Annotated in this window: 222 protein-coding genes, 2 tRNA genes, 1 pseudogene and 1 riboswitch (1 of these 226 only partly in view); of the genes and pseudogenes, 112 read left to right on the plus strand and 113 right to left on the minus strand. The window is 65.6% G+C overall.

The genetic code is table 11. The annotated features are described in order from the left end of the window. The 3 genes from J6500_RS10595 to J6500_RS10605 form a co-directional block, all read left to right on the plus strand. Positions 1-574: substrate binding domain-containing protein (locus tag J6500_RS10595; protein ID WP_225712641.1), on the plus strand; the 574-nt coding region annotated here is incomplete at its 5' end. Positions 575-636: 62 nt separating this feature from the next. Then, complete coding sequence (locus J6500_RS10600; RefSeq protein WP_225712642.1) at positions 637-1626, plus strand: tripartite tricarboxylate transporter substrate binding protein; 990 nt, start codon at positions 637-639, stop codon at positions 1624-1626. A gap of 131 nt (positions 1627-1757) precedes the next feature. Beyond that, entirely contained in the window at positions 1758-2075 is a 318-nt protein-coding gene (locus J6500_RS10605) for a hypothetical protein (RefSeq protein ID WP_225712643.1), read from the plus strand. A gap of 5 nt (positions 2076-2080) precedes the next feature. Here the strand turns inward: J6500_RS10605 and J6500_RS10610 are convergent, their stop codons facing one another. The 4 genes from J6500_RS10610 to J6500_RS10625 are packed head-to-tail and all read right to left on the minus strand — an operon-like array spanning position 2081 to position 5111. Then, complete coding sequence (locus J6500_RS10610) at positions 2081-2605, minus strand: YbaK/EbsC family protein (protein ID WP_225712644.1); 525 nt, start codon at positions 2603-2605, stop codon at positions 2081-2083. A 5-nt stretch (positions 2606-2610) separates the two neighbouring features. After that, positions 2611-3354, minus strand: a complete 744-nt coding sequence (locus tag J6500_RS10615) for a haloacid dehalogenase type II (RefSeq protein WP_225712645.1) — start codon at positions 3352-3354, stop codon at positions 2611-2613. Beyond that, positions 3351-4190, minus strand: a complete 840-nt coding sequence (locus J6500_RS10620; RefSeq protein ID WP_225712646.1) for a dienelactone hydrolase family protein — start codon at positions 4188-4190, stop codon at positions 3351-3353. Before J6500_RS10620 ends, J6500_RS10615 begins: the two co-directional genes overlap by 4 nt. 36 nt (positions 4191-4226) lie before the next feature. After that, a complete protein-coding gene (locus tag J6500_RS10625) occupies positions 4227-5111 on the minus strand; it encodes an amidohydrolase family protein (RefSeq protein ID WP_225712647.1) in 885 nt (294 codons plus the stop codon). A 318-nt stretch (positions 5112-5429) separates the two neighbouring features. Here J6500_RS10625 and ykgO point away from each other — a divergent pair, with 318 nt between their 5' ends. The 3 genes from ykgO to J6500_RS10640 all read left to right on the plus strand — a co-directional run bounded on the left by ykgO (position 5430) and on the right by J6500_RS10640 (position 6670). After that, positions 5430-5555 (plus strand): type B 50S ribosomal protein L36, encoded by a 126-nt coding sequence (gene ykgO, locus J6500_RS10630; RefSeq protein ID WP_002718645.1) that lies wholly within the window; start codon positions 5430-5432, stop codon positions 5553-5555. A gap of 155 nt (positions 5556-5710) precedes the next feature. Further along, positions 5711-6307, plus strand: coding sequence for a tetratricopeptide repeat protein (locus J6500_RS10635; RefSeq protein WP_225712648.1), 597 nt, complete (start codon positions 5711-5713; stop codon positions 6305-6307). 102 nt (positions 6308-6409) lie between these two features. Further along, positions 6410-6670, plus strand: coding sequence for a hypothetical protein (locus J6500_RS10640; protein WP_225712649.1), 261 nt, complete (start codon positions 6410-6412; stop codon positions 6668-6670). 212 nt (positions 6671-6882) lie between these two features. On the opposite strand, the gene J6500_RS10645 is transcribed toward J6500_RS10640, so the two are convergent. Beyond that, complete coding sequence (locus J6500_RS10645) at positions 6883-7059, minus strand: hypothetical protein (protein WP_225712650.1); 177 nt, start codon at positions 7057-7059, stop codon at positions 6883-6885. A gap of 386 nt (positions 7060-7445) precedes the next feature. On the opposite strand from J6500_RS10645, the gene J6500_RS10650 reads away from it, so the two are divergent. Together J6500_RS10650 and poxB are read left to right on the plus strand one after the other, a co-directional pair. Next, positions 7446-8405: an alpha/beta fold hydrolase gene (locus J6500_RS10650; protein WP_225712651.1), complete on the plus strand. Its 960-nt coding sequence runs from the start codon at positions 7446-7448 to the stop codon at positions 8403-8405. Positions 8406-8508: 103 nt separating this feature from the next. After that, a complete protein-coding gene (poxB, locus tag J6500_RS10655) occupies positions 8509-10245 on the plus strand; it encodes a ubiquinone-dependent pyruvate dehydrogenase (RefSeq protein ID WP_225712652.1) in 1737 nt (578 codons plus the stop codon). 53 nt (positions 10246-10298) lie between these two features. Here poxB and cycA read toward each other — a convergent pair whose 3' ends face one another. Then, entirely contained in the window at positions 10299-10694 is a 396-nt protein-coding gene (cycA, locus tag J6500_RS10660; RefSeq protein WP_225712653.1) for a cytochrome c-550 CycA, read from the minus strand. Positions 10695-10965: 271 nt separating this feature from the next. Between cycA and J6500_RS10665 the strand changes: the two genes are divergently transcribed. Further along, entirely contained in the window at positions 10966-12459 is a 1494-nt protein-coding gene (locus tag J6500_RS10665; RefSeq protein WP_225712654.1) for an FAD-linked oxidase C-terminal domain-containing protein, read from the plus strand. Between the two features lie 148 nt (positions 12460-12607). Here the strand turns inward: J6500_RS10665 and J6500_RS10670 are convergent, their stop codons facing one another. Then, positions 12608-12946 carry a putative quinol monooxygenase gene (locus J6500_RS10670; protein WP_225712655.1) on the minus strand — a complete coding sequence of 113 codons (339 nt, stop codon included), beginning with the start codon at positions 12944-12946 and terminating at the stop codon, positions 12608-12610. Between the two features lie 319 nt (positions 12947-13265). On the opposite strand from J6500_RS10670, the gene J6500_RS10675 reads away from it, so the two are divergent. The 6 genes from J6500_RS10675 to J6500_RS10700 all read left to right on the plus strand — a co-directional run bounded on the left by J6500_RS10675 (position 13266) and on the right by J6500_RS10700 (position 19082). After that, positions 13266-13955 (plus strand): ArsR/SmtB family transcription factor, encoded by a 690-nt coding sequence (locus tag J6500_RS10675; RefSeq protein ID WP_225712656.1) that lies wholly within the window; start codon positions 13266-13268, stop codon positions 13953-13955. A gap of 32 nt (positions 13956-13987) precedes the next feature. Then, complete coding sequence (locus J6500_RS10680; protein ID WP_225712657.1) at positions 13988-15226, plus strand: FAD-binding protein; 1239 nt, start codon at positions 13988-13990, stop codon at positions 15224-15226. Next, a complete protein-coding gene (gene glcF, locus J6500_RS10685) occupies positions 15223-16539 on the plus strand; it encodes a glycolate oxidase subunit GlcF (RefSeq protein WP_225712658.1) in 1317 nt (438 codons plus the stop codon). The genes J6500_RS10680 and glcF overlap by 4 nt, the downstream gene beginning before the upstream one ends. A gap of 216 nt (positions 16540-16755) precedes the next feature. After that, positions 16756-17136, plus strand: coding sequence for a histone (locus J6500_RS10690; protein ID WP_225712659.1), 381 nt, complete (start codon positions 16756-16758; stop codon positions 17134-17136). 402 nt (positions 17137-17538) lie between these two features. After that, positions 17539-18525, plus strand: coding sequence for a TorF family putative porin (locus J6500_RS10695; RefSeq protein ID WP_225712660.1), 987 nt, complete (start codon positions 17539-17541; stop codon positions 18523-18525). Between the two features lie 20 nt (positions 18526-18545). Beyond that, entirely contained in the window at positions 18546-19082 is a 537-nt protein-coding gene (locus tag J6500_RS10700; RefSeq protein ID WP_225712661.1) for an HPP family protein, read from the plus strand. A gap of 9 nt (positions 19083-19091) precedes the next feature. Here the strand turns inward: J6500_RS10700 and J6500_RS10705 are convergent, their stop codons facing one another. Beyond that, positions 19092-20837 carry an ABC transporter ATP-binding protein/permease gene (locus J6500_RS10705; protein ID WP_225712662.1) on the minus strand — a complete coding sequence of 582 codons (1746 nt, stop codon included), beginning with the start codon at positions 20835-20837 and terminating at the stop codon, positions 19092-19094. Between the two features lie 309 nt (positions 20838-21146). On the opposite strand from J6500_RS10705, the gene J6500_RS10710 reads away from it, so the two are divergent. Further along, on the plus strand, positions 21147-22817 hold the full coding sequence (locus tag J6500_RS10710) for an L-lactate permease (RefSeq protein WP_225712663.1): 1671 nt from the start codon (positions 21147-21149) through the stop codon (positions 22815-22817). A gap of 199 nt (positions 22818-23016) precedes the next feature. Then, positions 23017-23376, plus strand: a complete 360-nt coding sequence (locus tag J6500_RS10715; RefSeq protein WP_225712934.1) for an META domain-containing protein — start codon at positions 23017-23019, stop codon at positions 23374-23376. A gap of 16 nt (positions 23377-23392) precedes the next feature. On the opposite strand, the gene J6500_RS10720 is transcribed toward J6500_RS10715, so the two are convergent. Next, complete coding sequence (locus J6500_RS10720) at positions 23393-24067, minus strand: hypothetical protein (protein WP_225712664.1); 675 nt, start codon at positions 24065-24067, stop codon at positions 23393-23395. A 264-nt stretch (positions 24068-24331) separates the two neighbouring features. Between J6500_RS10720 and J6500_RS10725 the strand changes: the two genes are divergently transcribed. Continuing rightward, positions 24332-24799 carry a PaaI family thioesterase gene (locus J6500_RS10725; RefSeq protein WP_225712665.1) on the plus strand — a complete coding sequence of 156 codons (468 nt, stop codon included), beginning with the start codon at positions 24332-24334 and terminating at the stop codon, positions 24797-24799. Positions 24800-25077: 278 nt separating this feature from the next. After that, positions 25078-26445: a TonB-dependent siderophore receptor gene (locus J6500_RS10730; RefSeq protein WP_225712666.1), complete on the plus strand. Its 1368-nt coding sequence runs from the start codon at positions 25078-25080 to the stop codon at positions 26443-26445. A 92-nt stretch (positions 26446-26537) separates the two neighbouring features. Here the strand turns inward: J6500_RS10730 and J6500_RS10735 are convergent, their stop codons facing one another. Then, positions 26538-27737, minus strand: coding sequence for a hypothetical protein (locus J6500_RS10735; protein WP_225712667.1), 1200 nt, complete (start codon positions 27735-27737; stop codon positions 26538-26540). Positions 27738-27927: 190 nt separating this feature from the next. Then, a complete protein-coding gene (locus J6500_RS10740; protein ID WP_225712668.1) occupies positions 27928-28395 on the minus strand; it encodes a MarR family winged helix-turn-helix transcriptional regulator in 468 nt (155 codons plus the stop codon). Positions 28396-28493: 98 nt separating this feature from the next. Between J6500_RS10740 and J6500_RS10745 the strand changes: the two genes are divergently transcribed. Further along, positions 28494-28862 (plus strand): antibiotic biosynthesis monooxygenase family protein, encoded by a 369-nt coding sequence (locus J6500_RS10745; RefSeq protein ID WP_225712669.1) that lies wholly within the window; start codon positions 28494-28496, stop codon positions 28860-28862. Between the two features lie 229 nt (positions 28863-29091). Here the strand turns inward: J6500_RS10745 and groL are convergent, their stop codons facing one another. Together groL and J6500_RS10755 are read right to left on the minus strand one after the other, a co-directional pair. Beyond that, positions 29092-30729, minus strand: a complete 1638-nt coding sequence (gene groL / locus J6500_RS10750) for a chaperonin GroEL (protein WP_225712670.1) — start codon at positions 30727-30729, stop codon at positions 29092-29094. A 187-nt stretch (positions 30730-30916) separates the two neighbouring features. Then, a complete protein-coding gene (locus tag J6500_RS10755; protein WP_225712671.1) occupies positions 30917-31213 on the minus strand; it encodes a co-chaperone GroES in 297 nt (98 codons plus the stop codon). 328 nt (positions 31214-31541) lie between these two features. On the opposite strand from J6500_RS10755, the gene J6500_RS10760 reads away from it, so the two are divergent. Beyond that, the gene (locus J6500_RS10760) at positions 31542-32060 is read left to right on the plus strand and encodes a hypothetical protein (protein WP_225712672.1); all 519 of its coding nucleotides are present in this window, start codon (positions 31542-31544) and stop codon (positions 32058-32060) included. Between the two features lie 267 nt (positions 32061-32327). Here J6500_RS10760 and J6500_RS10765 read toward each other — a convergent pair whose 3' ends face one another. Further along, positions 32328-33107 (minus strand): protein phosphatase CheZ, encoded by a 780-nt coding sequence (locus J6500_RS10765; RefSeq protein ID WP_225712673.1) that lies wholly within the window; start codon positions 33105-33107, stop codon positions 32328-32330. Between the two features lie 310 nt (positions 33108-33417). On the opposite strand from J6500_RS10765, the gene J6500_RS10770 reads away from it, so the two are divergent. After that, a complete protein-coding gene (locus J6500_RS10770) occupies positions 33418-34227 on the plus strand; it encodes a L,D-transpeptidase family protein (RefSeq protein ID WP_225712674.1) in 810 nt (269 codons plus the stop codon). 160 nt (positions 34228-34387) lie between these two features. On the opposite strand, the gene J6500_RS10775 is transcribed toward J6500_RS10770, so the two are convergent. From J6500_RS10775 to J6500_RS10800, 6 genes are all read right to left on the minus strand, one after another. Next, complete coding sequence (locus tag J6500_RS10775; RefSeq protein ID WP_225712675.1) at positions 34388-35260, minus strand: DUF2076 domain-containing protein; 873 nt, start codon at positions 35258-35260, stop codon at positions 34388-34390. Positions 35261-35391: 131 nt separating this feature from the next. Then, the gene (locus J6500_RS10780; RefSeq protein WP_225712676.1) at positions 35392-36231 is read right to left on the minus strand and encodes a ChbG/HpnK family deacetylase; all 840 of its coding nucleotides are present in this window, start codon (positions 36229-36231) and stop codon (positions 35392-35394) included. Then, entirely contained in the window at positions 36228-37274 is a 1047-nt protein-coding gene (locus tag J6500_RS10785; RefSeq protein WP_225712677.1) for a glycosyltransferase family 2 protein, read from the minus strand. The genes J6500_RS10780 and J6500_RS10785 overlap by 4 nt, the downstream gene beginning before the upstream one ends. A 79-nt stretch (positions 37275-37353) precedes the next feature. Then, the gene (gene hisG / locus J6500_RS10790) at positions 37354-38331 is read right to left on the minus strand and encodes an ATP phosphoribosyltransferase (protein WP_225712678.1); all 978 of its coding nucleotides are present in this window, start codon (positions 38329-38331) and stop codon (positions 37354-37356) included. Further along, positions 38328-39506, minus strand: a complete 1179-nt coding sequence (locus J6500_RS10795) for an ATP phosphoribosyltransferase regulatory subunit (protein WP_225712679.1) — start codon at positions 39504-39506, stop codon at positions 38328-38330. The genes hisG and J6500_RS10795 overlap by 4 nt, the downstream gene beginning before the upstream one ends. 213 nt (positions 39507-39719) lie before the next feature. Continuing rightward, complete coding sequence (locus J6500_RS10800) at positions 39720-40493, minus strand: 16S rRNA (uracil(1498)-N(3))-methyltransferase (protein ID WP_225712680.1); 774 nt, start codon at positions 40491-40493, stop codon at positions 39720-39722. A gap of 209 nt (positions 40494-40702) precedes the next feature. Here J6500_RS10800 and J6500_RS10805 point away from each other — a divergent pair, with 209 nt between their 5' ends. Then, positions 40703-41440, plus strand: a complete 738-nt coding sequence (locus tag J6500_RS10805; RefSeq protein ID WP_225712681.1) for a hypothetical protein — start codon at positions 40703-40705, stop codon at positions 41438-41440. A 10-nt stretch (positions 41441-41450) separates the two neighbouring features. Continuing rightward, on the plus strand, positions 41451-42383 hold the full coding sequence (gene ubiA, locus J6500_RS10810; protein ID WP_225712682.1) for a 4-hydroxybenzoate octaprenyltransferase: 933 nt from the start codon (positions 41451-41453) through the stop codon (positions 42381-42383). A gap of 115 nt (positions 42384-42498) precedes the next feature. Here the strand turns inward: ubiA and J6500_RS10815 are convergent, their stop codons facing one another. Continuing rightward, positions 42499-43023 (minus strand): DUF6101 family protein, encoded by a 525-nt coding sequence (locus J6500_RS10815; RefSeq protein WP_225712683.1) that lies wholly within the window; start codon positions 43021-43023, stop codon positions 42499-42501. A 273-nt stretch (positions 43024-43296) separates the two neighbouring features. Here J6500_RS10815 and J6500_RS10820 point away from each other — a divergent pair, with 273 nt between their 5' ends. The 6 genes from J6500_RS10820 (at position 43297) to lpxK (ending at position 48822) form a co-directional block, all read left to right on the plus strand. Further along, entirely contained in the window at positions 43297-44664 is a 1368-nt protein-coding gene (locus J6500_RS10820) for a TldD/PmbA family protein (protein ID WP_225712684.1), read from the plus strand. Next, positions 44651-45460 (plus strand): inositol monophosphatase family protein, encoded by an 810-nt coding sequence (locus J6500_RS10825; RefSeq protein WP_225712685.1) that lies wholly within the window; start codon positions 44651-44653, stop codon positions 45458-45460. The genes J6500_RS10820 and J6500_RS10825 overlap by 14 nt, the downstream gene beginning before the upstream one ends. 97 nt (positions 45461-45557) lie before the next feature. Further along, entirely contained in the window at positions 45558-45806 is a 249-nt protein-coding gene (locus J6500_RS10830; RefSeq protein WP_225712686.1) for a DUF4170 domain-containing protein, read from the plus strand. Further along, positions 45803-46516: a lysophospholipid acyltransferase family protein gene (locus J6500_RS10835; RefSeq protein ID WP_225712687.1), complete on the plus strand. Its 714-nt coding sequence runs from the start codon at positions 45803-45805 to the stop codon at positions 46514-46516. Before J6500_RS10830 ends, J6500_RS10835 begins: the two co-directional genes overlap by 4 nt. Then, a complete protein-coding gene (locus J6500_RS10840) occupies positions 46479-47813 on the plus strand; it encodes a 3-deoxy-D-manno-octulosonic acid transferase (protein WP_225712688.1) in 1335 nt (444 codons plus the stop codon). Before J6500_RS10835 ends, J6500_RS10840 begins: the two co-directional genes overlap by 38 nt. Next, positions 47806-48822 carry a tetraacyldisaccharide 4'-kinase gene (gene lpxK / locus J6500_RS10845; RefSeq protein ID WP_225712689.1) on the plus strand — a complete coding sequence of 339 codons (1017 nt, stop codon included), beginning with the start codon at positions 47806-47808 and terminating at the stop codon, positions 48820-48822. Before J6500_RS10840 ends, lpxK begins: the two co-directional genes overlap by 8 nt. Before the next feature lie 14 nt (positions 48823-48836). Here the strand turns inward: lpxK and J6500_RS10850 are convergent, their stop codons facing one another. Next, positions 48837-49064, minus strand: coding sequence for a DUF2093 domain-containing protein (locus J6500_RS10850; RefSeq protein ID WP_225712690.1), 228 nt, complete (start codon positions 49062-49064; stop codon positions 48837-48839). Between the two features lie 182 nt (positions 49065-49246). Between J6500_RS10850 and J6500_RS10855 the strand changes: the two genes are divergently transcribed. Then, complete coding sequence (locus J6500_RS10855) at positions 49247-50083, plus strand: dienelactone hydrolase family protein (protein WP_225712691.1); 837 nt, start codon at positions 49247-49249, stop codon at positions 50081-50083. 105 nt (positions 50084-50188) lie between these two features. Here J6500_RS10855 and xseA read toward each other — a convergent pair whose 3' ends face one another. Beyond that, on the minus strand, positions 50189-51799 hold the full coding sequence (xseA, locus tag J6500_RS10860) for an exodeoxyribonuclease VII large subunit (protein WP_225712692.1): 1611 nt from the start codon (positions 51797-51799) through the stop codon (positions 50189-50191). Positions 51800-51963: 164 nt separating this feature from the next. Between xseA and purD the strand changes: the two genes are divergently transcribed. Beyond that, the gene (purD, locus tag J6500_RS10865; protein ID WP_225712693.1) at positions 51964-53247 is read left to right on the plus strand and encodes a phosphoribosylamine--glycine ligase; all 1284 of its coding nucleotides are present in this window, start codon (positions 51964-51966) and stop codon (positions 53245-53247) included. Between the two features lie 101 nt (positions 53248-53348). Here the strand turns inward: purD and J6500_RS10870 are convergent, their stop codons facing one another. Next, the gene (locus tag J6500_RS10870) at positions 53349-54581 is read right to left on the minus strand and encodes an acyl-CoA dehydrogenase family protein (RefSeq protein ID WP_225712694.1); all 1233 of its coding nucleotides are present in this window, start codon (positions 54579-54581) and stop codon (positions 53349-53351) included. Positions 54582-54701: 120 nt separating this feature from the next. Here J6500_RS10870 and J6500_RS10875 point away from each other — a divergent pair, with 120 nt between their 5' ends. Then, entirely contained in the window at positions 54702-55607 is a 906-nt protein-coding gene (locus J6500_RS10875; protein ID WP_225712695.1) for an alpha/beta fold hydrolase, read from the plus strand. 255 nt (positions 55608-55862) lie between these two features. Here J6500_RS10875 and J6500_RS10880 read toward each other — a convergent pair whose 3' ends face one another. After that, a complete protein-coding gene (locus tag J6500_RS10880) occupies positions 55863-56309 on the minus strand; it encodes a nucleoside deaminase (RefSeq protein WP_225712696.1) in 447 nt (148 codons plus the stop codon). Positions 56310-56450: 141 nt separating this feature from the next. Between J6500_RS10880 and J6500_RS10885 the strand changes: the two genes are divergently transcribed. Further along, the gene (locus J6500_RS10885; RefSeq protein WP_225712697.1) at positions 56451-58472 is read left to right on the plus strand and encodes a pseudouridine synthase; all 2022 of its coding nucleotides are present in this window, start codon (positions 56451-56453) and stop codon (positions 58470-58472) included. A gap of 6 nt (positions 58473-58478) precedes the next feature. Continuing rightward, positions 58479-59033 carry a 16S rRNA (guanine(966)-N(2))-methyltransferase RsmD gene (gene rsmD, locus J6500_RS10890; protein ID WP_225712698.1) on the plus strand — a complete coding sequence of 185 codons (555 nt, stop codon included), beginning with the start codon at positions 58479-58481 and terminating at the stop codon, positions 59031-59033. 110 nt (positions 59034-59143) lie between these two features. Here the strand turns inward: rsmD and mutL are convergent, their stop codons facing one another. Then, entirely contained in the window at positions 59144-60964 is a 1821-nt protein-coding gene (mutL, locus tag J6500_RS10895) for a DNA mismatch repair endonuclease MutL (protein ID WP_225712699.1), read from the minus strand. 216 nt (positions 60965-61180) lie between these two features. On the opposite strand from mutL, the gene J6500_RS10900 reads away from it, so the two are divergent. Further along, positions 61181-61489, plus strand: coding sequence for a ribbon-helix-helix domain-containing protein (locus J6500_RS10900; protein ID WP_225712700.1), 309 nt, complete (start codon positions 61181-61183; stop codon positions 61487-61489). A gap of 74 nt (positions 61490-61563) precedes the next feature. On the opposite strand, the gene J6500_RS10905 is transcribed toward J6500_RS10900, so the two are convergent. The 4 genes from J6500_RS10905 to J6500_RS10920 are packed head-to-tail and all read right to left on the minus strand — an operon-like array spanning position 61564 to position 64447. Continuing rightward, positions 61564-63132 carry a GMC family oxidoreductase gene (locus tag J6500_RS10905; RefSeq protein ID WP_225712701.1) on the minus strand — a complete coding sequence of 523 codons (1569 nt, stop codon included), beginning with the start codon at positions 63130-63132 and terminating at the stop codon, positions 61564-61566. 18 nt (positions 63133-63150) lie between these two features. Beyond that, on the minus strand, positions 63151-63699 hold the full coding sequence (locus J6500_RS10910; RefSeq protein ID WP_225712702.1) for a gluconate 2-dehydrogenase subunit 3 family protein: 549 nt from the start codon (positions 63697-63699) through the stop codon (positions 63151-63153). 31 nt (positions 63700-63730) lie between these two features. Further along, positions 63731-64126, minus strand: coding sequence for a VOC family protein (locus J6500_RS10915; protein ID WP_225712703.1), 396 nt, complete (start codon positions 64124-64126; stop codon positions 63731-63733). Then, the gene (locus J6500_RS10920; RefSeq protein ID WP_225712704.1) at positions 64127-64447 is read right to left on the minus strand and encodes a c-type cytochrome; all 321 of its coding nucleotides are present in this window, start codon (positions 64445-64447) and stop codon (positions 64127-64129) included. Positions 64448-64949: 502 nt separating this feature from the next. Between J6500_RS10920 and J6500_RS10925 the strand changes: the two genes are divergently transcribed. Further along, positions 64950-65240 carry a hypothetical protein gene (locus J6500_RS10925; RefSeq protein ID WP_225712705.1) on the plus strand — a complete coding sequence of 97 codons (291 nt, stop codon included), beginning with the start codon at positions 64950-64952 and terminating at the stop codon, positions 65238-65240. Between the two features lie 54 nt (positions 65241-65294). On the opposite strand, the gene arfB is transcribed toward J6500_RS10925, so the two are convergent. The 8 genes from arfB to J6500_RS10965 form a co-directional block, all read right to left on the minus strand. Continuing rightward, positions 65295-65714 (minus strand): alternative ribosome rescue aminoacyl-tRNA hydrolase ArfB, encoded by a 420-nt coding sequence (gene arfB / locus J6500_RS10930; RefSeq protein ID WP_225712706.1) that lies wholly within the window; start codon positions 65712-65714, stop codon positions 65295-65297. A 332-nt stretch (positions 65715-66046) separates the two neighbouring features. Further along, the gene (locus tag J6500_RS10935; RefSeq protein ID WP_225712707.1) at positions 66047-67237 is read right to left on the minus strand and encodes a M16 family metallopeptidase; all 1191 of its coding nucleotides are present in this window, start codon (positions 67235-67237) and stop codon (positions 66047-66049) included. Continuing rightward, positions 67234-68625 (minus strand): M16 family metallopeptidase, encoded by a 1392-nt coding sequence (locus J6500_RS10940; protein WP_225712935.1) that lies wholly within the window; start codon positions 68623-68625, stop codon positions 67234-67236. The genes J6500_RS10935 and J6500_RS10940 overlap by 4 nt, the downstream gene beginning before the upstream one ends. A 155-nt stretch (positions 68626-68780) precedes the next feature. Further along, a complete protein-coding gene (locus J6500_RS10945) occupies positions 68781-69512 on the minus strand; it encodes a hypothetical protein (protein ID WP_225712708.1) in 732 nt (243 codons plus the stop codon). Positions 69513-69615: 103 nt separating this feature from the next. Next, entirely contained in the window at positions 69616-70113 is a 498-nt protein-coding gene (gene lspA, locus J6500_RS10950; RefSeq protein ID WP_225712709.1) for a signal peptidase II, read from the minus strand. A gap of 149 nt (positions 70114-70262) precedes the next feature. Then, positions 70263-73256: an isoleucine--tRNA ligase gene (gene ileS / locus J6500_RS10955; RefSeq protein ID WP_225712710.1), complete on the minus strand. Its 2994-nt coding sequence runs from the start codon at positions 73254-73256 to the stop codon at positions 70263-70265. Between the two features lie 427 nt (positions 73257-73683). Continuing rightward, a complete protein-coding gene (locus J6500_RS10960) occupies positions 73684-74211 on the minus strand; it encodes a sugar O-acetyltransferase (protein WP_225712936.1) in 528 nt (175 codons plus the stop codon). Between the two features lie 17 nt (positions 74212-74228). Then, a complete protein-coding gene (locus J6500_RS10965) occupies positions 74229-75200 on the minus strand; it encodes a bifunctional riboflavin kinase/FAD synthetase (RefSeq protein ID WP_225712711.1) in 972 nt (323 codons plus the stop codon). 216 nt (positions 75201-75416) lie between these two features. On the opposite strand from J6500_RS10965, the gene J6500_RS10970 reads away from it, so the two are divergent. Further along, on the plus strand, positions 75417-75812 hold the full coding sequence (locus J6500_RS10970; RefSeq protein WP_016844467.1) for a response regulator: 396 nt from the start codon (positions 75417-75419) through the stop codon (positions 75810-75812). Positions 75813-76444: 632 nt separating this feature from the next. Here the strand turns inward: J6500_RS10970 and J6500_RS10975 are convergent. From J6500_RS10975 to uvrC, 7 genes are all read right to left on the minus strand, one after another. Then, a complete protein-coding gene (locus J6500_RS10975) occupies positions 76445-77299 on the minus strand; it encodes a TIGR01459 family HAD-type hydrolase (protein WP_225712712.1) in 855 nt (284 codons plus the stop codon). A gap of 15 nt (positions 77300-77314) precedes the next feature. Continuing rightward, a complete protein-coding gene (locus J6500_RS10980; RefSeq protein ID WP_225712713.1) occupies positions 77315-78727 on the minus strand; it encodes an EAL domain-containing protein in 1413 nt (470 codons plus the stop codon). 148 nt (positions 78728-78875) lie between these two features. Beyond that, positions 78876-79844, minus strand: a complete 969-nt coding sequence (gene prmB / locus J6500_RS10985) for a 50S ribosomal protein L3 N(5)-glutamine methyltransferase (protein WP_225712714.1) — start codon at positions 79842-79844, stop codon at positions 78876-78878. After that, positions 79844-80311 (minus strand): molybdenum cofactor biosynthesis protein MoaE, encoded by a 468-nt coding sequence (locus tag J6500_RS10990; RefSeq protein ID WP_225712715.1) that lies wholly within the window; start codon positions 80309-80311, stop codon positions 79844-79846. The genes prmB and J6500_RS10990 overlap by 1 nt, the downstream gene beginning before the upstream one ends. A gap of 8 nt (positions 80312-80319) precedes the next feature. Then, positions 80320-80571: a molybdopterin converting factor subunit 1 gene (gene moaD, locus J6500_RS10995; protein WP_225712716.1), complete on the minus strand. Its 252-nt coding sequence runs from the start codon at positions 80569-80571 to the stop codon at positions 80320-80322. Then, positions 80568-81182 carry a CDP-diacylglycerol--glycerol-3-phosphate 3-phosphatidyltransferase gene (pgsA, locus tag J6500_RS11000; RefSeq protein WP_225712717.1) on the minus strand — a complete coding sequence of 205 codons (615 nt, stop codon included), beginning with the start codon at positions 81180-81182 and terminating at the stop codon, positions 80568-80570. The genes moaD and pgsA overlap by 4 nt, the downstream gene beginning before the upstream one ends. A gap of 91 nt (positions 81183-81273) precedes the next feature. Beyond that, the gene (gene uvrC, locus J6500_RS11005; RefSeq protein WP_225712718.1) at positions 81274-83361 is read right to left on the minus strand and encodes an excinuclease ABC subunit UvrC; all 2088 of its coding nucleotides are present in this window, start codon (positions 83359-83361) and stop codon (positions 81274-81276) included. Positions 83362-83623: 262 nt separating this feature from the next. On the opposite strand from uvrC, the gene J6500_RS11010 reads away from it, so the two are divergent. Next, complete coding sequence (locus J6500_RS11010) at positions 83624-84244, plus strand: outer membrane protein (protein WP_225712719.1); 621 nt, start codon at positions 83624-83626, stop codon at positions 84242-84244. 376 nt (positions 84245-84620) lie between these two features. On the opposite strand, the gene J6500_RS11015 is transcribed toward J6500_RS11010, so the two are convergent. From J6500_RS11015 to J6500_RS11030, 4 genes are all read right to left on the minus strand, one after another. After that, entirely contained in the window at positions 84621-84836 is a 216-nt protein-coding gene (locus tag J6500_RS11015) for a cold-shock protein (RefSeq protein WP_028350729.1), read from the minus strand. A 262-nt stretch (positions 84837-85098) separates the two neighbouring features. Then, positions 85099-85959, minus strand: coding sequence for a 23S rRNA (adenine(2030)-N(6))-methyltransferase RlmJ (locus J6500_RS11020; protein ID WP_225712720.1), 861 nt, complete (start codon positions 85957-85959; stop codon positions 85099-85101). 131 nt (positions 85960-86090) lie between these two features. Further along, complete coding sequence (locus tag J6500_RS11025) at positions 86091-86780, minus strand: ribonuclease T2 family protein (RefSeq protein ID WP_225712721.1); 690 nt, start codon at positions 86778-86780, stop codon at positions 86091-86093. Between the two features lie 126 nt (positions 86781-86906). Beyond that, positions 86907-87401, minus strand: a complete 495-nt coding sequence (locus J6500_RS11030) for a hypothetical protein (protein ID WP_225712722.1) — start codon at positions 87399-87401, stop codon at positions 86907-86909. Between the two features lie 166 nt (positions 87402-87567). Here J6500_RS11030 and J6500_RS11035 point away from each other — a divergent pair, with 166 nt between their 5' ends. From J6500_RS11035 to J6500_RS11045, 3 genes are all read left to right on the plus strand, one after another. Then, on the plus strand, positions 87568-87867 hold the full coding sequence (locus J6500_RS11035) for a hypothetical protein (RefSeq protein WP_225712723.1): 300 nt from the start codon (positions 87568-87570) through the stop codon (positions 87865-87867). Between the two features lie 43 nt (positions 87868-87910). Next, positions 87911-88441 carry a DUF3617 domain-containing protein gene (locus J6500_RS11040; RefSeq protein ID WP_225712724.1) on the plus strand — a complete coding sequence of 177 codons (531 nt, stop codon included), beginning with the start codon at positions 87911-87913 and terminating at the stop codon, positions 88439-88441. A 430-nt stretch (positions 88442-88871) separates the two neighbouring features. Further along, entirely contained in the window at positions 88872-91169 is a 2298-nt protein-coding gene (locus J6500_RS11045; RefSeq protein WP_376707789.1) for a TonB-dependent siderophore receptor, read from the plus strand. A 5-nt stretch (positions 91170-91174) separates the two neighbouring features. On the opposite strand, the gene J6500_RS11050 is transcribed toward J6500_RS11045, so the two are convergent. The 3 genes from J6500_RS11050 to J6500_RS11060 are packed head-to-tail and all read right to left on the minus strand — an operon-like array spanning position 91175 to position 93861. Beyond that, entirely contained in the window at positions 91175-92560 is a 1386-nt protein-coding gene (locus J6500_RS11050; RefSeq protein ID WP_225712726.1) for an ATP-binding protein, read from the minus strand. 18 nt (positions 92561-92578) lie between these two features. Further along, positions 92579-93283: a response regulator gene (locus J6500_RS11055; protein ID WP_225712937.1), complete on the minus strand. Its 705-nt coding sequence runs from the start codon at positions 93281-93283 to the stop codon at positions 92579-92581. 20 nt (positions 93284-93303) lie between these two features. Beyond that, the gene (locus tag J6500_RS11060; protein ID WP_225712727.1) at positions 93304-93861 is read right to left on the minus strand and encodes a MarR family winged helix-turn-helix transcriptional regulator; all 558 of its coding nucleotides are present in this window, start codon (positions 93859-93861) and stop codon (positions 93304-93306) included. A gap of 334 nt (positions 93862-94195) precedes the next feature. Here J6500_RS11060 and J6500_RS11065 point away from each other — a divergent pair, with 334 nt between their 5' ends. The 4 genes from J6500_RS11065 (at position 94196) to J6500_RS11080 (ending at position 97636) form a co-directional block, all read left to right on the plus strand. Further along, positions 94196-95275 (plus strand): branched-chain amino acid aminotransferase, encoded by a 1080-nt coding sequence (locus J6500_RS11065; RefSeq protein ID WP_225712728.1) that lies wholly within the window; start codon positions 94196-94198, stop codon positions 95273-95275. 60 nt (positions 95276-95335) lie between these two features. Next, on the plus strand, positions 95336-96850 hold the full coding sequence (gene hisS / locus J6500_RS11070) for a histidine--tRNA ligase (protein WP_225712729.1): 1515 nt from the start codon (positions 95336-95338) through the stop codon (positions 96848-96850). Positions 96851-96959: 109 nt separating this feature from the next. After that, a complete protein-coding gene (locus tag J6500_RS11075; RefSeq protein ID WP_044538952.1) occupies positions 96960-97163 on the plus strand; it encodes a tautomerase family protein in 204 nt (67 codons plus the stop codon). Between the two features lie 68 nt (positions 97164-97231). Further along, positions 97232-97636: a thioesterase family protein gene (locus J6500_RS11080; RefSeq protein WP_225712730.1), complete on the plus strand. Its 405-nt coding sequence runs from the start codon at positions 97232-97234 to the stop codon at positions 97634-97636. A 176-nt stretch (positions 97637-97812) separates the two neighbouring features. Here the strand turns inward: J6500_RS11080 and proC are convergent, their stop codons facing one another. Then, positions 97813-98691, minus strand: a complete 879-nt coding sequence (proC, locus tag J6500_RS11085) for a pyrroline-5-carboxylate reductase (RefSeq protein WP_225712731.1) — start codon at positions 98689-98691, stop codon at positions 97813-97815. 149 nt (positions 98692-98840) lie between these two features. Further along, complete coding sequence (locus J6500_RS11090; RefSeq protein WP_225712732.1) at positions 98841-99341, minus strand: type III secretion system chaperone family protein; 501 nt, start codon at positions 99339-99341, stop codon at positions 98841-98843. Positions 99342-99783: 442 nt separating this feature from the next. Then, a riboswitch (FMN riboswitch) is annotated at positions 99784-99937 on the plus strand. A gap of 78 nt (positions 99938-100015) precedes the next feature. Here J6500_RS11090 and J6500_RS11095 point away from each other — a divergent pair. Together J6500_RS11095 and J6500_RS11100 are read left to right on the plus strand one after the other, a co-directional pair. Beyond that, positions 100016-100612, plus strand: coding sequence for a 6,7-dimethyl-8-ribityllumazine synthase (locus tag J6500_RS11095; protein WP_225712733.1), 597 nt, complete (start codon positions 100016-100018; stop codon positions 100610-100612). A gap of 100 nt (positions 100613-100712) precedes the next feature. After that, positions 100713-101519: an SDR family NAD(P)-dependent oxidoreductase gene (locus J6500_RS11100; protein ID WP_225712734.1), complete on the plus strand. Its 807-nt coding sequence runs from the start codon at positions 100713-100715 to the stop codon at positions 101517-101519. A gap of 25 nt (positions 101520-101544) precedes the next feature. On the opposite strand, the gene J6500_RS11105 is transcribed toward J6500_RS11100, so the two are convergent. From J6500_RS11105 to J6500_RS11140, 8 genes are all read right to left on the minus strand, one after another. Further along, complete coding sequence (locus tag J6500_RS11105; RefSeq protein WP_225712735.1) at positions 101545-102081, minus strand: ParB N-terminal domain-containing protein; 537 nt, start codon at positions 102079-102081, stop codon at positions 101545-101547. Between the two features lie 117 nt (positions 102082-102198). Beyond that, positions 102199-102420 (minus strand): hypothetical protein, encoded by a 222-nt coding sequence (locus J6500_RS11110; RefSeq protein WP_225712736.1) that lies wholly within the window; start codon positions 102418-102420, stop codon positions 102199-102201. A gap of 13 nt (positions 102421-102433) precedes the next feature. Further along, positions 102434-103387, minus strand: a complete 954-nt coding sequence (locus tag J6500_RS11115; protein ID WP_225712737.1) for a ribose-phosphate pyrophosphokinase — start codon at positions 103385-103387, stop codon at positions 102434-102436. 180 nt (positions 103388-103567) lie between these two features. Further along, on the minus strand, positions 103568-104185 hold the full coding sequence (locus J6500_RS11120) for a hypothetical protein (RefSeq protein ID WP_225712738.1): 618 nt from the start codon (positions 104183-104185) through the stop codon (positions 103568-103570). Positions 104186-104453: 268 nt separating this feature from the next. Continuing rightward, entirely contained in the window at positions 104454-105221 is a 768-nt protein-coding gene (pgeF, locus tag J6500_RS11125) for a peptidoglycan editing factor PgeF (RefSeq protein WP_225712739.1), read from the minus strand. 3 nt (positions 105222-105224) lie between these two features. Next, a complete protein-coding gene (locus tag J6500_RS11130; protein WP_225712938.1) occupies positions 105225-106280 on the minus strand; it encodes a class I SAM-dependent methyltransferase in 1056 nt (351 codons plus the stop codon). A gap of 56 nt (positions 106281-106336) precedes the next feature. After that, positions 106337-107203 (minus strand): prolipoprotein diacylglyceryl transferase, encoded by an 867-nt coding sequence (lgt, locus tag J6500_RS11135; protein ID WP_225712740.1) that lies wholly within the window; start codon positions 107201-107203, stop codon positions 106337-106339. Positions 107204-107218: 15 nt separating this feature from the next. Further along, positions 107219-107953, minus strand: a complete 735-nt coding sequence (locus tag J6500_RS11140) for a dienelactone hydrolase family protein (RefSeq protein WP_225712741.1) — start codon at positions 107951-107953, stop codon at positions 107219-107221. A 176-nt stretch (positions 107954-108129) separates the two neighbouring features. Between J6500_RS11140 and J6500_RS11145 the strand changes: the two genes are divergently transcribed. From J6500_RS11145 to ychF, 4 genes are all read left to right on the plus strand, one after another. Next, on the plus strand, positions 108130-108390 hold the full coding sequence (locus J6500_RS11145) for an accessory factor UbiK family protein (protein ID WP_225712742.1): 261 nt from the start codon (positions 108130-108132) through the stop codon (positions 108388-108390). Positions 108391-108652: 262 nt separating this feature from the next. Continuing rightward, on the plus strand, positions 108653-109378 hold the full coding sequence (locus tag J6500_RS11150; protein WP_225712743.1) for a 50S ribosomal protein L25/general stress protein Ctc: 726 nt from the start codon (positions 108653-108655) through the stop codon (positions 109376-109378). A 55-nt stretch (positions 109379-109433) separates the two neighbouring features. After that, the gene (pth, locus tag J6500_RS11155) at positions 109434-110039 is read left to right on the plus strand and encodes an aminoacyl-tRNA hydrolase (RefSeq protein WP_225712744.1); all 606 of its coding nucleotides are present in this window, start codon (positions 109434-109436) and stop codon (positions 110037-110039) included. A 36-nt stretch (positions 110040-110075) separates the two neighbouring features. Next, on the plus strand, positions 110076-111173 hold the full coding sequence (gene ychF / locus J6500_RS11160; RefSeq protein WP_225712745.1) for a redox-regulated ATPase YchF: 1098 nt from the start codon (positions 110076-110078) through the stop codon (positions 111171-111173). 216 nt (positions 111174-111389) lie between these two features. Here ychF and J6500_RS11165 read toward each other — a convergent pair whose 3' ends face one another. Further along, entirely contained in the window at positions 111390-111665 is a 276-nt protein-coding gene (locus J6500_RS11165; protein ID WP_225712939.1) for a metal-sensitive transcriptional regulator, read from the minus strand. A 65-nt stretch (positions 111666-111730) separates the two neighbouring features. Here J6500_RS11165 and J6500_RS11170 point away from each other — a divergent pair, with 65 nt between their 5' ends. Further along, the gene (locus J6500_RS11170) at positions 111731-114124 is read left to right on the plus strand and encodes a heavy metal translocating P-type ATPase (protein ID WP_225712746.1); all 2394 of its coding nucleotides are present in this window, start codon (positions 111731-111733) and stop codon (positions 114122-114124) included. Between the two features lie 156 nt (positions 114125-114280). Here J6500_RS11170 and dapA read toward each other — a convergent pair whose 3' ends face one another. From dapA to trxB, 3 genes are all read right to left on the minus strand, one after another. Beyond that, entirely contained in the window at positions 114281-115195 is a 915-nt protein-coding gene (gene dapA / locus J6500_RS11175; RefSeq protein ID WP_225712747.1) for a 4-hydroxy-tetrahydrodipicolinate synthase, read from the minus strand. Between the two features lie 554 nt (positions 115196-115749). After that, the gene (locus J6500_RS11180; RefSeq protein ID WP_172626690.1) at positions 115750-116670 is read right to left on the minus strand and encodes a LysR family transcriptional regulator; all 921 of its coding nucleotides are present in this window, start codon (positions 116668-116670) and stop codon (positions 115750-115752) included. 2 nt (positions 116671-116672) lie between these two features. Continuing rightward, the gene (gene trxB / locus J6500_RS11185) at positions 116673-117638 is read right to left on the minus strand and encodes a thioredoxin-disulfide reductase (protein ID WP_225712748.1); all 966 of its coding nucleotides are present in this window, start codon (positions 117636-117638) and stop codon (positions 116673-116675) included. A 281-nt stretch (positions 117639-117919) separates the two neighbouring features. Between trxB and J6500_RS11190 the strand changes: the two genes are divergently transcribed. Further along, entirely contained in the window at positions 117920-118399 is a 480-nt protein-coding gene (locus J6500_RS11190) for an Lrp/AsnC family transcriptional regulator (protein ID WP_225712749.1), read from the plus strand. Positions 118400-118499: 100 nt separating this feature from the next. Here the strand turns inward: J6500_RS11190 and J6500_RS11195 are convergent, their stop codons facing one another. From J6500_RS11195 to J6500_RS11215, 5 genes are all read right to left on the minus strand, one after another. Next, a complete protein-coding gene (locus tag J6500_RS11195; RefSeq protein WP_225712750.1) occupies positions 118500-118901 on the minus strand; it encodes a DoxX family protein in 402 nt (133 codons plus the stop codon). A gap of 363 nt (positions 118902-119264) precedes the next feature. Further along, positions 119265-119738: a transcription elongation factor GreA gene (greA, locus tag J6500_RS11200; protein WP_225712751.1), complete on the minus strand. Its 474-nt coding sequence runs from the start codon at positions 119736-119738 to the stop codon at positions 119265-119267. Positions 119739-119938: 200 nt separating this feature from the next. Then, positions 119939-123403 (minus strand): carbamoyl-phosphate synthase large subunit, encoded by a 3465-nt coding sequence (carB, locus tag J6500_RS11205; protein WP_225712752.1) that lies wholly within the window; start codon positions 123401-123403, stop codon positions 119939-119941. A 323-nt stretch (positions 123404-123726) separates the two neighbouring features. Beyond that, positions 123727-123802 (minus strand) — tRNA-OTHER (locus tag J6500_RS11210). A gap of 71 nt (positions 123803-123873) precedes the next feature. After that, positions 123874-124569, minus strand: coding sequence for a class I SAM-dependent methyltransferase (locus J6500_RS11215; RefSeq protein WP_225712753.1), 696 nt, complete (start codon positions 124567-124569; stop codon positions 123874-123876). Between the two features lie 124 nt (positions 124570-124693). Between J6500_RS11215 and J6500_RS11220 the strand changes: the two genes are divergently transcribed. Beyond that, positions 124694-125227 (plus strand): Dps family protein, encoded by a 534-nt coding sequence (locus J6500_RS11220; protein ID WP_225712754.1) that lies wholly within the window; start codon positions 124694-124696, stop codon positions 125225-125227. 168 nt (positions 125228-125395) lie between these two features. On the opposite strand, the gene J6500_RS11225 is transcribed toward J6500_RS11220, so the two are convergent. The 4 genes from J6500_RS11225 to carA form a co-directional block, all read right to left on the minus strand. Then, positions 125396-125917: a cupin domain-containing protein gene (locus J6500_RS11225; protein WP_225712755.1), complete on the minus strand. Its 522-nt coding sequence runs from the start codon at positions 125915-125917 to the stop codon at positions 125396-125398. Positions 125918-125989: 72 nt separating this feature from the next. After that, positions 125990-127093, minus strand: a complete 1104-nt coding sequence (locus J6500_RS11230) for a mandelate racemase/muconate lactonizing enzyme family protein (protein ID WP_225712756.1) — start codon at positions 127091-127093, stop codon at positions 125990-125992. Between the two features lie 55 nt (positions 127094-127148). After that, positions 127149-127316 (minus strand): hypothetical protein, encoded by a 168-nt coding sequence (locus J6500_RS11235; RefSeq protein WP_225712757.1) that lies wholly within the window; start codon positions 127314-127316, stop codon positions 127149-127151. A gap of 60 nt (positions 127317-127376) precedes the next feature. After that, the gene (gene carA / locus J6500_RS11240; RefSeq protein ID WP_225712758.1) at positions 127377-128570 is read right to left on the minus strand and encodes a glutamine-hydrolyzing carbamoyl-phosphate synthase small subunit; all 1194 of its coding nucleotides are present in this window, start codon (positions 128568-128570) and stop codon (positions 127377-127379) included. Between the two features lie 160 nt (positions 128571-128730). Here carA and J6500_RS11245 point away from each other — a divergent pair, with 160 nt between their 5' ends. The 3 genes from J6500_RS11245 to J6500_RS11255 all read left to right on the plus strand — a co-directional run bounded on the left by J6500_RS11245 (position 128731) and on the right by J6500_RS11255 (position 131752). Beyond that, positions 128731-129432, plus strand: coding sequence for an alpha/beta fold hydrolase (locus J6500_RS11245; RefSeq protein WP_225712759.1), 702 nt, complete (start codon positions 128731-128733; stop codon positions 129430-129432). A gap of 54 nt (positions 129433-129486) precedes the next feature. Continuing rightward, complete coding sequence (locus J6500_RS11250) at positions 129487-129942, plus strand: GatB/YqeY domain-containing protein (protein ID WP_225712760.1); 456 nt, start codon at positions 129487-129489, stop codon at positions 129940-129942. Positions 129943-130141: 199 nt separating this feature from the next. After that, positions 130142-131752, plus strand: a complete 1611-nt coding sequence (locus J6500_RS11255; RefSeq protein WP_225712761.1) for an acyl-CoA synthetase — start codon at positions 130142-130144, stop codon at positions 131750-131752. A 50-nt stretch (positions 131753-131802) separates the two neighbouring features. Here the strand turns inward: J6500_RS11255 and J6500_RS11260 are convergent, their stop codons facing one another. From J6500_RS11260 to J6500_RS11275, 4 genes are read right to left on the minus strand one after another with little or no spacing between them, the layout of a single operon-like run. Continuing rightward, entirely contained in the window at positions 131803-132318 is a 516-nt protein-coding gene (locus J6500_RS11260; RefSeq protein ID WP_225712940.1) for an SRPBCC family protein, read from the minus strand. Between the two features lie 32 nt (positions 132319-132350). Then, positions 132351-132818: an SRPBCC family protein gene (locus J6500_RS11265; protein ID WP_225712762.1), complete on the minus strand. Its 468-nt coding sequence runs from the start codon at positions 132816-132818 to the stop codon at positions 132351-132353. Then, a complete protein-coding gene (locus J6500_RS11270; RefSeq protein ID WP_225712763.1) occupies positions 132815-133285 on the minus strand; it encodes an SRPBCC family protein in 471 nt (156 codons plus the stop codon). The genes J6500_RS11265 and J6500_RS11270 overlap by 4 nt, the downstream gene beginning before the upstream one ends. Further along, on the minus strand, positions 133278-133592 hold the full coding sequence (locus J6500_RS11275) for an ArsR/SmtB family transcription factor (protein WP_225712764.1): 315 nt from the start codon (positions 133590-133592) through the stop codon (positions 133278-133280). The genes J6500_RS11270 and J6500_RS11275 overlap by 8 nt, the downstream gene beginning before the upstream one ends. A gap of 272 nt (positions 133593-133864) precedes the next feature. Between J6500_RS11275 and J6500_RS11280 the strand changes: the two genes are divergently transcribed. Further along, positions 133865-134482, plus strand: a complete 618-nt coding sequence (locus J6500_RS11280) for a LysE family translocator (RefSeq protein WP_225712765.1) — start codon at positions 133865-133867, stop codon at positions 134480-134482. Positions 134483-134527: 45 nt separating this feature from the next. Here the strand turns inward: J6500_RS11280 and J6500_RS11285 are convergent, their stop codons facing one another. The 4 genes from J6500_RS11285 to J6500_RS11300 all read right to left on the minus strand — a co-directional run bounded on the left by J6500_RS11285 (position 134528) and on the right by J6500_RS11300 (position 139832). Next, on the minus strand, positions 134528-135451 hold the full coding sequence (locus J6500_RS11285; protein ID WP_225712766.1) for an FAD binding domain-containing protein: 924 nt from the start codon (positions 135449-135451) through the stop codon (positions 134528-134530). Continuing rightward, positions 135448-138129 (minus strand): molybdopterin-dependent oxidoreductase, encoded by a 2682-nt coding sequence (locus tag J6500_RS11290; protein WP_225712767.1) that lies wholly within the window; start codon positions 138127-138129, stop codon positions 135448-135450. The genes J6500_RS11285 and J6500_RS11290 overlap by 4 nt, the downstream gene beginning before the upstream one ends. Beyond that, entirely contained in the window at positions 138126-138782 is a 657-nt protein-coding gene (locus tag J6500_RS11295) for a TetR/AcrR family transcriptional regulator (RefSeq protein WP_225712768.1), read from the minus strand. The genes J6500_RS11290 and J6500_RS11295 overlap by 4 nt, the downstream gene beginning before the upstream one ends. A gap of 129 nt (positions 138783-138911) precedes the next feature. Next, positions 138912-139832: a helix-turn-helix domain-containing protein gene (locus tag J6500_RS11300; RefSeq protein ID WP_225712769.1), complete on the minus strand. Its 921-nt coding sequence runs from the start codon at positions 139830-139832 to the stop codon at positions 138912-138914. Between the two features lie 359 nt (positions 139833-140191). Here J6500_RS11300 and J6500_RS11305 point away from each other — a divergent pair, with 359 nt between their 5' ends. From J6500_RS11305 to J6500_RS11320, 4 genes are all read left to right on the plus strand, one after another. After that, positions 140192-141130 carry an AraC family transcriptional regulator gene (locus tag J6500_RS11305; RefSeq protein ID WP_376707792.1) on the plus strand — a complete coding sequence of 313 codons (939 nt, stop codon included), beginning with the start codon at positions 140192-140194 and terminating at the stop codon, positions 141128-141130. A 99-nt stretch (positions 141131-141229) separates the two neighbouring features. Next, complete coding sequence (locus J6500_RS11310; protein ID WP_225712771.1) at positions 141230-141550, plus strand: hypothetical protein; 321 nt, start codon at positions 141230-141232, stop codon at positions 141548-141550. A gap of 102 nt (positions 141551-141652) precedes the next feature. Next, entirely contained in the window at positions 141653-142870 is a 1218-nt protein-coding gene (locus tag J6500_RS11315; protein ID WP_225712772.1) for an NAD(P)/FAD-dependent oxidoreductase, read from the plus strand. Between the two features lie 27 nt (positions 142871-142897). Next, on the plus strand, positions 142898-143119 hold the full coding sequence (locus tag J6500_RS11320) for an SDR family oxidoreductase (protein WP_283842906.1): 222 nt from the start codon (positions 142898-142900) through the stop codon (positions 143117-143119). A gap of 41 nt (positions 143120-143160) precedes the next feature. Here the strand turns inward: J6500_RS11320 and J6500_RS11325 are convergent, their stop codons facing one another. Further along, the gene (locus tag J6500_RS11325; protein WP_225712773.1) at positions 143161-144288 is read right to left on the minus strand and encodes a cyclase family protein; all 1128 of its coding nucleotides are present in this window, start codon (positions 144286-144288) and stop codon (positions 143161-143163) included. Positions 144289-144408: 120 nt separating this feature from the next. Here J6500_RS11325 and J6500_RS11330 point away from each other — a divergent pair, with 120 nt between their 5' ends. The 3 genes from J6500_RS11330 (at position 144409) to J6500_RS11340 (ending at position 147047) form a co-directional block, all read left to right on the plus strand. After that, on the plus strand, positions 144409-145479 hold the full coding sequence (locus tag J6500_RS11330) for a CobW family GTP-binding protein (RefSeq protein WP_225712774.1): 1071 nt from the start codon (positions 144409-144411) through the stop codon (positions 145477-145479). 219 nt (positions 145480-145698) lie between these two features. Continuing rightward, positions 145699-146868 (plus strand): PepSY-associated TM helix domain-containing protein, encoded by a 1170-nt coding sequence (locus tag J6500_RS11335; protein WP_225712775.1) that lies wholly within the window; start codon positions 145699-145701, stop codon positions 146866-146868. Further along, complete coding sequence (locus J6500_RS11340; RefSeq protein ID WP_225712776.1) at positions 146865-147047, plus strand: hypothetical protein; 183 nt, start codon at positions 146865-146867, stop codon at positions 147045-147047. Before J6500_RS11335 ends, J6500_RS11340 begins: the two co-directional genes overlap by 4 nt. Positions 147048-147073: 26 nt before the next feature. Here J6500_RS11340 and J6500_RS11345 read toward each other — a convergent pair whose 3' ends face one another. Beyond that, complete coding sequence (locus J6500_RS11345) at positions 147074-147784, minus strand: DUF8737 domain-containing protein (protein ID WP_225712777.1); 711 nt, start codon at positions 147782-147784, stop codon at positions 147074-147076. A 116-nt stretch (positions 147785-147900) separates the two neighbouring features. Here J6500_RS11345 and J6500_RS11350 point away from each other — a divergent pair, with 116 nt between their 5' ends. The 3 genes from J6500_RS11350 (at position 147901) to J6500_RS11360 (ending at position 150983) form a co-directional block, all read left to right on the plus strand. After that, positions 147901-148848: a LysR family transcriptional regulator gene (locus J6500_RS11350; RefSeq protein ID WP_225712778.1), complete on the plus strand. Its 948-nt coding sequence runs from the start codon at positions 147901-147903 to the stop codon at positions 148846-148848. Positions 148849-148923: 75 nt separating this feature from the next. Further along, positions 148924-149952: a putative zinc-binding metallopeptidase gene (locus J6500_RS11355; protein ID WP_225712779.1), complete on the plus strand. Its 1029-nt coding sequence runs from the start codon at positions 148924-148926 to the stop codon at positions 149950-149952. Continuing rightward, positions 149949-150983 (plus strand): D-alanine--D-alanine ligase family protein, encoded by a 1035-nt coding sequence (locus J6500_RS11360; RefSeq protein WP_225712780.1) that lies wholly within the window; start codon positions 149949-149951, stop codon positions 150981-150983. Before J6500_RS11355 ends, J6500_RS11360 begins: the two co-directional genes overlap by 4 nt. 14 nt (positions 150984-150997) lie before the next feature. Here J6500_RS11360 and J6500_RS11365 read toward each other — a convergent pair whose 3' ends face one another. After that, positions 150998-151795, minus strand: coding sequence for an N-formylglutamate amidohydrolase (locus J6500_RS11365; protein WP_225712781.1), 798 nt, complete (start codon positions 151793-151795; stop codon positions 150998-151000). Between the two features lie 104 nt (positions 151796-151899). Between J6500_RS11365 and J6500_RS11370 the strand changes: the two genes are divergently transcribed. The 3 genes from J6500_RS11370 (at position 151900) to J6500_RS11380 (ending at position 154271) form a co-directional block, all read left to right on the plus strand. Beyond that, positions 151900-152799 (plus strand): transglutaminase family protein, encoded by a 900-nt coding sequence (locus J6500_RS11370; RefSeq protein ID WP_225712782.1) that lies wholly within the window; start codon positions 151900-151902, stop codon positions 152797-152799. Positions 152800-152801: 2 nt separating this feature from the next. After that, positions 152802-153614 (plus strand): transglutaminase-like domain-containing protein, encoded by an 813-nt coding sequence (locus J6500_RS11375; RefSeq protein WP_225712783.1) that lies wholly within the window; start codon positions 152802-152804, stop codon positions 153612-153614. A gap of 258 nt (positions 153615-153872) precedes the next feature. Then, the gene (locus J6500_RS11380; RefSeq protein ID WP_225712784.1) at positions 153873-154271 is read left to right on the plus strand and encodes a gamma-glutamylcyclotransferase family protein; all 399 of its coding nucleotides are present in this window, start codon (positions 153873-153875) and stop codon (positions 154269-154271) included. Between the two features lie 31 nt (positions 154272-154302). Here the strand turns inward: J6500_RS11380 and J6500_RS11385 are convergent, their stop codons facing one another. Then, positions 154303-154857: a chlorite dismutase family protein gene (locus J6500_RS11385; protein WP_225712785.1), complete on the minus strand. Its 555-nt coding sequence runs from the start codon at positions 154855-154857 to the stop codon at positions 154303-154305. A gap of 214 nt (positions 154858-155071) precedes the next feature. Here J6500_RS11385 and dnaG point away from each other — a divergent pair, with 214 nt between their 5' ends. Together dnaG and rpoD are read left to right on the plus strand one after the other, a co-directional pair. Then, positions 155072-157075: a DNA primase gene (dnaG, locus tag J6500_RS11390; RefSeq protein WP_225712786.1), complete on the plus strand. Its 2004-nt coding sequence runs from the start codon at positions 155072-155074 to the stop codon at positions 157073-157075. A gap of 249 nt (positions 157076-157324) precedes the next feature. After that, positions 157325-159454 (plus strand): RNA polymerase sigma factor RpoD, encoded by a 2130-nt coding sequence (gene rpoD, locus J6500_RS11395; RefSeq protein WP_225712787.1) that lies wholly within the window; start codon positions 157325-157327, stop codon positions 159452-159454. Between the two features lie 533 nt (positions 159455-159987). Here rpoD and J6500_RS11400 read toward each other — a convergent pair. Then, on the minus strand, positions 159988-160224 hold the full coding sequence (locus J6500_RS11400) for a hypothetical protein (RefSeq protein WP_225712788.1): 237 nt from the start codon (positions 160222-160224) through the stop codon (positions 159988-159990). Between the two features lie 198 nt (positions 160225-160422). Between J6500_RS11400 and J6500_RS11405 the strand changes: the two genes are divergently transcribed. The 5 genes from J6500_RS11405 to J6500_RS11425 all read left to right on the plus strand — a co-directional run bounded on the left by J6500_RS11405 (position 160423) and on the right by J6500_RS11425 (position 163960). Beyond that, positions 160423-160803, plus strand: coding sequence for a thiol-disulfide oxidoreductase DCC family protein (locus tag J6500_RS11405; protein WP_225712789.1), 381 nt, complete (start codon positions 160423-160425; stop codon positions 160801-160803). 173 nt (positions 160804-160976) lie between these two features. Continuing rightward, positions 160977-161387 (plus strand): ester cyclase, encoded by a 411-nt coding sequence (locus J6500_RS11410; RefSeq protein ID WP_225712790.1) that lies wholly within the window; start codon positions 160977-160979, stop codon positions 161385-161387. A gap of 121 nt (positions 161388-161508) precedes the next feature. Further along, positions 161509-162066 carry a hypothetical protein gene (locus J6500_RS11415; RefSeq protein ID WP_225712791.1) on the plus strand — a complete coding sequence of 186 codons (558 nt, stop codon included), beginning with the start codon at positions 161509-161511 and terminating at the stop codon, positions 162064-162066. A gap of 87 nt (positions 162067-162153) precedes the next feature. Continuing rightward, a complete protein-coding gene (locus tag J6500_RS11420) occupies positions 162154-162960 on the plus strand; it encodes a lytic murein transglycosylase (protein WP_225712792.1) in 807 nt (268 codons plus the stop codon). A 151-nt stretch (positions 162961-163111) separates the two neighbouring features. Continuing rightward, positions 163112-163960 (plus strand): FRG domain-containing protein, encoded by an 849-nt coding sequence (locus tag J6500_RS11425; protein ID WP_225712793.1) that lies wholly within the window; start codon positions 163112-163114, stop codon positions 163958-163960. Between the two features lie 373 nt (positions 163961-164333). On the opposite strand, the gene J6500_RS11430 is transcribed toward J6500_RS11425, so the two are convergent. After that, positions 164334-166331 carry a hypothetical protein gene (locus J6500_RS11430; RefSeq protein WP_225712794.1) on the minus strand — a complete coding sequence of 666 codons (1998 nt, stop codon included), beginning with the start codon at positions 166329-166331 and terminating at the stop codon, positions 164334-164336. A gap of 320 nt (positions 166332-166651) precedes the next feature. Between J6500_RS11430 and J6500_RS11435 the strand changes: the two genes are divergently transcribed. The 4 genes from J6500_RS11435 (at position 166652) to J6500_RS11450 (ending at position 170979) form a co-directional block, all read left to right on the plus strand. Continuing rightward, positions 166652-167050 (plus strand): response regulator, encoded by a 399-nt coding sequence (locus J6500_RS11435; protein WP_225712795.1) that lies wholly within the window; start codon positions 166652-166654, stop codon positions 167048-167050. Positions 167051-167190: 140 nt separating this feature from the next. Then, positions 167191-167802, plus strand: a complete 612-nt coding sequence (locus tag J6500_RS11440) for a LysE family translocator (protein WP_225712796.1) — start codon at positions 167191-167193, stop codon at positions 167800-167802. A gap of 644 nt (positions 167803-168446) precedes the next feature. Then, complete coding sequence (locus J6500_RS11445) at positions 168447-169067, plus strand: peptidoglycan recognition protein family protein (protein ID WP_225712797.1); 621 nt, start codon at positions 168447-168449, stop codon at positions 169065-169067. Between the two features lie 1027 nt (positions 169068-170094). Continuing rightward, positions 170095-170979: a L,D-transpeptidase gene (locus tag J6500_RS11450; protein ID WP_225712798.1), complete on the plus strand. Its 885-nt coding sequence runs from the start codon at positions 170095-170097 to the stop codon at positions 170977-170979. 105 nt (positions 170980-171084) lie between these two features. Here J6500_RS11450 and rpoH read toward each other — a convergent pair whose 3' ends face one another. Together rpoH and J6500_RS11460 are read right to left on the minus strand one after the other, a co-directional pair. Beyond that, positions 171085-171981: an RNA polymerase sigma factor RpoH gene (rpoH, locus tag J6500_RS11455; RefSeq protein WP_050402672.1), complete on the minus strand. Its 897-nt coding sequence runs from the start codon at positions 171979-171981 to the stop codon at positions 171085-171087. Positions 171982-172197: 216 nt separating this feature from the next. Then, positions 172198-173178, minus strand: coding sequence for an RluA family pseudouridine synthase (locus tag J6500_RS11460; protein ID WP_225712941.1), 981 nt, complete (start codon positions 173176-173178; stop codon positions 172198-172200). A gap of 47 nt (positions 173179-173225) precedes the next feature. Between J6500_RS11460 and J6500_RS11465 the strand changes: the two genes are divergently transcribed. From J6500_RS11465 to J6500_RS11475, 3 genes are all read left to right on the plus strand, one after another. Continuing rightward, on the plus strand, positions 173226-173561 hold the full coding sequence (locus tag J6500_RS11465; RefSeq protein ID WP_225712799.1) for a hypothetical protein: 336 nt from the start codon (positions 173226-173228) through the stop codon (positions 173559-173561). Between the two features lie 126 nt (positions 173562-173687). Continuing rightward, the gene (locus J6500_RS11470; protein ID WP_225712800.1) at positions 173688-174335 is read left to right on the plus strand and encodes a QcrA and Rieske domain-containing protein; all 648 of its coding nucleotides are present in this window, start codon (positions 173688-173690) and stop codon (positions 174333-174335) included. 73 nt (positions 174336-174408) lie between these two features. Further along, positions 174409-176139 (plus strand): methanol/ethanol family PQQ-dependent dehydrogenase, encoded by a 1731-nt coding sequence (locus tag J6500_RS11475; protein WP_225712801.1) that lies wholly within the window; start codon positions 174409-174411, stop codon positions 176137-176139. A gap of 192 nt (positions 176140-176331) precedes the next feature. On the opposite strand, the gene J6500_RS11480 is transcribed toward J6500_RS11475, so the two are convergent. The 3 genes from J6500_RS11480 to J6500_RS11490 are packed head-to-tail and all read right to left on the minus strand — an operon-like array spanning position 176332 to position 179429. Beyond that, on the minus strand, positions 176332-176604 hold the full coding sequence (locus J6500_RS11480) for a hypothetical protein (RefSeq protein WP_225712802.1): 273 nt from the start codon (positions 176602-176604) through the stop codon (positions 176332-176334). 55 nt (positions 176605-176659) lie between these two features. Next, complete coding sequence (locus J6500_RS11485; protein ID WP_225712803.1) at positions 176660-178975, minus strand: xanthine dehydrogenase family protein molybdopterin-binding subunit; 2316 nt, start codon at positions 178973-178975, stop codon at positions 176660-176662. Position 178976: 1 nt separating this feature from the next. After that, positions 178977-179429: a (2Fe-2S)-binding protein gene (locus tag J6500_RS11490; protein ID WP_225712804.1), complete on the minus strand. Its 453-nt coding sequence runs from the start codon at positions 179427-179429 to the stop codon at positions 178977-178979. 471 nt (positions 179430-179900) lie between these two features. Between J6500_RS11490 and J6500_RS11495 the strand changes: the two genes are divergently transcribed. From J6500_RS11495 to J6500_RS11505, 3 genes are all read left to right on the plus strand, one after another. After that, positions 179901-179975: transfer RNA gene (locus J6500_RS11495), tRNA-Glu, on the plus strand. Between the two features lie 67 nt (positions 179976-180042). Then, positions 180043-181299, plus strand: a complete 1257-nt coding sequence (gene serA, locus J6500_RS11500; RefSeq protein ID WP_225712805.1) for a phosphoglycerate dehydrogenase — start codon at positions 180043-180045, stop codon at positions 181297-181299. Between the two features lie 75 nt (positions 181300-181374). After that, positions 181375-181797, plus strand: coding sequence for a VOC family protein (locus J6500_RS11505; RefSeq protein WP_225712806.1), 423 nt, complete (start codon positions 181375-181377; stop codon positions 181795-181797). Positions 181798-181920: 123 nt separating this feature from the next. Here J6500_RS11505 and J6500_RS11510 read toward each other — a convergent pair whose 3' ends face one another. From J6500_RS11510 to J6500_RS11540, 7 genes are all read right to left on the minus strand, one after another. Then, on the minus strand, positions 181921-182253 hold the full coding sequence (locus J6500_RS11510; RefSeq protein WP_225712807.1) for a hypothetical protein: 333 nt from the start codon (positions 182251-182253) through the stop codon (positions 181921-181923). A gap of 101 nt (positions 182254-182354) precedes the next feature. Continuing rightward, positions 182355-182654 (minus strand): hypothetical protein, encoded by a 300-nt coding sequence (locus tag J6500_RS11515; protein ID WP_225712808.1) that lies wholly within the window; start codon positions 182652-182654, stop codon positions 182355-182357. Positions 182655-182774: 120 nt separating this feature from the next. After that, complete coding sequence (locus J6500_RS11520; protein ID WP_225712809.1) at positions 182775-182981, minus strand: hypothetical protein; 207 nt, start codon at positions 182979-182981, stop codon at positions 182775-182777. A 297-nt stretch (positions 182982-183278) separates the two neighbouring features. Further along, a complete protein-coding gene (locus J6500_RS11525; protein WP_225712810.1) occupies positions 183279-183635 on the minus strand; it encodes a HepT-like ribonuclease domain-containing protein in 357 nt (118 codons plus the stop codon). Further along, positions 183635-183937, minus strand: coding sequence for a nucleotidyltransferase family protein (locus J6500_RS11530; RefSeq protein WP_225712811.1), 303 nt, complete (start codon positions 183935-183937; stop codon positions 183635-183637). Before J6500_RS11530 ends, J6500_RS11525 begins: the two co-directional genes overlap by 1 nt. Before the next feature lie 102 nt (positions 183938-184039). Continuing rightward, a complete protein-coding gene (locus J6500_RS11535) occupies positions 184040-184312 on the minus strand; it encodes an HGGxSTG domain-containing protein (protein ID WP_225712812.1) in 273 nt (90 codons plus the stop codon). Then, positions 184309-185004: a hypothetical protein gene (locus J6500_RS11540; protein ID WP_225712813.1), complete on the minus strand. Its 696-nt coding sequence runs from the start codon at positions 185002-185004 to the stop codon at positions 184309-184311. Before J6500_RS11540 ends, J6500_RS11535 begins: the two co-directional genes overlap by 4 nt. A gap of 643 nt (positions 185005-185647) precedes the next feature. Here J6500_RS11540 and J6500_RS11545 point away from each other — a divergent pair. The 3 genes from J6500_RS11545 to J6500_RS11555 all read left to right on the plus strand — a co-directional run bounded on the left by J6500_RS11545 (position 185648) and on the right by J6500_RS11555 (position 190213). Further along, complete coding sequence (locus tag J6500_RS11545) at positions 185648-187969, plus strand: molybdopterin guanine dinucleotide-containing S/N-oxide reductase (protein ID WP_225712814.1); 2322 nt, start codon at positions 185648-185650, stop codon at positions 187967-187969. 108 nt (positions 187970-188077) lie between these two features. Next, on the plus strand, positions 188078-189124 hold the full coding sequence (locus J6500_RS11550; RefSeq protein ID WP_225712815.1) for an alpha/beta fold hydrolase: 1047 nt from the start codon (positions 188078-188080) through the stop codon (positions 189122-189124). 96 nt (positions 189125-189220) lie between these two features. Continuing rightward, on the plus strand, positions 189221-190213 hold the full coding sequence (locus J6500_RS11555; RefSeq protein WP_376707790.1) for a L,D-transpeptidase family protein: 993 nt from the start codon (positions 189221-189223) through the stop codon (positions 190211-190213). A 25-nt stretch (positions 190214-190238) separates the two neighbouring features. Here J6500_RS11555 and J6500_RS11560 read toward each other — a convergent pair whose 3' ends face one another. Next, positions 190239-190751 (minus strand): winged helix-turn-helix transcriptional regulator, encoded by a 513-nt coding sequence (locus tag J6500_RS11560; RefSeq protein WP_225712817.1) that lies wholly within the window; start codon positions 190749-190751, stop codon positions 190239-190241. Between the two features lie 196 nt (positions 190752-190947). On the opposite strand from J6500_RS11560, the gene J6500_RS11565 reads away from it, so the two are divergent. The 12 genes from J6500_RS11565 (at position 190948) to J6500_RS11620 (ending at position 203436) form a co-directional block, all read left to right on the plus strand. Beyond that, entirely contained in the window at positions 190948-191586 is a 639-nt protein-coding gene (locus tag J6500_RS11565; RefSeq protein ID WP_225712818.1) for a 2-hydroxychromene-2-carboxylate isomerase, read from the plus strand. A gap of 65 nt (positions 191587-191651) precedes the next feature. Then, positions 191652-193196, plus strand: coding sequence for a class I adenylate-forming enzyme family protein (locus J6500_RS11570; RefSeq protein ID WP_225712819.1), 1545 nt, complete (start codon positions 191652-191654; stop codon positions 193194-193196). 61 nt (positions 193197-193257) lie between these two features. Next, positions 193258-193995, plus strand: coding sequence for an SDR family oxidoreductase (locus tag J6500_RS11575; RefSeq protein ID WP_225712820.1), 738 nt, complete (start codon positions 193258-193260; stop codon positions 193993-193995). A 12-nt stretch (positions 193996-194007) separates the two neighbouring features. After that, a complete protein-coding gene (locus tag J6500_RS11580; RefSeq protein WP_225712821.1) occupies positions 194008-195189 on the plus strand; it encodes an acyl-CoA dehydrogenase family protein in 1182 nt (393 codons plus the stop codon). Positions 195190-195266: 77 nt separating this feature from the next. Beyond that, entirely contained in the window at positions 195267-196403 is a 1137-nt protein-coding gene (locus tag J6500_RS11585) for an acyl-CoA dehydrogenase family protein (protein WP_225712822.1), read from the plus strand. A 15-nt stretch (positions 196404-196418) separates the two neighbouring features. After that, the gene (locus J6500_RS11590) at positions 196419-197609 is read left to right on the plus strand and encodes an acetyl-CoA C-acyltransferase (RefSeq protein ID WP_225712823.1); all 1191 of its coding nucleotides are present in this window, start codon (positions 196419-196421) and stop codon (positions 197607-197609) included. A 21-nt stretch (positions 197610-197630) separates the two neighbouring features. Beyond that, a complete protein-coding gene (locus J6500_RS11595) occupies positions 197631-198641 on the plus strand; it encodes an NAD(P)H-dependent flavin oxidoreductase (protein WP_225712824.1) in 1011 nt (336 codons plus the stop codon). Between the two features lie 11 nt (positions 198642-198652). Next, on the plus strand, positions 198653-199420 hold the full coding sequence (locus tag J6500_RS11600; RefSeq protein ID WP_225712825.1) for an enoyl-CoA hydratase-related protein: 768 nt from the start codon (positions 198653-198655) through the stop codon (positions 199418-199420). 44 nt (positions 199421-199464) lie between these two features. Then, complete coding sequence (locus J6500_RS11605) at positions 199465-200625, plus strand: iron-containing alcohol dehydrogenase (protein WP_225712826.1); 1161 nt, start codon at positions 199465-199467, stop codon at positions 200623-200625. A gap of 25 nt (positions 200626-200650) precedes the next feature. After that, positions 200651-201457 (plus strand): glutathione S-transferase family protein, encoded by an 807-nt coding sequence (locus J6500_RS11610; RefSeq protein WP_225712827.1) that lies wholly within the window; start codon positions 200651-200653, stop codon positions 201455-201457. A gap of 27 nt (positions 201458-201484) precedes the next feature. Further along, positions 201485-202186 (plus strand): SDR family NAD(P)-dependent oxidoreductase, encoded by a 702-nt coding sequence (locus tag J6500_RS11615; protein WP_225712828.1) that lies wholly within the window; start codon positions 201485-201487, stop codon positions 202184-202186. 50 nt (positions 202187-202236) lie between these two features. After that, positions 202237-203436 carry an ABC transporter substrate-binding protein gene (locus tag J6500_RS11620; protein WP_225712829.1) on the plus strand — a complete coding sequence of 400 codons (1200 nt, stop codon included), beginning with the start codon at positions 202237-202239 and terminating at the stop codon, positions 203434-203436. A 16-nt stretch (positions 203437-203452) separates the two neighbouring features. Here the strand turns inward: J6500_RS11620 and J6500_RS11625 are convergent, their stop codons facing one another. Together J6500_RS11625 and J6500_RS11630 are read right to left on the minus strand one after the other, a co-directional pair. Beyond that, a complete protein-coding gene (locus tag J6500_RS11625) occupies positions 203453-205015 on the minus strand; it encodes a glucosamine inositolphosphorylceramide transferase family protein (RefSeq protein ID WP_225712830.1) in 1563 nt (520 codons plus the stop codon). Positions 205016-205030: 15 nt separating this feature from the next. After that, positions 205031-206221, minus strand: coding sequence for a glycosyltransferase family 4 protein (locus J6500_RS11630; RefSeq protein ID WP_225712831.1), 1191 nt, complete (start codon positions 206219-206221; stop codon positions 205031-205033). 261 nt (positions 206222-206482) lie between these two features. Here J6500_RS11630 and J6500_RS11635 point away from each other — a divergent pair. Next, a pseudogene (locus tag J6500_RS11635) lies at positions 206483-206758 on the plus strand (lipopolysaccharide biosynthesis protein); the annotation flags it as partial. Here the strand turns inward: J6500_RS11635 and J6500_RS11640 are convergent. Then, the gene (locus J6500_RS11640; RefSeq protein WP_225712832.1) at positions 206757-208103 is read right to left on the minus strand and encodes a lipopolysaccharide biosynthesis protein; all 1347 of its coding nucleotides are present in this window, start codon (positions 208101-208103) and stop codon (positions 206757-206759) included. The pseudogene J6500_RS11635 and the gene J6500_RS11640 overlap by 2 nt on opposite strands. Before the next feature lie 481 nt (positions 208104-208584). On the opposite strand from J6500_RS11640, the gene J6500_RS11645 reads away from it, so the two are divergent. Next, the gene (locus J6500_RS11645) at positions 208585-209805 is read left to right on the plus strand and encodes an FAD-dependent monooxygenase (RefSeq protein ID WP_225712833.1); all 1221 of its coding nucleotides are present in this window, start codon (positions 208585-208587) and stop codon (positions 209803-209805) included. An 80-nt stretch (positions 209806-209885) separates the two neighbouring features. Here the strand turns inward: J6500_RS11645 and J6500_RS11650 are convergent, their stop codons facing one another. After that, positions 209886-211022 (minus strand): GNAT family N-acetyltransferase, encoded by a 1137-nt coding sequence (locus J6500_RS11650; RefSeq protein ID WP_225712834.1) that lies wholly within the window; start codon positions 211020-211022, stop codon positions 209886-209888. Positions 211023-211547: 525 nt separating this feature from the next. On the opposite strand from J6500_RS11650, the gene J6500_RS11655 reads away from it, so the two are divergent. Further along, positions 211548-212363 carry a WecB/TagA/CpsF family glycosyltransferase gene (locus J6500_RS11655; RefSeq protein WP_225712835.1) on the plus strand — a complete coding sequence of 272 codons (816 nt, stop codon included), beginning with the start codon at positions 211548-211550 and terminating at the stop codon, positions 212361-212363. 116 nt (positions 212364-212479) lie between these two features. Here J6500_RS11655 and J6500_RS11660 read toward each other — a convergent pair whose 3' ends face one another. Next, positions 212480-213691 (minus strand): amidohydrolase family protein, encoded by a 1212-nt coding sequence (locus tag J6500_RS11660; RefSeq protein WP_225712836.1) that lies wholly within the window; start codon positions 213689-213691, stop codon positions 212480-212482. A 116-nt stretch (positions 213692-213807) separates the two neighbouring features. On the opposite strand from J6500_RS11660, the gene J6500_RS11665 reads away from it, so the two are divergent. Continuing rightward, positions 213808-215103, plus strand: a complete 1296-nt coding sequence (locus tag J6500_RS11665; RefSeq protein ID WP_376707791.1) for an MFS transporter — start codon at positions 213808-213810, stop codon at positions 215101-215103. Between the two features lie 23 nt (positions 215104-215126). Here the strand turns inward: J6500_RS11665 and J6500_RS11670 are convergent, their stop codons facing one another. The 4 genes from J6500_RS11670 to clpB form a co-directional block, all read right to left on the minus strand. Beyond that, positions 215127-215321 (minus strand): hypothetical protein, encoded by a 195-nt coding sequence (locus J6500_RS11670; protein ID WP_225712837.1) that lies wholly within the window; start codon positions 215319-215321, stop codon positions 215127-215129. A gap of 78 nt (positions 215322-215399) precedes the next feature. After that, the gene (locus J6500_RS11675; RefSeq protein ID WP_225712838.1) at positions 215400-216215 is read right to left on the minus strand and encodes a family 1 encapsulin nanocompartment shell protein; all 816 of its coding nucleotides are present in this window, start codon (positions 216213-216215) and stop codon (positions 215400-215402) included. 1 nt (position 216216) lies between these two features. Continuing rightward, positions 216217-217263 carry a Dyp-type peroxidase gene (locus J6500_RS11680; RefSeq protein WP_225712839.1) on the minus strand — a complete coding sequence of 349 codons (1047 nt, stop codon included), beginning with the start codon at positions 217261-217263 and terminating at the stop codon, positions 216217-216219. A gap of 163 nt (positions 217264-217426) precedes the next feature. Continuing rightward, positions 217427-220039, minus strand: coding sequence for an ATP-dependent chaperone ClpB (gene clpB, locus J6500_RS11685; RefSeq protein WP_225712840.1), 2613 nt, complete (start codon positions 220037-220039; stop codon positions 217427-217429). A 287-nt stretch (positions 220040-220326) separates the two neighbouring features. Here clpB and J6500_RS11690 point away from each other — a divergent pair, with 287 nt between their 5' ends. From J6500_RS11690 to J6500_RS11700, 3 genes are read left to right on the plus strand one after another with little or no spacing between them, the layout of a single operon-like run. Then, positions 220327-221229, plus strand: a complete 903-nt coding sequence (locus J6500_RS11690; protein WP_225712841.1) for a DnaJ C-terminal domain-containing protein — start codon at positions 220327-220329, stop codon at positions 221227-221229. Next, complete coding sequence (locus J6500_RS11695; protein WP_225712842.1) at positions 221226-221513, plus strand: chaperone modulator CbpM; 288 nt, start codon at positions 221226-221228, stop codon at positions 221511-221513. The genes J6500_RS11690 and J6500_RS11695 overlap by 4 nt, the downstream gene beginning before the upstream one ends. Positions 221514-221550: 37 nt before the next feature. Beyond that, positions 221551-221775, plus strand: a complete 225-nt coding sequence (locus J6500_RS11700) for a hypothetical protein (RefSeq protein ID WP_225712843.1) — start codon at positions 221551-221553, stop codon at positions 221773-221775. A gap of 6 nt (positions 221776-221781) precedes the next feature. On the opposite strand, the gene J6500_RS11705 is transcribed toward J6500_RS11700, so the two are convergent. Continuing rightward, positions 221782-222018 (minus strand): hypothetical protein, encoded by a 237-nt coding sequence (locus tag J6500_RS11705; protein WP_225712844.1) that lies wholly within the window; start codon positions 222016-222018, stop codon positions 221782-221784. Positions 222019-222049: 31 nt separating this feature from the next. Continuing rightward, on the minus strand, positions 222050-223777 hold the full coding sequence (gene ybaL / locus J6500_RS11710; protein ID WP_225712845.1) for a YbaL family putative K(+) efflux transporter: 1728 nt from the start codon (positions 223775-223777) through the stop codon (positions 222050-222052). Positions 223778-223948: 171 nt separating this feature from the next. On the opposite strand from ybaL, the gene J6500_RS11715 reads away from it, so the two are divergent. Further along, on the plus strand, positions 223949-224265 hold the 5' portion of the coding sequence (locus tag J6500_RS11715) for a class II aldolase/adducin family protein (RefSeq protein WP_376707793.1). The gene runs 223 nt beyond the window's last position; only the first 317 of its 540 coding nucleotides appear in the window; its start codon is at positions 223949-223951; the stop codon falls past the right edge of the window.

Here is a 224265-nt window from a genome sequence, read left to right on the forward strand (position 1 = left end):
GCCGGAGTTCCTGGAGGCCTATCCCGAGGTCTCGATCGACCTGCATCTCAGCGATGCGACGGTCGATCTGATCGGCGAAGGTTTTGATGCCGGCCTGCGCATCGCACGATTGCCGGATTCCTCGCTGATCGCGCGGCGGCTGTGCGGGATGCCGCGCTACACGGTAGCGGCGCCGTCCTATCTGAAGCGGCACGGCCGGCCGACGCATCCGATGCATCTCGCCGACCACAAATGCTTCGGCTACGCCTATCTCTCGACGCAGGGCGTCTGGCAGTACACCAACGCCGCCGGCGAGCAGGCCAATGTGCGCCCCGCCGGCCAGTTGCGCGTCAACAATGGCGAGGCCGTGATGCCGGCGCTGCTCGCCGGTCTCGGCATCGCCGATCTGCCCGACTTCATCGTCGGCGACGCCATCGCGCGCGGCGAGGTGGAGGTGATCCTGAAAGGCTGGAAGCAGCCCGAGGCCGCCGTGCACCTCGTCACCCCGCCCGGCGGCCCGCGTCCCGCCCGCGTCGAGGTGCTCGCGGATTTCCTCGCGAAGCATTTCGCCAAGGGCAAGAAGCGATCGGGGTGACGGCGGACGCTATCGCGGCTACCTTGCGGCACAACGATAACAAACCGCTGGGGAGAAACCTGATGAACCGCCGCGAACTTCTGCGCGCTGCTGCCGCGTTGCCGCTCGCGCATACCGCGCTCGCCAACTCCGCCTTCGCGCAAGGCATCTATCCCACCCGCAACGTGACGATGATCGTGCCGTTTCCGGCCGGCGGCCAGGCCGATCTCGCGGCGCGGCCGGTGGCGGCGGCGCTGGAGCGGATCCTCGGCAAGCCGGTGATCGTCGACAACCGCGCCGGCGGAGCGGGGGGATCGATCGGCAATGCGCAGGCGGCGCGCGCCGAGCCCGACGGCTACACGCTGCTGATGACGCTGTCGTCGCTCGCGGTGCTGCCGGAGGCGGACCGGCTGTTCGATCGGCCGGTCGCCTATGAAGTCTCGCAGTTCGCGCCGGTCGCGCGCGTGCTCGCCGATCCGACGCTGCTCGCGGTTCCGGCTTCGGCGCCATGGCAGACGCTGCAGGATTTCGTCGACGACGCGAAGAAGCGCCCGGGCCAGATCCCCTACGGCTCGTCCGGTCCGTACGGCACGCTGCATGTCGCGATGGAAATGTTCGCCGCGAGCGCGGGGATCAAGCTGCTGCATGTGCCGTTCCGCGGCGCGGGTCCGGCGCTCACCGCGCTGCTCTCGGGCACGGTGCAGGCGCTGGCGTCGGCGCCCGGCACGCTGAAGCAGCAGGTCGCCGACGGCAAGATGCGCGTGCTCGCCAATTGGGGCGCCGAGCGCATCGCCAGCTTTCCCGATCTGCCGACCTTCAAGGAACTCGGCTACAAGGACGTCGAGTTCTACATCTGGGCCGGATTGTTCGCGCAGGCGGCGCTGCCGGTGCCGATCATGACGCGGCTACGCGAGGCGATGGCGGAAGCCGTGAAGGCGCCGGAGGTGATCAGGACGTTTGAGACCGCGGGCAGCCCGGTCGCCTATCTCGATGCGCCAGAGTTTTCAAAATTTGTTGCAGCCGACAGCGCACGCCTGATCGCGGCGGTGAAGAAGATCGGCAAGGTCGAGTAGGGGAACTTCGGCCTCGTCGTCTTCACATTTAGTTGTCCTTTCGAACGATCCTTGGCCGCATTCATTTGCCAGCTTTGGCGCATGTGTGGCGCGGCAGAGAATGCGCGCGCTGATCGAATGAGGGGACGCGGATGCAAACGCCTCGAATCGTCCTGAGCCTTGCGATCGTGATCAGCGGCGCGGCGGCCGCGACGCCCGCGTTGTCGCAAGAATACCGCGGAACCTGGGAACAGCAGATGGCATGCACGCCCGACGTGATGCGCCTGTGCGGCGACCAGATTCCCGACACCAACCGTATCGTCGCCTGTTTGCGGCAGAACACGGCACGGCTTGGCAGTTCCTGTCGTGCGGTATTCGAGTCGCAAGCGCAGCAGCAGGCCGAACAGCAACCGCGCACGCAGGGCCGCGCCCCGCAGCCGCAGACCATGCAGCGGCCGCGCGCCCAGTAGCCGGTTCAGCCTGCGCCGGTCGCGCCTTCGCGGCCCTCGTTCGACGATGACGACTGAGTCTCCAAAGCCCCGACTTCGCAGACATCGACCCACTCGGCCGATGTCAGCTCCGCCATCCGCTCGGGCGTGATACGCACCGCGCTGTGGGTCGAGCCCGCGGCGGGCACGACGATGTCGAACGCCTTCAGCGACACGTCGCAATAGACCGGCAGCGGCGTCTTCAGCCCGAACGGGCAGACGCCGCCGACCTCGTGGCCGGTGATGTCGGCGACCTCGTCGAGGCCGAGCATCTTCGGCTTGCCGCCGAACAGCGTCTTCACCTTCTTGTTGTCCATCCGCGCGGTGCCGCTGGCGACGATCAGCACCACGCGGTCGCCGACACGCAGGCTCAGCGTCTTGGCGATCCGCGCCGGTTCGACGCCATAGGCTTCCGCCGCCAGCACGACGGTCGCGGAGCTCATCTTGGATTCGATCACGGATAAATCGGGCGCCTTCTCGGCAAAGAAGGCGCGAACGGAGGCGAGACTCATACCAATCAGGACCTTGCAGAGACCAATGCGGGAAGCTCGGACAGGCCATGGATGCGGTGATCGGGCACGACGCCGAGCTCCTCCATCTGGGTACGCAGCGCCTTGAACATCGTCAATGGGGTCACCGTTTCGCTCTCGACGCAGGCCAGCGCCATTGCCTCGGGCGCCACCCGCTCGATCCAGGCGACGTTGAGGCCGAACGCCTTGGCACCGCAGGCGTCCCACGGATTGGAGGAGATGAACAGCACCTCGGCGGGCGCGATCTTCAGCACCTCCTCGATGAGTGCGTAGGCCTCGGGCGCCGGCTTGAACACCTTGTGGGCGTCGACGCTGATCGTGGCATCGAGCAGGCGGTCGAGCCCTGAATTGCGCACCAGCGCATAGAGCATGTCAGGGCTGCCGTTGGAGAGAATTGCGAGCTTCCTGTCCTTCATCGCCTCGAGCGCGGCCACCGCATCGGGATAGAGCGCGAGGTGTTGATACTTTTCGGTGATACGCGCGAACGTCGCCGCATCATATTGCAGGCCGAGGCTACGCAGCGTGTAGGCCAGCGAATCGCGGGTGGCGACGGAAAAATCCTGATAACGCCGCATCAGCGTGCGCAGCCAGGAATATTCGAGCTGCTTGATGCGCCAGATTTGCGTGATGATCTCGCCATAGCCCGGAAACGCGTCCTCGGTGACATCGGCCACCGACTGGACGTCGTAGAGCGTGCCATAGGCATCGAAGACAACGGCCTTGATAGTCATTGCGTTTTCTCTTGTCCGCCGATCGTCGCATACAGGAATTTCCTGACAGCGTCGATGGATTGATCGCGGGCCTGCTCGTTGAATTCCAGGTGATGACCGAGCAGTTGCCCGGCGGTGCGGTATTGAGGCACGTCGAAGCCGTGATGGGCGCCGGGATAGACGATGAGCTGGATCGGATAGCCGAGGCCTGGTTGCCGCGAGATGCCGTCGTCGTCGCGGCCTTCAGCCAGGTTCCGGCACTCCTCGGCCGGCGTCCAGTCGTCGAGCTCGCCTACCATGATCAGGGTCGGCACCGTCATGTCGCCCTTGATGCCGAGGCAGCGCGGATAGAAGGCGACGGCGGCGCGGAATTTCTCGGTCGCGTTGCGTTCGATCGCGCCGCGCTCGACCGAGACCAGCGCGAGCCATCCGCCTTGCGAAAGTCCCATGACCGCAACGCGTGCCGGATCGACCTGGGATTGTCGGCTCAGGAAGCTCAGCGCGCGATAGGCATCGTGGACCGTTGCCGCCAGGATGCCGCCGGTGCAGGTGTTGCTGATGCCGCGCGGACCGAACTGGTCCACGGTGAGCGTGACATAGCCCCAGGCCGCGAGGCGTTTGCCCCAGCGTTCATCGAGCTCGCGCCACATCCCGTTGCAGCCGTGCAGCAACACCACCGCGGGCAGGGGGCCCGCTCCTTCGGGTCGCCGCAACAGGCCCTGCAGGGGCGGTGCGTTGGTGAGCGGGCTTTCGAACTCGACCAGCGCGGAAGCAACGTCGGCCGCCGCAGACGTGCTGCCCGGGCTACCGACCAGAAGCGCGGCGAGGAAGGCGGCAAGTCCGGCGAAGTTCGTCATGAACCACCTCGGAAGCTTGCCGCCGATGATACTCCGCTAAATTCCCAAAATCTTGCGCGCGTTGGCTTTCAGGACCTTGGGCCGGATCTCCTCGCGGATGTCGAGCTTGGCAAAATCGGCGAGCCAGCGGTCCGGCGTGATCACCGGCCAGTCGGAGCCGAACAACATCTTGTCTTGCAAGATCGAGTTGATGTAGCGCACCAGGATCGGCGGGAAATATTTCGGCGACCAGCCGGAGAGGTCGATATAGACGTTCGGCTTGTGGGTCGCGACCGACAGCGCCTCTTCTTGCCAGGGGAAGGAGGGATGCGCGAGGATGATCTTGAGGTCGGGGAAATCGGCCGCGACGTCGTCCATGTACATCGGGTTTGAGTATTTCAGCCGCATCCCCATGCCGCCGGGCATGCCAGAGCCGACGCCAGTCTGGCCGGTGTGGAACAGCGCGATCGCGCCGCCGTCATTGATCGCCTCATAAAGCGGATAGGCCATGCGGTCGTTGGCGTAGAAGCCCTGCATGGTCGGGTGGAATTTGAAGCCGCGGACGCCGTACTCCTCGATCAGCTTGCGTGCCTCGCGGACGCCGAGCTTGCCCTTGTGCGGGTCGATCGAGACGAACGGGATCAGGACGTCGAGATGCTCGGAGGCGACCTCCAGCATCTCGTAATTGTTGTAGCGGCGAAAGCCGGTTTCGCGTTCGGCATCGACCGGGAATATCACCGCGGCGATGTTCTTGGCGCGGTAATAGGCCGCGGTCTCCGGCACCGTCGGCGGATGTTTATGCGGCGATTTGAAATAGTCGGCCATCTGCGCCTGGAAATCGTCATAGCCGTCGTCGCCATGCATGCCGCACGGCTCCTCGGCGTGGGTGTGGATGTCGATCGCAACGACCTTTTCGATGTCGGGCAGTTTGAGTTTGGGCATTGGGCGTCCCCGGCGGCCTGATTGTTGGTATGGAATAATGATTATAGGATATAACAAACTGCGCAAGCTGCCCAAGGCGTTCTTGTGCCGATTGCGGCAAGCCGTCGCTTGGCGGGTTCCAATCCCTGTCCCGGGCGGTGAAAATCGGCCCGTTTCGGTTGACATTGGGCGGGGCGATGGCTTAGAACCCGCCCCGTCCCGGGCGGCACGGCCGCTTATCGGGATAAATCCCATTTCGCCGCTCTATGTCTTTGATTCGTCATGGCGTTGATCGGTACGGCCTTCAACACGGGCCTTTCGAAGCAACAGGATTGTCCCATGAAGGTCCGTAACTCCTTGAAGTCGCTGCGCGGTCGTCATCGCAACAACCGCCTGGTCCGTCGCAAGGGCCGCGTCTACGTGATCAACAAGGTCCAGCGCCGCTTCAAGGCGCGCCAGGGTTGATCGGCTGGCCGTTCCCGGCCTCGCGACAGCACTCCTCACAGGTCTTTGACGCCGCGCTGCTTTGCAGCGCGCATTCGTGCGTCTAGACTTGCCTTATGAGACCGAGACTCCCTGGGCGCAATCTTCGCCGGCTGGCGATTCTCCTCGCCGTGGTGATGGCTGTGCCTGTCGCGGCCACCGCGCAGGGCGATCCCCGCGTGATCCCGCCGCCGAAGGCGCAGAAGAAGCTGCCGGAGGCGCCGGCCAAGCTGCCGAAGGTCCCGGCCGACCGTGTCCGCGGATTGGATTTCCTGTTCGGCGCGCTGAAGGCTGCTCCCGATGAAGACAGCGCCCGCCATGTCGAGGCGCGGATCTGGGCGCTGTGGCTGCAGACCCCGAGCGACACCGCCGCGCTGTTGATGGTGCGCGCCAAGGCCGCGATCGACGCCCAGAACATGGATGTCGCATTGAAGCTGCTGGACGCCGTAATCAAGCTCAGGCCGGACTATGTCGAGGCCTGGAACCGGCGGGCGACGATCTATTACATCAAGAACGATTATGTCCGTTCGCTCGAGGACCTGCAGCAGGTGCTGGTGCGCGAGCCCCGGCATTTCGGCGCGCTTGCCGGCGTCGGCATGATCATGCAGGCGCTCGGCGACGACAAGCGGGCGCTGGACGCGTTCCGCAAGGCGCTGGCCGTCGATCCCTTCCTCGAAAAGGTCCCGGAGATCGTCAAGCAACTCACCGAAAAGGTCGAAGGCCGCGATATTTGATGGCGCGCGGTTAACCACGATCGCGGTGATCAGGCCGGCAACGGGAACGTGACTCGCGAGCGGAGGCTCGCGCGCAATAGACTCCCCGGCATGAGCAAGATCATGAAATCGTTGCTGCTGGCCGGCGCGATGATGCTCGCGACCGGAACGGCGTGCCTCGCCGATAGTCTTTACTGGGTGGTGGGAAATCGCGCCACGAACAGCTGTCCGATCGTCACGAAGAATCCGGTGATCGACGGCGACATCTGGTTCGGCGACGGACCCTACAAGTCGATGGCGGATGCAAAGCTTGCCCGCTCGACGATCGGCGCCTGCCCGAAGGACGACCCGTCCGACAAGGACGATGACGGCGAGACGCGCTAGGTCGCGTGATCCCTGGCGCATGAGCCGGAAAAGCGCGCAGCGGTTTCCGGAAAGATCGCGCTCAAACAACGAGCCAAAGCGCGATAACGGCTGGAGGCGATTTCGTCGCCGTTAAAGCATGATCCGGAAAAGTGCGAAGCGGTTTTCCGAAAAGATCATGCTCAAACAAAGAGCTAAAGCGCGATGACGATTCAACCAAATCTCATCGCGCTTCAGTGCAGGAACTTGCCGCGCGGTGCGCTGTCCTGGGCCAGGGCAGCATAGAATTGCTGCAACTCCGCCTCGAGGTGCTCATTAACGAGCAGCAGTGCCTTCAGGGCTCCACGCAGGTCGCCATTACAGCTTGCTACGATCTGATCGATGGCCGCATCGCTAGGGTCGGAAATCATGGTACTCTCCCGATTATTCCCGTTGAACTCGTCGTCTGGTGGTCGGTTCCTGTGAATAGCGTGGACAAGGGCAAGAACCGATCCGGCGTCGATGAAGCATCGCGCCTGATGGCGAAATTGGCACCGTCACTCTACGAAGTAGCTAATGACGTTGGTATGAACCCGCTATCCACAGGCTGGGCGCTTTGTGGACAACTTCGTCCATGGCATGAAATGAGGGGATCGCGCGTTTGCTGCCATCGTCTGCCTCCACAGATCATATCTGAGGTTGCAACGGCAGCAGTCCGGTCGCAATTGGACTTCGCGCCAGCATGCGGGATAGCATCGAAACCGGCTGATGCGCCGGCCGTAGCTGTTCGGTGCGCAGCATTATCCGGATCGTCTTGATGCTCCTTGTGATCGTGCTGCTTGTGGTGGCCGGGCTGGCCCTGGCAACCCAAGCCGGCGTGGCGCTCATCGAACGCGCCTATCCGCCGCGGGGCCGCATGGTCGATGTTGCGGGCGCGAGGCTGCACGTCGTCGAACTCGGCCCGCGCGATGCGACCGGTCCGCCGGTGGTGCTGCTGCATGGTGCAAGCTCCAACGTGTGCCTGATGCAGCGCCCGCTCGGCGAGCGGATCGCGGCGAACCGGCGCGTGATCCTGATCGACCGTCCCGGCCATGGCTGGAGCACGCGCGAGCGCGTGGGGGATTCGACCGCCGCGGCGCAAAGCCGGATGATCGTGGAGGCGTTGACGGCGCTCGGCGTCGACCGGGCGATCGTGGTGGCGCATTCCTGGGCCGGTTCCCTCGGCCTGCGGATGGCGCTGGATGAGCCCGATCGTATCGTGGGTCTCGTGCTGCTTGCCCCTGTCGCCTATCCGTGGCGCGGCGGTGCCGGACGTTACAACAGGCTGGTATCGACGCCGCTGATCGGGCCGCTGCTCGCCCACACCATCACGCTGCCGCTCGGCTGGCTGGTTGCCGCGTCGGGCGCGCGCGGCGTGTTCGCGCCGCAGCCGATGCCGGAAGATTTCGTTGCGGACAGCCAGACGCCGCTGTTGCTACGGCCGCGCGAGTTCATCGCCAATGCGCGCGATCTCGTGACGTTGAAGCAAGCGGTGAGCGCGCAGGCGCCGCGCTACGCCGAGATCAAGCTACCGATCTCGATCATCTCGGGCGATGTCGATAAGACGGTGTCGACGGCCATCCACTCGCGCCCGCTCGCCGCCACCGCCCCGAATGCAAAGCTGACCGTGCTGCCCGGCGTCGGCCACATGGTGCAATACGCCGCGCCCGATCTCGTGCTGTCCGAGATCGAGACGATGGCGGACTGGATGGTGCGAAAGACAGCGACCGCGGAATAGGCCGCCCCCGCGAATCTGTGATCCGGTGAGCCTTGCGCGGTTGCACTGCGGCGAACATCATGCCCTCCGCGTGGTTCCCGATTGAATCGAAAGGACAAGCCCCATGCGGATCGACAACATTGCCGACCTGATCGCCGAAACACTGGCGCAGGCCGGCGTGAAGCGCGTCTACGGCATCGTCGGCGACAGCCTCAACGGTCTGACCGAGGCGCTGCGCAGCCGCGGGACCATCGAATGGCTGCACGTGCGGCATGAGGAGGTCGCGGCCTTCGCCGCCGCCGCCGAATCCCAGCTCACCGGCGAGCTTGCGGTTTGCGCGGGCTCGTGCGGCCCCGGCAACTTGCATCTCATCAACGGCCTGTTCGATGCGCACCGCAGCCGCACCCCGGTGCTGGCGATCGCGGCGCAGATACCGTCCGCGGAGATCGGTGGCGGCTACTTCCAGGAGACTCATCCGCAGGACCTGTTCCGTGAATGCAGCCATTATTGCGAACTGGTGTCCGATCCGGCGCAGTTGCCCTACATGCTGGAAAACGCCATCCGCGCCGCGGTCGGCAAGCGCGGCGTTGCCGTGCTGGTGCTTCCGGGCGATGTCGCAATGCGGCCGGCACCAAAGCGCAACATCGCGCCGAATGCCGGCCTCTTGCCGCCGGCGCCGATCGTTCGTCCGGCTGACGCCCAATTGAACGCGCTGGCCGACCTGCTCAACGGCGCGCGCCGGGTGACGTTGTTTTGCGGCCGCGGCTGCGCCGGTGCGCATGACAACCTATTGAAGCTCGCCGAGACCCTCAAGAGCCCGATCGTGCATGCGCTCGGCGGCAAGGAATATGTCGAATACGACAATCCTTACGACGTCGGCATGACCGGCTTCATCGGATTCTCTTCCGGCTATGCCGCGATGCATGGCTGCGACGTGCTGCTGATGCTGGGCACTGACTTCCCCTACAAGCAGTTCTTCCCGACCGGCATCAGCATCGCACAGGTCGATATCCGGCCCGAGAATCTCGGCCGCCGCTGCAAGCTCGATCTCGGCATCGTCGGCGATGTCGGCGAGACCATCGCGGCGCTGCTGCCGAAGCTGACGGCCAAGCCCGAGCGCAAGCATCTCGACGCCTGCCTCGCACACTACAAGGGCGCGCGCGCCGGGCTCGACGATCTCGCCCGCGGCAAGCCGGGTCAGAAGCCAATCCATCCGCAATATCTCGCGCGCCTGCTCAGCGAACAGGCCAGCGAGGATGCGGTGTTTACCGCCGATGTCGGCACGCCGACGATCTGGGCCGCGCGCTATCTGAAGATGAACGGGCGCCGCCGCCTGATCGGCTCGTGGGTGCACGGCTCGATGGCCAATGCGATGGCGCATGCGATCGGCGCGCAGGCGGCGCAGCGCGGCCGACAGGTGGTGTCGATGTCCGGCGACGGCGGCTTTGCGATGCTGATGGGCGACCTGATCACGCTGACGCAGTCGAAGCTGCCGGTGAAGGTCGTGATCTTCAACAACAGCGTGCTCGGCTTCGTCGCGCTGGAGATGAAGGCGGCCGGCTTCATCGAAACCGGGGTCGACCTGAAGAATCCCGATTTCGCGGCGATGGCCCGCGCCATGGGCATTCACGGCATCAGGGTGGAGGATCCCGGCGAGCTCGAGGGCGCGATCCGCGACGTCTTCGCGCACAACGGTCCGGCGGTGCTCGACGTCGTCACCGCGACGCAGGAATTGTCGATGCCGCCGACCATTACGCTGGAGCAGGTCAAGGGGTTCAGCCTGTGGGTGCTGCGCGCCGTGATGAGCGGCCGCGGCGACGAGGTGATCGATCTGGCCAAGACCAACCTGCTGCCGCGCTGAGCGCACAGCAAAATCCGCCCTGACATTCTTGCCAGGGCGGATCTCGGGTCACGCTACTGCTTCTGCTTGCCGTCCTTGTCGAACGAAGAGATGTAGGTCCAGAGGTTGTTGGCCTCGGTCTCGTTCTTGATGCCGGCGAATGCCATCTTGGTGCCGGGGATCTTGGCCTTCGGGTCCTTGATGTATTCGAGGAAGGTTGCCTTGTTCCAGGTGATGCCGGAGTTCTTGTTGGCGTCCGAGTAATTGTAGTCCGGCGCAGTGCCGGAATGGCGGCCGTCGAGGCCGTTGAGCTCGGGGCCGACCTTGTTCTTGGCGCCTTCGCCGATCGCATGGCAGGCGAGGCACTTGTTGAACGAGGTCTTGCCGGCGGCCGCATCCTGGGCCAGCGCGGAGGATGCGAAAGCCAGCGATGTGACGACCGCCAGCGCGCTCAAGGTCATTAGATTCATGGGGTGCTCTTCGTTTCGTCCCGGGAGGTAAGTGATCGTTTGTGGCATGTCCGGCTTGGGCAGGACAAGCCACGAAACTTTGACAGCTTTCATGACGGCCTGCTTGTCTCAGAGCGAACTCGCCCTTCCGGGCGCGGGCAAGACCGACCTTCGGCCGATCCGTCGAAACAGGGTGCGGACGTGGTTGAATTGTCGTAACAAATCGGCAGGCAGGACGAGGCGCGCAAAGCAAGTCTCGGGCAGGCCCGAGAAGGTCCCGAAGGAACAAGCGATGTCCATCATGATGCCGGCGGCCGACCAGGCCGTCCTCGATCGCCGCGGCGAAATCGTGGCAGCCTTGCGCGCCATCGTCCCTGGCGAGGGCGTGATCGACAGCGCCGCCGAAATGCTGGCCTATGAATCCGACGGGCTGACCGCGTACCGGCAGCCGCCGATGGTCGTGGTGCTGCCCGATACCACCGAGCAGGTGGCAAAGGTCCTGAAATACTGCCAGGCGCAGGGCATCAAGGTGGTGCCGCGCGGCTCCGGCACCTCGCTGTCGGGCGGCGCGCTGCCGCTCGTCGACGGCGTGCTGCTTGGCCTCGGCAAGTTCAAGCGGATTCGCGAGATCGACTTCGAGAACCGCGTTGTCGTCACCGAGCCCGGCGTCACCAACCTCGCCATCAGCCAGGCGGTCGCCCATGCCGGCTTTTATTACGCGCCCGATCCGTCGTCGCAGATCGCCTGCTCGATTGGCGGCAACGTCGCGGAGAATTCCGGCGGTGTGCACTGCCTGAAATACGGCATGACCACCAACAACGTGCTCGGCTGCGAGATCGTGCTGATGAACGGCGAAATCCTGCGCATCGGCGGCAAGGCGGCGGAGAATGCCGGCTACGACCTGATGGGGATCATCACCGGCTCGGAGGGCCTGCTCGGCGTCATCACCGAGATCACGGTGCGCATCCTGCAGAAGCCGGAGACGGCGCGGGCGCTGATGGTCGGCTTCGCCGAGGTCGAGGCGGCCGGCGAATGCGTGGCGCAGATCATCGGCGCCGGCATCATCCCGGGCGGCATGGAGATGATGGACAAGCCCGCGATCCATGCCGCGGAAGCCTTCGTCCATGCCGGCTATCCGCTCGACGTCGAGGCGCTCTTGATCATCGAGCTCGACGGCCCGTCGATCGAGGTCGACGAATTGATCACAAGGGTGGAGGACATCGCCAAGGGTTGCGGCTCGGTGACGCTGCAGATCTCGACCTCGGAGGCCGAGCGCAATCTGTTCTGGGCCGGCCGCAAGGCGGCGTTCCCGGCGGTCGGCCGCATCTCGCCGGACTACCTCTGCATGGACGGCACCATCCCGCGCGGCGCGCTGCCGAAGGCGCTGGCGCGAATCCGCGAGCTGTCGGAGAAATACGGCCTCGGCGTCGCCAACGTGTTCCACGCCGGCGACGGCAATCTGCACCCGCTGATCCTCTATGACGCCAACAAGCCTGGCGAGATCGAGAAGGCGGAGGCGTTCGGCGCCGACATATTGCGCTGCTGCGTCGAGCTCGGCGGCGTGCTGACCGGCGAGCATGGCGTCGGCATCGAGAAGCGCGACCTGATGCCGGAGATGTTTTCCGAGATCGATCTCAATCAGCAGCAGCGGCTGAAATGCGCCTTCGACGCCCAGGGCTTGCTCAACCCCGGAAAAGTGTTTCCGACCTTGCACCGCTGCGCCGAGCTTGGCCGGGTGCATGTACATGCGGGCAAGCTGGCGTTCCCGGATATTCCGCGGTTCTAGAGCATGATCCCGGAAAAGTGTGAAGCGGTTTTCCGAAAAGATCATGCTCAAACAAGCAGCTAAGGCGCGATCACGATCAGCCTAACCAATCGCGCCTTAGCCGAGCTGCGGCAGGGAGGGCCGCGGTGCAGACCCTCCCTCGTGAAGCCTACAGCAGCGCGTATTGCGCGCGCTCGCGCTTGGCGAGCAGCGGCAGCGCCTGCTCCGCGATGTAGGTCTTGAAGTACGCACTGTCCTGATGCGCCTTGAATGCGGCCTCGTCCTGGAACAGCTCGTAGAACAGGAACTGCGCCGGGTTGTCCTTGCCGCGGCCGATCAGGAACAGCTTGGTGCCGGGATCCTTCTGCGCCTCGGGCAGGAAGCGGTCGAGGATTTCCGCGATCCTGTCGGCCTGTCCTTCCTTCGCCTCCCATTGCGCCACCACCAGCAGGCCGCCGGTGTTGATCGCATCGCTGATGGTTCTCGTGCTCATCGCATAGTGCTTCATCGGTCTTCCTCCGTCGCTTGACTCTGATCGGGATTGGGACACGGCCCAAGGTGAGACGCTGGCGATCGCCAAGATCGCTGCGAATCTGCCGATGGCCGATCGCCGGTTGGACGTCGTGGCGATTTCGACTTGCGAACGCTGCATGATCGTCTCCGATTGTGTCGCGGTGCCGAACCGCAATGCAGGACATAGGTGATCGGTCCGCGTGCCGGGTTCGTTGGTGATCGAAGTGTCGATGTCGTGAACACTTCGACTGCAATCGAAGCGTTGCAGATGAAGATCGTGCGACAGGTTCGTGTTCCGAACCGCCGGAGCAGCCATGCAGATCATCGCCCCCGAGCTTGCCGACCTTGCCGCCTTGATTGCCGATCCCGGCCGCGCCGGCATTCTGACGCGGCTGATGGACGGCCGTCCGCAGGCCGCGAGCGAACTGGCGCGCATCGCCGGCGTCACGCCGCAGACGGCGAGCTGGCATCTGGCGCGGCTGGTCGAGCGCGCGCTGCTCAAGGTCGAGCGGCGCGGTCCGCGCCGGCTCTACCGGCTGGCCACCCCGCTGGTGGCGCAGATGCTCGAAGGCATGATGACGGTCGCCGCGATCGATCCTCAGCCGCTTCGGCCGGCGCCGCGGATCGACGCAGAGATGCGCAGGGCCCGGACCTGCTACGACCACCTGGCCGGCGAGCTCGGCGTTGCCGTCGCCGAGGCGATGCGCGAGCGCGGCCAGCTCCATCTGGATCGTGAGGCCGGCGAACTGACCGCCGCCGGTATGGCGTTCCTCGGTGATCTTGGCATCGACCTGCGTTCGCCGGCGCGCAGCCGCCGGCTGTTGTGTCGATCCTGTCTCGACTGGAGCGAGCGGCGGCCGCATCTCGCCGGGCGGGCAGGGGCTGCGATCGCCGACCTCGCGTTCCAGCGTGACTGGATCCGCCGCCACCCGCAGGGCCGTTCCGTCGAGATCACCGCGGCGGGGCTCGCCGCGTTCAGGACAATTTTCGGCGCGCGCATTTGATTTCGGAGCCGAATTTCGATACCCGCTAGCGCGTGGATACGCTCAAGGTCAGAGACGCCAAGGATGTCGAGGAGGTGGTGCGCGCGGCTGTCGCCGGCGAGCAGCCGCTCGAAATCATCGGCCACGGTTCGAAACGCGCCATCGGCCACCCGATGGTGACCAATGCGGTGCTCGATGTCTCGGCGCTGAACGCCGTCGCGTCCTATGAGCCGAGCGAGCTGATCATCACGGTTCAGGCCGGGGCGCCGCTCGCCGACGTGCAGTCGCTGATCGACGCCAAGAACCAGCAATTCGCCTTCGAGCCGGTCGACACCTCGGTGCTGCTGGGCACCGCGGCGTGCGGTACCATCGGCGGCATGATCGGCGCAGGCCTCGCGGGTCCGCGCCGCATCAAGGCCGGCGGCGCCCGCGATCACCTGCTCGGGGCGCATGCGGTGTCCGGGTTCGGCGACAGTTTCAAGACCGGCGGGCGGGTGGTGAAGAACGTCACCGGTTACGACCTCTGCAAGCTGCTCACGGGCTCCTGGGGCACGCTCGCGGTCATGACCGAGGTGACGATCAAGGTGATGCCGAAGCCGGAAAGCGAGCGGACACTGCTGCTGCGTTCCCTCGACGACGTCACCGCCAACAAGGCGATGACGGCGGCGCTCGGCTCGCCCTACGACGTCTCGGGCGCGGCGCATCTGCCGGGCTCCGCGTTGCGGTTCGGGGCGGAGCCGTTCGCCTCGCTCGCCGACGCCGGGCAGTCGGTCACGCTGGTGCGGCTCGAGGGCATCGCGGCCTCGGTGGCGCACCGGGCCGGCTCGTTGAGCCAGGCGCTGTCCTCATATGGGACGGTCGAGAGCCTCGCCGACGGCGCCTCGGCGGCGGCCTGGAGCGCGTTGCGCGACGTCAAGCCCTTCGCCGCGAACGGCGCGCTCGGAGCGTCGCCGGTATGGCGCATCGTCTGCCCCCCGGCCGTGGGCGGCGCGCTCGGCCAGGCGCTGGCGCGCGAGAGCGGTGGCGAGGTGATCTACGACTGGGGCGGCGGGCTGATCTGGGCCGCGGTGCCGCCGAGTGCCGACGCGGCGGCCGTGCTGGTCCGCAGGCAGGTCGAGGCGATCGGCGGCCACGCCAACCTGATCCGCGCCACCGAGGAGGTGCGCCGCAATGTCGACGTGTTCCAGCCGCAGCCGGCCGGGCTGGCCGCGCTCGGCGAGCGCGTGCGGGCGAGCTTCGACCCGAAGTCGATCCTCAACCGCGGTCGGATGAAGCGAGGCGGAGCCGCATGAAGACCGAGTTCACGCTGGCGCAGCTCGCCGATCCCGACACCAAGGAAGCGGACAAGATCCTGCGCGCCTGCGTGCATTGCGGCTTCTGCACAGCGACCTGTCCGACCTATGTCCTGCTCGGCGACGAGCTCGATAGCCCGCGTGGCCGCATCTATCTGATCAAGGAGATGCTGGAGAAGGACAAGGCACCGACGGCTGACGTGGTCAAGCATATCGACCGCTGCCTGTCGTGCCTTGCCTGCATGACCACCTGCCCATCGGGCGTGAACTACATGCACCTCGTTGACCAGGCCCGGGTGCGCATTGAGCGGGATTACACGCGCCCCTTGAGCGAACGGCTGTTGCGCTCGGTGCTGGCTTTCGTGCTGCCGCGGCCGGGCATGTTCCGGATCAGCATGATCCTCGCCTCCCTCGCCCGGCCGTTCGCGGCGCTGCTGCCGACCCCCTCGGTCGGTGCTGCAAGCCCGGCTCTGCTGCGGCGGATCAAGGCGATGCTGGCGCTGGCGCCGCGCGGCCTGCCGAAGCCGGGTCCCGCGCCGGGAACCGTGTTCGCCCCGCTCGGCCGGCGGCGTGGCCGGGTCGCGCTGCTGCAGGGCTGTGCCCAGCAGGTGCTGGCGCCGCGCATCAACCAAGCCGCGATCAATGTGCTGACCCGGCACGGCATCGAGGTGGTGCTGGTCAAGGACGAGCAGTGCTGCGGCGCGCTGACCCATCACATGGGCCAGGACGGCGACGCGCTCGCGCGGGCGCGGGCCAACATCACGGTGTGGCAAAGCGAAGCGGACCGCGGCGGGCTCGATGCCATCCTGGTGACGACCTCGGGCTGCGGCACGGTCGTCAAGGACTACGGCTACCTGCTGCGTGAGGACACTGCGTTCGCGGAGCCGGCCAAGCGAATCTCCGCACTGGCAAAGGATATCACCGAGTATCTCGGCGACCTCGAGCTTGCGCCTTCGACACTAACCGACGACGTCACCGTCGCCTATCACTCGGCTTGTTCGCTGCAGCATGGACAGAAAATAAGTCAACTTCCGAAAGAATTGCTTTCCAAGAATGGATTCGTGGTGAAAGATGTGCCCGAGAGCCATTTGTGTTGCGGTTCGGCGGGCACCTACAACATTCTCCAGCCCGACATTGCGAGCAGATTGCGCGATCGCAAGGTCGCCAATATTGCGCTTGTCAAACCGGACATGATCGCTGCGGGCAATATTGGCTGCATGGTTCAAATTGCCGGCGGCACGTCAGTTCCTGTGGTGCACACGATTGAGCTTCTCGATTGGGCGACAGGAGGCCCCCGGCCAGGATTGAATTGATCGACTGCCACTCGAGCATGATCCGGACCTGGAGGCTTGCACTGGCGCAACGTCAGGATCCGGCGCTCCTCCGCGACAGACACCACGCGTTTGCGCAGGGGATCATGTCCGACAAGCGAAGCGGGTGATGCTTCTCGCGAGGCGCGTTCGCTGTCCGGCAAGCGATCACTTCAATGCGCCCGGCGGCCTCACATCAGCGGCAACAGGAGGACTATGATGGCGAAGTCGAAGAAGGCGAAGAAAAGCAAGAAGGCCAAAAAGGCCAAGAAGGCGGTAGCGGCCAAGACGAAGTCGGCCAAGAAGTCAGCCAAGAAGGCTGCGAAGAAGTCCGCAAAGACCTCGGCGAAGAAGGCTGCCAAGAAGTCAGCGAAGAAAGCGGCCAAGAAGGCTGCCCCCAAGAAAGCCGCGGCGAAGAAGGCTGCACCGAAGGCCGCCAAGAAGAGCGCTCCGAAAAAGGCCGCCGCGACCAAGCCGGTCGCTCTACCGCCGACACCGGAGCCCGAGCCGCAGCCGGCTCCGAGCTGGGCCACGCCGAGCCACGAACCGGCCCCGGGCTGGGTCGCCGGTACCGCGGCCGACAGCGGCGAGCACCACTAAAGCGCGATGAGATTGGGTTGAAGCGTCGGGTGCCCCCGGGCATCTGGATCACATGGCCAAGGCCGCAGCGGAAGCCGCTGCGGCCTTTTCCGTGTTGGCCGGCCTCTGATTCCCTTCGGGCGGTTCGACTCGTGTCAGGCCCAAAAGGCCACAGATTGGCGGATGCAGCCTCTTTCAACCGCTACGGGAGGCCCGAAGTTGTTGTGTCAAAGCAACACCCGCCGACCAACATGCGGCAATATGGCTGGAATGCCCAAAAAGTCAGCACATGCTTGTCTTTTTGGCTTCTCCGGAATGAGGGCGCGTTTCAGATTGGCCACACGCGATTTGGTTGCAGTCCGTTGTCGCGCGCCCTGGGGGGCCTCCGGAATTGGGCTGTCTGGACAGTAGATGGGGATCGTCATGAAGAAACTGGCTTTGTTAGCAACGGCGCTAGCAATGATCTCGAGTTCGGCGATGGCAGCTGACATGGCGGTGAAGGCCGTCAAGGCGCCGCCGCCGGCACCGTTCGATCCCTGGGACGTCGCCTTCGGCGCCGGCATCATGAGCGACTACATCTTCCGCGGTGTTACCCAGTCCAACCACAATCCGTCGGTCAGCGCCTATTTCGAGCCGCGCTACAACGTCAACAAAGACCTGCAGCTCTATGTCGGCGTCGCCGGCGAGAGCATCTCGTTCCCTAACCGCGCCGCGGCCGAAATCGACGTCTACGGCGGTATCCGCCCGACCTTCGGCGCGTTCGCCTTCGACATCGGCGTCTGGGGTTATCTGTATCCGGGCGGCACCTGCTACTACGGCGGCGGCGCAGTGACCGACTTCTCGGGCAAGGCGCTGAGCGCGGACTGCATCGCCAACACCCTGACCAACCTCAACGTGATGAAGAAGGACGTCAGCTTCTTCGAAGTCTACGGCAAGGTCACCTACACCATCAACGACAACTGGGCGTTCACGCTGAACGAGTACTACTCGCCGAACTTCCTCAACACCGGCGCCTGGGGCAACTACACCTCGATCATCGGCAAGTACACCGCGCCCACCTTCTCCAGCGGCGTCGGCATGTATGTGTCGGGTGAGTTCGGCCGGCAGTGGTTCGGCACCTCGGACAGCTTCTACGGCGTTCCGGCGTTCCCGGGCGGCATCAAGTACGCCGACTACAACACCTGGAACATCGGCATCGGCTTCACCTACAAGGTGTTCACGCTGGATCTGCGCTACTCCGACACGGATATGTCGAAGGGTGATTGCAACGCCTTCACCAGCGACTACACCGCCGGCGGAACCACCAACGTCACTCCGATCAACCCGTCTGGCCTCGGCTCCAACTGGTGCGGCGCGGCGGGTATCGCCAAGCTCTCGGTCGATCTGACCGCGGCGTCCAACCTGAAGTAATTTCTCCTTCCGGAGAGATCGTGGGGGCGGCAGAGCAATCTGCCGCCCCTTTCTTTTGCGGGATGCGGATGAAACCGGATTGGCGGGCATTGCCCTCTGGCGGGCGGCGCGCGCTGGCCGCAGGAGCGGTGGCGGGACTTGGCGGCGCAATCGCGATCGCGGTGATGGAATGGTTTGCGCACGCGGCGGGCTATCCGCTCGCGGTGATCCCGTTCGTGACCTCCATCGTGCTGGTGGTGGGTTCGCCCGAGGCCGAACCCGCGCAACCGCGCGCCCTGATCGGCGGGCATTTGGTGTCGGCGCTGGCCGGCTTTGCCGTGCTCTGGCTGACCGGGCCGCAGGCTTGGGCGGCCGCCGCCGCGGTCGGCATTGCGATCCTCGCGATGGTCTTGACCGCCACCTTCCACCCGCCGGCCGGAATCAGTCCGCTGCTGATCGTCTCCGGCAATCTGCCGTGGTCATTCCTGCTCGCGCCGGTGCTGGCCGGTGCGTTGCTGCTTGCCGCTTTTGCCTATGCCTGGCATCGCTGGGTCAGCCGCCGGCCGTGGCCGCGGTGATTCCTGCGCTCACGACGCGACGACCTTGGCGGCATCGTGCAGGGTGAAGCGGTCGCCTTCGCGGACCAGCCTGATGTTGCGCTGATGGAAGGCTTCGAGCGTCGAGCGGTGGCCGATCGAGACCACCGTCGTGTCGGGCAACTTCTCGCCGATCAGCCGGTAAAGCGCCGCCTCCGACGGCTCGTCGAGCGAGGCGGTCGCCTCGTCCAGGAAGAGGAATTGCGGCGCATGCAGCAGCGCGCGCGCGATGCCGAGCCGCTGCTGCTCGCCGAGTGACAGCATCCGGTTCCAGTGCGCCTCCTCGTCGAGCCGCGCGGCGAGCTGCGGCAGTCCGACCGCGTTCAGCGTGTCGCGGACCTGCTTGGCATCGAACTTCGCGGCTTCGCCGGGATAGACCACCGCGTCATGCAGCGGCCCGATCGGCAGATACGGGCGCTGCGGCAGCATCATCAGCGTTGCGTCGCGCGGGATCTCGATCGCACCGTGACCGTAGGGCCAGATCCCGGCCACGGCGCGGAACAGCGTCGACTTGCCGGCGCCGGACGGGCCGGTGACCAGTGCCCGCTCGCCGGGACGGAAGCTGAAATGGCTGGCCGAGACCAGCGGCGTGCCGTTCGGCAGCGTGACAAGCAGCTGTGGCAGCGCGATCTGACCGCCCGGCGCGGGCTTGCTGTGGATCGAGTCCGGATCGTCAGCCAGCTGTTCGGCACTGCCGATCGACTGCTCGAAGCCGTCGAGACGGGCGACGGTGGCGCGCCAATCGGCCAAGGTGCGGTAGGCGGTCACGAAGAAGGACAGCGCGTCCTGCACCTTGCCGAACGCCTCGGCGATCTGGATCAGGGCGCCGAGCTGCACCGTCTTGCTGACGAAATAGGCCGGCCCCGCCAGCACGAAGGGAAAGATCACCGAGGCCTGCGCATAGCTCTGCGTGAACGCGGTCAACCGCTTGGTGCGGCTCATGATGCCGTACCAGTTGCCGACCACGCGGTTGAAGCGCTCGGACAGCCGCCCGCGCTCGGCGCCTTCGCCCTTGAGCAGCGCGATCTGCTCGGAGTTCTCGCGCACCCGCACCAGGTTGAAACGGAAATCCGCTTCGAGCCGCTGCTGATGGAAATCGAGGTTGACCAGCGGCGAGCCGATCCACTGCGTCAGCATGGTGCCGAAGATGGCGTAGACCAGCGCGCCCCATACGAGGTAGCCCGGAAACGAGACGTCGCTGCCGAACAGCAGCAGCGGCAGCACCGCCGAAAGGCCCCACAGGATCACCACGAACGAGGCGAGCGTCACGATCGAGCTGAGCAGCCCGATGCCGATCGCCAGCGTCTGGCTGACGAACTGCTTGACGTCGTCGGTGATGCGCTGGTCGGGGTTATCGGCCGCGTCGCCGGCCAGTTGCATGCGATAGTGGTTGGCGCCGTGAATCCATTCCCCGAGATACTTGTTGGTCAGCCAGTTGCGCCAGCGGATCTGGAGCCATTGATTGAGATAGAGCTGGTAGACGCCGAGCACGACCGACACCGCAGCCAGTCCGCAAAACACCCACGTCTCGTATTTGAACGTGTCCCAGTCCTTGTTCTGCAGCGCCGTGTACCAGCGGTTGCGCCACTGGTTGACCAGCACGTCGTTTGCGACCAGCAACAGCTCGATCGACATCACCGCGCCGAGCAGGCCGCGGCCGGCCCATTTGTCCTCGGATCTGAAATAGGGGGAGGCGATGCGCCATACGATCGCGAGCGTCGAGCGGATGTTGTTCACAGATTATCGTCTCCGGGGAATGGCCGGTAAAGGCCTGAAGAATCGGGACAATCAAACTATCATACGACTAAAGTCGTAGAACTGGCATGCAAGCGTTGGCTTGTCCCGGTGTTGATGTCAACTCTAGCATGTCGACAACGGCGAGGGGCGGGGGACCTTCGAATTTCGCGAGGATGTGAGCGATCCTTAACGATCGTCCATCTGCGAGCCGGGCTCAACCATACACGACGAACTCCCGCGGATCGCACCAGTCGCTCCTGCCTGCACCCGCAGGCCGGGCGCTGCATAAGAAATAGGGGGTATCCCGAGATGAACACCTGGAATCAAATCTACAATCCGTTGGGCAATGCCGCGCTATCGACGATCGCGGCCGCCATTCCCGTGGTCACGCTGCTGGTGCTGATCGCCAGCGGCAAGGTGAAGGCGCACATCGCCGCCATCATCGCCGTGATCGTGACCAACTTGATCACGATCTTCGTGTTCACGATGCCGGCCGGCATGTCGATCCGCGCATCGATCCTCGGCATCGTGACCGGCTTCTTCCCGATCGGTTGGATCGTGCTCAACGTCATCTTCCTCTACCAGGTCACGGTGAGGTGCGGGAAGTTCGAGCTGCTCAAGCGCGCGGTCGGCGGCGTCACCGAAGATCGCCGCCTGCAACTGCTGCTGATCGCGTTCTCGTTCGGCGCGTTCTTCGAAGGCGCCTCGGGCTTCGGCACGCCAGTTGCGATCACCGGCGCGGTGCTGATTGGGCTCGGCTTCTCGCCGCTCGCCGCCTCCGGCCTGTCGCTGATCGCCAACACGGCGCCGGTCGCCTATGGCGCGCTCGGCACGCCGATCCAGGGACTCGCCTCGGTGACCGGCCTCGATCCCTACATCCTCGGCGCGATGGTCGGCCGGCAATTGCCGGTGTTCTCGCTGATCGTGCCGTTCTGGGTGGTGTGGGCCTTCGCCGGCTGGCGCGGCATGAAGGAGGTCTGGCCGGCAATCCTGGTCACCGGCGTTTCCTTTGCGATCCCGCAATATGTGATCTCGAACTACATCAATCCCTGGATCGTCGATATCGGCGCCTCGCTGATCTCGATGGGCGCCCTGATCCTGTTCCTCAAGGTCTGGCAGCCGCGCCAGCTCTGGCTGTCGCCGGCGCTGCGTGGCCGCGATGAATCGGCCGCGACGATGGCGGCGGCCCAGCCGCTCGACAAGACGCCGCTGACGCAGGGCGAATTGTGGAGCGCGCTGCTGCCGTGGATCATCGTCTGCATCCTGATGCTGATCTGGGGCAACGGTGCGTTCAAGACCTGGGCCAACGCCAACTTCGTTTGGAACTACCCGGTTCCCGAGCTCGACAAGCTGATCATGAAAGTGCCGCCGGTGGCCGCCAAGCCAACGCCGGAAGCCGCCGTGTTCGGCTTCACCTATCTGTCGTTCACCGGCACCGGCATGCTGATCGCTGCGATCATCTCGGGTCTGTTGATGGGCTTCTCGCCGCTCAAGCTGATCGCCGAGTATGGCCGCACCATCCGCCTGTGCGCGATCTCGCTGATCACGATCTCGGCGATGCTGGCGATCGGCACGCTGACCCGGCTGTCCGGCGTCGACGCCACGCTCGGCCTCGCCTTCGCGGCGACGGGCGTGCTGTATCCCTTCTTCGGCACATTGCTCGGCTGGCTCGGCGTCGCGCTGACCGGATCGGACACGGCGTCGAACGTGCTGTTCGGCAACCTGCAGAAGATCACCTCCGAGCAGCTCGGCCTGTCGCCGGTCCTGATGGCGGCGGCGAACTCGTCCGGCGGCGTGATGGGCAAGATGATCGACGCGCAATCGATCGTGGTCGCCTCGACCGCGACCAACTGGTACGGCCACGAAGGCTCGATCCTGCGCTACGTGTTCCTGCACTCGATCGTACTGGCGTGCTTGGTCGGTCTGTTCGTGACCCTGCAGGCCTATGTTTATCCGTTCACCGAGATGGTCCTGAAATAGACGCGTCACCCCGGCACAACGATCCCCGCGAGCCGCCGCTCGCGGGGATTTTCTTTTTGGACCGTTTGCCTGCGGCCGAACTGGCTAAGCGCGACCGCGTCCAATACAACGCGGCCCTCAGGCTGCGATGTCGGGGGATGACATGATGTCGATCGGATGGATTTTGCGGAGCGCCGCCGTGCTGTTTGCGCTGCCGGGCATGCTGCTGGGAGCGGTCCCGGCCTACGCCCAGGATGAGTTTCCGTTCGGCTTCCTGATGACGCTGGACGCAGCAAGGATGCCCGGCTCGAAGCGGATTCCCTCGCTCGAGATCGGCGACAATGGCGAGGTGTCGCTTGAACTCTGGTGCAATGGCGGCCGCGGCCAGTTCTCGGTCGCCGGCAACACCATCATCTTCGTCCCCGGCGCGATGGAGAACCGGTCCTGCCCGCCGGATCGTGCGCAGGCCGACAGCGATCTGCTCGCCGCGCTCGGCAGTGCGACGACTTGGCGGCGGGAAGGCGATTTCGTCACGCTGCTCGGCGGCAAGCCGTTGCGCTTCCAGATCAACAGCAACTGAGGCGTCGCCGCGGCGTTCAGGGCGTTGCAACCAATCCGTTTGCGGTGGCGACGATCCAGCGATTGCCCCAGCGAACGATGGAATCGACTCGCCCGAGCCCGGGAACGACGTCGCCACGTGCGGCCATCCGCACGCCATCGGGTCCTTCCAGCACGGCGGTGCCGTCCCGGACCTCGACCACCGACCATCCGGGAATCGTGGTCGGCCGCGTCTCCGGCGCCGCCGCTTGCGGCGGCCTGGCGGCCAGCGCTGCGGCTTGCGCATTCAGGGTGGTGGGTGCAGCGCCCAGCGTCAGCGGCCGTGGACTGGGCGTGACGGCCTTGGGAATGCTGCCGGTCACAGCGGGCTCGGAATTGGATGCGGAGCGTCGCGCGCCCTCGCTTCTTGTCTTCGTTTCCGCGACGCGAGGCGGCGCCTCCTTCTGGGCCATGACCTGGCCGGCGCCGGATGCGCCTGCAAACTCGTGCCAGTATTGGCTGCCGGCCCATCCCAGCACGAAGCTTGCCGCCAGTGCGGTTGCCGCCAGCACCAGGGTGCCAATGCGGTCGGCGAACGGCTCCCGCAGCAGCAGCGCCGCGTCGTGATTCTCGTTCGAGACGTCCCACAGGTCTGCCGGCCGGGCCGGCACGCGGCCATCGGCCAGATCTGTCGGCCAGATGCTCGCAGCACTCGTCGGCTCGCGGTCTTGCATGGCGTGACCCGGTGTTCGGATGCGCGAATGATGATCCCGGAAACTGAATCGAGCCTTAATTTTCGGTGACCGAACTGCGGCAAAGCATGCCATTCGGTCGCACACCGTAGATTGACGGGGGACCTCGGCGCCGGCCGACGGTCGCCGCTGATCACGTTCGCGCCTGACCAGTCCGAGATGCGTCCGGACATCGCTTTCCGGAAATCGGGTCGTCGGCCGGAGCCGTGCCCGCTAGCCTTGCCGCACACGCGATGGAGATCGGCAATGACCAAGACCTACGGTACGGTGAGCGAAGAACAAAAACGGCAAATGAGCGGCCTCGCTTTCGTCCAGGGGCTCGCCAGCGGTGCGCTGCCGCTCAACACGATCGCGCGCACGCTGGGCTATGATGTTGCCGAGGCCGAGCGCGGCCGCGTCGTCGTCACCCTGCTGCCGACCGACGCGCATCTCAATCCGGCGGGCACCGTGCATGGCGGCCTCACCGCGACGCTGCTCGACAGCTGCATGGGGCTTGCGGTGCAGTCGACGCTCGACGCCGGCACCAGCCAGACCACGCTCGAGTTCAAGATCTCGCTGGTCCGACCGATCACGCCTGAGACCGGTCCGATCCGGGCCGAGGGCGTGGTGCTCAATTGCGGCCGCCGCATCGGCACCGCCGAAGGCAGGGTCACCGACGCGCAGGGGCGGCTGCTCGCGCATGGTACGACGACGTGCCTGATCTTTCCCGCCTAAAGCAGGATCCGGAAAAGCGCGAAGCGGTTTTCCGAAAAGATCATGCTCAAACAAAGAGCTAAAGCACGATGATGATCCAACCAAATCTCATCGCGCTTTAGTGCGTCGCGCGATGTCGTGCGTCTCCGTACCTTCGTCATCCCTGCAAGACCGACGCACCGGTTTTTGGAACGCTTCCAAGATTGCCTCTAACGAGGTGCATGGGGATCGCGCTGCAACGTGAGCCCGATTCTCGAATATACCGCTGTATCTGTGGCTATATTACGCAGCCAGGACAGATGTTGTGTCACGAGCGCAACAACCATCCAGCAACACTCAGACTTAGAGGCGTTCAACTTCTCCGCTGCAACCGATTGATCTACGTTCGGCGAGATCAATGTGAGCGTCGGCTCCTACCCGAGGCCGGGACCGTCGGTTATCAGTTCGAGCACGCCTTCAACAATGCCGTGAAGCTGCGGCAGAATTTTCGCTATTACACCTCGCAGACCGATTGGGACTATCTGCTGCTGACCGGCATCGCCGCTGATGGCCGAACCGGTAACCGCAACGTCAGTAGCCGCATCGAGAAGGGCGAGGGCATCGCGGTCGATTCCTCCGTCGAGGCCAAGCTCGGCTGGGGCCCGGCCGTGCACACCGTGATCGCCGGCATCGACTATTATCACAGCGTGCTGGACTCCACGCGCTATCAGGGCACGGCCTCGCCTATCGACATCTTCAATCCGGTCTATGGCAGCCCGGTCGTGGTCAATCGCAGCGTCAACCGCGGCTCGGTGACGACAGGCGATCAGCTCGGCTTCTACGCGCAAGACCAGATCAAGCTCTACGACAAGCTCGTGCTGCTGGTCGGCGGCCGCAAGGATTTCAGCAATATCGACACGCTGATCTCGCGCACCAATGCGCGCTCGGTCCAGGAGGACGACGCCTGGACCGGCCGCATCGGCGGCGTCTACCTCACCGATTTCGGTCTTGCGCCCTACGCATCGTTCAGCCAGTCGTTCCAGCCTAACCTCGGCACCGACCGCCTCAACAACCAGTTCCTGCCCTCGCGCGGTGAGACGGTCGAGGCCGGCGTGCACTATCAGATCCCGGGCAGCCGCATGCTGATCAGCGCGGCGGCGTTCGAGATCCGGCAGACCAACGTGCTGACGCCGGATCCGGTCGACATCACCTATTCGGTGCAGTCAGGCGAAGTCACCTCGCGCGGCGTCGAGTTCGAGGCCAAGGCCGAGTTCGGGCCGCTCGCGATGGTCGCCTCCTACACCTACACCGATACGCGCACCACGCGGTCGACCAACACGGCCTTGCTCGGCGAGCGCCTTGCTTTCGTCCCGTACAACACGGCCTCGATCTGGGGCATCTACGATTTCGGATCGCTCGGCTGGCACGGCTTCAATTTCGGCGGCGGCGTGCGCTATGTCGGTGACACCAATCTGCCCGGCGTTGCCTTCAACGTTCCGGACTACACGGTGGCCGACCTGGTCGCGAGCTACGATCTGAAATATCTCGCGCGTGAGCTGAACGGCTTTCAGGCGCGCCTCAACGTCAAGAACCTGTTCAACAACGGCTACGTCATCTGCGTGTCGTCGGGCGGCTGCCGCTACGGCGATCCGCAGACGGTGATCGCGACGCTGAGCTACCGTTGGTAGACACGCCTTTCTTTCCTTCACAGGCGAGGTGGATCGACGACGCGCGCGAGAGGGCGCGAACGTCGAACGGCTAAGCGAGGCTCAGGATCGGCTCAGCGCCACACCGACTTGTCGGCGTCCCAGCGCTGGCCCTTGAACTCCTTGAGCAGCGCATCGATCGAGCCGTTGTCGTCCATCGGCTCGCCGCCTTCCTCGTCGCTGCCGGTGTCTTCCGACAGGTTCAGCTTCGGTCCCGCGCTGTCGTCCGTGGTCGAGGTTGTCGGGCTCGAGACCCACAGGATCAGGCGATCGCTGGCGCCGGGCTTCTCGGGCGAGACCAGCGCGGTGATCTCAAGATTGGTGGTGAGGCCGAGTGCCGGGTAGGTCTTGCTCGGCCGCTTCAGGACCAGCTTCAGCTTGCCGGTGTTGGCGTTCCAGGTCGCGGACGCCGGCTTGGCCGACAGCGTCCTGGCCAGCACGCCGGAGATCGCGCTCGCGATCTTGTCCTTGTTGATCTTCTCGCCGCTGGCCCAATCGGCGGCGGCAAAGCGGATGGTGCGATCCATCTCGACCACGCCGCTGGTCCAGCCGGCGGCGGTCACGCCCGGCGTCGCCTTCGCCTTGGCGAGCAGCGCGGAGGCGCGCTCCGGGTCGACGGTGAGGTTGATGGTCTGCTCGCCGGAGCGCATCTCGTCGCAGGTCACCGCGAGGCTGGAGGTGCTGACCTCGACCGCCTCGCCCTTCAGGCTCTTGAGGAAGTCGGCGGCCGATTCCAGCTTGACCCGCACGCCCATCGCTTCCGGCGACACGTCGGTGAAATCCTTCGGCTGCGGCGTGATGCCGTCTTCGGTGGCCTGGTTGTCGGTGAATTCCTTCTCGCTGAGATCGGAATTGTCCGAGGAGGCGACCTCGGTCACGGTCTGGCCGACCGTGATCTGGCCGCGGAATTCAAAACTGTCGCCGGTCTGCTTGCGGTTCAGCTTGATGGTGACCGGCTGCTTGTCGGCGATGCTCTGGGTGGTGCCCGACAGGGTGGTGCCGCTGACCGTGAGGTTGGCGACGAAGCGGTCCTTGCGGTCGGAGCCTTTTTCCGCGGGATAGCAGACGTCGAGCACGGCCGCGGTGACGGTCTTGCCCTGACGGGTTTCCTTCAGCACGACTTCGGCATTGCCGTCCATCAGGCCGTCGATCGCGGTGAAATAGCGTGTCTCCGGGCCGCCGCTGGGCGCAGCCTTCGGCGAGAGCTTCATCTGGGCGAGAGCAGGCGCCGAGGCGACGGCGAAACCGAGCAGCAGGAGCGGGAGCGCGCGCATAGGAAGTCCTCGAGGGAAGAATCGGGTTCCGTCGTAACTAGCAAACCTGTGTGTCATTGGCCAAAAAAGAAGGCCGCCCGGAGGCGGCAGCTGTGCGCGCATCGCATGTTTTACGTCATGCGCGCGCAGGCGTGATGAATTCGGGTTTAGCTCGTTGTTCGAGCGTGCTCACGGGATTGCGGATCATGCCCTAGCCGGGTTCCTCGCTGCTTTCCAGCTTGCCGCGCAGCGCGCTGATCACCCGATGCATGGTCTCGATGTCCTTGACCGAAAGTCCGTCGGCGAGGCCGTTCACCCAGGGCGATTGCAGGCGCATGGCGGCCTCGAAGGCGTGACGCCCCTTGTCGGTCAGCACCACGAGTTGCGCGCGGCGGTGATGCGGATTGGTCTCGAATGTGACGAGGCCGTCGCGCGCCAAGTCGTTGACGATGCGCTGCACGTTCTGGCGGTTGGCGCCCAGGTCGCGCGCCAGCCAGGCGACCGGCTGGGCGCGCTCGGCCGCGATGATGGCGCCGAGGATCTGCCAGCGGGCGCTGGTCAGCCCGAGCCCTGCCACCAGCCGGTCGCCGGCGGTGAACAGCAGGCTGCTGAGGCGGAACAGGTCGAGGATGAGGCCGCTCAGGGCATCGCCCGCCGGGGTTCGCTTGGTCGGAGGCATTTGTCACCATAAGATGGCATTGACATTATGATGTCAATTTACTATGTATCCATCGTCACGAAATGACATCATAGCACCATATCGTACGGAGCCAACCAATGGCGCAGATCCGTCCCCTCGACCCCGCATTCCCGATCAACCGCCAGCTCGCGGTCGACGCCGCCGGTGTCGTGCTCGTCAACCTGTTCACGCTCGATCCGGCCGACGAGGACGCCTTCCTCAAGGCCTGGCAGGACGACGCCGCGATCATGAAGCGGCAGCCGGGCTTCATCTCGACCCAGCTGCACCGCGCGCTTGGCGACAGCCCGGCCTATCTGAACTACGCGGTCTGGGAATCCACAGCCGCCTTCCGCGCCGCCTTCGCCAATCCCGAGTTCAGGGCCAAGCTCGGCGCCTATCCGGCGTCCGTAGTGGCCGCGCCGCATCTGTTCCAGAAGGTCGCGGTGCCGGGGGTGTGCGTGGCGTAGAGCGCGGGCCCGAGGCCCATCCGCGTCATTGCCAGCGAAGTGAAGCAATCCACCGCGCCGCAAAACGGAAGAATGGATTGCTTCGTCGCTAGCGCTCCTCGGCAATGACGCCGGTGCGCGGCGTCATAGCTCCAGCATCTTGCTGGAGCTGGAATGAACGATTTGCCGGCCAAAAAAGAAGGCCGCCCGGAGGCGGCCTTCGATCCCCATGCGGATACTTGAATAAGGCTCAGAAGCCGCCCATTCCGCCCATGCCGCCGCCGCCCGGCATCGCCGGCGCGGCGTCCTTCGGCAGTTCGGCGACCATGGCCTCGGTGGTCACCAAAAGGCCGGCCACGGAGGAGGCGTCCTGCAGCGCGGTGCGCACCACCTTGGCGGGGTCGATGATCCCCTTATCGACCATGTCGACATAGTCCTCGGTCTGGGCGTCGAAGCCGAAGGTCTCGGACTTGTTTTCCAGGATCTTGCCGACCACGATCGAGCCCTCGAGCCCGGCGTTCTCCGAGATCTGGCGAACCGGGGCTTCCAGCGCCTTCAGCACGATGTTGATGCCGGCCTGGACGTCGGCATTGTCGTTGGTGAGACGGCCGACCGCCCGCTTGGCGCGCAGCAGGGCGACGCCGCCGCCGGGCACGATGCCTTCCTGCACCGCGGCGCGGGTCGCGTTCAGCGCATCCTCGACACGGTCCTTCTTCTCCTTGACCTCGATCTCGGTGGCACCGCCGACCTTGATCACGGCCACGCCGCCGGCGAGTTTCGCCAACCGCTCCTGCAGCTTCTCGCGGTCGTAGTCCGAAGTGGTCTCCTCGATCTGCGCCTTGATCTGGCCAACGCGGGCGTCGATGTCCTTCTTCTTGCCGGCGCCCTTGACGATCGTGGTGTTCTCCTTGTCGATCACGATCTTGCCGGCGCGGCCGAGCATGTTCACCGTGACGTTCTCGAGCTTCATGCCGAGATCGTCGGAGATCAGCTGACCGCCGGTCAGGATCGCGATGTCCTCGAGCATCGCCTTGCGGCGATCGCCGAAGCCCGGCGCCTTGACGGCGGCGACCTTGAGCCCGCCGCGCAGGCGGTTGACCACCAGCGTCGCCAGCGCCTCGCCCTCGACGTCCTCGGCGAGGATCAGCAGCGGACGGCCGGACTGCACCACGGCTTCCAGCACCGGCAGCATCGCCTGCAGGCCGGAGAGCTTCTTCTCGTGCAGGAGGATGTAGGCATCCTCCAGCTCGGCGGTCATCTTCTCGGCATTGGTGACGAAGTAGGGGCTGAGATAGCCGCGATCGAACTTCATGCCCTCGACGATATCGACCTCGGTATCGAGCGACTTGTTCTCCTCGACCGTGATCACGCCCTCGTTGCCGACCTTCTGCATCGCCTGCGCGATCATCTTGCCGATCGCCGCGTCGCCGTTGGCCGAGATGGTGCCGACCTGGGCGACTTCTGACGAGGAAGCGACCGGCTTGGCGCGCTTCTCGATGTCCTTGACCACGGCGGCGACCGCAATGTCGATGCCGCGCTTCAGGTCCATCGGGTTCATGCCGGCCGCGACCGACTTGCCGCCCTCGCGCACGATCGCCTGAGCCAGCACGGTCGCGGTGGTGGTGCCGTCACCGGCGGTGTCGTTGGTCTTGGACGCGACCTCGCGCAGCATCTGCGCGCCCATGTTCTCGAACTTGTCCTCGAGTTCGATCTCCTTGGCGACGGTGACGCCGTCCTTGGTGATGCGCGGAGCGCCGAAACTCTTCTCGATGACGACGTTGCGGCCCTTGGGGCCGAGCGTCACCTTCACGGCATTGGCGAGCACGTCGACGCCGCGCAGCATGCGCTCGCGGGCGTCTCCGGCGAATTTTACGTCCTTGGCAGCCATTGAATGTACTCCTGGATAAGTGGAAAGAGCGCCGTTTCCTGCATTCGTCATCGCCGGGCTTGACCCGGCGATCCATCGCCCGCGTACGACTCTTCCGAAGATTGATGGATGCCCGGGTCATCTAACGCGAAGACGCGCTTCTGCCCGGGCATGACAGTGGAGGGCTATCGGCCCTCAGATTATCGCGTCAGGTCAGCACGCCCATGATGTCGGACTCCTTCATGATCAGGAGCTCCTGGCCGTCGAGCTTGACCTCGGTGCCCGACCATTTGCCGAACAGCACGCGGTCGCCGACCTTGAGGTCGATCGGGATCAGCTTGCCGGCCTCGTCGCGGCCGCCCGGGCCGACGGCGACGATTTCGCCCTGGGAGGGCTTTTCCTTGGCCGTGTCCGGAATGATGATGCCGCCCTTGGTCTTCTCGTCGGCATCGATACGCTTGACCACGACGCGGTCGTGCAGCGGGCGGAAGTTGGATTTAGCCATGACGTTCCCTCTTTTTGAGGTCCTCTTGGAGGCTCGGTTTCAGGTCCGGTTCATCGGGACCGGCCTAAGTGCCGGCCAGTCGGCGCCGGGCGGGACGCCCGACGCGTTTAGCAATCATGGAGCTAGAGTGCTAATTGCGCGCGGGAATATGGCTTGGCGCGTGTCCTGTCAAGCAAAGGGGGTTAAGGCCTTGGTGAGGCCAATATAGGATGGTGGACCAGAAACCAAATCGTAGCGATGCCGTCATTTTTCGGACGTCATTGCTCCGCCTAACGTTTTACGCTTGGCTGCAGGAGGGTGCGGCCGAGGCCAGAGTCGGGGGATGCACATGATCAGGTCACTCAACGCGCGATTGGTCGCACGCTATGCGGCTGTCCCGGCGCTGACGATATTCCTGGGCGGCTGCAGCAGCATGAGCCTGCCGTCGTTTTCGTCCAATGAGCCCCCGCCGCCGGTCGAACCGGGGGTGGCGCCGGAGATGCCCGCGACCATCCGCGCCGACGAGATCGTCGGCCGCTGGGGTCTCGCCTCGTTCCAGAATCCCGCCGACCGGGCCCGCACCGAAAAGGCCGCGCGCGACCAATGCAAGCAGCCCTACGTGATCGGCGCCGGCCAGAACGGCGGCGTCATCATGCATCTCGCCGACCAGGCGACCCCGCAGGAACTCCGCCTCAAGGGCTCGCCGAGCGGCAAGAACTATATCGGCCCGCCTGGACCCACGCCCGGCGAGCAGGATCGCGAGATCATCTCCTTCGACGGCCGCGTCCTCATCACCCGCTTCGTCGACAAGGACGCCGGCGTCCGCTACGGCAACATGGTCTACGTCCGCTGCGCCCCGAGGGCGTAGGCGGGGGGTGTTCCGGGCACGACTGTTGCCGCATCGGCGGTCCGCCTCTCCCCTTGTGGGAGAGGCCGGATTTGCATCGCCAGGTGCAATCCGGGTGGGGGGTATCTCTCCACCAGTCCATCTCTTCGTTCTGAGTACGCGAAGACATACCCCTCATCCGGCGCTACGCGCGACCTTCTCCCACAGGGGAGAAGGGAAGGATGCCGCGATCCTCACCAACAAAAACGCCGGCCCGAAGGCCGGCGTTTGTCGTCTCTTGCAAGGCTCTCAATTGAACATCGCGTCGATGTCGTCCTGCGAGGCGTGGCCGGCGTCGCCGTCGAGCTTCGGGCCGTTGAGCAGCTTCGCATCGCCTTCGCGATTGTCGACGATCGGCGGGGTGTGCGCCTTGATGGCGTCGACGCCGCCCCAGATGTTCATCATCTCGTTGATGTGCTGCTCGATGAATTTCATCGTCTGCATCACCTTGCTGATGCGCTGTCCGGTGAGGTCCTGGAAGTTGCAGGCCTCGAAGATCGCGATCACGCGCTCCTGGATCTCCTCGCTGAGCAGCTTCTGCTGGTCGGGCGTGACGTTCTTCGACAGCGCGGTCGCGGCCTGATCGATCGCCTCGGTCGCCTCGAGGATCTGCTGGGTGGCCTGTTCGGTGCCGCCGACCACGGCGCCGAGCTCGCCATTGACCTTGGCCATCTCCTCGCCGTTGAAGCTTTTGCCGTGCAGGACCGCGATCTCGCGCTTGGTGCGGCTGATCGCGTCGTGGATCAGGTCGAGCTCGACCTTGAGCTTCTCGCATTGTTCGACCTGGGCGCGGTAGGTCTCGAGCAGCGCATGCGCCTCGGCGACTTCGCGCGCGATCGCGCTGTCGACGCTATCGGTCGCGCGCTGCGGCTGCGTCGCGGCCATCTGGGCGCGGATCGAGCGCAGCTCGGCCATGATCTCGCGGTGCATCGGGCCGATGTCGCCGCCGCCGGATGCCTCCACCTCCGGCATCGCCGGCTCGTCCATAATGGCCTGTTCGACACGAAAACGCTTGCGCTTCACTGACATGATCTTCATTCCCGCCCCATAAAACCGCATCGTTCTAGACGGAGCCGATTTAACGTCAGGTTCACGCGGCAAGAGTTCGCGCTGGCGTCGTGCAGGCGGCTGCACACCGCCGATTAACCATGTCGCTGGCGCGTTCACGTAAAATAAACGCTGTCCGGCAAAACCACCGTCGATTGACGATGTGGTGAATCCGAACCGCCGCCGCGTTTACCAAACCGCTGCGGTTTTCATTGCTTATTGACCACGTGCAACGGCGCATGTCGGCGCCCGCGTGCAACACGTTCCGACGAAACCAGTACAGAGTACGTCGATGTTCAAGAGAACCACGCTTGCGCTGCTTGCCGGCGCTTCTTCGCTCGTCGCAATTCCCCATCACGCCATGGCGATCGACGCCGCGGTGCCGCCCGAACCCACCGTGCTCTACGCGCCGCAAATGCCGCCGCAGCCGGCGATGCGCACGGCCTACGCGCAGCCGCAGCGCTCCAATATGGGCGGCGGCTTCATCGAGTTCCTGTTCGGCGACGCGCCGTCGTCGCAGGGCTACGCGCCGCAAAACCCGTCAGCCTATCAGCAGCAGCCGGGCTATTACCGGCAGTCGCTGCCGCCGATGGATCCGCAGCAGCAGATGCTGCGCCAGCAGGAAGATGCGGTGGTCGATCCGCGGGAGCGCGCCTTCGATCCGAAATACGAGAAGCAGATAGTCGAATATCACGGCAAGGAAGGCGCCGGCACCATCGTGGTCGATACGCCGAACAAGTTCCTGTATCTGGTGCAGGGCGACGGCCGCGCGCTGCGCTACGGCATCGGCGTCGGCCGGCCCGGCTTCACCTGGGCCGGCGTCAAGACCATCTCGGCCAAGAAGGAGTGGCCGGCCTGGACCCCGCCGCCGGAAATGCTTGCGCGCCGCCCCGATCTGCCGCGGCACATGGAGGGCGGCCCGGACAATCCGCTCGGCGCGCGCGCGATGTATCTGGGCTCCTCGCTCTACCGCATCCACGGCTCGAACGAGCCCTGGACCATCGGCACCAACGTGTCCTCCGGCTGCATCCGGATGCGCAACGAGGACGTGATCGACCTCTACGGCCGCGTCAATGTCGGCGCCAAAGTCGTGGTGATGTGAGGATGTCGAGTTCTGTAGTCCGGATGGAGCGAAGCGCAATCCGGGAGCGGTCTCACTGCGGATAAATCTGCCGCGGACTGCGCTGCGCTTCATCCGAGCTACGGGTCAAACAAAAACGGCCGCCCTCATCGAACGGCCGTTTGTCGTTCATGCGATGCCGTTACGCGTAGTTGCTGTCGTCGCCGCCGTCGTCGAACCCGCCGTCGTCATCGTCATCATTGTTGAAGCCGTCGGAGTCGTGATCGCTGTTGTAATCGTCATTGCGGTTGTAGTCGCTGTTGCGATCATTCGACGCCTGATCGAACAGGCCGGAGCGCGAGCCCTGATCGCTGCCGCGGCCGGACGAGCCGATGTCGCCGATCCCGGCGTCGCGTGCCAGATCGCTCGAGGACTGGTCGCCGCCCCACGGACGTGAACCGCCGCCGAGGCCATCGGCCAGCGACTGGTGGCTGCCGCCGCCCATCAGGCCGCGGATGCTGCTCATCAGCATCGAGCCGCCGACCACGCCGGCCGCGGCCGCCGCAGCCGTGCCGAGGAACGAGCCGCCACCGCCGCCGAAGGCGGGTTGCTGCGGAGCGCCATATTGCTGGCCGTAGGGCTGTCCTTGCTGACCGTAAGGCGGCTGGCCATAGCCGCCCGCCTGCTGCATCGCCCCGCCCGTGTTCCAGACCGGGCGGCCGCCAGGATCGCGACCGGGATCACGGCCCATATCGGGCGCGCGCACCGGCGGCACCGAGCCGTGCGACTGGCCCTGTCCGAAGATCGCATCGCGCATCGAATCGAGGAAACCGCCGCCTTGCTGCGCGGCCTGCGGCTGGCCCACCGCGGCCTCCAGCTCCTGGATGCGGTCGTGGGCGCGCTTCAGCGCCTCGTCCTGCACCAGCGCCGTCTGCACCAGCGCGTAGACCGCATTCGGCGCCTTGCGCAGCCCGTCCATGATCGCGGACATGGCGTCGTTGTCGCGCGGGGCATTCTCCAGCTTGGCGAGCCGGTCGAAGAGATCGTCGATCAGTTGGCGTTCTTGCGGTGTCATGGCGTTCTCCATCGCGTCGACACGAATCGGCGCGCCGGACATGTATGGCCGGCTTTGTGGCGCAAGGAGTGGGCGGGCGGATTAAATTTTATCTATGCGACAAAACGACCGGACGAATTATTTGAACCAATTCAGCTCAGCGTAACATTGTTCAGGGCGAGCAGATCCTTAAAGGCGTCGCTCGCCAGATAGGCATATTCCTTCTCGCGCTGCGTGGTCAGCACGTCGAGCTGTCTCAGCGTGTCATCGACGAAACCGGGATGGCACATCACGAGGCCGCCCTCCGGCAGGCCCTTCAGGAACTGCTGCATCAGCGGTCCGAAATCTGGCTTCCGGGTGAAGTCATAAGCGCCGGCGAAGGTCGGATTGAAACGCAGGCCGAGCCGTGCCGCCTTGTGACGGAATTGCGTGCTGAGCACATCCAGCACCAGCGATTTCGGTCCGGTGATGCGCTGCGCCAGCGGCAGGTTGAGCCCACCCTGGCGCACCCACGCGGCCGGCGCGCGCTCCTTCACCGCGCGCAGAAAGCCGTCGCGCACCTGCGGGAACAGCTGCGCGTGCTGGTGGCCATCGACGAAATCGGGCGCGCGGCCGAACAGGTCATGGAAGACATCGAGCTGCGCCAGCACCTCGGCATGGACCAGCTCGGCGTCGAGCCGCCGCAGCAGCCCTGCCCGCAGCAGTTTCTGGAACGGCATGAACATGTCGCCGTCGAGCGGACGGTAATGCAGGGTCAACGGCCGGAACGGCGCGGTCAGCGTCACATGCAGGCCGATCGCGCAGCGCGGGCTTTTCGCCACGGAGGCCTGCAGCGCGGCGACCGCGTCGCGGCCGATCGCCGGCGTCACCATCATGACCGACGTCGCGTTGAGGCGGCCGCGTTCGATCAGCTCGCGAATCGCGCGGTTGACGCCGTCGCTCAGGCCATAGTCATCGGCGCACAACCAGATGCGGCGCGCTGCGTCGTTCATTCGGCGGCGGTCCGCTCGGGCGCGCTTTGCGCCGTGCTGCCGTCGGCATGCTTCTCGGTGTGCTCGGCGACGAAGTAGATCGGCCGCGCCTTCAGCTCGGACAGGATCTTGCCGATATATTCGCCGACGATCCCGATCATGATGAGCTGCACGCCGCCAATCGTCATCAGGCCGACCACCAGCGACGGATAGCCCGGGACCTGCTTGCCGGTGGTAAAGACCTCCCAGAGGATCGAGAGGCCGAACAGGAAGGCGACGCCGGCGAGCAGCACGCCGAGCAGGCTGGCGAAGCGCAGCGGCGCCACCGAGAACGAGGTCAGGCCCTCGATCGACAGGCCGATCAGCCGCCCCGCATTGAAGGTGGTGACGCCGTGCGCGCGCGGCGCCGGCTCGTAGTCGACGCGGATCTGCCTGAAGCCGATCCAGCTGGCGAGGCCCTTGAAGAAGCGGTTGCGCTCCGGCAGTTGCCGCAGCGCTGCGGCCGCGCGCGGCGACAGCAAGCGGAAGTCGCCGGCATCCTCGGGGATCTTCTGCCGCGCGCCCCAGTTGATCAGCGCATAGAAGCCGCGCACCGCGAGCCGCCGCGCCGCCGATTCATTGTCGCGGTTGGCCTTCGCAGTGTAGACCACGTCGTAGCCGTCGTCGATCCAGTGCGCCACCAGCCGCTCCACCAGCGTGGGCGGATGCTGGCCGTCGCCGTCCATGAACAGCACCGCGCCGCGGCGGGCATGGTCGAGGCCGGCCATCAACGCCGCCTCCTTGCCGAAATTGCGCGACAGCGACACCACCTGGACATCGAGCGTGTCGGCGGGCAGGCCGCGCGCGATCGCCAAGGTCTCGTCCTTGCTGCCGTCGTCGACATAGACCACCTCGCAGGCGAGGCCGTAGCGGCCGTGCAGCGTCCTGGCGAGGTTGATCAGCCGTTCGTGCAGCGCAACAAGGCCGGCGGCCTCGTTGTAGACGGGCACGACGATCGACAGGCCCTGCGCGGCGGCGGTCCTGGCTGTGGTGGTCAGGCTGGAGACGTCAGAGCCCAGCATCATCGATCAGGTTCCAGAAGTATCCCATAAAAGAATATGGTACCGCCTGCCGGCTGTCGCCAACATGAACGGCCGCGTCGACTCATTGTCGCAGGAAGGCCGCAAGCTTGGCGAACAGCGGGTTCTCGCGGTCGAACACGTAGTCGAGCGACACCACCGACACCGTATCGGCGCCGTGGTCGCGCAGGAAGCTGCCGAGCGCGTAGAGTTTGCCGGGCGGGCAGTGCAGCGTCAGCATGCCGGACGAGGTCGGTCCGCCGAACGGAGCGACCACGCCGAAGCGGTTATGCGCCTCGGTCAGCAGGGCGTCGTTGCAGCCGGCGAAGCGGGTGCGGACCTCGCGATATTTGCTGGCGCGGGCGCGCGCGGCGATGTGGTCGAGGATGACGCGCGCGGTCTCGCGGGCGCCGTCCGACCAGTCGGCGTCGCGCGAGGCGACGAGGTTGGCCTGGCTGCGCAGGATCACGCCGTCGTCCAGCACCTTCAGCCCGTTGGCGGCGAGCGTCGCGCCCGTCGTGGTGATGTCGACGATCAGCTCGGCGGTGCCGGCGGCGGGCGCACCCTCGGTGGCACCGGCGCTCTCGACGATGCGGTAGTCGCCGACGCCGTGGCGCGCGAAGAAGCCCCGCGTCAGATTGATGTATTTGGTTGCCACCCGCATGCGGTGATTGTGCTGCTCGCGGAAACCGGAGGCGACGTCATCGAGATCGGCCATGGTGCGGACGTCGATCCAGGCCTGCGGCACCGCGACCACGACATTGGCATGGCCGAAGCCGAGGCCGTCGATCATCAGCACGCGCTTGTCGGCATCGGCAATGCTCTCGCGCACCAGGTCTTCGCCGGTGACGCCGAGATGCACGCTGCCGCGCGCGAGGTTGGCCGCGATCTCGCTCGCCGACAGATAGGCGATCTCGACATTGTCGACGCCGGCGATGGTGCCGCGATAGTCGCGCGCGCCGCCGGCCTTCGACAGCGAGAGACCGGCGCGGGCGAAGAAGCCTTCCGCGTTTTCCTGCAGGCGGCCCTTTGAAGGAACCGCGACGACGAATGGCGCGCTCATGCGGCACCTCCGCGGGCGGCGGCCTTGCCATGCCTGGTCAGCGCCTCGATCCAGACCGAGAAGCCGACCGCGGGAATCGGATTGGCCGCGCCGAGCTGCGACATCAGCCCGTCATAGCGGCCGCCGGCGACCAGCGGCTCGGAACCGTTGCCCCGCGCATGCACCTCGAATTCGAAGCCGGTGTAGTAGTCGAGGCCGCGGCCGAACGAGGTCGAGAAGCGCGTGTTGTGGGTGTCGATGCCGCGCGCGGCCATGAAGCCGACGCGGCTCTCGAGCTGGTCGATCGCGGCGGTGAGATCGAGCTTCGCATCGCCGGCCAGCGCGCGCAGCTGCGCCACGGCATCGTCGGGATCGCCCGCGATCGACAGGAAGCGCTTGATGATGTTGACGGCGTCGCGCGGCAGCGCGCCGGCCTTCAGCGTCGATTGCTCGAGGAAGCGATCGGCGATCTCGGCGACCGTGCGGCCGCCGACGTTGGTGGTGCCGGCGATCGACATGAGGTCGGTGACGAGCGCCAGCGCCGCCTTGCGGTCGGAGCCGGCCAGCGCGGCGAGCACGCCCTCATATTCGTTGCGGCCCGGCGCCGTTGCCAGCGTCAGCCGCTCGATGTCGTCGGTTAGCGAAACCTTGCGGTTGAAATCCTTGATCAGGCGGCGCCGCCACACCGGGTAGAGCTCGAGCGCATCGATCAGCGCGTTGAACAGCGCAACGTCGCCGGTGCGGATCTCGACATCGCTGACCCCGAATGCCGTAGTCGCCTCCAGCGCCAGCGCCAGCATCTCGGCGTCGGCGGCGGCGCGGTCCTGCCGGCCGAAGGATTCGATGCCGGCCTGCAGGAACTGGCTCGGCGCGCCGTCGCGATAGCGGAACACGGCGCCGAGATAGCTGAAGCCCGCCGGCTGGCCGGTGCGCGGCGAAGCGAGGTAGTCGCGCGCCACCGGGATCGTGAGGTCGGGCCGCAGGCACAGTTCCTCGCCGGTCGGATCGGTGGTCAGATAGAGGCTCTTGCGGATGTCCTCGCCGGAGAGGTCGAGGAACGGCTCGGCCGGTTGCAGGATCGCGGGCTCCGACCTGAGGTAACCAGCCTGCGCGAACGACGCCAGCAGCGTGTCCGCCCAGGCGGCTGCCCCCGAGGCGGAGGCGCTGGCGGATCGTGTTGCGGCAGCTTCGGTCATTTCGTGGTCCAAAGGGTGCGGAACGGGTTCCGGGCACCGGGTTCCAGGTCGGTTTGGCGCAGCCTCTACCATGCCCGAAGCAGGGTTTCGACAGGGATCGGCCAAGTGGCTTAATGATTGCGTGCGTTAACGATTTTACGACGGCTTGGCTAGGGTGGATGTCATTCGGAAGCCATAGTCCGGACGAAGCGGGGCTCTTGTCCCGCCATCTTCTCAGCATGACGGGGATAGAACGCCCGGGCCATTCGTCTGCCAATCCCCCAGCGCGGCCTGCACCAGTGCCAGCGCCGCCACCGCGGCCGTGTCGGCGCGCAGGATGCGCGGGCCGAGTGCGAGGCGGAGGACAGCGGGCTGGCGCAGCAGCAGCGCGCGCTCCTCGTTGGCGAAGCCGCCCTCGGGGCCGATCAGCACGTCGATTCCGCCCTTCGCCGATGCCGCCTGCAGCGCCTGCACTGGGTTGGCGACCTCGGCGGCCTCGTCGCAGAACACCAGGAGGCGCGCTGGATCGCGGCCCGCCAGGAACCGCTCGAGCGGCACCGGATCGGCGACCTCGGCGAGCGAGATGATCCCGCACTGCTCGGCGGCCTCGATCACATTGGCGCGCATCCGCTCGCTATTGACCCGCGACACCTGGGTGAATCGCGTCAGCACCGGCTGCAACCGCGCCGCCCCCAGCTCGACCGCCTTCTGCACCATATAGTCGAGCCGGGCGTGCTTGAGCGGTGCGAACACGCAGGCGATGTCGGGCAAACCATCCTGCGCGCGGGTCTGCGCCGTGATCGTCAGCGTATCCGCCCGCTTGCGGCCGCCGATCTCGGCGCGCCATTCGCCGTCGCGGCCGTTGAACGCCAGCACGCTGTCGCCGGCCGACAGCCGCAGCACGTTGCCGAGATAGTTGCTCTGGTCGCGGTCGAGCGCGACCGTGGCCCCGGCGCCAAGCGGCGAATCGACGAACAGGCGAGGGCTGCGAAAGTCGTGTTCAGGCATAGTTGATGGTTCCGCTTTACCGCCGTTCGTAGCCTAAAGGCTTCAAATCGGGGAACAATTTAATGCGCCCGATGTGGCTCTACGCCGCGCTGTCGCCCAAATCCACGGGTTGTTAAGGCGTCACAGGAATCGTAAAAACGCCCCCAAATTTCGTTGCTTCGTTTTGATGCGCTGGGGTTGCCTGGACCTTTGCCGGAGAAAGACCCTCGATGATCCGCCGCCTGATCGTGCTGACCATTGCCGCGACTGCGCTGTCCGCAGGCCACGCCATGGCCCAAGGCGCCTTTCCGGCCCCGCTGCCCGGACAGGTCGGTACCGTCAACGACCCGGCCTTCCCGCCGGTGAATGGCGCACGGGCCGCTCCGGCCCGCAGCGCTCCCGCCAACAGCCCCTTTCCGCCGGTCAACGGCGCTCCCGCGGCCCAGGTCGGCGCGACGCCGTCGGCGTTCCCGAGCAATGGCGCGGCCCCGATCGCCGGCGGCGGATTGTCGTCGCCGCCCCCGCCGGCCGCAGCAGGCGGAGAGGGCGGTCCTTCCGAAGCCTGTATGAAGAATTTCGTTCCGCTGCGCGAAGAAGCTGAAAAGCGCGGCAAGGCGATCAAGACCGCGAGCGACAAGCACGCCAGCGCGGCCGAGGCCTGCAAGCTGATCGGCAATTACAGCCAGGCCGAGGTCAAGATGATCAAATATGTCGAGACCAACGCCGCCAAGTGCGGAATTCCGCCGCAGATCGCCGATCAGCTCAAGGCCGGCCACAAGAACACCGAAGGCCTGTTGAAGCGGGTTTGCGGCGCCGCCGAGCAGCAGGCCCAGGCGCAGCAGCGCGGACCCGCCGGTCCGTCGCTCAGCGACGTGCTGGGCTCGTCCGCGGCGCTGCCGGAAGCAACGCCGACCAGGAAGGGCGGCAGCACTTTCGATACGCTGAACGGCAACGTTCTGACCCGATAACGGATCGCCCATGAGCGACCTCAGCGCCCGCGTTGCCGACTCTACCGGCAACTGGGTGGATACCCATGCGCCGGTGTGGTCGCGGCCGTATCTGCGGCTGTCGCGGTTCGATCGCTCGATCGGTTCATGGCTGCTGCTGATGCCGTGCTGGTGGTCGGCGGCGCTGGCTGCCGGCGTTGCGCACAACATCACGCAATTGCCGCTGGTGGTCGTGCTGTTCTTCATCGGTGCTTTCGTGATGCGCGGCGCGGGCTGCACCTGGAACGACATCACCGATCGCGATCTCGACGACAAGGTCGAGCGCACCCGCTCGCGGCCGATCCCGGCCGGACAGGTGACGGTGACGCAGGCGCTGGTCTGGATGGTGCTGCAGGCGCTGGTCGGGCTCGCCGTGCTGCTGCAGTTCAACCGCTTTGCGGTGCTGGCCGGCATCGCCTCGCTTTTGATCGTCGCGATCTATCCGTTCATGAAGCGCATCACCTGGTGGCCGCAGGTCGTGCTCGGCCTCGCCTTCTCCTATGGCGCGCTGATGGGCTTTGCGGTGACCTTCGCGCGGATCGACCTGACCGCGGTTGCGCTCTACGCCGGATCGATCGCCTGGGTGATCGGCTACGACACCATCTACGCCCATCAGGATGCCGAGGACGATGCGCTGATCGGCGTCAAATCCACCGCGCGCCTGTTCGGCGAACGCACCCATCGCGCGCTGGTGGTGCTCTATGGCCTCGCCGTGCTGCTGATCGGCGTGGCGCTCGCGCTTGCCGGCACAGGATGGCCGGCCTGGATCGGCCTTGGCGCCTTCGCGCTGCATCTCGCCTGGCAGATCCGCCGCCTCGACATCAAGGACGGCGCGCTCTGCCTGCGCATCTTCTGGTCCAATCGCGAAGCCGGCTTGCTGCTGTTCGCCGGCCTCGTCGTGGATGCCGTGCTGCGCGCGATGTGATTTCTACACTTCGTCATTCCGGGGCTCGCGAAGCGAGAGCCCGGAATCCATCGGGCAGCAGCGTTGGTGGATGAATGGATTCCGGGCTCGCGCCAAGTGGCGCGCACGGAGTAACTCAATCCCGCGCGATGATCTCGCGCTCGCCGCGGTGCACGCTTGCCTCATCGCGGGGAAAACCGGCGCGGCGGCGGACCAGGAATTTCGGGCGGCGACGGCTGATGACGTTGCGGCGGCGCCGGCGTGCCGCCGGCTCGCGCGGGGCTTCCTCGGTCAGCTGCGGAAGCTGAAAGATCTCGCTCCACATCTGCCAGGCCGCGGCGATCTCGTCGGCATCGGAGCTCGAGCCGAGCGGAATGGTGAGCGCGGGATCGCGATGCACCAGCACCAGCATCTGCGCGTCGTCGATGCCGCGCACGGCGACGCCGAGGAAATCGCTGACGCGGACATTGACGGCCATCCGCATGCCGAGCACGGCACGGCGCAGCACGACATGTTCGCGATGCAACTCGACCTGCCGCATGCCGCCATCCGCGCGCGAATCCTGCGCGTGGAAGCTGAGCGGAAGGGAAGGAGGGTCGAGCCGCTCTGCACGGCTCGACCCGGCGGAATTGCTTCCGCTTGTTGATGTTTGACGCCTCACGCCTTTATCTCCCCGCCGGGATTATGTTCCCGGTCGATGCGGAGACCTTAGCCGAGCGATGGCCGTTTCAGCTTAAAAAGCCTGGTTAACCCGATCTGACTCCGCGCCATGATTGACAAGAGGTTGGCCCGCATGATTGACGAAGCCTTGCGCGGACCGCTCAAATCTTTGTTGTCCGGCGCTGCAAAGCGCTTGAAATCCCTGTGAATCCGGCACATCTGGAGGGTTCGTGACCTCCTCCCGCCCCGCCGTCCAATCTGCAGGAAATCGTTCGTGAACCCTTCACCATCTGCCGATCTGTTCGACCAATCCGCCCTCAGCGATCTGGCACAGCGTCTGGTCGACGCCGCCAAGCGTGCGGGTGCCGATGCGGCCGACGCGGTCGCGGTGCGCGGCGTCTCGCAGGGCGTCGAGGTGCGCGACGGCCGCGTCGAGGAGACCGAGCGTTCCGAGGGTGACGATGTAGGCTTGCGCGTATTCGTCGGCCGCCGCCAGGCGGTGGTGTCGACCAACGACGTCGGCGGCGACGGGATCGCAAAGCTCGCCGAGCGCGCGGTCGCGATGGCGCGCGTCGCGCCCGACGACAAATATGTCGGGCTCGCCGATCCGGCGCTGCTCGCGCATGATTTTCCCGATCTCGATCTGCTCGACCGCCAGGTTCCCACCACCGCCGAGCTCGAGCAGCGCGCGATGGCGGCGGAGGCCGCGGCGCTTGCGGTCAAGGGCGTCAGCAAGTCGGGAGGCGCGTCGGCCTCGACCGGGATCGGCGGCATGGTGCTGGTGACCTCGACCGGTTTCCACGGCTCCTATCTGCGCTCCAGCCATTCGATCTCGACCACGGCGATCTCCGGTGAAGGCACCGGCATGGAGCGCGACTACGATTTCACCAGCGCGCTGCACGGCTCCGATCTCGAATCCCCTGCGGCGGTCGGCCGCAAGGCCGGCGAGCGCGCGGTGGCGCGGACCAATCCGCGCAAGGTCGAGACCTGCAAGGTGCCTGTGGTGTTCGACCCGCGGGTTGCCGGCTCGATGATCGGCCACCTGGTCGGCGCCATCAACGGCGCTTCGATCGCGCGCAAGACCTCGTTCCTGAAGGACAAGCTCGGCGAGCAGCTGTTCTCCAAGGATATCCGCATCATCGATGATCCGCTGCGGGTCCGCGGCCTGCGTTCGCAGACCTTCGACGCCGAGGGTGTCAAGGTGAAGAAGACGGCGCTGATCGACGGCGGTGTGCTGACCACCTGGATCCTCGATTCCGCGACCGCCCGCGAGCTTGGCCTCGTCACCACTGGGCATGCGCATCGCGGCGTGTCGTCCTCGCCGTCGCCGGGGTCATACAATCTTCATCTCGAGCCCGGCACGGCGACGCCGCAGGAGCTGATCTCCGACATCAAGCAGGGGTTTTACGTCACCGACCTGATCGGCTCCGGCGTCAACGGCGTGACCGGCGATTACAGCCGCGGCGCCTCCGGCTTCTGGATCGAGAACGGCGAGATCACCTATCCGGTCAGCGAGGTGACCATCGCCGGTCATCTGCTGCCGATGTTCAAGTCGCTGGTCGCGGCCAACGATCTGGAATTCCGCTACGGCGTCAACGCGCCGACGCTGCGCATCGAGGGCCTGACGCTTGGCGGACGCTGATACGGACGACTGGACCAAGGCGCGCGACGCCGCGCTGTTGACTAGGTCGGTGCAGGAAGCGGGCCGGCTCGCGCTGTCGCTGTTCCGCACCGAGCTGAAGAACTGGATCAAGGGTGCCTCGTCGCCGGTCTCCGAGGCCGACATCGCGGTCAATGATCTCTTGGAGCAGCAGCTGCGCACGGCGACGCCCGACTATGGCTGGCTGTCGGAAGAAAGCGCCGACGACCCGGCGCGGCTCGGCAGGCGGCTGACCTGGATCGTCGACCCGATCGACGGCACCAGGGCCTATCTCGCCGGCCGCGAGGACTGGTGCGTCAGTGTGGCGCTGGTTGAAAACGACGCGCCGGTGCTCGCGGCGGTGTATGCGCCGGCGAGCGAGGAATTCTTCTTCGCCGCGCGCGGACAGGGCGCCACCCTGAACGACCGCGCCGTGCGCGCAACCTCTGGCAGCGATTTCAGTTTTCCGCGCATGGCCGGCCCGAAGCCGCTGCTGCAGCGGCTCAGCGAGACGCCCGATGAGATTACCACGCATCCGCGGATCGGATCGCTCGCCCTGCGCCTGTGCCGGGTAGCACAAGGTCGTCTTGACGCGGCCTTCGCCGGCGGGCAAAGCCGCGACTGGGATCTTGCCGCGGCAAATTTGATCGTGCAGGAAGCGGATGGTAGGATGACCGCGCTCTCGGGAGATGCGATTGAGTACAATCGCCGGGAAGTGACGCATGGGGTGCTGGTGGCAGCAGGACGCGATCGTCATGCACGCATTGTCGAGCATTTCCGTCACCGTCCGCTGCCGTAAGGCCTCCCCGAACTGCATCGCGCATCCGACCATGATGACCACTCTGCTGACTTCGACCTCATTTGCTTGCCGGGCATCTCGTTAGGAAAAACCCATCATGTCAGACAATGCCCAGCCGCAGCTGCTCCACCTCGTCATCGGCGGCGAGTTGACCGATCTCGAACACAATACTTTCAAGAACCTGGACGAGCTCGATATCGTTGGCGTGTTCCCGAACTATGCCACCGCCCATGCGGCCTGGAAGGCGAAGGCGCAGCAGACCGTGGACAATGCCCAGATGCGCTATTTCGTTGTTCATCTCCACCGGTTGCTCGATCCCGAGCAGGACACAAAGCCCTCCCATTGAAACGCTTTTTTCGCGATTTGCTGCGCAGCGCCGTCGTGCAGCGCGCGCTGGGCGTGCTTGCAGCTGAGTATCTGCGGCTGGTCTGGCTGACCAACCGCTTCAGCTACCAGCCGTCCGACGTCTACGACATGGTCGAGCCGATGATGCCGGCGATCTTCGTGTTCTGGCACGGCCAGCACTTCATGACGCCGTTCATCAAGATCAAGGACAGCTACCGCGCCAAGGTCCTGATCTCGCGCCACCGCGACGGTGAATTCAATGCGATCGCCGCGGAGCGGCTCGGCATCGGCACGATCAGGGGGTCCGGCGATCATGGCGGCGCGTTCCATCGCAAGGGCGGCATTGGCGCCTTCAAGGAAATGGCGCGCGCACTGGACGACGGCTGCAACGTGGCGACCACGGCCGACGTGCCGAAGCGGGCGAGGGTGGCCGGACTCGGGCCGATCATGCTGGCGCGGGAGACCGGCCGGCCGGTCATTCCCTTCGCGATGGTGACCAGCCGATTCATCCGGTTGAAAAACTGGGATTCCACGACCATCAATTTGCCATTCGGGCGCGGCGCAGTGGTAGGTATTGAGCCGGTCTACGTGCCGCCCGATGCCGATGCCGCCACCATGGAAAAGCTTCGCCAGCACGTGGAAAATCTTCTGAACGAATCGACCCGGCGCGCCTATGCAGCCGTCGGGCGCTCGGAGGCTGCGCTTGGCTAGCTCGCTCCCGATGACGTTGCGCGTTTACCGCAAGCTGTCGTCAGCGATGGTGCCGATCGCGCCTGCCCTGATCAAGCGGCGGCTCAAGCTCGGCAAGGAAGATCCCGAAAGGGTCGGCGAACGGCGCGGCATGAGCGGCGACGTCCGGCCGCACGGTCCGCTAGTCTGGATCCACGGCGCCAGCGTCGGCGAGGTGCTGGCGGCAGCAGGATTGATCGAGCGCCTGCGTGAGCTCAATCTGCGCATCCTGCTCACCTCGGGCACGGTGACCTCGGCCGCGATCGTTGCCAAACGTTTCCCGCCCGACGTGATCCATCAATACGTGCCGTACGACTCGCCGCGTTACGTTGCGCGCTTCCTCGATCATTGGCGCCCGTCGCTGGCGCTGTTCATCGAGTCCGATTTGTGGCCGAACCTGATCCTGTCGAGCGCCGCGCGGCGGCTGCCGATGGTGCTGATCAACGGACGGATGTCGCAGCGCTCGTTCCCGCGCTGGCGCCGGCTCTCCAACACGATCGGCGCGCTGCTCGGCCAGTTCGATATCTGCCTTGCGCAGTCGAACACCGACGCCGAGCGCCTCGCCGCGCTCGGCGGCCACAACGTCATCACCACGGGCAATCTGAAGCTCGACGTCGCGGCGCCGCCGGCCGATCCCGCCAAGTTGGAGCGGCTGATGTCGGTGACGCGCGGCCGCCCGATCGTGGTCGCCGCCTCCACCCATCCGGGCGAGGAGGAGATCCTGATCGAGGCGCACAAGACGCTGGCGGGATTCTTCCCCGGTCTGCTCACCGTGATCGTGCCGCGCCATGCCGATCGCGGCGAGGCGGTGGCGCGGCTCGTCACCGCCGCCGGCCTGCGCCACGGCCTGCGCTCGCGCGAGGACCTGCCGGTCGCGACCACCGACATCTATGTCGCCGACACGATGGGCGAGCTCGGCCTGTTCTATCGCCTCGCGCCGATCGTGTTCATGGGCGGCTCGCTGATCCCGCATGGCGGCCAGAATCCGATCGAGGCGATCAAGCTCGGCGCGGCCATCGTGCACGGTCCGCACGTCTTCAATTTCACCGACGTCTACGACGCGCTGGATCGCGCCGGTGGCGCCAGGCGTGCCGACGACCGCGAAGCGCTGGTCAAGCAGCTCGGCCAGTTCCTCGCCGACCCCACGGCGCGCGACGCCTCGCTGATCGCATCCGAACGTGTCGTCGAACAGCTCGGTGGCGCGCTGGAGCGCACCCTGACGGCTCTCGAACCCTACCTCTTGCAGTTGCGGCTCGAGATGGGAGCCGCCAATGCGTGAGCCGGGCTTCTGGCACCGGCCGTCGTCCTGGACATCGCTGCTGTTGACACCGCTTGCCGCGCTTTACGGCGCGGTCGCCGCGCGCCGCATGCAGCGCCCCGGCGTCGAGGCCAGCGTTCCCGTATTATGCGTCGGCAACTACCATGTCGGCGGCGCCGGCAAGACGCCGACCGCGCTGGCGCTGGCAAAATTGCTGCGCGAGCTCGGCGAGCGGCCGGTGGTGCTCAGCCGCGGCTATGGCGGCCGGCTGCGCGGCCCGGTCAGGGTCGATCGCGGCAGCCATACCGCGGCCGATGTCGGCGACGAGCCGCTGATGCTGGCGGCGACATTGCCGGTCGTGGTGGCGCGCGATCGCGCCGAAGGTTTGGCGCTGGCGCAGGATGCCAGCGTCATCGTGATGGATGACGGCTTCCAGAACCCGGGCGTGGTCAAGGATGCCTCGCTGATCGTGATCGACGGTGTGCGCGGCGTCGGCAATGGCCATGTGTTTCCGGCCGGTCCGCTGCGCGCGCCGCTGGCGCCGCAGCTTGCGCGAACCGACGCGTTGATCGTGGTCGGCGACGGCAACGCGGCGCAGACCATCGCCGCCGGGATCGAGGCGCACGGCAAGCCGGTGCTGCCGGCGCATCTGCAGCCGGATGACGCATCGCTGGCGGCGCTGCGCGGCGTGCGCGCGTTCGCCTTCACCGGCATCGGTGATCCCGCGCGCTTCTTCAGGACGTTGCGATCGAGCGGAGTCGACGTCGTGCGCGAGAGGGCGTTTGCCGATCACCACGCCTTCACGAAGAGCGAGATCGACGAGCTCATCGCCGACGCGCGGCGCGACGGCTTGACCTTGGTGACGACGGAGAAGGATCTGGCGCGGCTGCGCGATGCCGGCGGCTTGCCGGCCTGGGCGCAGGCGATCGTGCCGTTTGCGGTGACGCTGGAATTCGAGGAGCCGGCGGCGCTGCGGCGCTTCGTAACCGAGCAACTGACAAAGGCGCGGCTGAGAAGGACCGGCAAATGACCTTGGCCGCGAGCCTATCCTTGCGGCTTGAGCGTGCCGGGATAATGGCGCTGCAGCACGGCGACCGGGGTGGCGTAGGCCTCCTGCAGGTCGACGCTCCAGTACTTCAGCTCGTCGAGCGGGATTCGGGTATCGGTGATCGCGCAACGCACGTAAGTGCCAGGCGAGATCACGCGGAAATCGCCGTCGAGATATTGCACCTGCGCTTCGCCATGGCCCGATGGACCGAACTTGTTCAGCACGATTGAGCTCTCCGCCTTGCCTCAAGGCTTACTGGATGTTCATAAAACCGCCTATCATAGATAGGGCATCGTGTCCGCCCGTTAAACCACCGACTTGTGATGATTTGGCGGCGGAGGCGCATGGTAGCGTTGCGGGCATGGTTCGCCGTGGTTTAGCGGCCATCACGAAATGGCCGGATTGGATGCGCCTCAAGTCGGCACTGCTGTTTCTGACGATGCTGGCCGCGCCGGCCGCTTCGGCCACGCCGCTTCCGGCCCCCCATCAGGTCGATATTCCCGAGGGCAAGGTGACGCTGCATGCGCAGCTCTACCGGCCTGAGGGCGACGGCCCGTTCCCGACCGTGATCGCGCTGCATAGCTGCGGCGGCCTCGCGGGCCGCGCCGAACCGGTCGCGCCGCGCTACCGCGACTGGGCCGAGCAACTGCTCACGAGCGGCCACGCGGTGCTGCTGCCTGACAGCTACGGCTCGCGCGAGCTCGGGCCGCAATGCCGGATCAGCAAGGAGCATCAGGTTCAGCTCCGGCGCGAACGGGTGGCCGACATCAGCGCGGCGCGGCAATGGCTGGTGCAGCAGAAATGGGTGGCGAAGAGCCGCATCAGCCTGGTCGGCTGGGGTAACGGCGCCGCGGCCCTGCTGTGGGCGGTGCGGCCGCAGCTGTGGTCGCGCAACACCGAGCCGGATTTCCGATCGGCGATCGCGTTCTACCCGGACTGCCGGTCCTCGTTCGGCCTCGGCTGGAGCACGCGGGTGCCGACGCTGGTCCTGATCGGCGGCCGCGACGACGTCGCGCTGCCGACGGCCTGCCGCCAGATGGTCGACGGCGCGCACGGCCGCAGCGCGCTTGCGCGCATCGTGGTCTATCCGGACGCCTATCACGATTTCGACCGCGCCAACCTGCCGCTGCACGCGATCGCGACGTCCTCCGACGCCGCGGTGCCGGAGCGCGGTCACATCGGCACCGATGCCGACGCCCGCAAGGACGCGCAGCATCGCGTCGCGGAATGGCTGGCGCGCTAGCGCAGGTAGATAAGGTTGAGTTTGAGCGGCAGTGGAGATTTCACCTCTCCCTGTCGGGGAGAGGTAGGACCCGAACCCGCCGCCAAACCGATCCAACCTAACTTGTTAAAACAAACTGCCCTGATCGACCGGTTTAGCGGCGCGCTTCGGCGCCGCCGGTTTGGTCTCGCGCGGTGCTTGCACCTTGCGCGTGGTCGGCGGCGGCCGGTCGGCATCGGTCGTGACCGCGACCCGGCCGTCGGCGAACTCGACCGAGAGGCTGGCGCTCGGGCCGATATCGGCGGCGGCATGGACCGAGTGGCCGCGCTCGTCGCGCACCAGCGCAAAGCCGCGCTCCAGCACGCCGCGATAGGACAGCGCCGACAGCAGCTGTCCGCGATGCGCAACGCGCGCTTCCATCCGCTGCAGCGCCGTCTTCAGGGCACGGTGCGCGCGCTCGGCGAGACGGTGGGTGCGCTCCAGATCGCGCGCGATGGCATTGCGCTGCGCCTTGGCATTGGCGAGCTTCGAGGCCTTGAGCCGGATCTCGAGCCCGCTGAAGCGCTCGCGCCGGCGGTGCAGCAGCGCGCGCGCCGACAGCGTGATGCGCTCGCCTGAGACGGTGAGCCGCTGCCGCGCATGCGCGACCTGGCCGCGCAGCACGCCGATGGTGAGGCGGGAGCTGCTGGCGGCGAAGCGGCGGAAATGCGCGTGCGTGTTGGCCTTCAGTCCGCGCGGCAGTCCGGCGCCGAGATGGTCGAGCCGCTGCCTGGGGATCGCGAGCAGTTCGTTCGCCGCCGGCAGCGCACGCGCCGCGGCGCGCAATTCGTTGCGGCGGGCCTCCTGGCCGCGCTGCCAGCACACCATGGTGCGGCGGGCGAGCGCTGCGACCTCGGCGAACAGCTCGCTGCGCACCGGCACCGCCATTTCGGCGGCAGCGGTCGGCGTCGGCGCGCGCTTGTCGGCGACGAAATCGATCAGCGTGATGTCGGTTTCGTGGCCCACCGCCGAGATCAGCGGGATATGGCTCTCCGCCGCGGCGCGGACCACGATCTCCTCGTTGAACGACCAGAGATCCTCCAGCGAGCCGCCGCCGCGCGCGACGATCAGAAGATCAGGCCGCGGAATCCGGCCGCCCTCGGGCAGCGCATTGAAGCCGCGGATCGCGGCGGCGACCTGCTCGGCCGAGCCTTCGCCCTGCACCTTGACCGGCCACACCAGCACGCGACGCGGAAAGCGGTCCTCCAGGCGGTGCAGGATGTCGCGGATCACGGCGCCGGTCGGCGAGGTGACGACGCCGATCACCTCCGGCAGCCAGGGCAGCAGCTGCTTGCGGGCCTCGTCGAACAGGCCCTCGGCGGCGAGCTTCTTCTTGCGCTCCTCCATCAGCGCCATCAGCGCGCCGACGCCGGCCGGCTCAAGCGAATCGATGACGATCTGGTACTTCGAGGAGTTCGGATAGGTGGTCAGCTTGCCGGTGGCGATGACCTCGAGCCCTTCCTGCGGCTTGAAGCGCATCCTCGCGTGGGCGAACTTCCAGATCACCGCCTCGATCTTGGCGCTCTCGTCCTTGAGCGCGAAATAGCAGTGGCCGGAGGAATGCGGCCCGCGGAAACCGGTGATTTCGCCGCGCACGCGGACATGGCCGAACCGGTCCTCCACCGTCCGTTTCAGGGCGGACGAGAGTTCCGAGACGGTGAATTCGGGCGCGTTGACGAGGTTCGGAGCAGCGGTCATCTGGTCTATAGAATCGTGGTTTTCGACCCCGTGTGCAAGGTCCGAACGTCCCAATTGGGACGGCGGTTCACATATCCACATCCGGCCGGACGACTCGTTGCGGCGCTTCCGGACCGTGCTAAACCGTCGCCATTGGCTCCACAACCCCTGATGCGGCTGCATTCATGAACATCCTCCTGCTCGGTTCCGGCGGCCGCGAACATGCGCTGGCGTGGAAGATCGCGGCATCTCCGCTGGTCACCAAGCTGTGGTGCGCGCCGGGCAATGCCGGGATCGCGCGCGAGGCCGAATGCACAGAGCTCGATGTCGCCGACCACGCCGCCGTGATCGATTTCTGCAAGCGCAACGCGGTCGATCTTGTGGTGGTCGGGCCGGAGACGCCGCTGGCGGCCGGCATCGTCGACGATCTCGCCGCCGTCGGCATCAAGGCATTCGGGCCGGGCAAGCAAGCCGCGCGGCTCGAGGGCTCCAAGGGTTTTACAAAGGACCTCTGCAGCGAGTTCAACATTCCGACCGGCGCCTATCGCCGCTTCGACAAGGCCGCCGACGCGCTGGCTTACGTGCGCGCGCAGGGCGCGCCGATCGTGGTCAAGGCCGACGGGCTCGCCGCCGGCAAGGGCGTCGTGGTGGCGCAGACGCTGGCCGAGGCCGAGGCCGCGATCGCGATGATGTTCGAGGGCGGGTTCGGCTCGGCCGGCGCCGAGGTCGTGATCGAGGAATTCCTCTCCGGGCGCGAGATCAGCTTCTTCGCGCTGTGCGACGGCGAGACCGCTATCCCGCTCGCATCAGCGCAGGACCACAAGCGGGTGTTCGATCACGACGAGGGGCCGAACACCGGCGGCATGGGCGCCTATTCGCCGACGCCGTTCGTGACGGCGGAGGTCCACGACCAGATCATGGCGCGAATCATCCTGCCGACGGTTGCCGGGATGAAGCGCCGCGGCACGCCGTTCAAGGGCGTGCTCTATGCCGGCGTGATGCTGACGGCGCAGGGTCCGAAGCTGTTCGAATACAATGTCCGCTTCGGCGATCCCGAGTGCCAGGTGCTGATGCTGCGGATGATGTCGGACATCGTGCCGGCCTTCTTGGCCGCCTGCGACGGGCAGTTGAAGAACTTCGATCTGCGCTGGTACCCCGACCCGGCGCTGACGGTGGTGATGGCGGCGAAGGGTTATCCCGGCGACTACGCCAAGGGCACGCGGATCGACGGGCTCGACGACGCGGCCAAACTCGACGGCGTCGAGATTTTCCACGCCGGCACGGTCGCGAAGGACGGCGCCGTTCTCGCCAATGGCGGCCGCGTGCTCAACGTCTGCGCGATGGGCAAGACCGTCACCGAGGCGCGCGACCGCGCCTATCAGGCCGTCGACCGCATCAACTGGCCCGACGGCTTCTGCCGCCGCGACATCGCCTGGCAGGCGGTGGAGGCGGAGGGCGCGAAGGGTTAGCCGTCTCTCGTCCGTCATTGCGAGGAGCGAAGCGACGAAGCAATCCATCTATCCCCGCGCGGGAGAATGGATTGCTTCGCTTCGCTCGCAATGACGACAAACTAGAGCAAATCTCCGCCCGCGGCCGACGCCGTGGTGCCGTGTTCGCGGAACGCCTTGATGACGTTCTTGCCGATCTTCCACTTGTGCACCTCGTCGGGGCCGTCGACCAGACGCTGCGAGCGCACCTGGGTGTACCATTTGGCGAGCGGCGTATCCTGGCTGAAGCCGAGCGCGCCGTGCAGCTGGATCGCGGTGTCGATCACCTTGTGCACCATGTGCGCATGGAAGATTTTTGCGATCGAGTTCTCCTGGCGGATATCGAGGCCCTTCTCGGCCTTGTAGGCGATATGGAGCAACATCAATCGGCCGATATAGAGCTCGCTGGCGCAGTCGGCGAGCATGAACTGCACCGCCTGGCGGTCGGCCAGGAGCTGGCCGAAGGTCGAGCGCTTGGTGACATGGGCGACCGCCATGTCGAGCGCGCGCTGCGCCTTGGCGACGTTGTGCATGCCGTGGCGCAGCCGGCCGTAGGCGAGGCGGTGCTGGCCCATGTTGAAGCCGTTGCCTTCGCCGCCGAGCAGATTGTCGGCCGGCACCTTTAGATCCTTGATCTCGATCTCGGAATGGCCGCCATGGATCACGTCGTCATGCGGGCCCTCGATCGCCATGTTGGCGACGTTGCGCTTGATCCTGTAGCCGGGGTTCGGCAGCTCGACGATGAAGGTCGAATACTGCTTGTGACGCGGCGCGTTCGGATCGGTCTTGGCCATCACCAGCGCGAGATCGGCGACGCTAGCCGATGACGAGAACCATTTCTCGCCGTTGAGGATGTAGTTCTCGTTGCCGTCCTTCACCGCCGTGGTCTGCATGCCGGTGGCGTCGGCGCCGGCGGCTTTTTCCGTCATCGAGAAGCAGATGCGCTTCTCGCCGTTCAAGAGCGGCTTGAGGAACTTCTCCTTCTGGTACTCGGTGCCGTGCGCGAGGATCGTCATCATCGAGGCGTCGTCGGGCCCCTGCGTGTTCAGCGCCAGCGCGCCGAGCATGCTTTCGCCGAGCTCCATCTGCACCAGCGCATTCGCCAGCGGGCCGAGCCCCATGCCGCCATATTCCTTCGGCACGAACGGGCACCACAGGCCCTGCGCGCGCGCCTTCTTCCGCAAGGGGCCGAGCACCTCTGGAAGCGGCTTGGTATCCAGTTCCTTTTCAGCGGGAATGCACTCGTCGTGGACGAATTTGCGGACCTTCTCGCGGATCGCCTTGGCCTCGGCCGGAATCTCGAAATCGATCGACATGGCACTTCCTCGTTTGCTGTTGTTGTTGCTTGAACCTGGGGATGGCATAAACCTCGCCTGCGCCAGCGGCAACGCCGAACAAAGTTTGAAGCAGGGCGCGCGACAGGGAAGGAGCCATCGATGCCTGACCTCGCCGATCTTTTTCCCGGCTATGCCTCGGAATGGGTCAACACCTCGCAGGGCCGCATCTTCGCCCGTGTCGGCGGCAAGGGCCCGCCGCTGCTGTTGCTGCACGGCTTCTCCTCGACGCACGTGATGTGGCACACGGTGGCGCCGAAGCTCGACGACGCCTTCACGCTGATCATTCCCGACCTGCCGGGCTATGGCTGGTCCGATATGCCCGACAGCGACGCGAACCACACGCCCTACACCAAGCGCGCCTGGGCGAAGACCATGATCGAGGTGATGGAGCGGCTCGGCCATGTGCATTTCGCGCTCGGCGGCCATGATCGCGGCGGCCGCGTGTCGTACCGGCTCGCGCTCGATCATCCCGGCCGGCTGTCGAAGCTCGCGGTGCTCGATATCGCGCCGACCTATGACTACTGGCAGAAGCTGAACCGGCTGTCGGCGCTGAAGATCTACCATTGGGCATTCTTGGCGCAGCCCGCGCCGTTGCCGGAGACGCTGATCTCCGGGCAGGGCGAGTTCTTCCTGAGAGAGAAGATGGCAAGCCAGACCAAGAGCGGCACGCTGGATGCGATCGATCCGCGCGCGCTGGAGCATTACCTCGCGCCGTTCCGCGATCCCGCGCGCATCCACGCGATGTGCGAGGATTATCGCGCCGGCGCCTACGCCGATTACGAGATCGACAAGGCTGACGTCGACGCCGGCAACAAGATCACGATCCCGATGCTGGCACTGTGGGGCGACGCCGGCGTGGCGAGCGCCGCGACGACACCGCTCGACACGTGGAAGAAATGGGCGACCAATGTCAGCGGCGCGCCGGTGGATTCGGGGCACTTCCTCCCGGAGGAAGCGCCGGATGCGACGGCGAAATTGCTGCGAGAGTTTTTCCTTGCGGGGTAGCTCATAGCTCCATCTCCCGCACCGTCATCCTGAGGTGCTCGCCTCTTTCGGCGAGCCTCGAAGGATGCACGGCCCGGCTGGTGGCCGTCGACCCTTGGAGGCTCGCAAGGGCTCGTACCTCCAGCGACAAAGGCGAAGCCTTTGCGCGGGGGTGACGGGGAGTTGCTGCGCGGTGAATTTGTAGATGCGGATGAGCAAAGCGATATCCGGGATCGGCGTCCCCCCGATATCGCTTCGCTCATCCGGGCGACAGCCTCACCGCCGCTCCCTGAAGAACTCGCGCAATAGCCGCGCGGCCTCAGTCTCGCCGACCGCGCCATACACTTCCGGCACGTGGTGGCAGGTCGGCTGGGCGAAGAAGCGCACGCCGGACTCGACCGCGCCGCCCTTAGGGTCGGCGGCGCCGTAATAGAGCCGGCGGATGCGGGCGAAGGAGATCGCGCCGGCGCACATGGTGCAGGGCTCCAGCGTGACATAGAGGTCGCAATCGACCAGCCGCTCGGTGCCGATGGCCTCCGCCGCCTGCCGGATCGCCAGGATTTCCGCGTGCGCGGTCGGGTCGCGGTCGGTCAGGGTGCGGTTAGCGGCGGTGGCGATCACCTCGTAGCCGCGCACAATCACGCATCCGATCGGAACTTCGCCCGATTTTCCGGCATTTTCGGCGGTTTTCAGCGCCAAATCCATGAAAGAAGGGGCTGACATGCCTCGTATCATCGCAAGAAACCTGCTAGTAGCGTCGCCTTCAGCACGAGTGGATGCCGGTCTTGTACCAGTCGCGCCTCACATGGCGCGCGCCTCGCCGGTTGCCCTGCACCTCAATTGAACGCCCAGGCGAGAACATTCATGCCCCGCGATAGCGACAAACACAACGATTCCCCGCGCGGCGGGCGTGACCGGGGTGGTCCCGGCAAGGGCCGTTCCGGCGGCGGCTCCCGCGGGTCGGACCGGCCGCCCGGCAAACGCGGCTTCGGCGGCAAAGGCGATCGCGACAAGCGTTCGTTCGGCGACAAAAGCGAGGGCCGCTCGTTCCGCCGCCGCGAGGACGGCGGTGGGACGCGCCGCGACTATGGTGACCGGCCGCGCTTTAAGCGCGACGACCGCGAGGGCGGCGACAAGCGCCCGTTCAAGCCGCGCGGCGAGCGGCGCGATTTCGACAAGGGCGACCGCGCACCGCGCGGCGACCGCGGCGATGCGCGTCCCGCAGGGCGGTTTTCCGATCGCAAGTTCGGCGAGAAGCGCTCCTATGGCGATCGCGACCGCGAGAAGCGTCCCTACACGCCGCGTGGCGAGCGCGATGGCGAGAAGCGTTCCTATGCGGCGCGCGGCGAGCGCGCCGAGCGCAAGTTCGACGACCGCAAGTTTTCGCGCGGCGATCGCGACAAGGGTTCGTTCCGCGACAAAGGCGAGGGCCGCCCGTTCCGCCGCCGTGAGGATGGAGATAGTCCGCGCCGCGATTTCGGTGACCGGCCGCGTTTCAAGCGCGATGATCGGGAATTCCGAGGCCGCGACCGCGGCGACGAAAAACCGTGGCAGAAGCGCGATCGCAAGCCGCGCGAGGATCGCGGCGGCGACGAGCGCCCGCGGTTTTCGCGGCCGCGCGACGATCGCGAGCAGGGCGATCGTCCGTTCCGCGAGCGGCCGACATTCAGCCGGCCGCGCTGGGACAAGAACGAGGGCGGCGATCGCCGCGACGGCCGCCGCCGCGAGCGTCCCGAGGGCCGCGCCGACTGGCAGGAGCATCCGCGCAGCGAGGGCCGGTTCTCCGACCGGCCGCGGCGGGATAATGAGGATGACAGCAAGATCTTTGCGAAGCGCCCGGCGTTCGGCGGCCGCGGTGCCTATCGCGAGCGCTCTTACGATGACAAGCGGACGCGCCCCGAGCCGGCGCCGAAGAAGACAGGCGAGCGCATCGCCAAGGTGCTGGCACGCGCCGGCCTCGCCTCGCGCCGCGACGCCGAGGAGATGGTGACGCAGGGCCGCGTCACCGTGAACGGACGCGTGATCAATTCGCCGGCGCTCGACGTCACCGTCAACGACGTCGTGGCGGTCGACGGCACGCCGTTGCCGCCGCGCGAGCGCACCCGGCTGTTTCTCTATCACAAGCCGCGCGGACTGATGACGACGCATGCCGATCCCGAGGGGCGGCCGACCGTGTTCGACAATCTGCCGGAGGGCCTGCCGCGGCTGATCTCGATCGGCCGGCTCGACTTCAACACCGAGGGGCTGCTGCTGCTGACCAATGACGGCGGGCTCGCCCGCACGCTGGAATTGCCCGACACCGGCTGGCTGCGCCGCTATCGCGTGCGCGCGCATGGTGAGGTGACGCAGGCGCAGCTCGATGAACTGAAGAAGGGCGTCGAGGTCGACGGCGTCAAATACGGCCCGATCGATGCGACCTTGGAGCGTGACCAAGGCGCCAATGTCTGGGTCGAGTTCGCGATCCGCGAAGGCAAGAACCGCGAGGTGCGCAACGTGATGGCGCATCTCGGCCTCGAGGTGAACCGGCTGATCCGCATCTCCTACGGCCCGTTCCAGCTCCGCGAGCTCGAGGAGGGCAAGGTCGAGGAGGTCAAGACGCGGGTGCTGCGCGAGCAGCTCGGCGAGAAGGTCGCAAAGCTCGCCGGCGCCGATTTCGCCCGGCCGGAGCAGCGCGAGGCCGGCGACGACGACGCGCCGCGGGGCAAGAAGCCGGCCGCGAAGCGCGCGGTGATCAATGACCGCAAGGGCCGCCGCGTGCTGGTGCAGCGCACCGGCAGCGAAGAGGCGCGCGCCCGCAACGAGGACGAAGCGAGCGGCTACGGTCCGCCGCGCCGCCCCAAGCGCGGCTATCACGGCAAGCGCGATCTCAAGCCGCGGGACGAGTAGCTGACGATGCGTGTCGTCGGGGGCAGGCTGAAGGGCCGTAATCTCGCGTCGCCATCGGGACGCGAGATCCGGCCGACCGCGGATCGCTTACGCGAGTCCGTGTTCAACATCCTGATTCATGCCTACGACAATCCGATTCTGGACGCGCGGGTGCTCGACCTGTTCGCCGGCACCGGCGCGCTCGGCATCGAGGCGGTCTCTCGCGGTGCGAGGTTCACGCTGTTCGTCGACAATGGCGCCGAGGCGCGGGCGCTGCTCCGAAACAATGTCGAGTCGCTCGGGCTCGGCGGCGTGACAAAAGTCTATCGCCGCGATGCCACAGATCTCGGCCCCGCGCATCCTGTCGAGCCGTTTTCGCTGGTGTTCCTCGATCCGCCCTATGGCAAGGGTCTCGCCGGCAAGGCCCTCGTCTCGCTGCGCGACGGCGGCTGGCTGACGCCGGGCGCGCTGCTGGTGGTGGAGGAGGCGAAAGCTGCGGCGTTCACAGCGCCCGAGGGATTCGAGGAGCTCGAGCGCCGCACGTATGACGACACGGAGTTCGTGTTTCTGCGCAGCGCGTGAGGCCGCACCAAATTCCGCCGTTATCGCCCGGCTCGACCGGGCGATCCAGTATCCCAGAGACGGTTGTGATTGAGCCGACAGGCTGGGCGATGACAGCTGAATTCCCGGCGCTACCTTCGCCCGAACAGCTTCTCGATATCGCTCAGCTTCAATTCCACATAGGTCGGGCGGCCGTGGTTGCACTGGCCGGAGTTCGGGGTGTCTTCCATCTCGCGCAAGAGCGCGTTCATCTCTTCCGCCTTGAGGCGTCTGCCGGCGCGCACTGAGCCGTGGCAGGCCATGGTGGCGGCGACGTGCATCAGACGGCGCTCCAGCGGCAGCGCCTCGTCCCACTCCGCCATGTGTTCGGCGAGATCGCGCAGCAACCCGGCGGCGTTGGCCTTGCCGAGCAGCGACGGCGTCTCGCGCACCGCGACGGCGCCGGGGCCGAAGGAATCGATCGCCAGTCCGAACGAGGCCAGCTCCATGGAACGATCGAGCAGCTTCTCGACGGTGGCTTCGTCGAGCTCGACGATCTCGGGGATCAACAGGATCTGCCGCTGCACGCCGTTCTTCGCCAGCGAGGCCTTCAGCTTCTCATAGACGATGCGCTCATGCGCGGCGTGCTGGTCCACCACGATCAGTCCGTCGCGGGTCTGCGAGACGATGTAGGTCTCGTGGATCTGGGTGCGCGCGGCGCCGAGCGGGCGGTCGAGCATGTCGGCGCTCGGCGCCGCCTCGAAGCGCACATCGGCGGTCGGCGCGCCGACATCGAACGCGGCCTGTCCGGGCTCGGCGAAGGCGGCCGGGTCCGCGCCATCGAACGAACGCACCGGGTTGACCGGATAGGTCGGCGAGCTGCGCCAGTCCCAATTGCCGGGGCGCGGCGGCGGCGTGAAGGCGGGGCGGAAGGCCGACAGCGCGGCGCCGTCGGCGGCGTTGGCCGCAGTGCGCTTGCCTTCGCGCGCCAGGCCCTCCTTCAGCGCATGCACGATCAGCGCCCGCACCAGCCCGGCGTTGCGGAAGCGCACCTCGGTCTTGGCCGGGTGCACGTTGGCGTCGACCTCCTGCGGCGGGCAGGTGACGAACAGCGCCACGACCGGATGGCGGTCGCGCGGCAGATAGTCGGAATAGGCGGCGCGCACCGCGCCCAGGATCAGCTTGTCGCGCACCGGGCGGCCGTTGACGAACAGATACTGCCCGAGCGCATTGGCGCGGGTCAGCGACGGCGCGGCGGCAAAGCCCTCGACCGTGACGCCTTCGCGCTCGGCGCGGACGTCGATGGCGCAGGCGCGGAAGTCGGCGCCGAGAATGTCGCCGAGCCGCGTCAGTCTTCCGGCGGCGCCGGGCAGCGCCGCGGCCCAGGTTACCGGCGCACGCTCCTCGCCGGCCAGCGAGAAGGCGATGTCGGGCCGCGCCATCGCAAGCCGCCGCACCACCTCGCGGATCGCTTCCGCCTCGGTGCGGTCGGTCTTGAGGAATTTCAGCCGCGCCGGCGTCGCGTAAAAGAGGTCGTTGACCTCGACGCGGGTGCCTTGGCCGAGCGCCGCCGGCATCACGTCCGATTTCTCGCCGCCTTCGACTGACAGCGACCAGGCATGCGGCTCGCTGGCATGGCGCGTGGTGATGCCGAGCTTCGCCACCGCGCCGATCGACGGCAGCGCCTCGCCGCGAAACCCGAGGGTCCGGATGCGCAGCAGGTCCTCGTCGTCGAGCTTTGAGGTGGCGTGGCGGTCGACCGCAAGCGACAGGTCGGCATGGGTCATGCCGCTGCCGTCGTCGGTGATGCCGATCCGGCGGCGGCCGCCGCCATCGGTGAAGACGTCGATCCGGCTGGCGCCGGCGTCGATCGCGTTCTCGACCAGTTCCTTGACCACGCTCGCCGGGCGTTCGACCACCTCGCCGGCGGCGATGCGGTTGACGACCTGTTCGGGAAGCTGGCGGACGGGCATGGCAGGCGTTCAGGTTCGATTCGAGAAGTGCCCCATTCTAGAGGGCCACGCCGGCAAATGCATGGGGCGGCACGCCTCAGCTGGGGATGATTGGGGCCTATCGCCTTGAGGAGGCTCATCTTCACCCCGCTCGGGCTACGCCCTACGTGGCGATTGTGAGGGCCCGCGCGCGGGTATATCGTTTAGAAAAATTATAAATCCCGCCGGAGGACCGCCATGTGCCACCTGTTCGCGCACCAGCCGCAACGCAACTATGAATCGCAGACCCGATCGCTGCGGATCGGCGGGCACTGCACCTCGATCCGGCTGGAAATGTCGTTCTGGGACACGCTGGAGGAGATCGCTGCGAAGGAGGGCATGAGCCTCGCCAAGTTCCTCACCACGCTGCATGACGAGGTCCTCGACCATCATGGCGAGGTCAACAATTTCGCCTCGCTGCTGCGCTGCTGCTGCCTGATCTACCGTTCGCAGAGCACGACCGCTACCGTGTTCCCGCGCGAGGCGATCCTCGACGCGGCCGAATAGCGAACCCGATATCGCAGACAAAAGCGGCTCCGTCCGGTCGGGACGGAGCCGCTTTCATGTTTGACCCGCGCGTTTCAGATCTCCTTGCGCTGCATCGCGCCGGCGATGTGGTCGGCCTGGCGGATCGCCAGCGACACGATGGTCAGCGTCGGATTGCAGGCCGCGCCCGAGGTGAACTGGCTGCCGTCCGAAATGAACAGGTTCTTGATGTCATGGGTCTGGCCGAACTTGTTGCAGACGCCGTCGCGCGGCTTCTCACTCATCCGGTTGGTGCCCATGTTGTGCGTGCTCGGATAGGGCGGCGTCGGATAGGTCACGGTGGCGCCGACCGCCTCATAGACCGCTGCGCCCTGCTTGTAGGCGTGATCGCGCATCGCGACGTCGTTCGGGTGATCGTCGAAATGCACGCTCGCCACCGGCATGCCGAACTTGTCCTTGATCTTCGGGTCGAGCGTGACGCGGTTGGTTTCCTGCGGCATGTCCTCGCCGACCAGCCACATGCCGGCCATCCGCGGATAGCCCTCCATCGCTGACGTGAAGGAGCGGCCCCAGGCGCCGGGATTGAGGAACGCCGCCATGAACGGCAGACCGAGCGACAGCGTCTCCATCTCGTAGCCGCCGACGAAGCCGCGCTTCGGATCGTTCCTGGCCTCGTCGCGGATGATGCCGGCCATGGTGGTGCCGCGATACATGTGCACCGATTTCTCGAACGTCGCATAGACGCTGCCGGTCATGTGCCGCATGTAGTTGCGGCCGACCTGGCCGGACGAGTTGGCGAGCCCGTCCGGGAACATGCTGGAGGCGCTGTTGAGCAACAGCCGCGGGCTCTCGATCGAGTTGCCGGCGACCGCGACCACGCGGGCCTTCTGGCGCTGCATCGCGCCTGACGCGTCGGCATAGACCACGCCGGTGACCTTGCCGGATTGGTCATGCTCGATCTTGATCACCATGCTGCCGGGCCTCACCTCGAGATTGCCGGTGGCTTCGCCCTTCGGAATCTCGGTGTACAGCGTCGACCATTTGGCGCCCGACTTGCAGCCCTGGAAGCAGAAGCCGATCTGCTGGCAGGAGCCGCGCCCGTCGCGCGGCTCGCTGTTGATCGCCATCCGCCCGGTGTGCACCTCCTTATAGCCGAGCTTCCTGGCACCGGCTTCCATGACCTTGAAGTTGTTGTTGCCGGGCAGGCCGGGAATGCCGTTGGTGCGGGTGACGCCCATCTTGTCCTCGGCCTTGGCGTACCACGGCTCCATCTCGGCGAGCGTGATCGGCCAGTCGATCAGATTGGCGCCGGGGATGCCGCCATAGGCCGACTTGATCTTGAACTCGTGCTCGTCGAAGCGCAGCGAGGCGCCGGCCCAGTGCACCGTGGAGCCGCCGACTGCCTTGACGATCCATGCCGGAACGCTCGGGAAGTCGTGGGCGACGCGCCAGCTTCCCGACGTGGTGCGCATGTCCGACCAGGCGAGCTGGCTGAAGCTGTCCCACTCATCGTTGATGAAGTCCTGGTTCTCGATGCGCGGGCCGGCTTCCAGGATCACGACCTTGACGCCCTTCTGCGCCAGCTCATTGCCGAGCGTTCCGCCGCCGGCGCCCGAGCCGACGATGACGACAACGCCGCTGTCATTCAGATCGAATTTTGCCATTGTTTCCTCCCGATCCGTTCAGGCCTTCGGCAGCCAATCGATGTCGGCAAAGCCGCGCTTGATGTAGCCGCCGTGCTCGGCGGAGGAGCCCTCGTAGCCGAACCGCGGCCACACCTCTTTCTGATTGTAGAGCGAGACGACGAGGTCGCCGCGGATCTTCTGGAAGAACGCGCTCGGCTCGATCTTCTGCAGCAGCGCGACGCGATCGTTCTCCCAGGCGACCTGGACGTAAGGCACTTTGTGGCGGTCGTTGGCCTCCTGGTCGAGCCGCGCGACGCCGTCGCTGATCAGCGCCTTGAGCGCCGGATCCTTCGCCGCCTTGTCGTCCCACGGCTTGACCGCGGTGATGTAGTAGCTGTCGCCGAGGAAATCGTGCGGATAGATGTCGCGCGCCATCTTGAGCAGCGTCTTCATCTGGGCGGGCGACAGCGTCTTCGCGTCGTCGGCCCATGCATCGGTGATGCCGAGCCCGGTCGAGGTCGCGATCGCGACCGCCGGTGCGGTTGCGGCCGCGCCTTTGAGAAACATGCGCCGGTCATATTTGCTGCGTCGATCGATTTCTCTCATGGGTTCCTCCGTAGATTGTTTTGTCGTTGAATTAGCCGAAGCGCCCGCCGCGCTGGATCACCTCGATCTTGTAGCCGTCGGGATCGGAGACGAAGAAGAAGCGTGCCAGCGTCTTGCCGTCATGTTTGAAGTCGCGCAGCGGCCCGGGCGACAGCTTCTCCTGTTCGAAGCGCGTGTGCTCGGAATCGACGTCGTCGACGATGACGGCGAGATGGCCGTAGCCGTCGCCGAGCGTGTACGGCTGCTTGCGATCGAAATTGACCGTCAATTCGACCTCGAACGGCGAGGAGGGATGGCGCAGATAGATCAGTGCGAAATCCGGAAATCTCAGATTGTCCGCGACCTCGAGGCCGAACGCGCGCTTGTAGAAGTCGAGCGCCCTGGCCTCGTCGAGCACGCGGATCATCGAATGAACGGGTTTGGCCATTCAGTTCAGCTCCTTCAGATAGGCGATGATCAAGGCGCGGGTTTCCGGCCTGGCCTGCCGGTAGGCCATCACGGTGCCGGGGATGACCTCCTGCGGATTGTTCAGCCAGGCGTCGAGATGGGCGTCATCCCAGACGAAATCGGCCTTGGCGAACCCCGCGGAGTATTTGAAGCCGTCGGCCGCGCCGGCGTGGCGGCCGACGACCTTGTAGAGCGACGGTCCCTGCCGCACCGGATCCGATGTGTTGGTGGTGTGGCAGGTTGCGCATTGCTGCTTGAACAGCGTCGCGCCGTCGGGGAGCTTCGCGGCGGGCAGGGGCATCTGCGCAGCCACGACGTGCACGGCTGATATTGCGCCGCAAAATCCCAGCCCGACCGTCCACCTCGCGCGCCGCATCGCCATGCTCGTTCCCCGCATCGGATGAAACTGTAGGGCGCGGCTATCCGGTGGTGGTAGTAGCCGGCTGTTTCACCGGAACAATGCGAAGCCGGCTTGTCGGCGCGGCGACGAGAAGATGGCGGCGGTGGATCGTGATGCGGCTGCGAGGCGATCGCTTCACGACTCATCTCCTTGTTCGAGCGTCGTCTTTTCGCGGAAGCGCGCTCTGCTACCGCGCGTCATCCGCGCGCGATCACGCCGCATATGTGAAGCGCATTTCCGCGAAATGGTCGCGAAAACCCTGCACGATCTCCACACCACGCAGCTTGCATGGCGTCCGCGCCGTTTGCGATGTCGTCAATTCGCGTGTGTGGCAGGTCGGGCGCTGCAGACGGCGCCAGCAACCGTCGAACTGTCCCACGCGAGCAAGATCCAGGAGCAATGGATGAAATCAGCGAAGACTTTCGCGGCCGCGTTTGCCATGTCGGCACTGCTGGCCGGCCCGGTGCTGGCGCAGGGGATGTCGACCCAAAGCCAGACTCGCGGCGGCAGCACCATGCAAGGCGCGCCGTCGGGCGGAGCTGACGAGGAACTCAATGCCCAGACTGGCGCGCCGGCCGAGCGGGGCGCTGCCACCGCCAAGAGCGGCGCCAAGGGCACCGTGGGCGCCGGTGGCAGCGGTACGCGCAGCAAGGCGACCGGTTCCGAAATGGCGCCTGGAACGAAGAAGTACTGAAGCCTGTCGGCCGGATGCAGCGCGCCCCGCATGCGCTGCATCCGCGCCGCGCCGTCAATCGTCGAAGCCGCTTCTGCCGCGCCCCGCCTTGACATCGCTGCGGCGCTTCTTGCCCTCGAGCCGGCGTTGCTTGGAACCGAGCGTCGGCCTGGTCGGCCGCCGCGGCTTCGGCCGCACCATCGCCTCGCGCAGAAGCTCGAGCAGCCGCTCGATCGCATCGGCGCGGTTGCGCTCCTGGGTGCGAAAGCGAAACGCCTGGATCACGATCACGCCGTCCTTGGTCATGCGGCTGCCGACCAGCTGCGCCAGCCGCTGCGCGGCATCCGGCGGCAGCGCGATCTTGCGCGTGTCGAAGCGCAGCTGCGCCGCGGTCGAGACCTTGTTGACGTTCTGCCCGCCCGGCCCGGAAGCCCGGACAAAGACGATCTCGATGTCGTTCTCGTCGATTGCAAGATCGCGGGAAACCCGCAGCATGGCAGCACCAGGGAGGAGGAATCGGTCGGTGGCAATGTAGCGGGTTTGCGTGGCGGATGCTGCGTTGATGCAGCGTTGGGTTACGTCCGCGGCCGGTGTGCGCGGCTTACCCCTCTCCCCAACCCTCCCCCGCAAGGGGGGAGGGAGCCCGTCCGCTGGTACGTCCCTGACTCTTGCGCTTCGAGCCCTCGTGCTGAGAGAGCCGGGAGTCAATGTGAGGTGAGCACACGTCTCAGGCTCCCTCCCCCCTTGCGGGGGAGGGTGGGGAGAGGGGTGGCCGCAGCGGTGGTGTGTAGAACACCCGGTCGCGGAGCACGTAATGTCGACGCGCGTCAGTTCGCCTTCAGCGGCGACGTCACCGGTTGCGCGGCGGCCTGCGGGCTGCGGCCGACGATCACGGTGAGCAGGCCGTCGCCCCACAGCTTCTTCGCGACCCGCCTGGCGTCGTCGAGCGTCACCGCGTCGACGATGGCGTTGCGCTTCTCGATGTAGTCGATCGGCAGCCTGTCGAGCTGGTATTGCAGCATCGCCTGCGCCAGCTTGGAAGAGGTGTCGAGCGCCAGCATCTGCGAGCCCTTCAGATAGGACTTCGCCTCATCGAGCTCCTGCTGGGTCGGGCCTTCGGTGGCGATGCGGCGGATCTCGCTGTCGATCGCATCGACGGTCTCGCCGGCGCGGTCGGCGCGGGTGCCGGTGTTGCCGATGAACAGCGCCGAGTGTTCCATCCAGACCAGCGCCTCGTAGATCGAATAGGCGAGGCCGCGCTTCTCGCGCACTTCCTTGTAGAGCCGCGACGACAGCCCGCCGCCGCCGAGGATGTGGTTGACGACATAGCCCGCCATGAAATCCGGATCGTGGCGGCGGATGCCGGGGCCGCCGAAGGTGACGACGGTCTGCGGCACGTCGAGCGGGATGAAGGCGCGCTGCGGCGGCTTGGCCGCCACGACATCGGGCACCGGGGTCAGATCGGCCTTCGCCGGCAGGTCGCCGAAGGTCTTGTCGAGCAGCTTGCCGAGCGTGTCGGGATCGACGTCGCCGACCACGGCGACGCGCAGCGTATCCTTCGCGATGTTGCGGCGGACGTAGTCCTTGAGATCGGCGATCTCGATCTTGGGCACGCTGTCGAGCGTGCCGGTGGCGGCGCGGCCATAGGGCTTGAGCATGCGCAGCGAGCCGCGGAACTGGTCGCGGGTCGACTGGAAGCTGAGCTCGATGGCGCGGCGGTCCAGCCGCTCGTGATAGGATTTGGAATCGAGATCGCCGGAGCCCTCGTCGAGCAGGTCGGCGACCAGATTGCCGACGCCGGGCTTGCCGGGCGGGTCCTGGCTGGCGCCGCCGCCGAAGGCATATTCCATCGCGATCAGCGGCACGGTGGCGTCCTGTACGAACCAGGCCTCGATGCCGCCCGGCGAGACCAGCCGCTGGATCTTGGCCGCGGCCTGCGAGGGCGCGGACGACAGCGTCAGCAGCGCGGCGCAGGCGCCGCCGATCAGCGCCGCACGGCGGGTGAGGGAATAGATCACGAGCGCTTCTCCTCGCGTTTCGGCGCAGTATCCTTGATCAGATAGCCGGTCACCGAGCGCTTCCCGTCGAGCCATGCGGCCGCGGCGGCACGGACCTGCTCGGCGGTGACGGCGCGGATGCGGTCCGGCCAGCTCCTGATGTCCTCGATGCTGAGCCCGGTGGTCAGCGCCCCGCCATACCAGCGCGCCAGCGTCGCCTGGTTGTCCTGGGCGTAGATCGCTTCCGCGATCAGCTGGGTCTTGACCCGTTCGAGGTCCTCGGCCTTGGCCGGGTTCTGCGCGAGGTCGGCGATCACCTTGTCGATGGCGTCCTCGATCTGCGCAAACTCGACGCCCGGCTTCGGCGTCACCGAGATCGAGAATTGCGAGGGATCGAGTGCGGTGCCCTGGTAGCCGGCGCCGGCCGAGATCGCGAGGCCCTTATCGATCACCAGCGAGCGGTAGAGGTAGGAGTTGGCGCCGCCGCCCATCAGCTGCGCCAGCACGTCGAGCGCCTGGCTTTCGCCTGCGGCCGCCGTGGTGGCCGACGGCACGAGATAATAGCGGCGCAGGCTCGGCTGCTCGACGCGCGGGTCCGACAGCGTCACGCTGCGCGGCGCCGCCGGCGTCGGCTCCTGCGGCCGCACGCGCTTCTCGGGGATCGCGCGCTGCGCGGGGATCGGAGCGAAATTCTTCTCCACCAGCGGCCGGACGTCCTTCAGCTCGACATCGCCGGCGATGATCAGGATCGCGTTGTTCGGGGCGTAGAAGCGCTTGTAGAAGGCCAGCGCGTCCTCGCGGTCGAGCTTCTCGATCTCCTGATGCCAGCCGATCACCGGCCGGCCGTAGGGATGGTTGAGATAGAGCGCGGCCATGATCTGCTCGGTCAGCCGGGCGTCCGGATTGTTGGCGACGCGCATGTTGTACTCTTCGAGCACGACGTCGCGCTCGGGCAGTACGTTCTCGTCCTTGAGGATCAGGCCGGTCATGCGGTCGGCCTCGAACTCCATCATGGTCGGGAGTTGCTCGCGCGGCACGCGCTGGAAGTAGCCGGTATAGTCGACCGAGGTGAAGGCGTTCTCGTTGCCGCCGACCCGCAGCACGGTCTGCGAGAACTCGCCGGCCGGGTGCCTGGCGGTGCCCTTGAACATCAGGTGCTCGAGGAAGTGCGCCAGCCCGGACTTGCCGGGCGTCTCGTCGGCGGAGCCGACCTTGTACCAGATCATCTGGGTGACAACCGGCGTGCGGTGATCGGGGATCACTACGACCTGGAGGCCGTTATCGAGCGTGAAGCTGGCCGGGCGTTCCGAGGTGACGGTGGTCTGGGCGCGCAGGCCGGTGGTCGAGAATGCGACCGTAGACGCAAGGACGGCGAAGACAAAGGCTACCGATCGGCGTGAGGACATCATCATCCTTGTTGCAGTCCGGCCCAGCCGACCGGGGTTGAGAGCGCGGCATCATACGCGGCGCCGATTGCGCCGGCCGTCACGAAACAGGGAGACCGGAGTTCTCCGGGATCACACGATTGCAAGGTCGAGCGGCCGCGGCCGAAACGCCGAAGCGACTACTGCAACGGCTTGCCGGTCTGGATGTCGTATTGACCTTCCTGCCCGATCGGCTTCATCGGTCCGGTGCCGTAGGCGAAATTCGACGACGGCGTCTGGTAGCCGGGCGGCGGCTCGGTCAGGCTTTCGCGGGTCGGCTCACCCTTGAACGGCTTGGATTCGGTGTTGGTTCCCTTGAACATGCCCATCAGGCCGCCGGTATAGCCGAGCTGGCTCGGCGACAGCGAGGGATTGTTGGTTACGCCCGGTTCGACCGGATCCTTCCGGTCGCGGTCGGAGGCGGACTGCTGCATGCGGCCGGCCTCGATCTCGGCCCGGGTCAGCGGCACCGCCTGCTGCCACGGCTCCTTCTTGACCTCCTTCTTGCGGGCCTCGATCGCCGCCTTGCGCTTGGCGATATCGGGGTCCTTCGGCCAGTTCGGCGCATTGGCCTGGGTGGCCGATGCAGGCGCCGGCAGATCGAGTTTCGGTGGCACCACCAGCGGCGAGCGCTCGCGGTAATCGATGTCCTTGTTGGCCATGCTCTTGGCGCCCAAGCCGGTCATCAGATTGTCGATGATCCGCTCCTCGAAGGTCATGCCATCGTCGCCGTCATCGTCGTCGCCGGCGCGCACCGGGCCGGCGGTCATGACAAGGCCGATCCCGGCCGCGACGAAGGCCAGGCGCACGCCGCGCAGCAGCGCCGTCCGGGATGTCTCGCTCAGGTCGTTGCGGGCCTTGGTGTTGCGCATCGCGCCATTCCCATTTTCAAAATTCGGTAAGGCGTTCACTGGCTTAGGCACAGTTCCGCCACAGGCAGCCAGTCCACGGCCGATCGGCTCGTATCTGCCCGGATCAGGGCGCTTTTGCGGCGGGTACCCCCAGCACGGAATCATACAATAGTGCTGCCACGCCAGCAACGATCGCCACATCGGCGAGGTTGAACACGTACCAATTGAAGGTCTTTCCGGCGATCTCGATGTGAAGCAGGGCAAAGTCGACCACGGCCCCGTAGGCGAAGCGGTCGATGCCGTTGCCGACGGCGCCGCCGATGATCAGGCCGAGGGCGACCGTGGCCAGCCAGGTCCGCGACCGCGCCATCCAGATCGCCAGCGCGATCACCGCGGCCGCCTTGATCCCCATCAGCGCGATCTGGGCCGCCGGGCTCTCGCTCTGGAACCAGCCGAAGCTGATGCCGGGATTCCAGGCCAGCACCAGGTCGAGGAATGGCGTCACCCGTACCGGCGCGTGGCGGGCGATTTCCAGTCCGTAGAGCAGCCAGAGCTTGGAGGCCTGATCGGCGATCAGGGTGATGACCGCCGCCAGCAATCCGGCGCGAACGGGAGGGCTCATTGCAGCCCCACCCTAGCCGTCGTCCCGGCGAAAGCCGGGACCCATACGCCGTGTCGAGTGTTGTTTGAATGACTCGGGGTCATCAACCTTCGTCCATTCTAGGCAGCGGTGGTTATGGGTCCCGGCCTCCGCCGGGACGACAGCGAATGCTAGACGCCAACCCCCAGCGCCTTCCATTCGCGCAGCGCCTTCGCGTCGCGCGGCGAGACGTCGGGATAGTCAGGGTCCTCGCCGACCGTCGGCAGAATCTTCCACGACCGCGCGCATTTGGTGCCGACCGCCTTCTCGACCACCACGGCAACGCCGGGCACGCCGTCGAGACGGAAGGCGCCGGCCGGCGCCTCGCCCTCGCGCACCTCGTAGCTCGAGGTGATGCAGACCTCCGCGAGGTCGACGTCGAACAGGACAGCCAGCGTGTCGCGGTCGGCGACGTAGATCACCGGCGAGGCCTCCAGCGAGGAGCCGATCCGCTTGGCGGCGCGTTCGAGCTCGAGCGCGCCGGTGACGACGCGGCGCACGTTGCGGATGGTCTCCCACTTGGCGGCGAGCGCGTCGTCGCGGAACTGCTCGAGACCTTCCGGGAACAGCGTCAGGTGCACCGAGGGCTCTGCGTTCGGCCGGTACATCCGCCAGGCTTCATCGGTCGTGAAGCTCAGGATCGGCGCCAGCCATTTCAGGATCGCGTCGCACAGCATGTCGATCGTGGTCAGCGCCGCCTTGCGCGCCACCGAGGACGGCGGATCGCAATACAGCGTGTCCTTGCGGATGTCGAAATAGAACGCCGACAGCTCCGAGTTCATGAATGCCGCGAGGCCCGCGACCACGGTCTTGTAATCGAACTCGGCATAGGCCTTCCGGATGGTCTCGGCATGGCCGGCCAGCTCATGCAGCATCAGCCGCTCGAGCTCGGGCATCTCGCTAAAGGCGACCTTCTCGCTCGGCTTGAAGTGATGCAGCGTGCCGAGCATCCAGCGGATCGAGTTGCGCAGCTTGCGATAGGTCTCGATGGTGTTCTTCAGGATCTCGGGGCCGATGCGCTGGTCGTCGGCATAGTCGGTGGCGCAGACCCACAGGCGCAGGATATCGGCACCGGAATCCTTGATCACCTTCTGCGGCTCGACGGTGTTGCCGAGCGACTTCGACATCTTGCGGCCGTTCTCGTCGAGCGTGAAGCCGTGGGTCAGCACGATGTCGTAGGGCGCGCGGCCGCGCGTGCCGGCGCTCTCCAAGAGCGACGAGTGGAACCAGCCGCGGTGCTGGTCCGAGCCTTCCAGATACATCACGGTGTCGTTGCCGCCGTCGATCTTGCGGACGATGTTGCCGAGCTGCGGAAAATTCTGGCGGTCCTCCAGCACGAAGGCGTGCGTGGAGCCGGAATCGAACCAGACGTCGCAGATGTCGTCGACCTTCTTCCAGTCTTCGCTCGCGCGCGCGCCGAGGAAGCGCTCGCGGGCGCCGTCCATGTACCAGGCGTCAGCGCCTTCCGCCATGAACGCCTCGGTGATGCGCTGGTTGACGACCTCGTCCTGCAGGATCTCGGCCGAGCCGTCGCCCCTCTCGCGCACGAACACGGCGATCGGCACGCCCCAGGCGCGCTGGCGCGAGATCACCCAGTCCGGACGGTTGGCGATCATGCCGTTGATGCGGTTCTCGCCGGCCGGCGGCACCCACTGCGTCACCGAGATCGCATGCAGCGCGCGGGCGCGCAGCGTGTCGCCCTTCTTGGCATGGCCGTTCTCCGCGATCGGCTTGTCCATCGCGATGAACCATTGCGGCGTGTTGCGGAAGATCACCGGCTTCTTGGAACGCCAGGAATGCGGATACTGGTGCTTGAGGCGGCCGCGCGCCAGCAGCATGCCGCCTTCGATCAGCGCCTTGATCACGGCCTCGTTGGCGTCGCCCTTCTCGCCCTTGTCGGTGATCACGCGTTTGCCGATGAAGCCCGGGGCGTGCGCGGTGTAGGCGCCGTTTTCGTCCACCGTGTAGGGGATTGCCGTCGAGATGCCGCGGGCGTCGAGCTCGCGTGCATTGGCCATCCAGACATCGAAGTCCTCGCGGCCGTGGCCGGGCGCGGTGTGGACGAAGCCGGTGCCGGTGTCGTCGGTGACATGGTCGCCGGCGAGCAGTGGCACGGTGAATTCGTAGCCGCCACCGACGCCGCGCAGCGGGTGGGCGCATTCCACGGCATCCAACGTGTCGCCGGGGATGTCGCACACCTTCTCGTAGGCCGTGACGCGCGCCTGCTTGAACACTTCGGCGGCGAGCGCGTCGGCGAGGATCAAGAGGTCGCCCGTCTTCGCCCAATTGTCCGCCGGCGCATCGGTCACCTTGTAGAGGCCGTAGGCGATCTTCGGCGAGAACGAAATGGCGCGGTTGCCGGGCAGCGTCCACGGCGTGGTGGTCCAGATCACGACCGAGGCGTTGGCGAGCGCGCCATGCGCCGGCGAGGTGACCGGGAATTTCACCCACACCATGTCGGAGGTGTAGTCCTCATACTCGACCTCGGCCTCGGCGAGCGCGGTCTTCTCGACCACGCTCCACATCACAGGCTTGGAGCCGCGATACAGCGTGCCGTTGGCGGCGAACTTCATCAATTCGCGCGCGATCTGCGCTTCGGCCGGATAGGTCATCGTCTGATAGGGATGATCCCAATCGCCGATGATGCCGAGCCGCTTGAACTCCTCGCGCTGCACGTTGATCCAGTGCGTCGCATAGGCGCGGCATTCCTTGCGGAACGCGACCATCGCGGCGGAATCGCGGAAGTCGGGCTTCGGCTTGCCCTTGGAGCGGTAGTTCTCCTCCTCGATCTTCCATTCGATCGGCAGGCCGTGGCAGTCCCAGCCCGGCACGTAATTGGAGTCGAAGCCGAGCATTTGCTGGCTCTTGGTCACGACGTCCTTGAGGATCTTGTTCAGCGCGTGCCCGATATGGATGTTGCCGTTGGCATAGGGCGGCCCGTCATGCAGCACGAATTTGGCGCGGCCCTCGGCCTCCCGGCGCAGCCGGTCGTAGAGGCCGATCTCGTTCCAGTATTTCAGGATTTCCGGCTCGCGCTGCGGCAGGCCGGCGCGCATCGGGAATTCCGTCTGCGGCAGGTAAAGGGTCTTCGAATAGTCGTTGGCGTTTTGCGGCTTGTCGGACATGAAAGCTCTGATTTGGCAGGTGCGGGCGCGGATACGCGATCAATCGCGGGTTAAAACGGCAAAGTCCCGGTCTTGCGCCGAGCCTTCAGGCTCAGGCGGAAGCCGGGCCGGTAATCCGTATGATGCGCCGCGAAAACATGGGGTTTCCATAGCAGCCAAGCGGGGAAATCGCAAAGGCCCCCGGTAGCCCGACGGATTGCTCCGAGGGACCGCCCCTCCAGCGGGATGAAGGTTAGGTTCAATCGGTTTGACCGCGGGTTCGGTGCACCTCTCCCCGACGGGGAGAGGTCGGCGCGAAGCGCCGGGTGAGGGCTCTTGCTCTCTCGATAGACCGTAACCCCTCACCCGATTTGCTGCGCAAATCGACCTCTCCCAAGGGAGAGGTGGACCTCGCCGCGGCTCCGGCTCAACCCAATCGCATCCCGCTCTACGCAGCCCGCGGCCGGGCCGGGTTTCCCGCCACGGTCGCGCCGGGGGCGACGTCGCGCGTCACCACGCTGCCGGCGCCGACCAGTGCGCCGTCGCCGATCGTCACCCCGGGCAGGATGATGGCGCCGCCGCCGATCCAGACGTCGCTGCCGATCCGGATCGGCCGGCCGAATTCGAGCCCAGTGCGCCGGGTCTCGGCGTCGCGCGGATGGTCGGCGGTATAGATCTGCACCGCCGGGCCGATCTGGGTGCGGTCGCCGATCACGACCTCGACAACGTCGAGGATCACGCAGTTGAAATTGAGGAACACACCGTCGCCGAGGCTGATATTGGTGCCGTAGTCGCAGAAGAACGGCGGCCGGATCACGGCACCTTTGCCGACTCGTTTGAGACGTTCGCGGAGCAGGGCGTGCCGTTCTGATATCGGCGATGCCAGCGCCGCGTTGTAGCGCACCATCCACACCTTGGCCGCGGCCTGATCGGCGGCGAGTTCATCGTCGGTGTAATAGAGCTCGCCCGCGAGCATCTTTTGCTTTTCGGTCTTCAATCAATCACTCCGAGCTTCGGGAACGCATCCGGCGCCGCGGCCAATGCCGCCCGCGCGCGGGCGCTGTCGTCATCCATCTGGCGTATCAGCGCCTCGATGGTGTCGAATTTCAGCTCGTCGCGAATGAAACCGATGAAGGCGACATCGAGCACCTTGCCGTAGAGGTCGCCCTTGAAATCGAACAGGAACACTTCGAGCAGCGGCGCGCCGTTGTCGAAGGTCGGGCGGCGGCCGAAACTGGCGACGCCGTCGATCCGCTGGGAACCGAGGCCGACGCGCACCGCGTAGATGCCGTGCTTCAGCCCGCAATGCTTGTCGAGGCAGATATTGGCGGTGGGATAGCCGAGATCGCGGCCGCGCTTCTCGCCATGGATCACCTCGCCGGTGACGAACCACGGTCCGCCCAGCATCGTGGTTGCATCAGCGATCTCGCCCTCGGCGAGCGCCATGCGGATCGCGCTCGACGACACTGGGCGCTCCTCGATATCGACATGCGCCTGCACGTCGACCTCGATGCCGAGCCGTGGCGCCTCGCTGACCAGAAGGCTCGGCGAGCCGACCCGGCCCTTGCCGAAATGGAAGTCGTAGCCGACCGCGATGCCGCTGATGCCGAGCCGGTCGATCAGGTCGTGATGAATGAAGTCCTGTGCCGAGGTGCCGGCGCGCGCCTTGTCGAAGGTCATCACCACGGCGCCGGCAAGCCCGGTGGCCGCCAGCAGCCGCAGCTTGTTGGTCTCGTCCGTGAGGCGGAATTGCGGAGTGTTCGGGCTGAAGAATTTGCGCGGATGCGGCTCGAAGGTGACGGCCAGCGCCGGCACGCCGTGCGCCCGGCCCATCGCCAGCGCGGCGCCGATCACGGCGCGGTGACCGAGATGGACGCCGTCGAAATTGCCCATCGCAACCACGGCGCCTTTCGGAATGGCGCTGTCGGGGGTGGTGTCGCGGATAACGGTAAAACCGGTGCTCATTTGGTTTCGATTCTTCAGGGATTCTTAAGCATGATCGTTGCGCGCAGGACCGTGACGCGGCAGCGCCGTGGAAGTCAAGCGTAGGCGAAAATCGCGCTAAATCCGTAACAATCCGATTTCGCCCGGTTAACGCGCTGTTTAATGCCTTACTGTTAGTGGTTCGCAGGAAAGCTGCGGTCCGCAGAAGCGTATTTTGTGAGCGTCGTTGGGGGAAAGATGGCGGTTGATTTGTCCATGCCGGTTCTGGTGGTCGATGACTACAGCACCATGATCCGCATCATCCGGAATCTCCTCAAGCAGCTCGGATTCGAGAACATCGACGACGCCTCCGACGGCTCGGCGGCGCTCAACAAGATGCGTGGCAAGAAATACGGGCTCGTGATCTCCGACTGGAACATGGAGCCGATGACCGGCTACGACCTGCTCAAGGAAGTGCGCGCCGATCCGAACCTGGCGACGACGCCCTTCATCATGATCACCGCCGAATCCAAGACCGAGAACGTGATCGCGGCCAAGAAGGCCGGCGTCAACAATTACATCGTCAAGCCGTTCAACGCGGCGACGCTGAAGACCAAGATCGAGGCGGTGTTCCCGGACATGGCGACGGCGTAGACGCGCGTTCGTCGCAGCAGCCGAAACTCACGTCGTGCCCGGGTTCGTCCCGGGCATCTGCGTCTTTCTGGGTTCAATTGCACAGGCCTCCCCGCGGATTCGCCTCGCCTCTCCCGCTTGCGGGGGAGGCCGGATCGCGTCGCAGATGCGATCCGGGTGGGGGTTATTTCCGCGATACGACTCGTTGAGGGACCCCCACCCCAAACCCTCCCCCGCAAGCGGGAGAGGGAGCCAACCGCCGATGTCGGCAACACTGCGATCCTGATCAGATACGCTTGCCGAGGTGAGTGTCTGCGCAGTTTCGGAATAATGGAATAGTACCGCTGAGTTGCCCGACATGTCAAGTCGCCCGTCACCTCGACTGGCTCCTTTGCATGGGGTTGTTTTTTGAGATTTTGGTTCCAGGCCCCGGCGTCCGCCGGAACGACACTGAGATTGGCTTCGCGGCGCCTGCCAAGCCACGCGGTGTCATCACGCGCGCAGGCGGGTGATCCAGTATTCCAGAGACCGAACTACCCTTACAACTCGCGGAAGAAGCCCTCACCCCAACCCTCTCCCCGCATCCGCCTTCGCAGGAAGGCGGGCTTCGGCAGACAAGAGAGCGGGACGAGGGAGCGCAGCAGTGCTCCTGGCTACCACTTCAGCTCGCGCATCAGCGCGCGCGGCGGATGGCCGAACAGCTCCTTCACCGAGGCCGCGTCGAGCTGGTCGATGCCCTCGAACTGCTCGGAATGGATGCCGCGGGTGACGAACAGCAGGTCGATGCCGAAGCCATGGGCGCCGGCGAGGTCGGTGCGCACGGAGTCGCCGATCGCGAGCATGCGGCTCTTCTCGACCGGACGCCCGCGGCGCTCGGCGGCCAGCGCCATCGCGCGCTCGTAGATCGGCCGGTGCGGCTTGCCGTAGAAGATCACCTCGCCGCCGAGCTCGCGATAGAGCTCGGCGACCGCGCCCGCGCAATAGATCAGCCGGTCGCCGCGCTCGACCACGATGTCGGGATTGGCGCAGACCAGCGTCAGCTTGCGCTCGAGCGCCTTGAGCAGCGTGTCGCGATAGTCCTCGGCGGATTCGGTCTCGTCGTCGAACAGGCCGGTGCAGATGATGTAGTTCGCCTGCTCCAGCGGCACGAGGCTGGCGTCGAGGCCGCGATGGATCGAGCTGTCGCGCTCCGGGCCGAGCCAGTAGATCTTCTGGCCAGGATGATCCGCCACGAAGTGCCGCGTCAGGTCGCCCGAGGAGACGATGGCGTCATAGGTCTCGTCGGCGACGTCGAGCTTGCGCAGCTGGCGCTGCACGGAATCGGCCGGTCGCGGCGCGTTGGTGATCAGGATGACGGTGCCGCCCTGCCGGCGGAACGTGTGCAGCGCCTTGCAGGCCTCGGGGAAGGATTCTAGCCCGTTATGCACGACGCCCCAGATGTCCGACAGCACGACATCGACGTCGCCGACGAGATCGCGCAGCCGCTCGACGAAACGCAGCGACGTCATGACGGGGAGAACCACTTAGTTCGGGCCGATGGCGCGGCGCGCCAGCGCGGCATTGCCGGTTGCGCGCGGTGCCGCGGGACCGGAGACGGGTGCTGGATTGCCGGCGCCATTGAGTTCCTGTGGCTTAGTCTGGGAAGGCTCGGCGGTAGCAGATGCTCCCTCCGGCCGCAACGGCCGCGGCGGGGCGAACAGAAAACCCTGGCCGAGCCGGACGTCGTAGTCGAGCAGGTCGACGACGGAACGCTCGCCCTCGATCCGCTCGGCGATCAGGTCGATGCCGTAGCGTCCGAGCAGGTCGGACAGATCGGAGGGATGGATGTCCGTGGTCGCGATCTGCGTGGGGTCGAGCAGAAGCGCGGCCGGCACCTTGATGAAGCGGACGCCGCGATCGGCCAGCTCGCGCGGCTCGAGCCGGAGGTCGGTGACATGGTCGATCGAGAAGCGGTAGCCGCGCTGTGCCAGCGCGGCTAGGTTCTCGCTCTCGACCGGGCCGAGATGGCGGAACGTCGCCTGCTTGAATTCGAGCACGAGCGAGGGCGCCAGCGCGCGGTTGGCTTCGAGGAAATCGAGGCACTGGGTGAAGGTGGCGGGGCTGGCCAGCGTCGCCGCCGAGACGTTGCAGAACACGCCGACATCCTTGCTGCGCACCATCAGGCGGCGCAGTACCTGGACGCAGCGGACCATCACGAGGTTGTCGATGCGGCCGATCAGGCCGCCGGCCTCGGCGACGCTGATGAAGTCGTCGGCGGCCAGGATCTGGTCGCCCTCGTCGCGCAGCCGCGTCACCGCCTCGTAGTAACGCACCTTGCGCTGCGGCAGCGTCACCATCGGCTGCAGGTAGATGTCGAGGCGGTTCTCGTCGATCGCGTTCTTGATCGCGCCGAGCAGCTGGCTCTGGCTGCGCGGGGTCGCGGCAACTGGAGCAGGCGCAGGCTCGGGAGGCGCAGCGGCGTCAGCCGGGGCGGGTGCGGCTTGCGGAAGCAGATCGTCGCGCGGCGGCGGGGCGGCGTGGGCCACCGGCGCCGCCGCCAGCATGTCCTCGTGATGGGCGACGGATGCCGCGAGCTGCCGGACCAGGCCGCCCAGCTCGTTGATCTCGCCGGCCAGGGCCTGGGTCCGGTCGGCGCTGGTGGAATTGGCCGAGGTCACCCGGCCCTCGACCGCGGCGAGGCGGCGGCCGAATTCGGCGACCTGGCGCGCGAGGTCCGCCGTGCCGCGCGACAGGTCGGCGATCTGATTGCCGACATCGCTGCGGTCGCGCAGCCGCATCGAGACCGCGTTGTAGAGGATCAGGAAGGTGAGGGCGGTGAGCGCCACGATCGCCGATTCCGATCCGCTGATGCCCGCCACCGAATACAGGACGAAGCCGAGCGAGGCCGCGACCAGCACCATGCAGATGGCGATGAAGATCGTCGAAATGCGAATCATGTCGCGCGCTGCGCCCTCGGTCCAGTTATCCCCAATTCTGCAAGCTTAGCACCATTGTTGATTCGCGGTGCGAGCCACTTTCGGAACCGGCTGGAACTGCACACGATTCGCCTCGCTCCCGACCGGGCCCGCAATAAAGTCCGGCCGATCAGAGGTCGCTGGCCGCGATCCAAAACACCTCGCCCTCGGACTCCTCGGTGTCGAGCCAGAGCAACGGCAGGTTCGGATAGGCCGCCTCGAGATTGTCGCGGCCGCGGCCGATCTCGCACAGCAGGGTGCCTTCCGGGGTCAGATGCTGTTTGGCCTGGTCGAGGATGCGGCGGACGATGTCGAGCCCGTCGGTGCCGCCATCGAAGGCGATGGCCGGCTCGGTGCGGCATTCGCGGGGCAGCCCCGCCATGCCCTCGGCATCGACATAGGGCGGGTTGGTGATGATCACGTCGTACCGGTTCTTGCCGATCGGCTTGAACAGGTCGCCGTGGTGCAGCGTCACTCGCGCCTCGAGGCCATGGTCGGCAACGTTGCGCGCTGCGACCTCCAGCGCGCCCTTTGAAATGTCGACCGCGTCGACCGTGGCATTGGGGAAGGTGCGGCTGGCCAGGATCGCAAGGCAGCCCGAGCCGGTGCAGAGGTCGAGCACGCGCTCGACCTCGGCCGGATCGCCGATCAGCGAGGTGCCGTCCTCATCGCCGCCGAAATGCGAGTCGAGCAGCTCGCCGATGAAGGAGCGCGGCACGATGGTGCGCTCGTCGACGTAGAACGGCAGGCCGCGCATATAGACCTTGTTGACGAGATAGGCGGCCGGCTTGCGCGTCGCGATGCGGCGCTCGATCAGGTCGAGGATCTGCTTGCCCTCGGCCACGGTGATTCGTGCGCCGGCAAAGGTTTCGAACTGGTCGGGATGCAGATGCAGCGTTTCGCAGATCAGGAAGGCCGCCTCGGCAACCGGATCGGTGGTGCCGTGCGCGAAGGCGAGTTTTGCGGCGTTGAAGCGGCTGACCGCGTAGCGCAGGAAATCGACCAAAGTGTGCAGCTCGCCCGGGCCGACCCTGGGCGGTTTCGGCGCGGGAGTACGCTTTGCCGGCGCCTTGGCCGGCGCTTTGCTGCGCTTGGCCATCAGGATTTGGTCCATCGCGCGGCGGCGGCGTCGTCGTGGTCGCGGGCCTCGATCCAGCTGGTGCCGCGGGCGCTTTCCTCGCGCTTCCAGAACGGCGCGCTGGTCTTCAGATAGTCCATCAGGAAGTCGGCGGCCTCGAACGCGGCCTGGCGGTGCGCCGAGGCGGTCACGACCAGCACGATGTTCTGGCCGGGCTCGATGCGGCCGAAGCGGTGGATGATGGTGAGACCCTGCAACGGCCAGCGCGACAGCGCCTCGTCGGCGTGGCGCGCGATCTCGGCTTCCGCCATGCCGGGATAGTGCTCGAGCGTCAGGGCCGCGATCGGCTCGCCCTGCTCGCTGCCGCGGCAGATGCCGCTGAAGCTGACGACCGCGCCGATGTCGGTGCGGCCCCGGCTCAGCGCCGCGATCTCCTGCGCGACGTCGAAGTCGGCTTCCTGAATGCGGATGGTCGCGGCGACGGTCATCGTAAGGCTTAGCCGCCGGTCATCGGCGGAAAGAATGCGATCTCGCGGGCGCCGGCAATGGCTGCATCCGGCTTGACATGGGCATGGTCGATCGCGGCGCGGATCACCTTGGGCTTCTCGAACGCATACGCATAGGCGTCGTCGCGCGCGGCGAGCCAGCCGATCAGGTCGCCGACGGTGCGCACCTCGGCCGGCGGCTCGACGGTCTCCTCCGCTTTGCCGATCCGTTCGCGCACCCAGGCGAAATACTTCAGCTTCATCCCTCATCCTCCTTGATGAGATGGTGGATGCCGGCGCGGAAGTAGTCCCAGCCGGTGTAGATCGTGAAGAGCGCCGACATCCAGAGCAGCACGATGCCGATCAGGGTGGTCGGCGGGAAGATCTGCTCGCCGGCCTCGCCCGCGATCAAGAACCCGATCGCGATCAGCTGGATCGTGGTCTTCCATTTCGCCAGCTTGGTGACGGGCACGCTGACCCTGAGGCCAGCGAGGTATTCGCGCAGGCCCGAGACCAGAATCTCACGGCACAGGATCACAATCGCCGCCCACAGCGTCCAGCCATGGATCGAATTGTCGGCGGCCAGCATCAACAGGCTGGAGGCGACCAGCAGCTTGTCGGCGATCGGGTCGAGCATCCTGCCGAAGGCCGACTGCTGGTCCCAGATCCGGGCGTAATAGCCATCGAGATAGTCGGTGACCCCCGCCGCGATGAACACCGCCAGCGCTACCCAGCGCAGCCAGAGCGGGCCGTCCATGATCGACTGCCAGTAGACGCAGCCGATCACCACCGGGATCGCGGCGATCCGGGCGTAGGTCAGGATATTCGGAAGGGACAAGGTCTTGGGCTGTCCCCGGGTCGTCGCGATGTTCATCCGTCCTACCAATACCGCTGAAACAAGAAGGTCAACAGGGCCGACCCAAGATGGCCAGTCGCAGGCGACGCCCTGATGAACAGCTTCTCCTTTAGCCCGGCTGGGCGTGGAAAAACTCGAAAATCTTGCGGGCGCTCTCGGCGCTGACGCCCGGAACCTTGCCGAGGTCCGCGATCGAGGCCCGCTCGATCTCCTTGAGGGTTCCGAAATGATGCAGCAAGGCACGTTTGCGCGACGGGCCGATGCCCGGGATCTCCTGCAAGCCGGCCTCGCGGATGTCCTTCTTGCGCAGCTTGCGGTGCGAGCCGATCACGAAGCGGTGGGCTTCGTCACGCAGCCGCTGGATAAAATACAGCACCGGGTCCCGCGGCTCCAGCTTGATAGCCTCGCGATCCGGCATGAACAGGGTTTCGCGCCCTGCATCGCGCTCCGGCCCCTTGGCGACCGCCATCAGCGCGACCTGGGTCAGACCGAGGGTCTGGAAAATCTCCCTGGCGGCGTTGAGCTGGCCGCGGCCGCCGTCGATGATCACGAGATCGGGCCATTGCGGGAACGCATCCTCGTCCGCCTTCTCGTCCGGCTTGGCTTTGGCGGCGTCGCCCTCCAGCGGCTTCAACAGGCGCTTGAAGCGCCGCTCCAGCACCTCGCGCATCATCCCATAGTCGTCGCCGGGCGTCAGCCCCTCGGACTTGATGTTGAACTTGCGGTACTGGTTCTTCATGAAGCCGTCGGGCCCGGCCACGATCATCGCGCCGACCGCGTTGGTGCCCATGATGTGGCTGTTGTCGTAGACCTCGATGCGCTTCGGTGCATGCGGCAGGCCGAGCGTGGTGACCATGGCCTCCAAGAGGCGGCTCTGGGTCGCGGTGTCGGCGAGCTTGCGGCCGAGCGCCTCGCGCGCGTTGGTCAGCGCGTGGCCGATCAGCTCCTTCTTCTCGCCGCGCTTCGGCACCGAGACCTCGACCTTGTAGCCGGCCTTGACCGACAGTGCGTCGGCCAGCAGTGCGCTCTCTTCGATCTCGTGCGACAGCAGGATCAGCTTCGGCGGCGGCTTGTCGTCGTAGAATTGCGCGAGGAACGAGGCCAGCACCTCCTCCGGCGTGAAGGTCTTCTCGGCCTTCGGGAAGTAGGCGCGGTTGCCCCAGTTCTGGCCGGTGCGGAAGAAGAACACCTCGACGCAGGAATAGCCGCCCTCCTGGTGGATGGCGAATACGTCGGCTTCCTCGACCGTGCGCGGGTTGATGCCCTGCTGCGACTGGATCGCCGACAGCGCCGCGAGACGGTCGCGATAGAGCGCCGCGGTCTCGAATTCGAGCTCGCCGGACGCCTTCTCCATCTCGGCCGCCAGCAACTCCTTCACGGCATGGCTGCGGCCGGACAGAAACTCGGTCGCCTCGCGCACCAATTCGCTATAGCCGGGGAAATCGATCTCGCGCGTGCAGGGGCCGACGCAGCGCTTGATCTGGTAGAGCAGGCAGGGCCGCGTGCGGCTCTCGAAGAAGCCGTCGGTGCAGGAGCGGATCAGGAACGCGCGCTGCAGCGCCGTGATGGTGCGGTTGACCGCGCCGGCATTGGCGAACGGGCCGAAGTAACGGCCGGGCCGCGACTGCGCGCCGCGATGCTTGAGGATCTGCGGCGCCCAATGGTCGCCCGTGATCAGGATGTAGGGGAACGACTTGTCGTCGCGCAGCTGCACGTTGAAGCGCGGCCGGAGCTGCTTGATCAGGTTGGCCTCGAGCAGCAGCGCCTCTGTCTCGGTCATGGTCGAGACGATCTCGACCTGCGTCGTCGCCGCGATCATGCGCAGGATGCGCGCCGGCAGCGGCGCGCTGGCCCGCGCATAGTACGACAGCCGCTTTTTGACGTTCTTCGCCTTGCCGACATAGAGCACGTCGTTCGCGGCATTGAGCATCCGGTAGACGCCGGGCGAGGTCGGCGCGAGGCGCACCGCGTTCTCGATCGCGGCGTGCCCGACGGCAAGGGTCCCCTCGACGAACGCCTCGCTCGCGTCATCGGACGCGTCGGGCAGCCGCGATTCGTCGTCGTCCTCGGTCGCGGAGGTTTCGGGATCGACGTCGCTCGTATCGAGCCTGAGGTCGTCCTGCGGCGGATCGGATCTTGAACCGCGCCTCGCCTTGCGGGGAGCCGGCGCCGGATGCTCGGAAGAATCGTGAACCATGGCCGTAAACTAAGCGCTTGAGGAGCCGGTCGCCAGCGCCGGCGAGGGCAGAAACAGGCCCGATTGCAGGCAGTTATCGGCCCCGTTCGCCTGCCGCGGATGGTGTGTAATACATTGTTAAGACTGATGAGCGGGGCGGTAACCGGGCTTAACAGGCCTTTAACTTAAAACTCTCGATAAATCTTAGCGAAACAGGTGGAAAACCGTAACCACGCTGGCCCCGCGGCCGGCGGGTTCCGGCAGTTGCGTGGTGGAGAGTCCGATGGGCCGGTTGGTTGCGCGTGCGCTGGCGTTGATCGTCGCAGGCTGGACGACCTCGGCGGCGTCGGCCGACCTCAGCTACGGCTCGCCCTACACCGTCAACCAGCCGCTCAACGCCTATAGCTGGGCCGGCCCTTATCTCGGCGGCAACATCGGCTATGGCTGGGGCTCGGTCGACAACAACCCGACCAAGCCGTCCGGCTTCGCCGGCGGCGTGCAGGCCGGCTACAATTTCCAGAACGGCACGCCGTGGGTGTTCGGCATCGAGGGCGACATCCAGGCATCGGCAGCAGACGATCGCTTCGCGCCGTGGAAATTCTCCAATCCCTGGTTCGGCACGGTCCGCGGCCGTGCCGGCTACGCCGTCAACAACGTGCTGTTCTACGCGACCGGCGGTATCGCCTTTGGCGAGCTGCGCGGCGAGACCTTCGGCCTGTCGGAGAGCCACACCAATGTGGGCTTTGCGGTCGGCGCCGGCGCCGAAATGGGCTTTGCGCCGAACTGGAGCGCCAAGGTCGAATATCTCTATGTCGATCTCGCCAGCAGCCACTTCGGAATTACGGGCACATCGAACGGCTACGGCTTCAGCCTGGTCCGCGCCGGCATCAACTATCACTTCTGAGAAGAAAACGTCGACCATCAACTCACGGCCGCGCCTGGCGCGGCCGTTTTTCTTTGGCGGTGGTCCCGATGTCGTGGCGGAACGCAGCCGCGTGCGCGCCGCGAGTTGAGCAAAGCCAACCGGCGCGAGCATTCGGTCGGCCGCAAATTCCAACACTGCGGAATCCGCCGATCGGGCGTCCGCGTCATCAAGTGTTCGCGCGACGAGCACGGGTCACATGCCCGGCTGTCGACTTACACGCAACGCTTCATTCCGTTTTCACCGCGAGCCCGGGATCATGATGCGATCGCACGCAACCGCGGCACGATCCCAGGTCTTACGTGTCCGCATGATCCATTCGGAAATCCGGATTCGGCTTTCCGGATCACGCACGCGCCTACGATGAAATCACCAGGTTGACCGCCTTGGGGCCCTTGCCCTTCTTGTCCGGTTCGACCTCGAATGTAATGCGCTGTCCTTCAGTCAGGTCCTTCAATCCGGCCCGCTCGACGGCGGTGATGTGAACGAACACATCGCGGCCGCCATCGTCAGGCTTGATGAAGCCGTAGCCCCGCTCTCCGTTAAAGAACTTGACTGTCCCAGTCATGGCCATCGGGAAAACTCCTCCCCCGTATTGCTCTCCCGCTACGCGCATATCGCGTAGCGGTTGACCGACATTCGCTTGTCGGAAGCCTGGCCACCTGAACAATCCGGCGTCACGCCGCCGGTCTGCCTGGATTTTATTTCGGCCTTGTCACTCCGCCGCAACCATTCGCGGAAGCGGAACGTAAAGCCAGTCGTAACAGGACGAGCATAATACGGTTCCGCGCGGATTGACTACGATCAAATCGCACTTTTCAAATGGTGCATCCGGGTTAGGTCTTGGGCGTCTCGAGTCTGAAGCGTCCGGCGCCGCCTTGACCGAGTGGTTTCTCGAGTTCGGGCAAGATGAGTCTTAACTCACCTGCGAGTGTCCAGGGCGGATTCACCATCAAAAGCCCCGTGGAAACCAGGCCTGCGCCGGCTTCTTGCGGCGCCACACTGAATTCCAAACGCAAGCACTTGCCGGGCGGGCGACTTGTTGCCGCTGCTGCGGCGACGCTGCGTGCGAGTTCGTCAGTGGCTCTCCGTGTTTTTACGGGATACCAAATCAAATACGTTCCGGTTGGCCATTTTGCGAACGCATCCGCAAACGCGCGGGCCAGCCGTTCGAACTCGTCCTTGGCCTCGAACGGTGGATCGATCAGCACGAGACCGCGCCGTTCGTTCGGCGGCACGAAGGCAGGCAGCGCCATCCAGCCATCGAGATCGACGACACGTGCCTGCGCGTCGCGCCGCAGCGCATCGATCAGTTGCTTGCGCGCCATGGGTTCGATCTCGCAGGCGGTGAGACGATCCTGCGGCCGCAGCAGCGCCCGCGCGATCAACGGCGAACCGGGATAGGCTTTCAATTCGCCCTTCGGATTGAAGGCCCTGACGATATCGAGATACGGCGCGACCAGCGGCAACACCTTGTCGGAGAGCCGCGCCTGCATCAGCCGCGCGATCCCGGTGAGCCATTCGCCGCCGCGCTGCGCCTCGCTCGAGGTCAGGTCGTAGAGTCCAGCGCCGGCATGGGTGTCGATGACGCGGAACGCGGCCTGCTTGTCCTGCAGATAGGTCAGCATGCGCACCAGTGCGATGTGCTTGATGACATCGGCGAAGCCGCCGGCATGAAAGGCGTGGCGATAGTTCATGAGCCAGCGCTTACCACGTCATTGCGCGCGGAGCGACCTCTTCACCCGTGCGAAGGCGGGAAGCAATCCATTCGGCCCGCGAACGCGAACCGATGACTTCGTCATGTATCTCGCAACGAGAGGATCCGAGCCTATCCGCCGCGCATCGGCGGCATCAGCACCTGATCGCGGCGGCAGGCGCGGCGGTCGATCTCCTCGCAGGAGCGGAATTGCAGGTCCTTGCTGAGGCAGATCCGCACTTCGCTGAGCCGCTTGCTGTCGCAGGTCACCGAGATCGCGGCATTGCTCAGCCCCGGATTGATCTTGATGAAGGCGGCTTCCAGCTCGTCGGGCGCGATCGTCTTCGGCTCCGACAACTGCAGGAATTCCTCCGGGATCTTCACCGTGGCGCGAGCCTTGCGGATGGTCTCGAAATAGGCGCGCTCGCCGAGACCGGAGCAGGTGCCGTGCTTGTCCCATTCGTTGAAGACCAGGCCGGGTGCCGGCATCAGGTCGAGCATCGAGGTCATGATACCCCGGGCGAGTCGCGGCGACGGCCGTTGGCAATATTCCGGGAAGCCGCGCTCATATTGCGGCCACAGGCCATGCACGACGAAGGAATATGGCCGTCCGCTGCACTGGGCCTGCGTGCCGCGGCCGGTGTTACCGCGCTCGTTCGCTGCTTCGCAGAAGGAGGGCGACCATGACAGCGCCAGCACGTAGAAATCGAACTCGCCCGGCGCATTCTGCCGGCGGTCTTGCGCCGAGGCTGCTACCGCGCTGCACAGGACAAGCGCTGCAGTTGAAATCAGGAATCGGGAAATTGCGACCGACCGAGGCATCAAACGCTCCCTAAACTCGACGGTCCCCAGCCTAGCACGTGATGAGAACATTTCAAGAACAAAAAGAGGCGTGCCCGGAAGCGAGCCATCCGAGGCCCCGAGTCCTTTGGCCGATCGAAGGTCGGATCAGGGCCGCGCGGCCCGGCAGGAGGGGTTGTAGGCCCAGTTGCGGTCGAGGCCGGTGACGCACCATTCGACCCCGGGGCTCAGGCTGACCATGTCGCTGATACCGCCAAACCCGCCATCCTCGATGATCGAGAAGTGCACCGAGCGCACCTTGCCGTCGCTCAGCATCACGTCAGCCGAGCAATAGCGGCGCGGAATGTTATCGGCCTGCCAGGGGCGGAATGCGGTCTCGTGGATCCGGCTGAAGCCGGTGATCGCCAGCGGGGAATTCCAGAAGGTGGCTTCCTTCTCGCGAAACTGGTCGCTGATGACCGACAGGGCCCTCTCACACGGGGCCACGCGGCCGTCGTAGCGCGGGCCGGACAGCCAGAAGTTCAGCTCGAGCGGATTGGCGGCCTGCGCCGTGCCCCCAAAGGCCAGCAGGCCGACCACGGCCGCGGCACCGAGGCCGAGCTTGCGGCCGAGTTTTCTGGGGGCGATGAACAGGTTGCGCATGGGAATCCACCCGATGATCCGATGCGCCGGACGGTGCCGCGAAGCCCCGGCAAGGTCAAGTGCAGCGCGGCAACACCTGCGGACAAGTCCACTTTTGGCCGCCCGCTCGTTCTTTTCACGGCCTGCGGCGCACTCTATGTTGGTTGCAAGCGAAATGGAGACTGCGATGCGAAGGAAATTGGCTGCGACCCTGGTTGCCGTGTGCGGGATGCTGGCCGCGGTGCCGGCGCAGGCCGACTGGATGCAGCCGGTGCCGCCGTTCAAGGGCAACGATACCGGCGGTATCATCGCCTACTCTCTGGCAATGCAGTCCGATGCCCGACAACTCGCCGTCGATCACTGCGCCACTTACGGCAAGGTGGTGAAGTTCCTGTCGAAGCAGGCCTATCCGGGCGGCTACATCTCATTCGCCTGCCGCTGGGTGCCCTACGGCTCAGCGCAACGGCCGATCCGCACGCTCTACTGAGCGCGCACTCATCGTTCGATTATCCAGTCCGGGAGGCTCGCGGATGACGCGGCAGCTTGCTTTGCTTGGTTCGGCCGTCGCCCTGATGCTTTCGGCCGGCGCCGCGGGCGCCGTCGACCTGCCGATCCGCAAGCCCGGTCTGTGGGAGATGAAGATGGTGCACACCGGCGGGCCGGTGCCGGAAATGACCATGCAGCATTGTACCGACGAGACCACCGACAAGGAGATGAGCACGGCGGCCTCGCCGATGGCCAAGCAAATCTGCTCCAAGCAGGACATCCAGAAGACCGCGACCGGCTATGTCAGCGATTCCGTCTGCGGCATCGCCGGCGTCAACGTGACCTCGCATGCCGAGATCACCGGCGACTTCAATTCGGCCTACACGATCAAGAGCACCTCGCATTCCGAAGGCGGCGCGCACGGCAGCCGCGACGCCACCATGACCGTCGAGGCGAAATGGCTCGGCGCCTGCAAGAGCGACCAGAAGCCCGGCGACATCATCATGCCCGGCGGCATGAAGATGAACGTCAAGGACATGGACAAGCTGAAGAGCCTGCTGCCGAAGCAGAAGTAGCGCGCGGCCTGCGCCTTTGCGCTGGGACGACAGGTTGGTGCTCAACTTGCTCGGTGTCATCGTCCGGTCCATGTGCGCGATTGCGCACGGGCCGGGCGATGACAGCGGTGGGTGAGGACAAAGCTTCACATCCTCTCAGGATGGCGGTTCGGGATCGTGGGGTTGTGCCGCTTGCTTTACTGTCCCGACGCGTTTGAACCCGACAGAGCAAGCGATTCACACGGCGCACTTCACGCGGCAAACACTTGTGCTTATCGTTTTGAATCATTCCAGCATTGCAGCTTGTGTCCGGTTCAATCGATTCTATTTTGCGCGTGTGGAATTTCGATCATCCCGCCGATAGAAGTCCGCCCAATCGATGCCCGCTTGATGACGGACGCGCGGCTCGATCGATATCAGCCCAAGACGATGTGGGGATTGTTCGGTGGGGATGGCTTCGTTGCGAAGCAAGCGCGGCTTGCTTGCATCAACGGCTGCGATCAATGCAGCGTTTCTCGGTTCGGTGGTGTCTGTAACGGTGGGCGCCAGCATCGGCGGCGCTCAGGCGCAAACCGGCCCCGTGCAGAACAATGTCAGCGTGCTTCCCGCAGTGACGGTGGATGATGCCGGCGCCGCAAGGAAACGTAGTGGCGTGGTTTCGAGTCAGCGCGCCCGATCGTCGCGCGCGGTCACGGTGAACGGGCGCCGTCACGCTGCCGCCCCGTCACAGAGCCAGACTCTGCTGTCGCAAGGCATCGGCATGGCCGGTGCGGCGACCGGTTATGTCGCGACGAGCGGCACTGCGGGCACCAAGACCAACACGCCGCTGATCGAGACGCCGCAATCGCTTTCGGTCGTGACGCGCAAGGAGCTCGAGGATCGCAACGTGCAGACGCTCAAGGACGCGGTCAACTACACGCCCGGCGTCACGACGACGGCGTTCGGATACGATCCGCGGTTCGACAGTTTCTACATCCGCGGTTTCGATGCGACCTATACCGGGATCTATCGGGACGGCCTGCGTCAGGGTGGCGGCAACTTCGCCATTCCGAAGATCGAGCCTTACGGTCTCGACAGCGTGTCGATCCTGCGCGGGCCGGCCTCGGGGCTCTATGGCCTCGGCTCTCCGGGCGGCATCGTCGACGTTACCACGAAGCGGCCGCCATTGACACCGTTCGGCGAGGTGCAGCTTCAGGCCGGCAATTACGACCGCTACCAGGGCAACTTCGATATCGGTGGTCCGGTGCCCGGCAGCGATCAGCTGTACTACCGGCTGACGGGCGTGCTGCGCGATGCAAAGACGTGGTATCCCGGCAACGACGATGATCGCGCCTATATCGCGCCTGCCCTGACCTGGCGGCCGGACGCCGATACCTCATTCACGATCCTCAGCGAGTATCAAACCAGCCGGACCGCTGCGAGCATCGGCAACTTCCGCACGCCCGACGGACGGCTGACCAACATCTACTCGAACGATCCGGCCTTTAGCGCCATGGATCAGAAGCAGTATCGTATCGGTTACGCGTTCGAGCACAACGTCGACGACGTGTGGACGGTGCGGCAGAATTTCCGCTTCTACCAGGTCGACGTCGACGCGAAATACACCCAGATCGATTCCATCGACAGCAGCACCAATCTCGCGTCGCGTTCCGCCTGGCGCATCCTGGACAGCTTCCGTACCACGACGCTCGACAATCAGGCCGAGGCCAGGTTCATGCTCGGCGCTATCAAGAACACGGCCCTGCTCGGCGTCGACTACGGCCACTCCTATTACAACGACAAGATCGGCTACGGACCGGCTCCCGATCTCAACCTCGCGACGATGAATTACGGCGCCCAGGCCATTGCCACGCCGGCATTCTCGATCTTCAACAGGCAGTCGACGGACGAGGTCGGTATCTACGCGCAGGAGCAGGCGAGGCTCGGCGGCTTCATCCTGACGCTCAATGGCCGCCAGAGCTGGGTCTCGCAAACCACGACCGCGGGCCTCGATGGTGTGCCGTCGACGCAGAAAGCAACCGCCTTCACCGGCCGGGCGGGCCTCAGCTACGTCTTCGACAACGGCATTGCGCCCTATGTCAGCTACGCGACGTCATTCAGCCCGCAGGTCGGCGTCGACGCATCGGGCCTGCCGTTCAGGCCGACCACCGGCGAGCAGACGGAAGCAGGCATCAAGTACCAGATGCCGCACCTCCCGGTGCTGCTGACCGCCGCCGTGTTCGACATCACGCAGAACAATGTCCTGCGCACCGATCCCGACAACATCGCTTTCCAGGCGGCAACCGGCCAGGTCGAGTCGAAGGGCGTCGAGCTCGAGGCGAAGCTGGCGCTGAAGCCGGGATTTGACCTCACGGCGGCCTACACCCATCTCAACGTCGTCATCACGCAAGGCAATCCCGACACGACCGGCAATGAGCTGTCCGGGATTCCGAGAAACTCCTTCGCCGCCTTCGGCAAATATACCTTCCAGTCCGGCGTGCCCGTGGAAGGGCTCGGCCTTGGTCTCGGCGTCCGCTACATTGGGACCAACTTCGGCAACGACCAGAATACGTTCGAGAATGCGGCGACGACGTTGTTCGACGCGGTGATCGATTACGATCTGGGCAAGCTGGACCGCCGGTTCATCGGCGCCACCATGCGCCTGAACGCGACCAATCTGTTCGACAAGCACTATGACACCTGCCAGTCCGGCTACTGTTACGCCGGCGCACGCCGCCAGGTTATCGGCACCTTGTCCTACCGCTGGTAGCCGTCCTACACCGGCACCCGAACGGCGGCCCTGAGCCCGCCCATCGGGCTTTCGCTGAGCATGATGTCGCCGCCGTGTGAGCGGGCGATGTCGCGGGCGATCGCAAGGCCGAGGCCGCTGCCGCCTTCGTCCTGGTTGCGCGCATCGTCGAGCCGCAGGAAGGGCTTGAACACCTCTTCGCGCATGTTGGCGGGAATGCCCGGGCCGTCGTCGTCGATGGTGACGGTGAGATAGCGGTGGTCGCGATGGCCGGTGATCGAGATCGTGTTGGCGTGGCGCGCCGCGTTCGACACCAGGTTGGCAAGGCAGCGCTTGAACGATGCCGGCTTCACCGTCACCACCGGCAGGCCGTGGAACGCCACCGTCGCGGTGTGGCCGTGACGCTCGGCGTCGCTGCGCAATTCTTCCAGCGCCAGCGCCATGTCGGTCGGCTGCGCCACCTCGCCGGAATCGCCCCGCGCGAAGGCGAGGTAATCCTCCAGCATCATCGACATTTCGTCGACGTCCTTGCGCATCGCGTCGATCTCGGGACCTTCGCCGAGCAGCGCCAGCTCGAGCTTGAAGCGGGTCAGGATGGTGCGCAGATCGTGCGACACGCCGGCCAGCATCGCGGTGCGCTGCTCGATCGAACGCTCGACGCGCGCCTTCATCTCGATGAAGGCCTGCGCCGCGCGCCGCACCTCGCGCGCGCCGCGCGGCCGGAAGTTCGGCGCCTCGCGGCCCTTGCCGAAGCTTTCGGCGGCATCGGCCAGTCGCAGGATCGGCTTGATCTGATTGCGCAGGAACAGCACCGCGACGATCAGGAGGATGGTCGAGGTGCCGAGCATCCAGAAGATGAAGATCTCCGAATTCGAGGCATAGGCCGCGCTGCGCTGCGCGAAGATGCGCATCACGGAATCGTCGAGCTGGACGCGGATCTCGACCAGATTGGATTTGCCGACGGTGTCAATCCAGAATGGACGGTTGATCTGCCGTCCGAGCTGCACCGACAGCGTCTGGTCGAGCAGCGAGAAGAACGGCTTTGGCCCCGGCGGCGGCATGTCGCCTGCGGGCAGGAAGTCGACCACGAGCTGCAGCTTCTGGGCGATGCGGCGCAGCTGCGTGCGGTCCTTATCCTGCGGGTAGTTCTTGTAGACGTCGATCAGCGCGGCGATGTCGGACACGACAGCGGCCGACAGACGGCGCGTCACCGTGTTCCAGTGCCGCTCCATGAACACGAAGGCGACCACGGTCTGCAGGATCACCATCGGCACGATCATGATCAGCAGCGCGCGGGCGTAGAGGCCGGTCGGCATCCAGCTCTTGAACGCGTTGCCCATCCAGCCATTGGCCTTCGAGACGCGCTGCGACGCGTTCTTGATCAGGGTCAGGCCGGAATCGAGCGTGCTCATCTAATAATCTTGGATGTCCTACGGCGAGGCCACCAGGCGATAGCCGATGCCGCGCACCGCCTGCAGGAATAGCGGATTGGCGGGATCGCGCTCGATCTTGCGGCGCAGGCGGTTGATCTGCACGTCGACGGCGCGCTCGTTGACGGTGCCGCCGCTGGTCAGCTCGGCGCGCGGCACGGTTTCGCCGGGCGCGTTGGCGAGGATGCGCAGCATCTCACGCTCGCGGTCGGTGAGATGGACGATCTCCTCGCCCTGGCGCAGTTCGCTGCGCTCGAGATGGAAGATGTAGGGCCCGAATGCGATCTGCTCGACCACCGCGACCTGCGGCGGCGCGGTGCGCTTGAGGATGTTGCCGATCCGCAGCACCAGCTCGCGCGGCTCGAACGGCTTGGCGACGTAGTCGTCGGCGCCGATTTGCAGGCCTTCGATACGGGCCTCCGCCTCGTGGCGCGCGGTCAGCATGATGATCGGCACCGTCGACGAGCTGCGGATGAAGCGGGCGAGGTCGAAGCCGTTCTCGCCCGGCATCATCACGTCGAGGATCAAAAGGTCGAAATGCAGCCCGAGCAGCTTGGCGCGGGCGTCGCTGGCGCTCATCGCCGTGGTGACGCGGTAGCCTTCGCCGCACAGGAAGCGCGACAACAGGTCGCGAATGCGCCGGTCGTCGTCGACCAGCAGAAGATGCGGCGCGTCGTCGGCCGGCTCGGCCGGCGCCCGCACCATGGTTGCAGCCTGCGCCACGGTCACTCTCTTGCCTTTTTGCTGCTGCCGAAGATCGCCTCGAGCACCTTGTCGGGATCGTCGCGGTCGATCATCGCGCGCAGGAACTGACGCACGGTCTCGGCTCCGGCGGCATCGATGCCGGCGAGCGCGCGGTTGATGCGGTCGGTCTGTAGCCCTGCGAGCTTGGCGACCAGCGCCTCGCCCTTCGGCGTCGCGTAAAGCAGGCGCTGCCGGCGGTCGTTGTTGCCGGTCTTCTGCACGATGTAGCCCTCGTCGAGCAGCTGCTTGAGCACGCGGCCCAGCGACTGCTTGGTGATGCGCAGCACGTCGAGCAGATCGGCGACCTTGAGCCCGGGATAGCGGGTGACGAAATGGATGACGCGGTGGTGGGCGCGGCCGAAGCCGAACGCTTCCAGTTCCTGGTCGGCATCGCCGACGAAGTCGCGGTAGGCGAAGAACAGCAGCTCGATGATGTCCCAGCGCAGTTCGCGAGCACCGGTCCCGGAAGCGGCGGACGCGGGCTCGCTTCCCTGCGAATCGGGCTTGGCAGCCATGCCTGAGTAATTTATGTCAGCCATATTGACGTATCTTGGGTCCAATGTTACAAAACAGCATGCCGCGACGAAATATTAGGTCGTTTCGTCTCCGGCAGCGTTTGAGGCGGCCTGAAAGAGCCAGCGATGGCGGTTTGGGCCGCAAATGGGACTACCGTGCGATTGTCGAGCGGCATTTCGGCAAACATACTGGACTTCGCCAATCCGCAAAAGCATGTCTAGCCGGCATGTTGGTACGGAAACCCGGCCCGGTCGGCCGGTGGCGGCGAGGTTCAGGCCGACCAAGCTTTGAGACCCCCGGGGAAACGGGCCGACGCCGGATATCGCGCCGGTTCCAATAGCGGAAAGCAACAAGAAGATGAGTTTGAAATTCGACATCCAGCCAACGCCGAACCCGACGCCCGAGAAGGAGCGCGCGGCAAAGCTCGTGGACCCGGGCTTCGGCCGGATCTTCACCGATCACATGGCCATCGTCCGCTACAGCCAGGCCAAGGGCTGGCATGGCGCGCGCATCGAGGCGCGGGCGAATTTTCCGCTCGATCCGGCCGGCGCGGTGCTGCACTATGCGCAGGAGATTTTTGAGGGCCTGAAGGCCTACAAGCGTGACGACGGCGGCGTGAACCTGTTCCGTCCCGACGCCAATGCAAAGCGCTTCCGCGATTCGGCCGAGCGCATGGCGATGGCGCCGCTGCCCGACGAGGTGTTCATCGACGCAGTCGAGCAGCTGGTGCGGATCGACCGCGCCTGGATTCCGGGCGGCGAGGGCAGCCTCTATCTACGGCCCTTCATGATCGCGAGCGAGATCTTCCTCGGCGTGAAGCCGTCGGCCGAATACATCTTCTCTGTGATCGCATCGCCGGTCGGCTCCTACTTCAAGGGCGGGCCCGCGCCGGTCTCGATCTGGGTGTCGGAGAATTACACGCGCGCGGCGATCGGCGGCACCGGTGCCGTCAAATGCGGCGGCAATTATGCGGCGAGCCTGCGCGCGCAGGCCGAGGCGATCCAGTACGGCTGCGACCAGGTGGTTTTCCTCGACGCGGTCGAGCGCCGCTACATCGAGGAGCTCGGCGGCATGAACGTGTTCTTCGTGTTCGACGACGGCTCGCTTTCGACGCCGCCGCTCGGTACCATCCTGCCCGGCATCACCCGCGACTCGATCATCGCGCTCGCCAAGGATGCCGGCACGCCGGTGCGCGAGGAGCCCTATACGATCCAGCAATGGCGCGCGGATGCCGCCAGCGGCCGGCTGAAGGAGGCGTTCGCCTGCGGCACCGCCGCGGTGATCTCGCCGATCGGCAAGGTGTGCTCGGCCAGCGGCGACTTCACGATCAGCGGCGGCGTCGCCGGTCCGGTCGCGATGGGGCTGCGCAAGAAGCTGGTCGACATCCAGTACGGTCGCACCAACGACCCGCACAACTGGATCCGCAACGTCGCGTAACGGGCCGTGGCAGCACGCCCCCGGGTTGCCGGTCGGCGCGGCGGCTGGTAAACGCCGCCGATGGCCGACAAACCGAAAAAACCGCAGAAACTGAAGGCGCGCCTGCCGCGCGGGCTGGAGGATCGTGGCCCGGCCGCGATCAACGCCACGCGCCGGATGGTGGAAAAAATCCGCGCCGTCTACGAGCTCTACGGCTTCGAACCGGTGGAGACGCCGGCAATGGAATACACCGACGCCCTCGGCAAATTCCTGCCCGACCAGGATCGCCCAAACGAGGGTGTGTTCTCGTTCCAGGACGATGACGAGCAGTGGATCTCGCTGCGCTACGATCTCACCGCGCCGCTCGCCCGCTATGTCGCGGAAAACTTCGACGCGCTGCCGAAGCCGTACCGGTCCTATCGCTTCGGCTACGTGTTCCGCAACGAGAAGCCCGGTCCCGGCCGCTTCCGCCAGTTCATGCAGTTCGACGCCGACACGGTCGGCTCGGGCTCACCCGCGGCGGATGCCGAGATCTGCATGATGGCGGCCGACACGATGGAAGCGCTCGGCATTCCGCGCGGCTCCTATGTCGTGAAGGTGAACAATCGCAAGGTGCTCGACGGCGTGCTCGAGGCGATTGGTCTCGGCGGCGATGAGAATGCAGGACGTCGTCTCACCGTGCTGCGCGCGATCGACAAGCTGGACAAGTTTCCCGCCGACGAGGTGCGCAAGCTGCTCGGTCCCGGGCGATGGGACGGCGGCGAAGAGGGTAAGGGCGATTTCACGGAGGGCGCCGATCTCAGCGCGGCGGATGCCGATGTCGTTCTGGCCGTCACGCAGAAGCGCGACGACTGGAAAGAGGCGATCGCTGTCGCCGAGATCTATCTTGCCAAGAGCGAGGTCGGTCAGGCCGGCGTGAGCGAGCTTGAAGAGATCGCCAAGCTGGTTGCTGCATCGGGCTATGGAGCGGATCGCATCCGCATCGATCCTTCCGTCGTTCGCGGCCTCGAATACTACACCGGTCCGGTCTACGAGGTTGAGCTGCTGCTCGACACCAAGGACGAGAAGGGCCGCCCGGTGCGGTTCGGCTCGGTCGGCGGCGGCGGACGATATGACGGGCTGGTCTCGCGCTTCCGCGGCGAGCCGGTGCCGGCGACCGGATTCTCGATCGGCGTGTCGCGGCTGCAGGCGGCGCTGACGATGCTCGGCCAGCTCGATGCGCGGGCCGAGTTCGGGCCCGTCGTCGTCACGGTGTTCGATCGCGATCGCGTCGCCGATTACCAGAAGATGGTGGCTGAGCTGCGCCAGGCCGGCATTCGCGCCGAGCTCTATCTCGGCAATCCGAAGAACATGGGCAACCAGCTCAAATATGCTGATCGCCGCAACTCGCCCTGCGTCATCATTCAGGGCTCGGACGAGAAGGCGCGCGGCGAGGTGCAGATCAAGGATCTGATCGAGGGCGCCAAGGCCGCGGCCGCGATCGCCTCCAACCAGGAATGGCGCGAGACGCGTCCCGCGCAGTTCTCCTGTGCCGAGGCCGATCTGGTCGGCAAGGTCCGCGAGGTGCTGGCGCGGCATGACGTGAACTGGGGATAGCTGGATTGCCGTGCGCGGGCTTGACCCGCGCAGCCATCTTCAAAAAGATGGCGCGCCGAACCCGGCTATGACCGGTTCATGCGTCAACGACAACCAGGGAGTTCTTCCAATGCCCGAGATCACCGTAAGCATGGCCGCCGGCCGCACCGACGAGCAGAAGGCCGGCATGATGCGCGACATCACCCAGGCGCTGGTGAAGAATCTCGGCGTCGACGCCGACGCGGTCGTGATCCAGATCAACGAGGCGCCGCTGCATCACAAGATGAAGGGCGGCAAGACCTTCGTCGAGCGCGCGGCCGCGGCGAAGAAATAGCCCACCGCGTCGTCCCGACTAGTGCGCAATTGCGCACGGGGCCGGGACGACAGTCTTTATGAGGCACCATGGACGCACGCGACTTCATCACAATCGGCATGAGCGCCGAGCGCATGCTGGTGGTGCCGCCGGAGCGCACGGTCGGGCATTTCGTGCCCGGGATGCCGATGGTCTACGCGACGCCGATGATGATCCTCGACATGGAAATGGCGTCGGGCGACGCCATCCGCGAGGTGCTGCAACCCGGCTGGGTCACCGTCGGCACGGAGGTCGACATCCGCCATCTCGCCGCGGCGCTGGTCGGCGCCACCGTGCGGACGACGTCGAAAGTGGTCGCGGTCGAGCGCCGCGTGATCCGCTTCGAGGTCGAGGCATTTGAAGGCACGCGCAAGCTCGGCGAAGGCCGCCACGCCCGCGGTCTGATCAATGTCGAGACGTTCAACAAGCGGCTCGCCGGAACGTCGGGCTCCTGAGCCGTAAGCACAGTCGCTGACGCGCAATCTCCACTTGTTTGGACGTCATCCTGAGGTGCGAGCCCAGCAGCGCAATTGCGCTGCTGGGCGAGCCTCGAAGGATGGGCCGCGGGCCGTGCACCCTTCGAGGGCCGCTGCAGAAGCGGCCACCTCGGGGTGACGGGGTTGGTGGAGGCCTACTTCGCCAATTCCTTCGAGCGCCGGGTCGCCGCGGCGATGGCGCGGGTCATCAGCGGGTGCATGCCGTCGTTTGCCATCAGCACCTCGAGCGCCGCCGCGGTGGTGCCGCCCGGCGAGGTGACGTTCTGGCGCAAGGTCGCCGACGGCAGCTCCGAGCGATGCAGCAATTCGCCGGAGCCGGCGACGGTGGCGCGTGCCAGCGTCGTCGCGAGCTGCTCGGGCAGGCCGGCGGCGACGCCGGCGCGGGCGAGCTCTTCGGCCAGCAGGAACACATAGGCCGGGCCGGAGCCGGAGACGGCAGTGACCGCGTCCATCAGGCCTTCATCCTCGACCCATTCGACGAGACCGGTCGCCCGCAGCAATGCGTCGGTAATGTCGCGCTGCGCGGCGCTGACGCGCGGTGCCGGCACCGCGACGGTGATGCCGCGGCCGATCGCCGCCGGCGTGTTCGGCATCGCACGCACCACTGCGCCGCCGACGACCTCCTCCAACGCGGCGATGGTGGTGCCGGCCATGATCGAGACCACCAGCGTCGACGGCGCGACGAACGCCTTCAGCGCGGCGCCGGCCTCGCGGAACGATTGCGGCTTCACCGCCACCACCAGCGTATCGACCGTGCCGACATCCTGCGCTTTGGGATTCAGGCGGACGCCTTGCGTGGCGAGCGCGGAGATCTCCGGTGAGACATGCGGATCGATCACCACGACCCGCCCGGGCGCCAGCCCCTGCGCCAGCCAGCCGGTCAGCATCGCGCCGCCCATCTTGCCCGCGCCCGCAAGCGCGATGGTGCCGGTCGTGTTCGTCAATGCGCTGCTTGTCGTGTTCACGAGAGGCTCCACAAACTCGCCGTCGTCCCGGCGAAGGCCGGGACCCATAACCACAGGTCGTTTTAGTGAAGCGAGGGGCGAGCCACAAGCTCAACTGTCATTGCCGGGCTTGACCCGGCAATCCATCGACATGGAATATCGTTGCCGGATGGATGCGCGGGTCAAGCCCGCGCATGACGAGCGAGTTTGCGAAGCTCTTACGCCTCACCCTCGGTGTCGAACATCGCCGCCGACATCGCTTCGGCGGCCGACTTGCCGGCCCACACCACGAACTGGAATGCGGGGAAGTAGCGCTCGCAGGCGTGGATCGCGTTGACCACCATCGCCTCGCATTGCGAGGTGGAGGCGGTGAGGCTGCCGGGCAGCACCAGCGCCTGGCGGTGCATCACCATGCCGGTGTGGGTCCACAGGTCGAAATGGCCGACCCACAATTGCTCGTTGATCGCAGCGACCAGCCGCTGCACCTCGGGACGCCGCGCCGGCGGAATCTTCATGTCGAAGGCGCAGGCAAGATGCAGCGCGTCGATCTCGCCCATCCACGTGAACGAGAGCTGATAGTCGGTCCAGTCGCCCTTCGAGACGATCGTGACTTCGTCTTCGCCCGAACGCTCGAACGCCCAGTTGTTGTCGGTGGCGATATCCTCGACCACCGCAAGCGGGTTACTCCGGGACTCGATAATGCTTTCGAGGAGGGACATGCCGTCTCGACCCTTATTCTTTGATCGCTTGATACGCACACGGAAGCCGGCACGTGCGACAACTGCGTCGTGGCCGAGTGCAGTTCCTTGAAGCGGGCTTCCGGATGCCCCTGGACCTGACGCGGATGAAGTGATGTGATTTGCGGAATCCGCGCAACCGCACGCCGAGTCCGTCCACAGCCAAAGCGCGCGTCGTCCACAACTGATCTCCGCCACACTTTTGATTTTGAGAACAAATCGGAATCGACGTGGTGTCGTAACGGTTTGTTAACCATTTGCCGGCGCGTAAGGTTGCCATGAATCAGCCGTGAATCGTCGCAAACGGCGTCGCCTAGAGTCGCAGCGGGCTCATGGGGACATGCCGATTCTCCATGGCGGAGGCCTTGCCCGCCCATCGCGGTTTGGTCATATTTCCGGTCAGGCACGTCCATTCCGGGCGTGCCGATGTTCTCAGGGCGGGGTGAAAGTCCCCACCGGCGGTAAGGGTGATGAGCCCAAGCCCGCGAGCGCCTTCTTCCGCGAAGCCGGAGGAAGGGTCAGCAGATTCGGTGCAACTCCGAAGCCGACGGTTACAGTCCGGATGAAAGAGAACGGTTGCGGCAGCCCGCGCGAATTCGCGTGGGGCTCGTGTCGCTGTCCGTGTGCCCTGATTCTGGTCCTGAAAGAGGAAAGCCATGAATCAGATGTTGCAAGACCAAGACGTCCAGACCTCCCAAATCCAAACTTCCGAAGTCCAAACCTCCGAACCGGACAATGCTCCCGACACGCCGGCATCGCCGCCGGTGGTGGAGCATCCGCGCTTCGCCAAGCCGCAGCGCGTCGCCTTCGTGCAATCGTCCTGGCACCGCGAGGTGGTGGAGGAATGCCGCATCGCTTTCCTCAAGGAGATCGAAGCGCGCCACATCACCAATGTCGACGTGTTCGAGGTGCCGGGCTCGTTCGAGATCCCGCTGCATGCGCAGATCCTGGCGAAGACGCGGCGCTACACCGCGATCGTCGCCGCCGGGCTGGTCGTCGACGGCGGCATCTACCGCCACGAATTCGTTGCCGACACCGTGATCAAGGCGCTGATGGACGTGCAGCTGCGGACCGAGGTGCCGATGTTCTCAGCGGTGCTGACGCCGCAGCAATTCCACGAGACCGAGGTGCACTACGATTTCTTCCGCAGGCACTTCGCGATCAAGGGCGTCGAGGTCGCGGAAGCCTGCGCCAACACGCTGCTCAGCCTGGAACGCCTGCGCGGCCAGGTCGCGGCGGGCATCGTCGGCTAGCACTCGTGCAAATGCGATCCCGGCATGCGCGCCGGGATCGCTCGCCTGCGGCACTTTCGGTTATGCTCGAGGACATAAAACAAATGCCCGGGAGACGTCCATGACCGAACAACGATCCACCGACTGGCTCGGCCTATCCGGCCGCGTTGCCGTCATCACCGGCGGAGGCGGCGGCATCGGCCGCGCCACCGCGATCAGCTTCGCCCGCGCGGGAGTCAAGGTCGCCGCGATCGATCGCGACGAGCGCGGACTTGCGGGGACGCAGGAGAAGCTGCGCGAATTCGGCGACGGCCATCTCGTCGCGACCTGCGACACGACGAGCGAGGCAAGCATTGCAGCTGTCGCCGAAAACGTGGAGCGCACGTTCGGGCCGTGCGACATCCTGGTCAACACCGCGGCGGTGTTGCGCCCCGGCGGGCTCGACACGCTGTCGATCGCCGAATGGAATTCGGTGCTGGCGATCAATCTCACCGGCTATTTGATCTGTGCTCAGGCGTTCGGCCGGCAGATGCGGAAGCTCGGACGCGGCAGCCTGATTCACGTCGCTTCGATCGCGGCCAGCAATGCGCAGGGCCAGAGCGGCGCCTACAGTGTCAGCAAGGCCGGCGTCGTGATGCTGTCGCAGCAGCTCGCCGCCGAATGGGGCCCGCATGGCATCCGCAGCAACGTGGTCAGCCCGGGTCTCGTGCTGACGCCGATGAGCCAGGCATTCTACGACACGCCCGGGGTGACCGAGCGGCGCACCGCGGTGGTGCCGATGCGCCGGATCGGCGCGCCGCAGGACATGGCGGATGCGACGCTGTTCCTGGCCAGCGACCGCTCGTCCTATGTCAATGGCGAGGAGATCATCGTCGACGGCGGCTATGTGCGGACGCTGATGAGCCACGTGCCGCGGCCGGGATTCTGAAAACGGCGGCGCCGCCGGTCGGCCATCAATAACGGCCGCCATTGCCTTTTTGCTGCGTAATCCATTCTGACAAGGTCTTGGGCCTCGAGGTGTTGTTGAACCTTGACGCCGCCGCGCTGCGATGTGATTGGTCCGCGATGGCCTTAAGACCCTTTGGGCGTTGTCGGAGCTCCCGCGCGTCCGGCTTCGCGGCGGCCGTTGAGGCTGCGGCCAGATGGTCGGCAGCTTCCTTTTCGAGGCGCAGTTTCTTCAAGCGGGCCATCTTATCACGCTCGGCTTCGGCCTCCGCGCTGTCGGACAGCAGCGTTTTCTGGTGAGCCGTCTCGGCGGGGACGAGGAGCGCGATGATGGTTTCTTCACCAAGAGCCTTGCAGGCTTCGAAGCGGTGCAGCCCCTCGACCAGAACGAAGCGATCTTCGTCGGACCGAACGAGGATGGGAGCCTGTTGGCCGATGGACAAAATACTTTCGGCGATTTCCTGAACCAGCGCAGGCTTGAGAGCTTTCTTCCGCTTTACGGGAACGTAAATCTTGTCGATTGGGAAGCTTTCCGGTTTGGGCATAGCTTCACCTCCGTCGTGATCGGGCCAGAGCACCAGGCGCCGGGAGCGGAATTGTAGGGATGAAGCGCCAGAGCGCCAAGGTAATTCCGTCGGGCATCATGCCCGATGGCCGCGCAATCAGCGACTCAGCGGCTTGGCGAAGCCCATACCAGTATTCCAGAGGTGGTTGTGCTTGACCGGATCGGCCGCGGCGTACTGGATCGCCCGGTCGAGCGGGCGATGACAGCTTTGAATGGGGAAGACGATAAGACCTAAAGCATGATCCGGAAAAGTGCGAAGCGGTTTTCCAAAAAGATCATGCTCAAACAAAGAGCTAAAGCGCGATGACGATTCAACCAAATCTCATCGCGCTTTAGTCGAACAGGCTCGAGACTGACTCTTCCGCGGCAGTGCGGCCGATCGCTTCGGCGATCAGCCCGGCGATCGAGATGGTGCGGATGTTTGGGGCCTTGTTGACCGCCTCGGTCGGCAGGATCGAGTCGGTGATGACCAGCTCCTTCAGCCGCGACGAGGCGATGCGGGCGGCGGCGCCGCCGGACAGCACGCCGTGGGTGATGTAGGCCGAGACCTCCTTGGCGCCGTGCGCGATCAGCGCCTCGGCCGCGTTCACCAGCGTGCCGCCGGAGTCGACGATGTCGTCGACCAGGATGCAGTTGTAGCCGGAGACGTCGCCGATCACGTTCATCACCTCGGACTCGCCGGGGCGCTCGCGGCGCTTGTCGACGATCGCGAGCGGGGTGTTGATGCGCTTGGCGAGGCCGCGCGCGCGCGCCACGCCGCCGACGTCGGGAGACACCACCATCACCTTGGCGAGGTCGAACTTTTCCTTGATGTCGCGCACCATCAGCGGCGCCGCGAACAGATTGTCGGTCGGAATGTCGAAGAAGCCCTGGATCTGGCCGGCATGCAGGTCGAGCGTCATGACTCGGTCGACGCCGGCGTGCGAGATCAGATTGGCGACGAGCTTGGCCGAGATCGGGGTGCGCGAGCCGGACCTGCGATCCTGCCTTGCATAGCCGAAATAAGGCACCACCGCGGTGATGCGGCGCGCCGAGGAGCGGCGCAGCGCGTCGGTGATGATCAGGAGTTCCATCAGATTGTCGTTGGCCGGAAACGACGTCGACTGCAGGATGAACATGTCCGAGCCGCGGACGTTCTCCTGGATTTCGACGAAGATCTCCATGTCGGCGAAGCGCCGGACCACGGCCTTTGTCAGTTCGAGGCCGAGCCCCTTGGCGATGTCCTGCGCCAGCGCAGGATTGGAGTTGCCGGCGACGAGCTTGATTGATCCGTTCTTTGCCGACATCGATGCTTCCCCCCGCGCCTTGCTGGATACGACGTGCAGCATCTCAAGTCCTTACAGAACCGGCGGGTTTTCGGTGCGCGAGGGAATATCAGGATGGCGGCTCCGCTGGCAACCCATTAGCCCGGCCCGGCCAGCGTTTTCTTGGGCAAAAATGCCCTGCCTCCGGGGAATGACGGGGTTTTAGTTAGCGGAATATCCGAGCGCGACGGTCTCGGTTGCCGCCGGCGCCGGGGCGTTCGCCACGGCGGGGCCGCGCAGCTCGGGAGCCGGGCCGGGCGCCGGGCTGGCCGGGCCGCCATTGATCATGCTGGAGAGGCCGCTGAGGCCGGCCTGGGCGATCTTGCGCAGCACAAGGTCGTCGGCGGCGGCCCAGGCGTCGCGGCCGGCCTTGCCGGCGGGCTCCTCGCCGGAGAGGCGGAGCGCGCGCTGCTGATTGTTGTCGTAGACGTCCCACACCCAGGCGATCATGGTGCGGCCGCGCACCACCTGCGCCGACAGATAGCTGCGGACGCGATAGGCTGCGGTGCCTTCGCGCGACACGATCGACAGGCTGCGCAACTTCGATTCGCTGTCGAGCACGCCGACCATGCGGTCGAACACCTGAGGCGGCGGGCCGTCGATCGACTCGAACGTCACCGTCGCGCCGCTGCTCGCCGGCGTGGCCATCGCGTAGGAATCGGCAGCATTGCCGCCGGCGGCGCAGCCGCCGAGCGCGCCGGCAATCACAAGCCACGTGGCGGCAATCGCGCAACGCACGATCGTCCCAGTTTGAAACTGGCTGTTTGACGCTTCCCTCATTGCGTCCTGCGATATCGTTAAAACCGCTTAACGTCTAGGGCAGGGAAGCCACGCGCCGCTGCGGGCGAGCATCCTCACGCGAGGCATGTGTCCAGATCGCGGCAGGAATTCACGCCGAAACAAGACCATAGAGCTGGGTTCTGCGTCGATCGCAACCCGGCTCCAAAGACTAGATTTTCCTGTTCAGTCGGCCAGATGGTGCCGCATGGCGTCGACGATCCTGACCCCATTTCCGGTTCGGGCTACTGTCGCGCCGCTGCCGTCGCCCTCAGCCTTCCAGCGCGATCGCGTGAACCAGCCGGCCGTAATCGGCTTCCTTGCGGTGCACGGAGCGGCGATAGCTGAAGCAGCGCTCGTCGGAATAGGTGTCGATGCCGAGGTCGTCGATCATCAAGACGCCGGCATTCTCCAGCCGCATCCGGATGAAGCCGGCGAGATCGAACATCGCGTGGCCGTCGCGCGCGCCGGGCACGAAGAACATCCCGTACTCGGCATCGGCCTCGATGAAGCGTTCGACGAATTCGTTGCCGACCTCGTAGGACTCCTTGCGGATCAAGGGGCCGATCGCGGCGACGACGCCGCTGCGGTCGGCGCCGAGCGTCTCCATCGCCGCGATGGTCGATTCCAGCACGCCGGTCAGCGCGCCCTTCCAGCCGGCATGCGCCGCGCCGATCACCCGCGCATTGGGGTCGACGAACAGGATCGGGCCGCAGTCGGCTGTCGTCACCGAGATCGCCAGGCCCTCGGTCCGCGTCACCAACGCGTCCGCCCTGGGACGCGGGGCGCCGTTCCACGGCTCGGTGATAACGGCGACGTCGGGCGAATGGACCTGGTGCACGCTGATCAGATGCGCCAGCGGCACGCCGAGCTGCTCGGCCATCCGCCGCCGGTTCTCGGTGACCTTGGCGGGATCGTCGCGCGAACCGAGGCCGCCATTGAGGCTGGCATAGAAACCTTCGGAGACGCCGCCCTCGCGGGAGAAGAACGCATGGCGCAGCCCCGGCACGGCCGACAGCAGCGGTGATCCCAATGTCATGGTTTACTCGTCCTGGTCGGGCTGATCGCTCAGGCCGGCGATCGAGGTGATGCGTGGATCGGAGACGGCCATCGCCTTGAACATCGAGCCCATGCCGCCGCGGCCGGAATCGGTCAGCCGCTTCAGCGCGCCGGCGATGTCGGCCGACACCTCCGGTGAGGCCTTGGCCATCAGGCCGGCGGCGCGCGCCTCGACGCCGAGGCGCTTGAGGAAATCGCCCTGCGTCACCGGCCCGTGGACGTTGGCGCCGACATCCTCCGCGGCGCGCGCCAGCGCCTGGAAATCGACATGCGCTGTGACGTCGGCCTCGCCAGGATTCTTCAGGGGATCGGCGAAGCTGTGGCGGGCGATCGCCTGAAAAGTATCGCCGGCGTCGCTGCGCAGATGGCCGTAGTCGATGATCAGCGCGGCGCCGTCCTGGTCGCGCACCCGCGTCGCGAGCTTCATGATCTCGGTGTCGGGACGCCATTCGAACACTGCGCCGACCGGCGCGGCGCGCACCAGCGGCGGCAGCAGTACCTCGAAGCCCGGTGTCGGCTCGGGCGCTGGCGCGAAGTACAGATTGCCGTTGGCATCCATGCCGACGGTGCGTTCATGCCAGCCGGTCTCGCGCCGGACCATCTGGTGGATCGGCAGCACGTCGAAATATTCGTTGGCGAGGATCACTGCCGGGCCCTCCGGCACCTCGTCGATGCTGTCGTACCAGGTGACGTCGCGGACGCCCGCCAGCGTCGCGCGCTGCTTCTCGCGCAGCACCGGATTGACCTCGACGAGGTGGATGCTCAGCGACTGGTAGAGCGGCGGCAGCACGCGGAGCGCCCGCAGCGCGTCGGCGATCATGGTGCCGCGGCCGGGCCCGAGCTCGATCAGATGCAGGGCCGGAGGCGAGCCGATCGCGCGCCAGATCGAGGCGCTCCACAGCCCGAGCAGTTCGCCGAACATCTGGCTGACTTCCGGCGCCGTAGTGAAATCGCCCTCGCGCCCAAGCGGATCGCGCGACACGTAGTAGCCGTAGCGCGGATGCATCAGGCACAGTTCCATGTAGCGCCAGACCGGCATCGGCCCGGACAGCTTGATCAGCTTCCTGATCTCGTCCAGCAGCGGGGAGGGTTCGTTCACGGCCTTCCTTGGGTTGAGCTCGCAACGGAGCCTTGCGCCGGCTCCGTTGCCCCGCGGCGGATCGACGCCACGATGAGGATAGCGCCCACAATAAGCATTGGCACCGACAGCAGCATCCCCATGGTCAGGCCGCCCCACAGGAATCCGAGCTGCGGGTCGGGCTCGCGGAAGTGCTCGCCGATGATGCGGGCAATGCCGTAGAACGCGATGAAGCTGCCGAGGATCAGGCCGGGCCGCCGCAGCGCGCCCATCCGGATCATCACGGCAAGCGCCGCGAACAGCACGATGCCTTCGAGCCCGGCCTCGTAGAGCTGGCTCGGATGGCGCGGCAGCGGCCCGCCATTGGGGAAGATCATCGCCCAGGGCAGGCTCGGGTCGGCGGCGCGGCCCCACAACTCGCTGTTGATGAAGTTCGCGATCCGGCCGAGCAGCAGCCCGATCGGCGCCACCGCGGTGGTGATGTCGCCGAGCGAGAGGATCGGGATGCCGTTGCGGCGGGCAAACCACATCACGGCGACGACACAGCCGAGGAAGCCGCCGTGAAACGACATGCCGCCCTTCCACAGTTCGAAGATCTCGGCCGGATGGGCGATGAAGAACGGGAGATTATAGAACAGCACATAGCCGGTGCGGCCGCCGACGATGATGCCGATGGTGACCCAGAGGATGAAGTCGTCGAGCTGCGGCAGCGTGATCGGCACCTCGCCGCCCCACAGCCGCTCCTTCTTGATCAGCGAGCGGGCGTAGATCCAGCCCAGCACGATGCCGACGATGTAGGCCAGCGCATACCAGCGGATCGCGATCGGCCCGAGCGAGACCGCGACGGGATTGAACACCGGAAAGTCGATCAGCAGGAACGGCATCGTGCGCCTTGAGGCTCAGCTTGCGAGGTTGCGTCGATAGAGCGCGAGCAGCCGCTCCCAGTGGCGTTCGGCGGCGTCGCGGTCATAGACCGGGCGCTTGGGGAAGGCAAAGCCGTGATGCGTGCCGGGATAGATCTCGACTTCGTTGTTCGATCCTTTCATGCCGTCCTTGACCTTCTCGATGATCTCCTGTGGCGCGTAGATATCGGTCTCGGCGCAGGCGAAATAGAGTTCGGCCTTGGTCTTTTGCGCGGCAAGGTGCGGGCTGTCGGCCTGGTCGGTCGCCAGGTGGGTGCCGTAGATCGAGGCGGCGGCCTTGACCCGATCGGGGAAATGCGTCGCCGCGTTGATCGCATAGCGGCCGCTCATGCAGTAGCCGACCGTGCCGATGATTTTGGTGTTGGCGGCCTTCTGCGTCTCGGCATAGGCGAGCAGGCCTTTGGTGTCTTCCATCACCAGCGGGATGCTGAGCGAGTTCATCAGCGCGAACATCCGCTTGCGCTCCGGCGATTCCGGATCGGGATTGATCGGGCCGAGCTCCATCACGCCGGCGCGGTAATACATGTTGGGCAGCATCACGTAGTAGCCGGAGGTGCCGAGCCGGCGCGCCATGTCGCGCAGCTCTTCGCGGATCGCCGGCGCGTCCATGTAGAAGATCACGACCGGAAACGGGCCGCCGCGCTCGGGATGGGTGATGAAGGTGGTGGTCTTGCCGTCCCTGGTCTCGATCTCGACGGTGTGCTCGATCATGGCGTTCCTGCTCGCGTTGCTGTGCGATTTCTGTTGTGCGTTCAATACGATTGCAAGGAAACCGGAGCATGACAAGGCAAGCCGCGGGAGGCCTGCCATTCGCGCCGCACTTGAACCTGTCGGTGCAGATCGCCATTGTCTTGCCGCGACCTCAGTGAACGCGGAGAGCTTGTGAGATGACCCAAACCAGCAACCGGTTTTTCGACGAGATCGGCCGTCTGATGAACGACGCCGCGGGCGCCGCCCAGGGCGTCAAGCGCGAGGTCGATCAGGTCATGCGCAACCAGGCCGAACGCATTTTGCGCGACCTCGACGTGGTCAAGCGCGAGGAGTTCGAGGCGGTCAAGGACATGGCCCGCCTGGCGCGCGAGGAGAACGAGGTGCTCAAGGCGAGGATCGCGGCGCTGGAAGCCAAGCTCGGCGGCAGCGCCGGATAAGGCGCTTGTGGCCCGGATGAGCGAAGCGACATCCGGGATTCGTCCCGCGGAGGAACCGGTCCCGGATATCGCTTCGCTCATCGGGGCTACGCGGGCGCCGTTTGGCCACGCAAGAAAATTTCCTTCATTTCCTTGTCATTTCGCCCCTTTGGGGCTAAAAGCCCGCCACGTCTACGGCCCCCGCACCCCTGGAGGCTTGCTGTGGACCTGAGCATGGGCCGCGTTGCGGCCTTTAACTTTTCAAATACAAGGACTTAACGCTATGGCGACCGTCAAGGAATTGAAGGCGACCGCGCGTCCGAAGAGCGGCAAGGGGGCCGCCCGGGCAGAGCGTCGCGCCGGGAGAGTTCCCGGAGTGATTTACGGCAACAACCAGCCCCCGGTGACCATCTCGGTCGACGACCGCGAACTGCGCCAGCGCATCCTGGCGGGCCGGTTCCTGACCACGATTTACGACATCGACCTCGAGGGCAAGAAGCACCGCGTGATTCCGCGCGACTTCCACCTCGATCCGGTAAAGGATTTTCCGCTCCACGTCGACTTCATGCGGCTCGGCGAAGGCGCCACCATCCGCGTCAGCGTTCCGCTGCATGTCGTGGGCGCTGAAACCGCGCCCGGCGTCAAGCGTGGCGGCACCGTCAACATCGTCACTCACGCGCTCGATCTCGAGTGCTCGGTCGACAACATTCCGCAATACATCGAAGCCAATGTCGGCAGCCTCGAGATCAGCCACTCGCTGCATCTGTCCGACGTCAAGCTGCCTACCGGCGTGAAGTCGCTGGCCCGCGAGGACGCGACGCTGGTCACCATCGTGCCGCCGTCCGGCTACGCCGAAGAGCAGAAGGCCGCGGCTGCGGCGGCTGCCGGTGGCGCTGCTCCGGCCGCAGGTGCTGCGGCTCCGGCCGCCGCTGCGGCTCCGGCTGCGGGCGCTGCGGCGCCGGCCGCGGGTGCCAAGGCGCCCGCCGGCGGTGGCGACAAGAAGAAGTAACGGGTCAGGTCGGCGCGCGATCGTCTGATGGCGCGCCGGCATGGGATGCCGCGCCATGCGCCTCTTTGTCGGTCTCGGTAATCCCGGCGCCAAATACGCCAGCAACCGGCACAATATCGGTTTCCTGGCGGTCGACGAGATTGCACGGCGTCATGGTTTCGCACCATGGCGCCGTCGCTTTCAGGGCGAGACCTCCGAAGGCGTGCTCGACCATGCGAAGGTCGTGCTGCTGAAGCCGACCACCTACATGAACGAGTCCGGGCGCGCGGTGCAGGAGGCGGCGAACTTCTTCAAGCTCGCGCCTTCCGACGTCACCGTGTTCCAGGACGAGCTCGAACTGCCGCCGGCCAAGGTGCGGGTGAAAATCGGCGGCGGCATCGCCGGCCATAACGGGCTGCGCTCGATCTCGGCGCATATCGGCAATGAATATCGGCGCGTGCGGCTCGGGATCGGTCATCCCGGCATCAAGGAGCTCGTGCACAGCCACGTACTGTCGGACTTCGCCAAAAGCGACCGGCCGTGGGTGGAGGCCTTGTGCCAGGCCGTCGCCGACAATGCCGGCCTGCTGGCGACGGGGCATGACGCCTCGTTCGCCAACAAGGTGCATCTGACGATGCAGGCCAAGGGATTTTTCGACAAGGATGAGAACGGCACGCCTTGAGGCGCTGCGCGGCTCCAGCGGGGTTCGGGACGGACAATGGGATTCAAATGCGGGATCGTCGGGCTGCCTAACGTCGGCAAGTCGACGCTGTTCAATGCGCTGACCGAGACGGCGGCCGCCCAGGCGGCGAACTATCCGTTCTGCACCATCGAGCCGAATGTCGGCGAGGTGGCGGTGCCCGATCCGCGGCTGGAGAAGCTGTCGGCGATCGCCAAATCGGCGCAGATCATCCCGACCCGGCTGACCTTCGTCGATATCGCCGGCCTCGTCCGCGGCGCCTCCAAGGGCGAAGGGCTCGGCAACCAGTTCCTTGCCAACATCCGCGAGGTTGACGCCATCGCGCATGTGGTGCGCTGCTTCGAGGATTCCGACATCACCCATGTCGAAGGCAAGATCGCGCCGCTCGCCGACATCGAGACCATCGAGACCGAGCTAATGCTCGCTGACCTCGACAGCCTGGAGAAGCGCGTCGACAACCTGACGAAGAAGGCCAAGGGTAACGACAAGGACGCCAAGGAGCAGCTCGAGCTGGTCAACCGCGCCCTGGTGCTGCTGCGCGACGGCAAGCCGGCCCGCGCGCTCGAGCGCAAGCCGGAGGAGGAGCGCGCATTCCGCATGCTCGGGCTGTTGACCTCCAAGCCCGTGCTCTACGTCTGCAATGTCGAGGAAGGCTCGGCCAAGGACGGCAACAGCTTCTCGAACGCGGTGTTCGAGCGCGCCAAGCAGGAGGGCGCGGTCGCCGTCGTGATCTCCGCCAAGATCGAATCCGAGATCGCGACGCTGTCGCGCGAGGAGCGCGCCGACTTCCTGGAGACGCTGGGCCTGGAAGAGGCCGGGCTCGACCGCCTGATCCGCGCCGGCTACCAGCTGCTCGACCTCATCACCTATTTCACCGTCGGCCCGAAGGAAGCCCGCGCCTGGACCATCGACCGCGGCACCAAGGCGCCTGCCGCAGCCGGCGTGATCCACACCGATTTCGAGAAGGGTTTTATTCGCGCCGAGACCATCGCCTATGACGACTATATCGCCGGCAACGGCGAAGCCGGCGCGCGCGACGCCGGCAAGCTCAGGCTCGAAGGCAAGGACTACGTCGTCGCCGACGGCGACGTGATGCATTTCCGGTTCAATAACTGACCTTGAATTTGGGCGATCTCACTCCCCACGTCGTCCCGGGCAAGCGAAGCGCGACCCGGGACCCGTAACCACAGGATTGAGTTGCTGAAGCGGGCTGTGGCCCGAGCGTCGCGCAACAATGATCTGCGGTGGTTATGGTCCCGGCCTTCGCCGGGACGACACTGAATATGTGGCAACGGCAGCGCTCCTGATTTCATCGCGAGCACCGGCGTGGCGTCACCTATCCGCTCGCCCGATCACATCCATCAGCTCGGCTATCTTGCGCCGCTGGTCGGCCTTGTCGCCGGATGAGATCGCGTGCTCGACGCAATGGGCGACGTGATCGCGCAACACTTCCTCCTCGACGCGGCGCAGCGCCGCGCGGGCGGCCGCGATCTGCGTCACCACGTCGATGCAGTAGCGGTCGTCCTCGACCATGCCGGCGAGGCCGCGGATCTGGCCCTCGATCCGTTTGAGTCGCTTTAAGCAGGATGCCTTGATCTCTTCCCTCATAAGCGTCATATACCCCCCTAGGGTATCTAAATCAAGAGGCCGGGCGCCGGCCGGGAAGACGCTTCGTGGCACACGCAGAACAGAACCATTCGCACGCCCATCATCATCACCACGGCGCGGCCGCCCACGCCTGTTGTGGCGGCAAGCACGATCACGGCGCTGCGCCGGCCGAGACGGTGTTCGCGATCGATCCGGTCTGCGGCATGAAGGTCAATCCGGCGACCGCCAAGCATCGCTTCACCTACCAGGGCGAGGAGTATCTGTTCTGCAGCGGCCGCTGCCGCGAACGTTTTGAAGCCGAGCCGGAAAAATTCCTCAAACCCCGCGAGGCAGAGCCGCCGGCGCCCGCAGGCACGATCTACACCTGTCCGATGCACCCGGACGTGCGCCAGGTCGGTCCCGGGAGCTGTCCGATCTGCGGCATGGCGCTGGAGCCGGAGCAGGTCTCGCTCGATGACCGCCCCGATCCCGAGTTGATCGATATGACGCGCCGGTTCTGGATCGCGCTGGCGCTCACGCTGCCGGTGTTCGTGCTCGAGATGGGCAGCCATCTCGGGCTGATGCATCTGGTGCCGCAGACCTGGTCGAACTGGATCTCGTTCGTGCTGGCGACCCCGGTCGTGCTGTGGGCCGGCGCGCCGTTCTTCGTGCGCGGCTGGCAGTCGCTGGTTACCCGTAACCTGAACATGTTCACGCTGATCGCGATGGGGACCGGCGTCGCCTACGTCTACAGCGTGATCGCGACGCTGGCACCAGACCTGTTCCCGCCGGCGTTCCGCGACATGCATGGCGCGGTCGCGGTGTATTTTGAGGCGGCCGCCGTCATCACGGTGCTGGTGCTGCTCGGACAGGTGCTGGAGCTGCGGGCCCGTGCGCAAACGTCCGGCGCGATCCGCGCGCTGCTCGGCCTTGCGCCGAAGATCGCGCGGCGGATCACCGAACATGGCGACGAGGATATCGACATCGACGCGATCAAGGTCGGCGACCGCCTGCGCGTGCGCCCGGGCGAGAAGGTTCCGGTCGACGGCGTCGTCATCGAGGGCAGCGCCGTGATCGACGAGTCCATGGTGACAGGCGAATCGATGCCGGTTGCGAAGGCCGAAGGTCAGAACGTGATCGGCGGCACCGTGAACCAGAACGGCGGACTCGTGATGCGCGCCGAGAAGATCGGCCGCGACACCATGCTGTCGCGCATCGTCGACATGGTCGCCAAGGCGCAGCGCTCGCGCGCGCCGATCCAGCGGCTTGCGGATCGCGTCGCCGGCTGGTTCGTGCCGGCGGTGATCGCCGCGGCGGTGGTTGCGTTCATCGCCTGGGCGACGTTCGGCCCCGAGCCGCGCCTGACCTTTGCGCTGGTTGCCGCCGTCACGGTGCTGATCATCGCCTGTCCCTGCGCGCTTGGGCTCGCGACCCCGATGTCGATCATGGTCGGTGTCGGCCGCGGCGCGCATTCCGGCATTTTGATCCGCGATGCGCAGGCACTGGAGCGGATGGAGGCGATCGATACGCTGGTGATCGACAAGACCGGCACGCTCACCGAGGGCAAGCCGAAGGTCACGCAGATCATTCCTGCCGAAGGCTTTGACGAGGACGGCGTGCTGCGCCTTGCGGCCAGCGTCGAGCAGGGCAGCGAGCATCCGCTGGCGCAGGCGATCCTCGCGGCGGCAAAAGTCCGCGCGCTCGCTCCGGCGGCGGTCAGCGGCTTCGCCTCGCCCTCCGGCAAGGGCGCGACCGGCACCGTCGACGGCCGGCAGGTCGCGCTCGGCAACGCCGTGCTGATGGGCGAGTTGAAAGTCGCAACGGCCGCGCTGGATGAGGCCGCCGAGGCTGCGCGCAAGGACGGCGCCACCGCGATCTATGTCGCGGTCGATGGCCGCATCGCCGGCGTGATCGCGATCGCCGATCCGGTCAAGCCGTCGGCGGCGAACGCGCTGCAGGCGCTGCGCGGCGAAGGCCTGCGCATCGTGATGCTGACTGGCGACAATGAGACCACGGCCCGCGCGGTGGCGCGCAGCCTCGGCATCGACGAGGTCGAGGCCGGCGTGTTGCCGGAACGCAAGAGCGCAGTCGTGCAGCGGCTGCGCGGCGAAGGCCGCGTCGTCGCGATGGTGGGCGACGGCGTCAATGATGCGCCGGCATTGGCGGCCGCTGATGTCGGCATCGCGATGGGCGGCGGCACCGATGTTGCGATCGAGAGCGCCGGCATCACGCTGTTGACCGGCGACCTGTCGGGGCTCGTTCGCGCGCGGAAACTCTCGGTCGCGACCATGCGCAACATCCGCCAGAACCTGACGTTCGCCTTCGTCTACAACGCTGCCGGCGTGCCGATCGCGGCCGGCGTGCTCTATCCGCTGTTCGGCATCCTGCTCTCGCCGATGCTCGGCGCCGCTGCGATGGCGCTGTCCTCGGTCAGCGTGATCGGCAACGCGCTGCGGCTGTCGCGAGTGAAGCTGGATTGAGCTCCTTTCTTGCCTCGCCCCGCCTGCGGGGAGAGGCCGGAACGCATCGCAAGATGCGTTCCGGGTGAGGGGGAGTCTCCGCAAGTGCAACTCTTTGCGGAAGCAGCCCCTCACCCCGACCCTCTCCCAGTAAGAACGGGGAGAGGAGAAGAAAGATCACGCCGGCTGCAACGCCTGCGCGCGGCGCGCGATCTCGGCATCGAGCCAGGTCGCGAGGTCCTCGCTGACCTCGACCATCGGCAGCCGCACCTCGGGGCTGTCGATCAGTCCCTGACGCCACAGCCAGTGCTTGGCCGGGGCCGGGCTCGGTTCGGCGAACAGCAGGCGGGTCAAGCCGGCAACGCTCTGCCAGGCCGCCAGCGCCGCATCGCGGTTGCCTTGCTTCAACAGCGTCCGGATCGAGGCGAAGGTCTTCGTCTCCAGATGTGCCGACAGCAGGATCGCACCGTCGGCGCCGTCGGAGAGCGCATCGAAGGTCTGCGCGTCTTCGCCGGTCAGCACGCGGAAGCCGGCCGGCCGCCGGTTGAGCAAGTCGATCGACTGGGCGCGGTCGGCGCTGCAATCCTTCATGCCGACGATGTTCGGATGCGCGGCGAGTGCCAGCAGCGTCTCGTTGGTCAGGTTCACCGCCGTGCGATAGGGGATGTTGTAGAGCACGATCGGCCAGGCGGCGTGATCGGCGAGCGCGTTGAAGTGCTGCAGCAGCCCGCGCTGCGACGGTCTCGTGTAGTAGGGGCTTGCGATCAGATAGCCGTCGATCGGCCAGTCCGCAGTGTCGTCCAGTGTCTCCTTCATCTTCGCCGTGCTGGCGCCGGAGAGCCCCAGGCAGATCGGCAGATGGCGGGAGCTGGCAGTAAGTTCGGCGAGCACCACGCTCACCAGCCCTTCCAGTTCGTCCGTGCTCAGCGACATGCCTTCGCCGGAGGTTGCGCCGAGGATCAGGCCGTCCACCGGGCCGCCGGCGTAGTGCCGCACGAGACGGCGGAGCGATGCGACGTCGAGTGCGCTGTCGCGAAACGGCGTGATCAGGGGCAGCCAGAGGCCCTGCAATCGGGGTCGTAGGTCAGTCATGTTCCATCTCCTAGGGGGCAAAGCCGGAGACGGGACCAACAAAAAACCCCGTCCAGGCGGCGGGGTTTTCGGGATCGGCTGAATGCGATGGTGATCTTATCGCGCGCGATCTCGTGTCCCCGGGAGGGGAGCTTTTTTCGAGACCAGAGCTGCGCACGAAGTCGTGATCATCTGCCAATCATGCTGCGCCGCGAGGTTGTTGTCAATCCGCAGGCTCACTGCGGCGCGAGATGCAAATTTCGCGCATCGAAGCAACGCGATGATGATGGCACGCGGAAGAAAAAAAGCCGGGCTCAACAGAGCCCGGCTTAAGGTATTGGCCACGTGAGGCCGACACAATCACCTTCCAAGAGGGATTACTGAACTTCCGCGCCACTGGAGGAGGGGGACATATGCGCGACGCGACCGCTCAGCGTGGAAACACTATGATCCCTGATGGCGCCATGCAGCAACCGTCCGAGCCGCATGTCAGACATGCGGAGTCTTGGGGGGCATCCAACGCATCTCGGAGCAATGCCGGCCGCGTATAATGAAATCGTATAAGGGCCGCTTAATCAGGACGGCCAGCGCTGCGCCTTGCTGACGACGAAGTCGCGGAACACCTGCACGCGCGCCACCGTCTTCAACTCCTCGGGATAGACGAAGTAGGTATCGAGCGCGATCGAGTCGGATTCGCCGAACAGCTGCACGAGGTTGTTCTGTTCGACCAGATAATCCGGCAGCGCCGCGATGCCGAGGCCCTGCTGGCAGGCCCGTACCAGGCCGAGGATGTTGTTCACCTTGAAGTAGGGCTCGCGCGGTCCGGAGCCGTTGCGGCCGGCGTCGATCAGCCAGCTGCGGTTCTGCAGATGCGGCGGCACCTGCGCGTCGCCGAGCATGATGATGCGATGCGAGTCGAGATCATCAAGCGTGCGCGGCGTGCCGAAGCGCTTGATGTATTCCGGCGAGCAATAGGCGTGGAAGCCGATCGAGAACAGCTTGCGCTGGATCAGGTCGGGCTGGGTCGGCTTGCGGGTGCGGATCGCAACGTCCGCTTCGCGCATCGAGAGGTCGAGGTCCTCGTCGGTGACGATCAGCGAGATCCGGATGTCCGGATAGAGCGCGGTGAATTCGTCGAGCCGCGGGATCAGCCAGTTGATGCCGAGCGCCGGCGGCGTCGTGATCTTGAGATCGCCGCTCGGCCGCTCGCGGCTGTCGGTGAGCTTGGCGCGCGCCGCCTGCAGCTGCATGAACACGTCATGCGCGGTGCGGAAGAGCAGGTCGCCCTGCTCGGTGAGGATCAAGCCGCGGGCGTGGCGGTGGAACAGCGACACCGAGAGCTCCTGCTCCAGCGCGCTGACCTGGCGGGAGACCGCCGATTGCGAAAGCCCAAGCTGCTCGCCGGCATGCGTGAAGCTGCCCGCTTCCGCCGCTGCGTGGAAGACCTTCAGCTTGTCCCAGTCCATATCCGTAAATCCGTCGCGAGATCGTGCCATGGTTATTCCGCCGCTGCGCGATCGCTCGCGCGAAGTGCCAGGAAGCGTTCTGCCTCGAGTGCCGCCATGCAGCCGAGGCCGGCGGCCGTGACCGCCTGCCGATAGGTCTCGTCCGCCACGTCGCCCGCGGCGAACAGGCCGGGCACCGAGGTTGCCGTGGAGTTCGGCGCCACCTCGACATAGCCGGAGGGTTTCAGTTTGATCTGGCCCTTGACCAGCTCGGTCGCCGGCGCATGGCCGATCGCGACGAAGACGCCGTCGGTCTTGAGGTCCGTCAGCGTGCCGGTCTTGACGTTCTTCAGCCGCACATGGGTGACCTTGTTCGGGTTCTCCGTGCCGCAGATCTCATCGACGACGGCGTCCCAGACCACCTTGATCTTGGGATGCTTGAACAGCCGCTCCTGCAGGATGCGCTCGGCGCGGAAGTGATCGCGGCGATGCACGATGGTGACCTGCGAGGCGTGGTTGGTCAGGTACAGCGCCTCCTCGACCGCGGTGTTGCCGCCGCCGACCACCACCACGTCCTTGTTGCGGTAGAAGAAGCCGTCGCAGGTCGCGCAGGCCGACACGCCGCCGCCCTGAAATTTCGCTTCGGACGGGATCCCGAGCCAGCGCGCCTGGGCGCCGGTGGCGAGGATGACGGTCTCGGCGAGATAGACGTCGCCGCTGTCGCAGGTCAGGCGGAACGGGCGCTGGCCGAGCTCCAGCTTGTTGACGAGGTCGGTGACGATCCTAGTGCCGACATGGGCCGCCTGCTTCTCCATCTGCTCCATCAGCCAGGGGCCCTGGATCACGTCGGCGAAGCCCGGATAGTTCTCGACGTCGGTGGTGATGGTCAGCTGCCCACCCGGCTGGATGCCCTGGATCAGGATCGGTTCGAGCATCGCGCGCGCCGCGTAGATCGCTGCGGTGTAACCGGCGGGGCCGGACCCGATGATGACGACCTTGGCATGGACAGGCGCAGGCATTTTGTCGATCCCTCTGTTTTGGGGACTTTGATGAGGACTTGTGCGGGGGGCGCCCCGGAAAGACGTCGCGGCGGCGCCAAAAGTGTCAAATCCAAGTCTAGGATATCTGGGGAGCCATGCAAGAACTGCAATCCATAGCAGCGATTTTTCCCCGGAACTGAAGTCAAATTCGCGAAACCAGCCAATTTCTGCGCAATAAAATTGCGCAGCGATGGTCGACTGGGCTAAGAGAGTTGCCAGCAACCGAGCCAAGCACTCAAGTTCCAAGGAACCGTAGTCGCGTGTCGAAGAACCTTGACGAGATCGACCTCAAAATCCTCGCCGAAATCCAGGCCGATGGCCGAATCACCAATGTGGAACTGGCCAAACGGGTCGGCATCTCGCCGCCGCCCTGCCTGCGCCGGGTCCGGGCGCTCGAGGAGGAAGGCTACATCCAGGGCTACCGCGGGCTGCTCGACCCGCGGCGTCTCGGTTTCGACGTCACGGTGTTTGCCGCGGTGCACCTGTCGAGCCAGGCCGACGCCGATCTGCGCGCGTTCGAAAATTTCGTGCGCGCCGAGCCGCTGGTGCGGGAATGCTGGATGCTGTCGGGCGAGGTCGACTTCATCCTCAAATGCGTCGCGCCCGACATGGCGACGTTCCAGGAGTTCGTCACCCAGCTGACCGCGGCGCCGCATGTGCGCAATGTGCGGACCTCGCTGGTGCTGCACAATTCCAAATACGAAGCCGCGGTGCCGCTGGATTTGAAGGCGGCGGGTTGAGGCGCTCTGCGCGTCATTCCGGGGCGATGCGTTAGCATCGAACCCGGAATCTCGAGATTCCGGGTTCGCTCATTTCCTTCGCGCAATGACGACTACGTCGTCACTTCTTCCGCATCTCGTCGACGCTGATCGGGCCCGGGCCCGAGGTCGCGAGATAGAGGCAGGCGAAGCAGAACAGGATCGCCGCGGTGCCGCCGTTGAGCAGCGGCAGGAACACCGGCTCGGCCGGGTTCTTGAACATGTGGCCGAGGAAATAGGCGAAGGCCATTTCGCCCGACAGGATGAACGCGACCAGCCGCGAGAACAGGCCGATCATCAAGAGCGCGCCGAGGATCAGTTCGAGTGCGCCCGCGGTCGTGATCAGCGGCGGGATGTTGGCGAAGTACGGCAGCACCGGAAACTTGAAGATCTTGGCAACGCCGTACTGGAACAGCAGCAGCCCGGTGATGAAGCGAAACAGGCTCAGCACCACAGGCCGAAATTTCGAGAACGTCTGGTCCATTGTCATTTACCCCCTGATTGACACGCTGGAACATTGCACGAAGCGGAATACACGGTGTCTGCCACTACAGTGTGATGTCAACACCTTGCACCCTGGAATCATTCCTCGGCGATCGAAGCAGCTGCGGAGCGCGGCAGCGGGACGCTGACGCAAAAGAACTCAAGGTCGCCTGCTGCGGCGCAATCGTCGTGTGCCGATCCCAGTCCCCCGACATGATGATTTCGGATAATCATGTCACAGCCTGACTAATATGGGCCGCGGCGCCCCTTCCACTCACATTGCCGTCAGACGGCGGGGCAAATGCGCGCACAAAAAAAGCCGCGTGTTGAACGCGGCTTTCCTGCATCAGTCACTTGAGAGTAACTATCGCCACTCGACCTTGGTGATCTCGTAGGCCTTGGCGCCGCCCGGCGCCATCACTTCGACCGTCGCGCCTTTGGTCTTGCCGATCAGCGCGCGCGCCAGCGGCGAGGTGATCGAGATGCGTCCCTTCTTGGCGTCGGCCTCGACCTCGCCGACGATCTGCCACACCGCCTTCTTCTCGGTGTCCTCGTCGACCAGCGTCACGGTGGCGCCGAACTTGATGGTGTCGCCGGAGAGTTTGCTGATGTCGATGACGTCGGCGCGCGCGAGCTTGTCCTCGAGCTCCGCGATGCGGCCCTCGTTGTGCGACTGCTCTTCCTTGGCGGCGTGATACTCGGCATTCTCCGAGAGGTCGCCGTGCGAGCGCGCCTCGGCGATGTGTTCGATGATGCGCGGACGATCCACCGATTGGCGATGCTTCAACTCGTCCGTCAGTGCGGCGTATCCATCCGCAGTCATCGGAACCTTATCCATCATCTTCGTCCTTCGTCGCGCACGCCCCGCGGCGTGCACGAATGTCCAGTTCAGCTAACGCAGGAATCAGGACGCAAGCGCGCCCGGAAGCCCAGTGATATTCGGCCCCGCTGGGGGCCGTGACAACATCTAATCGCGCGGTGAGTTCCAGCCGTTCGGCTAATTGCTGACCGTTTCGGACCTTCTAGCCCGGGCAGCGGTCAGCTTTCGGAAAAGTAACTCTGAAGCGTGCGGACCTCAAGGTCCCCGTCCCGATAGGCCCGGATGCCCCGTGCGGCCGCCACCGCGCCCGAAAGAGTGGTGTAATACGGCACTTTATGCAAGAGGGCAGCGCGCCGCAGCGAACGGCTGTCGGCCAGCGCCTGCGGGCCCTCGGTGGTATTGAACACCAGCTGGACGTCGCCATTGGTAATGGCGTCGACGATGTGCGGCCGTCCCTCGAGGACCTTGTTCACCTTTTCGGTCGGCACGCCGTTGTCGCTGAGATAGCGCTGGGTGCCCGAGGTCGCCATCACCTTGAAGCCGAGCGAGTGCAGCAGCCGCACCGCATCCGCAATGCGCATCTTGTCGTCGCCGCGCACCGAGACGAACACGGTGCCATGACGCGGTACGCGCGTGCCGCCGCCGAGCTGGCTCTTGGCGAACGCGACCTCGAACGAGCGGTCGATGCCCATCACCTCGCCGGTCGAACGCATCTCCGGGCCGAGCACGGTGTCGACGCCGGGGAAGCGGGCGAACGGGAACACCGATTCCTTGACGCCGACATGGCCGAGCTGCTTCTTCTTCAGTTCGAAATCGGCGAGCTTCTCGCCGGCCATGATCCTTGCTGCGATCTTGGCGACCGGCGTGCCGACCACCTTGGCGACGAACGGCACCGTGCGCGAGGCGCGCGGATTGACTTCGAGCACGTAGATCTCGCCGTCCTTGATCGCGTACTGCACATTCATCAGACCGACCACGTCGAGGCCAAGGGCCAATTCACGCGTCTGCCGCTCCAGCTCGCTGATCGTGCTGGCATCGAGCGAGTGCGGCGGCAGCGAGCAGGCGGAGTCGCCGGAATGGATGCCGGCTTCCTCGATGTGCTCCATGATGCCGACGACGAAGGTGTCCTTGCCGTCGGACAGGCAGTCGACGTCGACCTCGGTCGCGTCGGACAGATAGCGGTCGAACAGCAGCGGGTTCTTGCCGAGCACGGTGTTGATCTGCCCGGTCTTGTCGTTCGGATAGCGCGCCTTGACGTCGGCCGGCACCAACTCGGGCAGGGTGCCGAGCAGGTAGTCGTTGAGCTGGTTCTCCTCGCGGATGATCTGCATCGCGCGGCCGCCGAGCACGTAGGACGGACGCACCACCAGCGGCAGGCCGAGATCGGCGGACACCAGGCGCGCCTGCTCGACCGAATAGGCGATGCCGTTCTTCGGCTGCTTGAGGCGGAGCTTATCGAGTACGCGCTTGAAGCGGTCGCGGTCCTCGGCAAGGTCGATCGCGTCGGGCGAGGTGCCGAGGATCGGCACCTCGGCGGCTTCCAGCGCGCGCGCGAGCTTCAGCGGGGTCTGGCCGCCGAACTGCACGATCACGCCGTGCAGCGTGCCGTTCTTGCGCTCGGTCGCGATGATCTCCAGCACGTCTTCCGCGGTAAGCGGCTCGAAATAGAGGCGATCAGCGGTATCGTAGTCGGTCGACACCGTCTCCGGATTGCAGTTGACCATGATGGTCTCGTAGCCGGCGTCGGCGAGCGCGAAGCAGGCATGGCAGCAGCAATAGTCGAACTCGATGCCCTGGCCGATGCGGTTCGGTCCGCCGCCGAGGATGATCACCTTCTTGCGGTCGGACGGATCGCTCTCGTCGGCGGGTGCGCCGGCGAACGGCCGCTCATAGGTCGAATACATGTACGCAGTCGGCGAAGCGAACTCCGCGGCGCAGGTATCGATGCGCTTGAACACCGGGCGCACGCCGAGTGCGTGGCGCTTCGCGGTGATGTCGGCCTCGGTGGTTTCCGTGAGTACGGCGAGCCGCGCATCCGAGAAGCCCATCGCCTTGAGCATCCGCATCCCGAATGCATTGTCCGGCAGGCCGTTGTTGCGGACCTTGTCCTCCATCTCGACGATGCCGCGCAACTCGGCGAGGAACCAGGGGTCGATCCGGCAGGAATTGAAGATCTCCTCGTTGGTCCAGCCGAGCCGCATCGCCTGCGCGACCTGCAGCAGGCGGTTCGGCGTCGGAGTGCCGAGCGCGGCGCGGATCGCGTTCTTGTCGTCGCTGCGGCCGAGGCCCTCGATGTCGATCTCGTCGAGGCCGGTGAGCCCGGTCTCGAGCCCGCGCAGCGCCTTCTGCAGGCTCTCCTGGAAGGTGCGGCCGATCGCCATCACCTCGCCGACCGACTTCATCGAGGTGGTCAGCGTGGAGGAGGCACCGGGGAATTTCTCGAATGCGAAACGCGGGATCTTGGTGACGACGTAGTCGATCGTCGGCTCGAACGAGGCCGGCGTCGCGCCGCCGGTGATGTCGTTGGCGATCTCGTCCAGCGTGTAGCCGATCGCGAGTTTTGCGGCGACCTTGGCGATCGGGAAGCCGGTCGCCTTCGATGCCAGCGCCGAGGAGCGCGACACGCGCGGGTTCATCTCGATCACGACCATGCGGCCGTCGTCCGGATTGATGCCGAACTGCACGTTGGAGCCGCCGGTCTCCACCCCGATCTCGCGCAGCACCGCAATCGATGCGTCGCGCATGATCTGGTATTCCTTGTCGGTCAGCGTCAGCGCCGGCGCCACCGTGATCGAATCGCCGGTGTGCACGCCCATCGGATCGACGTTCTCGATCGAGCAGATGATGATGCAATTGTCCTTCTTGTCGCGCACCACCTCCATCTCGAACTCTTTCCAGCCGAGCACGGATTCCTCGATCAGCACCTCGTTGGTCGGCGAGGCGTCGAGGCCGCGCTCGATGATGTCGAGATATTCTTCCTTGTTGTAGGCGATGCCGCCGCCGGTGCCGCCGAGCGTGAAGGAGGGGCGGATGATCGCGGGCAGTCCGATGTCGGACAGCGCCATCAAGGCTTCTGCCAGCGCCTGCTGCTGGTAGCGCTTGCGCCGCTCGTTCTCGCCGGCATCCCACAGCCGCTCGAACTCCTCGAGCTCGGGCCCGGACAACTTGGCGCGGTCGGCGAGGTATTTATCGCGGTCGGACTTCTTCAGCGCCGAGGCGTTGGCGAGGCGCGACCGCGGCGTCTGCAGGCCGATCTTGTCCATCGCGTTGCGGAACAGCTGGCGGTCTTCGGCCTTGTCGATCGCGTCGGCCGTGGCGCCGATCATCTCGACGTCGAATTTCTCGAGCGTGCCCTGCTTGCGCAGCGACAGCGCGCAGTTCAGCGCGGTCTGGCCGCCCATGGTCGGCAGCAGCGCGAAGCCGCCGGGGACGACATGGCGCTCCTTCTCGATGATCTTGGCGACGATTTCGGGCGTGATCGGCTCGATATAGGTCGCGTCCGCCAGCTCCGGGTCGGTCATGATCGTGGCCGGGTTGGAGTTGACCAGGACGATCCGATAGCCCTCCTCCTTCAGCGTCTTGCAAGCCTGCGTGCCGGAATAGTCGAATTCGCAGGCTTGGCCGATCACGATGGGACCGGCGCCGATGATCAGGATGGTGGAGATGTCGGTTCTTTTGGGCATCAGCTCTCGCGGACAGGAATTTGGGCACAAAAAAAGGGCGCGCGTTCCGCGCGTCCCTCGAGCCCTGCACTACATGTTGTAGCGCGGGAAGCGCGATCCCTCGCGCGCGGGTGGTCTTTAGACCAGTTTCCGCACCCGCGAAACCCCCAAAAAGGCCCAATCAACTGCGAATCTGGGGGAAATGCGTTTGTCTGGGGTGTGCTGGGCCGGCGGCCGGAGGAGGTGGGTGCGGGCTCACCGGGGGGCTGGGGTTGGCGCTTCGGGGCCACCCGCTACGGAGCGAGGGAGCTTGCCGAGCCGCAGCTTGCGAACCGCGCGAAGGCTGGAGGCCCGGCCTGGATTTGAACCAGGATAAACAGTGTTGCACCACTGCCGCGTCGACGCTTCCGCCACCGGGCCGGGCGGATCATTGCCGAATATTTCAGGGCAGGCCATGATTGATTCCGATTAAAGTTAACACTTGCTGCAAGCTAAGCTCGAAGCTGCGCAACGAACGTCATTCGCCAAGGATTGTGGCCGATATTGCGCGGCGCGCGCGTGACGCTGAAGCCCGCGGCGCCGAGCTTTGCGATCATCTCGGCCTCGCCGTAGCGCTGCAGCCCGATCCGGGCGCGCAGCTGGCGGTAATCAGAGAGTGCCGTGCTGACCAACCCGATCAGCGCGTCGCGCAGGAAGCCGTGGGTCGCGGCGAACTTCAGCAGCGCCAGCACGTCCCTGACCATGCCGACTTCGGGCCGCAGGATGTCGCCAAGCACGAAGCGGCCCGACGGCTTCAGCAGACGGTGGATCACCGCAAATGCGCCATCCAGCTCCTGCGGCGTCATGTATTGCGCGACCGAATTCATTACGACGAGGTCGATCGAACCTGCATCCAGGGTGTTGAGCTCGTCGAGCGAGCGCACGCGGATCTTGCTGTTGGGCGCAAAGCGTGCGGCAAGCCGGCCGCGCACGCCGGGCGCCGGCTCGGCGAGATAGAGCGTGGCGCAGGCGTCGGCGACCTTCGTCGCCGAGAGCGCTTCGCCGCAGGCGTAGTCCAGCACCACGGCGTCGGGTGTCTTGATGTAGCCGATGATGTCGCGCGCGATGACCTCAAAATGCAGGTCGCGGTGCAGCCTGCTCGCATAGATCGTATGCGTGGAATCGTAATAGTCGATCCATTCATCCATCGCGTTGATTTTCCGATGAGCCGGGGTTCCCGGACGCAGGAACCGGTGGGTGGGTGATGCGTTAGCGGTCCGGCAGCCAGCATGCAATGCGCCGATCGTCCGGTTCCTAACAGGAAGGTTCACCGTGAGCAAAGCCAACGACAAATCCAGCAAAATTTCCCCTGATCTCGACACGCCGAGCGACCTGCCGCAGGCCGCGGTGGACACGATTTCGGCCTCGCTCAACACGCTCCTGGCGGATGCTTTCGCGCTCTACCTGAAGACCAAGAATTTTCACTGGCACGTCAGCGGCCGGCATTTCCACGACTATCACCTGTTGCTGGACGAGCAGTCGGAGGCGATCTTCGCCACCACCGACCAGCTCGCCGAACGGGTGCGCAAGCTCGGCGGCATCACGCTGAAGTCGATCGGCGATATCGCCAGGCGCCAGACCATCAAGGACAATGACGACGACTACGTCCCGCCGCGCCAGATGCTGCGCGAATTGATGGAAGACAACAAGCACATGGCCGCCGCGATGCGCAAGGCGCACAAGCTCGCCGACGATCACGAGGATTCCGGCACTGCCGGCCTGCTCGAAACATTCATCGACGAGACCGAGCGCCGCACCTGGTTCCTGTTCGAGGCCAGCCGCCAGGAAGGCAGCAACGCGGCGTAGGATTTACCGTCTCCCCTTGTGGATGGCTTCGATGCAGTGAGCATCGAAGCCGGGTGAGGGGTATCTATCCGCGGAGAGAGACCCCTCATCCGGCTCGCATCTGTCGATGCGAGCCACCTTCTCCCACAAGGGAATCTTCCCTTCTCCCACAAGGGAGAAGGCAAGATGCTATCGCTTCCACAGCCGCACCAGCGGCCCGTCCTTGCCTAGCACCGGATCGGTTGCGGGGATCGCGACCTGCGGGATCGTCTTCAACGCCCTCGCGTGGTTCTCCGGCGTCGGCCGTTGCAGATCCATCGGCGGGCCCGGCGGATAGGCGCCGACCACGGAAAAATCGTCGCTCGCCGACAGGCACTGATGCCCGGTGCCTGCGGGCAGGATCGCGACGTCGCCGGCCGCGATCTCAAGCGCGCGGCCATGCTCGCCGCCGAACTGCACGCGGGCACTGCCGCGCGCGACGCCCAGCACCTCGTGCACCGTGGCGTGATAATGCGCATAGTCGTAGACGCCATTGCGCCACATCTTGCCCCAGCCGTTGCTGCCGAACAGCTGCTCGATGGTGGCTTCAGGGTCTTTGCCGACGTCGACCGCACCCTTGTAGACCAGGAACGGCATCGGGTTGTTCGGCACAAGCCCGTCATCACTGAAGACGATAGCCAGCGGCTCGGCTCCGGCTTTGACTGCGGACATCGTGATCCTCCGGGAATGCTGCGCAGCCGCGTCGATCTTCCAAAGACAACCGGACTGTCCAAAGCCTGGTTCCTACGCGATCCTGAACTTCAGCACGTCGTCCTTGAACTTGAGCCCGTGTCCCGGCCGCTCCGGCGCCGTGATCATGCCGCCGCTGATCTCGGGCGGATCGACCCAGAGGTCGTCGATCAGCGCCATGTTCTCGCACCAGATGCCGTTCGGGATCGAGGCCAAGAGGTGCACGTTCAGCTCGGGAAACAGATGCGGCGCGATGGTGACGCCCCAGGTATCGGCGAGCGCCGCGATCTTGCGCAGGTCCGTCATGCCGCCGCGCATCGGATCGGGCTGAAGGATCGGCAGGCAGGGATTGAGGAAGAACGGCCGCAGATCGTAGCGCGTGAAATGGGTCTCGCCGCCGACGACGCGCATGTCGAGCGCGGCGGCGATGCGCTGGTAGCCGGCGAAATCATCGGCCGGCACCGGCTCCTCGAGCCAGTAGATGTCGTACTTCTCGAACTTGCGCCCCATCTCGATCGCGAGATCGGCGCTCCAGCCCATGTTGACGTCGATCATGATGTCGATGTCGGGGCCGAGCGCCTCGCGCATCCGCCGAACATTGTCGAGGTCCTGCGCGGGCGTGTGGACGTGCGCGACCTGCATCTTGATCGCCTTGTAGCCCTGTTTGACGAAATGCAGCGCCTTCTCGATCATGCCGTCGCCGCCTGCGCCGCGGAAGCAGCCGGAGCCGTACACCGGGATTTGCGAGCGATAGTGTCCCCACAGCCGGTGCAGCGGCAGGCCGGCGCGCTTGCCGACCGCGTCCCACAGCGCGATGTCGAGCGCCGACATCGCCATCGCGGCGATGCCGCCGCGGCCATAGGTCATCGTCGCGGTCCAGAGGTCGCGCCAGATCGCTTCGATCGCGGTCGCGTCCCTGCCCTTGACGCGCGGGATGATGCATTCGTCGAGACAGGCGGCGATCGACTTCATCGCCGGGCGGAACACGAACAGATAACCCATGCCGGTGATGCCGCCTGCGGTCTCGACGTCGCAAATCAGGATGTCGCGGGTATCGCCCAGCGCCGCGCCCTTCAACCAGGGATCGTCGGCCCAGGGCAGGCGCAGCATCGTCACGCGGATGTCACGGATGGTCATGTCCGGATTGGCTGAAAGCATCGCGCGTCTCCCTGTCGCTGCCGGATCATGTTGGCCTGATCTCGGACCGGGAAAGTCAATCACACAACGCCAGCACTGATCCAGCGCACGCTGTCATGCCTCCAATGCGCGCGGACCTGATCGCGTTCGGGTGGTTTTCGGCAGCTCGAACAAGGCAGGTCGTGATCGCATGCGCGATCAGCTTTCCCTTGTCGTCGGTGATGCGGGCCTCGGTGGTCTCCATCGCCCCATGCGGGGATAGATGGATTGCTTCGTCGCTGCGCTCCTCGCAATGACGAAGGTGCTAAGCCGCGCTCTTCTTCTGCCGCATCAGATCGGCAAAGCGCTGGAATAGATAGTGCGAGTCGCGTGGGCCCGGCGAGGCCTCGGGGTGATACTGCACCGAGAACACCGGCCGGCCGTCGAGTGCGATACCGCAATTGGAGCCGTCGAACAGCGAGACATGGGTCTGCGTCGCGCCCTTGGGCAGCGTCGCCTGGTCCACCGCGAAGCCGTGGTTCATCGAGGTGATCTCGACCTTGCCGGTGGTCTCGTCCTTGACCGGATGATTGGCGCCGTGATGGCCCTGATGCATCTTCCTGGTCTTGGCGCCGACGGCGAGGCCCAGCATCTGGTGGCCGAGGCAGATGCCGAAGGTCGGCGTGCCCGAATTGATCACTTTCTGGATCACGGGCACGGCGTATTTACCCGTTGCGGCCGGATCGCCCGGGCCGTTCGACAGGAACACACCGTCCGGCTTCATCGCCAGGATGTCTTCGGCCGTGGTCGTCGCGGGGACCACGGTGACCTTGCAGCCGACGCCGGCGAGCAGACGCAGGATGTTGCGCTTGATGCCGTAGTCGATCGCGACCACGTTGAATTCGGGCGCCGTTTGCTGGCCAAAGCCCTTGCCCCACGCCCAGGGTGTTTCGTCCCAGGTGAAGCGTTGGCCGGAGGTGACCATCGGTACCAGGTCCATGCCCTCGAGGCCGGGCCATTCGCGGGCCTCTTCCTTCAGGGCGTGCAAGTCGAACGCGCCGTTCTTGGCATGGGCGATCACTGCGTTCGGCATGCCCTTGGAGCGGATCAGCGCGGTCAGCGCGCGGGTGTCGATGCCGGACAGGCCGATGATGCCGCGCGCCTTCAGCCACTGGTCGAGATGGCGGGTGGCCCGGTAGTTCGACGGGTCCGTGATCGCCGAGCGCAGGATCACGCCGCGCGCCCCGGGCGTCGCGGCCATGTTCACCGTCTCGATGTCTTCCTCGTTGGTACCGACATTGCCGATATGCGGGAAGGTGAAGGTGATGAGCTGGCCGGCATAGGACGGATCGGTGAGGATCTCCTCATAGCCGGTCATCGCGGTGTTGAAGCAGACCTCGCCGACGGCATGGCCTTCCGCGCCGAGGCCAAAGCCTTCCAGCACGGTGCCATCGGCCAGCACGAGGAGCGCGGTCGGTTTGTGGTCCGGCCAGGCGGAAGCGTTTTCGGATGTTGTCATGAGCCCTTTAAATAGACGCCGCACCTTACGGCGTCAAAGCGAAAGGGCACGGATTCACACCGCAGTGCCGGCCGAATTGACAGGCCGAAACGGCCTTTTAATCTAAAGTTCCCTGAAGCGGCCGTTTGCTTGCCGAAAATGACCCGGTCCGGAGCCTCGCATGGACAACACGATGCCGATCCTGTTCGTCCCCGGCCTCATCTGCTCACCGCGGATTTTTGCCCCTGTGATCCCGGCACTGTGGCGGTTCGGGCCGGTGACGGTCGCCAACCATGTTAGGGACGACAATATGGGCGCGATCGCCCGGAGGATCCTGGCGGAGGCGCCGCCGCGCTTTGCGCTCGCTGGCCATTCGATGGGCGGCTATATCGCCTTCGAGATCATGCGGCAGGCGCCCGAGCGCGTGGCCAGGCTGGCGCTGATGAGCACCCAGGCGCGACCCGACACGCCGGAGGCGTCCGCGCGCCGCCGCGGCATGATCGAGCGGGCCAGAAGTGGCCAGTACCGGAGCGTGGTCGACGAGGTGTTTCCGGGCTTCGTGCATCCGTCGCGACAGGGCGATGCCAGCCTGCGCAAGATCGTGGACGAGATGAGCGAGGATGTCGGCGCGGAGGCCTTTATCCGCCAGCAGACCGCGGTGATGAGCCGGCCCGACTCGCGGCCCACCATGGCGTGGATCAAGTGCCCGACCTTGGTGCTGACATCGGATACCGACAACACCGTGCCGAATTCGCTGTCGGACGAGATGGCCGGCGGCATCCCCGGCGCGAAGCTCGTCGTGCTGCGCGATTGCGGCCACCTGCCTCAGCTCGAACTGCCCGGGCCTTGCGCGGATGCGTTGGTCGAATGGTTGCGGAACTAGGTTGTTCTATCGCCGCAAACTGCCTACATGAAGGGATTGCGAGAAGGACATCAAATGCTGCGTGACGACATCAACAATGCGGTCAAGGAGGCGATGAAGGCGAAGGATGAGCGTAAGCTCTCCACGTTGCGCATGGTCAATTCGACCATCAAGAACGCCGACATCGACGCGCGCGGGCAGGGCAAGCCGCCGCTGTCGGATGCCGATCTGCTCGGCCTGTTGCAGAAGATGATCAAGCAGCGCCAGGAATCCGTCGAGCTCTACGACAAGGGCGGCCGCGCCGAGCTCGCCGCACAGGAGCGCGAGGAGATCGCGGTGATCTCGGCCTATCTGCCGAAGCAGATGTCCGACGACGAGGTGAAGGCCGCGATCTCGGCCATCGTCGCCGAAACCGGCGCCGCCGGCATCAAGGACATGGGCAAGGTGATCGGCGCGCTGAAGGCGAAATACGCCGGCCAGATGGATTTCGCCAAGGCCAGCGGCCTGGTGAAGGCAGCACTGTCGGCGTGATGCTTGTAGCCCGGATGGAGCGAAGCGAAATCCGGGTAGGCCCATCCGCCCGTTGAGGTCCCCAGATTGCGCTTCGCTGCATCCGGGCGACGGATTCCGGCCTTGTGCCCGGCATCCGCGTCCTTAAAACTGGCGCCAAATTGAAAACGTCGACGGCCGTAACAACGGCCCGTCGCAACGCCAGGGACGAGCCGCCGCCATGCTCAAGGAAGCCGCCACCTACGACGAGCTGTACCGCAACTTCCGCTGGGACGTGCCGGCGCGCTTCAACATGGCGACCGCCTGCTGCGATCGCTACGCCGAAGGCAAGCGGCGGCTGGCGCTGATCTATGTCGATGAGGACGGCCGCAAGACGCACACTTCGTTCGATGAGGTCGCGGACGCCTCACGCCGCTTCGCCAATGTGCTCGCTGCCGATGGCCTCGTCCGCGGCGACCGCCTCGCGGTGTTCCTGTCGCAATCGCTCGAACTGCCGGTTGCACATCTCGCCGCGTTTCGCGCGGGCTTCATTTCGATCCCGCTGTTCGCGCTGTTCGGCGAGGACGCGCTCGAATTCCGTCTGTCGAATTCCGCCGCCAAGGCCATCGTCACCGACGAGGCCGGCTGGCAGAAGCTCGCGAAAATCCGCGATCGGCTGCCCGAGCTGCAGCGCGTCTACATCGTCGGCGAGCACACGCCGCCGGGCACCGCATCGTTCTGGGACGCGATCAAAGCGGCCTCGAATGAGTTCGCAACCGTGGACACCTCGGCCGATGATCCCGCGCTGATCATCTACACCTCGGGCACGACTGGAAACCCCAAGGGCGCGCTGCACGCGCACCGCGTCGTGCTCGGCCATCTGCCCAATGTCGAGATGTGCCACAACTTCCTGCCGAGGCCCGGCGACCTGATGTGGACGCCGGCCGACTGGGCCTGGATCGGCGGCCTGATCAACGGCCTGCTCGCGTTCTGGTATCACGGCATCCCGATGGTCGGTCACCGCGCGCGCAAATTCGAGCCGCAGGCGGCGATGCAGATGATGGCCGAGCTCGGCATCCGCAACGTGTTCCTGCCGCCGACCGCGCTGAAGCTGATGCGGCAGGCCAATGTCAGAAATCCCGGCGTGCAGCTGCGCAGCATCTTCACCGGTGGCGAGTCGCTCGGCGGCGAACTGCTCGGCTGGGTCCGCGACACCTTCGGCATCGATGCGCACGAGGTGTTCGGCCAGACCGAATGCAATCTCGTGATCGGCTCCAACTCCAATCTGTTTCCGATCCGCCCCGGCGCGATGGGCCGCGCCACGCCCGGGTTCGACGTCCGCATCGTCAACGACAAGGGCGAGGAGTTGCCGCGGGGCCAGCGCGGCATCATCGGCGTGCGTCAGCCGTGTCCGTGCACCATGATCGAATACTGGCGCAACCCCGAGGCGACCGCGAAGAAATTTGCCGGCGAATTCCTGCTGACCGGTGATCTCGGCGTGCAGGATGAGGACGGCTATTTCTGGTATGTCAGCCGCGAGGACGACGTCATCACCACGGCCGGCTACCGCGTCGGCCCGTCGGAGATCGAGCATACGCTGATGAAGCATCCGGCAGTCGCGATGTCGGCGGTGGTCGGCATTCCGGATCCGATCAGGACGGAATCCATCAAGGCCTGGATCGTGCTGCGCCCGGGCTATGCGCCGAGCGATACGCTCGCACGCGAGATCCAGGAGTTCGTCAAGGTGCAGCTCGCGGCCCACGAATATCCGCGCTTCGTGCAGTTCGCCGAGAGCCTGCCGATGACGGCAACGGGGAAGGTGCTGCGGCGCGAGCTGCGGGCGTTGGGCTAGATTCTTTCCACCGTGGTCCCGGCCTTCGCCGGGACGACGGCAGAATATGCTCACGAGGGCATCGGAATCCCCAATTCCTTCAGCGCGGCCATCATGCGCTCCGGGGGCTGCATCGGGATCACCATGGCCTTGCCGGATTCCAGGAGGCTCTTCAGGCTGGAGAGGATCGCCGGCCAGCCGGTGCGGCCGCCGGACAGGATGTCGTCGCTGATCGGACGGTCGTGCGACTGCAGCAGCGTCAGCTTGACGCCGTCGCCGGCCGGCTCGATCTCGTAGGTCACAAGCGTCGGCCCGAGTTTTTCCACCAGCTTCGGCCAGTTGACGTTGAAGGTGACGGTCAGCCGCTTCAGGAGATCGCACTCGATCACCTCGCCGGAGATATGCACTGCGCCATCAGGCGTGCGCACGACGAAGGCGCCGCCGACCTTCAGGTCTACCTCGACGGCGTTGCCGGAAAAATACTGCCGGCTGAATTCGGCATTGGTGAGCGCCTGCCACACCTTCTGCGGCGTGGAAGCGATGTAGATCGTGTAGACGATCGCCGGCTTGAACTTCTCGATGTTCATGTCCGCACGCACCCTTCGATAGATTTTCATGGTCATTCCGTGCCGTCGATCCCGAGCGCAGCGAGCGGGATCGCCGCCGCCTTGCCGGTTTCGAGCAGGCTCTTGAGGCCGGACAGGATCGCCGGCCAGCCCTTGGAGATGCCGTCGAGCAGTTTGCTGCCGGCGCCGAAGCCTTCATGCGTGACGGTCAGCTTGACGATATTACCGTGCTGCTCGAGCGTGAAGACGACCTTGGTCGCCGGCTCCTTGCGCATCTCCGGATCGGCTTCGTGCTTGAAGGTGTATGACAGCCGGCGCGGCCGGTCGGCCTCGAGGATCTTTCCGGTGTCGGTGGTCTGCCCGCTCATGACGAGTGCGAGCGGCGAGCCGACCTGCCAATCGGATTTCAGCTCGGTGTCGAACCAGTATTGCCGGGTGAACTCGCTTTGGGTCAGTGCGTCCCATAGCTTTTCCGGCGTGGTCTCGATGTAGGTGACGTAGACGAATTCGGGCTTCTTCATCGCACCTGCTCCGTCGCTGTCTCGTCCTCGTACCAGGGCGCGTACAGCACCTTGCCGCATTCGAGATAGCTCTTCAGGCTCGACAGGATCAGCGGCCAGCCGAGGCTGATCTTTTCCAGCACCGGGCTGCCGGGCTCGAAGCGGTCGTGGATCATCGTCAGCCTGACCTGGTCCCTCTGGCGTTCCAACTGAAAAGTGACGCGAGAGGCCTTGCCGTTGTCGGAGCCGTCATGGGCGAGGAACGAATAGGCGAGCCGCCGCGGCGGATCATATTCGAGCACCTCGCCGGAGACTTCCTTGTCGTGCCGCGGCATCCGCAGCACGAAGGATGAGCCGACCTTCCAGTCCGATTCCACGAAATTGCCGTGCCAGTACTGCTCCGACATCTTCGCGTCGGTCAGCGCCGCGAACACCTTCTCCGGAGTCGAGGCGATGTAGATCGTGTAGACGAATTCCGGCTTACTCATCACGCTTCTCCAATTGTCTTTTCAGTTCGCTAAGCGCGGCAAGTTTCCCGCGCTCGAATTTCCTGATCCACCGCTCGCCGATCTGATGGATCGGAACCGGGTTGAGATAGTGCAGCTTCTCGCGGCCGTGCTTGATCGTGGTGACGAGGTTGGCCTCCTCGAGAATCACAAGGTGCTTGGTGACGGCCTGACGCGTCATGTCGAGACCGTCGCAGAGCTCGCTGAGCGTCTGCCCGTTCTGGTCATGAAGCCGGTCGAGCAGCGTGCGCCGTGAGGCATCCGCAAGCGCTTTGAAGACTTCATCCATGGACCGGATAATAGGCAACCAAATGGTTGCATGTCAAGAGGCGGCCGCTGAGCCAGCGCCTCTGCTTCACCTCTTCCCGCTTGCGGGGAGAGGTCCGATCGCATCGCCAGATGCGATGCGGGTGAGGAGGAACAGGTCCAACCACCGCGCCAGACTGGCGGAGAGTCTCCCTCATCCCGACCTTCTCCCCGCAAGCGGGAGAAGGAGAAGTGCACGGCTTCCATCCACTCCCGCCGCATGCATAATGCCAGGACCAACCGGAAGAGCCCCCAATGTCCCTGCAAGCCTATCTCGCCTTCGTCGCTGCCTGCATTGCGCTGGCGCTGTTGCCCGGTCCGATCGTCACGATGGTGATCGCCAACGGACTGCGCTACGGCACGCGCGCTGCGATGATCAACGTGCTCGGTGCGCAGGCGGGGCTGGCGATCGTGATCGGCATCGTCGCGGTCGGCCTGACCTCGCTGATGGCGACCATGGGCTACTGGTTCGACTGGGTGCGCTTTGCCGGCGCCGCCTATCTGGTCTGGCTCGGCTACAAGTTGATCCGCGCGCCAGTCGAGGGCGTCAGCACGGATGAGCCGCTGGCGCCGCCGCGCGGCGGCTTCTTCCTTCAGGGCTTTCTGGTGCTGCTGTCGAACCCGAAGGTGCTGGTGTTCTTCGGCGCCTTCATCCCTCAGTTCATGGACATGGACAAGCCGCACTTTCCGCAGGTCGCGCTGCTCGGCATCACCTTCATGGCGACCGCCGTGCTGACCGACGGCGCCTATGCGCTGGCGGCCGGCCGCGCCCGCAAATTCTTCTCCAAGGAGCGGACGCGGCTGATGTCGCGCATCTCCGGCGGCTTCATGATCGGCGGCGGCATCTGGCTGGCATTGACCCGGGCACGCTGAGGCGTCGCCCGAAGCGGCGCTATCTCGCCAGCGATCCAAGCCCGTTCAGGCGGCGACGCGCTCGACCACGTCGCGCACCAGGCCGGTCAAGAGGTCGAGCTTGTAGCCGGTCATCGGCAACGGTTTTGCGCCCGATGTCGCGAGCGTGGCGGCCTGCGCGATGGTCTCCGCATCGGCCGGCTTTCCCAGCAGCGCCGCCTCACATGCCGTCAGCCGCAGCGGCACCGGCGCGATGCCGCCGGCGCAGATGCGAACCTGCTGAAAGCTGCCGCCCGACATCACGGCCCGCACGCAGATTTCGACCAGCGGCCATTCCGCATAGGTTCGGCTGATGGCGCGCTTGTAGACCGCGCGTTCGCCGGCGAGCGGGGCAGGGAGCTCGATCCGCTCGATCCGCTCGCCCGGTCCGAGCAGATTGTCAACGCCGCCGTTGCTGCCGTCACCCAGCAGGTCGGAAATCGACAGTCCGCGGCGGTAGTTCGTCGTGACGCCGGCGTCATAGGCCAGCAGCGCCATCGCCATCGTCGACGGATGCGGCGCGACGCAAGGGCCGAGATCGAAGGCGACATGATAGAGATGGTTGCCTGTGCGCGCCGGGCAGTCGGAGCCACCTTTCTTGAGACAGGCGATCTGCGGATTGCGGTAGTACCAGCAGCGCGAGCGCTGGGCGAGATTGCCGCCGACCGTCGCGAGCTGCCGGATTTGCGGCGTCGCGAGGCCCTGTGCGGCGGCGGTGATGCCGGGATAGGCCTGCGCGATCCGACGGTCGGACGCGATCGCCGCGATCGAGGTCAGCGCCCCGATGCGCACCGAACCGTCGGTAATCCAGTCGATCCTGCGCATGTCGGGGCCGGCGTCGAGGTCGATGATCGGTCCACACGACACGCCGCTGCGGCGGCGCTCGGAGAGGTCGGTGCCGGCGGCACGGAATTCGGGCACTGTCGTTGGAGCGGTGGTTGTGGTGCTCATGCGGCGGCCCTCCCGTTCAGCGCCGCGAGAATGCGGTCGGGCCTGATCGGAATCTCCGTAAGTCGCACCCCGATCGCATCGCGGATCGCATTCGCGACCGCGGGCGAGGTCGGCACCGTCGCCACCTCGCCGATGCCGACGCTGTTGCCGAGCACGTGGTCGAAGCCCGCTTCGTCGAAATGCACATCGATGGCGGGTGTGTCGGCGATGCCTGGGATGCGATAATCCTCCATCCCGCCGGTCAGCACATCGCCGCTCCGCGGATCGAGCTCGCGCGCCTCGTAGAGCGCATAGCCGAGGCCCTGGATCACCGCGCCGCAGGCCTGGCTGTGTGCCAGCACCGGCGCCGCGACCTTGCCGACCGCAAGGCCGGTATGCACGCTCAGCACACGGACATGGCCGAGCCAGGTGTCGACCTCGACCTCGATCACCTGCACCGAGCTCGGCACGCCGGCGCCGATCACGATGTTGGAGAAGCGGCGCATCATCCAGCCGAAGATGATGCCGATGAAGCCGACCTCGCGCAGCGGCGAGCGGATACCGGGCGCGGTGTTCTTGCTGTCCTCGCCGCGGGTCTCCGTCACGGCGATGTCGGGGGCGCGCGCGATCAGCTCGCGCCAAGGCGCATTGGAGCCGGGCGCCGGCTTTCGCGTCGCCTGTTCGAGGATCGCAGCCTTCAGCTTGCGCACGGCCAGCAGCGTCGGCGGCAGCACCGAAGCGGTGACGCGGCTGCCGCCGGAGCCGGGCCCTTCGGGCAGCGACGAATCGCCGATCCGCACCTCGATGTCGGCGGGCTCCAGATCGAACTCGCGCGCGACGGCCTCGGCAATCACGCTGCGAGTGCCGGTGCCGATGTCCTGCGTCGCGGTGCTCGCGACGATGCGGCCGCCCTTGACCGCGACCTCGACCTTCACCTTGGGCTGCCAGAGATAGAGCCAGTAACCGCTCGCCACGCCGACGCCGCGGCGATAGCGGCCGCTCTGCGCCGAAGGCCGCTTGCGCCAGACCTCGAGCCCGGCGGCCCAGTCGTAGAGCCGCTGGCGGTTGGGATCGGGATCCCAGCGCTTGCGCAGCGCGATCGGGTCGACGCCGAGCCGCAACGCAGCCTCGTCGACCGCCTGCTCGAGCGCAAACGCCATCGGCGGGCCGCCAGGGCCGCGGAAGGGGGCGCCGGGCGGCAAATTGCTGATGACGTCGAAATCCGAGAGATCCTTGGCCTCGGCAGGATAGATCAGCCGCGCCAGGCCTGCGATCGTCGAACTGATCGCCGCACCCGTATCGGCATGCGCGGTGACGGAGAGCGCCTTCAATGCGCCCTGCTCGGACGGCAGCAGCGCGACCTTCAGCTCGGCGGCCGGCCGATAGCCGGCGACCGAGAGCTCCTCATGCCGGTCGTAGGCGACGCGCACCGGCGCTTTCGCCTCGCGCGCCAGCTCGATCGCGGCGATGGACTCCGCGCCGAGGCCTCCCTTCGAGCCGAAGCCGCCGCCGACATGATCGGCGATCACGCGAATCTTGTCGTGATCGAGCTTGAAGCGCTTGGCGATCTGTTCCTTGAGGTGAAACACCCACTGCGACGAAGCATGCACGGTCAGCCGGTCGCCGTCGAAACGCGCCACCGCGGCGTGCGGTTCGAGGCAGGCGTGCTGCTGCGTGCCGGTGCGGAACGTCCCTTCCACCAGCAGCCGGCTGTTCGCCTGGCGCGCCTCGTCCACCAAGCTGCGCGCCTTGCTGGCGCGGTGCGCGAACACGGTGGTCGGGCCGCGGACGTTCTGCTTCCAGGGCGCTGGCCCGCCAGCGCCTTCCGAGACATTGCCCGCCCGCTTGCGGCTCGCCTTGTCGAACACGACCGGCGCGTCCGCCTTGCGTCCGGCGTCGAGCCCGATCACCGCCGGCAGGCGCGCATAGTCCACTTTGATCGCGGCGAGCGCGGCCAGCGCGCTTCGGCGGTCCTTCGCCGCGACCGCTGCGATCGGCTGGCCGACATAGCGCACGATATTGTCGTCGCCGAGCAACGACACCGCGGCAACGCCGGGCAGCGCGCGCGCCGGCGCAAGGTCGAGCGCGCCGATCCGCGCATGTGCTTCGCGCGAACGCAGGATCACGCCCTCGAGTTGGCCGTCATGGTGGATGTCGACGGTGTACTTCGCCGCGCCGGTCACCTTGTCGCGCGCCTCGATGCGCGGCGCGACGACGTTGTCGCCGTCGAAACGGCCGGCGCAGGCGTCCGCCACCGCGCGATAGATCCCGTCATAGGCGCCGCAGCGGCAGAGATGGCCCGACAGCGCCGCGCCGATCTCCTCGCGCGACGGCACGGCCGTTCCCCGCGAGGCGCGCCAGGCGTCGCAGAAGGCAGCGGCTTCGACGATGAAGCCGGGCGTGCAGAAGCCGCATTGCAGCGCGTCATGCGCCATGAACGCCTTCTGCACCGGATGCAGGCCTGCCGCGCCGATGCCTTCCACCGATGTCACCGACTTGCCGGCGGCGGCGCGGGCCGGCATCAGGCAGCTCGCGACCGGCGCGCCGTCGACCAGCACCGTGCAGGCGCCGCAGACGCCCGCGCCGCAGACCAGCTTGGTGCCGGTCAGCTTGAGCTGATCGCGCACCACGTCGATCAGCAGTGCGTCGGGATCGTCGGGAAGGACCTCGACGCGGCCGTTGATGGTCATCGTGCTCATGGAGAACCTCCAGCTTTGCTCCGTGACGGTGTCTTCGCCGCTGCCTTGCGGGCGGACGGCTTTCGGTTCGGCACGGCGCCGGCGCAGAGTGCCCGCACCATCAGCGCCATGTCCTTGAGGAACGCATCGGCCGGCTGCATCGCCGGATGCTGCGACTTCGATCCATGCACCGCCATCTCGACCAGGCGGGCGAATTCGGCCGGCGACATGCCTTCCGGCAGCGTGAGCTGCAGCCGGCGCGCGGTCCGCGCGACGGTGGCGACCAGGCCTTCCGCATAAACAGCCGAATATTTCTGGTAGAGGTCGCGCGCCTGCACCAAGTGCTCGGAATACAATTCCTCGATATGCGGCGAGCCGTCGAACGAGGCGATGATCGTCCCCATCCGCGCCATCATGCCGGCGACGAGAATGTCGGCAAGCGAGCCGCCCTCTTGCTCCGCCTTCTCGATTGCCGACCGCTCGGCGGCAATCGCGCTCTCATGCACGCGCTCGATCACGGCGCGAAACAGCGCTTCCCGCGATTCGAAATGATGATAGAGCGCCTGCCGCGTCAGGCCGGCGGCTTCGGCCACCTGCTCGATCGAGGAGCGGCGAAAGCCGTGCCGGCGAAACACCAGCATGGTCGCATCCAGAATGCGGGTCTTCGGTCCCATTTGTCGAATTTGACAAAATAGCCAAAACTGTCAAATCGCGATTTGGTGAAGGTGTCACGTCACCGTGCCGGCGGATTCCCGGCGGACGCGATGACGGGATGCAGCCTGCGCTGACGCCGTCGCGTTACGTCAATACGTCTTACGGAAGGTCTCGCGGCGCCACACCGCCGGGCTGACGCCCTCCACGGCGGAAAACACCCGCGTGAAGTGGGTCTGATTGGCAAAGCCGGCCGCGATGGCGATCTCGGACAGCGGCACGTCACGAACCGCCATCAGCTCCTTGGCCACTTTCAGGCGCTGGCGCAGCAGCCACTGATGCGGCGGCAGGCCGGTCGAGGCGCGGAAGGCGCGCGAGAAATGGCTGACCGAGAGATCGAACTCGGCCGCGATCTGCTTCAACTGAAGCTTGCCGCCGAGGTCGGCCTCGAGCCGCTCGCAGGCCTGCTGCGCCTGCCATTTGGCGAGACCGCCGCGCGGCTGTGCCCTTATGCTCCGCAGCCCGCCATAGGTCTGCGCGACATGGGCGGTGAGGGCGAGCATCATGTGGTCGACGAACAGCTGGTTGGTCTCCTCCGGCCGGCGCAGCGCTTCGCGCAGGGAGGTGCCGAGATGGCGCATCACGCCGTCGTCGTGGCCGATGCCGGCCCGATAGGCGAGTTCATCGACGCGCCGCGCGCCGGCCTGTTTCGCGATGTCGTCGAGCGCCGAGCGCGGCAGGTAGAAAAAGATCGAGTGGAACGGCTTGTCGATCACGTAGCGCGGATCGCGCTTCAGATCGTACAGATAGGTGGCGCCGCTGCGGATGTCCGACTTGATCACGCAGCGGCCGCGCTCCCAGCACTCGCAGTCCGGATAATCGCGAAACTTGAGGCTGACGAGATAGGCGTCGTCGGCAGGCAGCGATCCCGAGAGATCGCGCACCGGCGCATCGTTGCGGGTCTCGGTGACTGCGAGCTCGGCGCTGCGCAGCGAACGCGTGATGAGCGCGGGCGCATCGGCCAGTTGCAGCGGCTGCCCGAGCCTCCGTCCATAGACGCCTGCCTGTGCCATTTGAAAGATTTCCGTGCCTCACGTCCGACCGCCGCACCGTGATCCGTGCCGCGGCGTGATAGCTTATTGGCAAAATTCGGCAAGATGCAGTCCGCCACCTCGCGCGATGGCGAGAGCTCGCAGCGGAGATCGCGGCAAAGCGATTTCAGAGCAGTTTCAAGGGGCTTGGCTCGCTCGATCGGAGTGCGCACAGAATGTCGCAGGCCGCGGCCGACAGCGGGATTGGACAAAATGTGGGCGTTTCAGGAAAGACGCCCGCCTTGCGCGGCGTCTATTGCTCAAGCTGTCAGTTCGCGCCTCATTGGTCGAGAGACCGATCCGCTGGGAGCGAACGCATGACCCAGACCCGAGCACCCGTCATGAGCAACCCGGTCCCGCACGATCCTTTGCTGGATACGACGACCGATGCGCACCGGCCCGAGACCGGCCCGCGCAGCCCTGCCGATCAGGAGATGGCCCGTGTGCTCAAGACACGGCCGCTTCGCATGGCGTCGGATCCGTCGAGCGGCGCAATCGCCTACTGGACGCATGAGGCCCTGCACGACGTCGTCAGGCCGATGGCCGATCACGTCGTCATGACCTATCCTGCCGGCTCGCAGTTGCTGGAGCGGCGCAACGGCAGATCGGTCGCGATCGGAACGGCGCGTCCCGGCGTCGTGACCATCATTCCGGCCGGCTCGACATCGCGGTGGGACATTCACCAGCGCATGCATGTCATCCAGATCTACCTTCCGCAGACTACGCTCGAGCGCGTCGCCGGCGAGGCCAAAACGGCCAGGCCCGGCGATCTGCTGGAGCAAACCGCGCATCCCGATTCCGTCACATCGCAATTGCTGATGAGCGCGGCGGATGCGCTCGAGGGCAGCGCGACGCTCGATGCGCTGTTCAGGCAGCAATTGACCGAGCTGGTGGCGACGCGCCTGCTGGCCGTCCACGCCGGTGCGCCGGCCAGCGTCGAGCCGACCGTCGGCGGCCTCGCGCCGACGGTGTTGCGCCGGGCCATCGAGCGTTTGCGTTCGGACAGCGATGCGGACGTATCGTTGGTCGCGCTCGCCGCGGATGCGCAGCTGTCGCGCTTCCATTTCTGTCGCGCCTTCAAGGAAAGCACCGGGCTCTCGCCGCATGCCTGGCTGCGCCAGCACCGCCTTGAGCAGGCCATGAACCTGCTGCGCGACACCGACGAAACGGTGATCGCGATCGCAGCCAGGCTCGGCTATTCCTCGCAGACCGCTTTCGCCGCGGCGTTCAAGAAGCTGACCGGCGATACCCCGAGCGATTGGCGCCGCCGCATGCGGTAGCCGCAATCGCGATGCAGGTCCGGCAATCGCTCTGGGGCAGCCGTATCTCCAATTCGCTAGATCACCATGGCGCCTCACGCCAATCAATGGAGATCAGCGATGGCCTTGAAGAATATCGGCAGCTCCCTCGTGCTCGCGCAGCGCCGCAGGGTCGTTGCCACCGCAATCGTATACGGGCTGTCATTGACGGTTCGCTTCACGTCGTCCGCCGGCGAGGAAACGCCGGCACAAGCCGCTCAAAGCGGCGATCCCATGACGTCGATCATGCTCAATGATCGGGTCCAGCGCGATTGGCTTGCCGGATTCGCACGGCCGGTCGCCTTCCGGCACGGCGCCGGGCCGGCTTCCAGCGGCTGCAATGCGGCATGTGAGGTCCCGATGCGGATGCCGTTGGCATCGAACTGCGTCTCGCAACACTAGCGGCGATTTCGTTTCAGCGCTTCGCGTCATCGATCGCGACACGGCCTTGCCGGCGATTGGGGCGCGCGGACGTCCGACTGTCAAACCCACAGGAGACACGACATGCGACTTGTTATCATTGGGGCCGGCTTCGCCGGCATGTACGCCGCTCTTTCCGCCGCCCGCCTGCGCGACATCCGGGGGGTGTCGCCCGAAGATCTCGAAATCGCGCTGGTGGCGCCGGAGCCGACGCTGGTGGTCCGCCCGCGGCTCTACGAGCCGAAGCCGGAGACGCTGACGGCACCGCTGCTCGACGTCTTCAACGCGATCGACGTCGTCTACGTGCAGGGCAGCGCCGAGGCTGTCGACACCAAGGCACGCACCGTGCAGATCGTGACCAACAAGGACGCGCGCAAGACGCTGCCCTATGACCGGCTAGTCGTGGCCACCGGCAGCCGGCTGTTCCGTCCGAACTTGCCGGGTCTCGCCGAACATGGCTTCAGCGTCGACAGTCTCGCGGACGCGGTCGCGCTCGACAGGCATCTGCATGGGCTCGCCAAACAGCCGCAGTCGGCGGTGCGCAACACGGTCGTGGTGGCCGGCGGCGGCTTCACCGGCATCGAGGCGGCAACCGAGATGCCGTCACGGCTTCGCGCCATCCTCGGCAACGACGTCAAGCCGCGCGTCATCATCGTCGATCGCGGCGCCGCGATCGCGCCCGACATGGGTGCGGGCCCGCGCCCGATCATCGAGGATGCGATGCGCAAGCTCGGGGTCGAGGGCCGCTTCGGCGCCGGCGTCGCCGAGGTGAGCAAGTCCGGCGTCACGCTCTCGAACGGCGAGCATATCGAAGCCGCGACCGTGATCTGGGCCGCCGGCATCCGCGCCGCGCCGCTGACCGCGCAGATCCCGGCCGAACGCGACAATTTCGGCCGCCTACTGGTCGATCGCGACCTGCGCGTGCCCGGGGTCGCCGACGTGTTCGCGACCGGCGATGCCGCCAGGGCCGCGTGCGACGATGCCGGCAATTACGCGCTGATGTCGTGCCAGCACGCCACGCGGATGGGCGCCTTTGCCGGCAACAACGCCGCGGCCGAGCTGTTGGGCGTTCCGACCAAGCCCTATCACCAGAAGGGCTACGTCACCTGCCTCGATCTCGGCGAAGCCGGCGCGCTGTTCACGCGCGGCTGGGAGCGCGAGGTGACGATGGTCGGCGACGTCGCCAAGAAGACCAAGCAGGAGATCAACACGGTCTGGATCTATCCGCCGCAGGCCGAGCGTGCCGCCGCGCTGGCATCGGCCGATCCGGAGCGTGTGACCGACGTAAGCGCCTTCTTCTAGACGCTGCACGCGAAACGGGCCGCGCTTCTGCGCCGAAGCGCGGTCCGCCGACCGCCGACAAACCTGGAGCTTACCAACGGCATCAGCAAGGAGGACGCGACGCGGGAGCTGCTGGCCGAGAAGCAGCCGTCGCTGCAGTTCGTGTCGCCTGCGCAACTCGGCGGCACCGTCGCCTTCCTGTGCTCGGGCGCGGCGGATCAAATCACGGGAACGGCGATCTCAGTCGATGGCGGCTGGACCGCGCAATAGGTGAGGGGTGTGGGCGGCATCGTGCCGCCCACGCGCGCGTGTCAGGTGATCGCGATCGGGCAGCCGTTGCTGCCGGTCGCGCCTTTGATCGGCGACGGCGTGAAGCTGTACACGAATTGGTACTTCTTCGCCGCGATCAGCTCATCGAAGATCAGGTTCTCGTGGTTGAGGATGCCGTGCTTGGTCTGCAGCTCGGAGTGCACCGCGAAGGCCAGCGACTTGTCGGGATTGGGCACCACCTCCACCGCCCAGGTGTCGGCGCCCGTCAGCGCGAGATCCTTCTCGATCACCCATTTCGCGGCGTCGAGGCCGATGCCCGGCTCGCCGCTGTTGAAGCGATCATTGTTCTTCATCCAGAGCGAGCCCCAGCCGGTATGGAACAGGATCGCGTCGCCCGGCTTGATGTCGCTCTCGTCGATGTTCTGCTTCTGCAGCGCCGCCTTGATGTCGGCCGCGGTGATTTCCTGGCCGGCATCCATCATGCCGGCCTTCAGCGCGACCATGTCGATCAGATGGGCGCGGGTGAACAGCGGCTTGAGCTTTTCGATGCCGAGCTTCTTCAGGCCGTAGGCATCGCACATCTCCTCGGCGGTATGGCCGTTGTAGAACCGCATCTCGTTCTTGTCGCCGGGCTTGCCGAGCTGGATGCCGATGTGGCCGAGGCCGTCGAACTGCGTGCCGGTCTGGCCGATCTCGGTGGCGAGGAACTCGTCATTGTAGACCATCTTGTTGTCGCCGAACGGGCCGCCGGTCGGGCCGCCCGGAATGCGCAGCGAGAACGCGCGCGCGCCGAACAGCGGCATGCCCTGCTCGTAGACGCGGCCGATCTTGTAGATCTTGCCTTCCTTGATCCACTTCACGGCGTCGAGGACCTTCTCCGGCGTCATGTGGTTGGAGGCACCGGCCTCGTCATCCTTGCCCCATTTGGAGGGCCACCACGGCTTGTCCGTTCCCTTCGGCATCGCGGTGGCGGTCTGCGCCTGGGCTTCGCTGATCGGCGCGAGCGAGAACTTGCCGTGCATGGCGCCGGCGAGCGCCGCGCCTGCCGCGCCGGCGAGGCCGGCGGTGCGGAGCAGGGTCCGCCGATCGGTGGTCATCCCGGCCGGCTCGCCGCTCGTGATATCCCGTTCACCGGTCCTGGCGTCGCCACCCTTGATATCATTTTGCATTGCACCCTCCCAGGTTGTGGCCCGGACAATGCCGGGCTCAAAATTGTTTTCGCCATGCTCCACCTCCGCTAGGCTGTTGTCCAGCGACAAAAATACGACAGCAGGGACGAGGACGCGCCGATGAGCCTGTTCGAGCACGACAAATCCGCCGAGCGGCTTCCGGTATCGCTGATCACCGGCTTCCTCGGCAGCGGCAAGACCACGCTGCTCAATCGCCTGCTGCGCCACGACGGCATGAAGAACAGCGCCGTCATCATCAACGAGTACGGCGAGGTCGGTCTCGACCATCTTCTCGTCGAGCGCATCGACGGCGAGGTGGCGGTGCTGGCGAGCGGCTGCATCTGCTGCACGGTGCGCAGCGACCTCGAGGAGACGCTGCGCACGCTGCTGGTGCGGCGCGACCGCGGCGAGGTGCCGCCGTTTCGCCGCATCCTGATCGAGACCACGGGTCTGGCGGATCCCGCGCCGATCGTGCAGCTGCTGCTGAACAATCCGCTGGTCTCGCATTTCCTGCGGCTCGACGCGGTGGTGACGACGGTCGACGCCGTCAACGCACAGCATCAGCTCGATCGCCAGTACGAAGCGATCAAGCAGGTGGCGCTGGCCGACCGGTTGCTGGTCACCAAGCGCGACCTGGCCGCGGACATCGACGCATTGCAGGCGCGGCTGCACCGGCTCAACCCCGGCGCCACCATCGAACATGTGACCAACGGCGAGATCGATCCGGCCCGGCTGTTCGGCGCCGCCCTGGTCGATCCCGAGCGCAAGACCGCCGATGTCGCCCGCTGGCTCAACGAGAAGGCCTTTGCAGCATCCGGCGAGGCAGCGCACGGGCACGGCGCGCACACCCATCACGAGGGACACGATCACGCCCATCACAGTCATGATGCGTCGATCACCAGCTTCATGCTGACGTTCGACGAGCCGCTCGACTGGATGGCGGTGTCGCGCTGGCTGGCGCATCTGCGCCACGTCCGCGGCGAGGACCTGCTGCGGGTCAAGGGCATCCTCAACCTGCGCGATGAAGCCGCGCCGGTCGCGATCCACGGCGTCCATCACGTGTTCCATCCGCCGGTCGCGCTGGCGCAATGGCCCGACGCCGACCGCCGCTCGCGCATCGTGTTCATCACCCGCGGCATCGCGCGCGAGGAGGCGCTCGCGCTCTGGCAGGCCGGGCGCGTGGCGGCCTGAAGCAGCTCCCAGCCGTCTCTTAGAAACGTTCAAAAAGTCCGGAGCAGATTGCCGCAACCTACGGCGTCTCGTTGCGGGCTCGCCACACCTGCCGCGATAAGCCCAATCTTGGACGTGTTCTAAACCGCGAAACCGCTGCCTGCGGAGTCCATCATGTTAGTGACGGCGATCCATGCCGGCCACGACACGGCCAGGCGCCAGGCGGTTTAGGCAATTCAGTTGACTGCGACGACGACATCCTTGCGGCGCTGGGGCGCGGTCCACAAATGGACCAGCCTGATCTGCACCCTGTTCATGCTGCTGCTCTGCGTCACCGGCCTGCCGCTGATCTTCCACGAGCAGATCGACGAGCTACTGCACGACCAGGTCAAGCCGGCGGAGGTGCCGGCCGGCACGCCGCGCGCCAATCTCGATCGATTGCTCGCCAATGCGATGGCGCAGCAGCCGGGGAAGGTGCCGCACTTTTTGATCTGGGATCGCGACGATCCGAACGCGATGTTCGTCAGCGTCGGCCCCACCATCGATGCCGATCCGACCAAGAACCTCCTGGTCCGGATGGATACCCACACCGGCAGCTATCTCGATGCGCCCGATTTCACCACGCGCTTCACCTTCATCATGCTGAAGCTGCACACCGACATGTTCGCGGGCCTGCCCGGCAAACTGTTCCTCGGCCTGATGGGGATCCTGTTCTGCGTCGCGATCATTTCGGGAATCGTCGTCTACGCGCCCTCGATGCGTAAGCTGCGCTTCGGCACCTATCGGGCGAAGCGGACGCGCGTCGTGCGCTGGCTCGACGTGCACAATCTCGCCGGCATCCTGCTCGTCGCCTGGACGCTGGTGGTCGGCTTCACCGGGGTGATCAACACCTGGGCTGATCTCGTGCTGAAGATGTGGCAGTTCGGCCAGCTCGCCGAGATGACCGCGCAATACCGCGACCGGCCGGTGCCGACGAAGCTGACCTCGGTCAATGCGGCGGTGGAGGTGGCCTCGCAGGCGATGCCCGGCATGACGCCGAGCTTCGTCGCGTTTCCCGGAACCACCTTCAGCAGCAAGAGCCACTATGCCGTGTTCATGCATGGCGACACTCCGCTGACCTCGCGGCTGCTGAGGCCGGCGCTGATCGATGCGGAGACCGGCAAGCTGACCGACAGCCGCGACATGCCCTGGTACGTGCTGACGCTGTTCGTCTCCCAGCCGCTGCATTTCGGCGACTATGGCGGCATGCCGCTGAAGATCGTCTGGGCGCTGCTCGACATTCTGACCATCTTCATCCTGGTCACCGGGCTCTATTTATGGTGGCGCCGGCGCAAGGCGGGCGTCAGCCAGGAACGCGCCATCGCCAATGCCGCGGCCATCGATACTCCTCGTCGTGACGCCGCAGAATGATCTCGCACCGCTCTTTGGCCCAGATCTTCGCGGCCCCGCTCGTCATCGCGATCCTCAGCACGGTGGGATTGATCAGCGCGCTGATCGGTGACGGCTGGTGGGACGCCGTCTCCTGGGGAGCGCTCGGCCTGCCCGTGCTGCTGTATCTCGTCTTCGTCTGGCGGCGGCAGCCCAATTGACCGGCGCAAGCGGCTCGCCAGCCTGATCAGACCGCCAGTGCGCGCGACGCGGCCCGCCGCTCGCGCCACAGCCTGCCGAAGATCAGGATGTGGAGGGCAATGAAGATCGGCACCCCGAACAATTGCAGGCCGAACTGGCCGGGCAGTCCGCGCTGCTCCGCCCACGGCCGTACCACCAGCGCGGCGCTGATCAGCACATTGATCAGATCGGCGAAGCCGATCGTGTTCCAGAGCAGCACGGGTCCGCGCGCCACGCCGCCGGAGGCCGTCCGCATCGCCAGAACGACCACCATCAGCAGCGTCACGGCGATGTCGCCGAGACCGGCGGAGATGGCGAAGTCGGCCGGCAGCCGTCCGACGGCGCCGGCGGCCAGCAGCAGCGCGCCGAACACCGCGCGCCAGTAGAAAAAGGTCAGCAGCGAGGCGAGCGGGATGCTGTCGAAGATCCTGCGGCCGCTCGCGCGCCACGCCGCCACGACCGGAGCTGTGATTGCGGCGAGCAGCAACATGGGCTGCAGTCCCGGCGTCAATCCTATGAAGCCGCCGAAGGCGGGAATGTGTGTCGCGAGCAGCGCCAATCCCGCCCAGGCGGCGAGGATCGCGCCGAGTGCCACCGGCCGACCGTCCCCGCGCGACGCCTCTGCCGCCCGGCGCCAGAGGTCGAGTGCAAAGCACAGCACGCAGGCGCTGATCACGGCAGGGATCAGGTCGAACAGAGAATAGCTGGACTGGAACACGGGTGGCTCTCCTCTCGCCGGCGGCGAAGCCGTCGCGCGACACATTGTCGAGGCATCGGGCGGTGACGACTACGCCCGCCGTGCTATGCTCAGTGCAAACCTGGAGTTTGTAATCCATGGCGACCGACAGCATGCGCGGAGTGCTGAGCTTCGTGAAGACGGTGTCATCGGGCAGCTTCGTTGCGGCCGCACGCGAGCTCGGCATCACGCCGGTCGCGGTCAGCAAGAACGTCGTCCGGCTCGAGCGCGAGCTCGGCGTCCGGCTGCTGCAGCGCTCGACCCGCAAACTCGGCGTCACCCGGGAAGGCCGGCTGTTCTACGAGCGCTGCGCCGATCCGTTGCGCGAACTGGAGGACGCCCGCAGCGCGGCGCGCGAGCGGGCCAGCGCCATGACCGGCGTGGTGCGCGTCACCGGGGTCGCGCCGTTCACCCAGAGCTACGTGCAGCCGCTGATCGCCGCCTTCGCCCGGGTTTACCCCAACGTCGAGATCGAACTCGATCTCGACGACACCGTCACCGACATGATCGGGCAGGGCTACGACGTCGGCTTCCGCGCCGGCCGCGTCGAGCATGCCAGCGTGGTGGCGCGGCGGATCGCCATGCTGCCGTTCGTGGTGTGCGGCTCGCCCGACTATCTGGCGCGCCAGCCGCCGCCGCAGGCGCCGTCCGGTCTCGAGGCGCATAACTGCCTGCGGCTCCGCCATCGCGGCTCCGGCCGCCTGATCGACTGGACCCTCGTCCGCGGTGACGAGCGGATCACGCCACAGGTGCATGGCAACCTCGTCTCCAACGATCTCACGGCGCTGATCACCGCCGCCGTTCACGGGCAGGGACTGGCCTACGCGCCGCTGCCGCGGGTGCTGCCGCTGCTGCGGAGCGGAGAGCTCAAACTCGTGCTGCCGGACTGGATCTGGCCCGGCTTCGAGGTCTCCCTGCACTATCCGAGCCGCAAGGGCGTGCCGGCGCGGGTCCGGGCGTTCGTCAAGTTCATGCTGGAGCATCTGCGCCGGCATCCCGACCTGCAAACCGATCCGCACGCACTGCTGGCGCCGTTCCGCGGCTAGCGGCGCTGGCGTCGGCCGTTGTGACCGGCTGCAACCTGTGACACCATAACGAGTTAGTGATGTTTCTGGAGACCCATGCCGCAACGGAAATTTGCCTGGGAGAAGCTGTCGGATGCGCAGCTGCTTGAGCAGCGCCTCAGCAGTCTGAGGGTTACGGTCGAAGGCACCTGGCTCGAGGACTGTCTCGGCACGCTCCATGAAGAGCTCGAGGAGCGCGGCATCCGGCTGCGGCCGCACGCATGGATATCGAGCGAATGGTTCAGTCCGGCGAATGTGCCCGGCATCGCCATCCCGTTCTATCTCACCCATCCCCGCTTGATGAAGCTCGAGAAGAAGATGATGCTCGACGTCGAGGGCGGCACGTGGCCCCAGTGCATGGCCATCCTCCGTCATGAGGCCGGCCACGCCATGCAGCACGGCTACCAGCTGCAACGCCGCCGGCGCTGGCAGCAATTGTTCGGTCCGTCGTCGAAGCACTACCCGCGCTACTACCGGCCCAATCCGGCCAGCCGGAACTATGTCCAGCATTTGCGGCTGTGGTACGCGCAAAGCCATCCGGACGAGGATTTCGCCGAAACCTTTGCGGTGTGGCTGCGGCCGCGCTCGAACTGGCGGACGCGGTATGCCGGTTGGCCGGCGCTGAAGAAGCTCGAATATGTCGACGAGCTGATGGCTGAGATCGCCGGGAAGCGGCCGCCGCTCATGAACCGGGAGCGCGTCGATCCGCTGCACAGCCTCAGCCAGACGCTTGGCGAGCACTACAAGAAGAAGCAGGCGTTCTACGCCTTCAATCCGCCGAAGACCTACGACCGCGATCTGTCCCGGCTGTTCTCCGCCGATCCCCGGCATCTGCGCTCGCCGACGGCGGCAAGCTTCATCCGGCGCCACCGCGCTCGGATCAGGGAGCTGGTCGCGCAATGGACCGGCGAAAACCAGCTGACGCTCGATGCGGTGCTTGACGACATGATCTCCCGTTGCCGCGAGCTCAATCTGCGCGCCGTGGGCCCCGAGCACAAGCTCGTGACCAACTTCACCATCCTTTTGACCGCTAAGACCATGCACGCGCTGTTCGGTCCGTCGCGGCGGAAGTGGATCGCGCTATGAGGCGGCTTCGTGTTCTGGTGCTGATGCATCCTGACTTCGTGCCGCCGGATTCGAGCGACGGATACAGCGCGCAGGAGATCAACGCGTGGAAGACCGAATACGACGTCGTCAGCACCTTGCGCGCGGCCGGCCACGAGGTGCGTCCGCTCGGCGTGCAGGAGGAAATCAAGCCGGTCCGCGAGGCGATCGACGATTTCAAGCCGCATGTGGTGTTCACCTTGCTGGAGGAGTTCCACTACGAGGTGGTGTATGACCAGCACATCGCGAGCTTCCTCGAGCTGATGCGGATTCCCTACACCGGGTGCAATCCGCGCGGCCTGATCCTGGCGCGCGGCAAGGACCTGTCCAAGGCGCTGGTGCATCATCGCCGCATCGCGGTGCCGGCCTTCGCGGTGTTTCCGATGCGCCGCAAAGTCAAGCGGCCGCCGCGGCTGGCGCTGCCGCTGATCGTCAAGAGCCTCCACATGGACGGCTCCTTCGGCATCTCGCAGGCCTCCATCGTCGATACCGACGAGAAGCTCGCCGAGCGCGTCGCCTTCATTCACGAGCGGATCGGAACGGCCGCGATCGCCGAGCAATATATCGAGGGGCGCGAGCTCTATGTCGGCGTCATCGGCAACAACCGGCTGCGCGCGCTGCCGGTCTGGGAACTGAAATTCGGCAGCATGGGCGGCCCGCGCGCGCGGCACATCGCCACCGAAAAAGCCAAGCACGACACCAGCTATCAGGAACGCGTCGGCATCGTCGACGGGCCCGCCAAGGACCTGGCGCCGGAGGTCTCCGCCAGCATCCAGCGAATCGCGAAACGCATCTACCGGGCCTTGGGGCTCGATGGCTATGCGCGCATCGACTTTCGTCTCTCCGCCGACGGCACCGCCTACTTCATCGAAGCCAATCCGAATCCCGAGATTGCGAAGAGCCAGGAGTTCGCCACGGCGGCGCAGCATGACGGGCTTGCTTACCCGAAGCTGCTGCATCGGATCCTGACCCTCGGATTAAGCCGCGCAAAGGCGGGCGTCTCTCTGGGCTGACCGGCGCGCCGCGTCTAAATCACCGCCTGCTTGCGCAGCGTCGTCTCGATCTCGCCGAGGATGCGCGCCAGCCGCTCGGCCCAGGCGGTCTCGCCGGCCTGGTCGGAGATCAGGTCCTGGCGGATTTCGATGCCGGAATTCATCAGGCCGCGCTGCTCGCCGTGCACCGGGATCGTGTAGTCGGTCTCGTCGCTCACCGCATAGGGCTCGTTGTCGCCGACCACGAGATCGCCCTCGCTGCGCAGATGTCTCAGCAGCAGCGGCGGCAGCACGGTGTCGCGGTGATAGAGCGTGCCGATGTGCCACGGCCGCGCGATGCCGGCATAGACCGGCGTGAAGCTGTGCAGCGACACCAGCACCGTCGGCATGCCCTCGCGCCGACGCTGGTCGATGATCTCGTCGATGCGGCGGTGATAGGGATCGAAGATCTGTGCGCGGCGCGTCTCGGCGTCCTCGCGCGACAGGCCTTCATTGCCGGGCACGGTGGTGGCCTCGCTGATCAGCGGGATCGAGCTTGCGACATGCGGCGGACGGTTGCAGTCGATCACCAGCCGCGAATAGCGCTGCGCCACCAGGTGGGCGTCGAGCCGGTCGGCGAGCTGCGTCGCGACGCCGGCGATGCCGATGTCCCAGGCGATGTGGCGTGTGAGCTCGCTCTCGGGCAGGCCGAGGTCGCCGAGCGGCGCCGGGATCAGCCGCCCGTAATGGTCGCAGGTCAAAAGGAACGGCGAGCGGCCGCCGGAATTATGTTCGAGAACCGGTGAAGCATCGGTGCTTGCGAGCAGGACGGATGGACCACCAGCGTAGTTCAACAGGCTTTTTCCTCAACTTTGCCTATTCAAGCGGCATGCTGATCTGGAATCGAGCAGCACCCTCTATAGATTATCTCATCCAGAATCACGATGATTGTTTGACGATGCCGCTGCTGACCATCCATCACAAGACCGTTTACCGCTATACGCGCCCGGTGGCGTTCGGCGAGCACCGCATCATGCTGCGCCCGCGCGACGGCCACGATCTGCGCGTGCTCAAGAGCGAGCTCGTGATCGATCCGCAGCCGATGTCGCTGCGCTGGATCCACGACGTGTTCGGCAACAGCGTGGCGATCGCGACCTTCGACGAGCGCGCGGACACGCTGTCGTTCGTGTCGACAGCGACGGTGCAGCACGACCCCGCCGAGAAGTTCGCGCTGACGCCGGACGATCCCGCCTATTTCTATCCGTTCCTCTATGACGACGAGGAATTCCCCGATCTGCAGCAGTTCATCACGCCGCAATATGGCGATCCGAACGGCGAATTGTCGGCCTGGGCGCTGCGCTTCCTCGACGCCGATGCGCCGACGCCGACATTCAACATCCTGAGCGGCATGACGCATCACATCCGCGAGAGCTTCCGCTATCGCAAGCGCCACGAGCACGGCACCCAGCATCCGCTCGACACGCTGCAGACCAAGTCGGGCACCTGCCGCGATTATGCGCTGTTCATGATCGAGGCGCTGCGCCGGCTCGGCATCGCGGCACGCTTCGTCTCCGGCTATCTGGCGATGCCGTCGGACGGCGCGCATGGCTATGTCGGCGGCGGCTCGACTCACGCCTGGGTGCAGGTCTACCTGCCAAGCGCCGGCTGGATCGAGTTCGATCCGACCAACGGCATCGTCGGCACCCGCGACCTGATCCGCGTCGCGGTCGCCCGCGATCCGCGCCAGGCGATCCCGCTGCACGGCGTCTATCTCGGCGCGGCCGACGCGTTCGTTCGCATGGATGTCGATATTGACGTGGTTTCGGCTGCGACGGATGCTGAACGGGAGACCGCCTGACGATGCAGATCAAGGTCGGCTTCGAGATCGCCTATACGGCTCCGCAGCCGACGCCGATGGTGATCATGTTGTCGATCCATCCCTCGCGCTACGCCGACATCGTCGGCACCGAGACGATCGTGACCGAGCCCGATGTCCCGATCGGTTTCTACCGCGACGGCTTCGGCAATGTGTGCGGACGGCTGGTCGCGCCGGCCGGCGGCGTCACGTTCCGCGGCAGTGCGCTGCTGCGTGATTCCGGCCTGCCTGACGCCGTCAATCCGGCGGCGCAGCAGGTCGCGATCGAGCAATTGCCCGACGACATGATGCTCTATCTGATGCCGAGCCGCTATTGCGAGACCGACAAGCTGACCGATATCGCCTGGTCGCTGTTCGGCGCCACGCCGCCGGGCTGGGCGCGGGTGCAGGCAATCACCGCGTTCGTGCACGACCACGTCTCATTCGGCTATCAGCACGCCCATCACATGAAGTCGGCGCATGACGTCTACGAGAGCCGCGCCGGCGTCTGCCGCGACTTTGCGCATCTCGCGCTCACCTTCTGCCGCTGCATGGGCATCCCGGCGCGCTACTGCACCGGCTATCTCGGCGACATCGGCGTGCCGCGCGATCCGGCGCCGATGGATTTTTCCGGCTGGTTCGAGGTCTATCTGTCGGGCCAGTGGTACACCTTCGATGCCCGCCACAATACCCCGCGGATCGGCCGCATCCTGATGGCAACCGGCCGCGATGCCGCCGATGTTGCACTGACCACGAGCTTCGGCCGGATGACCCTGGCGAAGTTCGTGGTGATCACGGATGAGGTGGTGGCGGGTTGAAGTAGATCCTCACCTCTGAGCGGTGCTGCCTCCCCATGCTCGTCGTCCCGGCGAAAGCCGGGACCCATAACCACAGGTTGGATTGTAGAATGACGGTGTGGCCCCAGCGTTGCGAAACGTTGACCTTCGGTGGTTATGGGTCCCGGCTTTCGCCGGGACGACACTGACTGTTTGGTGCCGCTTGCAAGCCGAGGCGGAAGCAATCCATTTCGCGGCTCGATGGATTGCTTCGCTTCGCTTGCAATGACATAGAGGGCTATGACCTCCGACCTTCTCTTCGTCTACGGCACGCTGATGCGCGGCTTCGACCACCCGATGGCGAAGCTGCTGTCGGCCAATGCCGATTTCCTCGGCGCGGCGCAGTGCCGCGGCCGGCTGTATCTCGTCAAGCACTATCCGGGCCTGGTGACCTCGGACGATCCCGACGACATCGTGCATGGCGAATTGTTTCGGCTTCGCGCGCGCGACGCCATGCTCGGCGAGTTCGACATGTATGAGGCCTGCGGCGAGGGGTTTCCGCCGCCGACCGAATATATCCGGGAGATGTTGTCGGTCACGCTTGCCGACGGCAGCACAGGCGAAGCCTGGACCTATCTCTACAATTGGCCGGTGAGCGGTCTGCCGCGGATCGCGTCGGGGAAATTCCTCGAGCACTGAAGCGCGGCGAGTCGCAGCATCACGCGGCGCGTTATGCTTCCCGCTCGACGCGGATATCGACCTCGCGCTCGACATAGGTCCACTCTTCGGTGGCGCGCAGCACGCCGAGCAGTTCGTCGAACAGGCCGTCATGCTCGGGCGCGAACTCGAACCAGGTCAGGAAGTCGAAGGGCACGCCGAGGTCGCGCGAATGATAGAGCTGCCGCGCGATCGCCGGCAGGAATCGCAAGGTGCCCGCGATGTGCTGCGACTTGTCCTCGAAAATCTTGCGCCGCTCCTCCTGCGTCAGCTCCCACCAGGCGGCGGATTTCCTGATCGGGATCAGCGCGGCGTGCGTCGCCTCGGGTCGGCCGAGCCCGGCCTGCACGGCGGTGAGCTTGTCCTTCTCCGCTCGCTCGGTGTAGCGCAGATTGCTGGCGACGCCGGCGAGCCGCCAGGCGGTCTGCGACGGCAACAGCGGCAGCGCGATCGCCTCGCTGGCGATCACCGACAGCGCCGCCACCCGCGGCAGCGTCTCGCCTTTCACCCGCGCGATGGAAATCACTTTCCAGCCGCCGCTCTGTCCGCCTCTGAACGTCGTGAACATGGCGCTATCGAAGCGCGGAACAGCAGCCGGGGCAAGCCAGCCGGTTGGTCTCTCCACCTGTCATTCCGGGGCAGCCCGAAAGGGCTGAGCCCGGAATCCATGGACCCACACTGTGGATAACTTGGATAGCGGGAGAAGCCGGAGATTCTTGCTACGTTGGGCGCCGGCTCACTATATCGGTGTCCGATTCTACGCTGGACCCGCGACCTGGACGATGCGTTTCACGCCCGAATTCCTCGATGAGCTGCGCGCCCGGCTTCCGGTTTCGGAAGTCGTGGGCAGGCGCGTCAAGCTCAAGAAGGCCGGGCGGGAGTGGAAGGGACTGTCGCCGTTCCAGCAGGAGAAAACGCCGTCGTTCTTTGTCAACGACCAGAAGCAGGCCTGGTTCGACTTCTCGTCCGGGCTGAACGGCAACATCTTCGACTTCCTGATGAAGACCGAGGGCGTGACTTTCCCCGAGGCGGTCGAACGCCTCGCCGCGATGGCGGGTGTGCCGCTGCCGGCTGTGACGGTCGATGCGGCGCGGCATGAGCAGCATCGCCGCACGCTGCACGACGTGATGGAACTCGCGACAAAATTCTTTGCCGACATGCTGGCCTCGCGCCATGGCGCCAAGGCCCGTGGCTATCTCGCCGACCGTGCGATTACCCCGGCGACCCAGCTCCAGTTCCGGATGGGCTACGCGCCGCCGGATCGTTTTGCGCTGAAGGAGCATCTCGGCGCGCAGGGCATCTCGACCGAGGACATGGTGGAAGCGGGGCTTTTGGTGGCCGGCGAGGACAAGCCGGTGCCGTTCGATCGATTCCGCGACCGCGTGATGTTTCCGATCACCGATGGCCGCGGCCGGGTCATCGCGTTCGGCGGGCGCGCGCTGGAGAAGGACGTTCCGGCGAAGTACCTGAACTCGCCGGAAACCGCGCTGTTTCACAAGGGCGACAATCTCTACAACCTGTTCACGGCGCGGCAGGCCGCTCATGACGGCGCGCAGCTGATCGTCGTCGAAGGCTATGTCGACGTCATCGCCATGGTCACGTCGGGCTTTCCCGGCGCCGTCGCGCCGCTCGGCACCGCGCTGACCGAGAACCAGCTCGCGCTGCTCTGGAAGATGGTGGACGAGCCGATCCTCTGCTTCGACGGCGATCGCGCCGGACAGAAGGCGGCTTATCGGGCCGCGGATCTTGCCATGCCGAACCTCAAGCCGGGCAAGAGCCTGCGCTTTGCGCTGCTACCGGAAGGGCAGGATCCCGACGACCTCGCGCGCTCGGGCGGCCGCGGCGCGATCGAGGAGGTTATTTCGGCAGCGCGTCCGCTCGCCGACATGATCTGGTCACGCGAGATCGAGGGCGGCAATTTCGCCACGCCCGAGCGCCGCGCCGCGCTGGAGGCGCGGATCGGCGAACTGACGGGCGGCATCCGCGACGAGGTGGTGCGGCGCTATTATCGCCAGGACTTGCAGGAGCGCCTGCAGCGGACGTTCGCGCCGGAGGGCGGCCGCGGCGGTTATGGCAGGGGCGGTTACGGCCGCGGCAATTTCGGCGGCCGCGGCGGCGAATCACCCCGGCCGTTTGCGCCCCGCGGCCCGGCATCGGGCGGCCGTTTTGCCGCCAAGGGCGGCCCTGTCCCGATGTCGCGGGGGCCGTATCAGGCGGCCAGCCCGCAGCTGGCGAACAGCCCGATCATGCGGGGCCAGCGCAGCGCGATCTCGCGCCGCGAGGCCCTGATCCTGCAATCCCTGATCAACCACCCCTGGCTGCTGCACGATCATCTGGAGGAGGTCGCCGCGCTCGAGCTCGCCCATCCCGAGGCCCACAAGCTGCGGGCCGCCGTCATCGCCGCCTTCGCTAACGACCATCACCATTCGCCTGACGCCGAAGAGCAGGCCGAGAAGATGCGGGCCGACCTCGAATCTGGTGGATTTTCGCATATTCTTCAAAGGGTTGAGAAGGCGGTCACGACCCAGGCGGTGTGGGGCGCCAGGGTCGGCGCGGCACGCGAGGATGTTTTATCGACCTGGCGCCAACTCGTTGCCTTGCATCAGAAAACCCACGCCTTACTTAGGGAAATGAAAGACGCGGAGGCGGCCTTGGCTGAGGACACCAGCGAGGCCAATCTGGCATGGTTGCAGGATATCCAGGCCCGGATGGCAGAAGCCGACGGGACCGAAGCCCTGATTGAAGGGTTCGGCGAATTATCGGGCCGGTTCCAGCGAAATGTTTGATAACAAAATGCTGCGGACGGCGCATGCCGACCCCGCAAAAAGACTCGCCAAATCCATGGTTTGGCTGCAAAAACAGGGTTAAGCGAAACTTAATAGCCTCGCGGCTATTTCAAAATGGAAACCGTCGAGACGGATCAAAGGGGTGGCGATGTTGCGCCGCCCTTTGCGCGTCGAGAGTTGATCAGTGAAATTGTGCGAGATGCGCGCCTGGCGCCATTTCGCATGGACCGCGTTTCGGGAGCTTAGTGAATGGCCACCAAGGCAAAGACGCTGCAGGTTAAGGACAAGGAAAAGGACGACAAGGCCGCGGACGCTCCTGAGAAGGATGCCGCCGAGGCGCCGTCCCCGTTGCTCGACCTGTCGGATGCCGCGGTGAAGAAGATGATCAAGCAGGCCAAGAAGCGCGGCTTCGTGACCTTCGATCAGCTCAACGAAGTGCTGCCCTCCGACACCACCTCGCCCGAGCAGATCGAGGACATCATGTCGATGCTCTCCGACATGGGCATCAACGTCACCGAGGCCGACGAGAGCGACGACGAGGACGACGACAAGGACACCGAGGACGATACCGACAACGAGCTCGTCGAGGTCACGCAGAAGGCCGTCACCGAGGTCAAGAAGAGCGAGCCGGGCGAGCGCACCGACGATCCCGTGCGCATGTATCTGCGCGAGATGGGCACCGTCGAGCTGCTGTCGCGCGAGGGCGAAATCGCGATCGCCAAGCGCATCGAGGCCGGCCGCGAGGCGATGATCGCGGGCCTCTGCGAAAGCCCGCTGACCTTCCAGGCCATCATCATCTGGCGCGACGAGCTCAACGAAGGAAAGATCTTCCTTCGCGACATCATCGATCTCGAAGCGACCTATGCCGGCCCCGAGTCCAAGGGCGGCATCAATCCGAACCTGATCCAGGGTCCCGGCGCCGATGGCGCCGCGGAGGCGGGGGCCAACGGCACCGACGCTGCCGCCGCCACCCATGTCGCGCCGCCGGCGGCGCCGCCGTCGCCGACCCCGTTCCGTGCCGCGCCCGCGGGCGGCGAGGCCGAGGGCGAGGAGAAGGATCCGGGCGAGGCTGCGGCCGAAGCCGACATGGACGAGGACGAGTTCGAGAACCAGATGTCGCTCGCCGCGATCGAGGCCGAGCTGAAGCCGAAGGTGGTCGAGACCTTCGACAAGATCGCGTCCGAGTACAAGAAGCTGCGCCGCCTGCAGGAGCAGGACATCGCCAACCAGCTGCAGAGCGAGTCGCTGTCGCCCTCGCAGGAGCGCAAGTACAAGAAGCTGAAGGACGAGATCATCGTCGAGGTGAAGTCGCTGCGCCTCAACCAGGCCCGCATCGATTCGCTGGTCGAGCAGCTCTACGACATCAACAAGAAGCTGGTCTCGTTCGAGGGCCGCATGATGCGCCTCGCCGACAGCCACGGCGTCGCGCGCGACGACTTCCTGCGCAACTACCAGGGCTCGGAGCTCGATCCGCGCTGGCTCAACCGCGTCTCCAAGCTGTCGGCCAAGGGCTGGAAGAACTTCGTCCATCACGAGAAGGACCGCATCAAGGATTTGCGCCACGAGATCCAGTCGCTGGCCGCGCTGACCGGGCTCGAGATCGGCGAATTCCGCAAGATCGTGCACAGCGTGCAGAAGGGCGAGCGCGAGGCCCGTCAGGCCAAGAAGGAGATGGTGGAAGCCAACCTCCGCCTCGTGATTTCGATCGCCAAGAAGTACACCAACCGCGGCCTCCAGTTCCTCGACCTGATCCAGGAAGGCAACATCGGCCTGATGAAGGCGGTCGACAAGTTCGAGTACCGCCGCGGCTACAAGTTCTCGACCTACGCCACCTGGTGGATCCGGCAGGCGATCACCCGCAGCATTGCGGATCAGGCCCGGACCATCCGCATCCCCGTGCACATGATCGAGACGATCAACAAGATCGTCCGCACCTCGCGCCAGATGCTCAACGAGATCGGCCGCGAGCCGACCCCGGAGGAGCTCGCCGAGAAGCTCGGCATGCCCTTGGAGAAGGTCCGCAAGGTCCTCAAGATCGCCAAGGAGCCGCTGTCGCTGGAGACGCCGGTCGGCGACGAGGAGGATTCGCACCTCGGCGACTTCATCGAGGACAAGAACGCGATCCTCCCCATTGATGCGGCGATCCAATCCAATCTGCGCGAGACCACGACGCGCGTCCTGGCCTCGCTGACGCCGCGCGAGGAGCGCGTGCTGCGCATGCGCTTCGGCATCGGCATGAACACCGACCACACGCTGGAAGAAGTCGGCCAGCAGTTCTCGGTCACCCGCGAACGCATCCGCCAGATCGAAGCCAAGGCGCTGCGCAAGCTGAAGCACCCGAGCCGGTCGCGGAAGCTGCGGAGCTTTTTGGACAACTGATTTTTCCGTCGTCATGCCTGGGCTCGCCCCGGGCATCCATCGAGACAAGACGGCGGGCGAGGCCCGCCGTTTTTGTTGGACTCTCGCCAGGTTTCTCACAGCAGCGCCCGCGGCCACCCCTCTCCCCAACCCTCCCCCGCAAGGGGGGGAGGGAGCCTGAATGGCGTGCTCACCTGACATCGCAACGCGCCTCGCACCTTGCATGAGGCCTGAAGCCGACCGCAAGTGAGCGAAGCACCGGCGAATGGGCTCCCTCCCCCCTTGCGGGGGAGGGCTGGGGAGAGGGGTACCGCTTGCTCCGCTATCGATTGAAGGCGAGGACAACACGCTCGCCGCACGACCTGCTCGATGCTGGTCCGGATCGCCATCACGCTTCGTCATCCGGGGCGGCGCGCAGCGCCGAGCCCGGAATCCATTGGGCCGCAAGTCGAGTGGTGAAATGGATTCCGGGCTCGCGCTGAGCCTGTCATGGGGCCGCGCTTTGCGCGGGACGCGTTGGCGCGCCCGGAATGACGACGGCGAGATAGGATCGCCTACTTCTTCTTCGCCCCGACCCGTTCGAGACGCTTGATCTCGAGCGGCGGGCGGCCGCTTTTTTCGGCGATCTCGCGGTCCTGCTCCATGATGAAGCCGCGCGCCGGCTCGTCGCCGTCGAGGCCGCCGAGCAGCTCCGCGGGCACGCGGCGGTTGGAGCGCTGCGAGCCGTCCTCGTAGAACACGTTGAAGAAGGCGAATTCGCCTTTGGGATTGGTCCCGGGTTTTTTCGGCATGCGCGGCTTGTGGTCGATGGCAGCGCCGCTGTCAAAGCAAATCGCACGCGCCGCCGCGCCGCTCAGCATTGCGCGATTGCGCGGCGCGGGTCTCTTGCGCGATGCCTCACCCCTCGAACAGCACGAACGCCGCCATACCGCGGGACCGCGCAGCCGATCTCGACGCGGCAACGGCCGGCGGCTACGTTCTGGAACGCCATGCCCGATCCGCTTCTCACCGTCTGGTATAATACGCGCTGCCCGGTCTGCGACGCCGGTATCGGCTGGCAGCGCAACAAGCTAATTGCGGCGGCCCGCGCCAGCACCATCGTCTTCAAGGACATCAACGAGCAGCCCGACGCGCTCGACGCCCATGGCGCATCGCTCGACGACGTCCGCCGCCGCTTGCATGCCACCGACGAGAAGGGCGGGCTGATCGTCGGGGTCGACGTCGCGGTCGCAATCTGGCGGATCACGCCGGGCGAGGGATGGCTGGCGGCAGTGCTCGGCAACCGCGTGATGTTACCGCTGTCGCGCTTTGCCTACGACTGCTTCGCCGACCTGCTGTTCGCCTGGAACAGGCGCAACGGCCGCTGGTGATGCGCGAAGCTCCTTGCGTCCTTGCGGCAACCGGCTTTCGCATCGCGTTCGAAACGCGCGGCAGCCGAAAACGAGCGGATTTCTGACCATCGTCACTTGCGCGGTAACCAATGATTCGCGTATGAGGCGTACCCTGCGTTTGCTGCAACCCGCCGTTCGAGAATCGTTTCCCGATGACCAACGCCACCCTCGACGCCAACAAGGCGCTCGTGCTCGCGCATTGCGATGCGGTGATCAACCGCCATGACCCCGATGCGATCCGCAACCAGCTCGCGCCCGACTTCTTCGACCACGCCTCGGGCCGCAAGATGAGCGCCGACGCCGTGATCGCGCATTCGGCGTTGCTGCACGAGGCGTTCGCCGATCTCTCGGTGGTCGCCGAATGCCTGGTCGCCGAACGCGACATCGTCGCCGGCCGCCTCGTCTGGCGCGGCCGCCACCGCGAGGAATGGCGCGGCATCGCACCGACCGGCCGCCACGTCGAATTCCGCGGCATGACGTTCTGGCGGATTCAGGACGGGCGGATCACGGAGAGCTGGACGGAAATCGATTTCGCGGGGCTGGAGAAGCAGCTCACGGAGTGAGGGAAATCTGCACAACTTGGTCGCGCTCTGACCGCGATCTGCTGTCATCGTTTTCGGCATGCAACAGCCGACCGTATCCGATAGACATGACAAGTTCAGCGTTTCCTGTTTCATATGGGTGATGCTGATCGCACTGCTTTTTGCAGCCGGTAACGACCTCGATCGCATTTTCAATCTCTGGCTGGCACTGGTGCCGCTGCTGTTCCTTCCGGCCCTTGCGGTGGCTGTCTATTGGACCGTTGCGCTGGTGCGTCATCTCTGGTTCAGGCGATGGCGGCGCGTTGCTTCGATCATCGCGGCACCAATCGCGGCGTGGCTCATTTTCGCCGGCGCGCGAGGCGTCGGCATCACTCGCGAACGGATCCGCTTCGAGATCGAGAAACACCACTATGTCGAGCTCGTCGATAAACTTGCGCGAACGGGTGAGCCGCGTTTGGCGCTGATGGATTGGGAACAGACCGGCGGGGCGGGTACTGCAAATTCCATCTACACGCTGGTGTTCGATGAAGCCGATGAAATCACGCTCGGACCGGAACGGCGTTCGAAGGCGTGGCGGGACAGGGCGCGACGGTTATGTCCGGGCACAGCGATGTGTGCAGTGTTAGAACCTCCGGTGGAGCTTTCGATCACCGTCAACAAGCTTGATGGCCACTTCTACCTGGCGACCATGGCTTGGTGACGAGTATCGATTGCCAGGACCCCGCCATTTTGACGGGCGCGATTTTCCCGGGCATGATCGGCTATTCGAAGCAGGAGGGAATATTGCATGCTCAGGTGTCGTTTTGCGGTCTTCATCGGCGCCTTGTTGCTTGCCACTCCCTCCTACGCCGCCCGCTGTGGCGGCAATTTCAACGCCTTCATCCAATCCTTCTCGCAGGAAGCGGCTGCGGCCGGCATCTCGCAGAACGTGATCTCGTCGGCGCTCGGCGGGGTGCAGCAGGATGGCGGGGTGCTCGCGTTCGACCGGCGGCAGCGCTACACCTTCAACAAGACGTTCGAGCAGTATGTCGCGACCCGAGTCGGGCCGGGGCGCATCAATGGCGGGCGGGCGATGCTGCAGCGGCACGCGGCGCTGCTGGCGAAGATCGAGCAGCAATACGGCGTGCCGCGCCAGATCCTGGTCGCGATCTGGGGGCTGGAGACCGATTTCGGCAAGGGCGACATGGGCAAGTTGCCGGTGTTCCGCGTGCTCGCGACATTGGCGCATGATTGCCGCCGCACCGACCTGTTCCAGGGCGAATTGCTGGCGGCGCTCAAGATCGTGCAGCGCGGCGACCTCGCGGTCGGCGACATGATCGGCGCCTATGCCGGCGAGATCGGCCAGACGCAATTCTTGCCGTCGTCCTACATCAAATACGGCGTCGACTTCGACGGCAACGGCCATGTCGATCTGCGCCACTCGGTGCCCGACGTGCTGGCCTCGACCGCGAACCTGTTGCACACCAGCGGCTTCAAGATGGGCCAGCCCTATGGCGAAGGCACGGCGAATTTCGAGGCGATGCGCGAGTGGAACAGGGCGGTGATCTATCGCAAGACCATCGGGTATTTTGCCGATCAGCTGATGGGGCGGTGACCAAGAGCCGCGGCCGTCCCACCGCCGTCATTCCGGGGCGCGCGAAGCGCGAGCCCGGAATCCATTGCTCAACACGTTGCGTGGCCCGATGGATTCCGGGCTCGCGCCAAGGGCGCGCCCCGGAATGACGGGGTGAGAGTTTGGGTGTTCAATGGAAACCATCGGCAGCCAAAAGATCTGGTCGTTCTTCGATCGCCGCGGTTGCCAGATCGCGAAGAACACGGCGGTGCGGCAGGGAGCGGGCCATCGCGTCGGCTCTTACCTGGAGCTCGCCACCAAGATCGCCGAGCTGCAATTCCTCAACCGCGATCATGTGCTGCTGTTTCGCGGCCAGGGCACCGACCACCGCAACGTCAAGGACAACTCCTCGCTGAAGCCGTCGCTGTTTCGCGCCGGCCGCGGCAATCCGGACCGCGCGACGCTGCTGGCGCGGTTCGAGACGCTCAAGCGCGCCGAGCAGATCCTGATTGCGGATTATGCCAAGGCAAAGCTGCTCGGGGTCGAGCGGCTGAAGCGGCATCGCATCCTGCGCTGGTCGATCCTGCAGCATTACGAGGTCTGCACCACGCCGCTGCTCGACGTCACCCACTCGATCCGGATCGCGGCCTCCTTTGCCTCGCTGGCGGAGACTTCGACCGCCTTCCTCTATGTGCTCGGCGTGCCCAATCTGAGCGGCGCGATCACCGCCAGCGCCGAGGCCGGCTTGCAGATCGTCCGCCTCTCCAGCGTCTGCCCGCCGTCGGCGGTGCGGCCGCACATCCAGGAGGGTTATCTGCTCGGCGAATACCCCGACGTGGCCGGCCACGAGCAGAAGGAAAACTACTTTCCCTACGAGATGGATTTCGGCCGGCGGCTGGTCGCGAAGTTTTCGTTCACGCCGGCAAAATTCTGGAACAATGATAGCTTTCCGCAGGTGCCGCGGAGCGCGCTTTATCCGACCGAGACCAGCGACCCGATCTATCGCCTCGCGCTCGGGGTGAAGAAGCAACTGGGCGGGTGAACCGATGCGACACTTTTTCACCTTTAGAAAGATATAACGATTTCAATTGTTTGGTGGGGTGCAAACGTGCCGTTCCATTCATCTCGCGTTCAGGGTCAAAAGCTATTATATTCACCGTTAGATTGTTGGCCTCGAGGAGGAGGCTGCCATGAAGCGCTTGCAGAAGCTCTGGACTGTGCTGTTCACGCTGTCGGTGACCTGCGCCATGCTGTACTCGTCCGTCGCTTTCGCGATCAACGATCCGAAGTAGGCGCAACGCCAGATCATGATGCGATCGGCCGATCGCATCATCTGCCTCATCATTCAAAGCCTCATCATTCAGACATGAATCCCGGGCCCGCGCGCCGGCTTTACTGCCGGACGTGACGTCGACTCAATTGGCGATGTCGCGCTCCGAGAAGCTTTGCAGCTGCGCCTGGGTGGCCAGCAGCGTCTCGTAGACCTCGAGCACTTGCGGGGTCCCGAGGTGGTTTTGGATCGGCCCGGACTCGATGTCCTTCTTGGCGTCCGTCACCTGCTTGCCGATGATCTGGAAGGCCAGCGTCAGGAGTTGCCTGGACTCCCGGATCTTGTTGTCGATCTCGTCCTTGGATTTCAGGCGGGACGTCGTCTCCAGCATGTTGAGCTCGCTGCGGACATAGCGCTCGATGTGTTCGGCGCGCATGCGCCGCTGGCCGGGCAGGGCATATGAGATGCATGTGAGGCTGATCCGCATCAGCTTCGCGATCTCGTCCTCGATCAGCGCGGCCGATCTCACCTTCTCGATCGGGTGCTTGAGCGAGTGATCGACGTGATCCTTCTCGGATGACAGATAGGTGTTGTAGATCGACTTGAGCCGCCTGTTCACCTCGTCCTGCTTCAGTTCGTCGGGCGCTGCCGGCTGGCTGACGCCGACCGTGCTGACGGCGCTCGCGACCGGCCTGGGCAATTGCGGCACATCGCCGGATTCCGAGGCGCCGAACGTCCCGAACGCCCAGTCATATCGGTTGTTCTTCCGGCTGATCTCGGAGATCACCGAGAAGTCGCGCATGCCGTCGACGATGTCCTTGAGATTGTCGATGTGGTACTTGCGCAGCGGGCTGGACGCGGCCGCGCCGCGCTCCCTGATCCACTCCTCGAGGAAGATCGCCTGCGTGATCTGCGCCCGCAGCCGGTACCATTTCTGCTCGGCCGATGTGAGGGGGGTGTAGTGCTCGCGGATCCACGCATCCATGGTGATCGCGGCGGCCTCGTAACGGCGGCGCGCCGCCATGACGCTGGCGTAGCTCATGGCAAAGTAGGGGTATTTGGCGTTGGATTTCCTGAAGCGCTCGAGCGACTCGTCGGACAGGGCAGCAGCGGGGTCGTAGTCCTTGGCGGTCAGCCGATCGCACGAGGTGCGCTGGTCGAGCTCGGGTCTGAGCTGCGAGGCCATGATCTTGAAATCATCGCGCCTGCCCTTGTCGTATTGCGCGACGACCTGCACCGCGCGCGTCAGCAGCTCGCGGACATGCTGGTGAGGCTCGCCGGCGATCAGCTCGCGCAGCGCGACGGTGACCGGCCCGAGCTGCTGCTCGACGAAAGCGTCGTCGCCATAGAGGCGCGAGATCCGCGACAGGCAGGACGCGAGCGGGCTGAGCACGTCGAATGAAACCCGGCCGACATCGGGGCGCGCCGGCACCGGCTCCTGCTCATAGCGGGCGAGCACCTCGATGAACTCCCAATCGCGCTCGATGTTGGGCTGATCGTTGACCGATCCGATGTCGTAGAGCTTGCCGAGGCCCGCCGAGCCGCCGCCGCTGCCCTTGCTGCCTTGCGTCGTTTGCAGCGCGCCGCCCGGCTGTTCGGCCGAGATCCGCGAGGATTTCGGCGCCGTGTCGGCGAACGAGATCTCGGTCGTGGTCCCGACGGAGATCTTGTTGATGCGCTGGGCCGACGACCGCACGATCTCCTCGCCGCCGATCCCGAGCAGGAACAGGATGAAGATCAGCGCATATTCGAAGCGGTCGCTGGCGGTGAACTTGTAGTCGGCGTCGCTCTTCAGCACGCGGTTCAGGAGATTGCCGAGCAGGATGCCGACCAGGCCGCCGAACACCACCGATGCCATGCGCGGGCCGGTGAGCGCATCGACGAACCGGTAGGGGAACCCGTTCGCCGGATGGGCGAACTGGGCGTTGAGCAGGATCGCGAACAGGATGAACGCGACCGCGGCGAGCGTTGCGAGGGTCACCTTCCACGCCACATAGGCCCCGTTGTCGATCTCGATGACGATCCGCCGCCCGAGCTTGACGATCCGCGCGCTGGAGTCGAGGGCGATGCTGGTCGGCTGGATCAGTGAAACCAGCTGGTGCAGGCCGAGCCCGGCCAGCAATGACAAAATGAAAATCGACATCAAGTCCTCGACATCTCATCGAGACAGGGCCAGGCGCCAGGCGCATCGTCGCCTGGAGATAGCGGATAAAAGTTATACACGCGGCAATAGATGCCCATCTTACTCAATCTTGAGATGTCAGAAAAGAAATTTCTCGCAGGGCGGGCGGCCTGTGATGCAATCTGAGGCTTGTGATGCAATCTGAAGGGTTCGCGGGTAACTCGGGAACAGCGCGGGTTCTTTGCTTTTCTCAAATTGGAACTGAACCATCCAGCGATTTGCGACATTAGACACGGATTACGTGCTCGAACCGAGCGCTCACGCGGAAGGGAGGCGCGGCCATGGGACAATCGAGACCCTATCGTGCGAAGGCCCTAGTCGTCGAAGACGACCCGACGCAACGCGAAATGATCGGTCTGCTGTTGGAAGAAAGCGAGTTTGACGTCGTCGCCTGCGAGAGCGCGGAAGCCGCCGAGCTCGTGTTGCAAGGCAGCGGAGACAATGTCGTGCTGATGATGACCGATGTCGAGCTGGCCGGCCGCATGACCGGCGTCGAGCTCGCGCATGCGGCGAAGAAATACAACCCGGACCTCGACGTCATCGTCACCTCGGGCAAGCCGTTGCGGCAGCGCCTGCCCGACGGCGCGATGTTCTGGGCAAAACCCTGGGCGCCGCTGGACGTGATCCGCGTCGCCGAGATGAAGGCAACCGCGCTTTCGGGCGGCAGCGGGTCGCGCTAAAGCGCGATCCGGACGCGGCCGAGCCGTGCGGAATCGGGGCGCATGGCAGCCGCATCGGCGATCCGCCTCCCGCCTGCTTGCGGGAGAGGATGACGGTGGGGTATCTCCAGGAGAGAGCCTGTCCGCCTGCGGAGCACCGAATGACCTGGTCCTTCCTCCTGACCACCCTGATCGTGGTCGCGTCTCCCGGCACCGGGGTGCTCTATACGCTCGCGGTAGCGCTGACGCGGGGCTCGCGGGCGAGCGTCGCCGCCGCGTTCGGCTGCACGCTCGGCATCGTGCCGCAGATGATCGCGGCGATGCTCGGGCTCGCCGCCATCCTGCACACCAGCGCGCTGGCCTTCGCGGCGCTGAAATGGGGCGGCGTGGTCTATCTGCTCTACATGGCCTGGCAGGCGCTCCGCGAACGCGGCGCGCTGGCGGTCGACACCGAGGCCAAACCGCGCTCGAGCCGGCGGGTGATCGTGACGGCGATCCTGATCAACATCCTCAATCCAAAACTATCGATCTTCTTCCTCGCCTTCCTGCCGCAGTTCATCGCCGTCGACGAGCCGCATCCGCTGGCGCGGATGGCCGAGCTCAGCCTTGTGTTCATGGCGATGACGTTTGCGGTGTTCGCGCTCTACGGGCTGTTCGCCGCCGCGGTGCGCGACCGCGTCATCACCCGGCCGAAGGTGATGGCCTGGCTGCGGCGCAGCTTCGCCGCCGGCTTCGCCCTGCTCGGCGCCAGGCTGGCGCTGTCCGAGCGCTAGCGCATGATGAAGTAAGTTTGGATCAGTTTAGCCGCGGGTTTTGCTCCACCTCTCCCCAGCGGGGAGAGGTCGATTTGCGCCAGCAAATCGGGTGAGGGGCCGCGGCTGCACAGAGGGACCGTAACCCCTCACCCGGCGCTGCGCGCCGACCTCTCCCAAGGAAGGATCTCCGATGCCGCTCCAGTTCGACCTAGTCTCACGAAGCGCTGATCGCGCGCCCCCATTCGGGCTGTTGCGGGCAATAAAAAAGCAGGCCTTGCGCCTGCTATGTCCGAACCTGCGGTGATGCTCGGGATCGCGGTCCGCTGGGTGCCCGGGCAGGGCTCAGGCCGCTACCCGGGCGAGAACCGGGTTACTTCTTCTTGGCGGCCTTCTTCTTGGTGGCCTTCTTCGCCTTTTTCGCCTTCTTCGCTTTCTTAGCCATAGTATCCTCTCAAGGTTTCATGGATTGAACGCGACTTCCGAGGCATGCTTGGCGGAGGGCCAGCCTCGCAACATCCTCGATGATAAACTCAGCAGATTCGCGGGCGACTGCCGCGTGGTGTCACGATGCCGTCATCACGTTATCCACAGCTGTTATGCGTTTTCAGCACGTTTTCGTCACGTTGCTCGCTGCGCAAGCAGCCACACCGACGGTTTGACGCATGATGCCTCGCCGGCTCGCCGTCCTGCTCGCGCTGCTGCTGTCGTCTTCTGCGTTCGCAGAAGCGCCCGACCTCGCGACGATCGCGCGCGCGCAAGGCACGCCGGAGATTCTGGGCCTGAAGATGGTCTGGCTTTCGCCCTGGGGCGACGTCGCGAAGTCCCATCCCTGGCGCAACATCATCGTGCACCAGACCGAAGGTCCGGCCGGCTCGGCGCGCTATGGCGCCCAGGAGCAGCACAAGAACCCAACCCGGCGCGGGGTGATGGTCTGGGTCGAGACCGACGGCACGGTCTATTGGGCGGTCGCTGACGGTCTCGTCCCAACCCATGGCGACGGTGGCAACCGCAACGACAACAAGTACATCGACAACCGCACGACCTACCGCCAGGTGGTCGGCAACAACTCCATCGGCGTCGAGTTCGCCGGCAATTACCCCGATGTCGCGAAGGCACCGACCGAGGCGCAGATCGCAGCCTGGCGCGTGCTCGTGAAGGTGCTGCGCGCGCGTTACAAAATTCCGCTCGAGCGGGTCTACGCGCACAACTGGATCGACTTCAAGGACGCCCGCTATTGCGAAGGCTGCGCACTGGCGACCATGGCGCGGGAGTGGGGCGAGTAGGCTCGCTTCAGGCAGCCGGCACGGCGGCCTTGTGTCGCGACGCCATCGATGGGTATCGCCCGCTCCTCGCACACCGTCTCGTCATTCCGGGCGCGCCTCTCGGCGCGAGCCCGGAATCCATTCATCCGCCGAACATATGGCCCGATGGATTCCGGGCTCTCGCTTCGCGAGCCCCGGAATGACGAGCGGAGCGAACTGCGTAGTACGGGTGCTGGGTATCACCGCGCTGCACCGATCCTTGCACACCGTCTCCCCATCATTCCGGGTCGCGCCTCTCGGCGCGAGCCCGGAATCCATTCATCCGCTGAACCTGTGGCCCGATGGATTCCGGGCTCTCGCTTCGCGAGCCCCGGAATGACGAGCGGAGCGAACTGCGTAGTACGGGTGCTGGGTATCACGGCGCTCCACCGATCCTCGCATACCGTCTCCGTCATTCCGGGGCGCGCCTCTCGGCGCGAGCCCGGAATCCATTCATCCGCCGAACATGTGGCCCGATGGATTCCGGGCTCTCGCTTCGCGAGCCCTGGAATGACGAGCGGAGCGAACTGCGTAGTACGGGTGCTGGGTATCACCGCGCTGCACCGATCCTTGCACACCGTCTCTCCGTCATTCCGGGGCGCGCCTCTCGGCGCGAGCCCGGAATCCATTCATCCGCCGAACATGTGGCCCGATGGATTCCGGGCTCTCGCTTCGCGAGCCCCGGAATGACGAGCGGAGCGAACTGCGTAGTACGGGTGCTGGGTATCACCGCGCTCCACCGATCCTCGCACACCGTCTCCGTCATTCCGGGGCGCGCCTCTCGGCGCGAGCCCGGAATCCATTCATCCGCCGAACATGTGGCCCGGTGGATTCCGGGCTCTCGCTTCGCGAGCCCCGGAATGACAGCGGGCTCGGAACGCTTGCGTTGCCGCACCGATGCTCGCGTTAACGACACTTGGCGATTTCCGGCCTGGGCGGGATCGCTTCTCAGCTTGTTAAAATTTGCTGCGTACCTGTTCCAACCCAAGTGATCAGGGGAACAGAAGACATGGGTAAGCGGGCCAAACGTGGAAAGACAGAGGCGCTCGCGATACCGGTGGCTGGACGAGTAGCAATCGGCGTCGTGGCCGCTGCTGCGTTGGGGTACGGTTTGCTATCGTCGCGCCCGGCGAGCGTTCAACCGACGCGGAAGCCGTCCACGCATCAGGCCGCGGCTCCATCCACGCCAACTCGCGCAGCGACTCCGGTTCGTGCAGTAGCGTCAGCACTGGCACCGGCGCCCGCTCCGGCACCAGCGGTCGCCTCGGCACCAGTGCCGATGCCGACGCCTCAGATCGAAACACCAAAGGCCGCTGACGTTCCCGGACGGCTTGTTCGGCAGGTGGTCAACTACGTCAGTCACCAGGCGCCGGGCACCGTCGTCATCGATACCGGCAGCACCTTCCTCTATCTCGTTCTGAACGACCAGCAGGCGATGCGCTACGGCATCGGTGTCGGCCGCGAAGGTTTCACATGGTCGGGTGAGCAGACCGTGGCGCGCAAGACGGAATGGCCGGACTGGCGTCCGCCCGCCGAGATGATTTCGCGACAGCCTTATCTGCCGCGGTTCATGGCAGGCGGCCCGGGCAATCCGCTCGGCGCCCGGGCGATGTATCTGGGCGAGACCGAGTACCGAATTCACGGCACCAACAAGCCCGATACGATCGGCAAGCGGGTTTCGTCCGGCTGTATCCGGCTGACCAATGAGGACGTCGTCGACCTCTATGAGCGGGTGAAAGTCGGAGCGAAAGTGATCGTGCTGCCGGCGTCCGCTGCCAATCGACCATCCCGGGACGCGCGGCCCGACACCGCCTCCCGATCACCGGATCCGGCACCGCCGTCGAACCGGCCCGCGGCAACGGATTCGCAGGCGCAACCGTCGTGGGATGGGTAGCGGGGCGAGACGGATCGACCGAGCGCCCGCGGCGGGATCCAACCGACGAAAACAAAAAAGCCGGCGTTGCCGCCGGCTTTCGTGTCTGTTGGCTGGTGGCCGCGGTTAGTGCGCGGCTTCCAGAGCTGCCTCCTGACGGGCAATCGTGCCCTTGACGGCCGACTGCACCTTTTCGAACGCGCGGACCTCGATCTGCCGCACGCGCTCGCGCGACACGCCGAACTCGGCGGCGAGGTCTTCCAGGGTCATCGGCTCGTCCGCGAGGCGCCGCGCCTCGAAGATGCGGCGTTCGCGCGGGTTGAGCACGCCGATCGCACCGGTCAGGGCCTGACGGCGATGATCGAACTCCTCGCTCTCGGCCATCATGGCCTCGGCGTTGGGGGAGTTGTCGACCAGCCAGTCCTGCCATTCGCCGGCTTCGCCATCGTCGCGGATCGGGGCGTTGAGCGACGCGTCACCGCCGAGGCGGCGGTTCATGTCGATCACATCCTGATCGGTCACGCCGAGGCGCTTGGCGATCAGCTTGACCTGGTCGGGGTGGAGATCACCCTCTTCCAGGGCCGAAATCTTGCTCTTCGCCTTGCGCAGGTTGAAGAACAGCTTCTTCTGGTTCGCGGTGGTGCCCATCTTCACGAGCGACCAGGAACGCAGAATGTACTCTTGTATCGACGCCTTGATCCACCACATGGCGTAGGTGGCGAGACGGAAGCCCTTCTCGGGCTCGAATCGCTTCACCGCCTGCATCAGGCCGACATTGCCTTCCGAGACGACCTCGGATATGGGCAAGCCGTAGCCGCGATAGCCCATGGCGATCTTGGCCACGAGCCTGAGATGGCTGGTGACGAGTTTATGCGCCGCGTCGCGATCGTCATGCTCGCGCCAACGCTTGGCGAGCATGTACTCCTGCTGGGGTTCCAGCATGGGGAATTTGCGGATCTCGGCGAGGTATCGAGACAGGCCGGATTCTCCATTGAGAACCGGCAACGTAGCTGTACGGGCCATTCGAGCGCCCTCCAGTGGTTCAGGCCCCCGATAGCGGCGGGCCCGGCAGGTGGCCGCTGGGTTAAAGCCGGCCGTGCTGCGATGTTCCGCGTTGGATATTCAACGCAGGTGCAACATACACTAAACGGTCCGTGATAGGGAAGGATTGCTGACGTCACGTCCCCGTGTGCCAGCCATAACCTACTGTCATAGCTAGGGTTTTCCGGAAGGGGTGCGTCATACCGCCGCTTCGAGCGCCTGTTGCAGGAGAAGCAAATCCTCCGGCAGGGGCGCCTCCCAGTGCAAAAGTTCCCCGGTCCGGGGGTGCTCCAGAGCGAGCAAATAGGCGTGTAGGGCCTGTCGGCCGAGCGCGGTGAGTGATTCTTTACCTACCGGGCTGAGCTGTCCGGCCTTGGTCTTGAAGTGGGCGCCGTAGACGGCATCGCCGAGCAGGGGGTGGCCGAGATGCGCGAGGTGGACCCGGATCTGATGGGTCCGTCCGGTCTCGAGCTGGCAGGCCAGCAGCGAGGCCACAGGCTTGCCGTCGCGCCCGGTGAAGCTCTGCTGGACCTCGAAGTGGGTGATGGCCTCGCGGCCGCCCTGGCGCACCGCCATCTTCTCGCGGGCGTGCGGGTGGCGGTCGATCGGCGCGTCGATGGTCCCGTGCGGCCGGTTCGGCACGCCCCAGACGAAGGCCATGTAGCCGCGCTGCATCGGGCCGGTGCGGCCGTGATCGGCGAACTGGGCCGTCAGCGACTGGTGCGCCTGGTCGTTCTTGGCGACCACCATCAGCCCCGTGGTGTCCTTGTCGAGCCGGTGCACGATGCCCGGCCGCTTCACGCCGCCGATGCCGGACAGGCTGGAGCCGCAATGGGCGATCAGCGCGTTGACCAGCGTTCCGGTGGCGTGGCCGGCGGCGGGATGCACGACAAGGCCCTTCGGCTTGTCGATGACGATGATGTCGTCGTCCTCGAACACGATGTCGAGCGCGATGTCCTCGCCCTGGGGCTCGGCGGGCGCGGCCTCCGGTACGTCGATTATGATCGTATCGCCCTTGGCGACATGATAAGCGGGGTCGCGGACGGCGGCGTCCTTGACGGTCACGGAACCGGCGAGGATCAGCGCCTTCAGGCGGGAGCGCGACAGCTCGGGGGTGCGCTGCGCCAGCACGCGGTCGAGCCGTGCCGAGCCCTCGTCGCCCGCGACGATGACCTCCAGCTTCCGACCGCCATTGGTAGAGACCTGTTGCAAAGAAGAGCCTTGTGATGACCGACACCGCCGTGACCGAACCGACCCCCGAGCAGGCCGCGCTGATCGCGCGGGTCCGGCGGATGATGCTGATCGCGGGTCTGACCTCGGCACTGGCCGTGGCCGTGGTGTTGATTGCCGTGGGCTACCGCCTTTATCGCGGCGAGGGAAGCCCCGTCTCGGTGTCCGACGTCACCGCTGCACTGCCGAAAGGCGCCCACATCGTCTCCACCGGCGTCGCCGGCGAGCGGCTGGTGGTCACGCTCGATATAAGCGGTGCAACCGAAATCCGCACATTCGATGCAAAGACGCTGAAGCCTGTCGCCAGGCTTACATTCGTCAGCGAGCCGTAACCGCGATAATCGCGAACGCGCGCGGCCGACCAACCAAAGGCTGCAAAGTGTTTTGTGCGTTTGCGTTCACGCATCGCGAATGCACGCCGCCATCTTTTTGGCCGAGTTGCACGTTCAGCTTGTGCCATGTCGCAGCCCAACTCCACCGCCTCCATCGAACAGATCGATCAATCCAGCGCGGCGGATTCGTGCACCGATCCGACGCGCCGCGCCGTGCTGCTGGGCGCCTTGGCAGGCTGCGCCTGTCTCGCGGCGATCGAGCCCGCATCGGCCGACGACGAGCCGCCCGGCGCCAGTGAGCGGCCGCAAAAGGCCGACGTGCTGGTCCGCGCCGAAGGCGACAAGGCCGGCGAGATCATTAAGGCCGATGATCTGACGCTCGGCGGCCCGCCGGTGCGCGCCTGGCCGAAGGACCCGAAGACCTCGGTGGTCCGCAAGGGCTCGCGGCTGAACGAGGTGGTGATCGTCAAGCTCGATCCGAACGAGCTGGACGATACGACCCGCGCCCGCGCCCCTGACGGCATCGTTTGCTACTCCGTCATCTGCTCGCATGCAGGTTGCCCGATCACCGCCTGGGTGAAGGAGGAGCAAGGCGACAAGAAGGTCCTCAAATGCATGTGTCACAATTCCGAGTTTGACCCGCGCCAGAATGCGCAGGTGGTGTTCGGACCGGCCCCGCGTCGCATCGCGGCGCTGCCGCTGACGGTGGCCGACGGCGCGATCTCGGTTGCCGCGCCGTTCATCGGAAAGGTGGGTGCTCAGCAGGGAGGATGAGACCGCATCGGGGAGTTCTGCACGATTCAAAATCAAAACTGAAAAATAAAACAGAGCAGGGAGGTAGCATCTCATGACCAGGAAGCATTTGTTGTTGTCGAGTTGTGTCGCGTTCACGTGCCTCGTCTCGACCTGGGCCGCTGCAGGGCCGATCGAAAACTACAGCCCGGTGACCTCGGCGCGTCTCGAAAATCCCGAACCCGGCAACTGGATGCTCTATCGCCGGACCTATGACGGACACGGCTTCAGTCCGCTCGACCAGATCAACACGTCGAACGTCAAGGACCTCAAGCCGGCCTGGACCTTCTCCACCGGCGTCATCGAGGGGCACGAGGCGCCGCCGATCGTCAACAACGGCGTGATGTTCGTCGCGACTCCGATGGGGCAGGTGATCGCGCTCAACGCCAAGACCGGCGAGGAATACTGGCGCTACAAGCGGCAGCTTCCGGACGACCTGTTCCAGCTGCATCCGACCAGCCGCGGCGTCGGCCTCTGGCAGGACAAGGTCTATCTCGCCACCACCGACGACCATGTCGTCGCGCTCGATGCCAAGACCGGCAAGGTGGTCTGGGACACCAAGGTCCAGGACTACAAGAAGGGTCAGTACATGACGCTGATGCCGATGGTGGTCGACGGCAAGGTTGTCGTCGGCGGCTCCGGCGGCGAGTTCGGCGTGCGCGGCTATGTCGCCGCCTACGACGCCAACAACGGCAAGGAGCTGTGGCGCACCCACACCATCCCGGCCCCGGGCGAGCCGGGCAGCGAGACCTGGCAGGGCGACGACTGGAAGACGGGCGGTGGATCGGTCTGGATGACCGGCACCTACGACAAGGACACCAAGACGATGTATTGGGGCGTCGGCAACGCCGCGCCGTGGCCGGGGTCGGGGCATCCCGGCGACAACCTCTACACCTCGTCGGTGCTCGCGCTCGATCCCGACACCGGCAAGATCAAGACCCACTTCCAGTATCACCAGAACGATTCCTGGGACTGGGACGAGGTCGACGCGCCGATGCTGATCGACATGCAGCGCGACGGACGCTCGTTCAAGAGCCTGGTCCATCCGGGGCGCGACGCGATCTTCTGGGTGCTCGAGCGCAAGGCCGACAAGATCAACTACGTCGCCGGCTGGCCGTTCGTGAAGACCGACGTCTGGAAAGGCATCGAGGCCGAGACCGGCCGCCCGATCGTCGATCCCGAGCACAAGCCGGTGATGGGCAAGCGGGTCGAGTTCTGCCCGTCGCTATGGGGCGGCAAGGACTGGCCGTCGGCGGCCTACAGCCCGAATACCAAGCTGGTCTACGTTCCCGCCAACGAAAACTTCTGCGGCGGCTTCACCGGCGAGAAGACGCCGCTGGTTCCCGGCCAGCTCTGGCTCGGCACCAAGCCGGAGGACATCGGCCTGACGCCGGCGCCGGGCGCCACTCACTTCGGCGAGTTGCAGGCGTGGGATCCGGCCACCGGCAAGAAGGTCTGGCAGCACGACTTCAAGACCTCGCAGCTGTTCGGCTCGGTGACGGCGACGGCCGGCGATCTTCTCCTCGCCGGCGGCACCAATGATCGCATGTTCCGCATCTTCAACGCCAAGACCGGCGAGCTGCTGTGGGAGCAGAAGACCAACTCCGGCATCATGGCGATGCCGATCTCCTATGAGGTCGACGGCACGCAATACATCGCGATCCAGTCGGGTTGGGGTGTCGACGCCCAGCGCATCCAGGACGCGCTGGCGGGCAAGGTTCCAGGTTTCGAGAACAACGTGCCGCAAGGCGGCGTGATCTGGGTCTTTGCGCTCAACAAGAAGTAACGCGACAGGGGGCGATGCGATCGGGAAGCGGCGGTTGGGGAGACCGCCGCCTCCCGGTCCGCGACCCGTCATTCCGGGGCATGCGAAGCATGAGCCCGGAATCCATTTCACCTCATGTATTGTGGCTTGATGGATTCCGGGTTCGCGCTTCGCGCGCCCCGCAATGACGGATTGCGCCGAGCGAAGCCGCAGCTATTTCCCCTTGGTCTCGACCTTCCGCTTCTCGTCGTCATTCATCTTCTGGATGGTGGGATCGCGACTCGGTTCGCCGGTGCTTTGACCTGTCGTCGCCGGTGGGGCGTTGCTCGGCGTCGAGGTCTGGTCCGGCAGCACCTTGGCCGGCCGCGTTGCCGTCGTCGGTGGCGGCGAGTTGCTCTGTGCGAGCGCAGCATGCGTGCCGAAAAGAAAGACGCCCGCGAACAGGGTTGCCGCGAGCGTCCGGAAAGTCATGGAAGGCGTTCTCATCGGTCTGCTCCTGTCAGATCGATGAGAACCGTTTGTCGCGCCTAACGTTCCAGCCTCACGCTTCCAGCTGCTTGCCGATCGGAAGCGCGCGGATGCGCTTTCCGGTGGCGGCGAAGATCGCGTTGATCAGCGCCGGGGCGAACGGCGGCACGCCGGGCTCGCCGACGCCGCTCGGCGGCGTCCCCGGTGCCGGCGGCACGATGTGGACGTTGGTGATCGCAGGCGACTCGTCGATCCGGATCACCGGGAAGTCGTCGAAATTGCTCTGCTGCACCTTGCCGTCCTTGAAGGTGATCTCGCCGTATTTGGCGAGGCTCAGCCCCATGATCGCGGCGCCTTCGATCTGCGAGTAGATGCGCTCCGGGTTGACATAGGTGCCGCAATCGATCGCGGTGTCGACCCGCGGCACCGTCAGCTTACCCTTCTCGTCCACGGCCACCTCGACGATGGTCGCGATGTAGCTGACGAAGGAGCGATGCACGGCGATGCCGAGGCCGTGGCCCTTCGGCACCTTGCGGCCCCACTCGCCCTTCTCGGCGACCAGCTCGACCACCTTGCGCAAGCGCCCGGTGTCGATCGGGTAGCTCTCATACGGCTCGCCGTAGTTCCAGGGATCCTTCACCGAGGACAGGTCGACGATCCGCGGCTTGCCGATCAATTCGAGCAGCATGTCCTTCGGGTCGCGGCCCGTCGCCTGCGCGATCTCCGCGACCATCGACTGCACCGCGAAGGCGCGCGGGATGTTCGACACCGAGCGGAACCAGCCGATCCGCGTGAACGCGGCCGCTTCCGGATTCTCGCATTGCAGATTGGCGATCTCGAATGGGTTGTCGATCAGGCCCATGCCGAGCTCGAACGGCGCCTCGTGATTGGCGCCGGCCGCGAACGTCGACGCAATGGTCGGCGCCACGCTGCGGTGCCGCCACGCGATCACCTTGCCGCTCTTGTCGAGACCGGCCTCGATCCGCTCCACCGACACGGTGTGCAGGAAGTCGTGATGGACGTCGTCCTCACGGGTCCACTGCACCTTGACCGGCGCGCCGAGCTCCTTCGACAGCAGCGCCGCCTCGATCGCGAAATCGCACTTGGATTTGCGTCCGAAGCCGCCGCCGAGCAGCGTCACGTTGACGGTGACGTTGCCCTCGGGGATGCCGAGCGTCTTGGCGACGTCCTCGCGGGTGCCGCCGGGGCTCTGCACCGGCGCCCAGATCTCGCACTTGTCGCCCTTGACGTCGGCGACCGCGACCGGCGGCTCCATGCTGACATGGGCGAGATGCGGCAGATAATACTCGCCGACGATGACCTTGTCGGCGCCCTTTAGCGCCGCCTCGACATCGCCTTCCTTGCGCACGACGAGGCCGGGTTTTCGCGCGGCTTCCTCGAGCGACGCACGATAGGCGACTGAATCGTACTTGGCGTTGGCGCCGTCGTCCCAGACGATCTTCAGCGCATCGCGGCCCTTGATCGCGGCGCCGGTGTTGCGCGCGATCACGGCCACGCCGCCGAGCGGCTGGAATTTGGACGGCCACGGCCAGCCCTTGACCTCCATCACCTTCTCGACGCCGGGTACCTTCTCGGCCGCGCTGCCGTCGAACGACTTCAGCTTGCCGCCGGTGACCGGCGGCCGCGCGATCACGGCGTATTTCATCCCGGGCAGGCGGATGTCGGCGCCGTAATGCGCCTTGCCGGTGGTGATGTCGTGCAGGTCGACGATCGAGACCTCGCCCTTGCCGAGATAGCGGAAGTCCTTCGGGTCCTTCAGCTTCAGCCCCTCGATGCTCGGCACCGATTCCTTGGTGGCATCGGCGGCGAGCTCGCCGAAACCGAGCTTGCGGCCGCTGGCGGAATGCACGACCTCGTGGTTCTGCGCCTTCACCTCGCTGGCCGGCACGCCCCATTTCTTGGCGGCGGCGGCCTCCAGCATCGAACGTGCCGAGGCGCCGATCTGGCGCATCGGGATCAGATAGTGCCGCGTCGAGCGCGAGCCGTCGGTATCCTGGTTGCCGAACTTGACCTCGTCGCCATGGGCCTGCTGGACATGGACGCGGCTCCAGTCCGCCTCCATCTCCTCGGCGACAATCAGGGGCAGGCTGGTGCGGACGCCGGTTCCCATCTCGGAGCGGTGCGCCAGGATGGTGACGACGCCATCAGGCGCGATCGCCACGAACACGCGCGGATCGACCACGACGCCATGCGGCATCTTGCCGGCGCCGGTCTCATAGGCGAAGGCGGTGCGCGACATCACGGGCGCGGCGAGCACGAACGAGCCGGCGATGCCGAGGCCCTTGAGGATGCTGCGGCGCGAAACGTTCTCGACCTTCACATGCTTCTCGAAGCCGCGAAGCTGTCCGGGATTGGTGCGGATATTCATGTCACACCCCCGTCGATGCGAGATGCACGGCATTCTCGATCCGCTGGTAGCAGCCGCAGCGGCAGATATTGCCGGACATCGCTTCGCGGATCTGGTCGTGGCTCGGCTTCGGGTTCTCGTTCAAGAGCGCCGCGGCCTGCATGATCTGGCCGGCCTGGCAGTAGCCGCATTGCGGCACGTTGACCTGGCGCCACGCCTTCTGCACCGGGTGATCGCCGGTCGGGTGCAGGCCCTCGATCGTGGTGACCTCGCGGCCGGCCGCGTCGGACACCGAGGTAATGCAGGCACGCACCGCCTGCTTGTCGATGATCACGGTGCAGGCGCCGCACAGCGCCTGGCCGCAGCCGAACTTGGTGCCGGTCAGGCCGGCTTCGTCGCGGAGAAACCAGAGCAGCGAAAGATCCGGGTCGCCGTCCCAATTCTGTTCCTGGCCGTTGATTTTTAGTTTGATCATGGTCTGTCCTCGCTCTTCTTAAGCATTGACCTGGAGCGGAGCAGGAGGGACGGAACGTCTTCCGCCGCCCGCGGCCGCCTTGATGTTTTGTTTGCCAAGATGTTCGGTGAGCTGAATTGCCGTGCGCCAAGGGCCAGCGCTGCGTCCAAGCACTCCTCTCGCTTCTCGGGCGCCGCGCCGGCGCAGCATGGTGAAGGGCTGCGATGCTAGCAGAGGTCGGCGCCGAGTGACTTCACAGACAGGTGTTGTGCATGCGCGATTTGTCAAAAGCGGGGCCGTGCACGACAGCGGCGTGACATCTCAAGGTGGCCTGCGCTGCAACCGGCGGGGGCGGTGCCGCCGGCGCGGCGGCTGGGCCGTGCGGGGCCGAAACCGCCTTCGCCCCGGTCAACGACGCATGGCAAAATCCCCGCCGCAATGCACAAGCCATCTTGCGGCAGTCCGATTTCAAGGCTATTGCCTTGCCTTCACGCTCCCTTCGTCTAGCGGTTAGGACGCGGCCCTCTCAAGGCTGAAACAGGGGTTCGATTCCCCTAGGGAGCGCCATTTATCCCAAAAACCCTGAAATTCTGGGCCTCGGCAGCTCATCATCAGCTGAAGGACGTTCGCGATCGTGGACAACACGCCGCAATTCTCGCTCGCCAAGGACAAGATCCGCGTGCTGCTGCTCGAAGGCGTCAATGACAGCGCCGTCGAGCTGATCGAGGCGGCCGGCTATTCCAGCGTGACGCGGCTGTCGAAGGCGCTGGAAGGCGCGGCGCTGAAGGAGGCGATCAGGGGCGTCCACATGCTCGGCATCCGCTCGCGCACCCAGATCACGCCTGAGGTTTTGGAGGCCGCGGACCGGCTGATCGCGATCGGCTGTTTCAGCGTCGGCACCAACCAGGTCGACATCGACGCGGCGCGCCGCACCGGCATCCCGGTGTTCAATGCGCCGTTCTCCAACACCCGCAGCGTCGCCGAGCTGGTGATCGGCGAGATCGTGTTCCTGTTCCGCCGCATCCTCGCGCGCTCGAACGCCGCCCATGAGGGCCGCTGGGACAAGTCTGCGAGCGACAGCCTCGAGGTGCGCGGCAAGACGCTCGGCATCGTCGGCTACGGCAATATCGGCTCGCAGCTCTCCTACCTCGCGGAAGCGATGGGGATGCGGGTGATCTTCTACGATCACACCGACAAGCTGCGCCACGGCAACACCGAGCCGACCGCGACACTGCACGAGCTGCTGGCGCAGAGCGACGTCGTCAGCCTGCACGTGCCGGAGACGCCGGCCACCGCCGGCATGATCGGCCGCGAGGAGATTGCCGCGATCAAGCCGGGCGCCTTCTTCATCAACAACAGCCGCGGCACGGTGGTCGATCTCGACGCGCTGGCCGAGGCGCTGCGCGCCGGCCGGCTGCGCGGCGCCGCCGTCGACGTGTTCCCGGCGGAGCCGAAGTCGAATGCCGATAAATTCGTGTCGCCGCTGCAGGGCCTGCCGAACGTGATCCTGACGCCGCATATCGGCGGCTCCACCGAGGAGGCGCAGGAGCGCATCGGCGCCGAGGTGGCGCGCAAGCTGGTCGATTACAGCGACACCGGCTCGACCATGGGCGCGGTCAACTTCCCGCAGGTGCAATTGCCGGCGCGCCCGCTCGGCACCCGCTTCATCCAGGTGCAGCGCAATCTGCCCGGCATGCTCGGCCGCCTCAACGAGGTGCTGGCCCGCCACGCCGTCAACATCGCCGCGCAATATTACGAGACCGCGAACGACGTCGGCTACGTGGTGCTCGATGCCGACGCCTCGGCCGCCGACAGCCAGCGCGTGCTCGCCGACATCCGCGCGCTGGAGGGCACCATCCGCGCCCGGCTGCTCTACGAGCACAAGATCTAGAAATTCGACAGGCCGTGTCGGGACCGGCGCGGCCGGTTCGTCCTTGGGCCGGACCCACCCGGAGCACCCCGCCCGATGCCCAAGCTGATCTTCATCAACCTGCCCGTCCTGGACCTCGCCCGCGCCACCGCATTCTATCAGGCGATCGGCGCCGTCAGGAACGAGCAATTCTGCGACGACACGGCATCATGCATGGTGTTGTCCGAGACGATCCACGTGATGCTGATGACCCACGACAAGTATCGGTTCTTCACCAGCAAGACGATCGCGGACCCCAAGACCACCAGCCAGGTGCTGCTCTGCATCTCGGCCGACAGCCGTGCCGAGGTTGATGACGTCGTCACCCGGGCCGGCCGCGCCGGCGGCGTGGTCGATCCGGCGCCCGTCGACGAATACGACTTCATGTACGGCCGCAGCTTCGAGGATCCCGACGGCCATCTCTGGGGCGTGAACTGGATGGATATGGCGGCGTTCGCGAAGGCGGCAGCGCCGGCTTAGGGGCATCGACGCAACGCCGGCCTACGCGCAGAAGAACGAGGCCGGGCGAGAGCCCGGCGTCGCCCGCGTCCCGGCATGGAGCGTTTTTCGCGCCATGCCGGGATCAGGCCGGGGCCGTCGCGATCACCAGGCGGCGTAGTAGGGGCTTCCCCATCCGCCATAGTACCGGGGGCCGTAATAGCCGCCCCATGCATACGGCCGATAGTAGACGCGCGGCCGGTAATAGCGGGGGCCGTAATAGCCATAGCGCGGGCCGTAATAGGCGGGGTAATAGCCGTAGCCGGGCCCATAATAGTAAGGTGAGGCCGCCGCCGCGGCGCCGAAAGCCAGCGCTCCGGCCGCAAGGCCAAATCCGATCCCCGGACCCCACCCGCCGCGCCAGCGCGCTTCGGCGGGAGCAACCGTGGCGACCGAGATCGCACCGACCGCCAGGGCCGCGAGTGCAATTTTCCGCATCGTAACCTCCATAATCGTGTGGAATGTTAATGCGGGCAACTGCGGACCTGTTCCTGCGACTTTCGGCTGCGGTCGCGATGCGGCAGGACGACCGGATCGGCCTATGCCGCGTCGGGCCGGGCCGTCTCCATGATCCGCCTTTCAAGCATGGCGATGGTCTGCTTGAGATTGGCGCACCGCTCGTTCAGCGACCGCGCCAGGATCGGATACCGTGCGTCCGATCGATTGAAGATCCCCGCGCGCTGCTCTTCTGCCGCGATGTCGGCCTCGATCTGCCGGCAGGCCAGCACGAGGTCGGACAACATCCTGCCGATCTTCGACTCCAGCGTGGTGCTGGCGCGAGCTGTTCCAAAACGACGATGCAAACCCATTTGCGTGCTCCGCGTGTTCGAGTTCAGCACACCCGTATATCCGGCGCCGAACGGTTCACGCGGACATCGCAAATTGCCTGCCAACGGCAGGCACGTGAGAGCACGGAGTGTCTGACGGACGGATCGATTGCTTCGGAGCCATGGAGCGGCTCAGCCGACCATGCCCTGCATGCACGAAGGGCTGGCCCCGTTGCTACGGGACATCACCTTGCGGATCGGCCCGACGCTGTAAGGCTTGTTCAGGAAGAACTCGCGGTTGCCCAGCGCGGCTTCGGCGTACTGGTCGATAGCAAGCGTAGCCCGGATGAGCGCAGCGAAATCCGGGAATGGTCCGCCCCCGCATGTCGCTGCGCTCATGCGGGCTACTTGCGTGGGCCTCAGGGAGGGTATGGGTGCATTGGTTGACATCACGCCCGATGCTCGCGCGGCAAATGGTGCCGCCACGAACCGATCAAGTTTTGTCAACGTGTGACGGTGCGACGATTTTCAACCTCGCCGTTCGAGCAACGCATTTGGTATGTCCCATTGTCCACCGGGAATCTCGGCTGGCAACTCAGCCTTGTTGGCAACTGCTACAATCGCCCTAGTGATCCTTGGCTGAACGATTGCAGCGCGGTCATGCTGCGCGCATTTCGAGAAGGATCAAGTGCATTGTCATCGTAGTGAATCTTCGATTTCGTCGAGCATCCGCAGAATGATCGGCTGCAATTTCGGCATATGAACCGTCGCGATTTCCCAAAGCTGCTTGTCGTCGAGCCGTTGATATTCATGCCGCAAGATATTCCCGATGCCGATGATGGACGGCCACGGTGCATCGGGATAGCGGGATTGAATATCCGGCGACAGTGCGCCTGCCGCTTCGGAAACGATCTGCACTGCACGTTCCACAGCGCGGCGATGGATATAGCTATCCTGATATCGCGCGAACGAGAGGCCGCGAATGGTCAGCGCGACGCCTTCGATTTCATCACGAATATGAAGAAGGCGCGCGCGAGGACTCTTGCTGGCCATTAAAATATCCGGACGGCCTCGCGCTCAACATCATCAAGGATGTAAGGTGACAGGCCGCTTCGCGTGGAATAGCCGATCTCTACCCGATCACCGAAGGCCTGTTGAATGGCAGCGTAGGCATCCATGAACGGCAAGAAGCCGAAGTCCCGGTCGGACGCAGGATCGACGAAAACATCCACGTCGGAGTCGTCGCACGCTTCATCGCGCGCATGGGAGCCGAACAGGTAAAGCGCCGCCACCCCGAATGCCCGCAAGGCGGGTTCAGTTTCTTTCAGGCGGGCAATGACCTCTTCACGGCGCATGCCAACAAATATATGCCATCAGGTATGAATTTTCCATGTGTGCGGGAATGCGAGTTTCTTCGTGAAATCAAAGCCATAGATGCGGGCAGCCCTAACGGCGGTTCAGCCGTACTTGATCCCCTCCAACATCTTCCGCACCTCTCCCAACAACAACCGTATCTCCCTCCGCTCTGCGATCGCGCCCCGCGTGAACAGCCCATGCTTCCACGCATTCCGGTTCGCCCTCGGCGCGCCGGATCCCTCGGCGCCGCCGTGCATGCGGCAGCGCGCCTTGCCGTGAACCGCCGGTGCGCGGCAGGCGCCGCCGGTGCGGGTCTTGGCGCCGCAGCGCGGGCTTGCCAGCATCGCCTCGGGATGTGCGATGGAATCGCTCATGCCTGAGCGTCCCGCGGGCTCTCTGCGCAATCGCGCCGGTGTCTGGTGCGCGCGGGCTTCGGCGCGATGCGCGGCGCGACGGGCGGGGTTTGGTCGGACACGATCACGTTCGCATGCTGGGTGATGGTGCCGACGATGGCGTTGCCGCCGTCCTCCACGTTCACGTTCTGCACGGTGATGGCCGGCTCGCCAGATCGTGGGCCTTCTCGTGTGCCTTGGCTGCGGTAGCGGTTGAGCGCCTCGATCTGGGCGGGGAAGGTGCGGGCGAGCCGGCCGAGGGCGCGCGCGGCGCTGTCGTGCTGGGCGAGGTCGTTGGCGTTTGCGAGGTGTTGGGCGCAGCGCATCGCCATCACGTGCACCGACACCATCTGGGCCACCAGCATGGCCTCGACGGAATCCCGCGGGCGGATGCTCTGCACCATCGAGATCATGAAGGCGAGGTTGACCTCGTCGGCCCTGCCGCCGTTGGCGCTGGCCTTGATCAATTGCCGCAGCATGCCCTCCATCGCGTCGCGATCGGCGACGCCGAGCGCGTTCGCCATCAGCTGCTCGCCGAGCGCGGGCTCGGGATGGTCGATGCGGAAGCCGTGCGAGGAGAGTTTGAGCCGCGGGGCGGCGGCGGCCTGGGTCGCTTGGGTCTGTTTCGGCGTGGCAATCGTCGTCGGCACGGTGGTCTCGGGCGCGGTGGTCATGTCGATCATCCTGGGAACGCGACGGACGCGCGCGGGCGAGCGTTCGCCGCGGGCGCGCCGGTGCTGGTTCAATGCGGGGTGAGGAGCTTCGGCGGCAAGCGCACCCGGTGCCCGCTGCTCGGGGCAAGGGAGGCGCTTGGCGCGATTTCGGAATATTGGAATTGTGCCACTGAGTTGCCCGACGTGTCAAGCCGTTCGTCCGCGCCGGCGGCGGCCGGCTCCTTTGCATGGGGTTGTTTTTCGAGATTTGGCCGGCGGGCACCCGCGTAGGCAGAGTAATCGCATACGCTGGTGCCTGCATGGGCGGTCGGCCCCCTCTCCCGCTTGCGGGGGAGGGTTGGGGTGGGGGTCTCTCGACGAGTCATACGCGGAACTAGCTCCCACCCGGATCGCATCCGCGATGCGATCCGGCCTTCCCCCGCAAGCGGGAGAGGCGAAGCGAGCCAGCGGCTCATCCAGCACCCGTCATATGCGATTGCCATGCCCCGCAAGTGGGAGAGGCGAGGCGGGCCAGCGGATCAAGCCGTGGCCGCCTGCGTTCCCGGCAACCCTGAACCCGGGACATTGCCGATTGGATCATGGTAGTGGTCCGGTTGTTGCGACAGGCGCGGCCTGATGCCGGCCTGCGGATGAAGGACATGCGATGAGCGATACACTCGGCCACCCCGATCCCGGTCTCGACCTGTCCGACGGCTTCATGCCGCACACCTCGCATTGGGGCGTGTTCTCGGCGCGGCTCGGCAAGGCCGGTCTCGAGGTCAGGCCGTATGCCGCCGATCCCGATCCGAACCGCATCATCGACAACTTTCCCGGCGCGCTGCGCCATCAGGCGCGCATCGCCCAGCCGGCGATCCGCCGCGGCTGGCTCGAGCGCGGCCCGGGGCCCGACGACCGCCGCGGCCGCGACGAGTTCGTCTCGGTGAGCTGGGAGCAGGCGCTCGACCTGCTCGGCGGCGAGCTGGCGCGGATCCGCGACACCATCGGCCCGCACGCCGTGTTCGGCGGTTCCTATGGCTGGTCCAGCGCCGGCCGCTTCCACCACGCGCAGAGCCAGGTGCATCGTTTTCTCAACATCGCGCTCGGCGGCTACGTGCGCTCGGTCAACACCTATTCCTCCGGCGCGTCCTCGGTGCTGCTGCCGCAGATCCTCGCCGGCTATGAGGAGATCACCAAGCGCAACGTCACCTGGGAGCAGATCGCTGAAGAAACCGAGATCCTGCTGGCGTTCGGCGGCATGGCGCTGAAGAACTCGATGGTAGCGGGCGGCTCGATCAGCAAGCATGTCGAGCGCGGCGCCATGGCCGCGGCGCGCCGGCGCGGCTGCGAATTCGTGCTGGTCAGCCCGCTGCGCGACGACCTTCCGGTCGAGGCCGGCGCCGAATGGCTGACCGCGTTGCCCGGCACCGACACCGCGCTGATGCTCGGCCTCGTCCACACGCTGGTCGCTGAGGGCCTGCACGACCAGGCTTTCCTTGACCGCTACACCGAGGGTTGGCCGGTGTTTCTGCGCTACCTGACCGGCGAGACCGATGGACAGCCGAAGAGCGCCGAATGGGCCGCTGCCATCTGCGGCATCGGCGCTGATGCGATCAGGACGCTGGCGCGCCGGCTCGCCGGGCGGCGCGCGCTGATCACGGTCTCGCATTCGCTGCAGCGCGCCGAGCATGGCGAGCAGCCGGTGTGGATGGGCATGGTGCTGGCGGCGGCGCTCGGCCAGATTGGCCTGCCCGGCGGCGGCTACGCCTATTCGTTAGGGGCCATCGGCTATTACGGCCGCCGCGTCAACGCGGTCGCCGGGCCGACGCTGTCGCAGGGTCGCAACGGCGTCGCCGACTTCATCCCGGTGGCGCGCATCGCCGACATGCTGCTCAATCCCGGCACCACCTATCGCTACGATGGCGAGACGCGGACCTATCCGGATATCCGTCTGGTCTACTGGGCCGGCGGCAATCCGTTCCATCACCACCAGGACATCAACCGACTGCGCAAGGCGTTCGCGCGGCTCGATACGCTGGTGGTGCATGAGCTGGCCTGGACCGCGACGGCGCGGCACGCCGACATCGTGCTGCCCTCGACCATGACGCTGGAGCGCGAGGACATCGGCTATTCCACCAACGATCCCCTGATGGTCGCGATGCACCGCATCGCCGAGCCATACGGCCTTGCGCGCGACGACTACGAGATCTTCGCCGATCTCGCCGAGCGGTTAGGGGCCCGCGAGCCCTTCACCGAAGGCCGCACGGCGCGGCAATGGCTGGAGCATCTCTACGAGCCGACCCGCCGCTCGCTCGCCGCGCAGGGGCTCGAGGCGCCCGACTTCGACGAATTCTGGCGGCGCGGCAGCCTGGTGGTGCCGCAGCAGGCGGACGACGGCGGCACGCTGCGGCGATTTCGCGAAGACCCCGTCGCGCGCCCGCTGCCGACGCCGAGCGGACGCATCGAGATCTACTCGGCCAAGATCGCCGCGCATGGCGATGCGGATTGCCCGGGCCATCCGGTCTGGCTCGACAAGACCGACATGCCGCGGCCGGATGCGCCTTGCTTCCTGGTCGCCAACCAGCCGGTGACGCGGCTGCACAGCCAGCTCGATTTCGGCGGCCATTCGCTCGCCGCCAAGCATCGCGGCCGCGAGGTCGCGCGCATGAACCCGCGCGACGCTGAGGCGCGCGGCATCAAGGACGGCGACATCATCCGCCTGTTCAACACGCGCGGCGCCTGTCTCGCCGCGGTTCACGTCACCGACGGCATCGCGCCCGGCGTGGTGCAGCTGCCGACCGGCGCCTGGTACGATCCGACGGATCCCGAGGAGGAGGCGCCGCTCTGCGTGCACGGCAATCCGAACGTGCTGACGCGCGATATCGGCACCTCGTCGTTCGCGCAGGGCTGCACCGGCCAGCTTACTGTCGTCGAGGTGGAACGCTTCAGCGGCAACCTGCCGCCGATCCGCGCGTTCGATCCGGTGTAGGGCGCGTCTCGCCGCCGGATCACGAACAAATCATCTGACGGCGCTGGATGGCGCCGCCGCGTTCGGCTACGGCATCGCGAGATCATCTCGATGCTCGGATTTGGCAAGATGCACCTCAAAACCCTGTTTCATGTCGCCATTGCTGCGGCCGTCACGCTCGGCGCGTCGCACGCATTCGCGCAGTCGGCAAGCGAAGAACCGGCCTACGGGCCGGAATTGCAGGGTTTTGAATATCCCTATCCGGTCGAGCACTATCGCTTCAGCTCGCAGGGGCAGGAGCTCGACATGGCCTATCTCGACGTCAAGCCGGCGACGCCAAACGGCCAGACCGCTGTGCTGCTGCACGGCAAGAATTTCTGTGCCGCGACCTGGGACGGCACCATCAAGGCGCTGAGCGGCGCCGGCTATCGCGTGATCGCGATGGACCAGATCGGCTTCTGCAAGTCGAGCAAGCCGGAACGCTACCAGTTCACCTTCCAGCAGCTCGCCGGCAACAGCCGTGCGCTGCTGGCTTCGCTCGGCATCGAGCATTCCATCATGGTCGGCCATTCCACCGGCGGCATGCTGGCGATGCGCTACGCCCTGATGTATCCGGCCGCCACCGACCGTCTGGTGCTGGTCGATCCGATCGGCCTTGAGGACTGGAAGGCCAAGGGCGTGCCATGGCTCAGCCTCGATGGCTGGATGCAGCGCGAGACCCGCGTCACCGCCGACAGCATCCGCGCCTATGAGCGCGCCACTTACTACGCCGACACCTGGGATGCGTCCTACGAGATCTGGGTGCAGATGCTGGCCGGGATGTATCGCGGTCCGGGCCGCGCGGCGGTGGCGTCGAGCTCGGCGCGGCTCTACGACATGATCGCGACGCAGCCGGTGTTCTACGAATTCGAGCAGATCAAGCCGCCGACGCTGCTGCTGATCGGCGACAAGGACACCACCGCGATCGGCAAGGACACCGCGCCGCCCGAGATCCGCAAGACGCTCGGTAATTACCCTGACCTGGGCAAGGCGGCCGCAAAACGGATTCCGCAGGCGCAGCTGATCGAATTCCCCGATCTCGGCCATTCCCCGCAGATCCAGGCGCCGGCCCGCTTCCACGCGGCATTGCTCGGCTGGCTGCAGCATCCGCAGACGGGCGGAACGCAGGTCAAATAGGCTGGCGCCGCAACACAGGAACCGCGCACTCATTTTGCCGTTCTGTTGATGGAATGAAGTCGTAAGGAGAGCGCCGGCAAGCTGAAAGGCGGACCAATGTCGCTCGGCCAAGCGTGCAAGGCCGGTCTGATGCTGGCCCTCATCCTGGTGACCGGCGCGGCGTTCGGCGCCGAGATGAACGCCGCTGCGATCGAAGCGGCCGAGCCGTCCAGCAAGACCCTCTCCAACGAAAAGCCGACGCCGGCGGGCGTGCGATTGCAGGTCCTGCTCGACCGGGCGCACTTCTCGCCCGGCGAGATCGACGGCAGGTTCGGCGAGAACGCCAGGAAGGCCCTACGGGCCTACGCCGAAGCCCGGCAGCTGCCGAGCGCCGATGCGATCACCGATGAGGTCTGGACAGCGCTGCGCGCGGACAATCGCCCGGTGACGGCCAGCTACACCATCACCGAACAGGATCTCGCCGGCCCGTTCCTGCGCAAGCTGCCCTCCAGGATGGAGCAGATGAAGAACCTCCCAAAGCTCGGCTTCACCAGCGCGCGCGAGATGCTCGCGGAGAGATTTCACATGAGCGAGCAGTTGCTGGCGGATCTCAACCCCGGGCAACGCTTCGACCGCGCCGGTGCAACCATCGTCGTGGTCGACACCGGCAGCGGAGTGCCGCCGGCAAAGGCGGACCACGTCGAGGTCGACAAGAACCGCCAGGTCGTCAAGCTGTTCGACAAGTCGAATGCGCTGGTCGGCTTCTATCCCGCGACGGTCGGCAGCAAGGAGAAGCCGTCGCCCACCGGCAATTTGAAGGTCACCGAGATCCACCGCAATCCGACCTATCGCTACAACCCGGACTATCGGTTCAAGGAGGTCCGGTCACGCAGGCCCTTCACCATCAAGCCCGGCCCCAACAATCCGGTCGGCAATGTCTGGATCACTCTGTCGGCCGAGGGCTACGGCATCCATGGCACGGCGTCACCGGGTAAGGTCTCCAAGGCCGAGTCGCATGGCTGCGTGCGTCTCACCAACTGGGACGCCGAGCGCGTCGCGAAGAGCGTCGCAAAGGGCACCGTGGTCGCGTTCGTCGATGATGCCCGGTGAGCGCGGTTCGCCGGGACCATCCGATCTAGTCCAGCGCGACGCCGCGCCTGGCGCGCTCCTGCGCTCTCGCATGCACCGGTGAGGATTTCCGCGCGCCGGGTCCGGGATGGACGTGGACAGCCTTCGCGCTCAGCGGTTCGCCGCATTCCGAGCAGACCATGACGGGGTCGAACATCTTCTGGCAGGCCTTGTGCTGGTGCAGCATCGGCCGGCCCCGGGAATCGACCATGTGGATGTTGCCCCAGTGCACGATCGACATGATGATCGGATAGAGGTCGAGGCCCTTCTGCGTCAGGATGTATTCGTAGCGCTTCGGCGCCTCCTGATAGGGAATCTTGCGCAGCACGCCGAAGCGCACCAACTTCTTCAGCCGGTCGGCGAGCAGATGGCGGGTGATTCCGAGCGAGGCCTGGAAGTCGTCGAAGCGGCGGATGCGCAGGAAGCATTCGCGCAGGATCAACAGGCTCCAGCGGTCGCCGATCACCGCCACGGTGCGGGCCAGCGAGCACGGCTCCTCTTCGAGGGCATCCCATTTCATCGGCGTCTCCAGCGATCTGCGACGACAGTATACATAAAATTCTAAAACAGAACTGACGTCATTTCAACAGGATGGCTTCATACAGGCGATTGTATGATAAATATCATATTGACAGTTCTAAAATAGAACTTAAGGTCTCCGCCCACGGTCAACCGGTGGCAAGTGCCACCGCAAATCCAAAGGGAAGGGCGTTTCCATGGCTGCTCCGCTCAAGGTCGAGTTCCACTTCGATTTTGGCAGCCCCAACGCCTATCTCGCCGAATTGGTCCTGCCGGAGATCGAAAAGCGCACCGGCGCGAAATTCGCCTACGTCCCGGTGCTGCTCGGCGGCGTCTACAAGGCGACCGGCAACATGTCGCCGGGCGAGTCGCTGCGCGGGATCAAGAACAAGCCGGAATACAACGCGCTCGAGACCGAGCGCTTCCTGCGCCGCCACAACATCACGAAATTCACGAAGAACCCGTTCTTCCCGGTCAACACACTGATGCTGATGCGCGGCGTCGTTGCCGCCGAGTTCGAGGGCCTGTTCGAGCCGTATTTCCGCGCCGCCTATCACCACATGTGGGTCGAGCCCAAGAAGATGGACGACCCGCACGTGTTTCGCGAGGCGTTCCTGTCCTCTGGCCTCGATATCGACCGCATCATCGTCCGGGCGCAGCGGGACGAGGTCAAGAGGAGGCTGATCGAGAACACCAGCACTGCCGTGGCGCGCGGCTCGTTCGGCTCGCCGACTTTCTTTGTCGGTGACGAGATCTTCTTCGGCAAGGACCGCGTCCGCGAGGTCGAGGAAGAGATCGTCGCGCAGCTGGCCGCAGGGCGGCGCAAGACCGCCTGAGCAGGGGTGCTTCAAGACAACAATCAAGCCCGAAGGGCAGTTCGAGGGAGGTTTCGGTGCTGGCGATGACGCAAGTGGAAGAAGGCAGCGTGGAAGGTCTGCCGAACCGTATCCACGAGGTGATGGATCGGCACGTTGAGGCGACGCCGGATCATATGGCGCTGGTCGACGACAAGATGTGGCTCACCTATCGCGAGCTCGATCAGGTCGTGAGACGGGTCGCGGAAGCACTGCGTGCGCTCGGCATTCGGCCCGGCGACCGCATGATGATCGTCAGCGAAAATTCCGTTCCGCTGTCCTGCCTGCTGTTCGCCGCAAGCCGGCTCGATGCCTGGGCGATCGTGGTCAATCCGCGGCTGTCGCCGCGCGAGATTGATCAGATCAGAGATCACAGCGGCACCCGCCGCGTCTTCCTGACGGCGGATGTCTCGCAGGAAGCGGCCGCCCATGCTGCCCGCTATGAGGCGACGGTGCAGGATGTCGGACCGTTGCAGGGCATCGCGGTCACAGGTTTGAACATCGCGACGGCGGCCGAGCCGGTTGAGGCGGATGGTGCAACGCAGGTGGCGGTTCTCATTTACACCTCCGGCACCACGGGTACGCCGAAAGGCGTCATGCTGACTCACCGCAATCTGCTGTTCAGTGCGCGCGGCACCGCCGCCTTCCGCAAGATGACGGCGGACGACGTGCAGTATTGCGTGCTGCCGATCTCGCATATCGTCGGCATCTCGCTGCTCATCATGACCTTGATGGTCGGCGCCACCGTGCGCCTGGTCGCAAAATACGATCCCGCTGCGCTGGTGAAGGCGATGGCGGACGAAGGGATCACCATTCTCAACGGCGTGCCGGCCACCTATCAGCGTTTGCTCGAGTATCGCCGCAATGCGGGCCTGCCGAAGCTCGACCGCGGTAGGCTGCGCGTGATCTCAGTTGCCGGCGCGCCGCTCGATCTCGATCTCAAGTCTCGCGTCGAGCAGGAGCTTGGACTGCCGCTGCTCAACGGCTACGGCATCACCGAATGCTCGCCGGGAATCTCCGGCGTCCGGCCCGACAATCCGCGCGCCGACCACGCCGTCGGCACCATCATGCCGGGCCTGGAGGCAAAGCTGGTCAGTCAGGACGGCAAGGGTGTCGCAGACGGTGAGGTTGGTGAGCTTCATGTCCGCGGCCCCAACGTGATGCGCGGCTATTACCGCGCGCCCGATCTGACCGCCAAGGCGATCGATCCCGACGGCTGGTTCAACACCGGCGATCTGGCCCGCTTCGAGAACGGTGCGATGTACATCGTCGGACGGACCAAGGAGATGATCATCCGCTCCGGCTTCAACGTCTATCCGGCCGAGATCGAGGCGGTGCTGAGCACGCACGACGCCGTGGTGCAATGCGCCGTGGTCGGGCGGCAGGTCGATGGCAATGAGGAGGTCGTGGCCTTCGTGCAGCTGATCAAGGGCGCGACGGCCACGGCAGAGGACCTGATGGCTCATGTCGCGCCGCAACTGACCTCGTATAAGCGACCGTCGGAGATTATCCTGATGGACGCGCTGCCCGCGACATCGACGGGCAAGCTGCTGAAGCACAAGCTGGCGGAGTCGCTGCGCAGGCAGGTCTGATGAACGAGCCTGACGCGGCGCCCGCAGAACAGTTCACTTGAGACAACGGCCGGAGGCCACCATGCAGAACAGAAACAGGACGGTTGCCGTGATCGGTGCTGGCGACTTCATCGGCGGCGAGATCGCCAAGAAGTTCGCCTCGGAAGGCTTTACGATCTTCGCCGGCCGCCGCAACGGCGACAAGCTGGCGCCGCTGGTCAAGGAGGTCGAGGCCGCCGGTGGTGAAATCCACGCCCGCTCGCTCGATGCGCGCAAGGAGGAGGAGATCATCTCCTTCCTCAATGATGCCGACAAGCATGCGCCGCTCGAGGTCTGCATCTTCAACATCGGCGCCAACGTCAATTTCCCGATCCTGGAGACCACCGAGCGGGTGTTCCGCAAGGTCTGGGAGATGGCCTGTTACTCGGGCTTCCTGGCCGGGCGCGAGGCGGCGCGGCTGATGCTGCCGCGCGGCGGCGGCAACATCTTCTTCACCGGCGCGACCGCGTCGCTGCGCGGCGGCAGCGGCTATGCGGCGTTTGCAAGCGCCAAGTTCGGTCTGCGGGCGGTGGCGCAGGCGATGGCGCGCGAACTCGGACCGAAGAACATCCACGTCGCGCATCTGATCATCGACGCCGGGGTCGACACCGAATGGGTGCGGCAGCGCCGCATCGAGGCGCTCGGCCCGAACGCGCTCGACGATCCGGATCTGCTGATGCCGCCGGCCTCGGTGGCCGGCGCCTACTGGCAGCTCTACCAGCAGCCGAAGAGCGCCTGGACCTTCGAGCTGGAGATCCGTCCCTTCGGCGAGAAGTGGTAGGGAGCACGGCCAATGGAACTCGCGCTATCTCCCGAAGATGCGGCGTTCCGCGACGAGGTCCGCGCCTTCATCCAGGACAATTACCCGGCGGAGATGCGCGTCGCCAATCCGGAAACCGATCTTTCCAAGGAGCATATGCTGCTCTGGCATCGCATCCTGCACAAGAAGGGCTGGATCGCGCCGCTTTGGCCCAAGGAATATGGCGGCCCCGGCTGGTCGATCACCCGCCGCTTCATCTTCGAGCAGGAGACGACGCGTGCCGGCACGCTGCCGCCGCTGGCCTTCAGCGTCACCATGGTCGGCCCGGTCATCTACACCTTCGGCAACGACGCACAGAAGCAGAAATTCCTGCCGCGGATTCTCTCCGGCGAGGACTGGTGGTGCCAGGGCTATTCGGAGCCGGGCTCCGGCTCCGACCTCGCCACCGTGCGCACCAAGGCGGTGCGCGACGGCGATCACTACATCGTCAACGGCCACAAGACCTGGACCACGCTGGCGCAGCATGCCGACTGGATCTTCTGCCTGGTCCGCACCGATCCCGCGGCCAAGCCGCAATCCGGCATCTCGTTCCTCTTGATCGACATGAAGTCGCCGGGCGTCACCGTGCGCCCGATCATCACCATCGACGGCTCGCATGAGGTCAACGACGTCTTCCTGGAGAACGTCCGCGTACCCGTTGAGAACCTGATCGGTGAGGAAAACAAGGGCTGGACCTACGCCAAATTCCTGCTGGGCAATGAGCGCACCAGCATGGCCGGCATCGGCCGTTCCACGCGCTATATCGAGCGGCTGAAGAAGATCGTGAAGGCCGAGATCCCGGAGGACGATCCGGCGCATCTCGAATTCATCCGGGACATCGCCCGCGTCGAACTCGATGTGCTGGCGCTGGAGGCGACCGAGTTGCGCGTCGTCGCCCAGATGGCCCGTGGCATCGATCCGGGGCCGGCGGCTTCGCTGTTCAAGATCCGCGGCACCGAAGTATTCCAGAATATCACCGAGCTGACCCACCGCGCGATCGGCAATTACGGGCTTGCGCTCCGCGAGCATCCGGTCAGCGCCAATCATTTCATGCCGGGACCGGACTACGGCCACACGGCGTCGGAGAAGTACCTCAATTCGCGAAAGCTCTCGATCTACGGCGGATCAAACGAGATCCAGCGCAACATCATCGCCAAAGCGGTGCTTGGTCTCTAGGGCATGATCCGGAAAAGCGTGACGCGGTTTTCCGAAGAGATCATGCTCAAACAAGAACTATAGGCAACGAGGATCGGATGGATATCCAGTTCACGGAAGAGCAGGAATTGTTGCGATCCAGCGTGCAGCGGCTGCTGCGCGACCAGTATGATCTCGATGCCCGCCGCAGGATCGTCGCGAGCGAGGAAGGTTTCAGCCGCAAGCATTGGGCCGCGTTCGCCGAGCTCGGCCTGCTTGCCGCGCCGTTTGCCGAGGACGTCGGCGGACTCGGCGGCGGGCCGCTGTCGACCATGATCATCATGCAGGAGTTCGGCCGTCATCTCGTGGTCGAGCCCTTTGTCGAGACCGTCGTGGTTGCCGGCGGTCTGATCGAGCAGGCGGGATCCGAGGAGCAGAAGCAGGCCCTCATTCCCGACATCGTTGCAGGCACAAAACTCTGGGCGCTGGCGTGGGCCGAGAAAGGCTCGCGCTTCGATCTCGCCACCGTCACCACTACTGCGCGCCGGGATGGCGACGATGCCGGTTACCTCCTCACCGGCGAAAAGACGGCCGTGCTGGCCGCCCCTTGGGCGGATCATCTGATCGTCTCGGCGCGGACCTCGGGCCATCGCCACGATCGCGGCGGCGTCAGCCTGTTCGTGGTCGATCGCCGCGTCGCCAATCTCGATCTGCAGAGCTTCAAGACCATCGACGGCCGCAGGGCCGCCGAGATCAGCCTGCGCGGCGTTCGCGGGCAGCTTTTGGGCAAGGAGGGCGAGGGTGTCGCCGCGCTCGAAGCCTGCCGCGACCGCGCGATCGGCGCGCTCTGCGCCGAAATTGTCGGCGCGATCGGCGAGCTGAACGCGGCGACGCTGGAATACTCCAAGACGCGCAAGCAATTCGGCACCACGATCGGCAGTTTCCAGGTGCTGCAGCACCGGATGGTCGACATGTTCATCGCGCATCAGGAAGCACTGTCCTTGATGCAGCATCTGTCCCTCAGCCTCGGCGCCAGCGATGCTGGCGTCTCGCGGCTCGCATCCGGCGCCAAGTCGAAGATCGGCTATTCCGGCAAGTTCGTCGCCGACCAGGCGGTGCAGCTGCACGGTGGCATGGGCATGACCGACGAGCTCAATGTCGGCCATTACTTCAAGCGGATTTCCTCCATCAACATCCAGTTAGGCGATCCCGCCTACCACGTGCTGCGCTATGCGCAGCTCGACGCGGCCGCCTGAGACAGAGAGGCAAGCATGTCATCACCTGAAGCAGTCATCGTCTCCACGGCGCGCACCGGCGTCGGCAAGGCCTATCGCGGCGCGCTGAACAACACCGACGGGCCGACGCTGGCCGGCCATGTCATGGCCGAAGCGGTGAAGCGCGCCGGCATCGCGCCCGGCGAGGTCGAGGACGTCGTGATGGGCTGCGCGATGCAGCAGGGCACCATGGTGATGAACGTGGCGCGCAAGGGCGCGATCCGCGCCGGACTGCCGGTGACGGTCGCCGGCACCACGATCGACCGGCAATGCGCCTCCGGTTTGCAGGCGATCGCGGTCGCGGCGCGTTCGGTAATGCTTGACGGCGTCGAGATCGCGATCGGCGGCGGCATCGAGTCGATCAGCCTCGTTCAGAACGAGCACATGAACAAGTTCCACGCCGTCGACGAGGAACTGATGGCGATGAAGCCCGACATGTACATGTCGATGCTGGAGACGGCGGAGGTCGTCGCAGCGCGTTACGGGATCGGGCGCGAGAAGCAGGACGAATACAGCCTCGAATGCCAGCGCCGCGTCGGCGCCGCGCTGCAGGGCGGCCGGTTCAACGACGAGATCGTGCCGTTCACGACCAGGATGGCCGTGCTCAACAAGGACACCAAGGAAGTTTCCTTCCAGCAGGTGACGTTGTCGAACGACGAGGGACCGCGTCCCGACACCACGGCCGAAGGCCTGGCAAAGATCAAGCCCGTGTTCGAGGGCAAGACCATCAGCGCGGGCAATGCCAGCCAGCTCTCCGACGGCGCTTCGGCCTGCGTCATCATGAGTGACCGGATCGCCGCGCAGAAGGGCCTCAAGCCGCTCGGCATCTTCCGCGGCTTCGTCGCGGCCGGCGTCGAGCCGGACGAGATGGGCGTCGGGCCGGTCGCCGCAATCCCGCGCCTGCTGAAGCGGCACAATCTGAAGATTGACGACATCGATCTGTGGGAGCTCAATGAAGCTTATGCCGTGCAGGTGATCTATTGCCGCGACAAGCTCGGCATCGATCCCGACAAGCTCAACGTCAACGGCGGCTCGATCGCGATCGGCCATCCCTATGGCATGACCGGCGCGCGGCTCACCGGCCACCTCCTGATCGAGGGCCGTCGGCGCAAGGCGAAGTACGGCGTGGTGACCATGTGCATCGGTGGCGGCATGGGCGCCGCAGGCCTGTTTGAAATCGTCCACTGATCGGCCATTTGGGAGAGACACGTGAAGACTGCAATCACTGAACTGTTTGGGATTCAGCATCCGATCATCCAGGGCGGCATGCACTATGTCGGCTTCGCCGAGATGGCGGCGGCGGTGTCCAACGCCGGCGGCCTCGGCATCATCACCGGGCTCACCCAGAAGACGCCGGAGCTGCTGGCAAAGGAGATCGCGCGCTGCCGCGACATGACCGACAAGCCGTTCGGCGTGAACCTCACCTTCCTGCCGAGCTTTACGGCGCCGCCGTATCCGGAATACATCGCGGCGATCCGCGAAGGCGGCGTGAAGGCCGTGGAGACCGCGGGCCGTAGTCCCGAGCAGTACATGCCGGCGCTGAAGGCGGCGGGCATCAAGGTGATCCACAAATGCACTTCGGTGCGGCATTCGCTGAAGGCCGAGAAGATCGGCTGCGACGCGGTCAGCGTTGACGGTTTCGAATGCGGTGGGCATCCCGGCGAGGACGACGTCCCCAATATGATCCTGCTGCCGCGCGCGGATGACGAGCTGACGATCCCGTTCGTCGCCTCCGGCGGCATGGCGGACGCGCGCAGCCTCGTGGCCGCGCTGTCGATGGGCGCGGCGGGCATGAACATGGGCACTCGCTTCATCGCCACCAAGGAGGCGCCGGTTCATCCCAATGTGAAGAAGGCGCTGGTGGAAGCCAATGAGCTCGACACCCGTCTCGTGATGCGCGCGCTGCGCAACACCGAGCGCGTGCTGAAGAACAAGGGCGTCGAGGAGCTGCTCGAGATCGAGCGCGAGAAGGGCGCCAAATTGAAGATCGAAGATATCCACGAACAGGTCGCCGGCGTCTACCCGAAGGTGATGATCGACGGCGAGATGGATGCCGGCGCCTGGAGCTGCGGCATGGTGGTCGGCCTGATCCACGATGTTCCCACGGTCAAGGAGCTGATCGACCGCATCATGAGCGAGGCCGAGCAGATCATACGCCAGCGCCTGACCGGCTTCCTCGACGGCGTCGTCGAAACCAAGCCGGCCCGCGCGGTCGCTTGAGGGAGAGTGCCATGACCGAACACGTCAAGACCGAGATCGCCGACGGCGTGCTGACGCTGACGATGCAGCGGCCGGACAAGAAGAACGCGCTGACCGGCGCGATGTACAATGCAATGTCCGACGCGCTCAAGCAGGCCGAGGCGGATGCGTCCGTCCGCGTCATCCTGTTCCAGGGCGACGGCGACAGCTTCACGGCGGGCAACGATCTGGCCGATTTCGCCAGCCAGGCGCGCGGCGAGGGCACCGTCGACAGCCCCGCGCATCGCTTCATCGAGACCATCAGCAAGGTCGGCAAGCCGATCGTCGCCGCGGTGCAGGGCAATGCGGTCGGCGTCGGCACCACGATGCTGCTGCATTGCGACCTGGTCTATCTCGCCGAGAACGCGCGGCTGATCACGCCGTTCGTCAACCTCGCGCTGGTGCCGGAGGCCGCGTCAAGCTGGCTGCTGCCACTTCGGATCGGCCATGCGCGCGCCTATGCGATGTTTGCGCTCGGCGAGCCGATGGACGCGGCGGGCGCGTTGGCAAGCGGCCTCGCCAATGCCGTGGTGCCGCAGGCCGATCTGCGCAAAAAGGCGCACGATGCGGCGGTGGCCCTGACCAAGCGTCCGGCCGGCTCGCTCAGCCTGACCAAGAGGTTGATGCGCGAGCATCAGCGGATCGCGGCGCAGATCGCCGAGGAAAGCGTGCTGTTCAAGGAACGGCTGACGACACCGGAGGCGCGCGAGGCTTTCGCCGCGTTCGCCGAGCGGCGCCCGCCGGACTTTTCCAAGCTGTAGACCGGCCCGGCCGCGTCAATCACGGACATCGAGGGAGATCGAGCATGCACGTCGTCGGCAGTCATCAGTATCCCACCATGGAATCCGTGACCTACGGCAGGCCGGCGGCCGAGGCGTTGCGCGAGGAGGCCGAGCGGCTCGGCGCGCAACGCGTCTATCTGATCGTCAGCCGGACGCTGAACACAACGACCGATGAAATCGAGAAGATCCGCAAGGCGCTCGGCGATCGCCATGCCGCGACCTTCGACGGCGTGCCGCAGCACACCACGAGGGACGTGGTGACGCAGGTCGCGCGGCAGGCTAGCGACGCCAAGGCCGATCTCGTGGTTGCGATCGGCGGCGGCTCGGTGGTCGATGCCGCCAAGATCGTGCTGATGTGCATGGAGCACGAGATCTTCGAGCCGGCCGGGCTCGACGGCTTCGAGACCACGCCGGACCGCCGCTTCGGGCCGTTCCGCAATCCGAAGGTGCGGATGGTCGCGATCCCCAGCACGCTGTCGGGGGGCGAGTATAATTCCGGCGCGCTGGTCACCGACACCAGCCGCAAGCTGAAGCAAATCTTCAACCACCCGATGATGATGCCGCGCGCCATCATCCTCGATCCCGCGATGACGAAGTACACGCCGGAAAAGCTCTGGCTGGGTTCCGGGACGCGGGCGATGGATCATGGCATCGAGGCGATCTGCTCCAGCCGCCCCAACGTGCTGGTCGACGCGGTCTGCCAGCAGGGACTGCGCTATCTGCATGACGGCCTGCTGCGCAGCAAGGCCGATCCCGGTGACGAGGCGGCGCGGCTGAGCTGCCAGCTCGGCTCGTGGCTATCGGCCTTCGGGCTGCAGTCGCGGGTGCCGATGGGCGCCAGCCACGCCATCGGCCATGTTCTCGGCGGCACCTGCGACGTGCCGCACTACTTCTGCACGGCGGTGATGATGCCGAGCGTGCTGACGTACAACCGTCCTGCGACGGAAGCCGCCCAGAGGTCGATCGCCGCCGCGCTCGGCGCACCGGGACGTGACGCCGGCGAAGCCTTCGCTGCCTTCATCGCTGAGCTCGGCCTGCCGCGGCGGCTCGCCGATGTCGGCGTCGCCGAGGACCGTTTCGAGCTGATCGGCAAGAACGCGATGCTGTCGATCTTCACGCGGGCCAACCCGCAGCCGATCCGCGACCCCGCCGACGTCGTCAAGATCCTCAAGCTTGCCGCCTGAACCGCCGCATCCGGAACGATCCACGATGGCCGATCTGCGCATCTTCTCGTATCTGCCGAATCCACGCGTCTGGAAGGCGACCATCGCCGCGCGGTTCTGTGGCGTCGAGGTCGAGGTCAGGGGCGCATCCGGCAAGGAACTGCGGGAATGGCTGTGGGACTATGATGCGCGGCCGCTGACCGAGCCGGAGCGCGCATCGTTGGCTTCGCTGGCGCGGACCGGGCGGGTCGGGCTGACCGGCGCGCAGCTGTTCAAGACCGACGCGTTCATGGCGGCACAGCCGTTCGGCAACGTGCCCGCGGCGTTCGGGCCCGACGGCAAGGTCGGGATTTTCGAATCGAACAGCATCATGCGGGCGGTCGCACGGCTCGGTGCGGCGAAGCATGCGCGCTACGGCCGTGATGCATATGAGGCCTCCCGGATCGACAGCTTCCTCGACGTCAGCCTGGTGTTCGCGCGGGACTCGCAGATCTATCTGCTTGCGCTCTCGGGCGGCACGATCGATGCGGCGATCCACCAGCGGGCCAGGGATGCGTTCGCGATCTACGCTTCGGGGATCGAGCAGGCGCTGTCTCCACGGCACGAGGCGCTGGTGGGTGAAACCATCACGATCGCCGATATCTGCTTCGCTGCCGAGCTGGCGCTGTTCATGAACGAGCATGCGCGAGCCGAGCAGCTGCGCGAGCGCGGACTGGAGAAGATCCTGCATCCAGGCGTGCAGCGGGACTATCCGCTGACGTTTGCCCATTTCGCCCGCCTGATTGCGCATGAGCATTTCAGCCCGGAGCTCAAGCCCTACGTCGAAAAACTGTTGTCGAAGGCTGCCGCCTGACCACGCCGCAGCACGGAGATCGTTCGCATGACCGCACCAGTCTGTCTGATATCCGGCGTCGGCCCGGGCACCGGTTCCGCGCTTGCCCGGAGGTTCACCGAAGGCGGCTATCGCGTCGCGATGCTGGCGCGGAACGAGGAGCGGCTGACCGCGCTCGCGAACGAGCTGCAGGGCGCCAAGGCGTATCGGTGCGACGTGTCCGATGCCGCGCAGATCGAGGCGATGGCGTCCGCTGTGGAGCGCGATCTCGGCAGCCCCGAGGTCGTCATCCACAACGCCGTCGACGGTGCGTTCGGCACCTTCCGCGAGATCGATCCGCAGATCCTCAATCGCAACTTCCAGGTCAACACGATGGGGCTGTTGTACCTGGCGCGGCGGTTTGCCCCGGCGATGATCGGCGCTGGCAAGGGCGCCATCGTCGCGACCGGCAACACCTCGGCGCTGCGCGGCAAGGCCGGCTTCGCCGGCTTTGCGCCGACCAAGGCGGCGCAGAGGATCCTCGCCGAAGCGATGGCACGCGATCTCGGCCCGCAAGGCGTCCACGTCGCCTATGTCGTGATCGATGCCGTGATCGACCTGGATTGGACGCGGAGGCGCTGGCCGGAGCGGCCGGACGATTTCTTTATCAAGCCGAGCGCGATCGCGGATGAGGTCTGGCACACCGTGCATCAGGACCGCAGCGCATGGTCGTTCAACGTCGAGATCAGGCCGTTTGGTGAGAGCTGGTAGCCGCCGCGCGGCAGCGCTCAATTCGCAAATAGATTTGGGAGGAGTTGATCATGTTGAAGACGATTGCGCTGTCCGCGGCGGTGCTGGCCTCGCTCGCCGCTGGCGCCGCCGTGGCGCAGACGCCCGGCGTCTCGGAGTCGGAGATCAAGGTCGGGGCGACGTTTCCGTTCAGCGGCCCGGCCTCGCCGCTCAGCAACACCGGCAAGGGGCTGATCGCCTACGTCAACTCGGTCAATGACCGCGGCGGCATCAACGGCCGCAAGATCAACCTGATCACTTATGACGACGCCTACACGCCGCCGAAGGCCGTCGAGCAGACCAGGAAGCTGATCGAGAGCGACGAGGTGGCGTTCCTGTTCAGCCCGCTCGGCACGCCCGGCATCGGCGCCACCATCAAATACGTGACGGCAAAGAAGGTGCCGCATCTTTTCGTCGTCAGTGGCGCCACCAAGTTCGCGAACTTCGCCGAATTTCCGATGACGACGACGGGGCTGCCGAGCTACAGCACCGAGGGACGCATCTACGCCAAATACATCACCCAGACCGCGCCCGATGCGAAGATCGCGATCCTCTACCAGAACGACGATCTCGGCCGCGATTTCGTCGCCGCGTTCAAGGAGGCGCTGAAGGGCGAGTTCGACAGGAAGGTGGTGACGTCGCCCTACGAGGTCACCGAGCCGACCATCGAATCCCGCGTGGTGGCGTTGAAGTCGTCGGGCGCCCAGGCGTTCCTGATCGCCGGCACGCCGAAATTCACGGCACAGGCGATCAAGAAGGCGAACGAGATCGGCTGGTCGCCGCTCATCATCATCAACTACGTGTCGAGCTCGGTCTCCGCCACCATCGTGCCGGCCGGAGCCGACAAGGCGGTCGGTGTCGTCGCCGCCACCGTGACCAAGGATCCGAATGACAAGAGATGGGCCGAGGATCCCGGCATGAAGTGGTACCACGCCCACTTCGAGAAATATCTGCCCGGCGCCGATATCGGCGACAACAACTATCTGTTCGGCACGCAGCAGGGCCAGATCCTGGAGCAGGTGTTGAAGCAGTGCGGCGACGACCTGTCGCGTGAGAACATCGTCAGGCAGGCGCGCAGCATCAAGGCCCTGGTGCTGCCGACGCTGATGCCGGGCATTGCAATCGACACCGGGCCGGACAACAGCATGGCCTATACGCAGCTTCAGCTGCAACGCTGGACCGGAAGCTCCTGGGAGCAGTTCGGCGGCGTGCTCAGCGCCGACCTCGACTGACGCGCGGTGCGAGCACCTACGCGCTGGTGAAGCTGCCTTGCGAGCGGCTTTGCCAGCGCGCGCTGCCATCGCCGTTCGATGACCGGTCGCGGGGACGAACTCCGCTCAGCAGCCCCGCGGTCTTGGGCTGAACCCGCGATCCGTCGATCACCTCGAGCGGGCCGCAGCGGTTGAGCGTGTGCAGCTTCCGTCCGGTCCACAGCGGACCCGGCTTGATCAGGTGGCGCACCGCCTGCCGGTACGTCGTCGGCGACAGTTCGAGGATTTCCGCAAGCCCCAGCGCCGCGCCATATCCGGTCGAGCAATCCTGCACCGGACGCCACAGCGAGCCGTTGATGGTCACGAAGTTGCCCGCCGGGCGCGTGGTTGCGCGGTCCATCAGGATCGGGTTGCTTGCATGCGGCAGCCAGGGGCCGAACAGCTGTTCGGCGTAATAGATCGCCAGCGTGTCGGAATATCCGCCGGTGCCGTCGCGCCAGGCGCCGAACATGTAGTGCAGGCCGTTGTGCTGCGTGATGGTCACGTCGGCCAGTTCGAGCCCGGACAGCAGCGTCGCATGACGTTCCCACTTGTCCGGAAAGCGAACGCATTTGTAGAGCGGAACGTCGCGATGCGCGGTGCTTTCCGGGATCATCCACAATTCGCCGTCGTGCTCGATCAGGAACGGATAGGACAGATGCCAGGGCTCTTCCAGCGCCGGCACCGTGCTGCCGACCGGCCCGTTGCCGTCGAATTCGACCGCGGAAATGGTGCCCTTGCCGACGCGGTGGTCGAGGTCCTCGAAGAAGACGAATGTGCGTCCCTGCCATTTGACCGGGAACGGATCAGCGTAGAAGCGGTGACCGGGATCATCAAGCACCTGCCAGGCCGGCCCGGACAGATCGCCGGTGCGCCAGACATTGGTGTTCTCGCTGTAGCGCCAGCCAACATGCCAGTGCGGCGCGTAGCAGCAGAGGCGGTAGATCTCCTTCGCGATCGACGCGGCCAGGCCGCGCAGGACATACGGCGCGGGCTTTAGCGCAGCGCCGGTCGGACGAGCGAACTGCGGCACCAGCCGCGGAGCGCCCGACAGAACCACCGCCAGCATGGACAGGGTCCGGGCCATCACCGTATCGAGCCCGCCGCTCAGGCCATCAGCGGTTTCCGCGGACGGATGACCGCGGTCCATGACGGTGCCGTCGGCCTCGTTGACGATCTCGATGACGGGCAGGTCGCCGGCGAGAATCGCCGCGAGCGCGGCGTTTTCACCCGCCGCCCCATTGAACCATGGGCGAAGATAGAGCCCGGCGGAACAGTTCGGATCGCGCGCGGCGCCGGTGAAATCGACCACCACGTCGGCATGGCCGGCCTCGGCCGGCGATCGTTGCGGAATTTCACGCAGCGCGTCGGCGCCGCCGGCCTTGCCTTTGCGCAGCAGCAGCCGTTCGAGCGCGAACAGCGCTTCGAGGCCCGCCGGCCGTGCCTCCACAGTTGCGGTCCAGGCGATCTGAACGGGAACATCCTCGCCATTGACGCGCAGCGTCTCCCGGCACATCCAGCGCCGGGCATGCTCACGTTCGCAACGAAACTGGATGATCATGTCCGGCCCATCCGTCTAATGCGTGCCTCTTGCAAGGGCCGCGTCGAGAATCTGGACGTATTCCTCAATCATGCTGTCGAGCGAATAGCGCGACCTCAGTCCCTCGGCGCTTTGCCGCAACCTGTCGCGGAGCGATTGATCGGTCAAAATTCCGGAGACCGCGGCTGACAGCGCGGCCTGGTTCGCCGCGTCGACAAAGATGGCCGCGGGCTTTCCTTCGAAGGACAGAACTTCGCGCAGAACAGGAAGGTCGTTCACGACGCAGGGAATGCCGGCGCTGGCGGCTTCGACCGCGGCAAGGCCGAAGGTTTCGGCCTGCGAGGGAAACACGAATACGTCGAGGCAGGCCAGGAAGTCCGACATGCGGCTCGGCGGAATTTCCCCGATGAAGTGCAGCCGGTCGGAGACGTTCAGCCCGTCGGCCAGCGCTCGTAGCCGGGCTTCATCCGCGCCCTGGCCCGCGAGCGCCAGGTGCCATGACGGCTCGCCGGCGAGCAGGCGGATCGCTGCGTCGAGCCGCTTGTGCGGATGCAGCCGCGCCGCGCAGCCGAGCAGGACGCGATCCGCCGGCAGCTCGAACTGCTGCCGGGCGATCTCTTTGGGCAGGCTGCGCGACTTGTCGTCGAAGCCGTGCGGCACATGCTTCATGCGCGCACGATAAGGGGCGGGATACCGCGCGTATTCGCGCTCCATATCCTTTGAGTTCAACGTGATGCACTGGAAGAAGCCGACGCTTCCCATGACGATGTCGGCGGCGCGAACCGGCCAGCTCATCGACATCGCCGAGGACACCTGATTGGCGATCACGGGAGCGCGACTGACGAGGCGCGACACGCCGGCGCCGATGACATTGCCGAAGTGCTGGAAGGTCAGGACGACGTCAGGCCTGATGGTCCTGATATGACCGGCGAGGGTCCACAGCATGCGCAGCAGCGCCACGGGATTTCCGGGCCGGCTTTGTGCGCAGTAGAACGTATTGGGCGGCTCGTCGAAGGAGTCCGACTTGCGGAAGAAGAACAGGTTGGCGACGTCATAGCCGCGCGCGGTGAGGCCGGCGCCGAGCAGCCGCGAAATCTCCTGCGCGCCGGCGTTCTCGGCCTGGGTTTGCACCAGGAGGATGCGCCGCGCACGCCTGCCGTGCTCCGGCCGAGCGGGTGATACGGCCGGCACCGCGCGCAATTCCGTGACTGGCGTGAAATGGAGCACCGAGTCCTCACCCGTTGAAGGAGTGGATCCGCCCCCTCTACTTTTGTTTCTGTCCGTATCACGCGACGGTCGATCGTGCACCGGGTAGCGCGTGTTGAGGTTACTGCTCATTTAGGGCAATCAAACGTTGGTCGTGGATGGCAATGGATCGTCTCACGGGCAAGACTACAGACGGCTCGTTAAGTAATTGGTTACGGCCGCGGAAAGTAAGGGTAACCGGCGATTAACTATAGATATTTGCGTTGCGGAAGTCGGAATAACGACACCCAGCGCGACCAGCAGAAGGCGCTGGAAGATCAGCTGAAGGCTGCCGAATCGCAGATCCTGGTCGACGGCCAGGCGCTGGTCAGGCTGCAGGACCTGCAACGCGATGCGGACGCCAACAAGAACATCTACGAGCAGTTCCTGTCGCGCTACAAGACGAGCGAAGAGCAGCGCCGGCTGTTGAACTCCCAGGCCAAGATCGTTTCGCCGGCGACGCCGCCGGTGCGTCCGACCCTTCTTCCGCTTCCATTGCTGATCGCAGCGATCGAGCTCACTCGTTCGTGTCTGCAACGCGAACCCGATAGCCGCCGGCTTTCGAAGATCCAAGGTGAAATAGCGCCAGAACCGAAGGGTCAACGCCGGCCCGCCGGCGGCACAGCACGTTGAGCGCGACGGTGGCGAGCGTCAGCGACACGGTGGCCGAGATCGCGGCGCCGAGCACGCCGAGCCAGGGGATCAGGACGAGAAATCCCGCGAGCCGCAGCGTGACGTTCGCGACAAGGACGGGAACGTATTCGCGCTCGTGTCCGGTCAACTGGAGGATCGTCGCCGATGGACCGCCGGCCGCCTGAATCGCCGTCCCGAGCGCAAGCACGATCAGCACCCACTTCTGCTCGGCGAAATGCGGCCCGAACAGGCCCAGCAAATGCGGCGCACCGACCCAGACGATCACCAGCCCGGTGACGACGCAAAGCGCGGTGACCTCCGCCATCAACTTCAGCGTATGCTCGAGCCCGCGGAAATTCTGGCTGAAGTACAGCGAAGGCAGCCGCCGTGCGCCGAAGGTGTACAGCGCGGCCGAGAGCATGGCGAAGATGTTGGCGAGGCGGGAGGCCGCGAAGTAGATGCCGGCGGTTGCCGGATCGAGCATCCAGTAGACCAGGATGACATCGAAATACTGGTTTGCCGCCTCGAGAATCGAGGCAAGCCAGTAGCGGAACCCGCTCGTTCGCCAGCGCGACGGCTCGGAACGGGCGGTCACCTCACGCAGGTTCGGCAGCGCGCGCACGATTGCAACGATCTGTACGAGCAGTCCGACGAACATGGCCGCCGTCATCGCCGTCAGCATTTCGGTGGGGCTGAGTTGCCGGTGACCGAACAGCGCCGCGATCAGCAGCAGGACGACGGCGACCCGCCAGAAGAACTCGCGGTTGCCTTCGCCCATCAGGATGCTGACCAGTGCTCGCGCAGTCTGGCTGCCGAGCATCAGGCCGGCATTGACAGCGGTGAACGCGGCGACCGCGAGGATCATCAGCCACCACTCGCCGCGAAGCCACGCCGCGGCCGAGATGGCGGCGATCGCGATCAGCATGCCGATCGCGGAGTTCCTCAGGCTGGACAGCAGCACACCCTTGGTGAGATCGGCCTCGCCCCGCACCTGATACTCGTTGAGGAAGCGGACCAGCAGCAGCTCCTGGCCGACCAGACCGACGACGGAGGCCATCTGGGCAACGGAAAGCCAGGTGGCGAAATCGCCGAACGCGTCGGGCGACATGGTTCGCGCAGCCAGCGAGAACAGCGCGAACGCAAGCCCACCGCTGCCGACCTTGAGCAGGATGGTGCCGGCCATGCCGCGCGTCACATCGCGCCGCATCAGTTGGAGAAGTGAGGAAAACATGACGGCCAGGGTCGCAATCCTGTCAAGCTGTTGAGCGTACCACTCGGTGCATTCTGGAGTGTTAATGAAATCTTGCTGAGATTCCGTTAGTCTTGGCTAGGCTCGCACCGATGCAGGCCGGGCCGTCTTGCTCCATTCTGGAACGGCTGTTTCTCCGCTGTCTCCAAACGGCGCAGGCAGAGGCCATACCGGACCGCTGGCGCGACAGCACCGACGGAACGGAGGGAGCATCGAAAGCGCGTGACCGCACGCCCCGAGGGGCGAAATCGAGCCGTAGACCGATCATCCGGCAACAGAACCTTCAGCAAATACCGCTTCATGACGCGCGTTGAGGTGCAAGCCGCGTGCCGGGAGGGCTGCGTCAGCGGTCTCGGCGGCACCGTTAACCTGAATGCCGAACGCGCAGCGTCCAATCCCGCGGCCCGGCACGGCAGGCAAGGATATTGCAGTTCCGCCGGCAGTCACCGCGGAGCGGAAATAAATGATTGTTGACGAAAGCATTGCCAGGTCGGTCGCAAATCCCGAGGCCGAAACCATCGACGTAGACGTCGCCATCGTCGGCGCCGGGGTGGCAGGGTCGCTTGCACGCGCCGTCTTGGTGCGAGCCGGATACCGGGTCGCCCTGATCGACAAGCGCACCGTCCCGCCGGACGAATTCCGCGTCGAGAAGATCGGCGGCCAGCAGCTCGATCTCATCCGCCGACTCGGTTTCATTGACGGCATGGAGGCCGTCGGCTCCCCATACGGCCGGATCATCAATATCAAGCAAGGCAAACTGGTGGATGTCAGCGTCGGCCAGGCCTACGGGTTTTCCTATGCCAGCATCGTCCACATGGCCCGTGGCCTGACGTCTGACCCATCCAGCGTCATGTTCGATCAGGTGACCAAGGTCAGCTGCAGCGACGATCGTCAACATCTCGAACTGGCGTCGGGAAGGCGTGTCACCTCGCGCCTCGTCATCATCGCGACCGGCATGGCGAATGCGCTGGGATACAGCCTTGGGATTCAGCGCCGGATCATTGCCGAGCGCCATTCGGTCTCGTTCGGCTTCATGATCGCGCGTCCGGACAATGCGCCGTTCGGCTTCGAGGCGCTGACCTGCTATGGCGAACAGACCGGTGACGGCGTCGACTATCTCAGCCTGTTTCCGGTGGCGACCGGCATGCGGGCGAACCTGTTCATGTTCCGCGATCCGAACGATCCGATCATGCGCGACCTGCGTCGCGATACCAGGCGCACGCTGCTGCGCCTGATGCCGGGATTGCAGCGCTATCTCGGGGATTTCGATGTCGTCGGACCGGTACAGAACTGGGTGATGGACCTGTCGGCGGTCGAGGGACATCTGCAGCCCGGCGTCGTGCTGATCGGCGATGCGTTCCAGACCAATTGCCCCGCCGCCGGAACCGGCTTCGGCCGGCTGCTGGTCGATGTCGAACGTCTGTGCACGGAATATGTGCCGCGCTGGCTCGAGACCGACGGCATGGGCATGGAGAAGATCGCGCAGTTCTATTCCGACCGCGACAAGCTCGCCGCCGACCGCTACTCCCTGCAGATGGCGTTCTTCCGGCAAGCCCTGACGCTGAGCAACGATGTGAAGTGGAGCCTGCGCCGGCGGCTGCATTTCCTGCGGCGCATGATCGCGTACCGAATCGACCGGATTCAGCCGGGCTGGATCGCGCGCGTCCGGGGTGCGCTCCGATAGCCGGCTAGCGCGGCCTTTCAGAAGATCAGGCTCAAAAGGAACTGATGCGGGACGGCGGTTCGAACCGACCCTGTCGCGAGTTAGCGTGTCCAGGTCGATGTGCTGATCGGCGACATCCTGAGCTCGGCCACGCGCTTGGCGGCCTGCTTGATCCACGGCGCCTGCTTCAGCGCAAGCAGGGCGATCGCGCCCGCGGTGCTGCCGGATTGCGTTACGCTCGACATCGGGGTCGGCTGCCCGCCGAACTGCTTCTTGTACGGCTCGTCGCCGATGGTGAAATCCAGCACCTGGTCGCCGCGCGCGATGCAATCCCTGGCGACGCTTTCAAAGGTCAGTGCGCCGATCGACTGGCTCTTGTATCCCTCGATGTCGAACCCGGTCATGATCACGAGCAGGCTGTCGCGGTGCGATAGTCCCAGCGCGGTCGCGATCACGTTGCCGTCCATCTTCATGGCGTAGAGGCGCGAGAACGAGCCGAGACCGCGAAGCGCCACGTCGGAGTAGAAGTCGAAATATTCCGGACGCTGCAGCAGGTCGCCGTCGCCCTGGGCGTGAAACCGCGGGCCGCGGAACTTCTTCATCGTCTCCATGGCCTCGCGGATGGAGCTGCTGTCATTGCAGCAGGAGAATGTCAGATTGCCCTTCCTATGGATCTGACGCCATTTCTTGGCGAGCTCCTTCTGATAGGACTTTCCGAGCGCGTTGATCTGCCACTGCTCGAACGGCGCGGTCAGCACCGTCGCATAGGCGTTGGTGTCCATCGAGACGCGGTGCGGCGCCCCGAGCAGGGTCTCGATCGGCATCCTTGCGTCGAGCAGCTTGGGAACGCGCAGCAGGTCGAACGGCCGAAGCAGCTGCCGAAGCTTCCGGCATGCGGCTTCGTCGCGGAGCAGATCGGCGAACGTCTTCACCGTGCAGACCGGCGCCAGGTAATCGGAGACGCGCAGGTCCGCGAATTCGATCGTCCGCATCGGGCCGCGCCGCACGCGCAGCAGCGGCAGCACCGCCGCCAGCGCGCCACCGGCGCGGCGGCGAACGACGACGACCAGCGGCTTCGCCGCCATGGCGGTGGCAAGCTTGCGGTAGAGGCTGTCCAGCCACAGCGGATGCTGAAACGCGGTGGCGTCCGAACCCTTGAACAGTTCGGCATATTCTCGAGACAGGAAGTCGAATGTGTCGTCGATGCAGACATCGAACGCATCATCATTCTGAATCATGTGAAACCAAACGATCGCCGGTATGAGCGCGCCCGCCAAGCCGACGCTGCGGCGTTATAGCAGAGAGCGGCGGGTTGACGCACCGGCGGAATGCGATTTGTATTAACGTCTTGCCCGGATCGTTGCCTCGTATGTCTGCGTCGCCCCGCTTGTGCGCCGGCGCGCGTGCTTCACCGCCTGCCGTTCCAGAGACGTCGTTGGCGATCATGCCCCGGCGTTATCCTTAATGAAATCTTGACGGGGTTGAACCGATCGCCGCGGTACGCGCCATGGCTGCTCTGGACCGGATGTTGCAGTAAGGGACCCGGAAGTATGGGAGTCCTTGGTGAAATGTTGAGTCACAGTCAAAACGCCCGCGTTTCGCACGCAATTTCGCCCGCGCGACAGGATCGCGACCGGGCTCGGCGTGCCAATTCCGACACGGCTGCTCCGCTTGTCCGGATTTGCAACACTCCGCGTGGCACAAAATCGGAATCCGCCGCGGACACGTCGGACCTTCGATCGGCACGGGGCGAGGCCGCTGATATGACTGAGCGCCGGATCAACCCTGTCGGCCGCGCTGCGACCGCCGACGTTGTTCGCGCCAGCGTGGGCGGGCTGCGGCTTGCCGTGCTCGACTGCGAACAGACCGCCAACTTCATGGTCGACGCGGTGTACCCGAAGCGGCGGGTCAACCGGCCGCTGTACCTGACCTCGGCCAATGGCGAGGTGCTGTCGCGCTGCTCGAGCGAGCCGATCACCGACCGGCTGTTCCGCGCCGCCGACCTGATCAATGCCGACGGCCAGCCGCTGGTCATGGTGTCGAAGCTGCGCTCGCCGAATCCGCTCCCCGAACGCGTCGCGACCACCGACCTGTTCCACGTCGTTGCGCGCAAGGCCGAGGAGCTCGGCCTGACCTTCTACATGTTCGGCGCGGACGAGGCGGAGAACAAGACCGCCGTCGCCAACGTCCGCAGGGCGTATCCGAACCTGAAGATCGTCGGCCACTCGCACGGCTATCTGCGCGGCGAGGCGCTGCGCGCCAAGGTCGAGGAGATCAACGCATTGGCGCCCGACTTCCTCTGGGTCGCGCTCGGCGTGCCCTATGAGCAGGCCTTCGTCGACGAGTTCATGCCACAGCTCGGCAATGTCGGCGTCATCAAGACCTCGGGCGGATTGTTCAACTTCCTGTCGGGCTCACGCTCGCGCGCCCCGCGGTGGATGCAGATGGTCGGGCTCGAATGGGCCTGGCGGCTCTGGCTCGAGCCGCGCCGGCTGTTCTGGCGCTACCTCACCACCAATCCGCACGCGCTCTACCTGCTGTTCAACAAGACCCGGCCGTCGTTTCCCAAGCGCGACTGAGCTGTTCTACGATTTGTGATGACAGTGGAAAATGCGCCGATGTCACGCGCTCCATCGGATGACGGAGCGAAGCGATATCCGACTCATCCCACCAAGCGCAGCTGCCGGCATTCGCGTCAGGAGCGCGCGCCACCTGTGACGACCTGACCGTCGCGCGCCGTGAGAACTCCGCCCTTGTACACCGCGCGGCCCGACGGCCGCGCGACCACGGCCTCCTGGACATGCGCCGCGTTCAGCGTGACGAAGTCGGCCTTGGCGCCGACCTGCAGGCCGTAGTCTTCAAGTCCTAGCGCCCGGGCGCCGGCCGCGGTGACGAGATCGAACGCGACGGCGAGCTCCTCGTCGGTGTAGAAGCCGCTGCGGTATCCGATCATCATCGCGCGTCCCAACATGTCGCCGTCGCCATAGGGCCACCAGGAATCGCGGATGTTGTCGTTGCCGCTGAACACGGTGACGCCGGCGTTGCGAAGCAGGGCGACGGGCGGAAACGGCCGGCTGCCCGGCGCATTGGTCATGATCGCCACGCCTGAGCGCGCCACGATGTCGGCGGTCTTCTTCAGTGCATCGGCGGGGATGTCGCCGAGCCCGTAGGCGTGACTGACCGCGACATGGCCCGCCATGCCGAGCGCGCGCGTCCGCGCCGCGATCTGCTCGACCTCGAACGCGCCGAGCATGCCGCCATCGTGAAGATGAATATCGACATCGACGCCGTGCTTCTGCGCCACGCCGAACACGACATTGAGGTGCCCCTCGACATCGCGGTCGAAACTCGCGGGATCGAGACCACCGACGACGTCAGCGCCGAGCCCGATCGCCTCGTCGAGCAGTTGCGGCGTGCCGGGACTGCTGAGGATGCCGCTCTGGGGAAAAGCCACGAGTTGGATGTCGATCAGGCCCCTGTATTCCTCGCGGACTTTCAGGACGGTCTCGAGCGACGTCAGGCCCACCGAACCATCCACCATGACATGGCTGCGCATGTGCGTCGTGCCGTGGCCGATGCACAGATCGAGCTGGTTCCGCGCGCGCACGTCCATCGGCGCGGCAGCGGCGAGATTCTCGGCCTGGAAGGCCACGCGTTCGTGAACGTTGAAACCGTTGGTGCACGGCTTGTGCGGCCGCCAGGCGTCGCCGTAGAAGCTGGTGTCGAGATGGATGTGCCCCTCGACGAAGCCGGGAACGACCAGCGCATTGCCGAGATCGATGATCTCGGTCGCGTCGGGCTGTTCGCTGTTGCCATCGATTGCAACGATGCGGCCGTTGCGAACCAGCATGGTGTGGCTTGCGCCATCGCCGAATCGTGCATTGACGAATAGTTTGTCGGACGCCATGACCTTTGTCCTTGTCGATTGCAACCCGTATGCGATCGCGCAGGGGTTGCCATGCCTTGCCCGGCATGGCCGGAGGAATAATACTCCGCCGCGGCGCGTCTACAAGGAACCGAGATTTGTTGCCGGACAGCGAGATCAAGCAAGAGTTCGACGTCAGACGCGCAGCCTTTGCCGCGACCATCGGCAACATGCTGGAGTTCTACGACTTCATCACCTACAGCTTCTTCGCGACCGAGATCGGCCACACCTTCTTTCCGGCCACGAGCGAATACGGCAGCCTGATGCTGTCGCTCGCGACCTTCGGCGCCGGGTTCCTGACGCGGCCGATCGGCGGCATCGTGCTCGGCATCTTCTCCGATCGCGTCGGCCGGCGGCCGGCCATGCTGCTGAGCTTTGCGCTGATGGGGGCGGCGATCCTGACCATCGCGCTGACGCCGTCCTATGCGGCGATCGGCATCGTGGCCCCGATCATCGTCATCGTGGCGCGGATGGTGCAGGGATTTGCGCTCGGCGGCGAGGTCGGGCCGACTACCGCCTATCTGATCGAGATCGCCCCGCCCAGGGATCGCGGCCTCGTGGTGGCCTGGCAGCCGGCCAGCCAGGAGATCGCGGCAACCGCCGGCGCGCTGGTCGGCGTCGTCCTGAGCAGCACGATGGCGCCGGACATGCTGCAAGCCTATGGCTGGCGCGTCGCGTTCCTGATCGGGGCCGTCTGCCTGCCGTTCGGCATCTGGATGCGCCGCACGCTGCCCGAGACGATCCCGCACGGCGCGCACGCGGCTGATATCGCCGAGCGCTCGAGCCACCTCAAGCTGGCGCGCCGGCATCTGCGCGTCATCGTGCTGGCGGTGATGATCCTGGCCAGCGGCACGATCTCGACCTACGTCACCCAGTATATGACGACCTACGCCAAGACCACGCTGCACGTGGCGCCGTCGCTGGCCTTCACGGTCTCGCTGGTGAGCAACGGTCTGCAGGTGATCGGCGCGCTGCTCGGCGGCTGGCTCGCCGACCGCTTCGGGCGCAAGCCGATCATGATCTGGCCGCAGCTCGTGGTGTTGGTGCTGACCTATCCCGCCTTCCTGTGGATCGTGCAGGCCCCCGGCGCGTGGTCGCTGCTGTTCGGCTTCGGCATCGTGTCGTTCATTGGCTCGCTGCCGTTCACCGCGTTCTATGCCGCCTTCACCGAAGCGCTGCCGCAGAGCATCCGCGGCGGCGTGTTCGCGACCATCTATGCGGTTGCGATCGCGAGCTTCGGCGGCACCGCGCAGCTCGTGGTGACGTGGCTCCTGCACGTCACCGGCGATCCGCTGGCGCCGTCCTGGTACCTGCTGCTCGCGGCCGTGGTCGGGCTCATCGCGATGAGCCTGATGCCGGAGACCGCGCCAAGACCGGCGAAGTATGACACGTGAGATACGAGCGCCGAGACCGGCGCTCAATCCATATCGCGGAAGGCGTGGCCGTTGGCCTCGACCTCTTTCACGAGCTCGGGCGGCAGACTGGCCTGTGCGGAGGTGCCGTCGAACACCCATTCCTTGGGGTCGGCAAGGTCGGGCAGGCCTGCGCCCTTGCGGACATAGAGCCCGACCGATGCCTTCTTCGGGTTGATGTAGAGATCGTAGTCCTGCATGGCACAACTCCTCTCCATTCCGCGTGTGAACGACATCCCCCGCAAGGCAGCCGAGGCCGCCTGATGTGACGCCGCCCGTCAGGCAGGCTTCTTCGCCTCCGGCGCAAGCACCACCGACGCCTCGCTGGTCAGCATCAGGAAGGTGATCGTCTCCTGGAAGTAGAGCTGAACTGCGGTCGCCGTATGGCTGAGATAGCCGATCGAGAGGTCCTGGCCGATCGAGAGCTGGAAGTCGCCGCCGCGCGTCGTCAGCACGACGCCGCCTTCGATCGCGGGCGCCCAGATGATCTTGCCGTCGACCAGGCGCTGGATGTGCTGCAGCACCGGATAGCCGTCGTCGGTGGCGCCGCCGATCGCGGTGTAGGGCTCGGTGCCGAGCAGCAGCGTGTAGGGGCCGTTGACGCCGGCCAGCCGCAGCTGGCTGACCGCCTGCGCCACCACGCTGGGATAGTTCTTGACGCTCGACGGCAGCGTCAGCACCGGGTTGCTGGTGCCCTGGCGGATGCCTTGAATGCCGGCGGCGGCGTAACCGTCGAACACGGCGCGGTCCTCGGCGAAGGCGATCTTCCGCGCCGCTTCCTTCAGCGGGTCCCAGTCGGAATCATTGGCGCCGCGCTCGACATCGTCGATCGCCGCGCGCGACAGCTCGAACGGAACGCGCAGCTCGACCAGCGCCTTGACGTCGCGCTGGTTCGCTTCGACGCCGCTGCCCGGCGTCGCGATCTGCTTGAGATGGCCGGTACCGACCGCGGCGAAGTCGACGCCCTTCGGGCCGTCGACGTCGACGACATGGCGCGCCGCAAGATGACGCTTCAGCGTGCGGGAGGCTTCCTCTTCGATCTGGGCCCATGCCGCGTCCGAGATGGGAGCAAGTCCCCGATGGAGGTTATTCATATCAAGCCTCTCCTTTCAGTGAGCCGATTCCGAGCGAGCCGTCGGACGGCGGTATTCGTGGTGCTTCTGTCTGGCCGGCCTGATCGTCATCCAGCGCTGGTTGCGCGGGCGCGGGCACGACGTTCGCCGCGTCCTCCAGGAAGGTCGCCGACGGCACGAAGAACAGCATGCCGGTGACGGCGCGGCTGAAGTCGAGCAGGCGGTCGTAATTGCCCGGCGGCTTGCCGACGAACATGTTTTGCAGCATCTGCTCGATCCGCTGCGGCGACCTGGCGTAGCCGATGAAATAAGTGCCGAACTCGCCCTTGCTGATGTTGCCGAACGGCATGTTGTCGCGGACGATGTCGAGCTCCTCGCCGTTCTCCACGATCGTGGTCAGGGCGTTGTGCGCGTAGCTCGGCTTCACCGCGTCGTCGAGCTCGATGTCGGACAGCTTGGTGCGGCCGATGATCTTCTCCTGCATCTCGACCGGAACTTCATTCCACTTCGCCAGATCGTGCAGGTATTTTTGCACGATGACGTAGCTGCCGCCGGCAAACGCCGCGTCCTCGTCGCCGATAATGGTGGCGTCGAACGCTGCCTGATCCTCCGGATTCTCGGTGCCGTCGACAAAGCCCAGGAGGTCGCGCTCGTCGAAATATTTGAAGCCGTGCACCTCGTCGGCCGAGGCGACCGCATCGCCCAGCCGCGTCATGATCTGTGTCGCCAGCTCGAAGCACAAATCCATCGGCACGGCGCGGATGTGAAACAATAGGTCGCCCGGTGTCGCCACCGCGTGGTGAACGCCGCGGATCTCGCGGAACGGATGCAGATGCTGCGGCCGCGGCGCGCCGAACAGCCGGTCCCAGGCATCGGAGCCGATCCCCATCACACAGGACAGCCGGCCCTCGAGATCGCGAAATCCCACCGCGCGCACCAGGGCGGTGAGATCACCGCACAGCGACCGCACCACCGCGTCGAACGCCGGATCGGGCTTGATCGTGACGGCAAGGAAGATGGCGGCGCGCGTCAGCTTCGCAGCGACCGGTTGCGGAACGGCTGATGGCACGCATCTCTCCTTACTGGACGGCACTTTCACGCGACAGGGGGCAGGGCCGGGCAGCCAGCATGCGCAACAGGAGCACGCAACGGGAACCTTGACAAGGGCAGCATATGATGTCGGCAGACGACGCGGCGACGACATCGTGCATCGTCGATAAAATTCGCGCGTCTCACACCGATTCGAATTCGTCCGCCGCGGTGCTCTCCGGCTTCCTGCCGTTGAAGGTGAGGCCTGCCTTGGTCGCGGAGATGTTCACCTGCGAGCCGTCGCGCACCTCGCCGGCGAGGATCATCTCGGCCAGCGGGTCCTGCACGCTGCGCTGGATCACCCGCTTCAGGGGGCGGGCGCCGTAGGCCGGGTCCCAGCCTTTCTCCGCCAGCCAGTCGCGCGCCTTCGGATCGAGCTGCAGCTCGATCTTGCGATCCTCGAGCAGCCTCCTGAGCCGCGCGAACTGGATCTCGACGATCCGGCCCATCTCGCTCTTCTGCAGCCGGTGAAACAGGATGATCTCATCGACGCGATTGAGAAATTCCGGACGGAAGTGCGCGCGCACCATGTTCATCACCTGCTCGCGCACGGCGCTGGTATCCTGGCCCTCCGGCTGGTTGACCAGATATTCCGCGCCGATGTTCGAGGTCATGATGATCAGCGTGTTGCGGAAATCGACGGTGCGGCCCTGGCCGTCGGTGAGGCGGCCGTCGTCCAGCACCTGCAGCAGCACGTTGAACACGTCTGGGTGCGCCTTCTCGATCTCGTCGAACAGCACCACCTGGTAGGGCCGCCGCCGCACCGCTTCGGTCAGCGCGCCGCCCTCGTCATAGCCGACATAGCCGGGCGGCGCACCGATCAGCCGCGCCACCGAGTGCTTCTCCATGTATTCGGACATGTCGAGGCGGATCATCGCGGTCTCGTCGTCGAACAGATATTCGGCGAGCGCTTTTGCAAGTTCGGTCTTGCCGACGCCGGTGGGACCTAAGAACATGAACGAGCCGATCGGTCGGCTCGGGTCCTGCAGGCCGGCGCGGGCGCGGCGTACCGCGGTCGAGACCGCGCGCACCGCGGGCGCCTGGCCGACGACGCGCCTGCCGAGCATCTCCTCCATGCGCAGCAGCTTGTCCTTTTCGCCCTCCAGCATCTTGTCGACCGGCACGCCGGTCCAGCGCGACACCACCTGCGCGATATTGTCGGCGGTCACGGTCTCGCTCGCCGAGGAGGTCTCGCTGGCCTCGATCGCGGCGAGCCGTTTCTCCAGCTCGGGAATCTTGCCATAGGCGAGCTCGCCGGCCTTCTGGAATTCGCCGCGGCGCTGCGCATTGGCGAGCTCGGTGCGCAGTTGCTCCAGCTCGCCCTTGATCTTCTGCGCGTCCGAGAGCTTGCTCTTCTCGTTGCGCCATTTCGTCGTCATGTCGGCCGATCGCTTCTCGAGTTCGGCGAGGTCTTTCTCCAATGTCTCGAGCCGGCTCATCGAGCCGCGGTCGGTCTCCTTCTTGAGCGCTTCCTGCTCGATCTTCAGCCGGATGATGTCGCGATCCAGCGTATCCAGCTCCTCGGGCTTGGAATCGACCTGCATCTTCAGCCGCGCCGCCGCCTCATCCATCAAATCGATCGCCTTGTCGGGCAGGAAGCGGTCGGTGATGTAGCGGTTCGACAGCGTGGCGGCGGCAACGAGCGCCGAATCCGCGATGCGGACGCCGTGATGCTGCTCGTATTTGTCCTTCAGGCCGCGCAGGATCGAGATGGTGTCCTCGACCGTCGGCTCGGAGACGAACACCGGCTGGAAGCGCCGCGCCAGCGCCGCGTCCTTCTCGACATGCTTGCGGTACTCGTCGAGCGTGGTCGCGCCGATGCAGTGCAGCTCGCCGCGGGCGAGCGCGGGCTTCAACAGGTTGGACGCGTCCATCGCGCCGTCGGCCTTGCCGGCGCCGATCAGCGTGTGCATCTCGTCGATGAACAGGATGATGCGGCCCTCCGCCGACGTCACCTCCTGCAGGACCGCCTTCAGCCGCTCCTCGAACTCGCCGCGGTATTTCGCGCCCGCGATCAGCGCGCCGAGATCGAGCGCGAGCAGCGCCTTGTCCTGCAGGCTTTCCGGCACGTCGCCGTTGAGGATGCGCAGCGCCAGGCCCTCGACGATCGCGGTCTTGCCGACGCCGGGCTCGCCGATCAGCACGGGGTTGTTCTTGGTCCGCCGCGACAGCACCTGGATGGTGCGGCGGATCTCCTCGTCGCGGCCGATCACCGGATCGAGCTTGCCGTCGCGCGCCGCCTGGGTCAGGTCGCGGGCATATTTCTTCAGCGCGTCGTAAGCGTTCTCGGCCGAGGCGCTGTCTGCGGTGCGGCCCTTGCGCAGCGCGTTGATCGCGGCATTGAGGTTCTGCGGCGTGACGCCGCCCTTGGCGAGCAGCCTGCCGGCCTCGCTGTCGCGGTCGGCCGCGAGTGCCTGCAGCAGGCGTTCGACGCTGACGAAGCTGTCGCCGGCCTTGTCGGCGGCCTGCTCCGCCGCGGCGAAGGCGCGCGCGGTCTCCGGTGCCAAATAGATCTGCCCGGCGCCGCCGCCGCTCACCTTCGGCACCTTCGCCAGCGCCTCCTCGGTCGCCCTGAGGATCGCACGCGAATTGCCGCCGGCGCGGTCGATCAAGCCCGCCGCCAGGCCCTCATCGTCGTCGAGCAGCACCTTCAGGAGGTGCAGCGTCGAGAATTGCTGATGTCCCTCGCGTACTGCGAGCGATTGTGCCGACTGGATGAAGCCGCGCAGGCGGTCGGTGTATTTCTCTATGTTCATCGCGGCACCTCAAGGCAGCAATTGCTTGTCGAGAGTCCTGCATGCCACGCAATTCACGCCGGCGACAGATGGCGGAACGATGACATCCATCATTTGATCTGCCGAGCCGCAATGCCGGCTCGGCAGGCCACCCACCCTGGACTCATCGTGTGATCGTTTCCGGCCATAGTCAATGACCGAAGTTCCGGCCGATGACAGCCGCCGCGCAGGTGAAATTCAATTATTGCAAATGCAGCAGTTTTGCGCCCTCATGCTCGGGGAGAACTCATGATGTTGCGGAGCTTGCCGTGCGAAGTCCGTACGAGATTCTTGGCGTTGCCGCGACGGCGTCGGCGGCCGATATCCAGAAGGCCTATCGGAAGCTGGCGAAGAAGCTGCATCCGGATCTCAACCCCGGTGACAAGGCCGCCGAAGAGAAGTTCAAGGAAGTCACGGCGGCGTACGATCTGCTTGGCGATGCCGACAAGCGCAAGCGCTTCGACGCCGGCGAGATCGATGCGAGCGGTGCCGAACGGCCGCAGCATCGCTACTACAGGGATTTTGCCAACGCCGACCAGGCTCATCCCTACGCCGACGCGTCCGGTTATGCCGACTACATGGATTCGGACGATGCATTCGCCGAGCTGCTCCGGCGCAGCGAGCAGGCGCGCGCCAACCGGCGCGGGCGCGACCTGCACTACAGCCTGACGGTCGATTTCGCCGACTCGATCACGGGCGCGAGCAAGCGCCTGACCTTGCCCGACGGCGGCACCCTCGACGTGACGATCCCGCCGGGCCTCGTCGACGGGCAGATCCTCCGTCTGCGCGGCAAGGGCGCGCCGGGCGCCGGCAAGGGCGGCCCTGGCGATGCGCTGATCGAGGTCGAGGTGCGCCCCGACCCGCGCTTCACGCGCGAGGGCGACGACATCTCGCTGGAATTGCCGATCTCGCTGTCCGAGGCGGTGCTCGGCGGCAAGGTGCGCGTTCCGACACCGACCGGCGATGTCACCATGACCGTGCCGAAGGGATCGAACACCGGCACCACCATGCGGCTGCGCGGTAAGGGCGCGCCGCATGTCGGCGGCGGCCATGGCGACGAGTTCGTCAGGCTCAAGGTGGTCCTGCCCAAGGGCCCCGATCCCGAGCTCGAGGCGTTTGTCGAGAAATGGGATCGCAAGGCATTCAATCCGCGCGAGGATGGTGCGTCATGAACAAGCAGCAATTTTTGAGCAGTGCGGGCCTGGAGCTACGGACCCTGGAGTTCTGGATCGAGCAGCAGTGGCTGCTTCCGGATCGGGTCTCCGACGAGGATACCTTCTCCGAGACCGACGTTGCCCGCGCGCATCTGATCCACGACCTGAAGGGCGATTTCGGCGTCAACGACGAGGGCATCGACGTCATCCTGCATCTGGTCGATCAGCTTCACGGCCTGCGCCGGGCGTTCGAGCTGTTGCAGAAGGACATGCAGCGGTCATCGCCGCGCCAGGGCACCTAGCTGCTGCTGGACGACGGAAATCATCCAGGAGACGATCATGGTCGAAAAGGCGGCTCCGCTTGCTCACGGGCAGATCGACGTTCTCATCCTGCAGGCCTTGGTGCGCAAGCTTGTCGCAAAGGGCGTGCTGACGCCCGACGACGTCCGCGCGATGCTGCTCGAAGCCGCGATGAATCTCGACCTGGTCGGCAGCGCGCTGACGCCCGAAGCCGCCGGCATCATCGTGCAGGAGGACCTGGCGCCGGCGTTCCTCGGCGGCTGATGGCTGTCAGGTCTGGCCGCCGCGGTTGGAGACCAGGCGGATCAGAGCGACGACCTGATCGGCGTTGCCGGCAAGATAGTCCCGCGCATCGCGCACCAGCCGCTGCACGGCGGCCGCATCATAGCCCGGAGGGCGGGCGTTCAGATGCAGGTCGGTCTCGATCAGCATGACGTTGGTCATGCCATCGGCGCCAATCTCGACCGAGAACGACACCAGCGCCACATGCGGGCTCTTGAATGCCATCCGTTCTCCTTTCCACTCGCGCGGAGCGCGCTCAGGCCGCTGAATGCGTGGCCGTCCGCGTATCTTGCGTGGCGGCATTTGGATGCCTGTCGAGCTCTTCGATCATGCCGCGGGCGATCTCGCGCTCGCCCATGATCACGATATCGGCGCCGAGCCCCCTCAGATGGTCGACCTCGGCGTCCGAATGGGCGCGCGCGATGATCTGGATGCCGGCGTTGGCCGCGCGTGCCTGCTCGACGATCTGTCCGGCTTCGAAGGCTTCCGGAATGGCGATCACCAGCGATCGCGCGGCGGCTGGGTTGGTCGCCCGCAGCACGCTGGCGCGCGCGGCATTGCCCATCAGGGCTTCTATTCCGCGCTGCCTCAGCTTTGCGACCGTATCGTCGGAGGCCTCGACCGCGAGGAACGGTGCGTTGCGCCGATGCAGGGCGTCGCCGACGATGCTGCCGACCCGGCCGTAGCCGACCAGGATGGTATGGTCGGTCAGTGCGGTGACCGGGATGGCTTCCGACGTCGCGGCTACCGGCGACGAGACGTCGGGCTTCTCGAGGCGCGCGGTCAGCCAGTCGACCACCGCGAACACCAGTGGATTGAGCATGATCGAGAAGATCGCGCCCGCCAGGATCAAATCCCGGCCGGCTTTCGGCAGCAGGTCGAGTGCGACGCCGAGCTCGGCCAGGATGAAGGAAAACTCGCCGATCTGGGCAAGGCTCGCCGAGATCATCAAGGCGGTCGCGATCGGCCGGCGGAACGCCAGCACGATCAGGAGTGCGGCGAGCGACTTGCCGACCACGATAACGAACAGCGTCGCGACAAGCGGCCAGGGCTCGCGGACCGCGCTCATCGGGTCGAACAGCATGCCGACCGAAACAAAGAACAGCACCGCGAACGCATCGCGCAGCGGCAGGGTCTCCTGCGCCGCGCGCTGGCTGAGCGGCGATTCCCGCAGCATCATGCCGGCAAAGAACGCGCCGAGCGCCAGCGAAACTCCGAACAGCTTGGTGGCGCCGAACGCGATGCAGAGCGCGATCGCCAGCACCGTGAGGCGGAACAGCTCGCGCGATCCGGTATGCGCGATGTAGTGCAGCACCCACGGGATCAGCCGCCGTCCGACCACCAGCATCAGCGCGATGAACAGCGCGATCTTGATCAGCGTCAGCACCAGCACGCCGGTCAGCCCGAGGCCGAAGCGGGCGGCGAGCGGATCGGCGGCGAGCGCTGTGCCATTGCCGCCCTGGAAACTTGCCACCGCCGGAAACAGCACCAGCGCCAGCACCATCGCGAGGTCTTCGACGATTAGCCAGCCGACCGCGATCTTGCCGCGCTCGGTGTCCATCAGCCGGCGCTCCTGCAAGGCCCGCAGCAGGACGACGGTGCTGGCGACCGACAATGCGAGGCCGAACACCAGGCCGGCGCCGACGGTCCAGCCCATCAGCATGGACAGCCCGAGCCCCATCAGCGTCGCGACCGCGATTTGCGCAACCGCCCCGGGGACCGCGATCGCCCGGACCGACATCAGATCATTCAGCGAGAAGTGCAGACCGACGCCGAACATCAGCAGGATGATACCGAGTTCCGCGAGTTCGGTCGCCAGCGCCTGGTCGGCGACGAAGCCCGGCGTGAACGGCCCGGCGGCGACGCCGGCGAGCAGATAGCCGACCAGCGGCGGAACCCGGAAGCGCTGGGCGATTGTCCCAAAGACGAAGGCGAGTCCAAGACCTGCGACGATGGTCGCGATCAGCGGCGTGTCATGCGGCATTTCGCCTTGTCGCACAGCATCGCCGCTGATGCACCGCGACCAATTGAGGCGGTCGCACCGGTGCGAGGCGAACACTATCGCCGCCGAACGCCTGCGTTGAATCTTGACGTGGATCGGGCCATTTCGTGACATTGCGCGGCGGATTCGGCGCAGCAGGCTCGCTGCCTTGTCATACCGTCCGCAGCGCAGGAAACCTGGGACGGGCCGCTGCCCCCATCGACCGAGTGGCGCTTCCATCTGGACATCATGCGCGCCCGGCCCGATGCCGGCGCCGTCGTGCACACCCACTCCACCTATGCGACGGTGCTGGCGATCGCACGCAAGCCGATTCCGGCCTGCCACTACATGATCGCGGCGTTCGGCGGCAGCGACATCCGTTGCGCCGGCTATGCGCGCTACGGCACCAAGGAATTGTCGGAGCTTGCGATCGCGGCGCTCGAGGGCCGCAACGGCTGCCTGCTCGCCAACCACGGCATGATCGCGGTGGG

This window comes from Bradyrhizobium semiaridum, assembly GCF_020329505.1.
In the GTDB taxonomy this organism is placed as follows: Bacteria; Pseudomonadota; Alphaproteobacteria; order Rhizobiales; family Xanthobacteraceae; genus Bradyrhizobium; species Bradyrhizobium semiaridum.

What these genes read in the sequence shown, in the direction of transcription:
- J6500_RS10600 (WP_225712642.1), top strand. Translation starts at nt 637, where the DNA reads ATGAACCGCCGCGAACTTCTGCGCGCTGCTGCCGCGTTGCCGCTCGCG.
- J6500_RS10605 (WP_225712643.1), top strand. Translation starts at nt 1,758, where the DNA reads ATGCAAACGCCTCGAATCGTCCTGAGCCTTGCGATCGTGATCAGCGGC.
- J6500_RS10610 (WP_225712644.1), bottom strand. Translation starts at nt 2,605, where the DNA reads ATGAGTCTCGCCTCCGTTCGCGCCTTCTTTGCCGAGAAGGCGCCCGAT.
- J6500_RS10615 (WP_225712645.1), bottom strand. Translation starts at nt 3,354, where the DNA reads ATGACTATCAAGGCCGTTGTCTTCGATGCCTATGGCACGCTCTACGAC.
- J6500_RS10620 (WP_225712646.1), bottom strand. Translation starts at nt 4,190, where the DNA reads ATGACGAACTTCGCCGGACTTGCCGCCTTCCTCGCCGCGCTTCTGGTC.
- J6500_RS10625 (WP_225712647.1), bottom strand. Translation starts at nt 5,111, where the DNA reads ATGCCCAAACTCAAACTGCCCGACATCGAAAAGGTCGTTGCGATCGAC.
- ykgO (WP_002718645.1), top strand. Translation starts at nt 5,430, where the DNA reads ATGAAGGTCCGTAACTCCTTGAAGTCGCTGCGCGGTCGTCATCGCAAC.
- J6500_RS10635 (WP_225712648.1), top strand. Translation starts at nt 5,711, where the DNA reads ATGGCTGTGCCTGTCGCGGCCACCGCGCAGGGCGATCCCCGCGTGATC.
- J6500_RS10640 (WP_225712649.1), top strand. Translation starts at nt 6,410, where the DNA reads ATGAAATCGTTGCTGCTGGCCGGCGCGATGATGCTCGCGACCGGAACG.
- J6500_RS10645 (WP_225712650.1), bottom strand. Translation starts at nt 7,059, where the DNA reads ATGATTTCCGACCCTAGCGATGCGGCCATCGATCAGATCGTAGCAAGC.
- J6500_RS10650 (WP_225712651.1), top strand. Translation starts at nt 7,446, where the DNA reads ATGCTCCTTGTGATCGTGCTGCTTGTGGTGGCCGGGCTGGCCCTGGCA.
- poxB (WP_225712652.1), top strand. Translation starts at nt 8,509, where the DNA reads ATGCGGATCGACAACATTGCCGACCTGATCGCCGAAACACTGGCGCAG.
- cycA (WP_225712653.1), bottom strand. Translation starts at nt 10,694, where the DNA reads ATGAATCTAATGACCTTGAGCGCGCTGGCGGTCGTCACATCGCTGGCT.
- J6500_RS10665 (WP_225712654.1), top strand. Translation starts at nt 10,966, where the DNA reads ATGTCCATCATGATGCCGGCGGCCGACCAGGCCGTCCTCGATCGCCGC.
- J6500_RS10670 (WP_225712655.1), bottom strand. Translation starts at nt 12,946, where the DNA reads ATGAAGCACTATGCGATGAGCACGAGAACCATCAGCGATGCGATCAAC.
- J6500_RS10675 (WP_225712656.1), top strand. Translation starts at nt 13,266, where the DNA reads ATGCAGATCATCGCCCCCGAGCTTGCCGACCTTGCCGCCTTGATTGCC.
- glcF (WP_225712658.1), top strand. Translation starts at nt 15,223, where the DNA reads ATGAAGACCGAGTTCACGCTGGCGCAGCTCGCCGATCCCGACACCAAG.
- J6500_RS10690 (WP_225712659.1), top strand. Translation starts at nt 16,756, where the DNA reads ATGGCGAAGTCGAAGAAGGCGAAGAAAAGCAAGAAGGCCAAAAAGGCC.
- J6500_RS10695 (WP_225712660.1), top strand. Translation starts at nt 17,539, where the DNA reads ATGAAGAAACTGGCTTTGTTAGCAACGGCGCTAGCAATGATCTCGAGT.
- J6500_RS10710 (WP_225712663.1), top strand. Translation starts at nt 21,147, where the DNA reads ATGAACACCTGGAATCAAATCTACAATCCGTTGGGCAATGCCGCGCTA.
- J6500_RS10715 (WP_225712934.1), top strand. Translation starts at nt 23,017, where the DNA reads ATGCTGCTGGGAGCGGTCCCGGCCTACGCCCAGGATGAGTTTCCGTTC.
- J6500_RS10720 (WP_225712664.1), bottom strand. Translation starts at nt 24,067, where the DNA reads ATGCAAGACCGCGAGCCGACGAGTGCTGCGAGCATCTGGCCGACAGAT.
- J6500_RS10725 (WP_225712665.1), top strand. Translation starts at nt 24,332, where the DNA reads ATGACCAAGACCTACGGTACGGTGAGCGAAGAACAAAAACGGCAAATG.
- J6500_RS10730 (WP_225712666.1), top strand. Translation starts at nt 25,078, where the DNA reads ATGTTGTGTCACGAGCGCAACAACCATCCAGCAACACTCAGACTTAGA.
- J6500_RS10735 (WP_225712667.1), bottom strand. Translation starts at nt 27,737, where the DNA reads ATGCGCGCGCTCCCGCTCCTGCTGCTCGGTTTCGCCGTCGCCTCGGCG.
- J6500_RS10740 (WP_225712668.1), bottom strand. Translation starts at nt 28,395, where the DNA reads ATGCCTCCGACCAAGCGAACCCCGGCGGGCGATGCCCTGAGCGGCCTC.
- J6500_RS10745 (WP_225712669.1), top strand. Translation starts at nt 28,494, where the DNA reads ATGGCGCAGATCCGTCCCCTCGACCCCGCATTCCCGATCAACCGCCAG.
- groL (WP_225712670.1), bottom strand. Translation starts at nt 30,729, where the DNA reads ATGGCTGCCAAGGACGTAAAATTCGCCGGAGACGCCCGCGAGCGCATG.
- J6500_RS10755 (WP_225712671.1), bottom strand. Translation starts at nt 31,213, where the DNA reads ATGGCTAAATCCAACTTCCGCCCGCTGCACGACCGCGTCGTGGTCAAG.
- J6500_RS10760 (WP_225712672.1), top strand. Translation starts at nt 31,542, where the DNA reads ATGATCAGGTCACTCAACGCGCGATTGGTCGCACGCTATGCGGCTGTC.
- J6500_RS10765 (WP_225712673.1), bottom strand. Translation starts at nt 33,107, where the DNA reads ATGTCAGTGAAGCGCAAGCGTTTTCGTGTCGAACAGGCCATTATGGAC.
- J6500_RS10770 (WP_225712674.1), top strand. Translation starts at nt 33,418, where the DNA reads ATGTTCAAGAGAACCACGCTTGCGCTGCTTGCCGGCGCTTCTTCGCTC.
- J6500_RS10775 (WP_225712675.1), bottom strand. Translation starts at nt 35,260, where the DNA reads ATGACACCGCAAGAACGCCAACTGATCGACGATCTCTTCGACCGGCTC.
- J6500_RS10780 (WP_225712676.1), bottom strand. Translation starts at nt 36,231, where the DNA reads ATGAACGACGCAGCGCGCCGCATCTGGTTGTGCGCCGATGACTATGGC.
- J6500_RS10785 (WP_225712677.1), bottom strand. Translation starts at nt 37,274, where the DNA reads ATGATGCTGGGCTCTGACGTCTCCAGCCTGACCACCACAGCCAGGACC.
- hisG (WP_225712678.1), bottom strand. Translation starts at nt 38,331, where the DNA reads ATGAGCGCGCCATTCGTCGTCGCGGTTCCTTCAAAGGGCCGCCTGCAG.
- J6500_RS10795 (WP_225712679.1), bottom strand. Translation starts at nt 39,506, where the DNA reads ATGACCGAAGCTGCCGCAACACGATCCGCCAGCGCCTCCGCCTCGGGG.
- J6500_RS10800 (WP_225712680.1), bottom strand. Translation starts at nt 40,493, where the DNA reads ATGCCTGAACACGACTTTCGCAGCCCTCGCCTGTTCGTCGATTCGCCG.
- J6500_RS10805 (WP_225712681.1), top strand. Translation starts at nt 40,703, where the DNA reads ATGATCCGCCGCCTGATCGTGCTGACCATTGCCGCGACTGCGCTGTCC.
- ubiA (WP_225712682.1), top strand. Translation starts at nt 41,451, where the DNA reads ATGAGCGACCTCAGCGCCCGCGTTGCCGACTCTACCGGCAACTGGGTG.
- J6500_RS10830 (WP_225712686.1), top strand. Translation starts at nt 45,558, where the DNA reads ATGTCAGACAATGCCCAGCCGCAGCTGCTCCACCTCGTCATCGGCGGC.
- J6500_RS10840 (WP_225712688.1), top strand. Translation starts at nt 46,479, where the DNA reads ATGCAGCCGTCGGGCGCTCGGAGGCTGCGCTTGGCTAGCTCGCTCCCG.
- lpxK (WP_225712689.1), top strand. Translation starts at nt 47,806, where the DNA reads ATGCGTGAGCCGGGCTTCTGGCACCGGCCGTCGTCCTGGACATCGCTG.
- J6500_RS10855 (WP_225712691.1), top strand. Translation starts at nt 49,247, where the DNA reads ATGCGCCTCAAGTCGGCACTGCTGTTTCTGACGATGCTGGCCGCGCCG.
- xseA (WP_225712692.1), bottom strand. Translation starts at nt 51,799, where the DNA reads ATGACCGCTGCTCCGAACCTCGTCAACGCGCCCGAATTCACCGTCTCG.
- purD (WP_225712693.1), top strand. Translation starts at nt 51,964, where the DNA reads ATGAACATCCTCCTGCTCGGTTCCGGCGGCCGCGAACATGCGCTGGCG.
- J6500_RS10870 (WP_225712694.1), bottom strand. Translation starts at nt 54,581, where the DNA reads ATGTCGATCGATTTCGAGATTCCGGCCGAGGCCAAGGCGATCCGCGAG.
- J6500_RS10875 (WP_225712695.1), top strand. Translation starts at nt 54,702, where the DNA reads ATGCCTGACCTCGCCGATCTTTTTCCCGGCTATGCCTCGGAATGGGTC.
- J6500_RS10880 (WP_225712696.1), bottom strand. Translation starts at nt 56,309, where the DNA reads ATGTCAGCCCCTTCTTTCATGGATTTGGCGCTGAAAACCGCCGAAAAT.
- J6500_RS10885 (WP_225712697.1), top strand. Translation starts at nt 56,451, where the DNA reads ATGCCCCGCGATAGCGACAAACACAACGATTCCCCGCGCGGCGGGCGT.
- rsmD (WP_225712698.1), top strand. Translation starts at nt 58,479, where the DNA reads ATGCGTGTCGTCGGGGGCAGGCTGAAGGGCCGTAATCTCGCGTCGCCA.
- mutL (WP_225712699.1), bottom strand. Translation starts at nt 60,964, where the DNA reads ATGCCCGTCCGCCAGCTTCCCGAACAGGTCGTCAACCGCATCGCCGCC.
- J6500_RS10900 (WP_225712700.1), top strand. Translation starts at nt 61,181, where the DNA reads ATGTGCCACCTGTTCGCGCACCAGCCGCAACGCAACTATGAATCGCAG.
- J6500_RS10905 (WP_225712701.1), bottom strand. Translation starts at nt 63,132, where the DNA reads ATGGCAAAATTCGATCTGAATGACAGCGGCGTTGTCGTCATCGTCGGC.
- J6500_RS10910 (WP_225712702.1), bottom strand. Translation starts at nt 63,699, where the DNA reads ATGAGAGAAATCGATCGACGCAGCAAATATGACCGGCGCATGTTTCTC.
- J6500_RS10915 (WP_225712703.1), bottom strand. Translation starts at nt 64,126, where the DNA reads ATGGCCAAACCCGTTCATTCGATGATCCGCGTGCTCGACGAGGCCAGG.
- J6500_RS10920 (WP_225712704.1), bottom strand. Translation starts at nt 64,447, where the DNA reads ATGCCCCTGCCCGCCGCGAAGCTCCCCGACGGCGCGACGCTGTTCAAG.
- J6500_RS10925 (WP_225712705.1), top strand. Translation starts at nt 64,950, where the DNA reads ATGAAATCAGCGAAGACTTTCGCGGCCGCGTTTGCCATGTCGGCACTG.
- arfB (WP_225712706.1), bottom strand. Translation starts at nt 65,714, where the DNA reads ATGCTGCGGGTTTCCCGCGATCTTGCAATCGACGAGAACGACATCGAG.
- J6500_RS10940 (WP_225712935.1), bottom strand. Translation starts at nt 68,625, where the DNA reads ATGATGTCCTCACGCCGATCGGTAGCCTTTGTCTTCGCCGTCCTTGCG.
- J6500_RS10945 (WP_225712708.1), bottom strand. Translation starts at nt 69,512, where the DNA reads ATGCGCAACACCAAGGCCCGCAACGACCTGAGCGAGACATCCCGGACG.
- lspA (WP_225712709.1), bottom strand. Translation starts at nt 70,113, where the DNA reads ATGAGCCCTCCCGTTCGCGCCGGATTGCTGGCGGCGGTCATCACCCTG.
- ileS (WP_225712710.1), bottom strand. Translation starts at nt 73,256, where the DNA reads ATGTCCGACAAGCCGCAAAACGCCAACGACTATTCGAAGACCCTTTAC.
- J6500_RS10960 (WP_225712936.1), bottom strand. Translation starts at nt 74,211, where the DNA reads ATGCTCGCGGGCGAGCTCTATTACACCGACGATGAACTCGCCGCCGAT.
- J6500_RS10965 (WP_225712711.1), bottom strand. Translation starts at nt 75,200, where the DNA reads ATGAGCACCGGTTTTACCGTTATCCGCGACACCACCCCCGACAGCGCC.
- J6500_RS10970 (WP_016844467.1), top strand. Translation starts at nt 75,417, where the DNA reads ATGGCGGTTGATTTGTCCATGCCGGTTCTGGTGGTCGATGACTACAGC.
- J6500_RS10975 (WP_225712712.1), bottom strand. Translation starts at nt 77,299, where the DNA reads ATGACGTCGCTGCGTTTCGTCGAGCGGCTGCGCGATCTCGTCGGCGAC.
- J6500_RS10980 (WP_225712713.1), bottom strand. Translation starts at nt 78,727, where the DNA reads ATGATTCGCATTTCGACGATCTTCATCGCCATCTGCATGGTGCTGGTC.
- prmB (WP_225712714.1), bottom strand. Translation starts at nt 79,844, where the DNA reads ATGGCCAAGCGCAGCAAAGCGCCGGCCAAGGCGCCGGCAAAGCGTACT.
- J6500_RS10990 (WP_225712715.1), bottom strand. Translation starts at nt 80,311, where the DNA reads ATGACCGTCGCCGCGACCATCCGCATTCAGGAAGCCGACTTCGACGTC.
- moaD (WP_225712716.1), bottom strand. Translation starts at nt 80,571, where the DNA reads ATGAAGCTGAAGTATTTCGCCTGGGTGCGCGAACGGATCGGCAAAGCG.
- pgsA (WP_225712717.1), bottom strand. Translation starts at nt 81,182, where the DNA reads ATGAACATCGCGACGACCCGGGGACAGCCCAAGACCTTGTCCCTTCCG.
- uvrC (WP_225712718.1), bottom strand. Translation starts at nt 83,361, where the DNA reads ATGGTTCACGATTCTTCCGAGCATCCGGCGCCGGCTCCCCGCAAGGCG.
- J6500_RS11010 (WP_225712719.1), top strand. Translation starts at nt 83,624, where the DNA reads ATGGGCCGGTTGGTTGCGCGTGCGCTGGCGTTGATCGTCGCAGGCTGG.
- J6500_RS11015 (WP_028350729.1), bottom strand. Translation starts at nt 84,836, where the DNA reads ATGGCCATGACTGGGACAGTCAAGTTCTTTAACGGAGAGCGGGGCTAC.
- J6500_RS11020 (WP_225712720.1), bottom strand. Translation starts at nt 85,959, where the DNA reads ATGAACTATCGCCACGCCTTTCATGCCGGCGGCTTCGCCGATGTCATC.
- J6500_RS11025 (WP_225712721.1), bottom strand. Translation starts at nt 86,780, where the DNA reads ATGCCTCGGTCGGTCGCAATTTCCCGATTCCTGATTTCAACTGCAGCG.
- J6500_RS11030 (WP_225712722.1), bottom strand. Translation starts at nt 87,401, where the DNA reads ATGCGCAACCTGTTCATCGCCCCCAGAAAACTCGGCCGCAAGCTCGGC.
- J6500_RS11035 (WP_225712723.1), top strand. Translation starts at nt 87,568, where the DNA reads ATGCGAAGGAAATTGGCTGCGACCCTGGTTGCCGTGTGCGGGATGCTG.
- J6500_RS11040 (WP_225712724.1), top strand. Translation starts at nt 87,911, where the DNA reads ATGACGCGGCAGCTTGCTTTGCTTGGTTCGGCCGTCGCCCTGATGCTT.
- J6500_RS11045 (WP_376707789.1), top strand. Translation starts at nt 88,872, where the DNA reads ATGGCTTCGTTGCGAAGCAAGCGCGGCTTGCTTGCATCAACGGCTGCG.
- J6500_RS11050 (WP_225712726.1), bottom strand. Translation starts at nt 92,560, where the DNA reads ATGAGCACGCTCGATTCCGGCCTGACCCTGATCAAGAACGCGTCGCAG.
- J6500_RS11055 (WP_225712937.1), bottom strand. Translation starts at nt 93,283, where the DNA reads ATGGTGCGGGCGCCGGCCGAGCCGGCCGACGACGCGCCGCATCTTCTG.
- J6500_RS11060 (WP_225712727.1), bottom strand. Translation starts at nt 93,861, where the DNA reads ATGGCTGACATAAATTACTCAGGCATGGCTGCCAAGCCCGATTCGCAG.
- J6500_RS11065 (WP_225712728.1), top strand. Translation starts at nt 94,196, where the DNA reads ATGAGTTTGAAATTCGACATCCAGCCAACGCCGAACCCGACGCCCGAG.
- hisS (WP_225712729.1), top strand. Translation starts at nt 95,336, where the DNA reads ATGGCCGACAAACCGAAAAAACCGCAGAAACTGAAGGCGCGCCTGCCG.
- J6500_RS11075 (WP_044538952.1), top strand. Translation starts at nt 96,960, where the DNA reads ATGCCCGAGATCACCGTAAGCATGGCCGCCGGCCGCACCGACGAGCAG.
- J6500_RS11080 (WP_225712730.1), top strand. Translation starts at nt 97,232, where the DNA reads ATGGACGCACGCGACTTCATCACAATCGGCATGAGCGCCGAGCGCATG.
- proC (WP_225712731.1), bottom strand. Translation starts at nt 98,691, where the DNA reads ATGGGTCCCGGCCTTCGCCGGGACGACGGCGAGTTTGTGGAGCCTCTC.
- J6500_RS11090 (WP_225712732.1), bottom strand. Translation starts at nt 99,341, where the DNA reads ATGTCCCTCCTCGAAAGCATTATCGAGTCCCGGAGTAACCCGCTTGCG.
- J6500_RS11095 (WP_225712733.1), top strand. Translation starts at nt 100,016, where the DNA reads ATGAATCAGATGTTGCAAGACCAAGACGTCCAGACCTCCCAAATCCAA.
- J6500_RS11100 (WP_225712734.1), top strand. Translation starts at nt 100,713, where the DNA reads ATGACCGAACAACGATCCACCGACTGGCTCGGCCTATCCGGCCGCGTT.
- J6500_RS11105 (WP_225712735.1), bottom strand. Translation starts at nt 102,081, where the DNA reads ATGCCCAAACCGGAAAGCTTCCCAATCGACAAGATTTACGTTCCCGTA.
- J6500_RS11115 (WP_225712737.1), bottom strand. Translation starts at nt 103,387, where the DNA reads ATGTCGGCAAAGAACGGATCAATCAAGCTCGTCGCCGGCAACTCCAAT.
- J6500_RS11120 (WP_225712738.1), bottom strand. Translation starts at nt 104,185, where the DNA reads ATGAGGGAAGCGTCAAACAGCCAGTTTCAAACTGGGACGATCGTGCGT.
- pgeF (WP_225712739.1), bottom strand. Translation starts at nt 105,221, where the DNA reads ATGACATTGGGATCACCGCTGCTGTCGGCCGTGCCGGGGCTGCGCCAT.
- J6500_RS11130 (WP_225712938.1), bottom strand. Translation starts at nt 106,280, where the DNA reads ATGCCGGTCTGGCGCTACATGGAACTGTGCCTGATGCATCCGCGCTAC.
- lgt (WP_225712740.1), bottom strand. Translation starts at nt 107,203, where the DNA reads ATGCCGTTCCTGCTGATCGACTTTCCGGTGTTCAATCCCGTCGCGGTC.
- J6500_RS11140 (WP_225712741.1), bottom strand. Translation starts at nt 107,953, where the DNA reads ATGATCGAGCACACCGTCGAGATCGAGACCAGGGACGGCAAGACCACC.
- J6500_RS11145 (WP_225712742.1), top strand. Translation starts at nt 108,130, where the DNA reads ATGACCCAAACCAGCAACCGGTTTTTCGACGAGATCGGCCGTCTGATG.
- J6500_RS11150 (WP_225712743.1), top strand. Translation starts at nt 108,653, where the DNA reads ATGGCGACCGTCAAGGAATTGAAGGCGACCGCGCGTCCGAAGAGCGGC.
- pth (WP_225712744.1), top strand. Translation starts at nt 109,434, where the DNA reads ATGCGCCTCTTTGTCGGTCTCGGTAATCCCGGCGCCAAATACGCCAGC.
- ychF (WP_225712745.1), top strand. Translation starts at nt 110,076, where the DNA reads ATGGGATTCAAATGCGGGATCGTCGGGCTGCCTAACGTCGGCAAGTCG.
- J6500_RS11165 (WP_225712939.1), bottom strand. Translation starts at nt 111,665, where the DNA reads ATGAGGGAAGAGATCAAGGCATCCTGCTTAAAGCGACTCAAACGGATC.
- dapA (WP_225712747.1), bottom strand. Translation starts at nt 115,195, where the DNA reads ATGACTGACCTACGACCCCGATTGCAGGGCCTCTGGCTGCCCCTGATC.
- J6500_RS11180 (WP_172626690.1), bottom strand. Translation starts at nt 116,670, where the DNA reads ATGGCACGATCTCGCGACGGATTTACGGATATGGACTGGGACAAGCTG.
- trxB (WP_225712748.1), bottom strand. Translation starts at nt 117,638, where the DNA reads ATGCCTGCGCCTGTCCATGCCAAGGTCGTCATCATCGGGTCCGGCCCC.
- J6500_RS11195 (WP_225712750.1), bottom strand. Translation starts at nt 118,901, where the DNA reads ATGGACCAGACGTTCTCGAAATTTCGGCCTGTGGTGCTGAGCCTGTTT.
- greA (WP_225712751.1), bottom strand. Translation starts at nt 119,738, where the DNA reads ATGGATAAGGTTCCGATGACTGCGGATGGATACGCCGCACTGACGGAC.
- carB (WP_225712752.1), bottom strand. Translation starts at nt 123,403, where the DNA reads ATGCCCAAAAGAACCGACATCTCCACCATCCTGATCATCGGCGCCGGT.
- J6500_RS11215 (WP_225712753.1), bottom strand. Translation starts at nt 124,569, where the DNA reads ATGGATGAATGGATCGACTATTACGATTCCACGCATACGATCTATGCG.
- J6500_RS11225 (WP_225712755.1), bottom strand. Translation starts at nt 125,917, where the DNA reads ATGTCCGCAGTCAAAGCCGGAGCCGAGCCGCTGGCTATCGTCTTCAGT.
- J6500_RS11230 (WP_225712756.1), bottom strand. Translation starts at nt 127,093, where the DNA reads ATGCTTTCAGCCAATCCGGACATGACCATCCGTGACATCCGCGTGACG.
- J6500_RS11235 (WP_225712757.1), bottom strand. Translation starts at nt 127,316, where the DNA reads ATGGAGACCACCGAGGCCCGCATCACCGACGACAAGGGAAAGCTGATC.
- carA (WP_225712758.1), bottom strand. Translation starts at nt 128,570, where the DNA reads ATGACAACATCCGAAAACGCTTCCGCCTGGCCGGACCACAAACCGACC.
- J6500_RS11245 (WP_225712759.1), top strand. Translation starts at nt 128,731, where the DNA reads ATGGACAACACGATGCCGATCCTGTTCGTCCCCGGCCTCATCTGCTCA.
- J6500_RS11250 (WP_225712760.1), top strand. Translation starts at nt 129,487, where the DNA reads ATGCTGCGTGACGACATCAACAATGCGGTCAAGGAGGCGATGAAGGCG.
- J6500_RS11255 (WP_225712761.1), top strand. Translation starts at nt 130,142, where the DNA reads ATGCTCAAGGAAGCCGCCACCTACGACGAGCTGTACCGCAACTTCCGC.
- J6500_RS11260 (WP_225712940.1), bottom strand. Translation starts at nt 132,318, where the DNA reads ATGAACATCGAGAAGTTCAAGCCGGCGATCGTCTACACGATCTACATC.
- J6500_RS11265 (WP_225712762.1), bottom strand. Translation starts at nt 132,818, where the DNA reads ATGAAGAAGCCCGAATTCGTCTACGTCACCTACATCGAGACCACGCCG.
- J6500_RS11270 (WP_225712763.1), bottom strand. Translation starts at nt 133,285, where the DNA reads ATGAGTAAGCCGGAATTCGTCTACACGATCTACATCGCCTCGACTCCG.
- J6500_RS11275 (WP_225712764.1), bottom strand. Translation starts at nt 133,592, where the DNA reads ATGGATGAAGTCTTCAAAGCGCTTGCGGATGCCTCACGGCGCACGCTG.
- J6500_RS11280 (WP_225712765.1), top strand. Translation starts at nt 133,865, where the DNA reads ATGTCCCTGCAAGCCTATCTCGCCTTCGTCGCTGCCTGCATTGCGCTG.
- J6500_RS11285 (WP_225712766.1), bottom strand. Translation starts at nt 135,451, where the DNA reads ATGAGCACCACAACCACCGCTCCAACGACAGTGCCCGAATTCCGTGCC.
- J6500_RS11290 (WP_225712767.1), bottom strand. Translation starts at nt 138,129, where the DNA reads ATGAGCACGATGACCATCAACGGCCGCGTCGAGGTCCTTCCCGACGAT.
- J6500_RS11295 (WP_225712768.1), bottom strand. Translation starts at nt 138,782, where the DNA reads ATGGGACCGAAGACCCGCATTCTGGATGCGACCATGCTGGTGTTTCGC.
- J6500_RS11300 (WP_225712769.1), bottom strand. Translation starts at nt 139,832, where the DNA reads ATGGCACAGGCAGGCGTCTATGGACGGAGGCTCGGGCAGCCGCTGCAA.
- J6500_RS11305 (WP_376707792.1), top strand. Translation starts at nt 140,192, where the DNA reads ATGAGCAACCCGGTCCCGCACGATCCTTTGCTGGATACGACGACCGAT.
- J6500_RS11310 (WP_225712771.1), top strand. Translation starts at nt 141,230, where the DNA reads ATGGCCTTGAAGAATATCGGCAGCTCCCTCGTGCTCGCGCAGCGCCGC.
- J6500_RS11315 (WP_225712772.1), top strand. Translation starts at nt 141,653, where the DNA reads ATGCGACTTGTTATCATTGGGGCCGGCTTCGCCGGCATGTACGCCGCT.
- J6500_RS11325 (WP_225712773.1), bottom strand. Translation starts at nt 144,288, where the DNA reads ATGCAAAATGATATCAAGGGTGGCGACGCCAGGACCGGTGAACGGGAT.
- J6500_RS11330 (WP_225712774.1), top strand. Translation starts at nt 144,409, where the DNA reads ATGAGCCTGTTCGAGCACGACAAATCCGCCGAGCGGCTTCCGGTATCG.
- J6500_RS11340 (WP_225712776.1), top strand. Translation starts at nt 146,865, where the DNA reads ATGATCTCGCACCGCTCTTTGGCCCAGATCTTCGCGGCCCCGCTCGTC.
- J6500_RS11350 (WP_225712778.1), top strand. Translation starts at nt 147,901, where the DNA reads ATGGCGACCGACAGCATGCGCGGAGTGCTGAGCTTCGTGAAGACGGTG.
- J6500_RS11355 (WP_225712779.1), top strand. Translation starts at nt 148,924, where the DNA reads ATGCCGCAACGGAAATTTGCCTGGGAGAAGCTGTCGGATGCGCAGCTG.
- J6500_RS11360 (WP_225712780.1), top strand. Translation starts at nt 149,949, where the DNA reads ATGAGGCGGCTTCGTGTTCTGGTGCTGATGCATCCTGACTTCGTGCCG.
- J6500_RS11370 (WP_225712782.1), top strand. Translation starts at nt 151,900, where the DNA reads ATGCCGCTGCTGACCATCCATCACAAGACCGTTTACCGCTATACGCGC.
- J6500_RS11375 (WP_225712783.1), top strand. Translation starts at nt 152,802, where the DNA reads ATGCAGATCAAGGTCGGCTTCGAGATCGCCTATACGGCTCCGCAGCCG.
- J6500_RS11380 (WP_225712784.1), top strand. Translation starts at nt 153,873, where the DNA reads ATGACCTCCGACCTTCTCTTCGTCTACGGCACGCTGATGCGCGGCTTC.
- J6500_RS11385 (WP_225712785.1), bottom strand. Translation starts at nt 154,857, where the DNA reads ATGTTCACGACGTTCAGAGGCGGACAGAGCGGCGGCTGGAAAGTGATT.
- dnaG (WP_225712786.1), top strand. Translation starts at nt 155,072, where the DNA reads ATGCGTTTCACGCCCGAATTCCTCGATGAGCTGCGCGCCCGGCTTCCG.
- rpoD (WP_225712787.1), top strand. Translation starts at nt 157,325, where the DNA reads ATGGCCACCAAGGCAAAGACGCTGCAGGTTAAGGACAAGGAAAAGGAC.
- J6500_RS11400 (WP_225712788.1), bottom strand. Translation starts at nt 160,224, where the DNA reads ATGCCGAAAAAACCCGGGACCAATCCCAAAGGCGAATTCGCCTTCTTC.
- J6500_RS11405 (WP_225712789.1), top strand. Translation starts at nt 160,423, where the DNA reads ATGCCCGATCCGCTTCTCACCGTCTGGTATAATACGCGCTGCCCGGTC.
- J6500_RS11410 (WP_225712790.1), top strand. Translation starts at nt 160,977, where the DNA reads ATGACCAACGCCACCCTCGACGCCAACAAGGCGCTCGTGCTCGCGCAT.
- J6500_RS11415 (WP_225712791.1), top strand. Translation starts at nt 161,509, where the DNA reads ATGCTGATCGCACTGCTTTTTGCAGCCGGTAACGACCTCGATCGCATT.
- J6500_RS11420 (WP_225712792.1), top strand. Translation starts at nt 162,154, where the DNA reads ATGCTCAGGTGTCGTTTTGCGGTCTTCATCGGCGCCTTGTTGCTTGCC.
- J6500_RS11425 (WP_225712793.1), top strand. Translation starts at nt 163,112, where the DNA reads ATGGAAACCATCGGCAGCCAAAAGATCTGGTCGTTCTTCGATCGCCGC.
- J6500_RS11430 (WP_225712794.1), bottom strand. Translation starts at nt 166,331, where the DNA reads ATGTCGATTTTCATTTTGTCATTGCTGGCCGGGCTCGGCCTGCACCAG.
- J6500_RS11435 (WP_225712795.1), top strand. Translation starts at nt 166,652, where the DNA reads ATGGGACAATCGAGACCCTATCGTGCGAAGGCCCTAGTCGTCGAAGAC.
- J6500_RS11440 (WP_225712796.1), top strand. Translation starts at nt 167,191, where the DNA reads ATGACCTGGTCCTTCCTCCTGACCACCCTGATCGTGGTCGCGTCTCCC.
- J6500_RS11445 (WP_225712797.1), top strand. Translation starts at nt 168,447, where the DNA reads ATGATGCCTCGCCGGCTCGCCGTCCTGCTCGCGCTGCTGCTGTCGTCT.
- J6500_RS11450 (WP_225712798.1), top strand. Translation starts at nt 170,095, where the DNA reads ATGGGTAAGCGGGCCAAACGTGGAAAGACAGAGGCGCTCGCGATACCG.
- rpoH (WP_050402672.1), bottom strand. Translation starts at nt 171,981, where the DNA reads ATGGCCCGTACAGCTACGTTGCCGGTTCTCAATGGAGAATCCGGCCTG.
- J6500_RS11465 (WP_225712799.1), top strand. Translation starts at nt 173,226, where the DNA reads ATGACCGACACCGCCGTGACCGAACCGACCCCCGAGCAGGCCGCGCTG.
- J6500_RS11470 (WP_225712800.1), top strand. Translation starts at nt 173,688, where the DNA reads ATGTCGCAGCCCAACTCCACCGCCTCCATCGAACAGATCGATCAATCC.
- J6500_RS11475 (WP_225712801.1), top strand. Translation starts at nt 174,409, where the DNA reads ATGACCAGGAAGCATTTGTTGTTGTCGAGTTGTGTCGCGTTCACGTGC.
- J6500_RS11480 (WP_225712802.1), bottom strand. Translation starts at nt 176,604, where the DNA reads ATGAGAACGCCTTCCATGACTTTCCGGACGCTCGCGGCAACCCTGTTC.
- J6500_RS11485 (WP_225712803.1), bottom strand. Translation starts at nt 178,975, where the DNA reads ATGAATATCCGCACCAATCCCGGACAGCTTCGCGGCTTCGAGAAGCAT.
- J6500_RS11490 (WP_225712804.1), bottom strand. Translation starts at nt 179,429, where the DNA reads ATGATCAAACTAAAAATCAACGGCCAGGAACAGAATTGGGACGGCGAC.
- J6500_RS11505 (WP_225712806.1), top strand. Translation starts at nt 181,375, where the DNA reads ATGCCCAAGCTGATCTTCATCAACCTGCCCGTCCTGGACCTCGCCCGC.
- J6500_RS11510 (WP_225712807.1), bottom strand. Translation starts at nt 182,253, where the DNA reads ATGCGGAAAATTGCACTCGCGGCCCTGGCGGTCGGTGCGATCTCGGTC.
- J6500_RS11520 (WP_225712809.1), bottom strand. Translation starts at nt 182,981, where the DNA reads ATGAGCGCAGCGACATGCGGGGGCGGACCATTCCCGGATTTCGCTGCG.
- J6500_RS11525 (WP_225712810.1), bottom strand. Translation starts at nt 183,635, where the DNA reads ATGGCCAGCAAGAGTCCTCGCGCGCGCCTTCTTCATATTCGTGATGAA.
- J6500_RS11530 (WP_225712811.1), bottom strand. Translation starts at nt 183,937, where the DNA reads ATGCGCCGTGAAGAGGTCATTGCCCGCCTGAAAGAAACTGAACCCGCC.
- J6500_RS11535 (WP_225712812.1), bottom strand. Translation starts at nt 184,312, where the DNA reads ATGAGCGATTCCATCGCACATCCCGAGGCGATGCTGGCAAGCCCGCGC.
- J6500_RS11540 (WP_225712813.1), bottom strand. Translation starts at nt 185,004, where the DNA reads ATGACCACCGCGCCCGAGACCACCGTGCCGACGACGATTGCCACGCCG.
- J6500_RS11545 (WP_225712814.1), top strand. Translation starts at nt 185,648, where the DNA reads ATGAGCGATACACTCGGCCACCCCGATCCCGGTCTCGACCTGTCCGAC.
- J6500_RS11550 (WP_225712815.1), top strand. Translation starts at nt 188,078, where the DNA reads ATGCACCTCAAAACCCTGTTTCATGTCGCCATTGCTGCGGCCGTCACG.
- J6500_RS11555 (WP_376707790.1), top strand. Translation starts at nt 189,221, where the DNA reads ATGTCGCTCGGCCAAGCGTGCAAGGCCGGTCTGATGCTGGCCCTCATC.
- J6500_RS11560 (WP_225712817.1), bottom strand. Translation starts at nt 190,751, where the DNA reads ATGAAATGGGATGCCCTCGAAGAGGAGCCGTGCTCGCTGGCCCGCACC.
- J6500_RS11565 (WP_225712818.1), top strand. Translation starts at nt 190,948, where the DNA reads ATGGCTGCTCCGCTCAAGGTCGAGTTCCACTTCGATTTTGGCAGCCCC.
- J6500_RS11570 (WP_225712819.1), top strand. Translation starts at nt 191,652, where the DNA reads ATGACGCAAGTGGAAGAAGGCAGCGTGGAAGGTCTGCCGAACCGTATC.
- J6500_RS11575 (WP_225712820.1), top strand. Translation starts at nt 193,258, where the DNA reads ATGCAGAACAGAAACAGGACGGTTGCCGTGATCGGTGCTGGCGACTTC.
- J6500_RS11580 (WP_225712821.1), top strand. Translation starts at nt 194,008, where the DNA reads ATGGAACTCGCGCTATCTCCCGAAGATGCGGCGTTCCGCGACGAGGTC.
- J6500_RS11585 (WP_225712822.1), top strand. Translation starts at nt 195,267, where the DNA reads ATGGATATCCAGTTCACGGAAGAGCAGGAATTGTTGCGATCCAGCGTG.
- J6500_RS11590 (WP_225712823.1), top strand. Translation starts at nt 196,419, where the DNA reads ATGTCATCACCTGAAGCAGTCATCGTCTCCACGGCGCGCACCGGCGTC.
- J6500_RS11600 (WP_225712825.1), top strand. Translation starts at nt 198,653, where the DNA reads ATGACCGAACACGTCAAGACCGAGATCGCCGACGGCGTGCTGACGCTG.
- J6500_RS11605 (WP_225712826.1), top strand. Translation starts at nt 199,465, where the DNA reads ATGCACGTCGTCGGCAGTCATCAGTATCCCACCATGGAATCCGTGACC.
- J6500_RS11610 (WP_225712827.1), top strand. Translation starts at nt 200,651, where the DNA reads ATGGCCGATCTGCGCATCTTCTCGTATCTGCCGAATCCACGCGTCTGG.
- J6500_RS11615 (WP_225712828.1), top strand. Translation starts at nt 201,485, where the DNA reads ATGACCGCACCAGTCTGTCTGATATCCGGCGTCGGCCCGGGCACCGGT.
- J6500_RS11620 (WP_225712829.1), top strand. Translation starts at nt 202,237, where the DNA reads ATGTTGAAGACGATTGCGCTGTCCGCGGCGGTGCTGGCCTCGCTCGCC.
- J6500_RS11625 (WP_225712830.1), bottom strand. Translation starts at nt 205,015, where the DNA reads ATGATCATCCAGTTTCGTTGCGAACGTGAGCATGCCCGGCGCTGGATG.
- J6500_RS11640 (WP_225712832.1), bottom strand. Translation starts at nt 208,103, where the DNA reads ATGTTTTCCTCACTTCTCCAACTGATGCGGCGCGATGTGACGCGCGGC.
- J6500_RS11645 (WP_225712833.1), top strand. Translation starts at nt 208,585, where the DNA reads ATGATTGTTGACGAAAGCATTGCCAGGTCGGTCGCAAATCCCGAGGCC.
- J6500_RS11650 (WP_225712834.1), bottom strand. Translation starts at nt 211,022, where the DNA reads ATGATTCAGAATGATGATGCGTTCGATGTCTGCATCGACGACACATTC.
- J6500_RS11655 (WP_225712835.1), top strand. Translation starts at nt 211,548, where the DNA reads ATGACTGAGCGCCGGATCAACCCTGTCGGCCGCGCTGCGACCGCCGAC.
- J6500_RS11660 (WP_225712836.1), bottom strand. Translation starts at nt 213,691, where the DNA reads ATGGCGTCCGACAAACTATTCGTCAATGCACGATTCGGCGATGGCGCA.
- J6500_RS11670 (WP_225712837.1), bottom strand. Translation starts at nt 215,321, where the DNA reads ATGCAGGACTACGATCTCTACATCAACCCGAAGAAGGCATCGGTCGGG.
- J6500_RS11675 (WP_225712838.1), bottom strand. Translation starts at nt 216,215, where the DNA reads ATGAATAACCTCCATCGGGGACTTGCTCCCATCTCGGACGCGGCATGG.
- clpB (WP_225712840.1), bottom strand. Translation starts at nt 220,039, where the DNA reads ATGAACATAGAGAAATACACCGACCGCCTGCGCGGCTTCATCCAGTCG.
- J6500_RS11695 (WP_225712842.1), top strand. Translation starts at nt 221,226, where the DNA reads ATGAACAAGCAGCAATTTTTGAGCAGTGCGGGCCTGGAGCTACGGACC.
- J6500_RS11700 (WP_225712843.1), top strand. Translation starts at nt 221,551, where the DNA reads ATGGTCGAAAAGGCGGCTCCGCTTGCTCACGGGCAGATCGACGTTCTC.
- J6500_RS11705 (WP_225712844.1), bottom strand. Translation starts at nt 222,018, where the DNA reads ATGGCATTCAAGAGCCCGCATGTGGCGCTGGTGTCGTTCTCGGTCGAG.
- ybaL (WP_225712845.1), bottom strand. Translation starts at nt 223,777, where the DNA reads ATGCCGCATGACACGCCGCTGATCGCGACCATCGTCGCAGGTCTTGGA.